Source organism: Trinickia sp. Z7, assembly GCF_056498045.1.
The window spans coordinates 343,301-521,432 of sequence record NZ_JAUEQW010000002.1; the positions used below are offsets into that span (position 1 = coordinate 343,301).

At 63.4% G+C, this 178,132-nt stretch carries 150 protein-coding genes, 1 tRNA gene and 4 pseudogenes (1 of these 155 only partly in view); 61 read left to right on the forward strand and 94 right to left on the reverse strand.

The window, feature by feature from the left end:
* Both serC and QQS38_RS05640 read left to right on the forward strand, forming a co-directional pair.
* Positions 1-1,045 carry the 3' portion of a 3-phosphoserine/phosphohydroxythreonine transaminase gene (gene serC / locus QQS38_RS05635; protein ID WP_479644386.1) on the forward strand. 83 nt of this gene lie to the left of the window's left edge, so 1,045 of the gene's 1,128 nt are visible here — the last part of the coding sequence; its start codon lies beyond the left edge, outside the window; the stop codon is at positions 1,043-1,045.
* On the forward strand, positions 1,042-1,794 hold the full coding sequence (locus QQS38_RS05640) for a hypothetical protein (protein ID WP_479644387.1): 753 nt from the start codon (positions 1,042-1,044) through the stop codon (positions 1,792-1,794). Before serC ends, QQS38_RS05640 begins: the two co-directional genes overlap by 4 nt.
* Before the next feature lie 91 nt (positions 1,795-1,885).
* On the opposite strand, the gene QQS38_RS05645 is transcribed toward QQS38_RS05640, so the two are convergent.
* The 5 genes from QQS38_RS05645 to QQS38_RS05665 all read right to left on the reverse strand — a co-directional run bounded on the left by QQS38_RS05645 (position 1,886) and on the right by QQS38_RS05665 (position 8,239).
* Positions 1,886-2,716, reverse strand: a complete 831-nt coding sequence (locus QQS38_RS05645) for an inositol monophosphatase family protein (protein WP_479644388.1) — start codon at positions 2,714-2,716, stop codon at positions 1,886-1,888.
* Positions 2,713-3,786 (reverse strand): ABC transporter ATP-binding protein, encoded by a 1,074-nt coding sequence (locus QQS38_RS05650; protein WP_479644389.1) that lies wholly within the window; start codon positions 3,784-3,786, stop codon positions 2,713-2,715. The genes QQS38_RS05645 and QQS38_RS05650 overlap by 4 nt, the downstream gene beginning before the upstream one ends.
* Positions 3,783-5,963, reverse strand: coding sequence for an ABC transporter permease (locus tag QQS38_RS05655; RefSeq protein WP_479644390.1), 2,181 nt, complete (start codon positions 5,961-5,963; stop codon positions 3,783-3,785). Before QQS38_RS05655 ends, QQS38_RS05650 begins: the two co-directional genes overlap by 4 nt.
* Positions 5,964-5,972: 9 nt before the next feature.
* Complete coding sequence (locus QQS38_RS05660; RefSeq protein ID WP_479644391.1) at positions 5,973-6,998, reverse strand: ABC transporter substrate-binding protein; 1,026 nt, start codon at positions 6,996-6,998, stop codon at positions 5,973-5,975.
* A gap of 197 nt (positions 6,999-7,195) precedes the next feature.
* Positions 7,196-8,239: a LacI family DNA-binding transcriptional regulator gene (locus QQS38_RS05665; RefSeq protein WP_479644392.1), complete on the reverse strand. Its 1,044-nt coding sequence runs from the start codon at positions 8,237-8,239 to the stop codon at positions 7,196-7,198.
* A 428-nt stretch (positions 8,240-8,667) separates the two neighbouring features.
* Between QQS38_RS05665 and QQS38_RS05670 the strand changes: the two genes are divergently transcribed.
* Positions 8,668-9,861 (forward strand): porin, encoded by a 1,194-nt coding sequence (locus QQS38_RS05670; RefSeq protein WP_479644393.1) that lies wholly within the window; start codon positions 8,668-8,670, stop codon positions 9,859-9,861.
* 199 nt (positions 9,862-10,060) lie between these two features.
* On the opposite strand, the gene QQS38_RS05675 is transcribed toward QQS38_RS05670, so the two are convergent.
* A complete protein-coding gene (locus tag QQS38_RS05675) occupies positions 10,061-10,807 on the reverse strand; it encodes an SDR family NAD(P)-dependent oxidoreductase (RefSeq protein ID WP_479644540.1) in 747 nt (248 codons plus the stop codon).
* Positions 10,808-11,143: 336 nt separating this feature from the next.
* On the opposite strand from QQS38_RS05675, the gene tcuC reads away from it, so the two are divergent.
* Together tcuC and QQS38_RS05685 are read left to right on the forward strand one after the other, a co-directional pair.
* Positions 11,144-12,442, forward strand: a complete 1,299-nt coding sequence (tcuC, locus tag QQS38_RS05680; protein ID WP_479644394.1) for a tricarballylate/proton symporter TcuC — start codon at positions 11,144-11,146, stop codon at positions 12,440-12,442.
* A 53-nt stretch (positions 12,443-12,495) separates the two neighbouring features.
* Positions 12,496-13,278, forward strand: coding sequence for a substrate-binding domain-containing protein (locus QQS38_RS05685; protein WP_479644395.1), 783 nt, complete (start codon positions 12,496-12,498; stop codon positions 13,276-13,278).
* Between the two features lie 27 nt (positions 13,279-13,305).
* Here QQS38_RS05685 and QQS38_RS05690 read toward each other — a convergent pair whose 3' ends face one another.
* Together QQS38_RS05690 and QQS38_RS05695 are read right to left on the reverse strand one after the other, a co-directional pair.
* Positions 13,306-14,229, reverse strand: coding sequence for a LysR family transcriptional regulator (locus QQS38_RS05690; RefSeq protein ID WP_479644396.1), 924 nt, complete (start codon positions 14,227-14,229; stop codon positions 13,306-13,308).
* Entirely contained in the window at positions 14,219-15,094 is an 876-nt protein-coding gene (locus QQS38_RS05695) for a helix-turn-helix transcriptional regulator (protein WP_479644397.1), read from the reverse strand. The genes QQS38_RS05690 and QQS38_RS05695 overlap by 11 nt, the downstream gene beginning before the upstream one ends.
* A 98-nt stretch (positions 15,095-15,192) precedes the next feature.
* On the opposite strand from QQS38_RS05695, the gene QQS38_RS05700 reads away from it, so the two are divergent.
* Entirely contained in the window at positions 15,193-16,092 is a 900-nt protein-coding gene (locus tag QQS38_RS05700) for an SDR family oxidoreductase (RefSeq protein ID WP_479644398.1), read from the forward strand.
* Between the two features lie 43 nt (positions 16,093-16,135).
* Here QQS38_RS05700 and QQS38_RS05705 read toward each other — a convergent pair whose 3' ends face one another.
* The 4 genes from QQS38_RS05705 to QQS38_RS05720 form a co-directional block, all read right to left on the reverse strand.
* Entirely contained in the window at positions 16,136-17,179 is a 1,044-nt protein-coding gene (locus QQS38_RS05705; protein WP_479644399.1) for a lysozyme inhibitor LprI family protein, read from the reverse strand.
* A 262-nt stretch (positions 17,180-17,441) separates the two neighbouring features.
* Positions 17,442-18,974 carry a DHA2 family efflux MFS transporter permease subunit gene (locus QQS38_RS05710; RefSeq protein WP_479644400.1) on the reverse strand — a complete coding sequence of 511 codons (1,533 nt, stop codon included), beginning with the start codon at positions 18,972-18,974 and terminating at the stop codon, positions 17,442-17,444.
* A gap of 13 nt (positions 18,975-18,987) precedes the next feature.
* Positions 18,988-20,166, reverse strand: coding sequence for an EmrA/EmrK family multidrug efflux transporter periplasmic adaptor subunit (locus QQS38_RS05715; RefSeq protein WP_479644401.1), 1,179 nt, complete (start codon positions 20,164-20,166; stop codon positions 18,988-18,990).
* 40 nt (positions 20,167-20,206) lie between these two features.
* Complete coding sequence (locus QQS38_RS05720; RefSeq protein ID WP_479644402.1) at positions 20,207-21,658, reverse strand: efflux transporter outer membrane subunit; 1,452 nt, start codon at positions 21,656-21,658, stop codon at positions 20,207-20,209.
* Between the two features lie 227 nt (positions 21,659-21,885).
* On the opposite strand from QQS38_RS05720, the gene QQS38_RS05725 reads away from it, so the two are divergent.
* A complete protein-coding gene (locus QQS38_RS05725; RefSeq protein ID WP_479644403.1) occupies positions 21,886-22,491 on the forward strand; it encodes a TetR/AcrR family transcriptional regulator in 606 nt (201 codons plus the stop codon).
* A 129-nt stretch (positions 22,492-22,620) separates the two neighbouring features.
* Here the strand turns inward: QQS38_RS05725 and QQS38_RS05730 are convergent, their stop codons facing one another.
* The 9 genes and pseudogenes from QQS38_RS05730 to QQS38_RS05770 form a co-directional block, all read right to left on the reverse strand.
* Positions 22,621-23,940, reverse strand: coding sequence for an MFS transporter (locus tag QQS38_RS05730; RefSeq protein WP_479644404.1), 1,320 nt, complete (start codon positions 23,938-23,940; stop codon positions 22,621-22,623).
* A gap of 543 nt (positions 23,941-24,483) precedes the next feature.
* The gene (locus QQS38_RS05735; RefSeq protein ID WP_479644405.1) at positions 24,484-24,888 is read right to left on the reverse strand and encodes a type II toxin-antitoxin system HicB family antitoxin; all 405 of its coding nucleotides are present in this window, start codon (positions 24,886-24,888) and stop codon (positions 24,484-24,486) included.
* 50 nt (positions 24,889-24,938) lie between these two features.
* Positions 24,939-25,049, reverse strand: a pseudogene (locus tag QQS38_RS05740) (type II toxin-antitoxin system HicA family toxin); the annotation flags it as partial.
* Between the two features lie 531 nt (positions 25,050-25,580).
* A tRNA-Ile gene (locus QQS38_RS05745) sits at positions 25,581-25,668 on the reverse strand.
* A gap of 312 nt (positions 25,669-25,980) precedes the next feature.
* Positions 25,981-28,443: an RNA polymerase sigma factor RpoD gene (gene rpoD / locus QQS38_RS05750; protein ID WP_479644406.1), complete on the reverse strand. Its 2,463-nt coding sequence runs from the start codon at positions 28,441-28,443 to the stop codon at positions 25,981-25,983.
* 95 nt (positions 28,444-28,538) lie between these two features.
* Entirely contained in the window at positions 28,539-30,443 is a 1,905-nt protein-coding gene (gene dnaG, locus QQS38_RS05755) for a DNA primase (protein WP_479644407.1), read from the reverse strand.
* 105 nt (positions 30,444-30,548) lie between these two features.
* Positions 30,549-30,995, reverse strand: a complete 447-nt coding sequence (locus tag QQS38_RS05760; protein WP_479644408.1) for a GatB/YqeY domain-containing protein — start codon at positions 30,993-30,995, stop codon at positions 30,549-30,551.
* Positions 30,996-31,246: 251 nt separating this feature from the next.
* The gene (gene rpsU / locus QQS38_RS05765) at positions 31,247-31,459 is read right to left on the reverse strand and encodes a 30S ribosomal protein S21 (RefSeq protein WP_479644409.1); all 213 of its coding nucleotides are present in this window, start codon (positions 31,457-31,459) and stop codon (positions 31,247-31,249) included.
* A 69-nt stretch (positions 31,460-31,528) separates the two neighbouring features.
* The gene (locus QQS38_RS05770; RefSeq protein ID WP_479644410.1) at positions 31,529-32,839 is read right to left on the reverse strand and encodes a BaiN/RdsA family NAD(P)/FAD-dependent oxidoreductase; all 1,311 of its coding nucleotides are present in this window, start codon (positions 32,837-32,839) and stop codon (positions 31,529-31,531) included.
* Between the two features lie 55 nt (positions 32,840-32,894).
* On the opposite strand from QQS38_RS05770, the gene tsaD reads away from it, so the two are divergent.
* Positions 32,895-33,920 carry a tRNA (adenosine(37)-N6)-threonylcarbamoyltransferase complex transferase subunit TsaD gene (tsaD, locus tag QQS38_RS05775; RefSeq protein ID WP_479644541.1) on the forward strand — a complete coding sequence of 342 codons (1,026 nt, stop codon included), beginning with the start codon at positions 32,895-32,897 and terminating at the stop codon, positions 33,918-33,920.
* A gap of 139 nt (positions 33,921-34,059) precedes the next feature.
* Here tsaD and folE2 read toward each other — a convergent pair whose 3' ends face one another.
* The 4 genes from folE2 to QQS38_RS05795 form a co-directional block, all read right to left on the reverse strand.
* Positions 34,060-34,881: a GTP cyclohydrolase FolE2 gene (gene folE2, locus QQS38_RS05780; protein ID WP_479644411.1), complete on the reverse strand. Its 822-nt coding sequence runs from the start codon at positions 34,879-34,881 to the stop codon at positions 34,060-34,062.
* 136 nt (positions 34,882-35,017) lie between these two features.
* The gene (dxs, locus tag QQS38_RS05785; RefSeq protein ID WP_479644412.1) at positions 35,018-36,916 is read right to left on the reverse strand and encodes a 1-deoxy-D-xylulose-5-phosphate synthase; all 1,899 of its coding nucleotides are present in this window, start codon (positions 36,914-36,916) and stop codon (positions 35,018-35,020) included.
* Positions 36,917-36,998: 82 nt separating this feature from the next.
* Positions 36,999-37,883 carry a polyprenyl synthetase family protein gene (locus QQS38_RS05790; RefSeq protein WP_479644413.1) on the reverse strand — a complete coding sequence of 295 codons (885 nt, stop codon included), beginning with the start codon at positions 37,881-37,883 and terminating at the stop codon, positions 36,999-37,001.
* Positions 37,880-38,182, reverse strand: a complete 303-nt coding sequence (locus QQS38_RS05795; protein WP_277431066.1) for an exodeoxyribonuclease VII small subunit — start codon at positions 38,180-38,182, stop codon at positions 37,880-37,882. The genes QQS38_RS05790 and QQS38_RS05795 overlap by 4 nt, the downstream gene beginning before the upstream one ends.
* A gap of 278 nt (positions 38,183-38,460) precedes the next feature.
* Between QQS38_RS05795 and QQS38_RS05800 the strand changes: the two genes are divergently transcribed.
* Complete coding sequence (locus tag QQS38_RS05800; protein WP_479644414.1) at positions 38,461-39,567, forward strand: aromatic ring-hydroxylating oxygenase subunit alpha; 1,107 nt, start codon at positions 38,461-38,463, stop codon at positions 39,565-39,567.
* Positions 39,568-39,713: 146 nt separating this feature from the next.
* On the forward strand, positions 39,714-40,586 hold the full coding sequence (locus QQS38_RS05805) for a sulfurtransferase (RefSeq protein WP_479644415.1): 873 nt from the start codon (positions 39,714-39,716) through the stop codon (positions 40,584-40,586).
* Positions 40,587-40,624: 38 nt separating this feature from the next.
* Here the strand turns inward: QQS38_RS05805 and QQS38_RS05810 are convergent, their stop codons facing one another.
* The 3 genes from QQS38_RS05810 to polA all read right to left on the reverse strand — a co-directional run bounded on the left by QQS38_RS05810 (position 40,625) and on the right by polA (position 45,629).
* On the reverse strand, positions 40,625-41,176 hold the full coding sequence (locus QQS38_RS05810; protein ID WP_479644416.1) for a hypothetical protein: 552 nt from the start codon (positions 41,174-41,176) through the stop codon (positions 40,625-40,627).
* A gap of 167 nt (positions 41,177-41,343) precedes the next feature.
* Complete coding sequence (locus QQS38_RS05815) at positions 41,344-42,693, reverse strand: NAD(P)/FAD-dependent oxidoreductase (RefSeq protein ID WP_479644417.1); 1,350 nt, start codon at positions 42,691-42,693, stop codon at positions 41,344-41,346.
* Positions 42,694-42,851: 158 nt separating this feature from the next.
* A complete protein-coding gene (gene polA, locus QQS38_RS05820) occupies positions 42,852-45,629 on the reverse strand; it encodes a DNA polymerase I (protein ID WP_479644418.1) in 2,778 nt (925 codons plus the stop codon).
* 1 nt (position 45,630) lies between these two features.
* Here polA and QQS38_RS05825 point away from each other — a divergent pair, with 1 nt between their 5' ends.
* Complete coding sequence (locus tag QQS38_RS05825; protein WP_479644419.1) at positions 45,631-46,374, forward strand: LOG family protein; 744 nt, start codon at positions 45,631-45,633, stop codon at positions 46,372-46,374.
* A gap of 132 nt (positions 46,375-46,506) precedes the next feature.
* On the opposite strand, the gene QQS38_RS05830 is transcribed toward QQS38_RS05825, so the two are convergent.
* The 3 genes and pseudogenes from QQS38_RS05830 to QQS38_RS05840 form a co-directional block, all read right to left on the reverse strand.
* Complete coding sequence (locus tag QQS38_RS05830) at positions 46,507-47,829, reverse strand: SEL1-like repeat protein (RefSeq protein WP_479644542.1); 1,323 nt, start codon at positions 47,827-47,829, stop codon at positions 46,507-46,509.
* Between the two features lie 189 nt (positions 47,830-48,018).
* Positions 48,019-48,459: pseudogene (locus QQS38_RS05835) on the reverse strand (phospholipase D-like domain-containing protein); the annotation flags it as partial.
* An 801-nt stretch (positions 48,460-49,260) separates the two neighbouring features.
* Positions 49,261-50,319 (reverse strand): LacI family DNA-binding transcriptional regulator, encoded by a 1,059-nt coding sequence (locus QQS38_RS05840; RefSeq protein ID WP_479644420.1) that lies wholly within the window; start codon positions 50,317-50,319, stop codon positions 49,261-49,263.
* Positions 50,320-50,508: 189 nt separating this feature from the next.
* Here QQS38_RS05840 and QQS38_RS05845 point away from each other — a divergent pair, with 189 nt between their 5' ends.
* The 10 genes from QQS38_RS05845 (at position 50,509) to QQS38_RS05890 (ending at position 60,385) form a co-directional block, all read left to right on the forward strand.
* Positions 50,509-51,672, forward strand: a complete 1,164-nt coding sequence (locus QQS38_RS05845) for an ABC transporter ATP-binding protein (protein WP_479644421.1) — start codon at positions 50,509-50,511, stop codon at positions 51,670-51,672.
* A gap of 25 nt (positions 51,673-51,697) precedes the next feature.
* Positions 51,698-53,686, forward strand: a complete 1,989-nt coding sequence (locus QQS38_RS05850) for a beta-galactosidase (RefSeq protein ID WP_479644422.1) — start codon at positions 51,698-51,700, stop codon at positions 53,684-53,686.
* 61 nt (positions 53,687-53,747) lie between these two features.
* Positions 53,748-55,001, forward strand: coding sequence for an ABC transporter substrate-binding protein (locus tag QQS38_RS05855; RefSeq protein WP_479644423.1), 1,254 nt, complete (start codon positions 53,748-53,750; stop codon positions 54,999-55,001).
* Positions 55,002-55,073: 72 nt separating this feature from the next.
* Positions 55,074-56,042, forward strand: coding sequence for a carbohydrate ABC transporter permease (locus QQS38_RS05860; protein WP_479644424.1), 969 nt, complete (start codon positions 55,074-55,076; stop codon positions 56,040-56,042).
* Between the two features lie 12 nt (positions 56,043-56,054).
* Positions 56,055-56,906 (forward strand): carbohydrate ABC transporter permease, encoded by an 852-nt coding sequence (locus tag QQS38_RS05865; RefSeq protein WP_479644425.1) that lies wholly within the window; start codon positions 56,055-56,057, stop codon positions 56,904-56,906.
* 179 nt (positions 56,907-57,085) lie between these two features.
* On the forward strand, positions 57,086-57,703 hold the full coding sequence (locus QQS38_RS05870) for a nitroreductase family protein (RefSeq protein ID WP_479644426.1): 618 nt from the start codon (positions 57,086-57,088) through the stop codon (positions 57,701-57,703).
* On the forward strand, positions 57,700-58,548 hold the full coding sequence (locus QQS38_RS05875) for an EamA family transporter (protein WP_479644427.1): 849 nt from the start codon (positions 57,700-57,702) through the stop codon (positions 58,546-58,548). The genes QQS38_RS05870 and QQS38_RS05875 overlap by 4 nt, the downstream gene beginning before the upstream one ends.
* 58 nt (positions 58,549-58,606) lie before the next feature.
* Entirely contained in the window at positions 58,607-59,407 is an 801-nt protein-coding gene (locus QQS38_RS05880; protein ID WP_479644428.1) for a dienelactone hydrolase family protein, read from the forward strand.
* Between the two features lie 158 nt (positions 59,408-59,565).
* Positions 59,566-59,820: a hypothetical protein gene (locus QQS38_RS05885; protein WP_479644543.1), complete on the forward strand. Its 255-nt coding sequence runs from the start codon at positions 59,566-59,568 to the stop codon at positions 59,818-59,820.
* A gap of 166 nt (positions 59,821-59,986) precedes the next feature.
* Positions 59,987-60,385: a response regulator gene (locus QQS38_RS05890; RefSeq protein ID WP_479644429.1), complete on the forward strand. Its 399-nt coding sequence runs from the start codon at positions 59,987-59,989 to the stop codon at positions 60,383-60,385.
* Here QQS38_RS05890 and QQS38_RS05895 read toward each other — a convergent pair.
* Genes QQS38_RS05895 through QQS38_RS05905 form a run of 3 tightly spaced genes read right to left on the reverse strand, consistent with a single transcriptional unit; the run spans position 60,351 to position 64,528 of the window.
* On the reverse strand, positions 60,351-61,625 hold the full coding sequence (locus tag QQS38_RS05895) for an NAD(P)/FAD-dependent oxidoreductase (protein ID WP_479644430.1): 1,275 nt from the start codon (positions 61,623-61,625) through the stop codon (positions 60,351-60,353). The two genes, QQS38_RS05890 and QQS38_RS05895, sit on opposite strands and share 35 nt — an antisense overlap.
* A 58-nt stretch (positions 61,626-61,683) precedes the next feature.
* Complete coding sequence (locus QQS38_RS05900) at positions 61,684-63,216, reverse strand: amidase (protein WP_479644431.1); 1,533 nt, start codon at positions 63,214-63,216, stop codon at positions 61,684-61,686.
* A gap of 22 nt (positions 63,217-63,238) precedes the next feature.
* A complete protein-coding gene (locus tag QQS38_RS05905) occupies positions 63,239-64,528 on the reverse strand; it encodes an MFS transporter (protein ID WP_479644432.1) in 1,290 nt (429 codons plus the stop codon).
* 115 nt (positions 64,529-64,643) lie between these two features.
* On the opposite strand from QQS38_RS05905, the gene QQS38_RS05910 reads away from it, so the two are divergent.
* Together QQS38_RS05910 and QQS38_RS05915 are read left to right on the forward strand one after the other, a co-directional pair.
* On the forward strand, positions 64,644-65,288 hold the full coding sequence (locus QQS38_RS05910; protein WP_479644433.1) for a helix-turn-helix domain-containing protein: 645 nt from the start codon (positions 64,644-64,646) through the stop codon (positions 65,286-65,288).
* Between the two features lie 162 nt (positions 65,289-65,450).
* On the forward strand, positions 65,451-65,834 hold the full coding sequence (locus QQS38_RS05915) for a hemerythrin domain-containing protein (RefSeq protein ID WP_479644434.1): 384 nt from the start codon (positions 65,451-65,453) through the stop codon (positions 65,832-65,834).
* A gap of 88 nt (positions 65,835-65,922) precedes the next feature.
* On the opposite strand, the gene QQS38_RS05920 is transcribed toward QQS38_RS05915, so the two are convergent.
* Complete coding sequence (locus QQS38_RS05920; RefSeq protein ID WP_479644435.1) at positions 65,923-67,437, reverse strand: acetyl-CoA hydrolase/transferase family protein; 1,515 nt, start codon at positions 67,435-67,437, stop codon at positions 65,923-65,925.
* Between the two features lie 573 nt (positions 67,438-68,010).
* Between QQS38_RS05920 and QQS38_RS05925 the strand changes: the two genes are divergently transcribed.
* Complete coding sequence (locus QQS38_RS05925) at positions 68,011-69,033, forward strand: transporter (protein WP_479644436.1); 1,023 nt, start codon at positions 68,011-68,013, stop codon at positions 69,031-69,033.
* A gap of 35 nt (positions 69,034-69,068) precedes the next feature.
* On the opposite strand, the gene QQS38_RS05930 is transcribed toward QQS38_RS05925, so the two are convergent.
* Complete coding sequence (locus QQS38_RS05930; RefSeq protein WP_479644437.1) at positions 69,069-70,196, reverse strand: MBL fold metallo-hydrolase; 1,128 nt, start codon at positions 70,194-70,196, stop codon at positions 69,069-69,071.
* A gap of 86 nt (positions 70,197-70,282) precedes the next feature.
* Between QQS38_RS05930 and QQS38_RS05935 the strand changes: the two genes are divergently transcribed.
* A complete protein-coding gene (locus tag QQS38_RS05935; RefSeq protein WP_479644438.1) occupies positions 70,283-70,909 on the forward strand; it encodes a TetR/AcrR family transcriptional regulator in 627 nt (208 codons plus the stop codon).
* On the opposite strand, the gene QQS38_RS05940 is transcribed toward QQS38_RS05935, so the two are convergent.
* Positions 70,902-71,543: a LysE family translocator gene (locus QQS38_RS05940; protein ID WP_479644439.1), complete on the reverse strand. Its 642-nt coding sequence runs from the start codon at positions 71,541-71,543 to the stop codon at positions 70,902-70,904. The genes QQS38_RS05935 and QQS38_RS05940 overlap by 8 nt on opposite strands.
* 140 nt (positions 71,544-71,683) lie before the next feature.
* Here QQS38_RS05940 and QQS38_RS05945 point away from each other — a divergent pair, with 140 nt between their 5' ends.
* On the forward strand, positions 71,684-72,151 hold the full coding sequence (locus QQS38_RS05945; protein WP_479644440.1) for an Lrp/AsnC family transcriptional regulator: 468 nt from the start codon (positions 71,684-71,686) through the stop codon (positions 72,149-72,151).
* A gap of 107 nt (positions 72,152-72,258) precedes the next feature.
* Positions 72,259-72,846 (forward strand): annotated as a pseudogene (locus QQS38_RS05950) (inorganic phosphate transporter); the annotation flags it as partial.
* 164 nt (positions 72,847-73,010) lie between these two features.
* Here the strand turns inward: QQS38_RS05950 and ppk2 are convergent.
* The 6 genes from ppk2 to QQS38_RS05980 all read right to left on the reverse strand — a co-directional run bounded on the left by ppk2 (position 73,011) and on the right by QQS38_RS05980 (position 80,693).
* Complete coding sequence (ppk2, locus tag QQS38_RS05955; protein ID WP_479644441.1) at positions 73,011-73,937, reverse strand: polyphosphate kinase 2; 927 nt, start codon at positions 73,935-73,937, stop codon at positions 73,011-73,013.
* Positions 73,938-74,276: 339 nt separating this feature from the next.
* Positions 74,277-75,581: an MFS transporter gene (locus tag QQS38_RS05960; RefSeq protein ID WP_479644442.1), complete on the reverse strand. Its 1,305-nt coding sequence runs from the start codon at positions 75,579-75,581 to the stop codon at positions 74,277-74,279.
* Positions 75,582-75,584: 3 nt separating this feature from the next.
* A complete protein-coding gene (locus QQS38_RS05965; RefSeq protein ID WP_479644443.1) occupies positions 75,585-77,549 on the reverse strand; it encodes a beta-galactosidase in 1,965 nt (654 codons plus the stop codon).
* A gap of 57 nt (positions 77,550-77,606) precedes the next feature.
* Positions 77,607-78,458, reverse strand: a complete 852-nt coding sequence (locus QQS38_RS05970; RefSeq protein ID WP_479644444.1) for a carbohydrate ABC transporter permease — start codon at positions 78,456-78,458, stop codon at positions 77,607-77,609.
* Between the two features lie 10 nt (positions 78,459-78,468).
* Complete coding sequence (locus QQS38_RS05975) at positions 78,469-79,386, reverse strand: carbohydrate ABC transporter permease (protein ID WP_479644445.1); 918 nt, start codon at positions 79,384-79,386, stop codon at positions 78,469-78,471.
* Between the two features lie 65 nt (positions 79,387-79,451).
* Positions 79,452-80,693, reverse strand: coding sequence for an ABC transporter substrate-binding protein (locus QQS38_RS05980; protein ID WP_479644446.1), 1,242 nt, complete (start codon positions 80,691-80,693; stop codon positions 79,452-79,454).
* A 456-nt stretch (positions 80,694-81,149) separates the two neighbouring features.
* Here QQS38_RS05980 and QQS38_RS05985 point away from each other — a divergent pair, with 456 nt between their 5' ends.
* The 6 genes from QQS38_RS05985 to QQS38_RS06010 all read left to right on the forward strand — a co-directional run bounded on the left by QQS38_RS05985 (position 81,150) and on the right by QQS38_RS06010 (position 86,177).
* Positions 81,150-82,178 carry a LacI family DNA-binding transcriptional regulator gene (locus tag QQS38_RS05985; protein ID WP_479644447.1) on the forward strand — a complete coding sequence of 343 codons (1,029 nt, stop codon included), beginning with the start codon at positions 81,150-81,152 and terminating at the stop codon, positions 82,176-82,178.
* Positions 82,179-82,463: 285 nt separating this feature from the next.
* Positions 82,464-83,435, forward strand: a complete 972-nt coding sequence (locus tag QQS38_RS05990) for a protoglobin domain-containing protein (protein WP_479644448.1) — start codon at positions 82,464-82,466, stop codon at positions 83,433-83,435.
* A gap of 4 nt (positions 83,436-83,439) precedes the next feature.
* Complete coding sequence (locus QQS38_RS05995) at positions 83,440-83,814, forward strand: STAS domain-containing protein (RefSeq protein ID WP_479644449.1); 375 nt, start codon at positions 83,440-83,442, stop codon at positions 83,812-83,814.
* Positions 83,804-84,205: an anti-sigma regulatory factor gene (locus QQS38_RS06000; protein ID WP_479644450.1), complete on the forward strand. Its 402-nt coding sequence runs from the start codon at positions 83,804-83,806 to the stop codon at positions 84,203-84,205. Before QQS38_RS05995 ends, QQS38_RS06000 begins: the two co-directional genes overlap by 11 nt.
* Entirely contained in the window at positions 84,202-84,819 is a 618-nt protein-coding gene (locus tag QQS38_RS06005; protein WP_479644451.1) for a SpoIIE family protein phosphatase, read from the forward strand. Before QQS38_RS06000 ends, QQS38_RS06005 begins: the two co-directional genes overlap by 4 nt.
* Positions 84,816-86,177: a PAS domain-containing protein gene (locus QQS38_RS06010; protein WP_479644452.1), complete on the forward strand. Its 1,362-nt coding sequence runs from the start codon at positions 84,816-84,818 to the stop codon at positions 86,175-86,177. The genes QQS38_RS06005 and QQS38_RS06010 overlap by 4 nt, the downstream gene beginning before the upstream one ends.
* Here QQS38_RS06010 and QQS38_RS06015 read toward each other — a convergent pair.
* Both QQS38_RS06015 and QQS38_RS06020 read right to left on the reverse strand, forming a co-directional pair.
* The gene (locus QQS38_RS06015) at positions 86,174-86,611 is read right to left on the reverse strand and encodes an anti-sigma regulatory factor (protein ID WP_479644453.1); all 438 of its coding nucleotides are present in this window, start codon (positions 86,609-86,611) and stop codon (positions 86,174-86,176) included. The two genes, QQS38_RS06010 and QQS38_RS06015, sit on opposite strands and share 4 nt — an antisense overlap.
* Before the next feature lie 114 nt (positions 86,612-86,725).
* Positions 86,726-87,634 (reverse strand): DnaJ C-terminal domain-containing protein, encoded by a 909-nt coding sequence (locus QQS38_RS06020; protein ID WP_479644454.1) that lies wholly within the window; start codon positions 87,632-87,634, stop codon positions 86,726-86,728.
* 225 nt (positions 87,635-87,859) lie between these two features.
* Here QQS38_RS06020 and ald point away from each other — a divergent pair, with 225 nt between their 5' ends.
* From ald to QQS38_RS06040, 4 genes are all read left to right on the forward strand, one after another.
* Entirely contained in the window at positions 87,860-88,975 is a 1,116-nt protein-coding gene (ald, locus tag QQS38_RS06025) for an alanine dehydrogenase (protein ID WP_479644455.1), read from the forward strand.
* Positions 88,914-89,258: an oxidoreductase-like domain-containing protein gene (locus tag QQS38_RS06030; RefSeq protein WP_479644456.1), complete on the forward strand. Its 345-nt coding sequence runs from the start codon at positions 88,914-88,916 to the stop codon at positions 89,256-89,258. Before ald ends, QQS38_RS06030 begins: the two co-directional genes overlap by 62 nt.
* A gap of 124 nt (positions 89,259-89,382) precedes the next feature.
* Positions 89,383-89,781, forward strand: coding sequence for a hypothetical protein (locus tag QQS38_RS06035; RefSeq protein ID WP_479644457.1), 399 nt, complete (start codon positions 89,383-89,385; stop codon positions 89,779-89,781).
* A gap of 79 nt (positions 89,782-89,860) precedes the next feature.
* Positions 89,861-90,391 carry an N-acetyltransferase family protein gene (locus QQS38_RS06040; RefSeq protein ID WP_479644458.1) on the forward strand — a complete coding sequence of 177 codons (531 nt, stop codon included), beginning with the start codon at positions 89,861-89,863 and terminating at the stop codon, positions 90,389-90,391.
* Positions 90,392-90,466: 75 nt separating this feature from the next.
* Here the strand turns inward: QQS38_RS06040 and QQS38_RS06045 are convergent, their stop codons facing one another.
* The 8 genes from QQS38_RS06045 to QQS38_RS06080 form a co-directional block, all read right to left on the reverse strand.
* Entirely contained in the window at positions 90,467-91,906 is a 1,440-nt protein-coding gene (locus tag QQS38_RS06045) for a virulence factor family protein (protein WP_479644459.1), read from the reverse strand.
* On the reverse strand, positions 91,903-94,461 hold the full coding sequence (mprF, locus tag QQS38_RS06050) for a bifunctional lysylphosphatidylglycerol flippase/synthetase MprF (RefSeq protein ID WP_479644544.1): 2,559 nt from the start codon (positions 94,459-94,461) through the stop codon (positions 91,903-91,905). The genes QQS38_RS06045 and mprF overlap by 4 nt, the downstream gene beginning before the upstream one ends.
* Positions 94,462-94,682: 221 nt before the next feature.
* A complete protein-coding gene (locus QQS38_RS06055; protein ID WP_479644460.1) occupies positions 94,683-94,868 on the reverse strand; it encodes a hypothetical protein in 186 nt (61 codons plus the stop codon).
* Positions 94,869-94,920: 52 nt separating this feature from the next.
* Positions 94,921-96,246 (reverse strand): NYN domain-containing protein, encoded by a 1,326-nt coding sequence (locus QQS38_RS06060; RefSeq protein WP_479644461.1) that lies wholly within the window; start codon positions 96,244-96,246, stop codon positions 94,921-94,923.
* Between the two features lie 107 nt (positions 96,247-96,353).
* Positions 96,354-97,922 carry a SulP family inorganic anion transporter gene (locus tag QQS38_RS06065; RefSeq protein WP_479644462.1) on the reverse strand — a complete coding sequence of 523 codons (1,569 nt, stop codon included), beginning with the start codon at positions 97,920-97,922 and terminating at the stop codon, positions 96,354-96,356.
* An 87-nt stretch (positions 97,923-98,009) separates the two neighbouring features.
* Positions 98,010-98,636: a carbonic anhydrase gene (locus QQS38_RS06070; RefSeq protein WP_479644463.1), complete on the reverse strand. Its 627-nt coding sequence runs from the start codon at positions 98,634-98,636 to the stop codon at positions 98,010-98,012.
* Positions 98,637-98,830: 194 nt separating this feature from the next.
* Entirely contained in the window at positions 98,831-99,247 is a 417-nt protein-coding gene (locus QQS38_RS06075; protein ID WP_479644464.1) for a GNAT family N-acetyltransferase, read from the reverse strand.
* A 38-nt stretch (positions 99,248-99,285) separates the two neighbouring features.
* Positions 99,286-100,812 carry an AMP nucleosidase gene (locus QQS38_RS06080; protein ID WP_479644465.1) on the reverse strand — a complete coding sequence of 509 codons (1,527 nt, stop codon included), beginning with the start codon at positions 100,810-100,812 and terminating at the stop codon, positions 99,286-99,288.
* Positions 100,813-100,978: 166 nt separating this feature from the next.
* On the opposite strand from QQS38_RS06080, the gene QQS38_RS06085 reads away from it, so the two are divergent.
* The 3 genes from QQS38_RS06085 to QQS38_RS06095 all read left to right on the forward strand — a co-directional run bounded on the left by QQS38_RS06085 (position 100,979) and on the right by QQS38_RS06095 (position 103,305).
* Positions 100,979-101,386, forward strand: a complete 408-nt coding sequence (locus QQS38_RS06085) for a hypothetical protein (protein WP_479644466.1) — start codon at positions 100,979-100,981, stop codon at positions 101,384-101,386.
* 126 nt (positions 101,387-101,512) lie between these two features.
* Positions 101,513-102,508, forward strand: a complete 996-nt coding sequence (locus tag QQS38_RS06090) for a homoserine kinase (protein WP_479644467.1) — start codon at positions 101,513-101,515, stop codon at positions 102,506-102,508.
* Positions 102,499-103,305: a BPSS1780 family membrane protein gene (locus tag QQS38_RS06095; protein WP_479644468.1), complete on the forward strand. Its 807-nt coding sequence runs from the start codon at positions 102,499-102,501 to the stop codon at positions 103,303-103,305. Before QQS38_RS06090 ends, QQS38_RS06095 begins: the two co-directional genes overlap by 10 nt.
* A 36-nt stretch (positions 103,306-103,341) precedes the next feature.
* Here QQS38_RS06095 and QQS38_RS06100 read toward each other — a convergent pair whose 3' ends face one another.
* On the reverse strand, positions 103,342-103,518 hold the full coding sequence (locus QQS38_RS06100) for a DUF3563 family protein (protein WP_479644469.1): 177 nt from the start codon (positions 103,516-103,518) through the stop codon (positions 103,342-103,344).
* Between the two features lie 131 nt (positions 103,519-103,649).
* Positions 103,650-104,804, reverse strand: a complete 1,155-nt coding sequence (locus QQS38_RS06105; protein WP_479644470.1) for an extracellular catalytic domain type 1 short-chain-length polyhydroxyalkanoate depolymerase — start codon at positions 104,802-104,804, stop codon at positions 103,650-103,652.
* Between the two features lie 266 nt (positions 104,805-105,070).
* Here QQS38_RS06105 and QQS38_RS06110 point away from each other — a divergent pair, with 266 nt between their 5' ends.
* The 4 genes from QQS38_RS06110 (at position 105,071) to QQS38_RS06125 (ending at position 108,183) form a co-directional block, all read left to right on the forward strand.
* Positions 105,071-105,793 carry a phosphatase PAP2 family protein gene (locus QQS38_RS06110; RefSeq protein WP_479644471.1) on the forward strand — a complete coding sequence of 241 codons (723 nt, stop codon included), beginning with the start codon at positions 105,071-105,073 and terminating at the stop codon, positions 105,791-105,793.
* A gap of 177 nt (positions 105,794-105,970) precedes the next feature.
* Positions 105,971-106,768, forward strand: coding sequence for a molybdate ABC transporter substrate-binding protein (gene modA, locus QQS38_RS06115; RefSeq protein ID WP_479644472.1), 798 nt, complete (start codon positions 105,971-105,973; stop codon positions 106,766-106,768).
* 22 nt (positions 106,769-106,790) lie between these two features.
* A complete protein-coding gene (gene modB, locus QQS38_RS06120) occupies positions 106,791-107,465 on the forward strand; it encodes a molybdate ABC transporter permease subunit (RefSeq protein WP_479644473.1) in 675 nt (224 codons plus the stop codon).
* Positions 107,466-107,475: 10 nt separating this feature from the next.
* Complete coding sequence (locus tag QQS38_RS06125; protein ID WP_479644474.1) at positions 107,476-108,183, forward strand: ATP-binding cassette domain-containing protein; 708 nt, start codon at positions 107,476-107,478, stop codon at positions 108,181-108,183.
* A gap of 23 nt (positions 108,184-108,206) precedes the next feature.
* Here QQS38_RS06125 and QQS38_RS06130 read toward each other — a convergent pair whose 3' ends face one another.
* The 3 genes from QQS38_RS06130 to QQS38_RS06140 form a co-directional block, all read right to left on the reverse strand.
* Positions 108,207-109,100: a TOBE domain-containing protein gene (locus QQS38_RS06130; protein ID WP_479644475.1), complete on the reverse strand. Its 894-nt coding sequence runs from the start codon at positions 109,098-109,100 to the stop codon at positions 108,207-108,209.
* A 71-nt stretch (positions 109,101-109,171) separates the two neighbouring features.
* Positions 109,172-111,043 carry a CHAD domain-containing protein gene (locus QQS38_RS06135; protein ID WP_479644476.1) on the reverse strand — a complete coding sequence of 624 codons (1,872 nt, stop codon included), beginning with the start codon at positions 111,041-111,043 and terminating at the stop codon, positions 109,172-109,174.
* Positions 111,044-111,153: 110 nt separating this feature from the next.
* Complete coding sequence (locus tag QQS38_RS06140) at positions 111,154-111,540, reverse strand: tautomerase family protein (protein WP_479644477.1); 387 nt, start codon at positions 111,538-111,540, stop codon at positions 111,154-111,156.
* Between the two features lie 98 nt (positions 111,541-111,638).
* Here QQS38_RS06140 and QQS38_RS06145 point away from each other — a divergent pair, with 98 nt between their 5' ends.
* Positions 111,639-112,514, forward strand: coding sequence for a LysR family transcriptional regulator (locus QQS38_RS06145; protein ID WP_479644478.1), 876 nt, complete (start codon positions 111,639-111,641; stop codon positions 112,512-112,514).
* Positions 112,515-112,610: 96 nt separating this feature from the next.
* On the opposite strand, the gene QQS38_RS06150 is transcribed toward QQS38_RS06145, so the two are convergent.
* Positions 112,611-113,060, reverse strand: a complete 450-nt coding sequence (locus QQS38_RS06150; RefSeq protein ID WP_479644479.1) for an N-acetyltransferase family protein — start codon at positions 113,058-113,060, stop codon at positions 112,611-112,613.
* A 286-nt stretch (positions 113,061-113,346) separates the two neighbouring features.
* Here QQS38_RS06150 and QQS38_RS06155 point away from each other — a divergent pair, with 286 nt between their 5' ends.
* Entirely contained in the window at positions 113,347-113,718 is a 372-nt protein-coding gene (locus tag QQS38_RS06155) for an MbcA/ParS/Xre antitoxin family protein (protein WP_479644545.1), read from the forward strand.
* Positions 113,709-114,419 carry an RES family NAD+ phosphorylase gene (locus QQS38_RS06160; RefSeq protein ID WP_479644480.1) on the forward strand — a complete coding sequence of 237 codons (711 nt, stop codon included), beginning with the start codon at positions 113,709-113,711 and terminating at the stop codon, positions 114,417-114,419. Before QQS38_RS06155 ends, QQS38_RS06160 begins: the two co-directional genes overlap by 10 nt.
* Before the next feature lie 38 nt (positions 114,420-114,457).
* Here the strand turns inward: QQS38_RS06160 and QQS38_RS06165 are convergent, their stop codons facing one another.
* From QQS38_RS06165 to QQS38_RS06185, 5 genes are all read right to left on the reverse strand, one after another.
* Positions 114,458-115,201, reverse strand: coding sequence for a metallophosphoesterase (locus QQS38_RS06165; protein ID WP_479644481.1), 744 nt, complete (start codon positions 115,199-115,201; stop codon positions 114,458-114,460).
* Positions 115,202-115,328: 127 nt separating this feature from the next.
* Entirely contained in the window at positions 115,329-116,675 is a 1,347-nt protein-coding gene (locus tag QQS38_RS06170) for a c-type cytochrome (RefSeq protein WP_479644546.1), read from the reverse strand.
* A 354-nt stretch (positions 116,676-117,029) separates the two neighbouring features.
* On the reverse strand, positions 117,030-118,631 hold the full coding sequence (locus QQS38_RS06175; protein ID WP_479644482.1) for a GMC family oxidoreductase: 1,602 nt from the start codon (positions 118,629-118,631) through the stop codon (positions 117,030-117,032).
* A gap of 104 nt (positions 118,632-118,735) precedes the next feature.
* Entirely contained in the window at positions 118,736-119,305 is a 570-nt protein-coding gene (locus tag QQS38_RS06180) for a sugar dehydrogenase complex small subunit (RefSeq protein ID WP_479644483.1), read from the reverse strand.
* 191 nt (positions 119,306-119,496) lie between these two features.
* Complete coding sequence (locus tag QQS38_RS06185) at positions 119,497-119,997, reverse strand: VOC family protein (protein ID WP_479644484.1); 501 nt, start codon at positions 119,995-119,997, stop codon at positions 119,497-119,499.
* Between the two features lie 488 nt (positions 119,998-120,485).
* Between QQS38_RS06185 and QQS38_RS06190 the strand changes: the two genes are divergently transcribed.
* The 7 genes from QQS38_RS06190 to treY all read left to right on the forward strand — a co-directional run bounded on the left by QQS38_RS06190 (position 120,486) and on the right by treY (position 138,988).
* Complete coding sequence (locus QQS38_RS06190; protein ID WP_479644485.1) at positions 120,486-124,019, forward strand: maltotransferase domain-containing protein; 3,534 nt, start codon at positions 120,486-120,488, stop codon at positions 124,017-124,019.
* Positions 124,009-127,410, forward strand: a complete 3,402-nt coding sequence (gene treS, locus QQS38_RS06195) for a maltose alpha-D-glucosyltransferase (RefSeq protein WP_479644486.1) — start codon at positions 124,009-124,011, stop codon at positions 127,408-127,410. The genes QQS38_RS06190 and treS overlap by 11 nt, the downstream gene beginning before the upstream one ends.
* Positions 127,411-127,487: 77 nt before the next feature.
* Complete coding sequence (gene glgB, locus QQS38_RS06200) at positions 127,488-129,674, forward strand: 1,4-alpha-glucan branching protein GlgB (RefSeq protein WP_479644547.1); 2,187 nt, start codon at positions 127,488-127,490, stop codon at positions 129,672-129,674.
* Positions 129,675-129,746: 72 nt separating this feature from the next.
* The gene (gene glgX, locus QQS38_RS06205) at positions 129,747-131,885 is read left to right on the forward strand and encodes a glycogen debranching protein GlgX (protein ID WP_479644487.1); all 2,139 of its coding nucleotides are present in this window, start codon (positions 129,747-129,749) and stop codon (positions 131,883-131,885) included.
* Positions 131,886-131,922: 37 nt separating this feature from the next.
* A complete protein-coding gene (gene treZ / locus QQS38_RS06210; RefSeq protein WP_479644488.1) occupies positions 131,923-133,842 on the forward strand; it encodes a malto-oligosyltrehalose trehalohydrolase in 1,920 nt (639 codons plus the stop codon).
* On the forward strand, positions 133,839-136,109 hold the full coding sequence (malQ, locus tag QQS38_RS06215) for a 4-alpha-glucanotransferase (protein WP_479644489.1): 2,271 nt from the start codon (positions 133,839-133,841) through the stop codon (positions 136,107-136,109). Before treZ ends, malQ begins: the two co-directional genes overlap by 4 nt.
* Complete coding sequence (gene treY, locus QQS38_RS06220; protein ID WP_479644490.1) at positions 136,106-138,988, forward strand: malto-oligosyltrehalose synthase; 2,883 nt, start codon at positions 136,106-136,108, stop codon at positions 138,986-138,988. The genes malQ and treY overlap by 4 nt, the downstream gene beginning before the upstream one ends.
* A gap of 3 nt (positions 138,989-138,991) precedes the next feature.
* On the opposite strand, the gene QQS38_RS06225 is transcribed toward treY, so the two are convergent.
* On the reverse strand, positions 138,992-139,687 hold the full coding sequence (locus QQS38_RS06225; RefSeq protein WP_479644491.1) for a sensor histidine kinase: 696 nt from the start codon (positions 139,685-139,687) through the stop codon (positions 138,992-138,994).
* Positions 139,688-139,942: 255 nt separating this feature from the next.
* Here QQS38_RS06225 and QQS38_RS06230 point away from each other — a divergent pair, with 255 nt between their 5' ends.
* Both QQS38_RS06230 and QQS38_RS06235 read left to right on the forward strand, forming a co-directional pair.
* Positions 139,943-140,284, forward strand: a complete 342-nt coding sequence (locus QQS38_RS06230) for an FKBP-type peptidyl-prolyl cis-trans isomerase (protein WP_479644492.1) — start codon at positions 139,943-139,945, stop codon at positions 140,282-140,284.
* 29 nt (positions 140,285-140,313) lie between these two features.
* Positions 140,314-141,165: a helix-turn-helix domain-containing protein gene (locus QQS38_RS06235; protein WP_479644493.1), complete on the forward strand. Its 852-nt coding sequence runs from the start codon at positions 140,314-140,316 to the stop codon at positions 141,163-141,165.
* A gap of 172 nt (positions 141,166-141,337) precedes the next feature.
* Here the strand turns inward: QQS38_RS06235 and purF are convergent, their stop codons facing one another.
* From purF to leuC, 16 genes are all read right to left on the reverse strand, one after another.
* Positions 141,338-142,885, reverse strand: coding sequence for an amidophosphoribosyltransferase (purF, locus tag QQS38_RS06240; RefSeq protein WP_479644494.1), 1,548 nt, complete (start codon positions 142,883-142,885; stop codon positions 141,338-141,340).
* Positions 142,886-142,945: 60 nt separating this feature from the next.
* Positions 142,946-143,440 carry a CvpA family protein gene (locus tag QQS38_RS06245; protein WP_479644548.1) on the reverse strand — a complete coding sequence of 165 codons (495 nt, stop codon included), beginning with the start codon at positions 143,438-143,440 and terminating at the stop codon, positions 142,946-142,948.
* 8 nt (positions 143,441-143,448) lie between these two features.
* On the reverse strand, positions 143,449-144,354 hold the full coding sequence (locus tag QQS38_RS06250) for an SPOR domain-containing protein (RefSeq protein WP_479644549.1): 906 nt from the start codon (positions 144,352-144,354) through the stop codon (positions 143,449-143,451).
* A gap of 48 nt (positions 144,355-144,402) precedes the next feature.
* On the reverse strand, positions 144,403-145,713 hold the full coding sequence (folC, locus tag QQS38_RS06255; protein ID WP_479644495.1) for a bifunctional tetrahydrofolate synthase/dihydrofolate synthase: 1,311 nt from the start codon (positions 145,711-145,713) through the stop codon (positions 144,403-144,405).
* 47 nt (positions 145,714-145,760) lie between these two features.
* On the reverse strand, positions 145,761-146,633 hold the full coding sequence (gene accD, locus QQS38_RS06260; RefSeq protein ID WP_479644496.1) for an acetyl-CoA carboxylase, carboxyltransferase subunit beta: 873 nt from the start codon (positions 146,631-146,633) through the stop codon (positions 145,761-145,763).
* Between the two features lie 105 nt (positions 146,634-146,738).
* On the reverse strand, positions 146,739-147,539 hold the full coding sequence (trpA, locus tag QQS38_RS06265) for a tryptophan synthase subunit alpha (RefSeq protein ID WP_479644497.1): 801 nt from the start codon (positions 147,537-147,539) through the stop codon (positions 146,739-146,741).
* Positions 147,540-147,566: 27 nt separating this feature from the next.
* A complete protein-coding gene (locus QQS38_RS06270) occupies positions 147,567-148,442 on the reverse strand; it encodes a DNA-methyltransferase (RefSeq protein ID WP_479644498.1) in 876 nt (291 codons plus the stop codon).
* A gap of 11 nt (positions 148,443-148,453) precedes the next feature.
* Positions 148,454-149,647 carry a tryptophan synthase subunit beta gene (gene trpB / locus QQS38_RS06275; protein WP_479644499.1) on the reverse strand — a complete coding sequence of 398 codons (1,194 nt, stop codon included), beginning with the start codon at positions 149,645-149,647 and terminating at the stop codon, positions 148,454-148,456.
* A 56-nt stretch (positions 149,648-149,703) separates the two neighbouring features.
* A complete protein-coding gene (locus QQS38_RS06280) occupies positions 149,704-150,399 on the reverse strand; it encodes a phosphoribosylanthranilate isomerase (protein ID WP_479644500.1) in 696 nt (231 codons plus the stop codon).
* On the reverse strand, positions 150,392-151,201 hold the full coding sequence (truA, locus tag QQS38_RS06285; RefSeq protein ID WP_479644501.1) for a tRNA pseudouridine(38-40) synthase TruA: 810 nt from the start codon (positions 151,199-151,201) through the stop codon (positions 150,392-150,394). Before truA ends, QQS38_RS06280 begins: the two co-directional genes overlap by 8 nt.
* Positions 151,202-151,209: 8 nt before the next feature.
* Entirely contained in the window at positions 151,210-153,759 is a 2,550-nt protein-coding gene (locus QQS38_RS06290) for a FimV/HubP family polar landmark protein (RefSeq protein ID WP_479644502.1), read from the reverse strand.
* A 225-nt stretch (positions 153,760-153,984) separates the two neighbouring features.
* Complete coding sequence (gene asd, locus QQS38_RS06295; protein ID WP_479644503.1) at positions 153,985-155,106, reverse strand: aspartate-semialdehyde dehydrogenase; 1,122 nt, start codon at positions 155,104-155,106, stop codon at positions 153,985-153,987.
* A 359-nt stretch (positions 155,107-155,465) separates the two neighbouring features.
* A complete protein-coding gene (gene leuB, locus QQS38_RS06300; RefSeq protein WP_479644504.1) occupies positions 155,466-156,533 on the reverse strand; it encodes a 3-isopropylmalate dehydrogenase in 1,068 nt (355 codons plus the stop codon).
* A gap of 76 nt (positions 156,534-156,609) precedes the next feature.
* Entirely contained in the window at positions 156,610-157,260 is a 651-nt protein-coding gene (gene leuD, locus QQS38_RS06305; RefSeq protein WP_479644505.1) for a 3-isopropylmalate dehydratase small subunit, read from the reverse strand.
* A 5-nt stretch (positions 157,261-157,265) separates the two neighbouring features.
* Entirely contained in the window at positions 157,266-157,409 is a 144-nt protein-coding gene (locus tag QQS38_RS06310; protein ID WP_479644506.1) for an entericidin A/B family lipoprotein, read from the reverse strand.
* A 4-nt stretch (positions 157,410-157,413) separates the two neighbouring features.
* On the reverse strand, positions 157,414-158,823 hold the full coding sequence (leuC, locus tag QQS38_RS06315; RefSeq protein WP_479644507.1) for a 3-isopropylmalate dehydratase large subunit: 1,410 nt from the start codon (positions 158,821-158,823) through the stop codon (positions 157,414-157,416).
* A gap of 303 nt (positions 158,824-159,126) precedes the next feature.
* On the opposite strand from leuC, the gene QQS38_RS06320 reads away from it, so the two are divergent.
* A complete protein-coding gene (locus tag QQS38_RS06320; RefSeq protein ID WP_479644508.1) occupies positions 159,127-161,910 on the forward strand; it encodes a putative bifunctional diguanylate cyclase/phosphodiesterase in 2,784 nt (927 codons plus the stop codon).
* Between the two features lie 111 nt (positions 161,911-162,021).
* On the opposite strand, the gene QQS38_RS06325 is transcribed toward QQS38_RS06320, so the two are convergent.
* From QQS38_RS06325 to QQS38_RS06340, 4 genes are all read right to left on the reverse strand, one after another.
* Positions 162,022-162,750: an SDR family oxidoreductase gene (locus QQS38_RS06325; protein WP_479644509.1), complete on the reverse strand. Its 729-nt coding sequence runs from the start codon at positions 162,748-162,750 to the stop codon at positions 162,022-162,024.
* Positions 162,751-163,182: 432 nt separating this feature from the next.
* Positions 163,183-165,051, reverse strand: a complete 1,869-nt coding sequence (locus tag QQS38_RS06330; RefSeq protein WP_479644510.1) for a carboxypeptidase-like regulatory domain-containing protein — start codon at positions 165,049-165,051, stop codon at positions 163,183-163,185.
* Between the two features lie 625 nt (positions 165,052-165,676).
* Positions 165,677-166,942 (reverse strand): dicarboxylate/amino acid:cation symporter, encoded by a 1,266-nt coding sequence (locus QQS38_RS06335; protein WP_479644511.1) that lies wholly within the window; start codon positions 166,940-166,942, stop codon positions 165,677-165,679.
* A complete protein-coding gene (locus QQS38_RS06340; protein ID WP_479644512.1) occupies positions 166,926-167,591 on the reverse strand; it encodes a GntR family transcriptional regulator in 666 nt (221 codons plus the stop codon). The genes QQS38_RS06335 and QQS38_RS06340 overlap by 17 nt, the downstream gene beginning before the upstream one ends.
* A gap of 288 nt (positions 167,592-167,879) precedes the next feature.
* Between QQS38_RS06340 and QQS38_RS06345 the strand changes: the two genes are divergently transcribed.
* On the forward strand, positions 167,880-168,365 hold the full coding sequence (locus tag QQS38_RS06345; RefSeq protein ID WP_479644513.1) for a GNAT family N-acetyltransferase: 486 nt from the start codon (positions 167,880-167,882) through the stop codon (positions 168,363-168,365).
* Positions 168,366-168,520: 155 nt separating this feature from the next.
* Here QQS38_RS06345 and QQS38_RS06350 read toward each other — a convergent pair whose 3' ends face one another.
* The 9 genes from QQS38_RS06350 to QQS38_RS06390 all read right to left on the reverse strand — a co-directional run bounded on the left by QQS38_RS06350 (position 168,521) and on the right by QQS38_RS06390 (position 175,536).
* The gene (locus tag QQS38_RS06350; RefSeq protein WP_479644514.1) at positions 168,521-169,045 is read right to left on the reverse strand and encodes a helix-turn-helix transcriptional regulator; all 525 of its coding nucleotides are present in this window, start codon (positions 169,043-169,045) and stop codon (positions 168,521-168,523) included.
* Positions 169,046-169,053: 8 nt separating this feature from the next.
* Positions 169,054-169,338, reverse strand: a complete 285-nt coding sequence (locus tag QQS38_RS06355) for a hypothetical protein (RefSeq protein ID WP_479644515.1) — start codon at positions 169,336-169,338, stop codon at positions 169,054-169,056.
* Between the two features lie 226 nt (positions 169,339-169,564).
* The gene (gene gltA / locus QQS38_RS06360) at positions 169,565-170,869 is read right to left on the reverse strand and encodes a citrate synthase (protein ID WP_479644516.1); all 1,305 of its coding nucleotides are present in this window, start codon (positions 170,867-170,869) and stop codon (positions 169,565-169,567) included.
* Positions 170,870-170,937: 68 nt separating this feature from the next.
* Positions 170,938-171,216: an FAD assembly factor SdhE gene (locus QQS38_RS06365; RefSeq protein WP_479644517.1), complete on the reverse strand. Its 279-nt coding sequence runs from the start codon at positions 171,214-171,216 to the stop codon at positions 170,938-170,940.
* Positions 171,217-171,289: 73 nt separating this feature from the next.
* Positions 171,290-171,994, reverse strand: a complete 705-nt coding sequence (locus tag QQS38_RS06370; protein WP_479644518.1) for a succinate dehydrogenase iron-sulfur subunit — start codon at positions 171,992-171,994, stop codon at positions 171,290-171,292.
* Positions 171,995-172,022: 28 nt separating this feature from the next.
* Entirely contained in the window at positions 172,023-173,798 is a 1,776-nt protein-coding gene (sdhA, locus tag QQS38_RS06375; protein ID WP_479644519.1) for a succinate dehydrogenase flavoprotein subunit, read from the reverse strand.
* A 3-nt stretch (positions 173,799-173,801) separates the two neighbouring features.
* The gene (gene sdhD, locus QQS38_RS06380; protein ID WP_479644520.1) at positions 173,802-174,170 is read right to left on the reverse strand and encodes a succinate dehydrogenase, hydrophobic membrane anchor protein; all 369 of its coding nucleotides are present in this window, start codon (positions 174,168-174,170) and stop codon (positions 173,802-173,804) included.
* A 5-nt stretch (positions 174,171-174,175) separates the two neighbouring features.
* Entirely contained in the window at positions 174,176-174,592 is a 417-nt protein-coding gene (gene sdhC, locus QQS38_RS06385) for a succinate dehydrogenase, cytochrome b556 subunit (protein ID WP_479644521.1), read from the reverse strand.
* A gap of 155 nt (positions 174,593-174,747) precedes the next feature.
* Complete coding sequence (locus QQS38_RS06390; RefSeq protein ID WP_277431208.1) at positions 174,748-175,536, reverse strand: GntR family transcriptional regulator; 789 nt, start codon at positions 175,534-175,536, stop codon at positions 174,748-174,750.
* Between the two features lie 238 nt (positions 175,537-175,774).
* Here QQS38_RS06390 and QQS38_RS06395 point away from each other — a divergent pair, with 238 nt between their 5' ends.
* From QQS38_RS06395 to prpB, 3 genes and pseudogenes are all read left to right on the forward strand, one after another.
* A complete protein-coding gene (locus tag QQS38_RS06395) occupies positions 175,775-176,758 on the forward strand; it encodes a malate dehydrogenase (protein ID WP_479644522.1) in 984 nt (327 codons plus the stop codon).
* Positions 176,759-176,965: 207 nt separating this feature from the next.
* Positions 176,966-177,979 carry an HpcH/HpaI aldolase/citrate lyase family protein gene (locus QQS38_RS06400; protein WP_479644523.1) on the forward strand — a complete coding sequence of 338 codons (1,014 nt, stop codon included), beginning with the start codon at positions 176,966-176,968 and terminating at the stop codon, positions 177,977-177,979.
* Positions 177,976-178,132: pseudogene (gene prpB, locus QQS38_RS06405) on the forward strand (methylisocitrate lyase); the annotation flags it as partial. The gene QQS38_RS06400 and the pseudogene prpB, both read left to right, overlap by 4 nt.

Sequence of the window (178,132 nt, forward strand, 5' to 3'; positions counted from 1 at the left end):
GGTGCTCGCGCGCGCCGGCGAGACCTTGTTTCGCCGCGATGCGCATGGGACCGCGGCGATCGAGCGGCCTTTCACGGGCGACGATTTCCGCGAAGCGTTGGCGGGCGCACGCACGCGTCTCATACGGCTGCTCCAAGTGCCGCAGGACTACCGGGTGCTGTTTCTAGCAGGCGGCGCGATGCATCAATTCGCGGCGGTGCCGATGAATCTGATCGATTCGGCGGCGAGATTGAGGCGTGCCGCCTATGCGGATTCCGGCTACTGGTCGCGCCGCGCGATGCAAGAGGCGAGCCGTCATGCGCCCGTGATCGTGGCGGCAAAGCATGCCGGCAGCACGCCGCTCGCGGCGCCTGCGCTATCCGATTGGCAACTGCCGCACGATAGCGCCTACTGCCATATCACGGTGAATGAAACGGTCGACGGCGTGGCATATCCCGCATTGCCCGTTACCGGCGACGTTCCGCTCGTTGCCGACGCGACCTCGTGCATACTCAGCGCGCCGCTCGACGTATCGAGGTTCGGCCTCGTCTATGCCAGCGCCCAGAAGAACATCGGCCCGGCCGGTCTCACGATCGTCATCGTCCGAGAAGACCTGTTGCAGCGCGCCGCGACGGCCGCGCCGGCGCCCTTGCATTACGGCATGCAGGCAGCGCAGGGAAGCTGTATCAATACCCCGCCGACGCTCGCCATTCTGATTGCGGCCCTTGTCTTCGAATGGATCGAGCAATGCGGCGGATTGACGGCGATGGCCGAGGTCAACCGACGCAAGGCCGCTTCTCTGTATCGCGCGATCGATGAGAGCGACGGCTTCTACATCGCTCCGGTCGCACCAGGGCATCGCTCGATCACGAACGTCCGATTCCATCTCGCCAACGACACGCTGACCGGCCATTTTCTCGATGAAGCCGAACGTGCGGGGCTCGCGCATCTGCGCGGCCACCCTCACGTTGGCGGGCTGCGCGCCAGCCTCTACAACGCGATGCCGGAAGCGGGCGTCGACGCATTGATCCGTTTCATGACGCAATTCGCGAGGCGGTACGGATGAGCGCGAACCGATGGCCCAGCCGGCTCGGATTGGCCGGCGGAATCGATAAGGATGGAGCGCGGGCCGCCGAGTTGCTCGCCATGGGCTTTGGCAGCGTCGAATTCGGCACGGTCACCCCGAACCCGGAACCGGGCAGCCATGGCGGCGTGCGTTCGCTCGCAGCGCGCTTGGCGGCACTGCCTTCGCGCGAACGAAGCACGACTCGCATCGGCATTGGCCTTGGCATGCAGGCTGCCGCGCCCGCGGCGCTGGCTGAGGAATGGACGGGCGGCCTACGCGAAAGTTGGGCTGCAGCCGATTATTTGAGCTTCAATCTGAGCGCGCGCCGATACCGCCCGCTGCTGGCATACGAGCACTGGAATTTACTCCTGCGCGCGTTCGCTGCCGTCGCTAGGGAGCGAGAGCGCAGCGCCGCCGGCGCGCAGCGGCACGTCGGGCTCGCGCTCAAGCTGCCGCTCGGTGCGACCGGCGAGTTTCCGCTGTTGCTGGCCGAAGCGGCCGTCGACGCGGGGTTCGATGGGGTGATCGCCGTGCTGCCCGAAGACCCCGCACGAATCGAGCGGCTACAAGCGCTGGCTACGCATCTCGACGGCCGGTCGGCGTTGATCGCCGTAGGGGGCATTCGGACCGGCGCCGACGTGCGCGCCGCCGTCGACGCCGGTTCGGACGGCGTTCAAGTTCACACGATCTTCACCGAGCTGGGGGCGCGCTGTCTGCCGCTGCTGGCCTGCAACGACGCCGGCAGTTGAACCCCGTGGCCGCGGACGAATTCGCCACGCAGTCGGCGTAGCGGACCCGACCCCGTGCTTCGTCAGGCCGTCCAACGAACTGCAACGGTTCTCAGGCTTGCGTACCGTCGATCAAAGCAAGCAAGTTCGCGTACATCTCCCCGCCGGCAGCGATGATCGGATTTCCCTCGAGCAGCCCCCCATCGGCGAAGAAATCGTTGACCGCCCCCCCGGCCTCGCGTACCAGCACGATCCCCGCCAAGCAGTCCCAAGCGTTGATATGCGGCTCGTAATAGCCGATCAAACGCCCCGCTGCAACGTACGCGATCATAAGCGCACCCGATCCGTTGCGGATGAACATCCCACCCTCGCGCAGCAGCCGATCGAGAAACGGAATGAAGACGCCCGGCTCGACCCGATGGGAGAACCCTACGCCGAGCACACCCTCGCAAACCGAGCGCGCCGGGCTCGCAGTTAACCTTGTCTCGCCCACGAACGCACCCTGCCCCCGCGCGGCATGAAAAAGCTCGCCGCTATTCGGATCGAACACGACGCCGACAGCAGGCTCGCCGTCGATCAGAATGCCGATCGAGACGCACCAGGCGTGCATGCCGTTCAGGAAACAACTCGTTCCGTCGATCGGATCGACGACCCAGACGACGCGTTCGCTCTGCAACGCGGCTGATGCCCCGCTCGCGCTCTCTTCGCCGAGAAACGCATCCTCGGGAAATGCATCGTTCACATATGCGCGGACGATACCTTCCACCTCGCGATCGGCCATGCTGACGACGTCCTGCAAGCCCTTATGCTCGACTTCGAGCGCAGCGCGATTGCGAAACAGTTGCAGCGCACGCTGGCCGGCTTCCCTTGCGATCATGCGCGCTAGCATATAGCGGGCATCGAGATCGATCGAAACAGGCGTGGGCGACTCCGTGGCTGTCATGCATGCGCTCCCACGATCGCTGCGCCGTGCGCTTTGAGCTGCAGGCCAACCCGCGCGCCGCGGGGGAAAATCTGATCCAGACGATGACACACGACGAAGAGCTCTCCAAGTTCCGATTGAATGGCGTACTGCATTTCTCTGCCGAGATAGGTGGCGCGGCTCACTTCGCCGATCAGCGCGGCGTCGCCGCTCGCGACCTGCAGCGCGATCGCTTCGGGACGCAACGCAATGCGGACCGGCCCCGTTCGTGTGCCCGCATAGGGAAGGTCCACCACCGCGCTGCCGATCAGGCAGTTCGCGGTCTTGCCGTTCGCGCTACGAATCTCGCCGTCCACCAGGTTGGCGTTACCGATGAAGTCCGCAACGAACTCGTCGGCAGGGGCCTCGAAGATTTCTCGCGGCGAACCTTGCTGAACGATCTTTTTACGGTTCATCACGACGATCTGATCGGAAATGGCTAGCGCCTCTTCCTGATCGTGCGTCACATAGACCGCCGTCAATCCCAGCTTCAGTTGCAAATCCCGAATCTCGTCTCTCACGCGGGTTCGCATTTTGGCGTCGAGATTCGAGAGCGGCTCGTCGAGCAGCAGAACCTCGGGCTCGAGCACCAACGCCCGCGCAACGGCAACGCGTTGTTGCTGACCGCCCGATAACTCGCTGGGCGAGCGATCTTCCAGATCGGCGAGACCCACGAGCGCGAGGGCCGCGAGCGCACGTTCGCGCGCCTGCTTTTTTGGTTGGCGCGCCACCGTCAACCCGTAAGCCACGTTTTCGACCACGCTCATGTGCGGGAACAATGCATACGACTGGAACACCATGCTGACATCGCGTTCCGCCGCCGACAGTTCGGTCACGTCGCGGCCGCCGATCGAAATGCGGCCTTCGTCGACTCGCTCCAATCCGGCGATCATTCGAAGCGTGGTCGTCTTGCCGCAACCGCTGGGACCGAGCAGCGTCACCAGTGTCTTCGGTTCGATGCTGAAACTGATGTCGTCGACAGCGACGCTTTTGCCATAGCGCTTGGTTACCCGCTCGAAAGCGAGTGAACCGCGTTGCTGGTTTTCTCTCATGCTGCATTCTCCTTCAGTACGGCGCGCGGCTTGCCCGCGGATTGGACACGGGTCCGAGCGCGCAACCGGCGTGTGCCGACGAATCGTTGCGTCAGCAGAATCATCAGCAGCATGACGACAACGAGCACGCTCGCATAGGCGATCGCTGTACCGTAATTGCCGTTCGAGACAAGGCCGATGATGTAGGACGTGGCCATGTCGTAATTGGCGCTGACCAGAAAGATCACGGCGCTGACCGACGTGATGGAGCGCACGAAGCTATATACCAACGCCGAAGCCAACGCCGGGCGCAGCAGCGGCAGAATCACCCGGCGGATGGTCGTGAAACTGCCAGCGCGCAGCATGATGGAGGCTTCGTCCAGACTCGCATCGAGTTGGCGCATTGCGGCGATGCCGCTGCGCAGCCCCATGGGCATGTTGCGAAAGACAAAGCACAGCACGAGGATCGCCGCCGTTCCGGTCAGTTCGACCGGGCCGGAGTTGAAGGTCAGCAGATAGGCAATGCCGATCACCGTGCCCGGAATCGCAAAGCTGAGCAACGTGCCGAATTCGAAGAGGCGTTTGCCGGCGAAGCGCTGACGGATCAACAGCCACGCCGCGAGCATGCCGACGAGCGACGTCAACGGTGTGGCGATCGCGGCAATGCTGAGCGTCGTGAAGAACGACGGCCACGCCTGGCCGTGCCAGTGCAAGCCGCCGGCATCGCCCGAGACGCCGAACGCATCGAGGTAATGCGCGAACGTCAGACTGTTGTCGACGCCCCAAATCTTGACGAAGCCACCCAGCAGCATCATGCCGTACACGACGAGCGTGAATCCATACCAGGGCAGGGCCACGCACCACAACCCGATTTGGAGGCGGCGATCGAGCGCGGCGTGCGCGCCGCTATCGGCCTTGCCCGATACCGTGACGTAGGATTTGCGGCCGAGCCACAGGTTTTGCAGCATGAAGGCGCCGAGTGCGAACACGAGCAGCACGAGACCGAGTCCGGCCGCGCGGCCGGGATCGTTCTGCGCACCGACGACGGAGAAATAGATTTCCGTGGACAGCACATGGAAATTTCCGCCGAGCACGATCGGATTGCCGAAATCCGCCATGCTCTCGATGAAACACAATAGGAAAGCGTTGGCCAGGCCAGGGCGCATCAGCGGCAACGACACGGTCGCGAAGGTCTGCCAGCGCGATGCGCCGAGCGTTTGGGAAGCTTCTTCGAGCGAGGGCCCCACCCCTTCGACCACGCCGATCAGCGTCATGAATGCGATCGGCGTGAATGCAAGCAGTTGCGACAGACACACGCCCGGCAGGCCATAGAGCCACCGCCCGGGCCTCACGCCGAACAGATCCGCGATCAACATCGTCAGTGCGCCATTGCGGCCCAGCAACATAATCAATGCGAGCCCCAGCACGAACGGCGGCGTAATGATCGGCAGGACGCTCAGGCTGCGTAATATCCGAACCCAGCGCGCCGACGTGCGCGCCACCAGCAATGCGAAGACGATGCCGAGCAACGTCGAACCGGCCGCACTCGCCACGGCGAGCGCCAACGTGTTCCATGCCACGCCGCACGTGCGGCCTGCGGACAGGCACGCGAGCTCCCACACACTACGCGAGGCGACTCGCGGCAGGACGGCCGCCAGCGCAAAGCGGCCATCCGCATCGCCGAACGCATCGAGCAGAATGCTCCCGACCGGCCAAAACACGAACATGCCGATCAACGCCACCACAATGCCGATTGCCGCGGTAACGAACAGATCGCCGCGACAGGCGCCGCACAACGCCGCCCCGCTAGTCGACATCACGATGAACACGGTGGCCGCGAGCAACGCACCGGCACCAAGCCCGGCCGGTGCGCCCGAGTGCGCCGTCACGCCCCATGCCAGCCAAGCAATCGTCGCGAGCCCGGCTGCCCCGCTCAAAAGCCAGACGATGCCAAGCCGTCGTCGAGTAGAAATGATGGCTACGGCGGCCGCGGCAACGACAAGCCATCCGAAGAGTCCCCACAGGGGCGCCAATCCGAAGCGCGCGGCTTGCAACAATGCAGACGCACCCGAGGCCGATTCGAATACCCCCGGCGCGAGCCAATGCAGCGCGAACACACCGCTGTCCTGTTGGTACCAAGGCAGCGCAACGAGTGCAAAAGCGCCGAGAGCCAGCCAAATCGACAGAGTCTTTTTCATCAGCGTGCTTCAGTTACCGTGAGAATAGATTTCCGAAGTCCAGCGCTGCAACAGATGCTTGCGCGTCTGCGGCGAACCGTATTTCGCGAAGTCGTAATCGATCAACTTGATCGAGGCCAGGTTCGGCGCCTGCGGCGGCACCTTCGCTTGCGTGTTCGACGGAATTTGATAGGCTTTGGCGTCGACCGCCGCGCTTTGCGTATCGGCGCGCAGCGCGAAGTCGTAGAAGCGCTTGGCCTCGGCAAGGTTCTTCGCCCCCGCCACAATGCTCATGCCGCCGATCTCGTAGCCGGTGCCCTCGCATGCGGGCGTCACTGCGATCGGAAACCCGGCCACCTTCTGCTTGATCAGGTCGTGCATGAATTCGATCGCCACGGTCGACTCGCCGCGCGAGGCGGCCTCGCCGGGCGCGACGCCCGTATCCGTGTATTGGCTGATGTTCGCATTGAGCGCACGCATGTAGGCGAACGCGTCGTCTTCACCGAAAAGCTGCACGAGCGTGGCGAGCGCGACGTACGACGTTCCCGACGAATTCGGATTGGCGATCTGGATCTCACCCTTGTAGGCCGGGTTCAGCAGATCTTTCCAACACTTGGGCACGGGCAGCTTGCGGGCTTTCAGCTCATTTTCGTTGTAGCCGATTCCCAGCACGCCCTGATAGATTCCGACCGAGCGGCCCTGCGCCACCTTGGCGAACCCCTGCGCCCATGGCTGCAGTTGCGCTTGCAACGGCGACTGATACGCCTGAGTCAGATTCTCGAACGCCGCCTGTAAATGCGCATCGCCCGAGCCGGCCCACCATACGTCGACCTGCGGATTCTTCGCCTGCGCTTGAATTTGCGCGAAGCTTTCCCCCGCGCTCTTGCGGATCATGGACACCTGCACCCCGCTGTCCTTCTCGAAGCGCGCCTTCATCAATTGACACCATTCGAGGTCTGCTGAGCACAGCACGTTCAACTTGCCTGCAGCGTGCGCGACCGACATGACGCATAGCCCCAAAACGAGAGCGACCGAGCGCCGCAAAATGCTTTTCATGCGATTGTCTCCAGTTATTTATATGTCGGTGCTCGACGGTCAGGGCTGCTGCGGCGGGGTAGCGTCAGCATTCAGACGATGATCGAGCGGAAGTTCACCATCGCTGCGAAACAGTTTTGCACACGAGTGCAATCTAACATCAAGCGAAGGCTTGTTCAACAAGAGGCGTGTAAAAGACGTCGTTGCGAACCCGGGATTTACCCGGATAGCGGCCCCGCCGTCTCGCGTTCGACGAAAGAAACAGGGACCACGCGCACTTGCGCCGGCAACTCGAAGTCGTTCATCCGCTCGACCAGCACTTGTACGGCGCAGCGCGCGAGTTCCTGCACGTTCTGTGCAACCGTAGACAATCGATAGCTGTCCAGCGCGGCATGCTGGATATCGTCGAAACCGATCACACGAATATCTTCCGGGACACGCTTGCCGAAACGATGCCGCACCGCGTCGATAAAGCCCAACGCGATCATGTCGGTGGCGCAGAAAACACCGTCGGGAATGCCGCGCGACCGCTTCAAAAGCGTGTTGGCGGCCTGCTGTCCACCTTCGTAACTATCGGTCGAGGTGTTGCACAGTTCGACTTCGCCTTTGCGCCGCGGCAATTCTTCGAGCGCGTCCACGAATGCATCGCAGCGCGCCTTGCCGCTGAAGTTGGAAATGTGCGGCCCGATGAACGCGAAGTGTGTGGCGCCCGACTGCACGAGCCGCTGCGCGGCCATCCGGCCGCCCGCGTCGTTGTCACTGTTGACCACGTCGGCGCCATCGAGCTCCGCCGCCCGATTGACCATCGCCACCGGAATGCGACGGTTGACGTATTCGCGCGCCAACGCGAGCGGCGGCGCGCCGGACGTCATGATCACGCCGGCGATCCGATAGCTCAACAAGATTTGCAACGAATGGGCGATTTGGTCGGCGTCGTCGGCATTCATCAGGATCGGCAGGAAGCCGTGCTCGCCTAGGTAATGGGCGAGCGGCGCGAGCAGCTTGACCCGGAAGGGGTTGGTCAGCCCCGAAGTAATCACGCCGACGAAGCTGCTGCGCCCCTGAATCATGTTGCGCGCATTGATGTCCACCTGATACCCAAGTTTTTCCGCCGCCTGCATGACCTGTGTTCGGGTCTTGCTGGAAATGCTGGCGCCAGGGGTGAACGCACGCGAGACCGCCGAACGCGACACGCCGGCGAGTTTCGCTACATCTTCAGCGGTCGCCCAGCTTTTCTCCCGCTCCTTCTCTCTATCGTTCATGTGCGTCCCACGCGCTCCAATCGTCTACGTCGCCGAGCCGCTAGCTTACCAAACAGATCGGAATCGCACACGTGTTCACTATTCAGACCTCCGACCGCGACGACAACACGACGACGCTCGCATCCGATTCCGTCCCGGGCATCGGAAACTGCCGCGCCATTCGACACACGCGCAGCACGAGGCGCGACCGGCAACGCGCTCGCGAAGCCGGACATCGGCAACCACGCCCCTTGCGAATCGGTCGGCACACAGGCGGTTCGCCTGCTATGCGGGTAAATGCTCACGTGTTTTTGTGAGCATACCGGTTGAAAGCAAATAAAAACTACCTCAAAGTTGCACTCGTGTGCAAAACCACACGACTTGTCGCGCCCGACCCTTACGTAGGAAGACAAAGGTTCGACCGATTACTCGAAAAACTGGAGACATGCATGTCAACGAAATCCTCCCGCCACCTCGCTTGCGCTTTACGGTGGCTCGTTCCGGGCTGCACGCTGTTCGCCGTGCACCTAGCCTGCGCGCAAAGCAGCGTGACGCTGTACGGCGTCGTCGACGATGGCATCGCCTACGTCAACAATTCGCAGGGCGCATCGCGGACGTACTTGCGAGCCGGCAACCTGTCCACCTCGAAGTTCGGTTTTCGCGGCGTCGAAGACCTTGGCGGCGGCGTCAAGACGATCTTCCAACTCGAAGCCGGCTTCGATCTGAACACGGGCGCCAATTCGTCGGCGGGGCTGCTGTTCAATCGCCAGGCGTTCGTGGGATTGCAGAGCGCCCGGGCCGGCACATTGACGGCCGGCCGCCAATACACGCCCTACTACTTGTTCCTCGGCCCTTATGCGAGCAGCAACTGGCTGACTGGCGCAACGGGCGCGCAGCCCGGCGATATCAATGGCCTCGACAGCAGTTTTCGCATCAACAATTCCGTGTCGTATGTATCGCCGACCGTCGCCGGATTTACCGTCGGCGCGCTCTATGGTGTGGGCGGGGTGGCGGGCAGCCTCGGACGCGGCCAGACCGTCAGCGCGGCCTTGCGTTACGTGAAAGGCCCGCTCAGCGTGGCCGCCGGCTATCTGAAGATGTACAACACGGAGCTCGCGAGCGGTTTCGATAGCGCGTCGACGGCGAATATCCCGACTTCCTCGGTCAACGCCGGATACGTATCGGCGCGCAGCATCCAGCATGCGGCAATCGCCGGCAACTACACGATCGGCGGCCTGACGCTCGGCTTGAACTATGCGAACGTGCGTTACGCGCCGGGCAATCGGTCGCTGTTCCGCGACACGGCCATGTTCAATACCTACAGCGGGCTCGCCGCGTATCGATTCACACCGGCGTTCGCCGTGGCGGCCGGCTATTCGTATACCGCTGCATCGAAGGCAAACGGCATCGCGTCGGCCGCGCACTATTCGGAGGTCTCGCTCAAGGAGGCGTACAGCCTGTCCAAGCGCACGACCTTGTATGCGCTCCAAGCCTACACCCATGCCAACGGCAAAGCACTCGGCGCGAAAGGCGGCGGACAGGTGATCGACGCTGCAGCACTCGTCGGCGATTCACAAAACTCGACACCTTCGTCGGCAGGCAATCAGCTAGTCTTCATGCTCGGCGTGACCGCCACCTTTTGATCGATTTTCCTTTGCCCGGTATTGCACTTCGAGTGCAATACCGGCGCTTGGAACCTTCATCGAACCGGGAACGGGGGTATTCCGCTAGGCCGGGCCGACGTTAATATCGTTGCCGTGACAGGGATCCCGCATAAGTTCTGAGCGGCATTCGCGCGCCGCCTGATCCTTGCCGAAGGACGAGGCGCCGCGCGGGCGAGCCTTATCGCATGCCTCCGCTGGCGACGATATGTTCGCCCGTGAGCCATCTTGCGTCGTCCGACGCGAGGAAGACCACGGCCGCCGCGATGTCGTCAGGCTGCCCCACGCGGCCTAGCGGCGTCTGGCTGACCATGAACTGCTCCATATCCGATCCGATCACGCCGGCGCTCCGCGTGCCCTCGGTCACGATCACGCCGGGATTGATTGCGTTCACGCGGATCTTCTTCGGCCCCAACTCGCGCGCGAGCACGCCTGTGATCGCATCGACGGCGCCTTTGGTGCCGCTGTAGACAGCGCTCTCCGGTGGCGTGAGGGTCGATGCGACGGAACTGACGTTGACGATGCTCGCGCCTTCGCCGAGATGTTTGACCGCGGCTTGCGTGGTGAGCAGCAGGCCGAGCACGTTCGTGTCGAATTGCTTGCGGTAATGCGCTTCCGTGATCGCTTCGACGGGCGCGAATTCGTAGACGCCGGAGTTGTTGACGAGGATGTCGAGGCGGCCGTAGGTCTCGATCGCCGTGTCGACGATACCCTGCGCGTCGGCGCCCTTCGATACATCGCCGCGCACGGCCACGGCCTTCCCTCCCGCCATCGTGATCGCCGAGACGACGGCATCTGCCCCGTCCTTGCTGCTGGCGTAATTGACCACGACCGAAGCGCCTTCGGCTGCAAGCGCCTTCGCAATGGCGGCGCCGATGCCTTTCGATGCACCCGTGACAACAGCCACCTTCCCTGTAAGTTTGCTCATCATGCTTCCCTTCGCGAAACTTGCATCGTTGATCGGGACCGGCGTCTCGGCTGACATGCAGCGTTCGGCCGGCAACGAGACCGAATATAGGAGCCCGCACGGCCGCGATAAAGCGGCCTAGCGCGAATTGACTAGTGGGATCGGCCGAATAATCGGCAGCAGGCCGAGCTGCGCGGCGCTGTGGGATCGCGCCCGGCGACGAACTTTTGATTGATAACCGGAAAACATCAATCGTTCGAAACATTGCACTTATCGTTTTACCGGCCCCGGGCGAACATTCCTGACACGACGAAGATCGGCCCCTCGCATTTTCTCGGGATTCCAGGAGACACATCGATGCACCCCTCCCCCTCTACCCGTTCGTCCGGGCGCTCGACGGCCTCGGTGGTATTGCGCGTGACAGCCGGGAATTTTTTGGAGCAGTTCGATTTCTTTCTGTTCGGCTTCTATGCGACGCAAATCGCCCATGTCTTTTTCCCGGCGGGGAGCGATTTCGCCGCGTTGATGATGACGTTCGCCGTCTTCGGCGCCGGCTTCCTGATGCGTCCGCTCGGCGCGATCGTCCTCGGCGCATACATCGACGACGTCGGCCGCCGCAAGGGCCTCATCGTCACGCTCTCCATCATGGCGAGCGGCACCATCCTCATCGCCTTCGTACCGGGTTACGCGACGATCGGCCTCCTGGCGCCCGCGCTGGTGTTGATGGGCAGGCTTCTACAGGGCTTCTCCGCGGGAGCGGAACTCGGCGGCGTGTCGGTATATCTCGCCGAAATGGCCACGCCCGGCCGCAAGGGCTTTTTCACGAGCTGGCAATCGGCTAGCCAGCAGGTCTCCATCGTCGTGGCCGCGGCCCTCGGCTTCGCGCTCGATCATTGGCTGGACGCAGCGGCCATCGCGGCTTGGGGATGGCGCGTGCCCTTCTTCGTCGGCTGCATGATCGTGCCGATCATCTTCGTGCTACGCCGCAATCTGCAGGAAACGCAGGCGTTCAGCGCGCGCAAGCATCGGCCGAGCATGAACGAAGTGTTCCGTACGCTGCTCGAGAACTGGGCCGTCGTGATCGCAGGGATGATGCTGGTGGCGATGACCACCGCGAGCTTCTATCTCATCACGGTCTACGCGCCAACGTTCGGCAAGACGGTCCTGCACTTGAGCACCGCCGATAGTTTGCTCGTGACGCTCTGCGTCGCGGTGTCGAACTTCGTATGGCTCCCGATCGGAGGCGCCCTCTCCGACAAGATCGGCCGCCGGCCGCTGCTCGTCGGCATGACGCTGCTCAACATCGCCACGGCCTACCCGGCGCTGTCGCTGCTCGCTCACGCGCCGAGCTTTCTCAACATGCTGCTCGTTCTCCTTTGGCTCTCGTTCATGTACGGCGTCTATAACGGCGCGATGATCGTCGCGCTGACCGAAGTGATGCCGGCACAAGTGCGCGTTGCGGGCTTCTCGCTCGCCTATAGCCTGGCGACGGCGGTATTCGGCGGCTTCACGCCGGCCGTCTCGACCGCGCTCATTCACATGACGGGCGACAAAGCGGCGCCCGGCTACTGGATGAGCTTCGCCGCGGCTTGCGCCCTTGCCGCCACGTTCGCACTCTATCGCCGCCGCGCGGCGGCGCTGACGCCGGTGCACTGACCGGCATCTTGTTCGTCATGCATCTGCGCCCCACATTCGACACGACCTCGATCATGAGAAACCTACTCCTGAAGCTGTGCGCGGCAGCCCTTGTCATCGGCTCGGCCGCTGCGACGAACGTGCACGCCGCCGACCTGCACGTCATCACCTCCGGTGGCTTCACGGCCGCGTATAAGGCGCTCGGCCCGAAGTTCGCGTCGGAGACGGGCGACACGCTCGACACCACGCTCGGTCCGTCGATGGGGAAATCACCCGAAGCAATCCCGAACCGGCTCGAACGAGGTGAGCCGGCAGATGCCGTCATCATGGTTGGATACGCTCTAGACGAGTTGATCCGCAAGGGCGAGGTGATTCCCGGATCGCGCGTGGAGCTGGCCGATTCGCGCATCGGCATGGTCGTGCGCGAAGGCGCCGCTAAGCCGGACATCGGCACTGAGGACGGCCTGCGGCAGACGCTGCTGCGTGCCAAGTCGATTGCGTACTCGGATAGTGCGAGCGGTGTGTATATCGAGCGGGAGTTGTTCAAGAAACTCGGGATCGAGGATCAAGTCAAGTCGAAGGCGAAGATGATTCCGCGGATCCCTGTTGCGTCGGTGGTGGCGAACGGCGACTACGAAATCGGCTTCCAACAGGTAAGCGAATTACTACCCGTCAAGGGAGCGGCGTTCGTCGGAAAGATTCCGGAATCGCTGCAATCGGTCACGCGTTTCGCCGGCGGCATTCCCGTCCACGCGCAGCATCCAAAGGAAGCGAAAGCGTTGCTCGACTATCTCGCCTCGCCGAGCGTGCAAGGCGAAGTGAAGTCGACCGGGCTCGATTCCGTTTCGGCGCGTTGACGAAAAACTGCAAGGAAAGCTCGCCTCCTAATCCGGCTCATCGCTGCTCGCCATGGCGCCGCGCTTTGCTCCGACCATCATTTGATGGAACTCCTGCGCAGCCGGCGTAAGCTGCCGGCCGCGGCGTCTGACGATTCCGACGCGCCGCTTCACCACCGGTTCGACGAGCGGCACGCTCGTCAGAATGGGGTGATTTTCTCCGGGCATCGCCATCGACGGCACGGCGGCAACCCCGAGCCCCGCTTCGACCAAGCCGAGCATGGTCGTGACGTGCCGCGTCTCGCAGACACTCGGCGCACTCGGCGTCACGGCCGATAGCGCTTGATCGAGCAACAGGCGGTTACCGGAAGTCTTGTCCACCGATACGTATTCGTGCTCGTACAGCTCGCTCCAGGTCACGCGCTTCTTGCTCGCGAGAGGATGGTCGCGCCGACAGGCGGCAACGAACCGGTCCTGCAACAGCAGCTTGAATTCGATCTCCGGCTCCTGGCTACCCATGAAGCTCACGCCGAAATCTGCCTCGCCGCTAATGACGGCGCCGAGCACCTCGTTCGCGCTCGCATCCAGCAGCCTGACCCGGATGCGTGGAAAACGCCGACGATAATTCGCAATCACCTTCGTCAAAAAGTAATAGGCCACCGACGGCACGCAGGCGATGGTCACATGCCCGAGACGGCTCGACGAGATGTCACGGATGCCGAGCAACGCGACGTCGAGATCGTCGAGCAGTTGCTCGGCGCTCGACGCGAACACGCGGCCGATCGTGGTAAGCGTGACGCTACGCGTGGTGCGCTCGAAGAGACGCACGCCGAGCGCTTCCTCCAGCTTGTCGATGCGGCGACTCAAAGCCGGCTGGGAGATGCTGACCGCCTCGGCGGCCTTGCGAAAGCTTCCCATCTCCGCCACGGCACGAAACGCCTGCAAGTCGTTCAAATCGAAGTTAATCCCCATGCGTCGCCCCCTGCGCCTCGAGGGCCGCGCCATCGTCTATCGACGCGCGCAACATCGCACGGATGCTCTCCGCGGTTTGCGGCTGCAGCGGCGTATACACGAGCATGCTCAAGTCCGGCCGGCCATCGACGGCGAACAGCGAATACTCCATCTCGACTATGCCCAGCTCCGGATGCAGCAAGCGCTTCACGTTCTCTCCTTCCCCGTGGCTCGCCACGTGATTCTCGCGCCACATGCGCTCGAAATCCGGGCTGGTACGGCATAGATCGTCCACGAGATCGCCCACTTCGGTGGCGAGCCCCGCGCGCGCGACATCGGCGCGAAACGCTCCGACCACGAAGCGCGCGACGCTCTCCCAATCGTGCTGTCTAGCGCGCACGGCCGGGTTGCCGAACAAAAAACGCAGGACGTTGCGTTCACCGGGCGGCAAAGCGCCGAAATTCGTCAGCACCAGGGCTGCGGCACGATTCCATGCCACGACATTCCAGGTCGCGGTCTTGATGATCGACGGACTGGCATCGAGCGAATCCAGTACCCTTTGCAACCTCGGGTTCACGCCCGCTACCGCGCGGTAGCGGACTTCAGGCGGCCTGCCCAGGCCCAGCATGAAGAGGTGCTCGCGCTCCGTATCCGTCAACATCAGCGCCGCGCCGATGCGCTCCAGCACCTCGGCGGAAGGCGCGCCGCCTCTGCCCTGTTCGAGCCACGTGTACCAGGCAACGCTGATATTGGCGCGTTGGGCCACCTCTTCTCTGCGCAATCCGGGCGTGCGCCTGCGGCCGGAAAAGCCGAAGCTGGCCGGATCGAGCCGCCTTCTGCGGCTGCGCAAGAACTCTCCAAGCGTGGGGGCGACGTTCGCTGACATGACGAGGCTGTTAACCGGTTTACCCGGATAAAGTCACCACTTCAATAGGATAGCCAATCATCGCATAGTGGCTGGGTGATTACCGAGGAGACTTCACCATGCGAATCTTTCTGACAGGCGCAACCGGCTTCATCGGCTCGGCTCTCGTTCCTGAACTCATCGGGGCCGGTCACGAGGTGATCGGCATGACGCGATCCGATGCCGGCGCGCAAGCCTTGTCAGCGGCGGGCGCCGAGGTCCATCGCGGCACGCTCGAGCACCCCGACAGCTTGCGTGGCGGCGCGGAAAAGGCCGATGCCGTCGTTCATCTCGCGTTCGATCACGATTTCTCGCACTTCGTGGACAACTGCGAAAAAGACAAGCGTGCGATTGCAGCCTTGGGATCAGCGTTGGCCGGGTCCGACCGTCCTCTTCTTTTGACGTCCGGCACGGGTGTCGGCAGCCGCGACGATGGGCAACCGGCCAGCGAAGACGTGTTCAACGCCGCGCACCCCAACCCGCGCATCGCATCGGAGATGGCGGGCAATGCGCTGCTGGAAGCGGGCGTGAACGTATCCGTGATGCGCCTACCGCAAGTGCACACCCCCTTCAAACAGGGCCTCGTTACGCCGCTCATCGAGATCGTGCGCGAGAAAGGGGTCTCTGCCTATGTGGAGAACGGCCTCAACCGCTGGCCCGCGGGACATCTATCGGATGTCGTGCGGCTGTACCGGCTCGCCATCGAGAAAGCCGAACGCGGCGCACGCTATCACGCGGTAGGCGAAGAAGGCGTCAGCGCGCGCGCAATCGCGGAGGCACTGGGGCGCGGGTTGAACGTGCCGACCGTCTCGATCACGCGGGACGAGGCGCAAGCATACTTCGGGTGGATGGCGATGTTCGCCGCACTCGACATGCCGGCATCGAGTGCCCTCACCCAAGCGCGTTTGGGTTGGAAACCGACCGGACCGACGCTCATTTCCGATTTGAACGAAGCGCGCTACGCCGCGAAGGTGACGTAAGGCTTGGGGATGCGTTACGCAAGGGCAAGCGTCGGCACGGTCGTCACTGAGTGATGAGATCGATTGGCAAACTGCGGTCGATCTGATTGCGCCACGCGAGGATGGTGTTCGGCACCTTCTTCTTCCACGCAGGCACGTTCGTGTAGTACCGCATCCGCACCTTGTCGTTGCCGTCGAAGACCAGCAGCCCGATCCACAACTCGCCGCCGCGACTCATCACGATCGATGCATTGGTCGTTGCAAGGCCGCGCACGAAGAACTGCTGCACCTTCGCGCCCAGATGATCCAAGTCGGCTGCATCGCTGCGAAGATTGATCGTCGATATCAGCGCATCGTAATCGCGGCCGAGCAGCGCATGCGCCGCGTCATTCGTCTGGCGGTCGTTCACCACGTGAAGGCTCACGAGATCCGCCGACGGCTTCGCGTTCGATGCGGCAAACGTGCCGTATCGGCCGCCAAAGGACACGCCCATCCCCTCGCCGCAAGTTTCCGGACCACTCGTCTCCGTCACATCGATGCGCTGGTTGCGGCGGGCGAACATCAACTTGCACCCCTGCGCATCGTGATAGTCCGCCGTATCGCCGTGCACGGTGATGTCCCCTTCGTTCTCGCCCGTATGGGCCCCGTCGTATGCGGAGATCGAAAAATGCAAATGAGGCGCCGCACCCGAGAAAGTCAGCGTGCCACCCTGCGTCGGGTTGCCGCTTTCTAGCGTCCATGTCTGGTCCCACCGGTCTTGGGCAAGCGGCGTCCCTTTCAGCGCCGCTATCCGTTCCTTGTAGCGGTCGGCTACACATGACTTGTCGTCACCGCACGCGTCGCGCAGGCGGAGCCATTGCTGCTGCTCTCGTTTGAGCGCAGCGCCATCGTGGCTCTTCGCCAACGCGGCCTTCCACGCAACCGCGAGTTCGCTATCGAACTGCGAAAGCGCTGGCGTCGCGCATATCGCTTTTTCCGTCGGCGAAGCGGCCTTCGCGCAATCGAAACTCGCCGCACGGGAGGCGATCGGCAACGCCGTTATCACCGTCAAAGCGATTACATGCAGGAACGACCGCTCACGGCGCGAGACAGCACAGAGTCGGGGCATTACCGTATCCTCGTAGGTTCGTCGCATCGGTCAGCAATTCGATCGTGCCGTGGAGCAGCACATGCTCGGGTGACCGAGTACGGCGCATTGTCGGAAGTGACGCAGTTTACCGATTACCGCACGGGGCTGCAGCCAGGTGCTCGGCTAGGGCGTTGGCCGTGACACTCGATCCAGCGCCCTTCCCGCGACCATTGCTCGCTAAGTAAAGACGATCTGTGCTGCAGCGACGGACCAAGCGATCGGGGCCCGAGAAACAACGGACTCAATGCGCATGACTCGTATCGGCCACCCGCGTCGGCTTCGGCGCCAACCACACGGCCAGCGCCGCCAGCACGAACGCCACACCCGCGATTTGAAAAAGTTGCGCGGTCGCGAGCATGACGGCCTGCGTCTGCACGAGGTTGTCGATGGTGCCGCGCGCCTGCTCGAGGGCCATGCCGCTGCTTGCAAGCCGGTGCAGATAGCTGAGCGACGTATCGGTAAGACCTGCGAGGTTCGCGTGACTGGACTTGATGCGGTTCTCCCACATCGTATTGACGAGCGCGGTGGCAATCGCCCCCGAGAATGTGCGGCAGAAATTCATCAGCCCTGCAGCGGACGCGGTTTCCGGCTCATCGACACTCGACAAAGCCAGCCCCGTGAGCGGCACGAAAAAGAACGGCAGCCCAACGCCCAACAGCAACAACGAAACCGAGACCTGCCAAAACGCCATATCGGCATTCAAGTATGCGCGTGCGAACGTCACTACGCCCATCCACAACACCCCGGCGAACACGAGCCAACGGCCATCGAATCGCGCCGATAAGTTCGCCGCGAATGGCGCGGCCATCACGGCGAGAATGCCGGTCATCGCACTCGCACAGCCGGCCCACGTCGCCGTGTAGCCCATATAGTTCTGCAGCCAGAGCGGCGTCAGCACGGTATTGCCGAAGAAAGCGCCGAACGCGAGACTGATCGTGACCACGCTCGCGCTGAAGCCGCGATGCCGGAACACGCGAAGGTCCACCACCGGGTGGCGTTCGGTCATTTCCCAAATCAAGAAAGCCGCGAAGCCGATCGCAGCGACGACGGCCAACACCACGATTTCGGTCGACGCGAACCAATCCTTGTCCTTGCCTTCGTCGAGCATCAGCTGAAGCGAGCCGACCCATACGATCAAAAGGGTCAGGCCGACCGCGTCGATGCGGACACGCTGCAGTGCCGTCTCATACCGATGCAGCAGTTGGTACGCGCCCCGCGCGCAGATCAACGCAACGGGCACGTTGATGTAGAAGATGTAAGCCCAATGCAAGCGATCGCAGAGCACGCCGCCCAAAATCGGCCCGAGCACCGGCGCGACGAGCGTCGTCATGCTCCACAGGCCGATCGCCATCGGCGCCTTTTCTTTTGGAAAGATGCGCAGCAGCAGCGTTTGCGACAGCGGCATCAACGGTCCGCCGCCCAGCCCCTGAAATATGCGGAACAGCACGAGCATATTCATCGAGGTCGCCAACCCGCACAATGCCGAGCACAGGCCAAAGGTCAGGAGCGCGAGCACGAACACGCGCACCGTGCCGAAGCGATTCGCGAGCCAGCCCGTCAGCGGCACCGTAATGGCTTCGGCCACCGCATACGACGTAATCACATACGTCCCTTGCGAAGACGACGCGCCTAGCGCGCCCGCGATGTTCGGCACCGACACGTTCGCGATCGTCGTATCGAGCACCGCGACGAAATTGGCCATGGCCAGCATCAAGCCGCCCATCAGCAGCGCGCCGCCTGTCAACGGTGCGTGCGAAGCGTTCTCCGTAGTCATGAGCGCGCCCCCGTCAATCCGCTCGCGGCGCGCGCGTGTCGATTTCGGCTTCCATCGACAGTCCGACGCTCAGCGGATGCGCCTTCAGTTCGGCGGGATCGATCGCGATACGCACGGGCAGCCGCTGCACCACTTTGATCCAATTGCCGGTGGCGTTCTGCGCCGGGATCATCGCGAACGCCGCTCCGGTCCCGCCCGACAGCCCTTCGACGCGGCCATGGTAGGTCACATCGTTGCCGTACAGATCGGCGGTCAGCGTCACCGGCTGACCGATACGAACCTTCTCGAGTTGGACTTCCTTGAAATTCGCGTCGACGTGCATGCTGCTCGTCGGCACGACCGTCATCAAGGTGTCGCCGGGATTCACGCGCTCGCCAGTCTGCACCTGACGCTTGGCCACGACCCCGTCGAACGGCGCGCGCAAAACCGTGCGTTCGAGATCCACTCGCGCCTGGTCGCGTTTGGCGCGGGCGAGCAGCACTTCGGGATTCGTATCGACGGTCGTGTCGGCAATCAGCACCTTGTTCGCGTCGAGCGAGCCGACCGCTTCGCCACGCGATGCGCGCGCCTGCGCGGCTGCGGCCCGCGCCGCCTCGAGCGAGGCCTTCGCCGAGGCGAATGCCGCACGCGCGTTGCTCAGTTCTTCGCCCGACACCGAACCGTTCGCCGCGAGCTTCTGGCGGCGTTGCAGGTCGAGCGCCGTGCGATCGTAGTCGGCTTGCGCGGAAGCGATCTGCGCCTGCATGCGCGCTTCGTCCGCGGCGCGGGCCTGGACAGCCGCCGTCAGCCCTTTATCGGTTGCGAGGTAGCCGCGCACTTTGCGCTCGGCTTGTCCGACCTGCGCCTGTGCTTGCGCGAGCGCAATCCGGGCATCGGTGTCGTCGATGACGACGAGCACGTCTCCTTTGTGGACGTATTGCGTATCCACTGCGTTGACGCTCTTGATGATGCCCGTGACAGCCGGCGTAATCGATGCTGTCTCGGCGGACGTATACGCGTTGTCGGTCGACACATAGCGGGAGGCAACGAAGTGCCAGTAGGCGGCCGATCCGGCAGCGCAGAGCACGATCGCGAGACCGAGCAGTGCGAACAGCTTCTTGCGGCGGCTCGAAGGCGAATCCGACGCGGCGGCAATGGGTTCGACGCCGGCGACTTCCGCGCTCTGAAGCGCGGCATGCATAGAGTTCGACATGGGAGTTCCTATTTGTCTTGACTATCGACTTAGCTATTAGCTATTGGCTTTCGGCTTTTGAGTGTTGACTGGGACGAGACGAGTCGGCGTCGGATGTGTAGCCGCCACCCAATGCGCGGGTCAGCGCGATATCCAGCGTGAACGCGCGCGCCTGGATGTCGGCGAGTTGCCGTTGCGCATCGATCAGGCTGTCTTCCGAACTGAGCACGTCGAGGTAGTTGGAGAGGCCGCCCTCGTACCGCGCCTTGATCGAATCGCGCGCACGCGCGGCGGCAACCCACGCGGCTTTGGTCGCATCGATGCGCGGCTGCAGCGCACGGTCGCTCACGGCGGCATCCGCGACATCGTGCAGCGCCTTCACGAGCGTGTCGTCGTAGTTCGCCACCGCTTCGTCGTACGTCGCCTGCGCGCCGCGATATTGCCCGCGCAAGCGGCCGGCGTTGAAGATCGGCAGCGAGATCGCGGGCCCCACGTTGCCGAAAACGGACCCCGACTTCGTCAGCAAATTGAGCCCCAGCGATTGCATGCCGATCACCGCACTCAGGCTGATGTCTGGATAGAACTGCGCCGCGGCCACGTCGATGCGTTTCGCAGCGGCTTGCGCACGCAGCCGCGCGACGACGATGTCGGGACGACGCGCGAGCAACTGCAGCGTCACGTCGGGAGGCAGGCCGAAGCGCTGATCGATGGCGACGGCAGGACGCGTGATGCTCAATGCGCGGTCGGGGCCGGCTCCGATCAAAGCGGCGATGCGGTTACGCGTCAATGCGATCGATTCGTCGATCGACAACAGGTCCGCTTTACTGCTGCCGCGCCGTTCGATGGCTTGTTGCACGGCGCCTTCGGTTTCGAGCCCTTCCGCCTTGCGATCGGTGAACAGCGCAGCCGTCTTCGTGCGGACATCGAGCGCGGCGCTCGCACAGTCGCGTTCCGCATAGAGGCGCGCGAGATCCGCGTAGGCATCGACGACCGAGGTCGATAGCACGAGCCGCGATTGCGCCGCGTCGGCTCGCGCGGCTTCAGCCTCCGAGGTTGCCGCAGCGAGCGCCGCACGATTCTTTCCCCAGAAATCGAGTTCGTACGAAAAGTCGAGCGAAGCCTGGCCCGCCGGACGCCAGCCCTTCGGAGTGAACGCGGGCGGAGTGAGATAGTTGTAGCTCTGCTTTTCCTTGTCGACCTTAGCCTGCGCCGATACGTCGGGCAACAATGCGGAATGCGATTGCTGGACGGTCGCCTCGGCGTTGCGTAGCCGTGCGGCCGCGGCCGCCAGGGTCGGAGACCCCGCCAGCGCTTCGCCGACGATCCGATCGAGTTGGGAATCGCCGTACCGCTGCCACCAGCTATCTTGCGGCCACGCAGCCGTCGCTCCGTCGTCGGCCGCAAAGCTGCGAGCCGTTGCATAGCTGCCGATCTCTCTCGGCCGTGCGGTGCCGGACTCTGGCTTCGATGCGCATGCCGTCAAACCGATCACCACCGCGACACCAACTGCCACGCCCGCTCGCCCCGCCGCCCAGCGAGCCGTTCTTGTCGATGATGTGCACAACATGGACCTCTCACCTTTAACTAAACTGAACGGTTTGGTTTATAATACAGCAAATCTTGGGTGTCAATCGCTTTCGGCGGAGCGGCGCCTTCGTAGCGAATGCGTACGAACGGATGGACGACGGCTTACGGTTACACTTGCCGGCTGCGGATAACGCTACACACCGGGTTCAGGAGATGAGGAAGAAGACGGAGGAAAAGCGGCAGTCGATCGTCGAGGCCGCGCACGAGGTGTTCATGGAGGTGGGCTTTCATCAGGCGTCGATGGCCGATATCGCCACTCGCTCCGGCGCGTCCAAGGCTACGCTGTATGGCTATTTCAACTCGAAGGAAGCGTTGTTCGCCGAGGTCATGGTCAACGCGGCGAGCGAGATTCTCGAATCGTTCAGTCAGTTGCGGCTCGACATTGCGCTGCGAGACTCGCTGATCGCCTTCGGACGACACTATCTGCCCGCGATCCTCAGGCCATCGATCATCGCGCTGCGGCGGCTTGCGATAGAGGAAAGCGCACGCTCGACGCTAGGGCGCGTCATGTACGAGACGGGACCCAAGCAGGGCTGGGCCCGCGTGCGCGATTTCCTGCTCGAGGCGATTGCCGCGGGCACGTTGAAAGCGTGTGATGCGGACGTGGCCGCCCACCACCTTCGGGCGCTTTACGAAGCGGAGCTCGTCGATATAGCCACGCTGGGGTATTCCGTCAGTATTACGCCGGCGAAGATCTTGCCTGTGGTGACGCGGGCGGTGGATGTATTTCTGGCTGCGTACGGCGCATCTTCGCGCTAACGACACGCCCTCTCTTGTCTTGGACCGGGCGAAAACGTCACGCTAGCGAGGGAACGAGCGTCGGAACGAGGGTCCTGCCGCGCTTGTGCTCGGCGGACCTTTCGGGAGCAGGAGCGGACGCCTGCGCCGTCAATTGACTTTCGCGGCGAGCGCGCTCGCGCATAGCGCCGCTTCTCGGGCCTTGTGCTCGGCGCTGAAACGTACTGCGAACGCGCACAGCGCCGACGCGAGCACGAAGCCACCCATGATCGTCAGCGTCTGCTGCACGTCGCCGACGCCCTTCATTAGAAAGCCGGCCGCCACCGCGCCGACGTTGCCCCCGGCGCCGACAATCCCTGCGACCCCGCCGAGCGCCTGGCGATCGATGAACGGCACGAGTGCATAGCTGGCGCCGCACGCCATATGCAGGAACAGGCCGAATACGACCATCGCGCTGATTGCGGCCCCAGCATTGCCAGCGTGCGCGAATGCGAGCAAACCGAGGCCTTCGGCACCGATCAGCCCCCCGAGTAGTACCGAGCGCACCTCGAGGCCGCGCGCGGTTGCAAAACGATCGGACAGCCAGCCGCCCAAAGTGCGAGCGAACAGCGCAAGGGCGCCGAAGACGCCGGTCGCGAGCCCCGCGTCCTTCAGCGAAAGGTGAAAGTGATCCACGTAGTACAGCGATGCGATGTTGTGAATGAACACCTCGACGCCGAAGCTCGCGGCATAGGTCATGGCCAGCAGCCAGACACGGTAGTTTCGGCACGCGGCGACAAAGCTCGCCCAGCCTCCCTGCTTGTCACTTGCCACCGTCTCGTTCGCTGCGCGCAGCGCGATGAAATCGCCACGCGGACTGTCTTGCGTATAGCGCCAATAGAGCACCGCGACGGCCAGCATGGCGACGCCGGGCACGATCAAAGCGATGCGCAGAGCCGAGGCGTCGCCGAATCCGAGCATCATCGCGACGGCGAGCAGCAGTGGCACGAACGCTTGCGCGAGGCCGGCGCCGGCGTTACCCAGACCGGCCGCCGTCGCGTTCGCGGTGCCCACGATGTTCGGCGCGAACATGACCGAGGTATGGTACTGGGTGATGACGAAGCTCGCGCCGACCGCGCCGATACCGAGCCGGCAAAGCAGGAATGTCCAGTAGTCGTGGCTGAACGCGACCGCGAATACCGGGATTGCACCGAGCGTCAGCAGCCCCGCATAGACGCGGCGCGGACCGAAACGGTCGCACATCGGACCGATTATCAGTCGTGCGAGGATCGTCGCGGATACGGCGGCGATGTTGATGTTCGCAACGTCGGCGGGGCTCAACTGAAATTGCCGCGCGAACAGCGGCATCAATGGTGCGCACGCGAACCATGCGAAAAAACACACGAAGAACGCGATCCAGCTAAGGTGAAACGCCCGCGTCGGGGCGGTGCGCAGACTGAAAATCTCGATGCGAGTGGCTTTGCCTGACATGGGGTGTCTACCAAACAAAACGGCGTCCTGCGCAGCCGATCGAAAGACCGGGTGCGCAGGACGCCGTTGCCCTGGGGGGCCCGTTGCCGGGCGGCCCACTATTGAGTGATGTTCAATGTGGTATTCGGAGCGAATCGCCGTTGATTCGCCTGGGGAGATCACCAAGCGAGTTCCGTGCCAATTCATCATCTCCCGCGTCAGGCAAGGTTCTCCATGCAGTCCACGGTACCGTGCGCGGGCAAGAAGCCTCACCGTGAAGCAGCGCAGCACAGATCTGGTGCCGTGCAAGGGCTGTCGCGTGCTGCATGCAGATGCATGGGGGTTCCGCGGCAACCGCGTTCTCGAGTTCACCCCGAGGCGCATTCGTGCGCCGCTAAGACATATTCGCCGACTCGACCACTGGCCATCGTTGGCCAGATGGAACCTATCGCGGAGCGATTTCCCGCAATGCAATGCCGTCCAATATCGCACCGCTTACAGCCGCATGCAGGAGAAAAAAGACCCGCCGCAGCGGGGCTGATCATTCCGTTTTACTGTGAGCGGTCATGACTGATGTGCCAATGCTTCCAACGCGACACGCGCAAGAAATCCGCTTCGGGTTTCGTACCGTGATTCGACGTAGGTATCGATCTTATGTAAGACAAAACGCGGGATGCTAATGTTGATCCGCTCCGGCTTCGAGTCGAGCTTCGAGAGATCAATATCAACCAGCGCCCATACGGCTCCAGCGTACTCCGGCTTTGCGGACAGATCTTCTACAGACGAACAGTTGAAATCGATATTCTCGCCAAGCTCAACCAAAGTCGACACATGCCCGACAATCGCCTCCTTCGCATTACGCATTGCTTCATCGATGGTGTCGCCCCAAGAGTGGACGCCAGAAATGTCCGGCACGGTCACTCCATAGACGCTCCCATCGTCCTTATGAATAGCGATGGGAAATTCCATTTCATCCTTCCCTAGTCAGTTACCCACATCCCGCGTCGAAAAACCGCCGGTTATTGCAAACCGGCGGCCTTCAGGATGCTCTTCGTCGTCCCGATTGGCAGGTCCTTCTTCGGGTGCGGAACCGTCACAAGACCCGACTTCTTCGGGTGTTTAAAGCGGTGCCTGTCGAGACCGACGCCCGGCTGGATGCGATCGACGTGCTGAAACATATTGATTTGCTTCCCGACGGGATCGAGCCGGATCACGACTACCCATACGCTCGATTGGGTGCTGCGCGGCGAGCCGGAATCGCGCCAGAACGACACGCGGTCTCGTTCCACGTCTCGATGATCGAACGTAAAAAGCCGCCCGGAGGCAGTTGACTACTGTTCGGTGGTCGGGGTGATGTGCGCGGACGCCCCAGTCAAGATGTTCAACCAGAATAAAATCAAGGGGCTGGACTGATCGGACACATTCGAAACCTTCCATTTGGCGCGAACATCCCTGACTGAAATCATGATTGACGCCTGCGCCAAGCGTGCCGCTCGCGCAGCCCATGTTCTCAATGCTGAACCCGTGGCCAAGCTGCTTTTCCGAGCACTACATGCGGAACCGGCGGACAGACAAGGTCGGGCCGATCAAGAAGGGCGAATTGCGGAACAAACCTAGATTTGCGGAGCGCAAAATAAGCAACGAATCGGCTGGGAAAGCCTTGGTGGGCCGGGTGGGAGTCGAACCCACGGTGTCCTTTCGGAGGCGGATTATGAGTCCGCTGCCTGCAACCAGCACGGCGTCCGGCCCATCGCACACTATTCGCACGATTGGATGTTGAATGCTTCGCGTGTGTGTGGCGAATGCATGCCCGCGACTTCGACTACATCGCGCAAAGACTGCGAGTCTATCGGCTAATGCAGCCGCGCGCAAATCCGAAACATCAAATAAGCGCGAATCCACTGTCGGTTCAACGAACAACGCCCCACCGAGCGCCCGCGACCGAAGCCGGCACCCCACATCCGCCCGCCGGCAACCTGCGAGTGACACAGCCAACTAAAAAGCCCAGCGCTTGCACGCCGGGCTTTTTTTGCTACATCGACCTCATAGACGAATCCGAAATCAGTTGCCTTCGAGGAACGACTTCAGTTTGTCCGAGCGGCTCGGGTGACGCAGCTTGCGCAGCGCCTTGGCTTCGATTTGACGGATGCGCTCGCGCGTCACGTCGAATTGCTTGCCCACTTCTTCGAGCGTGTGATCCGTGCTCATCTCGATACCGAAACGCATACGCAGCACCTTCGCTTCGCGCGGCGTCAACGAATCGAGCACATCCTTCACGACATCGCGCATGCTGGCATGCAACGCGGCATCGGCCGGTGCGACCGTGTTCGTATCCTCGATGAAGTCGCCCAGATGCGAATCGTCGTCGTCGCCGATCGGCGTTTCCATGGAGATCGGCTCCTTCGCGATCTTCATGATCTTGCGGATCTTGTCCTCCGGCATTTCCATCTTTTCCGCGAGCGTCGCCGGATCGGGCTCGAGACCCGTCTCCTGCAGAATCTGCCGCGAAATACGGTTCATTTTGTTGATCGTCTCGATCATATGAACCGGAATCCGGATGGTGCGTGCCTGGTCGGCGATCGAACGCGTAATGGCCTGGCGAATCCACCACGTGGCGTACGTCGAAAACTTATAACCACGACGGTACTCGAATTTATCCACGGCCTTCATCAAGCCGATATTGCCTTCCTGAATCAGATCGAGGAACTGCAAACCGCGGTTCGTGTACTTCTTCGCAATCGAAATCACGAGACGCAAGTTGGCCTCTGTCATCTCGCGCTTCGCCTGACGCGCCTTCAATTCGCCGGCCGCCATCTGACGGTTCGTTTCCTTCAAGTCCTTCAGCGGCAACACCACGCGCGCCTGCAAATCGAGCAAACGCTGCTGCTGCTCGCGGATCGCGGGAATATTGCGCGCGAGAATCGCACTGTACGGATGCCCTTCGGCCACGATCTTCTCGGCCCAGTCGAGATCCGTCTCGCTGCCCGGGAAGCGCGCAATGAACTCGGCGCGCGGCATGCCGCACTTGTCGACGACGATATGCAGAATCTGACGCTCGACCTGACGCACTTCGTCCACTTGCGCGCGCAGCGTATCGCACAGCCGTTCAACCGTACGCGCCGTGAAGCGAATCGACATCAGTTCGTTTTGAATCGTTTCTTGCGCCTTCAGGTACGACTTCGACTTGTAGCCTTCCTTCTCGAACGCACGACGCATCTTGTCGAACCATTCGCTGATCAACGCGAACTTCTCGAGCGAGACGCGCTTGAGCGCTTCCAGTTGCGCCGCGTTGGCCGTCGCCTGCGCGGTGCCGTCGTCGTCCTCTTCTTCCTCTTCGTCCTCTTCCTCTGCTTCCTCGGTCTCGCTCTCGATCGCTTCCGCTTCCTGCGCCGAGAAACCGTCAGCGTCTTCCGCGTTCGGATCGATGAGGCCGTCGACGAGTTCGTCGATGCGAGTCTCCTCGTTCGCGACGCGCTCGGCCATCGCAAGGATGTCCGCGATCGTCGTCGGGCACGCCGAGATCGCCATCACCATGTGCTTGAGGCCATCCTCGATTCGCTTCGCGATCTCGATTTCGCCTTCGCGCGTAAGCAGCTCGACCGTGCCCATCTCACGCATGTACATGCGGACCGGGTCGGTCGTGCGACCGAATTCGGAATCGACCGTCGACAGCGCGACTTCCGCTTCCTCTTCGACTTCGTCGTCCGACGAGGCGGCCGGCGCATTGTCGTTCAGGAGCAGCGTTTCCGCGTCGGGCGCCTGCTCGTACACAGCCACGCCCATGTCGTTGAACGTGCTGATGATGCCTTCGATCGCCTCGGTCTCGGCGAAGTTGTCGGGCAGGTGGTCGTTGATTTCCGCGTACGTCAGAAAGCCGCGCTCTTTACCGAGCTTGATCAGCGCGCGCAGCTTCGAGCGACGCTCTTCGAGCTCCTCCGCCGTACCGGGCTGACTGGACGCGAACGCGTCCTTCAGCAGCGCCTTTTCCTTCGCGCGACGATCGCGCGCCTTGGCCTTTTCACCCTTGGCCGGAGCAGCTTGCTGCTCTTCGCCTTGGGTTGCGTCGTCATCGACGGATACTTCGTTCAGCTTTTTCGTCATGGAGTTCGCCGTACCGGCTATAGTCTCGACTCGCGGCTGCTGGACTTCAGCCGGTTGCACCGTGGATACCTGGGTTTCACGCACTGCCGAATCGTCCGGCGTGGCAGCCGCGCCCCCTGCGCTTTTCGAACCGGATCGCCTTGCGGCGGCGGCTCTCGTCTCCGGCTTGGCGGACGCTCGTGCCGCCTTGGTCATGTCGGCGGCTGCCGCCGAAGTTCGTACAGCCCCCAAGCTCGCCGGCTTCTTGCCGGCCCGCTCCGCTGCACTTGCAGCCGTTGTCTTACGGACAGAAACGATAGCCGACCGAGCAACGACTTCCTTGCGCGCCGGCCGCTCGGCACGCTGGCCCGAGCCCTGGGTCTTGCCCTTGCTCGCCCCCGTCGCACCTTTCGCAGCCGCCTTTGCGCCCGTAGTCTTTGCCATCGCTATCTCGCCTTTGCCCTAGCGCCATTGCTTCGAAAAGACAAACTGAACCGCTGAAAACCTTTTATTATAGCACACACGGCGCAATCCCCCTTTCAAAGCCCGAGCTGCCGTTTCATCTCGGCGCGTTGCCGGTTCAGATCCGCGAATTGATCGATTTCCTCGGGCGTCAGTTTGGACTGGCGCGACAAGCGCTCGAGCCGCTCGCAGCACGCGTCGTAACGAATCTTTAGGATGGCAGCCTGGAATTCCTCGGCGGCGATGCGCTCGCGCTCCTGCTGTTGCTCGGCCGCGGCGGCGTCTTCCACATCGTGCATGAGCAAATCACGCACGTTTTCATCATAGACCAGAATTTCGCGGAAGATTTCTTCGAAAGTCGCAGCATTGACCCCATTTCTAAGCAGATCCGACAGGTGCCGAAATTCAGCCGCCTCACCCAAGGCGCGCGCGTGCGTGGCCGCTTCGGCGAACAATTCGCCATGGTGGCTTTGGTTGAACAGGCTTTCCTCGCTCGCTTCGTCCAAGACGGAAACGATGCGCGGGTACATCACCAAATTGCGCAACGCGCGTTCCTCGATACCCGTGACGCGCCGCCGGTCCTTGCGTGCGGGCGCGCGCTTGGCGGCCGCGGCGATGCGCGTATCGACCTCGCATAGTGCGGCCACCTCTTCGAACGGCACGCCCAAGCGATCGGCGAACATGTGCATGATCTGCGCGCGCAGCGCATTGGCCGGCAGCGCCTGCAACAGCGGCTTGGCATCGAACAACGCGCGGGCGCGTCCTTCCGGCGTATCGAGTTCCTTGCCCGCCAGCACCTCGTTCAACATGAACTGCGACAGCGGCAACGCATGCTCGATCTGCTCCGAGAAAGCGTCCCGGCCGAATTCACGGACGAAGCTATCGGGATCGTGCTCCGGCGGCAGAAACAAGAAGCGGATCGTGCGATTGTCGGCCGCGTGCGGCAGACACGCGTCGAGCGCGCGACGCGCGGCGCGACGGCCCGCGGCGTCCCCATCGAAGCTGAAGATGACCGTATCGGTCTGCCGCAGCAGCTTTTGCACGTGAACCGGCGTGCAAGCGGTGCCGAGGGTCGCAACGGCATTCGGAAACCCGAGTTGCGCCAATGCGACGACGTCCATATACCCCTCCACCACCAACACGAAATGCGCCTCGCGAATCGCCAGCCGGGCCTCGAACAGCCCGTACAGCTCGCTACCCTTGCTAAATAGCGGCGTTTCCGGCGAATTCAAATATTTCGGTTCGCCGCTGTCGAGCACGCGCCCGCCGAACCCGATCACCTTCCCCTTGACGTTGCGGATCGGGAACATGATGCGCTCGCGAAACCGGTCGTAGCGCCGCGGCTGGCCTTGCGCGTCGAGCTTCTCGCTGACGATGACGAGGCCCGCCTCGACTAGCGCATCGTTGCGGTAATCGGGGAAGGCGGCTTCGAGATTCTGCCAGCCGTCGGGCGCGAATCCGAGTCCGAAGCGCGCGGCGACTTCTCCGGTCAGCCCGCGCTTCTTCAAGTACTGAATGGCTTGAGGCGCGCCACGCAATGCTTTGCGATAGTAATCGCACGCCGTTTGCATGAGATCCGACAACGCGGCAACTGCCTTGCCGTCCACGGGTGTGAATCGCTCGGCGCCAGTTGGGCCGCCCTGGCCCTCGGAGCCGCCGTAACCGCCGTAGCCGCCACGAGCGGGCGACGGCTCTTGCGGCACGGACAAGCCGACCGATTGCGCGAGTTCGCCCACCGCCTCGGGGAACGAAAGCCCCGCGTGCTCCATCAAGAAGCCGATGGCCGTCCCGTGCGCGCCGCAGCCGAAGCAGTGATAGAACTGCTTGGTCGGGCTGACGGTGAACGAAGGGCTTTTCTCGTTGTGAAAGGGGCACAAGCCCATGAAATTCGCCCCGCCCTTCTTCAACTGGACGAACTTGCCCACCACGTCGACGATATCGACGCGGTTCAGCAGGTCCTGGAGAAAGGCGTGCGGAATCACATGCAATCGCGCGGAACGAAACGGACCCTGCGCTCATGCTCGGCGCCGCCACTCTCATCGCGGCGAGCCTCCCACCAACGCAGCACCCAGGCTTCGCGCGCCCGCTTACTTGGCAAGTGCGGCCTTCACGAGAGCGGACACAGCCGTCATGTCGGCCCGGCCGGCAAGCTTGCCTTTGAGCACGCCCATCACCTTGCCCATGTCCTGCGGCCCGGCTGCCCCCGTCGCGGCTACCGCCGCCTGCACCTGCTCGCTGATTTCGGCCTCCGACAATTGGGCCGGCATGTAAGCGGCAAGCACGGCAAGCTCCCCGCTCTCCTGCTCGACCAAATCGGTGCGGCCGGCCGCTTCGAATTGGCTGATCGAATCCTTGCGCTGCTTGATCATTTTGTCGATGACGGCCGTGATGGCGGCATCGTCGAGCACCGTCCGTTCGTCGACTTCCCGCTGCTTGATGGCCGCCAGCAGCAAACGAATCGTGGCGAGGCGCCCCGTCTCGCGTGCGCGCATCGCGGTTTTCATGTCCTCGTTGATACGATCTTTAAGACTCATCTTTCACCCGGCTGAGGAAGGGAGGTGGCAATAGTGCAATGGTGCGCACTGAGCGCAAAAACCCGCTTGGGATGCTTCCTCAAGCGGGTCTTGCGCAGGCTGCGCATTCGCGAGCGGGACCGAGGCCAGGCCTAGCAACCGGATCGACCTACCGACCCGGGCAAACCGAGCAGCCGATGCCGCGGCGAAACCGCGCGCCGCTCGAACCACGCGCGCGAAACGCGCGCGCGACCGCAGCGGCCGCGGGACGATCAATACATTTTCTTCGGCAGCATCTGGCTGCGCAGGCGCTTGAAATGGCGCTTCACGGCCGCCGCCTTCTTACGCTTGCGTTCAGCCGTGGGCTTTTCGAAGAACTCGCGCGCACGAAGCTCGGTCAGCAGGCCGTTCTTCTCGATCGTGCGCTTGAAGCGGCGCATCGCAACTTCAAAGGGCTCGTTTTCTTTTACGCGGATGATCGTCATGTTTCCAAAACGAAAATTTCCAAAGGTCCGGGAGTATAGCAGACCTTCTGCACATTTACACGAGCGTTGTCAAGTGCCGCGAGCGAATTCGGCCGCGGCTTGGCCGGCCGCCACGCCCGATGCCCAGGCCCATTGGAAGTTGTAGCCGCCAAGCCAGCCGGTGACATCCACGGCCTCGCCGATGAAATAAAGCCCCGGCACACGCGCACTCATCATGGTCGTCGACGACAACTCGCGCGTATCGACGCCGCCCTTGGTGACCTCGGCCTTGCGATAGCCCTCCGTTCCCGATGGCGCCAACGTCCAGCGAGAAAATGCCTCGCCCAAGCGGCGCAAAGTTTTATCAGACAAATCGGCCAAGCGGGCTTCCGGGGATACCGCGTGCGCATCGAGCCAAGCATGGGCGAGGCGCGCCGGCAGCCATTGCCCCAGCACAGTGCCGACCTGGCGTTTCGTGGCGCTCGATTTTGCCTCGAGCAACGCCGCGGCGACATCCAGTCCGGGCAGCAAATCGATGACGATCGGCTCGCCGCTCTGCCAGTAGCTGGAAATTTGCAGCACGCCGGGCCCGGACAACCCCCGGTGCGTAAAGAGCAAGTCTTCGATGAACGAGCCGCAAGCTCGCTTGGAGCCCGCCGTCACCTCGACTTCCAGCGATACGCCGGCCAACGCGGCGAACGGCGCCCAATCCTCGGAAGTGAACGTGAGCGGAACGAGCGCCGGGCGAGTGTCGACGAGCTTGTGTCCGAACTGCTTGGCCAGGCGATAAGCGAAATCCGTCGCGCCGATCTTCGGGATCGAGAGCCCCCCTGTCGCGATCACCAAGGCGCGTGCCGCAATCTCGTCGCCGCTCGTCTCGAGCGCAAACACACCTGTATCGCTACGCCTTACGGCATGCACCGTCACCGGACGCCGCCAGGCCACTCGCCCGGTGTCGCATTCGGCCGCGAGCAGGTCGATGATCGATTCGCTCGAATGGTCGCAAAACAGTTGACCTCGGTGCTTCTCGTGCCAACTCACACGGTGCGCCTTGAGCAACGCAAGGAAATCGCGCGGCGTGTAGCGCGCGAGCGCCGAACGGCAAAAGTGCGGATTGGCCGAGAGATAGTTGGACGGACCTGCCTGCAAGTTCGTGAAATTGCAGCGCCCGCCTCCGGAAATGCGGATCTTCTCGGCAAGGCGCGGCGAATGATCGATCAGTGCCACGCGCGCGCCGCGCTGTCCGGCCACGGCCGCGCACATCATCCCGGCCGCCCCCGCGCCGATGACGGCGATATCGAAAGATTCCATGGCGCGCATTCTACCCGCGAGAGCGGCCCTGGTCGGCACGCTGATATACTTCCGTGTTTTCCACGCATTCCTCGCGGCGGCCGCGGCCATGGTTATAGCGTTGTCATAGCCGGCCATGGCCGTCGCCGCCCTCGCCCATCCCACCATGCTCGTTCTCGGCATCGAAAGTTCGTGCGACGAAACCGGGCTCGCGCTCTACGACACCGAGCGCGGCCTGCTCGCCCACGCGCTGCATTCGCAGATCGCAATGCATCGCGAATACGGCGGCGTCGTGCCCGAACTGGCTTCCCGCGACCATATCCGCCGGGCGTTGCCGCTGCTCGAGGATGTGCTCGCCCGCTCGGGCGCCTCGCGCGCCGATATCGACGCCATCGCGTTTACGCAAGGGCCCGGCCTCGCGGGCGCGCTGCTCGTGGGGGCCAGCATCGCGAACTCACTCGCGCTCGCGTGGGATAAGCCCACCATCGGTATCCACCATCTCGAAGGGCACCTGCTTTCGCCGCTGCTCATCGAAGCGCCGCCGCCGTTTCCGTTCGTCGCGCTGCTCGTGTCGGGCGGTCATACGCAGCTCATGCGGGTGACCGATGTGGGCGTCTACGAAACGCTCGGCGAAACGCTGGACGACGCGGCCGGCGAAGCATTCGACAAGACGGCCAAGCTGCTCGGGCTCGGCTATCCCGGTGGTCCGGAGGTCTCACGGCTCGCCGATTACGGCACGCCGGGCGCCGTCACGCTGCCGCGGCCGATGCTCCATTCGGGCGACCTCGATTTCAGCTTCAGCGGTTTGAAAACCGCTGTGCTGACTCAAACCAAGCAGTTGGGGGCGAACGTCTGCGAGCAAGCGAAGGCCGATCTCGCGCGCGGGTTCGTTGACGCTGCCGTAGACGTGCTCGTCGGCAAATCGCTGGCGGCGCTCAAGCAGACGCGGCTCAAGCGCCTAGTCGTCGCGGGCGGCGTGGGCGCGAACCGCCAGTTACGCGACGCATTGACAGCCGCCGCCAAGAAGCGCGGCTTCGAGGTCCACTACCCCGACCTTGCGCTGTGCACCGATAACGGCGCGATGATCGCGCTGGCGGGCGCTTTGCGTCTGCAACGCTGGCCGCACCAAGCAAGCCGGGACTATGCGTTCACGGTGAAGCCGCGCTGGGATTTGTCGTCGCTGGCACGCTAGGTAGAACGATAACGTAGGCTGGCAGCGCCAGCGCAATGACAGGAACCAGGCGCGAGCTGCACCGCGCTTCGGTCAATGCGGCGGATTGGCTGCCGCCTCCTCGCACTCGGGCGGCCGCAGCACTAGAACGTTAGAAGCGTTAAGCCGCCGCTGCGGCTGCCTTACGCTTGTCGTGCTCGATCACGGCGTAAGCACTGTGGTTGTGAATCGATTCGAAGTTCTCCGCTTCGAGCGTGTACGCCACGATGCGCGCGTCGCGGTTGAGCCGCTGCGCCACATCCCGCACCAAGTCCTCGACGAATTTCGGATTCTCGTACGCGCGCTCCGTCACGAACTTTTCGTCGGGACGCTTGAGCAAGCCCCACAATTCGCAGGAAGCCTCTTGCTCCGCCATCCGGATCAGATCCTCCACGGGCACATCGGCCAGCAACTCCACGTCGATCGTCACATGCGAGCGCTGATTGTGCGCGCCGTACTGCGAGATTTCCTTCGAGCAGGGGCAAAGGCTGGTCACGGGCACGAGCACACGCAAGAACGTGCGGATTTCACCGTCGCGCGCCTGCCCCGTCAATGTCACTTCGTAGTCGAGCAAACTCGACACGCCCGAAACCGGCGCGGTTTTCGGCACGAAATAAGGAAACGTGACCTCGATGCGGCCGCCAGTCGCCTCGAGCTTGTCGAGCATCTCGGCAAGCAGCTTACGAAACGTGGTCGATACCAGCGGCGCTTTACTCGCCTCCAACAGCGCCACGAAGCGCGACATGTGCGTGCCCTTCTGATGCGCGGGCAGGTGCACGTCGAGGTTCCATGTGCCCACCGTCGGCTGAATGTCGCCGCTTGGCGTGCGCACCGTCAGCGGATGGCGAACCCCCTTCACTCCGACGCGCTGAATCGGAATCTGCCTCGTGTCGACCGTGCTTTGAATGTCGGGCATGACGAAGGCGGGATTCATCTGGTTCATCTTCTTGTCCTGATGGGCGCGGCTGCAAAGCCGGAGCGCAGGGGCCGGCGAAAGTCGCGCCAATAAATAAACATGGGCCCGAAGGCCCATGCGTGCATCCAAAATGCGGCGGCCGCTCAGGGCGGCCCGCTCCGGATCAAGCCACGCGCTGCGCCGCCAGCTTAGCCGCCGGCTCGAAAAAGCGTGCGCGAATCGACCGTTCGATGCCCGCGCCGTCAAGGCCGCATTCCGCCAGCAACTTGGCCGGGTCGCCATGGTCGATGAAGCTGTCGGGGAGGCCCAATTGTAGTACGGGGCGAACAACCCCATTGGCAAGCAGGGATTCCACACAAGCCGAGCCCGCACCGCCCATGATGCAGCCTTCCTCAACCGTGACGATTGCATCGTGCGTTTGCGCCAGCTCGCGGACGAGGTCGGCATCGATCGGCTTGACGAACCGCATGTTCGCGACCGTGGCATCGAGCCCTTCCGCCGCCGCCAGTGACGGCGCGACCATGGTGCCGAACGCGAGTATCGCGATACGGCTGCCCTTGGGCGCAGTCGATTGACGGCGAATTTCGCCGCGGCCTACCGGCAGCGCCTCCATCTGTTTCACCGTGGCGACGCCCGTGCCCGCGCCGCGCGGATAACGAACCGCGGTCGGATTGGGCTGCTGCAGCGCCGTGTACAGCATCTGGCGGCACTCGTTTTCATCGGCGGGCGCCATCACGGTCATGTTGGGAATGCAGCGCAGGAACGCCAAATCGTAGGACCCCGCGTGCGTCGCGCCGTCGGCGCCCACGAGCCCCGCCCGGTCGATCGCGAACACGACCGGGAGGTTTTGCAGCGCGACGTCGTGAATCAACTGGTCGTACGCGCGCTGCAGGAACGTCGAATAAATAGCGACGACAGGCTTCATGCCTTCGGTCGCCATGCCCCCGGCAAAGGTCACCGCATGCTGTTCGGCAATGCCCACGTCGAAATAGCGATCGGGAAAGCGCCTCTCGAATTCAACCATGCCCGAGCCTTCGCGCATGGCCGGCGTGATGCCAACGACGCGCGAATCCAATTCGGCCGCATCGCACAACCACTCGCCGAACACCTGCGTATAGGTTTTCTTCGACGGCGAGCTAGGCGGCTTGATGCCCTCGGCCGGATTGAACTTGCCCGGCCCGTGATAGAGCACGGGATCGGCCTCGGCGAGCTTGTAGCCTTGCCCCTTCTTCGTCACTACGTGCAGGAATTGCGGGCCGCGCAACTCCCGAATGTTTTGCAACGTGGGGATCAGCGAGTCGAGATCGTGCCCGTCGATGGGGCCGATGTAGTTGAAGCCGAACTCCTCGAACAGCGTGGCGGGCACCACCATGCCCTTCGCATGCTCTTCGAGCTTGCGCGCGAGCTCGAGCATCGGGGGCGCAACGCGCAGCACGCGCTCGACGCCCGCGCGGGCAGCTGCATAGAAACGCCCCGACATCAGCCGAGCCAGGTGGCGATTGAGCGCGCCGACAGGCGGCGAAATCGACATGTCGTTGTCGTTCAGGATGACGAGGAACGGCAAATCGTCGCACACGCCGGCGTTGTTCATGGCTTCGAACGCCATGCCCGCCGTCATTGCGCCATCGCCGATCACGGCGATCGAGAAACGATCGATGCCCTCGAGCTTACTTGCGATCGCCATGCCCAGCGCCGCTGAAATCGAGGTGCTCGAATGAGCGGTGCCGAACGTGTCGTATTGCGACTCGGAGCGGCGTGGAAACCCCGAAATGCCGCCGCGCTGACGCAACGTGGGCATCCGGTCGCGACGCCCCGTCAGAATCTTATGAGGATAGGTTTGGTGGCCCACGTCCCATACGATACGGTCGTGCGGCGTATCGAAAACGTAGTGCAGGGCGATCGTCAGCTCGACGGTGCCGAGATTCGACGACAAATGGCCGCCCGTTTGCGACACGCTGTCGAGCACGAACGCGCGCAGCTCGTCGGCAAGCGGCGTCAGTTGGCGGCGATCGAGGCGGCGCAGATCCGCCGGGTCGTCGATGGTTTTCAACAAGTCGTACATCGTCGTTCCATTGTAGGAAAAGTTACGCGCCCGCTTTTTTCATGCGCTTCTCGAGGCCAATGCGCGCTAGCGGGCTTCGCGTTCAACTCACCCGGTGTACCACCAGGTCGGCAAGCTCGGCCAAACGCCGTGCATGCTCACCGAAAGGCGCGAGCGCGTCATGCGCGTCGCGCCTCAATTGCGCCGCCAAAGCACGCGACGCTTCAAGCCCGATAATCGAAACGTAAGTCGGTTTGCCGTCCTTCGCGTCCTTGCCCGCCGTCTTGCCGAGCGTCGCGGAGTCGGTCGTCACATCGAGGATGTCGTCGACGACTTGGAATGCCAATCCGACCGCCGCCGCATAGGCGTCGAGCGCCGCGAGCGCCCGCGCGTCGGGGGCCGTTCCGGCCAGCGCGCCCATGCGCACGGACGCACGCAAGAGTGCGCCGGTCTTCATCCGATGCATCGTTTCGAGCTGCGGCCGCGTGAGCGTCAGCCCCACGCTCGCCAAGTCGATCGCTTGCCCGCCGGCCATGCCGAGCGAGCCGCTCGCAAACGCCAGCTCGCGCACGAGGGCCGCCTGCCCACGCGCGTCCAGCGCCGCCTCGTCGGTCAGCACGATGAATGCCTGCGACTGCAGGGCATCCCCGACCAGCAGCGCCGTGGCTTCGTCATACTTGACGTGCACCGTCGGCTTGCCGCGACGCAAATCGTCATCGTCCATGCACGGCATGTCGTCATGCACGAGCGAATAGACGTGAATCATCTCGAGCGCCGCCGACGCCGCTTCCAAAGCCTGCGGCCGCGCCCCCGTCAATTCGCCCGCGGCATGCACGAGCAATGGCCGGATACGCTTGCCGCCACCGAGCACCGCATAGCGCATCGCTTCGTGAAGCCGCGCGGGTTCGGCGGCCGATGCCGGCAGGTAACGTTCGAGTGCCGCTTCGACGCGCGCGAGCACCGCGCGCATCCATTCTTCAAAAGTCATAGATCGTCTCCGCTGTCCGCGGGGGCCGTACCGGGGGGCAACGGCTTGAGCGTCTCGCCATCGAGCACGCGCACCTGCTGCTCCACCTTTTCCAGTTGCTGCTGACAATACGCTACCAGGGCTGCGCCGCGACGGTACGCGGCCAACGACTCCTCGAGGCTCAAGGCGCCGCTCTCCATACGGGAAACCAGCTCTTCCAACTCGGCCACCGCCGCTTCATAGTTCCGGGGCAGTGCCGCATCCCCTTGTTCGCCGCCGAGAGCGGGCGCGGGCGTACCTTCGGGTGCTATCTTCGCCATCGGATAGGGGTGAACATAAAAGCAAGTCGGACATTCTACGGCAAAAGCGCACGACCTAGCCGATCCGCCACCCCGGCCCGACCCTCCGCTCGAGGGCAAAAAAACAACACTCGATGTGCCCCCAGACCCTGCGGGATCGCTTTTTGCGCAGGGTTTTTTGACCCAAATCATGCACTTAAGCGCCCCAAGGAAGGGGAAAGGGGTATAATTTCAGGTTCCCTAAATCGAATCTTCGATGGTTGGGTTGTTCACTGCTTTCACGTTTTTCGGGAGTGGGAATGTCCAATCTGAGCAATGCTTTGCAACTCAAGGCCATTTCGAGCCAGTTGCCGGTCACGGCTTACTTCGATGAAGCGCTGCTCGCGCGAGAAATCGAAACACTTTTCAAGAAGGGTCCTCGTTACGTCGGGCATGAGTTGATGGTGCCCGAGGCGGGGAACTATTTCGCCCTACCCAGCGAAAACGAAGGGCGCGTGCTCGTGCGCAACCAACGTTCGCAGGTGGAGCTGCTATCTAACGTCTGTCGTCATCGCCAGGCGATCATGCTCAATGGGCGCGGCCAGGCTCAGAACATCGTCTGCCCGCTGCACCGCTGGACATACAACCTCGACGGCGAATTGCTCGGCGCGCCGCATTTCGCCGACAACCCCTGCCTGAACCTCGGCGCCACGCCGCTGCAGAATTGGCACGGCTTGCTGTTCGAGACTGCAGGCCGGGACGTCGCGAAAGATCTGGCGAAGCTCGGCACGCAGCATCATTTCGACTTCACGGACTACATGTTCGATCACGTCGAAGTGCACGAGTGCAACTACAACTGGAAGACGTTCATCGAGGTCTATCTCGAGGACTATCACGTCGTGCCGTTTCATCCGGGCCTCGGCAGCTTCGTCAATTGCGACGATCTGACGTGGGAGTTCGGCGATTGGTACAGCGTCCAGACGGTGGGCGTGCATAACGGGCTGTCCAAGCCCGGCAGCACGGTCTACCGCAAGTGGCACGACCAAGTGCTGCGCGTGCGCGACGGCGAACCGCCCGAATATGGCGCCATCTGGATGGTGTACTACCCAGGGCTCATGATCGAGTGGTACCCGCATGTGCTCGTCGTCTCGTGGCTGATTCCGCGCGGCCCGCGCAAAACGACGAACATCGTGGAGTTCTACTACCCCGAGGAATTTGCCCTGTTCGAGCGAGAGTTCGTCGAAGCGGAGCGCGCAGCCTATATGGAGACGGCACGAGAAGACGATGAGATCGGCGAGCGCATGGACGCCGGCCGCCTTGCGCTGCTCGAGCGCGGCGAGTCGCAGGTCGGGCCTTATCAGAGCCCGATGGAAGACGGCATGCAGCATTTCCACGAGTTCCTGCGGCGCGAACTGGGCGAAATCTGACACGGCTCGCTCTTCGCGTGCGGCCAAGCGCCCCGATCTGACGACGGGCAAGACGGCGAATACGCCTCTTGCCCGTCTTTTTGTTTAGACTGCAGTCAATCGTCCGCCGTCCAAGCGGGAGTTCGCTCGCCACCGAGGTGCCCATCATGCCGCACACGCATTACACCACTCTCATTTCGGCCGACAACCTGGCGGAGCGCTTATCCAGCGCCCCAGGCAGCGTCTTGGTCTTCGACTGCAGCTTCGACCTCGCCAACCCGAGCGCCGGCGAGCAAGCCTATGCGTCGGGCCATATCCCCGGCGCCCATTATCTGCACCTCGATCGCGACCTGTCCGGCGCAAAGACGGGCAAGAACGGCCGGCACCCGCTACCGGCCCGCGATGCGCTCGTCGATACCCTCGCTAAGCACGGGCTGAAGGAGCACCAGCAAGTCGTCGTTTACGACGCCCAAGGCGGCGCCTATGCGGCGCGCCTTTGGTGGCTCTTGCGCTGGCTGGGCCACGATTCCGTTGCAGTGCTCGACGGCGGCCTGCAAGCGTGGCAAGCCGCCGGACAAAAACTCGAAACCGCAGCGCCCGGCGCCGCGGCGCGCGGTGACTTCAAAGCTGCCGCCCCGCTTGCCGTGACCGTGGACGCCCAACACTTGCTGGCAAACATGAAGGGCGGTGCTCAGGTCGTCATCGATGCGCGCTCGCCCGACCGCTATCGCGGGGAAAACGAGACGATCGATCCCGTTGCAGGCCACATCCCGGGTGCGCTCAATCGCTTCTTCAAGGACAACCTGACCTCCGACGGGCGCTTCAAGTCGGCCCACACGCTGCGCGCGGAATTCGGCGCGGTCATGGGCCAAAAAACGCCCGAGCACGTGGTGCTGCAGTGCGGCTCCGGCGCAACCGCGTGCCATAACGCGCTCGCGATGGAGGTAGCCGGGTTGCACGGCGCAGCGGTGTACGTGGGGTCCTGGAGCGAGTGGTGCTCCGACCCGTCGCGACCGATCGCGACCGGGCCGAATCCTTGAGAGGGCGGCGCTCGCCGCCCTTGAGCGAGCGCTCGCAGCTAACCGCCCGGAGAATCCTTCAGCAACCTAACGCTGGCCGACGAGTTGTTGGCGATGAACGCCTGCGTGCCGAAAAGCCCGTTTTTCGGTGCGTTGCCCGGCGCGCTCAGGTTGAGCAACTCGACCGCGGATCCGGCAGGCAAGTCGCGCCGCCACCGGCTCAGGGGCGAGACGGTGATCATGTTGCCGGCCAGCGCCGATGCGCTGCCGTAGTAAAGCGCGATATCGGCCGGGTAATGTTGGGTGCGCACCGTGCGCACGACGACGAGATCCGCCGTGGACCGCTGTTGCAAACGCCGCGGCAACGCCATCGTCGTTGAAGTCTCCCCGTCGAGAATGTGCAGAAATTCGGGCTGCCCCGGCAGCTTCAACCACTTGACGGCAACGCGAATTCCCTTGAACACCCTTTTCGGCCAAGCCTGGCCGATGGGGCGTAAAACGATCGTGCGGCTGGGATCTCGGGCCGTGGAGGTGCAGTAGCCGAGCGCGTTATTGCCTGTTTTGCCGTCGGGGAGCGACACCATGTGGGTCGCGAGAGAAGGATGGCTCATCGTATCGGTGGAGCAGTTCCCCGCCACACGGTGCGACGGGAGAGCGCTGCTTGACTGAAAACGGCGAGCCTACGCGATTGGAGCCTGGCATATCACGAAGCGCGACCGATTTCAGACCAAGTGAATGGTGCCGGACGGCCCGCGCGGCCGCGAGCCATCCTCCCGCACTAATGCAACTTCACGCGCGGCAGCGTGGTGCGCCGCAGCCAATGCGCCACGGTATCGAGCATCATCCGGGGGTAGCCGTGCAACGCGGCGATATGCAGCCGGTACAGCGACATATACATGAAGCGCGCGAACAGCCCTTCGACGAGCATGCTGCCGCCGATGAGCCCTCCCATCAGGTTGCCCACCGCGCTGAAGTGCCCGAGCGACACCAGCGAGCCGAAATCGCGATACGTGAATTCCGGCAGGGCCTTGCCTTCGAGCCGGCTCGACATCGCGCGCAGCAGAAAGCTCGCTTGCTGGTGCGCCGCCTGAGCTCGGGGCGGCACATTGCGTTCCTGGCCGGGCCATGGGCACGCCGCGCAATCGCCAAGCGCGAAGATGTTTTCGTCTAGTTCGGTTTGCAGTGTGCGACGCACGCAAAGTTGGCCCAAGCGATTGACCGTGAGGCCGTCGAGCTGCCCCAGCACGGCCGGAGCCTTGATGCCGGCCGCCCAAACGGTGAGGTCGGCCCGCACGCTCTTGCCGCTTGCCGTACGGACCACCCCGGGCGCAACCTCCGCCACGGTCTCGCCGATCATCAGCTTCACACCCAGCTTGCGCAGCAATTCGGCCGTCGCGCTCGATACGCGCTCCTGCAGCGCCGGCAAAATGCGAGGCCCCGCCTCGATCAATACGATGCCGATGTCGTGCCGCGGATCGAGCTTGTGCAAGCCGTAGGCCGAGAGCACCTGCGCGGTGTTGCGCAGTTCGGCGGACAGTTCGACGCCGGTCGCCCCGCCGCCCACGATCGCCACTTGAATGCGAGCCTCCGCCTCGGCGGACGGCCCCAACCCCGACTCGACCGTGGCGTGAGGTTGATGCTCGGCCCGCATGCACGCGGCGATGAGGCGCTTTCTGAACCGCTCCGCTTGCGCAACGGTATCGAGTGCGATCGAATGCTCGGCCGCGCCCTGCACACCGAAAAAATGCGTCGTGCTGCCGATCGCGATCACGAGGGTGTCGTACTCGAGCATGCGCTGCGGCAACAGTTCCGCGCCGTCGGAATCGATGACGGGCGCGATCGTGATGCGCTTGGCGCCGCGATCGATCCCAACGAGATCGCCCTGCTGAAATTCGAACCCATGCCAGCGCGCCTGCGCCGCATATTCGAGTTCCTGCGTGAACGGATCGAGACTGCCTGCAGCCACCTCATGCAGTAACGGCTTCCAGATATGCGTCGGATAGCGATCGACTAGCGTGACGAGCGCACGCGGCTCCCCGCCGTTCTTGCGCGCGCCGTAACGATCCCCGAGGCGCGTGGCCAACTCGAGCCCACCCGCGCCTCCCCCCACGACGATAAAACGATGCATGCCGATACCCCTATGCCGTTGATGATTCGGTTCGGTCGCGCGCTCGTGATTTGCGGCGCGCGTGTCGCTCGGCCATTGTGCGCGAAGACGCATGCTCGCGCGAACCCATCACGGCTTATTGAAGCCATACGGGCGCGAGCATGAGCCCGATCAGCGCATCAATGCGCTTCCTCCCAGTTCGCCCCGACGCCCACTTCCGCTACGAGCGGCGCCTTCAGCGCCGCGACGCCGCACATCAATTGCGGCAGCTTTTCGCGTACGACAGGCAGTTCGTCGTCGGGCACTTCGAGCACGAGTTCGTCATGCACTTGCATGATCATGCGGCTCTTGGCTTGCTCTCGTTCGAGCCACCCTTGCACCGCGATCATCGACAATTTGATGAGATCGGCCGCCGTGCCTTGCATCGGCGCATTGATGGCCGCACGTTCGGCCGCTTGGCGGCGCGGGCCATTACCGCCGTTGATCTCGGGCAGCCACAGACGACGGCCGAAAACCGTTTCGACATAGCCCTTCACCTTGGCGCTGGAACGCGTGTCGTCCATGTACCGAGCGACGCCGGGATAGCGCGCGAAATAGCGATCGATATAAAGCTTTGCGGCATCGCGCGTGATCCCGAGGTTGGCGGCCAACCCGAACGAGCTCATACCGTAGATCAAGCCGAAGTTGATGACTTTGGCGATGCGTCGCTGATCGCTCGACACTTCGAGCGGCGTCACCCCGAACACCTCGGCCGCCGTCGCGCGGTGAATGTCTTCGCCTTGCGCGAACGCGCGGAGCAACGACTCATCGCCCGAAATATGCGCCATGATGCGCAGCTCGATCTGCGAGTAGTCGGCCGAGATGATCTTGCTACCTTCGGGCGCGATGAACGCTTCACGGATGCGGCGGCCTTCCGCCGTGCGCACGGGAATGTTTTGTAGATTAGGATCGTTCGATGCGAGCCGCCCTGTCACGGCCACGGCCTGCGCATAGTTCGTATGCACGCGGCCGGTTTTCGGATTGACCATGCGCGGCAGCTTGTCGGTGTAGGTCGACTTGAGCTTGGACAAGCCGCGATGCTCCAACAGCAGCTTCGGCAAAGGGTAATCTTCGGCCAGCTTTTGCAGCACTTCTTCATCGGTGGAAGGCGCGCCGCTCGGCGTCTTCTTGATGACGGGCAATTGCAACCGCTCGAAGAAGATTTGCCCGATCTGCTTGGGCGAGCCCAGATTGAACTCGCCGCCCGCCAACGCATAGGCCTGCGCCTCGAGTTCGATGAGCCGCCCCGCGATCTCGCTGCTTTGCCGGCGCAGCCGTTCGCTGTCGATCAACACGCCATTGCGCTCCATCTTGCGCAACACGCGCGCCGTGGGCAACTCGATGTCGCGATAGACATACAGCAAGCCGGGCTCGCGCTCGACCTGTGGAAACAGCGCCGCGTGCAATTGGAATGTGATGTCGGCGTCTTCGGCGGCGTATTCGGCCGCTTGCGCGAGCGCCACTTCGTCGAACCCGATCTGCTGCGCGCCCTTGCCCGCCACCTCTTCGTACTTGATGGTCTTGACGCCGAGATGACGCGACGCAAGGCTATCCATGTCGTGCGGACGATGCGATTCGAGCACGTACGATTCGAGCATCGTGTCGTGCTCGACGCCGTTCAATTCGATGCCGTAGTTGGCGAGCACCTGCTCGTCGTACTTCAAATGTTGGCCCAATTTTTTCTTATCGGGGCTTTCGAGCCAAGGTTTGAGTTTGGCCAGCACCTGGTCGCGCGGCAGTTGCACGGGTGCATCGGGCCCGCGATGGCCGACGGGGATGTAAGCCGCACAGCCGGCCCCAATCGATAGCGAAATCCCCACGAGTTCCGCCCGCATCGGGTCGAGCGATGTCGTTTCGGTATCGAAGGAGGTCAATGGCGCGCCGTCGATCTTCGCGAGCCACATATCGAAGTGCTCCCACGTCTGCACGGTTTCGTAGCAACGCTCCGGCGCGATCGTCGGGGCGGGCTCGGCCGCGAGCACGCCTGTGGGCTCGGCCACGCCTGCTGCCGCCTGCGCGTCCTCGGCGCCTTCGATCAACGTTTCGATCTCACGCAGCCATGTTCTGAAGCCGTGCCGCATGAAGAGGTCGCGCAATTCGAGCGGAGACTCGGGCCGAGCCGGCAAGGTTTCCTCGATCGAGGCCACATGCTCGGTCAGATCGCAGGCTCGCTCGACCGTGACCAGCTTTTTTGCGAGCGGCAGGAAATCGAGCGCGCGGCGCAGGTTCTCGCCGACGACACCCTTGATTTCGCTCGCATGTTCCACGATGCCGTCCAGCGTTTCATATTGCGCGAGCCATTTGACGGCCGTTTTCGGGCCGCACTTTTCGACGCCGGGCACGTTGTCGACGGTGTCGCCGATCAGCGAGAGGTAATCGACGATACGCTCGGGCGGCACGCCGAACTTGGCGACGACGCCTTCGCGATCGAGCGTTTCGTTCGTCATCGTATTGACGAGCGTGACGTGGTCGCTGACGAGCTGGGCCAAATCCTTATCGCCCGTGGAGACGACGACGTTCATCCCTTCGCGCTCGGCTGCGGAAGCAAGCGTGCCGATGACATCGTCGGCTTCGACGCCGTCGACCATCAGAAGCGGCCAGCCGAGGGCACGCACGGCAAAGTGGATCGGTTCGATCTGCTTGGCGAGGTCCTCGGGCATGGAGGGACGATGGGCTTTGTAGTCGGGATACCAATCGTCACGGAACGTCTTGCCCTTTGCGTCGAAGACGCACGCGCTATACTCTGCGGTGACATCCTTGCGCATGCGACGCAACATGTTGATGAAGCCGTAAAGCGCTCCCGTCGGCTCGCCGTCGGGCCCGCGCAAGTCTGGCATCGCATGGTAGGCCCGATACAGATAGCTTGATCCGTCGACCAAAACGAGGGTCTTACCTTTCAGGTTCCGTTCTGCAGGCATTATGAACAAGAGAAAAGTGATTCCGAGTCTGCGATCGCTCGCAGATCAAGAACGCGCGACGGCCAAGAAGGCCCGCGCGTCATGGCAGATGTTCACGATTATGGCAGAGTTCATCGAGGCGACCGAGTACCTCTCGGAGATCCGCCCGGCCGTCAGCATCTACGGTTCGGCGCGCATCAAACCGAACTCGCCGTACTACAAACTCGCGACGCAAATCGCGCGCAAGGCATCCGATGCCGGCTTCGCCGTCATTTCGGGCGGCGGCCCGGGCATCATGGAAGCGGCCAACAAAGGCGCGCATGCGGGCAAGGCGCCGTCGGTGGGTTTGAACATCGAACTGCCGCACGAGCAATCGGGCAACCAGTGGCAAGACATCACGCTGCGTTTCCGACACTTCTTCACGCGCAAGGTCACGTTCGTCAAGAATTCCGATGCGGTCATCGTGATGCCGGGCGGCTTCGGCACGCTCGATGAATTGGCCGAGGTATTGACGCTGATTCAGACGAAGAAGTCGCGGCATGTGCCGATCATTCTCGTCGGCAGCGAATTTTGGAAGGGCCTGCTGCATTGGTTCGAAACGGCCCTCGTGCCGATGGGGCTCATCAATCCCGAAGACATCCACCTCATGCAGGTGATCGACGATCCCGATCAAGTGCTCGAAGCCGTGCTCAAGTTCTACGAGGATCGTGGCGAGGCCGAGCCGCATGCGGCCAAGTCGGATGAGGATCGGATGTTCTATCTTTGAGGGACTAGGACTACGTGGGAGGCGAGCGCTTCGACGTTCGAGCCGTTCCTTGCCGTGGCGCTGGTTGGCGAGCGCGCTTTGCCCGCCGTTAGTGCTTGGCTCGACGGTTGGTCAGCCAAGTCGGCGTTGAATTCACGCTTGCTCTGGATAGGCCGTCAGTTGCCATACGACGCGCTCAGGGTACTCACGTCTTTCTCTCCAGCGGCCGAGAAGGCTCGACGGGCGCGGCGCTTGAACGATGAGCGTCGGCAGCGTCTCGCCCTTCGCAAATCGGCGCTCCGCGCCATTTGACTGCCGGTTAGCCAGGCTCGCACACCATACGCCGTCCTCGGGGCAAACATCGCCGCTATAGGCAACTGTACCGATCGGCACGCGGCCCGCGATGTTAGCGGCCGGAACTTTCGACGACGGCTCTGTCGCCTCGGAGCTTTTCGAAGAACCGTTAGGCAACGGCAAGCCAGTTTCCGGGTCCAGATGCTTGGCCTTGGCCATGCGATCGATGAGCTCGTCCGAAGGCTTCTCAGGTGCTACAACCGCCGCCTGCTCCTTTTCCCATTGAAAGGTACCGTCCCATGGCGGCAGTTGGGCGGGGGGCAACGGGACGATTTTGTCGATGTCGGGGATTTTGGGATTGCGGCCTTCGTTGGCACGTAGAAATAGTTGAATTGCGCGATATCGCTTCGCCCGCTCTGGGTCTTGGGGAAGCGCAAGGTAATTCAACCGGTCGGTAGAAAGCGGACCTTTGAATCCTCCTTCAAGCGCTAGAGCCGACAGCCCATTGCCTGATTGCACCCCTTTCTGGAACGCATTGACTGCTTCCGAAAATAGCCTATCGGTCTGCAAGTCAATGCCTAACGTATTGGCTGCGTCGCCATAGCCTTGGTCTGCAGCGCACTGTCGCATTTGCCGTGCGATAGCAGGCGCTTTATCCCGGGGGGCCAGCAAGTTGCCCACGTACGCCTGCGCTTCGGGACTACCTAGATCAGCGGCCTTACGGAAATAGCGGCGAGCCTTGTCCTCATCTCGCTTCACGCCAAAGCCCAGTTCGAGATAGTGGCCCATGTCGTAGTAACCGCCCGGAATACCGGCTTTGATCAATTGCTCCGCCAAATCGATGGTCTCTTTCTCAGGGTCCGGAGAGGACGCCGATCCTTCGGACACCAGCAGTTGTAGGTTGTGATTCGCCTTATAGTGCCCATATGCTGCCGCGATTCTGTAGTAGCGAGCGATGGCGTTGAAGTCCTTGGGGCCGCCGCTCTTTTCCAAATATCGGCCATATACGAATAAGCGGTTCGCTTCCATCTCGAGCGTCGGCAGTTGATCGGCTTCATGGATGCAGGTAAAAGCGAGATTGTCACGAACTGCTTTCATGTCAGCAGAAGACGGCATTTCACTATCCTTGTGCGAGCAAGCGCACAGCAGCAACGCGAGAAGAATTACGGCGGGTTTAGTCATTGGGCAATCCAACCGCAGTCGACTCGTTGACGTGCGCATGAAACCGGCCAGCGAGGCGCATGGAGCGAGGCCCTTTATCTGATTGTCCGCGTTTCGCTTGATAATGCGCTCCCACTGGTCAAAGGCGTCAGCCGGATTATCCTGCGCCCCCATTTCCCCAGTATGAATCCCCCACAAGCGCCGCCGCAGCGGTTGCGTCACGCCCATATGCTCGTGACAGATATTCAATTCGCTATCGACTTCCATGCTGCGACGGTTAATGTTCGCCGACCCGTGTGTGAGAAAGACATCGTCGATGATCATGATCTTGCTATGCACGTAAACCGGCATCCAATTGTCCGCAGGCGAATCGGGTGCGACGAGCGTGCAAACATGAATTTTAAGACCCGGAATCGTCATCGGCACGATATGACTTTGCTCGTTGTCGTGCAACTGCTGTCGAAGCTTCTGCTGTCCGGCATGGGCCTCTCTCGCAGCCGCCTCCGCTTGTGCGCCGCCTCCGTTTCGCATTTGCGTGTTCGCGATCGTTTCTTGCCTCTTCGCTTCGGACAGTTCCGCACGAAGCGCATCTCCGCGCTCAACCCTCGCTACACCCGGCATCGTATCCGCGCGCCCCAGACTCGCGAGCATGTCATAGGTCGTGCCGGCACCCAATCCGATCGCTTCGTCGGTTGAATTGGTCACGACGAATAAATGAATCGGTCCGTGCTTGCCGGGGTCACGCCCCCACGCGACCTGTCGTTGAGCGACCTTCTTAACCTGATCGGCAAACGCTTCCCAGCGGAAATATTGGTTCTCCACGTAAATAAACTGCGTCGCATTCCGGACCGCTTGCAAGTAGAGCGACTTGATGGCAATTGGTAAAACGTGAGATACCCGTCGCTACCCAACCGCGAGAACGTTTTCACACAGCCGTGATGCGGCAGATACGAGCCGTCGGCTTGCTGCAGCCACAACGTCACCCGCTGCGCAATTAGCGCCTTCAGTTCGATTCGATCGCCCTGCGACGAGGCGACATCGACGATGAACTCGAAATCGCACCCCAAGCGCGACATGCCTCTCGCATACAACGGCAACAGCCAATCGTCTCCCAGCGGCGTCTCGAGCTTTATCAAACGATTGTATTGCGCATTCCCATAGAAAAGCGCATCGAAAAGCGGACTGAATGCCATCGCGCTGCCCTCGGTTTTTTAATTTTTAAGGGAATGGATTCTACCAAACGACCGCACTGACGATACCGACTCCCGAAACCTCTCGGATTTTTCCGAAATATGGTGCTCTTTTTCCCTCAAGAAGGTGATGTAGCGCCAACCAATTTCGCCGGGCTCGCGAAGGCGAGCAGTTGAACTACCCCGATTCGACTCGAACCAAATTCGAAGCCAGCCCCCTCACCATCGCCACACACAACCGGAGGCTCACTCCGCCGCTTCGCTACGCATGTTGAACATGCCCCGCACCGCGAACCGGCGCCGTGGAAGCTCGCTCCACTAGATGCGGCCGTGACGTTACGCTCACAAGCGCGCCCGCCTCGGTCGCGCACCGCCCCGCACTCCTAGGCGTTTCGATCAATTCGAGCAGCGACGCCACCGCGAGTTCCGCCGCCTCCACCGTCGGCACCGCCACCGTCGTCAACGCCGGGCGCGACTCTCTCGCAAGCTGAATATCGGTGATGCCGATAACCGATAGATCGCGCGGCACACACAGACCTAGATCGGCCGCTGCCTGCATCGCACCCAGCGCCGGCAAATCGTTCGTCGTAAACACGGCCGTCAAATCCGGATGCTGCTTCAGCAATTCGAGCGCCGAGGCATATCCTCCCTGCGTCGTATCGGGCGCGTAACGCACCGGCGCCGCGCGGCCATCGAGCCCTGCCGCTCGCATCGCATCGACGAACCCGTCGTAGCGCGCCGCGTGAATCCCATACACCTTGCTGCCGACGATCGCACCGATGCGCCGATGACCGAGCGACAACAAATGTTGCGTCGCCAATTCCCCGGCCAAGCGAAAATCCACCGCGACGCAAGGCAAACCCGGCGGATCGAGCGGCCGCTCCCACATGCAAAGCACCACCGGCGCACCACGCAACTGCGTCGTGCGCAAATCCTCGAAGTCGAGGTTCGCATTCATCACCAACACACCTTCCGATAACGTGCCGGCAATTTGCTCGAGGTACGCGCGTCCCGTCTGCGGATCGCCGTCGGTATTGCAGATGATGAGGAACCGCCCTTGGCGACGCAGCGCATTCTCCACCGCCAACGCAAACTCCGGATAAAACGGATTCGCGATGCTCGACACCATCAGCGCGATCGTAGGTGCACGCCCCTCGGCCAACGCGCGTGCCGGTAAATGCGGCCGGTAGCCCAACTCCGCAATCGCATCGAGAACACGTTGCCGCGTCTGCTCGCCCACGCGGCCCTTGTTGCGCAGCACGTTCGAAACTGTCGCCGGCGTCACGCCGGCGCGCAAAGCCACTTCATTCAATGTCGGCATGGCTGCTCAATAAATGGGATGGTTATTCAGCATTTGCGTGATCGCCGCTCTCACGGCAACATTGGCCGCACATTCAGTACGCACCTTCGGAGAGCGGCTACCGAGCATCGGGCGGCCGTCTTCTGCCAAGCGGCTTGATTAAGCGCTTAACCAAAGGCGACGGGCAAATTAAAACATGGAGACGAGACGATGGCGAGCATTTCGTTACGCGGCGTGCAAAAGGCATACGGCGACGGCGCGCCGGTGATCCGCGACGTCGATCTCGAGATCGGCAAAAACGAGTTTTGCGTCTTCCTCGGGCCGTCCGGCTGCGGGAAATCGACGTTGCTGCGCATGATCGCGGGCCTCGAAGACGTCACCGACGGCGACGTGTCGATCGGCGGCAAGCTCGTCAACGACGTGCCTGCCGCGCAGCGCGGCGTCGCGATGGTCTTCCAAAGCTACGCGCTGTTTCCGCACATGACCGTCTACGAGAACATGGCCTTTGGCCTGAAGCTCGCCAAGACTCCCAAAGCCGAGATCGATCGCAAAGTGCGCGACGCCGCGCGCATCCTTCAACTCGATGCACTGCTCGATCGGCATCCGAAGGCGCTGTCGGGCGGCCAACGTCAACGCGTGGCGATCGGGCGTGCGATCGTGCGCGAGCCCGGCGTGTTCTTGTTCGACGAGCCGCTCTCGAATCTCGATGCCACCTTGCGCGGACAGACTCGCATCGAGATTGCAAGGCTGCATCGACAGTTCGCCGAGGCCAGCGTCGTCTATGTGACGCACGATCAGATCGAAGCGATGACCCTCGCCGACAAAATCGTGCTCCTGCATGCGGGCAGCGATACCGAGCGCTTCGGCAGCATCGCGCAAGTGGGGGCGCCGCTCGATCTCTATCACCGGCCCAAAAGCAAATTCGTCGCCGGCTTCATCGGCTCGCCGCGCATGAATTTTCTGCCGGCGAAGGTAGCGTCGGTCGACGCCGACGGTATCGCCATCGAACTCGAAGGCACCGGCGAACCCGTGCGGCTTCCGTTGCAAGGCAAAGGGTTGAGCATCGGCGCGTCGGTCACGTTCGGCGTGCGGCCGGAGCATCTCGAACCCATGCAGGGCGAAGCAACGCAAGCAAGCGAGCGCAGCGCCGTCACACTGGTACGCCCGATCGCCCTCGTCGAAGCGCTCGGCGAACACAGCTACGTGCATCTCGAACAACCGGGCGGCGCCACGCTGATCGCCAAGGCTCCCGGCGACGCCCGCTTCAAGCAAGGCGAGCGCGCCCGATTTTGCGCACCGGCTAGCGCCTGCCATCTTTTCGGCGAAGACGGCTTCGCCCTCGCTCCGCTCGACACCATCGCACAACATGCATAAGCGACAACGACACGAGGACCAACGAATGCGCCTAGGCGTCTGCTACTACCCCGAGCACTGGCCCGAAGCCATGTGGAAAGACGACGCCGCGCAAATGAAAGCGCTCGGCATCGATCAAGTGCGGATCGCCGAATTCGCATGGAGCCGCATCGAGCCCGCGCCCGGCGAATTCGATTGGGGCTGGCTCGACCGCGCCATCGATACGCTCGCCGCCAAAGGGCTCAAAGTCGTCATGTGCACGCCCACGGCCACGCCGCCGAAATGGCTCATCGATCGCCACCCCGACATTCTGCCGGTCGGCGCGGACGGACGAACCCGCGGCTTCGGATCGCGCCGTCACTACGATTTCTCGTCGCCGGCCTATTTCGAAGCGTCCAAAGCGATCTGCGAAGCCGTCGCTTCGCGTTATGGACAGCACAGCGCCGTCGCCTATTGGCAAACCGACAACGAGTACGGTTGCCATCAAACCGTCGTCAGCTATTCGCCCGCTGCGCTCACGCGTTTCCGCGACTGGCTGAAGGCGCGCTACGGCAACATCGATGCGCTCAATCGAGCGTGGGGCACGGTGTTCTGGAGCATGGAATATCGCAGCTTCGAGGAAATCGACGCACCCATCGGCACCGTCACCGAAGCGCACCCGTCGCACAGGCTCGACTATCGGCGCTTTGCGTCCGATGAGGTCAAGCGCTACAACCACATGCAAGTCGAAGTCATTCGCAAGCATTCGCCCGGTCGTCCCATCGCGCACAACTTCATGCAGTTGTTCACCGAGTTCGATCACTACAAGGTTGCCGACGATTTGGACGTGGCCTCGTGGGACAGCTATCCGCTCGGCGCACTCGAAGAGCAATGGTACGAGCCCGAGGTGAAGGCGCGATTCCTGCGCACCGGCCACCCGGATTTCGCATCGTTCAACCACGACCTATACCGCGGCATGTCGAAGCTGCCGTTCTGGGTGATGGAACAGCAACCGGGCCCGGTCAATTGGGCGAAGTGGAATCCCGCCCCGCTGCCGGGCATGGTGCGTTTGTGGAGCTGGGAAGCCTTTGCCCACGGGGCCGGCTGCGTGTCGTACTTCCGTTGGCGCCAGGCGCCGTTCGCACAGGAGCAAATGCATGCGGGACTGAACACGCCCGATAACCGGTTGGATATCGGCGGCGGCGAGGCGCAGCGCGTCGCGCAAGAAATTCGCGCCTCGATCGAAGCCGACGCCGATGCCGCGGGCGCGGTGCAAACGCCCGTTGCGCTCATCTTCGACTACGAAGCCAAATGGCTGTTCGAAGTGCAGCCGCAAGGGGTGGATTTTCATTACCCGCGTTTCGCCGTCGAATACTACTCGGCGCTGCGCTCGCTCGGGTTCGACGTCGATATCGTCTCGACGCACGCGCCGCTCGATGGATACAAGCTCATCGTCGTGCCGCCGCTGCCCGTCGTCTCCGACGATCTCGTCCGGCGGCTAGAAGCCACCCGCGCGCACGTCATCCTTGGGCCGCGTACGGGATCGAAGACCGCCGACCTGCAAATCCCCGCCAATTTGCCGCCCGGGCCGCTCGCATCGCTGCTTCCCGCGCGCGTCTGGCGGGTCGAATCGATGCGGCCCAACGTCTCTTCGCGCGTCACCTTCAGCGGCAGCGTGCCGGAGGGCTATGCGCGGCACTGGCGCGATTTGCTCGACGTGACCGCCGATGGCGAAGCGCAGAGCCCGCAAGTGCGCGCGGCCTTCGCCGACGGTCATCCCGCCTACGTGAGGCACGGCGCCGTGCATTACCTCGCGAGTCTGTTCGACGAAGCATCGACGCGAGCACTCTTTGCCCGCATCGCGCACGAAGCCGGTCTTGCGCCCGAACACCTTGGCGACGCCGTGCGCGTGAGCCGGCGCGGCGGGCTGACCTGGGTGTTCAACTACGGCCCCGACGCGTATCGGTTGCCGGCGGAGATACCGGACAGCGCTTTCGTGATCGGCGCACACCATATCGAAGCACAAGGCGTCGCCGCCTATCGAACGCCCCGCTGAACGCGGCACGAACCCGACCCGAATGCAGCACCGACAACGACGTAAAACTCAGGAGACAGGCATGACGTACAAACCCCGCACCATGCTCGCTGCCGTCGCGCTCGCCTCGGCAGTGGCGACGGGCGCCCTCGCCACGGCCGCGCAAGCCGGCACGCTGGAAGTGAACATCGCATTCAAGGGCGCAAGCCAACGCGCGGTCTGGACTCAAGTGATCGACGAGTTCAAGAAGGCCCACCCCGGCACCGACGTCAAAGTGGCGTTCATCGACGAAGAAGCCTACAAAGTGCAGCTTCCCGCATGGTTGACGACGGCGCCGCCAGACATCGTGAATTGGCACGACGGCGAACGCATGGCGTACTACGCGCAGCGCGGTTTGTTCGAAGACTTATCGAGCGACTGGACCAAGAACGGATGGGACAGCACGTACGCTTCGACCAAGGAAGCATCGTCGTATAAGGGCAAGCAATACGCCGCGCCGACCGTCTACTACTCGTGGGGGATGTTCTATCGAAAGGATCTGTTCCAAAAGGTCGGCATTGCCGGCGAGCCGAAAACTTGGAACGACTTCCTCGACGATTGCAAGAAGCTGAAAGCCGCGGGCATCACGCCGATCGCCGTGGCCGGGCGCGATGCCTGGACTCTGGCCGGCTGGTTCGACTATCTCGATCTGCGTCTGAACGGCAACGCCTTCCATCAAAAGCTGATGGCCGGCGAAGTGCCCTACACCGACGCCCGCGTGAAGAAGGTCTACACCACGTGGAAGCAGTTGCTCGATGCGGGCTACTTCATCGACAACTCGCTCTCCTACGACCTCGATGCCGCGCAGCCGTTCCTGTTCCAGGGCAAAGCGGCCATGATGCTCATGGGCACGTTCATTACGGGAGGCTTCTCGCCGACCGTGAAGTCCGAAATGGGCTACTTCCAATTCCCGATCATCGATGCGAATGTGCCGACCGCCGAGGATGGCCCCGTCGAAACGCTCAATATTCCGGCGAAGGCCAAGAACAAGGCGGATGCTCGTGCTTTCCTCGCATTCACCGAAACGCCGGAAATCGGCGCTCAACTCGGCAAGGGCCTCGGCTCGCTTTCCGCGAACAGCAAATCGCCGGAGCCGGAAGATCCCATTTCGAAGATCGGCTTTCAAATCCTGTCCAACACAAAGGGCGGCATCGCGCAGTTCTATGATCGCGATATGACCAAGGAAATGGCCGACGAAGGCATGAAGGGGATGCAGCAGTTCGTGTCGGATCCGACCAAGCTCGACGCGATCCTGGCGCAACTCGAGCAGACGCGGCAACGCATCTATAAGAAGTAAGCGCGTAATCGCGCGCGAAGTCGATCGGTCTCGTGATCGACCTCGCGCGTTCAGTTCCATCAGGAGGTTGCCGTGTCTCACCTCGTCACTCATCGCTCCGATAGCGCAGGCACTCCGGCGCCGAGCGATGGCGCTTGCCCGACGCCGCGCACGAGCCGGCCGGACGGAAGCGGACGCCGCCGCGCGTCGCCGGCCGCGCGCCAGCAACGCCGCGCAGCATGCCTGTTTCTCGCGCCGGCCTGCGTGATGGTGGCGATCTATGTCATCTGGCCCGTGGTCTCGACCATTCGCCTCAGTTTTTACAACTGGGACGGCATGACCGATGCGACTTTCGTGGGGCTCGCCAATTACATCGAGCTCTTCCATGCCGCCACCTTCTACACCGCGCTGAAAAACAACGTCATTTGGCTCGCGCTGTTTTTGCTTGCGCCGCCGATGGGGCTCGCGCTCGCGCTGTATCTGAATCAGGCCGTGGCCGGCATCCGCGTCGTCAAATCGCTGTTCTTTGCGCCGTTCGTGCTGTCGGGCGTCGTGGTGGGCCTCATCTTCTCCTGGTTTTACGACCCCACGTTCGGGCTGCTCGCGCTCATCGTGGGCCACGGCATTCCTGTTCTAGGCGATCCTCGATATGCGACGCCGGGTATCATCCTCGCCGCGCTGTGGCCGCAAACGGCGTACTGCATGATTCTTTACCTCACGGGCCTGACGACGCTCAGCAGCGAGCAGATCGAAGCGGCCCGCATGGAAGGCGCAAAAGGATGGTCGTTGCTGTGGCACGTCGTCCTCCCGCAATTGAGGCCGACGACGTTCATGGCGATCGTCGTCACCGTCATCGGAGCATTGCGCAGCTTCGATTTGATTTCAGTCATGACAGGCGGCGGCCCGTTCGAAAGCTCGACCGTGCTCGCGTATTACATGTACGACCAGGCGATCAAGTACTACCGGCTCGGTTACTCCGCGGCCATCGCTGTGGTGTTGTTTGCGATCATGCTGCTGTATATCGTCTATCACTTGCGCCGGTTGCTCAGGAACGAGCGCTAAGGAGTACTGATTATGTTTCCCATGCCGCTCGAGAAATGGAAGCCTGGATCGCGCCGCGCCTACCGATTGTCGCTGCCGGTCGCACTCGTGATTTGGCTGCTGCCGATGATTGCGGTGATGGTGACCTCGGTGAGATCTACGGAAGAACTCAGCGAAGGCAACTATTGGGGATGGCCGAAGCATTTCTCGCTCATCGAGAACTACCGGGAAGCGCTGACGACCTCACCGATGCTGCACTACTTCTGGAACAGCGTGCAAATCACGCTGCCCGCGGTGGCCGGCGCCATTGCGCTGGCGGCGCTGGCGGGCTTTGCCCTCGCCATCTATCGGTTCCCGGGAAATTCGGCGCTGTTCGCAACGTTCGTTGCAGGCAACTTCGTGCCGATTCAGGTGCTGATGATCCCGGTGCGCGATCTGTCGTTGCACCTCGGGTTATACAACTCCGTCAGCGGGTTGATCTTGTTTCATCTCTCGTTTCAAACCGGCTTTTGCGCGCTGTTTCTGCGCAACTTCATCAAACAATTGCCGTTCGAACTCGTCGAAGCGGCGCGGATCGAAGGCGCGAACGAATGGACCGTATTCTTTCGGATCGTGCTGCCGTTGATTCGACCGGCATTGGCGGCGCTCGGCATCCTCGTCTTCACGTTCGTGTGGAACGACTATTTCTGGGCGCTTTGCCTCACGCAAGGAGACGACGCCGCGCCCATCACGGTGGGCGTGGCCGCGCTCAAGGGCCAATGGACGACCGCTTGGAACCTGGTGTCGGCCGGGTCGATTCTCGCCGCGTTGCCGTCGGTCGCGATGTTCTTTGCCATGCAAAAGCATTTCGTCGCGGGGCTCACGTTTGGGGCGACGAAGGGATGAATCCGTCGCACAGGGCCCGGCGCCTTCAGAAGGAGGAGGAGCCGGACCCCAACGTATCCATGCTGTAAAGCGGTGGTTCAATCATTCACTGACAGTGAATGATCTTCTTCCGTATCGCGCATTATCATCTTCGAGTGAAATCCGTATCCTGACGCCATCGCATTCAGGATGGGATGAAAATGAAGATCGACGCCACGCTGGCACTGATCGAGCGACGTGTTTCGGCCAATCGATTCGACGCGTCGCATGTATTGCCGGATACGGTGATCGGCGAACTCGTGCGCCTCGCGACGCGTGCGCCGACTGCATATCACTTGCAGAACTGGCGGTTCGTGGCGGTCAAGACGCCCGAATCGAAAGCCACGTTACGCGCGCTCGCTTATGATCAGGCGAAGGTTTCCGATGCCGCGGTCACGTTCATCGTCTGCGGGCAATTGCCGGATGCCTCGGGTCTGCATGAAAGACTGAGGCCTTTCGTCCAAAGCGGCCATATGACGGCGGAGACATCGGCGAGTTGGCAAGACGGTGCCCGAGCGAAATATGCGAACGCTCGGGACGCCCGCGACGAAGCCGTGCGTTCGGCGAGCCTCGGCGCAGCCACGCTGATCTACGCCGCCGAAGCCATGGGCTTGGTCACGGGACCGATGGGGGGATTCGACGCCGAGGGCGTGGCGCGCGCGTTTGCGCTTGGTAATGACGAAGTGCCCGTCATGCTCCTTTGCGTGGGTCGCGCCGCGCCGGGAAATTGGCCGCAAAAGCCACGCCGCCCCCTGTCTGAAGTGCTGGTCATCGCATGAAAGCGACCGGCCGGGATGTGCTGCTAACGGCGATCGCACCTATGGTGTGGGGCAGCACGTATATCGTCACGACTCAATTTCTGCCGAGTTTTTCGCCGATGACGGTCGCGATGCTGCGCGCGTTGCCCGCCGGGTTGCTGCTGCTACTCGTCGTGCGCCAGTTGCCGCGTGGCATCTGGTGGTGGCGCGTCTTCGTGCTTGGCGCGCTCAATATCTCGATCTTTTTGAGCATGCTCTTCGTAGCCGCCTACCGGCTTCCAGGCGGTGTAGCGGGCACCGTTGCGGCGGTGCAGCCGTTGTTCGCGGTTTTCTTGGCCAGGCTGTTGCTCGCGAGCCCGATTCGCCCTCAGTCCATCGTTGCCGCGTTGCTGGGCATCGGGGGCGTCGCGCTGCTCGTGTTGACCCCGCGCGCCGCGCTCGATCCGCTCGGCGTTGCCGCCGGCCTTGCGGGCGCGGCGTCCATGGCCGTCGGCAATATCCTCGCCCGCAAGTGGCAACCGCCTGTCTCGCTGCTCACCTTCACGGCGTGGCAATTGACCGCCGGAGGCGCATTACTGGTACCGGTCGTTTGGGCGTTTGCGCCGAAGGCGCCGGTGCTCACGGCAATCAATTTCGCCGCCTTGGCATGGCTCGGCTTGATCGGGGCGGCGCTCACGTATGTGCTCTGGTTCCGAGGCATCGCTCGACTCGACGCCATGGTGGTGTCGCCGCTGCTGTTCATCAGCCCGTTGACGGCGGTCATATTGGGCTGGACCTTCCTCGATCAAACGCTTAGCTACATTCAGATCGCCGGTGTAGGATTCGTGATCGGCAGCATCTGGCTGAGCCAACGGCCCGCTCGCTGAGCCGGCGTGCCGGCGGCCGCCCGCCACCTTTCGTTCAACCCACCGAGAGACATCCGCCATGCGATTCGTGCGTCTTGCCGTTGCGTTGCTCGCTGTTCTCGCTTCTACGTCGGCCCTCGCGGAAATGGTCGCCCGACCCGTTAGTTGGATGTTGGGCGGTACGACTTTCAAAAGCGTGCTCGTTTATGACGATGCAACCCAAGCCAAGCGCCCCGGGCTGGTCATGGTGCCGAACTGGTCCGGCATCAACGATATCGCCATTGCCAAAGCGAAAAGAATCGCCGGCAAGGACTATGTCATTTTGCTGACGGACATGTACGGGGAAAGCGTGCGGCCGAAAAACGACGCGCAGGCGAAGGCGGCCGTCGCACCGCTTTATCAAGACCGGAATCTGATGCGCGCACGCGCCGACAAAGCTTTCGATCAGCTTAAGGCCGAGGCCGCGCGTGCGCCGATCGATCTTTCGCGCCTCGCGGCCATCGGGTTTTGTTTCGGCGGCGGCGTAGTGCTGGATCTCGCGCGCAGCGGCGCCGACGCCAAAGCCGTCGTGGCATTCCATGGCGATTTGAGTACGGACGCCCCTTCGCTCGCTTCGCATATCAAGGCGCGCGTGCTGGCGATCAACGGATCCGATGACGCCTTCACCATGCCCGACGTGCCGAAGTTCACCGAACAAATGAAGCAGAGCCCGGCCGATTGGCAGTTCGTCGAGATCGGGCATGTCGTGCACTGCTTCACGGAGACCGAAGCGACTGCCAAGACGGGCAACTGCCGGTATGACGAGAAAGCGGCGGCGCGCTCGTATCGGATGATGCGGGATTGGTTGGCGGAGAGTTTCGGACAGGAAGCGAAGCAATAGGCGGCGCGCGTTGCCGAGCGTCCCCGAGCGAGCGCGTCGAAAGAAGCAATGGCCTCGGTTACCGGTCCGGCTGCCGCCGGCGTATAGTGAGCCGGTGCACCCGCCGCGCAAACTCGGAGAAAGGGGCGCGCAGTTCGATCAATCGAAAGGAGCACCTTATTTACCGGATGATTCCTTATGGGGGGTTCGAGATTCACGTCGAACTGACCTCGTCGGCGGAGGATCTCTACGAGGTGACCGTCCAAATCAAGGGAACGCAAAACGTCACCCTCGTGGGCGAGCGAGGCATTCGCATTCCTCTGCGCAACGGGCCCTTTACGCGGCGATGGGCATACTTCATCGCGGAGGTGGCGGGGCAGGCTGCGATCGATGCATTACTCAGCACGGCAGCCGGCAAGGACTCGCCGGCATGATTCGTCGAGGCCGTTGGCCTCAACCGCCTCGACATAAAAATCACAGGCCCGCACCCCCGTTTGCGGCCTCGTGTCGGGAATGGCCCTTGCGCAAGGTATATCGTGTCGTCACTCGGGTTCATGCCGGCTCATTTCCGGTGCGCCCCGGCGCCCGATCGAGGTACTCATGTCCAACGTGGCTGCAACGCCCCATGTGCTCTTCGTCGACGATGACGAAGTCATGCGAGAGGTGTGGCCGCTTTTGCTCGTTCCTATGGGGTTCGACATGCTTGCGGTCGAGGACGCGCAGCACGCCCTCGAAGTGGTGCGACGCTGGCTGCCCAATGTAATCGTCACCGACATGATGATGCCGGGGATGACGGGAATCGACCTTTTTATGCACTGCGCGCGGACCGGGCGTTCAGAGGCGTGCCGGTCACCGCGACGCCGTCGGCTCGATGAAGGCGCTCTGCGCCCACGCAGTGCTCGAATCCTTCTGAAAACGCCCCTGCCTGCGGGCTACCGGCGATCGATAGGCTGCGTGTTCACGATCAGCCTGCCCCGGCATGCGATGACAGGACGTTAGGCGTCCCTTCAAACCGCTCGACCCGAAACGGCGTGGGGTCCACCACCGGCTGCTCGCCCGACATCATCTCCGCGATCAGCCGCCCCGTCACGGGCCCGAGCGTCAGCCCATGATGCGCGTGACCGAACGCGAACCACAGGCCTTTTTCTTTCGAGGCCGGGCCGATGATCGGCATCATGTCGGGCGTGCATGGACGGCAGCCCAGCCACGGGTCGTCATCCACCCGCTCGCCCAGCGGAAAAACGCCGCGCGCAATCGGTTCGACGGCATCGAGTTGCACGGGCGTCTTAGGCGAATCGCGACGCCCGAATTCAGCGCCGGTCGTCAAACGAATGCCACGCTTCATCGGTGCGATCAAATAGCCGATCTCGGCATCGAGCACGGGGCGGTTCAGCCGCGCGCCGTTTCGTGCCGCGTAGTGCATGTGATAGCCGCGTTTCACAGCCAGGGGAAGTGAATACCCGAACTTGTGCGCCAGCTCTTTCGACCATGGCCCCAACGCGATGACGACCGAGGCAGCCTCGATTTGCCCGCGCTCAGTCATGACGCGCCATGACCGTTCCAGCGTGTTGGCATCGCCGATCAACACGCTGCCACCGCTTCGCTCGAACAGCTTCACGTAAGCGGTGACGAGTCCGCCCGGATCGCTGACCGAATCCGACGAGGGGTAACGCACCCCTCCAATCAGCGCCGAACTCAATGCCGGTTCGGCCGCTTGCAGCGCCGCCCGATCGAGCGCTTCGTATTCCACACCGTACTCGGCGTGCCAGCGCTGCGCCTCCGCCAACGATTTATGCAAGATGCGTTCGGTGCGAAACGCCTTGATCCAGCCGCCATTGCGCAGGAGCGATTGTGCGCCCGCTTCATCGATCAACGCGCGATGCTCGGTGACGCAGTGCTCGATGAGGGTCGAATAGGCGCGCGCAATCTTCGCATGCCGATCGGCGCGCGAGTGGTACCAATATCGATAGAGAAACGGCAACAGCGCCGGCACCGCCGAAGGATGGTAGCGAACATCGGTCGCGCGGTTGCCGGCGTAATGCACGAGCGCGCCGAAATCGCGCGGAAATGCGTAGGGATAGACACCCTCGCGCTGGATCAGCCCGGCGTTTCCGAACGACGTCTCGTGGCCCGGCGCACGGCGGTCGACCAGCGCCACCGACAGCTTGCGGCGCTGCAACTGCAATGCCACCGACACGCCGACGATACCGCCGCCGAGCACGACGATATCGAACTTCATTGCTTGGCGCCCCTCATGCGTGCGTTGGTATTCAGTCGTTCGATCGGATCGATCATCGTTACACCATGGAAAGACCGGCGCTGCCGCCACCGGCCGAGTCGACAATAGGCGGCGCGGTCACGATCGACTTCAGCGCCGGGTTGGGTTGCGCTAGACGCGCGAGATCGGGCAAAGGCCGGCGCAACGTAGGCGATGCCGCGAAAGCCGATTCGAGCGCCTGCGCAACGGCGAGCGTCTTCATGTCCCCGCGAAACGGCCCGACGATCTGCAGGCCAAACGGCATGCCCGCATGATCGACGCCGCACGGCAATGCGAGCGCGGGGTGTGTCGTCAGCGTCACGACGTAGGTCAGCGCCAGCCATCGATAATAGTTTTCCTGCGGTTTACCTTCAATCTCGGTCGCGTACAGCTGGGTCCAAGGGAACGGGGAGACGGGCGTCGTCGGCGTAACGATAACGTCGTAACGCGCGAACGCATCCTGGAATCGCCGAAAGATGCGCGTCTGCTCGCCTTGCGCCCACGCGCTATCGGCTAGCGACATCTTCGCGCCCATTTCGTAGTTCGCGCGGGTGTTCGGTCCCAGCGCGTTCGGATCGCGCGCGTACGTCTCGTGAAGACCGGCAACGAAACTCTCCGCGCGAATGATATCGAAGCAGCGATGCACGTCGCCGAGGTCGAACGCGACCGGCTCGCACGAACGAACGATGCGCCCGAGTTCGGCAACGCGCGCGCGAAACGTTGCGCGGATGCCTTCGTCGACATCGCAACAACCGAAATCCTCCGTATACCCAATGCGCAGCGACGCAGGATCGATCGCGGGGGGCAATGCGAACGCGAGCGCATCGACGGCATAGCTCAGCGGCTCGCCGGTCGATTCGCCCGCGGTGGCGGCGAGCTGCAACGCGGTATCCGCAACGTCTCGCCCCATTGGACCTACGACCGAAATCGGCGTCCAGCCGAGGATGCGCCGCGAATTCGGCACCAGCCCCGGCGAAGGGCGAAAGCCGACCACCCCGCACTTGGATGCGGGGATGCGCAGCGAGCCACCGGTATCGGAGCCGGTGCAAACCGGCAACATATCGCATGCGAGCGCCGCGGCCGAGCCGCCCGACGAACCGCCTGCATTGAGCGCGGGATCGAACGGGTTGCCCGTCGCACCCCATACCGGGTTGCGTGTATTCGCCCCCGCGCCGAGCTCCGGCACGTTGGTCTTCGCGACGACGATCGCCCCTGCCGCTCGCAGGCGTTCCACCACCACGACATCGCGCGCCGGAACGTTGCCGCGCGAGATCGGCGAGCCGTATGTCGTGAGCAACCCTGCCGTGTCTTCCAGGTCCTTCACCCCTAGCGGCAAGCCATGCAGCAGACCGAGAGGCTTGCCGTCCATCACGGCCTGCTCGGCGGCCTTTGCCGCTCGACGCGCGGCGTCGAACGCGGTGGCGGCAATTGCGTTCACCGCGGGATTCACGGCTTCTATGCGCTCGATGCATGCCTCGAGCAGCTCCACCGGAGAAATGGCCTTGGCCCCTATCAGACGACGCAATGCGACGGCCGATAGACGCGCGAGTTCGGTACGATCCGTCGACACCATTAGGGCTCCTGAATGACAGTGTTCAGCCGATGGCTTCGCCCGTGCGATCGGGCAGCCAAATCACGGGGATCAGCGACACGGCGCACGCGGCGGCGACATACCACGCCGGCGCGAGCGGATTTCCCGTGCGCGCAACGATCCAGCTTGCGATGAGCGGCGAGAACCCGCCAAAAAACGACGCGCTCACGACATAAGTCAACGCGATGCCCGTCGCACGCACTTCTCGTGGAAACAGTTCTGGAATCATAACGAGCACGGGCACGATCTGCGCCGCGACGAATACGGAAAGATACGCGGATACGGCGCATAACAGCCACATCGATGGTTGCGCGGACAACCATGCGAATGCCGGATACACCGACAGCAAGAGAGCGACGCGCGAAATCACGAGCAAGCGCTTGCGGGTGAAACGATCGGCGAGCTTGCCGGCAACGGGCGCCGCCGCGAACAGGACGAGCGCACTGACGACACCCGATGTCACCGATGCGGTAGATGACAGATGCAGCGTGCGCACCGCATGACTGGGCAAGAAGAACGCCGTGATGTAGATCGACACGGAGCCGCCGAGTTCGGCGAAGGTGCCGAGAATGGTCAGCTTCAGATGGGTCGTCAACGCGGCCTTCAATGCGCCGCGCCGCTGCCGTGGCGCGTGCGAAGGCGCGACATGCAGGGTTTCCTCGAGCCGACGGCGAATCAACATGCCGACCGGCGCCGCGACGATGCCGAGCAGGAACGGAATGCGCCACCCCCATGCATCGACTACCTCCTTGGGCAGCGACAGATTGACGATCGTAGCCACGCAGGCACCAATGGCGAGGCCAAGCGCGGTGGCCGCGAAGTTCCAACTCGCGAAATACGCCCGGGTCTCGTTGGTGGCATATTCGACCAGCAGCGTCGTGCCTGGGCCGAATTCGCCGCCCGCGGCGAAGCCCTGCAGCAACCGCGCAGCCAACACGATCAACGGCGCCGCGATGCCTGCCACCGCGTACGTCGGCGCGCCCGCAATCAGCGCGCAACTGAGCGCCATCAACATGATGGTAAGCACCATGGCCTTCTTGCGGCCCGCGCGGTCAGCGTAAGCGCCGATCACGATGCCGCCTAGAGGACGCACGACGAACCCCACGCCGAATACGCCGATCGAGAGCAAGAATTGGTTCACCGGCGAGGCGGACGGGAAAAAAAGCTTGCCGATCTGGATCGCGAAGAAACTGTAGATCGTGAAATCGTAGTATTCCAGCGCAGTCCCGAGCGTCGTTGCCGCGATGACCTGAACTTTCGACAAACCCGCTTTCTCGAGTGCTAGAGAGGCCACGGCGCAGCTCCTTGGAAGACGACGATGACGATGCCCGAGTTATCATATACGAGAAAAAAAATAAATTCTCGTATACGACAAAACACCTACTCCACCTACTTGGGGAACCCTTCTCATGGCAAAGCGCGCGGCCGCAGCGAGCGCGGCGTCTCCCGCGCCGAATCCGCAGATCGATCATCAAGCCGTCGGTGCGCGCTTGCGCAACGCGCGCAAGTCTCGCGAGCTGACGCTTGCGCAGTTGTCCGCGCTATCGGGGATCGCCGTGTCGACCATTTCGAAAGCGGAACGCGGCGATATCGCGCTCACCTATGACAAGTTCGCCGCGTTGGCGCATGCGTTGCAAGTGGACTTCGACACGATCGTCGGGCGTGCAGAGCGTCATGTCGGCAACGCAATGGCGCCCTCGTTCACGCGATCGGGCACGCAAATGATCTATGACACGCCCAATTACGAGTACGGGATGATTGCCCACGATCTGACCGGCAAGCGCATGGTGCCGATGCGAGCACATATCCGCGCACGCAAGCTGTCGGATTTCCCGGATTTCATCCGCCACAGCGGCGAGGAGTTCGTTTTCCTATTGAAGGGAAAGTTGGAGCTGCATTTCGAAAACGGCGCGGTGTACAAATTGGAGCAAGGCGACAGCCTGTACTTCGACAGCGCAGTGGGTCATGTTTATCTCAGCACAAGCAAGGAAGAAGCAGAAGTGCTGGTGTGTTGCGTCGATGCCGAAGCACGGGTGCGGCCCGGAAGCTTGTGAGCGCGAGTGTCGATGTGCCGGGTCCGGCCTTCTTCGGAGGCGCCCTCGAAGCCCGCAAGTTGGGTGTGGGCATTGGTGAGAGAAGTCATTAAACATGTATAGTTCATACATCTTTAAATGAACCGACCCTCACCCCTCTTACCACGGAAGCCTAAAAGCACCATGTCACTTACCGCAATTCTCAAGAGCGAACACCAAGAAATCTTCCGCCTCCTCGAAGCTTGCCGAAACATCGGCATGACCGAAGAGGGCCGAAAAAAATTGAAGGAGGTGAAAGGCTTGGTCATGGCCCACCTTGCTCGCGAAGACCATAGCCTGTATCCGCAAATGCAGAAACACGAAGTGACCAAGGAGCTCGCCTCCACCTACGCATCGGAGATGAAAGGAATCTCACATGAGGTGCTCGCGTTTTTCGATTCGCTCGAGCGAGGAAAGGCGGGTATGGATTTCGCGCGCCAAATGGGCGCTACGATCACGCATTTACGTCAACGCATGACGCGCGAAGAGATTCGCTTGTACCCGGCGTTCGATCAACATTGCGCCTGATCTTCGCGGTCCGCGCGCAGCCCCTTGCTGCGCGGGCGAAGCCGCGGGGGCATGCGGGGAGCCGGGATCCCGTATGCCCCCGCCTTCATCAAGGCTTCATCGAGCCGGTGCGCACGAAGCGTTCATGCCAGCTCAGCGCCTCGGCAAGCAGATGCGGCGTTTGCTTGCCGTAGCTCTCATGGCATGCGCGCGCGAAGTAATCCTCGAGCATCGGGCGGAAATCCGGATGTGCACAGTTGGCAATGATTTTTCGCGCCCGCTGCTTCGGCGATAGGCCGCGAACGTCCGCAATGCCCTGCTCGGTCACGACGACGGCCACGTCGTGCTCGGTGTGATCGACGTGGCTCGCCATCGGCACGATTCGCGAAATGGCGCCGCCCTTGGCCGTGCTCGCCGACATGAAGCACGACAGATAACCGTTGCGGGCGAAGTCTCCGGAGCCGCCGATCCCGTTTTGGATCTTCGTGCCCATCACGTGCGTCGAATTCACGTTGCCGTAGATATCGGCTTCGATCATCCCGTTCATCGCAATGCAACCCAGGCGACGCACCAGCTCCGGATGATTGCTGATCTCTTGCGGACGCAGGACGATTTTCTCGCGCAGCACGTCGATCTCGTCCGCGAAACGCTTGACCGCCGCGGGGCTGAGCGAGAGCGCCGTTGCGGAAGCGAAGCTCAACGTGCCGTCGGCGAGCAGATCGAGCATGCCGTCTTGAATGACTTCCGTGAATGCCGTCAGATTCGAGAAACCTGCCGAACTCAATTCGGCGAGCACCGCATTCGTGATATTGCCGACGCCCGATTGCAGCGGCAGCAGGTTGGCCGGCAGACGTCCGCGAGTGACTTCATGACGCAAGAAGTCGAGCAGATGCCCGGCAATCTGCTTGGACGTCGCATCGGGTGCGGAAAAGGCATTGCTGCGATCGGGCGCGTCGGTTTCGACGATGGCGATGATCTTGTCGGCGGGGCAGCGCAAATACGGCTCGCCGATGCGGTCGCTGCTTTTGGTGAGCGGAATCGGCTTACGGTCGGGCGGCAGCGCCGTGCCGTAGTAAATGTCATGCATTCCTTCGAGGCCGGCCGGCTGGCGTGAATTGACTTCGAGGATCACTTTCTTCGCCTGCTCGAGCCACGTCTTGTTGTTGCCCACCGATGCGGAAGGAATCAACAGGCCATCCTCGCGAATGCCGGCGACTTCGACGATCGCCACATCGATCTCACCGAACAAGCCGAACCATGCATATTGCGCCACGTGGCTCAGGTGAATGTCCTGATACTCGAGCTCTCCCGCATTGATCCTGTCGCGCAAAGTCGGATCGGACTGATAAGGCAGGCGCATCGAAATGCCGTCGGCGCGGGCCAGCGCGCCGTCGAGTTCGGGGGCGGTCGAGGCGCCCGTCAGCACGTTGATGCGGAAATCTTCGCCGCGGCCGTGCGCCTCTTGGATCTGCCGAGCCAAGGCGGTAGGCACCGCTTTGGGATAGCCCGAACCGGTGAAGCCGCTCATGGCGACGGTCATGTTGTGACGAATCTGCGCAGCGGCTTCGTCGGGGGTACGGACGAGTGCGCGCAACGCCGGAGCGAGGATGCGAGAAGTGGACATGGCGGAAGATCGGAAGAAATGGATTGACGGCAAAGGCGATGAGCGAAGCGGCGCGGGCGGCGCAACATCGTGGCGACTTAGCGGCGCTCGGCGCCGGTGCGTGCCCTCGATTATCGCAGTCGTTGCATGGGTGCAGTGCTCACTTGATGCAAGAGTGATTCTCGGAACAGGAGACAAAGGCCCGGTTCAGCGGGCGGTCGATCCAAGGTCGCGCGTCTCGCGCCGAAAGCGCGTGCGGCCGCATACGTCAGCGCCGTTATGCTACCGGGCCGCGCCAAAAAAGCGCTGCGACAAAATGTAATAGCAGGCTGCAACGATCGCCCACGCGATTACGTCCGAAGCATTGCGGCGCAAGCCGTCCGCGGCTACGCGCGTCGACGGCGGTCCGCGCAGCGGCATCGATGCTCGTAGCCAAGCGTTGCGCGCCGGCAACGCCGCACGAGTTCAGGGGTACGACGCATCGCTGTCATGCTGGCGTCGCGCGGCTCCCGTACGCTTGGCGCCAGGCGCAGCCGCGCCGCCGCCTCCTACCATGCAAGCGGGGCACGACGGTCGAGGACAGCGGAGCTATCGATGAAACCCGAGATGATCATTCCAACCTACGGCGCCGATACATCGGGCATCGTGTGTGGCTTTCGCTTCGCCCGCGAGGGCGCCGGGCAGGCGATACAGGCCGGCCTTGCCGCCGAATGCTTGGTCCGCGGCAGCGCGCGAGACGACGAGTTCCTCTGGCTGCACTTCAATCTCGCACACAGCGCCAGCGAGCGCTGGATGCGCGCCCACCTGAATTTGCCCGAGACGTTCTATGAATTTCTTCGGGAAGGCTCGCACTCGACGAGGATCGAGCAGCAGGAAGGGCGGCTGCGTGCGGTCGTCAACGACGTCATTTTCAGCCACGATCTGGAGACCTCGGAAATCGCGACGATGTGGATTTACGTCGACCGCCAATTGATGGTGACGGCACGAATGAAACCGCTGCGCTCGATCGACACATTGCGAGAAAGCGTGCGACAAGGCGAGCGCTTTCGTTCGCCGGCCGAATTGCTGACTCATTTGCTTCGCGATCAAGCGGACTTGATGATGCAAATCGTGCGGCGGGCCGGCACCGACATCGATCGAATCGAAGACCGCTTCCTATCCGAACGCCCCACCGCCAACCGCGAGCAACTCAGCACGATGCGGCGCACGCTCACCCGGCTGCAACGCATGCTCGCGCCGGAGCCGGGGTCGATGTTCCGCCTGTTAGCAAAACCGCCTGCGTGGCTGGCGAGTGAGGATGTGCAGGAATTGCGCGAATCGACCGAGGAATTCTCGGTCGTGCTGGCAGACCTGGCGGGACTCGTGGAACGAATCAAACTGCTGCAAGAGGAGATTACGTCCCGGCTCGACGAACAGAATAGCCGGACGCTGTTCACCTTGACGCTCGTGACGGTGATCGCCCTGCCGATGAACATCGTCGCCGGGTTCTTCGGCATGAACGTGGGCGGCGTCCCCTTCTCCGAGAACAAGCACGGCTTTTGGCTGATGGTGTTGTTCGTCGCCAGCTTCACGGCCTTTGCGGCATGGTGGACGTTTCGGCGACGCGGCGATCGGTAAGCCGCGGAACCTGAATCCGTCTCTCCCAGCCGCTCTCAGCGGCTCGCCTGCCCCGCGTCCCGAGGCGCGCACCACCGTCCCGTTTTCCTTGCCGCTTGCACCGGTTGCGCGACTTTACGCCACCAGCGCTCGCCGCGGTGCGGCGCGGTCAAATCCAGACGTTCGCCCATGCGCGGTGTCGCAATCGCAAGACCCTGCGCAACGCTCAGCGCCGTGATCCGCTCGAATGGCTCGTGCCAGTGATGCATCGCGAGATCGAACGTGCCGTTGTGAACCGGGACCAACCAGCGGCCGCGCAGGTCGACATGCGCGCGCACCGTCTCTTCGGGCTGCATATGAACATGCGGCCATTGCGCATCGTAAGCGCCGGTTTCGAGCAGCGTAACGTCGAACGGACCGAGCCGCTCGCCGATCGTTTTGAATCCGTCGAAGTAGCCGGTATCGCCGCTGAAGAATACCCGCAGATCCCCATCGACGATCACCCAAGACGCCCACAACGTGCTGTTGCCATCGAAGAAACTGCGCCCGGAAAAATGCTGAGAGGGCGTTGCGGTGAGCGAGAGCCCGTCCACCTCGACGCTCTGCCACCAATCGAATTGTCGGATCTTGGCCGCATCGACGCCCCATTCGATCAGCCGGTCTCCTACCCCCAACGGCGTGAGGAACACTTGCGTCGTTTCGGCTAGTGCGAGGACCGTCTCGCGATCCAAATGGTCGTAATGATCGTGAGACAAGATCACGCCGCGCAGCGGCGGCAGATCCGCAAGTGCGATCGGCGGCGCGTGAAAGCGCTTCGGGCCGAAGCGCCGAAACGGCGACGCGCGTTCGGCGAACACGGGATCGGTCAGCCAAAACTGGCCGCGAAGCTTGAAGAGCAGTGTCGAATGCCCGAGCCGATAGAGACTGCGATCGGGCGCAGCGTGCAGTTGCTCGCGCGCCATCGCATCGACCGGAAGCGAACCGGTCGGCACCGTGTGGCGCGGCTTGTTGAACAGCGCCTTCCAAATAATGCGCAGCGTCTTACCGATGCTTTGAGCCGGAGGCGGTTCGACGTTGCGAAAGCGCTCGCCGTCGTGTTGCGGGGACGAGCGCGACAAATCGCGTCCGCGCCGGGCCGCCGCGATACCCAGCGTGCGGCTGACGAAATCGGGAATCGATGACATGAGCGATGGCGATGCCACAATCGAAGTAGACTGCACAGTGTAGTTCATCGCCGCAAAAAGTAAACTACTTGGTGTAAAATCTCGTCATGAGTTCGCCCGCTGACAGCCTCCGTCTAACCGATCGCAAACGCGCCGCCATCCTCGATGCGGCGATCGAAGCGTTCCGAGCCGCCGGGTATGAGGCGACCAGCATGGATAGCATCGCCGCGCGCGCTGGCGTCTCGAAGCGCACGGTCTACAACCATTTCCCGAGCAAGGAGGTGCTGTTCGCGGCGATCTTGCGGCAGTTGTGGGATTCGAGCCGAACGGGCGATGCACCACCAGCCTATCGCGCGCAAGAGCCGTTGCGGCCGCAGTTGCTCGACCTGCTCATGCGCAAGCTGAGTCTTCTGAACGATGAGGCATTTCTGTCGCTCGCCCGCGTCGCGATCGCCGAGGGTATCCATTGCCCCGATCGAGCGCGCGATATGGTGGCGCGCATCGGCGAGCGCGAAGAGGATTTGACTGCCTGGGTGCGTGCCGCCGCGGCCGATGGCCGTCTAAGGACGCGGGAGCCGTTGTTCGCCGCGCAACAGTTGCAGGGCATGGTAAAGGCGTTCGCGTTCTGGCCACAGGTAACGATGGGGCAGCCACAGCTCGGCAAACGAGAGCAGAAGAAGGTAGCCGAAGCTACCGCCGACATGTTTCTCTCGCACTATGCGGCGGCTAAATGATGCTGCGCAGACCAGTCACCAGTTGAACGGCGCCGAACACGGCGATGACGATGGCCGATAGCCGTGCAACGCCATGAACGAACGACACCGGCATGCGCTTACCCAACGCCGAAGTCGCCCCGCTCAAGCACAGCCACCAGGCTGCCGAGCCGATGAACACCCCGCTCACCATCGGTATCACCGTCAACCACGGCGCACCGCCGCGCGTGCTGTCATCGCCCGTTAGCGGGCCGAGCGCGGCAAAGATGCCGATGAACGAGAGAATCGTCATGGGGTTGGACAACGTCAAGCCGAACGTCGTCAAGAAATCGCGGCTTGCACCGGTGCGTGCCGCTTCGGGCGCGATCGCCGTTGCGGCCGGCTTCTCGCGCGCAATGGCCCACGCGAGCCAAATCAGAAACGCTCCGCCGCCGATCTTCAGGGCGACGCTCAATGCGGGCACGGTCGCCGCCAGCCCCGCTATGCCGAGCGCGCCGAGCAGCCCGTAAATCCCATCGGCGCAGGCCGCGCCCATTCCGGTTGCAAAGCCGGAACGAAAACCTCGGCTGAGGCTGCGCTGGATGCATAGCATGCCGATGGGGCCGACCGGTGCGGCGATTGAAAGTCCGATCGTGATCGATTTGATGAACAACATGGATATCTTCCCGTTGTGGATCGCGCGAATCGAATAAATTATTGCTTCTCGTAATCGAACCGTTATCGTAGGCCGAGCACGATTTCCGCAACAGAGAGTTTTTAAGGGAGAATGGGCGCTTCACCTTAAAGATAACGGCCATGGACGAATCGGACTGGAAGATACTGTCGCTGCTACAGGACAACGGGCGAATGACCTACACCGATCTGGCGCGCGGGGTGCAGTTGTCGGTGCCTGCCGTGACCGAGCGCGTGAAGCGTCTCGAGGAAGGCGGCGTAATCGAGGGCTATGCTGCGCGCGTCAATCCCGCCGCGGCGGGATACGTGGTCGCGGCGCTGATCGCCATCACCGTCCAGCAGCCCGGTAAAGCGAGATTCCTGAAGTTGCTGGAAGCGATCCCCGAAGTGATCGAGTGCCACCACGTAACGGGCGCGGATTCGTACATCATGCGTTTGGTCGCGGTCAGCATGGCCGATTTGGAGCGGTTGATCGGGCAAATCAACTTGTACGGCGAGACGCGCACCTCGATCATCATGTCGACGCCGCTCCCCGCTCGCGCCTTGCAGCGGCCGCCTGTCCATGCAAAGGGCAGGACCGGCAAGCGCTAAGTGTCGTTTCCGCCCCGGCCCGGTCACCTCGATCCCTCTTTTCGTCATCAGATCGACATGCCCGGCCGGCAGCATTGTTTCTCCGCGACCACGACGGAGAAACACGCATGCCGGAGCTTTCGTACCCGCACACGCCCGTCTCCGCAACGCGCCGCGGAATCGGTCTCATCGTGTTCCTGCTTGCGATCGCCACGGGCATCGCGTATTGCACGACCCATCTACTCGCACTAGCGCTGCTCGTCGCACTCGGCTTCGAGTTCGTCAATGGCTTTCATGACACGGCCAACGCAGTTGCAACCGTCATCTACACCCACTCGCTCGCCCCGATTCCCGCCGTTATCTGGTCCGGAACTTGGAATTTTCTTGGCGTCTTGACTTCGACTGGGGCGGTCGCGTTCGGCATCTTGCAACTGCTTCCCGTCGAATTGATTCTGCAAGTCGGAAGCGACGCCGGCTTCGCGATGGTGTTCGCGCTGCTCATCGCGGCCATCGTCTGGAATACCGGCACGTGGTACTTCGGCCCGCCGTCGTCCAGCTCGCATACGCTGGTAGGCTCGATCATCGGCGTGGGGCTGATGAACCAGTTGCTGCATGGTCCATCCGCAACGAGCGGCGTGGACTGGAGCCAGGCGCTTGGCGTCGGCAAGTCGCTATTGTTCTCGCCGATCGTAGGCTTCCTGCTCTCGGGCATGCTTGGAACACCGTGCGCAGCCTCGTGCTTGCATGGGTGCTCACGCTGCCCGCCTCCATCGTCTTGTCCGGCGCGCTTTATTGGCTGCTGCGGCACCTCATGTGACGACACCTCGCCGCGGCGGTGGCATAGCCCCTGGCCGCGGCGGTGGCAATCGCGGCCGCGCGCTCAATAAAGCTCGGGCACGATCATCTCGTCCGGCACCGGCTGACGGATATAGTCTTCGTTGTGAACGCGCTCAGGCAAGGCAATGGTTGGGTGCTCGACTTCGCGGTAAGGCACTTGGTTCAAGAGATGGTGAATGCAGTTCAATCGCGCCCGCTTTTTGTCGACTGCCTGCACGACCCACCACGGCGCGTCCGGGTGGTGCGAGCGCTGCAACATCACTTCCTTCGCTTGCGTATACGCTTCCCACCGGCGGCGGCTTTCGAGATCCATCGGGCTCAGCTTCCACTGCTTGAGCGGATCGCGAATGCGCGCTTGAAAGCGGATTTCCTGCGCTTCGTCGGTGATCGAGAACCAATACTTGACGATTTGTATGCCGCTTCGTACGAGCATCTTTTCGAATTCTGGCACGGCGCGGAAAAATTCTTCGTACTCCTCATCGCTGCAAAAGCCCATGACACGTTCGACGCCCGCGCGGTTATACCAACTGCGGTCGAACAACACCATTTCCCCTCCGGCCGGAAGGTGCGCAACGTAGCGTTGGAAATACCATTGCGTGCGTTCGCGGTTGTTCGGCGCGGGCAGCGCCGCAACCCGGCAGACACGCGGGTTCAACCGTTGCGTGATGCGTTTTATCGCACCGCCTTTGCCCGCTGCGTCCCGCCCTTCGAAAATGACGACGAGGCGGTGCCCTGTCGCGACGATCCAATCCTGCAACTTCACGAGCTCGCCCTGCAGGCGAAAGAGTTCGCGAAAGTAATGCCTGCGCAAAGCGCGCGCCTCGGGCGTGAACGCATCGGAGCCATCCAAGATGCGGTCGTCCACTTCCATTTCGAGTTCTTCGTCGTAGGCATCGACGAGTTCCTCCTCGAAGCGCCGCTGCCGCTCCACTAGGAGTTCGGCGTCGGTTTCGCGGTCCTGCTTGTTCATCCCTGTTCTCCCTCACCTTATGGGCGATCTTGCCCATGCACATGAGCAAGCGAGCTGCCATGCAATCACGCATTATCCGAGGCTCGCCGTGTCAGCCATATTACGACTGTGGTTTCGCTGCGTCGGCTGCCCCGCAGCCCCCATCACATAGCGGACACACGCGACGTATTTTGCATCCTCGAACGCCTTTGGTACCTGACCTCGATGTTTCGGGAGCGAGCCCACGCGTCGAATCAACCTGTGGCAGTCCTTTTCGTCGCTCATTTTGGCATTGGGGCCGCGCTCGAATTTAATCGCTTAAATTGTAAAGCCGCATCGACGACCCGAGGGGCGGCAACATCACGCGCGCCGCACGCGGCGTTTGCCTATCGTTGCGTCGAATCCCAGCAGCGCGAACGCGCAGACAGCAAGTCCAGCACACAGTAAAAACGCCACACGATAACCAAACGCACCGATGATCATGCCCGACAATACGCCCGATAGAATCGCCCCTACACGCGACGCGTTGAAGAAAAGCGCCGTCGCAACCCCCATTTCGCCGGGCATGAGCTCTTGCACATAGAGCATGCCCAGACAAGACGTGATCGCAACCACCGCCGCCGATAGACTTTGCAGCGGCACGACCGCCAGGGGCTGAGTTACCATCGCCAGCGCAATGAAGTACGCCGCATGGACCGCGGCGCCAGCCGTCAGCCAAAGCGGTTTGCGCAACCTCGACGACATCGTCCCGAGCCACAGCATCATTGGGATCTCGAGCAAAGCCCCCGCGCCGAGCGCCGCCGACACCGTCAAGCGCGTGCCGTGCAAAGCGTGCACGAGATAAAGCGGCAGCAGGATCATCGTTGCATTGGCGTCTAACCCAACCAACGTGAGCGCCAAGAGCACGCGGTAAGTCATTGCACGCTCGCTCGCGGCCACCGGTGCATGCGACGCGATGCGATCGGCGGCGATCGTAGCGGCAACGATGCCTTCCTCGGACGCTGCACAGCCGCCCTCGTCCTCGACCTCATCTTCTTCCGAGTTTTCGTCGCGCGACTTCGGACACTCGTTCGCGTCGGATCGCTTTTCGGTCATGCGCAGCGCAATCACCGCGCTTGCGGCGAAACTCGCTGCCGCGAACGCGAAGAGACCGGCGAAACCGGCTTGCGCCAAGATCAACGCACCGACCGCGGGCCCGAACACCCAGGCGACGGATAGCAGCGTCCTCAGCGCCGCCGATGCAAATTCCTCATGCGCCGGATCGCCGGTGCGCAACACGGCGCGGCCGAACGAAAATATCTGCGATAGCGATGCCGCGCCGGGACCCACCAATATGGCGCCCGCCAGCATCAACTCCGTATAGCCCCGCAAAAAGCCCAAGGCCACATAACCAAGCGCCGCGATCACGAGCGACGCGACCAGAGGGGCGCGAATGCGCCCGGTTCGGTCGGACCATCGTCCCACCGCCGTGCTGGCGAATACCCCGCTCGCCGAGACAAGCGTCATGAATGCTCCGAGCCGCAGCGGCGACATTCCGGCCTGCTCCACGCCGAACAGCGAGAGGTACGGCGCCGTGAACGACAATGCCACGCCGAGCATCAACGTTGCCGCTGCAAGCGGCACGAAGTGCTCGATTCCGACGAGACGAAGCAGCCGAGCGCGCACCGCTCAGTCTTCTTCGATCCAAGCGGCCACATCGACCGGGCCGACTAGCGGGCCGCCCAACACGAACTTCGCACGAGCGGGTGCGGCTACCGCCTGCGGTCGATCGCCGTAGTTGATCGCTACGCGCAAGGGCCCGCGCCTGCGCAGCCGCAAGCCCTCCGGCATCGGCGTCGCTCGGATACCTGCGGCTCGAACGCAATGGGCCATGACCGCGTGCAGCAAAGCTTGGTCGAAACACGCCACCACATACGTGACACGTTGGCATCGCAACACGGCGGGCAGGCCGTCGTCGAAACGAGCGAGCGTTTCCGTCGCCCCGCCCGCCTCCACGTGATCGCGCCAGCGTAACGCGCAGCCGTCTACCCCTTCGAACCGAAGCCCCGGCCGGATCGACGGCCGCAGCGATTCCACCGCGACGACGCGCGCCGGCAAAACGCGCTGTAGTTCGCCCGGGGGCAATGGCGAAGGAATCGTAAAAGCCGCTGACTTCGACCCGGTGCGCGGCCCGAATACCCAGTGACCGCATCCGCGCTCGATCTGCTCGACCACGCCCGGCGGCAGAATCGGCAACGTGGGCGCAACGACGAGCTCGTACTCGCCGAGCTCTGCGCGCGCCGACACGATATCGACATCGAGCCCCAGCGCACGCAATGCGCTATACCATTCGAACACGATGTGCTGATAGTCGATGTCCACGCCATGCCGTTGCGTCTCGATCACCCACTCGGCTTCATAGTCGAACAGCAATGCCACCGGCGCCCGCTCGCAGCGCAAGTCGCCGGTGGGCAACGCAAGATCGCGCAACTCGCGCCCCACTTGCGAGGCCTCGCGCCCGCCCGGCGATAGCGCATCGTCGGGCGTGTTCAGGCCCGAATGCATTTGCTCTTGCGCAAAAGGACACTGGCGCCAGCGGAAGTACGAGACGAGTTCCGCGCCGTGCGCGAACGCTTCCCACGTCCAGAGCCGCACGATGCCGGGCTGCGGCACCGGGTTGAACGGCGCCCAATTGACCGGCCCCGCCTGCTGCTCCATCACCCACATCCGCCCCTTGCCGACACCGCGGTAGAGATCGTGGCTGAACGCCGATACATCGGGGTGCCCCGTACGCGCCCAACGATGTTTCTGCGCTTCGGGAAGCGGAAGCACTTCCGTTCGGGGCACCGGATAGCTATCCCAGCCGGCGACGTCGAGCGGGCCTCGCGCGAACGCGTAATGATCGAACGCGGCATAAAAGCCCATGAAGTTGTGCAGCACATCGCGCCCCGGCGCATGACGCCGGATCAACTCGGCCTGCAATGCATGAAAGCTCGCCACTTCGTCCGATTGAAAGCGCCGAAAGTCGAGCACATGGGCGGGGTTGGCGTCGGTAGGCGTGCGGTGGGGCAGTTCGATTTCATCGAAGCTACGGTATTCCATGCTCCAAAACACATTGCCCCATGACGCGTTGAGCGCGCCGATCGTTTCATAGCGCTTTCCAAGCCACTGCCGAAAGCGCTGCAATGCGGCCTGCGTGTATGTGGGCAATGTATCGTGGCAGCCGAGTTCGTTGTCGGTCTGCCAAGCGACGACGGCCGGGTCATTACCATATCGGCGCACCATGGCCTCGACGATGCGCGCGCAATGTTCCCGGTAGACCGGGCTCGAAATATCGTAGTGGCGCCGCGAGCCGAACTGCAGCACGCTGCCGTCGTGCGCCACCGGCAAAATCGCGGGGTGCGCATCGACGAGCCACTTGGGCGGCGAAGCCGTCGGTGTGCCGAGCACGACCTCGAGCCCATGGCGCGAAAGGGTCGCAATGGCGGCGTCGAGCCATTCCCAATCGTAACGCCCCGGCTCGGGCTCCATGCGAGACCAGGCGAATTCCGCGATGCGCACGCGCGTGATGCCCATCGCGGCCATACGCCGCGCATCGCTTTCCCACTTGTTTTCAGGCCAATGTTCCGGGTAATAGCAAACGCCGAGATGCATTGAAAGTTTCCTCGATTCGATCAGGGCAGAAGACGAACGTTATCCATCGGGCCAGCGTCAACCCTTCGTGGCGCCAAAGGTCAACCCGGCGACGAAGTGTTTTTGCATGGCGAAGAACATGGCGATCGACGGCAACGCCGCCAGAACGGAGCCTGCCGACACGAGATTCCAAGCTGTCGTCCACTGGCCCTTGAGCGCCGCCACGCCTACCGTGATCGGCGCGGCATCGTCGCCCTGCGTGAGGCACAAGGCCCAGAAGTAGTCGTTCCAAACGAACGTGAAGACGAGAATCGCCAGCGCGGCCAGCGCGGGCCTCACGAGCGGCAAGACGACCCGCCAATAGATCGCCCACTCGCTCGCGCCCTCGATGCGAGCCGCCTCGATCAATTCATACGGCAGCTCGCGGATGAAGTTGTGCAGGAACAGCGCGCAAAATCCGGTTTGGAAGGCCGCGTGAAAAATGATCAGCGCCCAAACCGTGTTGTAGAGGTTCAGCCCCGCCATCAACTCGCGCACCGGAATCATCAAGATTTGAATCGGCACGAAGTTGCCCGCTACGAAGAGACCGAGCAGCGCCGCGTTGCCGCGGAACCGATAGTTGGCCAGCGCGTGCCCCGCCATCGAAGCAAGGAAGATGGCAATCGCCACGGCGGGGAGCGTAATCAGGCAACTGTTCCAGAAGTAGTGGAGCATGGGTGTTTGCGTGAGCGCCGTGCCGTAGTTCTCCAGCAACGCGAAATGCTTCGGCCAGCCCCAGTAGTCGCCGGTCAAGAGCTCATCGCTCGAACGCACGGAAGTCACGAGCACGGCCAGCAACGGCACCAGCCAAAGCGCGAGCGCGACCGGCAACGACAAACGATAGAGTAGCCGCGGGAGGGGGCGCCACCGCTGAACGGGCATCGGGTACATCGGGGACTCCTTACGATTGCGTATGCACGAGCCGGCGTAGCTGCCACACGATATAAACGAGCATGATCGCGAACAGCACGACGGCAATCGCAGCCGAATAGCCTTCGCGGTAATACTTGATTGCCTGGTCGTACATGAAATAGGCCAGCACGGTCGAGCTATCGAACGGGCCACCCCCGCTCATCACGGAAATGAGGTCGAAGCTGCGCAGTGCCCCGATGACGGTCAGCACGACGGCCATGAACGTGGCGGGCCGCAGTTGCGGCAAGATCACGTGCCACAGCAACGCGAAGCCGCGCGCGCCTTCCATTCGCGCAGCTTCGACGATCTCGGGATTGATGCCCGTGAGCCCCGTCAAATAGAGAATCATGCAGAAAGGAATCTGCGGCCATAGCGCGGCGAAAATGATCCCGTACGTGACGTAGCGAGGATCGCCCAGCACCGGAACGCCGTGGCCCACGATCAGCTTGAGCAAACCGAACGTGGGATCGTAAAACCACGAGAACACGAGCCCCACCACGACGCCCGGCAATACGAATGGGGCAAAAAAGAGCGACTTCACGAGCCGAATGCCGAACACGCTCTGGTTCGAGTACAGCGCCAGCGCGAGCCCCAATGGCGGCGCAAGCAAAAACAGCACGAGCCACAGCAAATTGTTCTTCAGCGCGACGTAGAACGTATCGGACCCGAATAGCTCGCGGTAATTGCCGAGGCCGGCAAACGTCTTCGCAGTCATCCCGTCCCAATGATGGAAGCTGAGCCAAATGCTGCTCCCGATCGGGTAGACCACGAAGACGGTGAAAAGCGCGAGCCCCGGCAGCAAGAACAGGAGCGCCGCACGCGTGCGCCGGCGGCTGAGCGACAGCGGGTTTTTCGCCGCCGGGCGCGGGGGCCGCTGCAGTCCACGTTGGGTAACGGATATCGACATTGATTCAAACTCCGACGTGAATCGCGGAGGGCGAGCCGACGGCATCGCCCTCACGCCCGATGCGGCTACTTCTTGTAGATGCGCTTACGCGTCGCTTCCAAGCGCTGCAGGATCGCGTCGAGCTGCGTCGGATCGGAGAAGAACTGCTGCATGGCTTTCATCCCTTCGTCGGCCATCTCCTTGGTCATGTCTCGATCGTAAAACTGCGCAATGCCGCCCGTCGTGCCCGACAGCGTCTTGAAGCCAACCTTCGAAATCGGATCCTGCGGTTCGGCCGCCTCGTTGTTCGACGGCAATTGGCCCCATCCTTTCGCGAGCTCGCCATTGATTTGCGCGGTGCCCATGAAAGCCAGCAGACGCCGTGCGTCGGCCTTGTTTTTCGCCTTGGCCGGCACGATCAGAACATTGACGGGCCCATCCTCGGCCACCGGAACCGACGCATCGACGATCGGAAAGCGGAAGTAACCCATGTCATTGCGCGTTGCCGCGGGCAAACCGGCCGAGAAGAACGTGCCCATCAACATCATGGCCGCTTGGCCATTCACGAGCAGCGGGCTGATCGAATCGACGTCGTATGACAGCGCGTTATCGATGAAGTACTTGTCGTCGATCAGCGTCTTCCACGCCTCGTAGACATGCTTCACGCGCGGATCGGTGTAAGCGACATCACCCGCCATGAGTTGCTGATGAAAGTCGTAGCCGTTGACGCGCAAGTCGAGATAGTCGAACCAAGCGGCCAACGTCCAAGCATCGCGTGCGGGCACGGCGATCGGTGCGATACCGGCGGCCTTCAGCTTCTTGCAGTCGTTCAAGAATTGCGCCCACGTGGTGGGCTCGGTAGCAATTCCGGCCTTCTGAAATAGATCTTTACGGTAGAAGAACCCGTATGCATCGGTACCCAGCGGCAAACTGTATTGCTTACCCGCATAGGTCGACGACGACTTCACCGAGGCGTAGGCCCGATTCCACCCGTTCTTTTGCCAATCGCTCGTCAAATCCTCCAGCAAGCCGCGCTTGGCGAAATAGGCCATGCGCTCGCCGTTGTGCCAGCTCAGCATATCGGGCGGATCGGTCGCGAGCCAACCCGACAATTGCACCTTATAAGCTTCCTCGCCGACGTAGCTCACCTTCAGGTCCACATCGGGATTGGCCTTCTTGAACTGATCGAACGCGTTTTGCCAAGTGGCGCGCTGATTACCGCGCGCCGAGACCGTAACGTTCAACGTGCCCGCCCACGCCGTCGATGCCGCGGCAAGCGTCGCGCAGGTCAGGCAAGCCAGCGCGAGCGTACGAACCTGTAGTTTCATGAATGTCTCCTTCTGTCGGTCTTTGGTATCGGCGTAATGCCGGTCTACTGCACGGTGGTATACGCAGCCGCAACGTCCGCCCGGTGGAACGCGATCGCCGCGCCTCGTTCGTCGAACAGATGCCATGCGCTATGGGACACATAGAATGCTTGCCGATCGCCGGGTCGAAGCCGTGATGCACACCGACCTCGCTTCCGGGAAACGGCCATCGAGCGGGATGCGCGCAAGGCATCCGGCAATTTAAGCGCTTAAATTCCTGTCGCCAAAACACCTCGTTGCTCGTACCATGTCGTCTCCAATGGCATGACCGCTGTCGTCGCGATCGTCGTGAAATGGAACTTAGCGCGAGCGGGTTCGGTTGTGCAACTTTTGGGCACCCATCTCAGCATTTGAACAAACCATCACCGGGCGCCTCGATGCGCCCGTGCAAAGGCAATGAAGCCGGGGAGACGACGAGTGGTCACGCTTGCCGAAGTCGCGCGACGCGCGAAGGTCACGGGTGCAACGGTTTCGAACGTGTTGCGCAACCCTCAAAAGGTGAAACCGGAGACCGTCGAACGCGTCATGGCAGCCATCCGCGAATTGGGCTATCGACCCAACTTGACGGCGCGCGCGCTCGCGCGAGGTCGCACGTCCACGCTCGCGTTGATGCTCTCCAATATCACGAACCCATTTTACCCGGAGTTCGTGCTCGCCGCGGAGCGCGAGGCGCGCAAGCGCGGCCACTTCCTGCTCGTGTGCAACACCGACGACGACCCGGCCATCACGCGCGCGTATCTGGAGCAAATCGCAGGCTCGCTCGCCTCGGGCGTCATCGTCATGAACACCGACCTGAGCGAGCGCGAACTGACGGAGATTGCGAGCAGAGGCATCGCCGTCGTCTTGTGCATGTGGGAGCACGTGCAGCCGTCGCGTGCCCTGCCCTGCGTCACGATCGACTTCGCGGCCGCAGGCGCGCTCGCCGCGACACATCTTTCGTCGCTCGGGCATCGCAAGTTCGGCGCACTCGTCGGAGCGGGTTCGGGCGGCCCGCAAACGATCCGTCTCGACGGCTTCGCAAGCGCGCTCGCGGCCCAAGGTCATGCGGATAAAGCACTCGCCGTGGTTCAAGCGCGCGACTCGATCGAAAGCGGATATGAAGCCGCAATCGGCCTGCTGCGCGAGAAACCCGCGCTCACTTGCATCTTCGCGACGAACGACCTGATGGCGATCGGCGCCATGCAGGCGGCGGCCGATCTCGGCAAACGCGTGCCCGACGACATATCGGTCATCGGGCTCACCGACATCGAGCTCGCGCATCAGTTTCGCCCCGCATTGACGACCGTCCGGCTGCCGACCGCCGAAATCGCCGCGCGCTCGATCGCCCTCACGTTGGAAATGATCGAAGGCGGTGCGCCGGCCCAGGACATCTATGTCGTTCGCTCGCCCGAACTGATCGTACGGGCGTCGACGGGCCGCGCGCCGTCGCGGCGGCGCCGCGCATGACGTTCGCGCCGACGCTTGCCAGTTCTTCAACCCTGGCTATACTTCGAATACCTGATGGTTCACATATTGGTTTTTACCCGGTTCGACGAAACGTCGCCGCGCGAGACACAGTCATTGCCGCGATAACACAAACGATTTTCAGCAACGCGAAAGCGGTCCAGCCCTGGTGGCGGGCCGCAATGAACTGCCGACACGCTGACCGACGCCGGGCTGCCGTGTCGTATTTCCCGAATTCGACGTTCAGCGGCAAGCAATATCCGCTGGACCGCAACCGAGGAGGCGCGCATGGCAGAGCAGTTTGAGCAACGTGAGTCGCTCGCATTGATGCACCAAATGGGGTTGAACAGCGGGGCAATCGAGCGCCGCAGGGAGATCGTCGGCCTTGCGGCGGCCGATCTGGCGCGGATAGCCACGATCAAAGACCTCGTTCTGCGCAGGGCCGACGATTATTGCGCCACGTTCTTCGATTCCCTCGCCAGCTTCGCCGAGGCCCGTCCGTTGCTTCACAACACCGCGCTGTTCGATCGAGCGAGGCGCCTCAAGCTCGATCACCTGCGGGCGCTAGCCTCGGGCGAATACGACACTCAATACGTCGAGCAGCGCATCGAGCTCGGCTTGCTGTATGCGGCTGCCGGCCTCGACAACCGCACGTTCTTGGGCGCCTTCCTGGCTCTGGTCAAGCAGATCGGCTCGGACATCATGCAGCATGCCGATTTGTCGCCCCCTGACGCATTCGAAGCCTTCATGTCGTTGCAGAAAGTGGTCTTTTTCGATATCGGCCTCATCGTCGATGTGCTCGTGGCGCAACGCGAGCGCGTCATTCGCCAGCAGCAGGAGGCCATCAGAGAACTTTCGACGCCCGTGTTGCAACTGCGCGACCGTCTGTTGCTGTTGCCGATCATCGGTGTGATCGATACCTACCGTGCGCGCCTCATCACCGAGAACCTGCTGGAATCGATTCGAGCGAACCGCGCCAAAGTGGTCGTCATGGATGTAACGGGTGTCGCCACGATCGACTCGCGCGTCGCCAACCATATCCTGCAAACCGTGACTGCCGCCCGCCTCATGGGCGCGCGAGTCATCGTGAGCGGCATCTCGGCGCCCGTGGCCCAGTCGCTCGTGTCGCTGGGCATCGAATTGGGCGGCCTCGATGCCGTAAGCGACCTGCAAGGCGGCATCGAAGTGGCCGAGCGCAATCTAGGCTATCGCGTCACGCAAGGGGAACCGATCGACGCGCGCGTCAATGGAGTGAATTGATACCGTGTCCGTTCCTATTCTCAAGCAAGGCGACGTACTGATCGCGTCGATTCAGTCGGCCCTCACGGATCAAGACCTCATCGAACTGCGCGAGAATTTCGCCGAGAAGATCGGCCGCTTTCGCACCCGCGGCGTGATCATCGACGTAACGGCGCTCGACGTGCTCGATTCGTTCGCCACGCGCACCTTGCGCGGCATCGCCTATGTCGCCAAGCTGCGCGGCGCTACCACGGTCGTCGTCGGCATCCAGCCCGAAGTCGCCTTCGCCATGGTGCAGCTCGGGCTGTCGCTGGAGGGCATTGCGACGGCGCTCGATCTCGAAGAAGGCCTCGACTTCCTAGGCAAAACCGCGCGCAGGAGCCTGGGCCATGCCGGCTGAAATTCGCGTGCCGATCGAGCGCGAGGAAGACGTCGTCATCGCGCGCCAAAAAGGCCGCGAATTGGGCGCCGAAATCGGCTTCTCGAACACGGACCGCACCATCATCGCGCTGGCCATTTCGGAGATCGCGCGCAACATCATCAGCTATGCGCGCCGCGGCGAAATCGTAATGTGCCGGATCGACGACGGCGTGCGCGTGGGCATCTCCATCGTCGCCGAGGACGAAGGGCCCGGCATCGCCGATATCGAACTCGCGATGCGCGACGGCTACTCCACGGCGAAAAGTCTGGGGGTGGGGCTACCGGGCACGAAGCGAATCATGGACGAGTTCGCGCTGACGTCGGTCGTCGGCAAGGGCACGACCGTCAAAATGAAAAGGTGGCTGCGATGATCGATCCCGCCGCCTCGCCAGCGTCGATCATCGAATGGGGCTGGGCCGGCCGCGCACTGGAGGAGCCGTCCGGCGACATGCATGCGGTCGTCGAGCACGAAGACGGCGCGCTGGTGGCGCTGCTCGACGGTTTGGGGCACGGCGTCGAAGCGGCCACGGCCGTGCGCGCAGCGATTCCCGTTCTCGAGGCGCACGACGGTGCATCGGTCGTGCTGCTCGTGCAGCAATGCCATGAAGCGATGCGCAAAACGCGCGGCGCGGCGATGACCGTTGCATGGTTCGATGCGAGGGACGCGTCGATGACCTGGACCGGCGTCGGCAATGTCGACGGCGTCCTGATCCGCGCGGCGAGATCGGCGCAAAGCCGCGAAGCCATTTCGACGCGCGGCGGCGTCGTGGGTTATCGCTTGCCGCCGCTGCGCGCGACGCGGCATGAGGTGTCGAGCGGCGACCTGCTCGTCATGGCGACCGACGGCATTCGAAGCACCTTCAGCACCGGCATCGTGACGCAATTCACCCCTCAGGAAATCGCCGAATCGATCCTGGTCCGATATGCGAAAGGCACCGACGACGCACACGTGTTGGTCGCGCGCTATCTCGGGGCTGGTCCATGACCACGCGCCTCGGGGCGCTGAGCGCCGCGTATCTTTCCGGCCTTCGCTCGTACTTGGAGGCAGCAAGCGAGACGGGGCTCGCTCACGCCTATGAACTCGGCCGGCAGGCGATGGCCGACGGGCTGGGGCTGCTCGACATCGCCGAATTGCATCGGACCGCGCTCGACACGGTGGTGCTGCCTGCCACGCCCGCCGACCGCGGACATCTGCTCGACGCAGCGACGGCGTTTTTCAACGAGTTGCTCGCGCCGTTCGAGCTCTCCATAGAAGGCTATCGCGCCGCATTGACCGCCAGCGAGGAACGATTTCATCTTGCCGTGAGCGGCGCGATGGCCGGATTGTGGGACTGGAATCCGCAAACGGACGAGATCTATTTCTCGCCGCAGTTCAAGCGAATCATGGGGTACGAGGATGGCGAGTTGCCCAACAAACGCGAGGCGCATTTCGACGCCATTCATACCGGCGACCGGGATCGTGTCGCGCAAAGAATGAAGTCCCACCTGGAAGATCGGGTCGCTTACGATATCGAGTATCGGGTCATCGCCAAATCGGGTGAAGTGCGCTGGGTGCATTCGCGCGGCCAGGCGCTATGGAACGCATCGGGCACGCCCTATCGCATGGTCGGCTGGATCCTGGATGTCACCGACCGCAAGCGTGACGAAGAAGCGCTGCGCACGTCGCAGGAAGAAATGCGCCGCCTGTCGGCGCATATCCAGCAGGTACGCGAGCAAGAGAAAGCACGAATCGCGCGGGAGCTCCATGACGATCTGGGGCAGCAGCTGACCGCGCTCAAAATGGCCACCTCGTTGTTGGAACACCCCGGAGAGAATGGTCGCGCCCGAACCGATCAGCGCGCGTTGAACGGCCTCTATGCGATGATCGACAACCTCGTGCAATCGGTGCGGCATATCGCGGCGGACTTGCATCCGGTCATCCTGGACGATCTGGGATTGATTCCGGCGATCGAGAGCCTGGTCGACGAGTTTTCCGCGCGCTACGGCATTCGCGTGATCCGGCATCTCGATGCCGACGCGATCTCATTCAATCGCGAATGCAGAATCGACATGTTTCGCATGGTGCAGGAAGCGCTGACGAACGTCGCGCGTCACTCGGGCGCGACCGAAGTCGTATTGGATATCGAGCGCGTCGATCCGCACTGCATCGTGCGTATCGTGGATAACGGTCGCGGGGCCGCGCAGCAAGGCGCGAAGGGGCGCCATTCGTTCGGGCTGCTCGGCATGCGCGAGCGCGCCGCATTGCTCGGCGGCGAGATCCGCATCAGCACCGCACCCGGCAAAGGATTCGCGCTCACCGCCCTCTTGCTGCTCGCGTCGATCGAAGCGAAGCCCGCGCCTTAATCGTCGGCCGGATCGGTTTTATCCCATTGGATGAGCGTGATCGTTACGCCGCGGCCGGGCGCCGACTCGATTTCGAACTCGTCGACCAAGCGTTGCGCGCCGGATAGGCCCAATCCAAGGCTTCCCTTGGTCGAGTACCCGTCTTGCATCGCCAGCGCGATATCGGCGATGCCCGGGCCTTGATCGCGCGCCACGACTTCGATGCCGCGCCGTTGCCCGTCGGCAAGCGGACGAAAGCAAAGCTCGCCTCGTCCGGCATGCACGACCATGTTTCGCGCGATTTCGGACACGGCGGTAGCCAGCGCTACCGCTTTTTCCTCGCTGAATCCTTCTCTCGCGGCCAAATCGCGCACGCGCTGGCGCGCCCAGTCCACGTCCGAAGGTTCGCTCACGAACACGTCGACGCGTTCGCCGATTGCGCGCCGCTCGTTCATCTCACGTTCGATCGTAGAGGTTGCAGCCTGTTGCGAGAGGCCATGAGCTATCGCTCCTGGGAATCGAATCAGTATCGTAGACGATCGCCCGGCGCTTTGCGCCATATGCCGCGCTCATTGCGATCCCGAGACAGCCCGCATAGCGCGCGTGCGCGCCGCCGCAAACATCTCGCGCAACCGTTGCCGCTCGTCGTCCGTCAGATGATCCGCCTGCGCCGGCATGACGAGCGCCAGGTGCAGCGTCAAGTCGCCGCGCACGCCTTTGCGATCCGTGAGGCCTTGGCCGCGCAAACGAACGGCGCTGCCAGGTCGAGCGTTCGGCGCAATGTTCACCTGCAACGCACGGCCCAGCACCTGTGCTTCCACGACGCCGCCGAGCACCGCCGTGACGAAGTCGACCTCGATGTCGCAGGCGATATTCAAACCGTCGCGCCTGAACGCAGCGCTGCATACGATCACGACGGAGAAAATCGCGTCGCCCGGCGCACCGCCGTACGCCCCGGCATAACCGCCGCCTTCGACGACGTAACGCTGGCCATCCCATGCCCCGGGTGAAATCTTCACCGTTCGCATCTTGCGCTGGGCCGCGACGCGCGCGCCGCGACAGAGCGGACAACGATGGCTGGCGTGCCCTTGACAGTGCAAGCACGGTCCCTTCGTCATGTAGGTCGCCTCCACCTCGCCCCCGTGGATAGCGGCTTCGAGCGGCACGAACAGTTCCGCCATGCAATCTGCGCCGCGCATCGGCGCTCGGCTGCGCGGTTCCGGCGGCGAGGCATCCCTTTCGTTCTCTCGCGCCGGTGGCGGGCTGGGATGGGCGCTGGACACCGGCGCCTTGCGCTCGCCGATCAGAATTTCGAACGCTTCCTGGATACGCTTGAATACGGGCTCGACGCTCGCTTCCCGGCCCTTGTTGCGGTCCGGGTGGTACTTCGCCCTGAGCCGCCGGTAGGCGCGCTTGATCTCCACGGGCGACGCCGTACTCGGCAGCTCGAGCCGCCTGTAATATTGGTCGAGGCTCACGCGCTCTCCCCGATGCATTTCAAGATGCGTAAGTCTAGCAAGAAGCGGCGACTTCCCCGGCAGTGTCCGGTCTTGCGTCCCACGCGCGATCGCGCGCGGCGCAGCGGCCGATAGCGCGCGGCTCGGTTCGAGGGCCGAAGCAACGGCGTACTATGTCGTCATCCCGAGCCACGAGCCCGGGCTGACAATGCGATCGATCGATTCCATACCAGGAGGAGGTGCATCATGCTGATCGGCGTTCCCAAGGAGATCAAAAACCAAGAGTACCGGGTGGGCCTTACCCCGGCCGGGACACGAGAACTCGTAGGCCGCGGGCACGAAGTCATCGTTCAAGCAGATGCCGGTTTGGCCGTCGGCTTGCCCGACGACGCATACACGGCGGCAGGCGCCTCCATATGCGGCGACGCACAAGAAGTCTACGCACGCGCCGATATGATCATCAAGGTCAAAGAGCCGCAAGCCGTCGAAAGAGCGATGCTGCGCCAAGGACAGATCCTTTACGCCTATCTGCACCTCGCGCCCGATCGCGAACAGGCCACCGACCTGCTCGAATCGGGCGCCGTGTGCGTCGCCTACGAGACGATTACCGGCCCCGGTGGCGGCTTGCCCTTGCTCGCGCCCATGAGCGAAGTGGCGGGACGCATGTCGATTCAGGTTGCTGCGGCGCATCTGGAGAAGCCGCATGGCGGCATGGGCTTGCTGCTCGCGGGCGTCCCCGGCGTCGCGCCGGGCCACGTCGTCATCATCGGCGGCGGCACGGTCGGTACGAATGCGCTGCAGATGGCGATCGGTATTGGTGCGCGCGTCACGATTCTCGACACGAACGTCGATCGCCTGCGTCAGCTCGATCTGATCTTCGGCAACCGCATTACGACGCAGTTTTCCAGCGCCAACTCGCTCGAGCGATGCATCGCCAGCGCCGACGCGGTGATCGGCGCGGTGTTGATTCCAGGCGCGACGGCGCCGAAGCTCGTCACCCGCGGCATGATTTCGACCATGAAGAAGGGCGCGGTCGTCGTCGATGTGGCCATCGACCAAGGAGGGTGCTTCGAGACGTCGCACGCTACGACCCATGCGGATCCCACTTATGTCGTGGACGGCGTGATTCACTATTGCGTCGCCAACATGCCGGGCGCCGTGGCGCGCACGTCCACCTTCGCGCTGACCAACGCCACGTTAGGACATGCGCTCGCGCTCGCCAACAAGGGATGGAAACGAGCGATGGCCGAGGACGAGCACCTGCGAGCGGGGCTGAACGTCTGCGAGGGCCAAGTCACGCATGAGGCCGTGGCGCAGGCGCTCGGGCGGCCCTACGTCAGCGCGGACGACTTGCTCGCCTAAGGTAGGGACGCACCCGGCACAACGGAACCCATCCGCGGGAGCGTTCGCCATCGAACCGGGCGCTCCATTTCACGCCTTGCACATCGTGCCGAAAGCCCCTGCCCGAGATCGATCGTCGGACGATCCGCGTCCCACCCCGCCGAAGCGGCCGACGCAAGACGATTGCTGCCATAGCGGCTGCTCGCCCTGCGTGTTCGAGCTCTACGAAGAAGCGCTGGATCGGTACGAAGCCGCGCTCGCCCTTTGGGAAGAGCGTCGGGCCATGCGGCGCAAAGCTCGCTGACAAGGGCACGCACACCCTCTTCGACTTCCCGGCTTGCGGCCCGGCCACGCATGCGTGTAGTACGATCACGCCATCTGTGGCACCACGTTTGAGCCCGCGCCCGTCAAACTTCGACCGAATCGCCATGCCTTCCACCGTCCGCAATTCGCTCCTCTGGATTCTCGAGGCGTTCGAGCACGAACCGACATTCGTTCATAAGCGCATGTTCGCCGCGGACGCCGCCTATATCGACGCTCGCCTATGCATCACCGCAGGCGCTGGCGACGAACCATGGAACGGGCTGCTGGTGTGCACGTCGCATGAACATCATGCGGCGCTCATCGACGACATGCCGGGTTTGAAGCCGCATCCGGTGCTTGGCAAATGGCTGTACGTCTCGCAGCGCGACCCGGCCTTCGAATCGATCGTCGCGCAAGTGACGGCGCGGGTGCTAGCGCGAGATCCGCGCATCGGCGTGGAGCCCAAACCGAGGAAAAGCCGGCGCGCGTCGCCATTGCCGAGGAAGTCGCAGGGCAAGTCGTAGGGGCCTCGCTTTCATCGCGCGGCTGCGAAGCAATCCATCACGCCACGCGCTCACACCATCCCATCGTCGAAGGAACACCATGAGCGAACACCACATCGTGCGCTGCACGTTCGAGCGCCACGCCAGCGCCATTCTCGACATCTTCAACGAGGCCATCGTCAATTCGACGGCGCTTTACGACTACAAGCCGCGCACGCCGCAAAACATGGTCGCTTGGTTCGATGCGAAGCAAAGCGGCGGCTTTCCGGTGATCGGCGTGGAGGACAGCGGCGGGAAGCTGATGGGCTTCGGCAGCTACGGTACGTTTCGAGCATGGCCGGCGTACAAATACACCGTGGAACATTCGGTGTACGTCGAGAAGGATTACCGCGGTCAAGGCCTGGGCCGCGTGCTGATGCAAGCGCTGATTGCAGCGGCGCGGCACGCCGACCTCCATGCGATGATCGGCGGTATCGATGCCGCGAACCACGGCAGCATCGCGCTGCACGAGCGGCTCGGATTCAAGCACGTGGGCACCTTGCCGCAGGTCGGATTCAAGTTCGGGCGCTGGCTCGATTTGGCGTTCTATCAATTGATCTTGGAAACGCCCGAGCATCCGGTCGATGGTTGAGGCGGCCGGTCCCGAGAGTCGCGTGCGGTTGTTGCGCATAGCCGATACGCAACGCAAGTGCCCGCGGCCGCGCGATTACTTCACGCCCGCCGGCCGCACGTTCGACGACATGCGTTTCTCCCAGCCCTGCAAGATGCGCTTCTCCAGAGCGTCGTATCCCCCGCCGAAGTGGTGTCCGCCCGAAGTGCGAATCACCTCTCGCGTGCCGGCAAGATCAGGGCACAACGTGTCGTCTTCGTTTTCGCCGTAGAAGCATTGCACGAGGCTGGCAGGTAGCCGCTCGACTTCCGGCTTCGCCTGCAACGCCTTGTCGCTCGGCGGCATGCCTAGCCAGCCCGTTACGCGGACTTGAAAGTCCGCCGCGCGCGCAAAGCCGAGCAGCGAGACGATAGAGACTTTTTCCCGCAAGTCGTTAGGCAAGCGGTTATACGCGAACGGCATCACGTCCGCGCCAAACGAGTAGCCGATCAGCGCAAAGGAATTCGCATGCCAGCGCGAGCCATATGCACGCAGCACGCGCGCAAGATCGCGGCTCACCTGCTCTGGTTTTTTCTCGCTCCAGAAATAGCGCAAGCTATCCCAACCCACGACCGACACGCCATCTCTCTGCAATTGCTCGCCGATCGTCTTGTCGAGATCGCGCCACCCCCCGTCGCCCGACATCACGATCGCAAGCATGCCGCGCGGGTGGGCCGCCGGTAGTTCGATGAGCGGCAGATCGGAAACGTCTTGCTCGCCTGCCGCGATTGCCTGCAAATGCGGGCGAATCAATGCGGCAAGTTGCTCGGCCCGTGTCGTCGATGCCGCAAACACGCGCATCGGCTTTCCAGTGAACGGCGCCATCAACGCCTTCGCATCTTTGTCGAAATGAAAGCCCGGTGCATCGGCGCCTTCTTTGACGGCCGAGCGCAGCGCCCGTTGCATCGCGTCCATCGCGCTCGGTTGGGTCACGCCGAGCTCGACGAAACCGGGTAATACGCTGCCCCTGCTCACGGTCGGGTCGGGCGGGCATTGATGAAAATCGCTGCGCAACGCTGCATCGGCATCGATGGCTGCGGCGCCCGCGATCGTATTGGCCGGCGCTTGGGCGAGAACATGCAATGCGAGCGTGGCCCCCTGTCCGGTCCCGGCCATGATCGGCGCGAAATAGCGATCCGATTTCAGCTGGCGCTCGAGTTGATGGCTGAGCGCTTCGGCATCGCCGTCGAGATGGCGGCAGTCTCGCCCCGTAGCGGCGAGATTGGCCGCGTAGCGCCCCGTGTCGACCCCAACGGTCAAGGCGCCTTCACGCGCCAGTGCCCGCGCGGCTTGTGCATCCGCGTCCGTCCACCCTTTGCCCGCGGAAAACAGAACGACGAAGCCGCGCATCTCGCCCTGCGGCCATTCGATTGCGACGTCGCCATAACGCCCGCCCGATACGCGGGATTCGGCAGCCTGCGCGCCTACGCAGAAACATACGCCGGCAACGACGACGGCCAGCCGTTTAGCACGGCCGAGTACTGAAGTGAGTTTCATGAACGGCGCCCGCCGGCCAAAATTGAAAGGTCCACCAACGTCACGAGCGCACTGGCCCAGCCGGACACCGCCAAATAACGCGGCTCCCACCGAGGCTGAAATTTGCCCTTGAATGCACGCAGGCCTTGAAAGTTGTAGAAACGCCCGCCGAAGCGCCATACCATCGTCGCCAAGCGGTGAAGCGGCGAGCTGAGCGGCATGGGCTGCACGCCCGAGAACGGCGCGACGCCAAGGCTCAAAGACCGATAGCCGCCGCTCTTCAAATAGAGGGCAAGCTGCACGAACAGATAGTCCATGACGTACGGCGACGCATCGGCCACATGACGCATGACGCCAACCGTCGCTTCGACGTTCAGATCGGTTGTCATGAACGTCGTGAATGCGACGGGCACGCCGTTCTCGCGAACGAGCATCACCGACTGCGCGGCGAGATATGCTTCGCTGAATGCCGCGACGGAGAAGCTCTTCTCGCGCGCCGAACGGCTCTCGAGCCAGCTATCGGAGATGCCGCGCAGAATGTCGAGATGCGCGGGCACGCCGGCCGCATCGATCACCTCGGTCGTGCAACCGTCCCGCTCCGCGCGGCGCAGCGAGTACCGCAAGGCGGCTCGCTTGGGCCCGTTCAGATCGAACCCGTCGAGCGCGAGCTGCGCCTCCTCGCCGAGCTTCATCAACGTCAAGCCCGAGTCCAGATAGAGCGGCAGCGAATCGGCGCGCACCTGATAGAACGCGGCGCGGCCTCCGTGCTGGTGCGCCAGCATGACGAACTTGCGGATCAGTTGCTCCCACTCGCAGCGCGGCCCGACCGGATCGTGAAGTGCGGCCCAGGTACGGCCGTGCTTGGCATACATCAAGAAGGCTTGCCGAGAATCGGAGAACAGGAAGCTCTTGTCGCCCATCATCGCAAGCCCGGCATCGCTGCGCTCCTGCGCGCGAATGATCTGCACCGCATCGGTGAGGTCTTGCGAACTCGGACGCATGAAGCGCCCCGCCGCGGGCCGCAACAGCTGCCACAGCGAAAACGCCGTCGCGACGAGACCCGAGGCGAGCATCGCGCGCAGCGAGCGCGACGCGCGTTCATCGAATGCGAACTGCCACCAGAGATCGTTCTGGTAAGGCACATTGCGATAGGCGAAGAACATGACCCACAGCGCACACATGAGCACGATCGCCACCGAGATCAGCCAGCCGCCGGTGAACGGTTCCGAGAACAGCGCGGCGCGCCGATTGAAATGACGGCGCGTGCTGAGCAGCAGCACCAGCAGCGTCGCCAAGATGCCCGCTTCGACGAAAGCCAATCCTTTGATGACCGAGAGCACGAGGCTCACTGCCGTCAAAGCGACGGCCACCCACCACGCGGCGTCGAGCCGACGCAGCAAGCCTCGAGCGACGAACAGCAATAGCACCCCGAGCACGCCGCTGACCAACTGCGAGCTCTCGAGCGCCCATAGCGGCACGAGCTGGCGCAACACGGCCAGCCGATGCGCCAATGCAGGCGTAGCGCTCGACACGATCAGCATCGCGCCGGTAACGAAGGTGATGAGGCAGAGGAACAACGGCGCGAGACGGCCGATGCGCGCGACCCGGCGCAACGGTAGCCGTGCGCGTAAGGCCCTGCCCTCGTAGCCGGCCAGCACGCCCGCCGATAAGACGAGCGGCAAGCCGAAGTAGACGGCGCGATAGGCGAGAAGCGCGGCCACGAGCGCGGGCGCCGTCACATCGCCGCGCAAAGCGAACACCATCACGGATTCGAAGATGCCGACGCCGCCGGGCGTATGGCCCAAGATGCCGAGCAGCAACGATACCGAGTAGACCGCGAGAAAGCTGATGAAATCCGAGTGCGTGCTGGGCAGAAAGGCCCATAACGCCGCACCCGCACCCAGCACGTCGACGATGCCGAAGATGATCTGTGCGGCCAAATCCGCCCGTGCGGGGATATCGATCGCGATTGCCCGCCACGGCGTTTCGATCCGCTTCGTGCGCGCGCCGCAACAAGCGACGGCCGCAGCCAGCGCGACGAGCACGAGCGCACTGCCCAGGCGCAACGGCCCCGGCGAGACGTGCATCATCGTCGCGAGCAGGTTGGCATCCCAAAGCGCGCCCAACGCGCCGATGGCCAGCAACGCCATGACGAGCGAGACGCTCGTAAAGACCGTGAGGCGGCCGACCTGCGCCGGCGTGACGCCCGCCGCGCCATAAACGCGACAGCGCACCGCACCGCCCGTCAGTGCACCGAACCCTGCGATGTTGCCTAGTGCCGAAGCCGCCGTGGCGCCGATCCAAAGCAGCGCTCGTGGAACCTTGGCTCGAACATGGCGCAATCCGATTTCGTCGCGGGCGACGAGCGCGACGAAACTCAACGCCGTGGCAACGAGCGCGGCCGCCCACTTGTGAGGCGCGATATTGAACAGCTGCCGGCTGACCGAATGATAATTGATGCTCTGGGACATCTCCTGCAGCGCAAACAACAGGAGAATGCAGATGGCCAGCGCCAGCGCGGGCGACAGCAAGCGCTTGATGCCGATGTGCCGCAGCCTCGCGCCAAACGCGACCATGGTCTTCAAACTGCGGTCCCCAATACGTCCGAGCATCTTCTCTGTCGTCGATCGTGCAAGCCGGCAGTTGGGCTCACGGCGGCGGTCGCGCGCCGTTCGACGAGCCCGAGCACCGCCCGCGGCCGACGATCGATCGGTGTAGCAAGTTGTGATCTTTTACAACGCGGGTAGGCGGGTTTCGGTTGACCGACGTTGGGCCGGCGTCCGAAATTTAATGAGGGTCAGAGAAACGGTTTGCCTTCGATCTGCTCGTAGACGAGCGCGCCATCGTCCGCCTCGACCTGCTCGACATAATTGCGCGCGCCGCACATCGGACAGCGGAACAATAACCCCTGCCCTTCATTCTTGATGACGACATCCGATAGCGCCCATTGGGCCTGGCAGCTCTGATTTCTACACGTAAACACTGACGTTCTCCGGCTCGATGCTCATTTCGTTGCGATATGTCGTTTGAATGGTTCAATGCTCGTTGCCGCCTGCCGCGCTCTTGCGTGCACGGCCGGTGCGCGCGCTCGACTTGCGGGCGGTTCTCGCCGGTCGCGTCTGAGCGGCGGCCTCGGCTCCCGGCTCGCCCTCGGCGCTCGCGGGTTCCTTCGAGCCGTTGCCGCCAGCGGTCGGCGCCTTTTTCGCGGCCGCTTTGCGCGTGCGGCGCGGCTTCGCCGTTTCGTGCGTCGGCACTTCCGGCGGCGAGCCTTCCTGTGTCGAGCCTTCGTGCGTCGAGGCTTCGTGCATCGGCGCAGCGCCGCTCGACGCGCTCGGCTCGAGCGGCAGCGCCTCGCTCACCGTGACAGGCTCCGCTGGCGATTGCGCAGTGACGAGCGGCGCGGTTTCGCGCCCTTGCTTGCGCCCACCCTTGCTCCGCTTGCGGCCTTTGTTGTTGGCCGCTTCGCTCGCGACGCCTTCTTCCTGTGCGACGAAAGCGCCCCCCGTCGCGGCCGCTTTTACCGGTTCGGGCGCATCGGCAACGGTTGGGCGATAGACGAAGGCCCCCGATTTGTCGTCGCGCCCCACTTCGAGCAAGCCGCGCGCTTGCGCTTCATCGAGCAAATTGCCGAACGCGCGAAAACCGTAATACGACTCGCTGAAATCCGGCTTGCGACGCTTGATCGCACTTTTGAGCACGGAGGCCCAGATCTTTCCGCTTTCGCCGCGCTCCGATGCGAGCGCATCGAAGGTCTCGACGGCAATGGCGATCGCCTTGGCCTTGCGCCCTTCCATCTCCGCCTTCGGATGCTTGTCTTCATCGGCGACGCGTTTGGCCGCCACGCTCGCTTCGCGCGATTCGCGCTTCGCAGCGGCACGCTGCTGCTCGCGCACGAGATCGTCATAGAAAATGAATTCGTCGCAATTGGCGACGAGCAGATCCGACGTCGAATTCTTGACGCCGACGCCGATCACCTTCTTCGCGTTCTCGCGCAACTTCGAGACGAGCGGCGAAAAATCGGAATCGCCGCTGATGATGACGAAGGTATCGACGTGCGACTTCGTGTAGCAAAGATCGAGCGCATCGACGACGAGCCGAATGTCGGCGGAATTCTTACCCGATTGGCGCACGTGCGGAATTTCGATCAGCTCGAAACTGGCCTCGTGCATCGACGCCTTGAAACCCTTGTAGCGATCCCAATCGCAATAGGCTTTCTTGACGACGATGCTTCCTTTGAGCAGCAGCCGCTCGAGCACCGGCTTGATGTCGAACTTCTCGAATTTCGCGTCGCGCACACCCAGAGCGACGTTCTCGAAGTCGCAGAACAGCGCCATGCTGACGCTATCTTGTGGGGAAGCCATAAATCTCTCCGGCCGATGAGGCGCATGGGTTCATTGATGTTCAATTTGCGCACATGATAGCCGGTTGTGAGAACGAGCTCGACCCGGAGCCGAACATCGGCGGCGAATTACCCCGTCGCGCGCGTCAGCACAGCGGGCAAGCGAATGCTTGCCTCGTTGGCGACGTTCGGCTGTGGCCAGCGCACGCGCTCGACCACGATCTGCTTGCGCTGCGCCTCTTCGGCGAACGTGTCGATCGCCTCGCGTATGTCGGCATCGATGAAGTCGGCCCGTTCCGCCTCGATCAACACCGTCGCCCGCTCGGGAATCTGCGCGAGGCAGTGAACCAGCGCTGGCTTGGAGAAGAAGGTGGCGTCCTTACGGAATGACAGCAGAAAGTAATCGTCGTGCCGCGTCAGCATGAACGTGCGTCCGAAGCTTGCGCGCATCGCGAACAAGACGCTCGTCGCAATGCCGATCCCGATGCCGATCAAAAGATCCGTCGCGAGCACGCCCGCGATCGTCGCCACGAACGGGACGAAGCGCTCGGCGCCCTCGCGCGCCATGGCGATGAACAGGCGCGGCTTGGCCAGCTTGTAGCCCGTCTGAATCAAGATCGCGGCAAGGCTGGCCAACGGGATGAGGTTCAGGACGCCAGTGAGCGCAAAAATGCTGGCGAGCAACAGCGCGCCGTGAATGACAGCCGACATGCGCGTCTGCGCACCCGCATGCACGTTGGCCGAACTGCGCACGATGACGGCCGTCAACGGCAGCCCGCCTAGCAGTGCCGCGGCGATATTGCCCGCGCCTTGCGCTTTCAATTCCCGATCGGGCGAAACCCGCCGGCGCTTGGGGTCGATTTTTTCGAGCGCTTCGAGACTGAGCAGCGTCTCGAGACTGGCGACGATCGCGAGCGTCATCCCTACGCGCCACACGTCGGGATCGACGAGTTGCGAGAAGTCGGGCATGGAAATGGCGTTGACGAGCGCGCCGAAGGAATCGAGCGCAACTAGCGACACCCGATGTTCGACCGGCGTGGCGAAGGACGGCGCGAGCCAATCGAGCAGCAGCGTGACGCCGATACCGAGCGCGACGGCGGCAAGCGGCCCCGGCACGGCCCGCACGAGGGCGTACCGTTTGGCGAACGTGGCCTCCCATGCAAAGAGCATCGCAACGGAGGTCGCGCAGAGCACGAGCGATATGGGCAGGATCTGCCCGAACGGCGTCGCTACCGCGCCGGCATGCGCCGCCTGCGCCTGCGCCCCGGAGAGCAGCCCCGCCCCAAGCGGGATCTGCTTGAGGATCAAGATGATGCCGATCGAAGCGAGCATGCCTTTGATGACGGCGGCCGGCACGAAGCTCGCCACGCGCCCGGCTCGCAGCAAGCCGAAGCCGACCTGAAGCGCCCCGGCGATCAGCACGGCGGCGAGGAACGCCGAGAAGCTACCCAGCGAAGCGATTGCCGATACGACGATCACCACGAGCCCGGCAGCGGGGCCGCTCACGCTCAAATGCGAGCCGCTCAGCAATGCGACGACGAGCCCGCCCACGATGCCCGATACGAGGCCCGCGAACGGATGCACGCCCGATGCAGTTGCAATGCCGAGGCACAGCGGCAGCGCAACGAGAAAGACGACGATGCCGGCGAATACATCGTTGCGCAAAGTGGAGAAACGCGAGGCAGAAGAGAGGTCCATGATATGGCGAAGACGAGTTTAGCCGCGCCGAGCGCGCGCGCGGCGGGGAAGGCAAACGATGATCAGCGGGGCGTGCGAGCGATGCAGCTATGCCGCATCGCGTAGCCGCGTGGCCGGCTGCGGGGCTTCTTCGGCATCGGTCAGCGAGGTCAATAAACCTTGCCGCAAACCGAATACCCAGCCATGCAGGGCCGGCCGATGCGGTGCGCTGCGAACGATCGGCGACTCGCGCAGCAGCCGCACCTGTTCGATGACGTTCAGTTCGACCAGGCGGTCGACGCGCGCCTCGATATCGTCGATGGCGTTCAAGGCATCTCGGTGCCGCTCGGCAAGCTCGCGCAAGCCGGTAATGCGCCGATTGACCGCGGGCAATGCGTCCGACGGCGCAGTCAGCGCCGCCCGCACGCCGCCGCAATGGTGATGGCCGCAGATGACGATGTGCTCGACGTGCAGCGCATGCAGGGCGTATTCGATGACGCTCGAGGTATTGCCGTCATCGGAGGTGTAAAGGTTGGCGATGTTGCGATGGACGAACAGCTCCCCCGGCTGCGCATTCGTGATCCGTTCGGCAGGCACACGGCTATCGGAACAACCGATCCAAAGAATGCGAGGCTGCTGTCCGCATGCAAGCCTTTCGAAGAAGCCAGGGTCTCTTGCCGATACTTCCTGCGACCAGGCTCGATTGGCAAGCAACAGGCGCTTCGCGTGGTTCATCAACGTCCTCCTGAAGTCCGTACGAACGCAGCCGCTCATGCTTCCAAATAGCATAAGACTGCGTTACGAAAAGCTTACGATCAGACGAATCTGAAAAAAATAAAAATAAAAATATTCGTTTGGGGGACGGAGTCGATGCATTCATTCGGTGCACGACGCCGGCTGGGGCAATTCATTGCGCGAGCGCTCGCCGGCTAGGCGTTGTCGCCCCCGCCCCGGATCACCGAGTAACGCTCGATATCGGTTCTCTGCGTCCAGCCGATGCGCCGCCAAAATGCAGCGGCCGGCGCGTTCGTCTTATAGACATCGATATGGCTTTTGCGGATGCCCAATGCATCGAGCGCGGCCAGAGTTCGTTCGACGAGCGCGCGTGCGACGCCTTTTCGCCGGTGATCGGGATGCACGAGCAGATGCTGAAGATAGCCGCGGCGCCCATCATGGCCGCACATGACGCAGCCGATGATGTCGGACTCGCTTGCCGCGACGAAACTGAGCCCGGGATTGCGGGCCAGATACCGAGCCGTCGATTCGCGTGAATCCGCATCGCGCAGCGACACGCCGGGCGTCGCGCGCATGAGTTCGACGACCGTGTCGTAATCGGCGATCTCCATCGGCCGGATCGTGTAAGCCAAACCGGGGCCTCTGGCCGTTATTGAAACGCGACTTCGGCGAAGCTGCGCAGTTTGCGGCTGTGCAGCCGGTCGAGCCCGTTCATTCGCAACAACTCCATCGCCTTCACGCCGATTTGCAGATGTTGGTCCACCTGGGCCCGATAGAACTGATCGGCCATTCCCGGCAGCTTCAGTTCGCCGTGCAGCGGTTTGTCCGATACGCACAGCAGCGTGCCGTATGGCACGCGAAACCGGAAGCCGTTCGCCGCGATCGTCGCGCTTTCCATATCGAGTGCGATAGCGCGGCTTTGCGATAGCCGCTGCACCGGTTCGCGGTGGTCGCGCAATTCCCAGTTGCGGTTGTCGACGCTCGCTACCGTTCCCGTACGCATCACACGCTTCAACTCGGCGCCTTCGAGCCGCGTCACGTGCGCGACGGCGCGCTCCAGGGCGACCTGCACTTCGGCCAACGCCGGAATCGGCACCCACAACGGCAAATCGGCGTCGAGCACGTGGTCCTCTCGAACATAGCCATGGGCCAGCACGTAGTCGCCGAGCCGCTGCGTGTTGCGCAGCCCCGCACAGTGGCCGAGCATGACCCACGCATGCGGACGCAATACCGCGATGTGATCGGTGATCGTTTTGGCATTCGACGGCCCCACGCCGATGTTGATCATCGTGATGCCGCTACCGTCGGCGCGCTTGAGGTGATAGGCGGGCATTTGCGGCAGCCGTGCGGGTGCGGCGCCTTCATCGGGCTGCTCGCCGATATTGGCGTTGTACGTGATCACATCGCCGGGTTCGACGAACGACGTGTATTCGCTTCGGTACGCGCGCAGTTCCTCGTCGTCCGTATGGGCCATCAATTGACGGCCGAGCTTCGTGAATTCGTCGATATAGAACTGATAGTTCGTATAGAGCACGTAGTTCTGGAAATGGGTGGGCGACGTGGCCGTATAGTGTTTGAGGCGATGCAGCGAAAAATCGACGCGCGGCGCGGTGAACAAGGCGAGCGGCAGCGGCTCGCCCGGCAGCGGCTCATATGTGCCGTTGACGATGCGATCGTCGAGTGCGGCCAGATCGGGCGTATCGAACACGTCGCGCATGGCCATCAGCCGATCGCGCCCGAGATCGCCTTCGAGGTGAATCCCCTCGGCAAACGCGAAATGAATCGGGATCGGCTGCTGCGATACGCCCACCTCGATCTCGACATGGTGGTTCTTCGCCAGCAAGCGCAGTTGTTCGCGATAGTAGTTGGCGAACAGATCGGGACGGGTGACCGTCGTCTCGAATACGCCCGGCCCGGCGACGAAGCCGTAGGAACGGCGCGAATCGACATGCGTGATCACTTCGGTGCGCACCCGCACGAACGGATAGCATGCGCGGACGCGCTCGTTGAACGGCTCGTTGCGTCGATAGCGGGAAAATGCATCGCGCAAGAAAGCGGCGTTGGTCTCGTAGATTTCAGACAGGCGCGTGACGGCGTCGGCCGCGTCGGTGAACGCTTCGGTCGGGAAATCGGTCGGGTGCATGGCGCGCGCATGCTGCGTCAGGTCGTTTTTCATCGTTCGTTTCGCGTCGTTCGTTGCAACGACATTACCACGAAGCGCCGCAATACGGCCCTCGCGCGGCCCGCCGCCGCGTGCCCGAGCCCGCACTAAGTTTTCGCTCGATCGCAGGCGGATCGAGGGGCGCATTTGCTAGAATCGAAGGATCTTCCGGAGATCCGCCATGAAGCCGTACCTTTCCGCCGCCGTTTATGCGGCGCTTGCCGTCGCGAGCCTTGCCGCACTGCCGCGCATCGCACTGGCGGCCCCGCCCGCAAACGACGCGCGAGCGCAGCGCGCCGCCAACGAGGCGGCAGGCTTGCCCGATCTGACCCAAATCAATCGCCCCGCCGCCGAGGTATCGTCGAAGGTCGACATCAACGACGTGCCGCGCAAGCCGAGCTTCTACGAGAAGAGCGCCAACGGTACGGAAATCACGGAGTATCGCGATCGCGGCAAGCCCGTCGAGATCGACGTCCGCTCGAACTTCGGCACGCACTATCAAATGAGCGCATCGCCGGACACGTCGCCCAAGGTGCACAGCAGCGCGCAACCCAGCACGCGGTTGCCCTCGATCAACCTGCACTACTGATCTGATTCGCACTGCCGCGCGCAAGCGCCCCATTCATCGATCGCCCGCGTGCGCCACCGGCGGGCGCTCATGCTGCCGTCGCGCGCGCCGGCCCTCCATTTCACCACCGCATTCGAAGCCTTCCGCATGGCCGTCTTTACCGCTGTCAACGAAACCGACCTTGCGCACTGGTTGCGCCACTACCGTCTGGGCGAACCCGTCGATTTTCGCGGCATTCCTTCCGGTATCGAAAACAGCAACTTCTTTCTGACGACAACCCGCGGCGCCTACGTGCTCACGGTGTTCGAGAAGTTGACGGGCGAGCAACTGCCGTTCTACCTCGAACTGATGCGCCACCTCGCCAAGCATCAAGTGCCCGTGCCCGACCCGGTGCCGCGCGACGACGGCGCGCTATTCGGCTTGCTGCACGGCAAGCCGGCGGCCATTGTCACCAAGCTGCCGGGAGCGCCCGAACTGGCGCCGGGCGTGGAGCATTGCCACGAGGTTGGGCAGATGCTCGCGCGCATGCATTTAGCCGGGCGCGACTTCGCACCGAATCTGCCGAACTTGCGCAGCCTGCCTTGGTGGCAAGAAACGGCGCCGCACGTATCTCCTTTTTTGAGCGAGACGCAACGCGATCTGCTCGAATCGGAGCTTGCGCACCAAAGCGCCTTCTTCGCTTCGGACGACTATGCCGCGCTGCCGGGCGGCCCTTGCCACTGCGATTTATTTCGCGACAACGTACTATTTCACCCGGCGCAGCCCGGCACCGGTCATACGGTACGGCTCGGCGGCTTTTTCGACTTCTACTTCGCGGGCTGCGACAAGTGGCTGTTCGACGTGGCGGTGACAGTCAACGATTGGTGCGTCGATCTCGCCACGGGCAAGCTCGATACGCCGCGCGCCGACGCCTTGTTGCGCGCCTACCAGAGCGTGCGTCCGTTTACGAAGGAAGAACTGCGCCATTGGACCGACATGCTGCGCGCGGGCGCCTATCGCTTCTGGATGTCGCGCCTCTATGACTTTTACCTGCCCCGTGAGGCCGAAATGCTCAAGCCGCACGACCCTACTCACTTCGAACGCATCTTGCGCGAGCGCCTAGCCGGCGTTGCCCCGTTGGATGCGTCAAATTCATGCAACTGACCGAAGTTTCCGCAAAAACCGGCTATGTCTGGTATCGCCAAGGCATTTGGCTGTTCCGTCGAAATCCGCTCGGCTTTCTGACGATCTTCTTTACTTATCTGCTGGCGATGTGGGCAGTGTCGATGATTCCGTTCGTCGGCGCCGTGTTGCCGCTCATTCTGATTCCGGGCGTCGCCGTTGGCTTCATGGCTGCCTGCCGCGACACGGTGGCCGGCAAGCTCGTCTTTCCGACGGTGCTCGCCGATGGATTCCGGTCCTATGGCGCGACGGCGGCCATACGCTTGCTCGAACTCGGCGGCATCTACATCGCCGCGATCGCGCTCGTGTTCGCCAGTTCGGCGTTGGTGGACGGAGGGGTGCTGTTCAAGCTGATGATGGGCACGGGAGCCGTGAACCCTGAGACGCTCGTGGGCAGCAATCTATTGCTGGCCGGGTTGGTCTCGTTCGCGTGCTATCTGCCGGTCGCGATGCTGTTTTGGTTCGCGCCGGTGCTCGCCGCGTGGCACGACGTGCCGCCCCTCAAGGCGATGTTCTTCAGCCTCGTGACTTGCTGGCGAAACCGCGGCGCGTTCATCGTTTATGGCGCGCTCTGGCTCTTCACGGCGGTGGTCGTATCGACCGGCCTGTCGCTGTTGATGGATGCGATCGGCGCGCGCGCTTACGCGTTCACCGTGCTGTTTCCAGCATCCATCACGCTCACGACGATGCTCTACTGCTCGTTCTACGCCACGTATCGCGGCTGCTACGGCGTGCAGGAGCCCGGCCGAATCGATACACCCGGGGCATCCAGCATTTAATCGATGCTGGCCCGCCCGGGCGGTGAAACGCAGCGCTTATCGCGCCGCTTGCCAGGAAGGGTGTGCGACCGCTGCTTCGCGATCGAGCTTGCGCATACGGAACTCGAGATCGTAAAGATCGGTGGCTTCAGCCAAATAGGCGTCGTTGTGCGCCTTTTGGCGCTCGTCGGCGGTTTGGGTCAGGAACAGGAAAAGGCGACTAAGCAAGAACATGGTGTACCTCGTGCAGTAATAGGTGTTAACACCTAAGCGATAACCCCATTATAGGGAAAACCCTAGGGTTACGCCAGCACCATGTCTCGTTGTGGTTTTTCTGCATCAAAGCCGCGCCGCGCGGGTTGCCGCTAGCGAGCCGCTGCCCTGCGAGCGGCGGCGGGGCGGCGGCGATGGTCCCGCAGGAACGCCCAAATCATCGCGCTGGCGTCCGGCCCCGTGTTCGAATGGAACGGCACCGCTTCGTCGCCGCCCGCCCACGCATGGCCGAGTCCCGCAACCCGGCACAGCCGCACCGCGGTGCGATTGCCGATCGAGTAATCGAGAATCCGCGCGCCGCCCTCGGTCGTCTCGTTCAACGTCCCGTCCACGAGCGTCCCGTTGCCGTCGATCAAACCGTTCATGCGCAAAAACTCGAGACTCAACTGCTCGGCGTTCTTTGGCGCTACCACATGGTCCGCGTCGCCGTGGATGATGATGGCGGGCATGCCGGGGTAGCTCGCCGTATCCACCAGGGCGTCCACGAGCGCGATGGGGTCGCGCCGGGCGCCGCGCCGCATCACGTCCATCGCCGTCATGCCGGAATGGGCTTCGCCCAAGGCGGGCGCGGAATGCAATGCAACCGCAGCAAAGCGCTCGGGATAGTGCAGCGCCAGCAGCGAGGCCAGCCCCGCCCCCGCGGAAAGACCCACCAGGTACACACGCTCGGGGTCCACGCCATGATGCTCGATCAGCGAATCGACGAGCGAGACGATCGCGCGAGCCTCGCCCAGGCCCGCCGTGTCGCGGTCGTCATACCAATGCCAACATCGATGCGCGTGCGCGTGCTTGGACTGCTCGGGATAAACCACCGCAAAACCGTTGGCGTCGGCCACGACGTTCATTCGGGTGCCGAGCGCGAACTCGTCGATCGTTTGTTTGCATCCGTGCAGCATGACAACCAGCGGCATCGGCTTGCGCGTGGCCGCCGGCGGAACGTAAAGACCGTAGGACAAATGATTCACGAGGCGGCCCGGCAGAGGGGGCGCGGAATGATAGGAACGCGTCCAATCGCCTTTGGTCCAGGCGCCGGCGCGTGGGCGCACGCGCGATTCGCGCGCTTCGGCGGGATCGCGTGCGGTTCTGGCCGCTCGCGCGGGGCGTTCCGGTGCGAGCCGGGTCGGAGCGGCGCGCTTGCGACGCTTCTTCTTCGTCAATTCGCGCAAATATTCGGCTTGCGCATTCGGAACGCCGTTCATCAAGCGTTTGATGCCCTGCAGCCAGAGCTTCGTCAGACTTTTGGTCATTCGGCGTGGCTCACTAAAAAAGGGTCAATGCAAAAGACGCCGCAGCGCTACTTTTGATGCAATGCACAATATACGCTCTTCGTGCCATCGCGCTCTTCGACGCTCCTCGCCGGTTGAACTTGACGCCGCGTTCGCGATCGCACTTCCGTGCGGCGCCGGGAAATGCCGCTCTCGTTATACTGTCCCTTCCGCGTGTCGTCGCATCGGGCGTTCGCGCGTTATATAGATAGGCGTCGCGCGGCATCTGCCCGTGGCACAGGCTCGACATGAACGACTTACCCCTTCACCTCTGGTTTTCCATCACGCGCCTCGGCGGGGCGGGGTTGACGCTGCCTCTCGCGGTAGCGATTGCTTTGTGGCTCGCGCTCGGCTATTCCTGGCGGCTGGCCGCGGGGTGGCTCGGCATCGTGGGGGCGGCTGCAACGATCGTCACGCTCACGAAAATCGCGTTTCTCGGCTGGGGCGTCGGAGTGCGCGAGTGGGATTTCACCGGGGTGAGCGGCCATGCGATGCTGTCGACGGCCGTGTATCCGGTTGCTTTCTTTCTAACCCTGTTGCCCGCCCGGACCAGCATCCGGGTGCTCGGCGTCATATGCGGGCTGGCGGCGGGCCTCGCCGTCGGGCTCTCGCGCGTCGTGCTGAGCGCCCATTCGCCGTCCGAGGCAGTGGCCGGCTGCATCGTCGGTGCGCTCGCCGCGGTTTTGTTCGTTTGGTGGGCCTGGGACGCCAAACCCGGAAAGTTATCGGCCGTTCCCGTGGCTGTCAGCCTGCTCATGTTGGCAGTCGCATTGCACGACGTGCGCGTGCCCACGCAATACTGGATCACGCATATCGCGCTCCATCTGTCCGGCCGCGATCGGCCGTTCATTCGCGCGCGCTGGCGCGTAGGGCATGAAGCGCCTCGGCCGCTCCCCGCCCCGCCGTCCGGTCACAGCGCCGCCCTGCCGACGTCGTTTGCGCTCAGCCCTTCGTCTGAACCCTGGGCCTGAACGGCCCGCAGGCCATCGCGGCCCCCGCGCGAGTGCAGCGCCCACCCTGTTACCCGGCAGTTACGACGTTCGTCGACCCGTCGCGCCCCTATAGACGCGACCGTATGCCCGGCATCGCGTCACCCGTTATCACCTTTGGTATATTACGATAACGGTTTCAACCCCTCGCCTTGGATCATGAGCCACTCAGTGTCCGCCGTCCGTCGCTCCGCCCGCGCTGCCGCAGCGTGCTGGTTCGCCGCCGCCGCGTTTTCCGTCCCCGGCGCGGCGCGTGCCGATGAACTCGTCGTATCGGCGGCCGCGAGCCTCACCAACGCCTTTCGCACCATGGCCACCGCCTTCGAAAAAGCGCACCCGCAGACGCAGGTGGTGCTCAATTTCGGCGCGTCGGACGTGCTGCTTCAGCAAATCCTGAACGGTGCGCCAGCCGACGTATTTGCCTCGGCAGACGAAACGGCCATGGACAAAGCCGTCGATGGCAAGGCCGTCATCCCGAATACGCGCCGCGATTTCGCCAGCAATTCGCTCGTCATGATCGTTCCAGCCGATAGCAGATTGCCCGTGCGGTCGGTGCGCGAGACGTTGATGCTGGCTCAAGTCAAGCACGTCGCGCTCGGCAATCCGGCCTCGGTCCCCGCGGGGCGGTATGCCAAAGCGGCGCTGGAACACGAGGGGGTGTGGGACATCGTCGGCGGCAAAGCCGTGCTGGCAGGGAACGTCCGCGAAAGCCTCGACTATGTGGCGCGCGGCGAGGCCGAAGCCGGTTTCGTCTTCGGCACCGATGCTGCGATGATGCCGCAAGCGGTCAAAGTTGCCGCCACCGTGCCGACGCAGACGCCCGTCACCTATCCGATTGCGCTCGTGCAGGGCAGCGCCCATGCAGCAGACGCCAAGGCGTTCGCCGAATTCGTGCTGTCGGCGCAAGGCCAGGCGATTCTCGCCAAATACGGCTTCATGCCGCCGGCGCAACACTGATATCCAACCGAGACCGCACCCCGTGCAAGACGCCTGGATTCCCCTTGCGCTGTCGCTGAAAGTCGCCGGATGGGCGACCGCGCTCGATCTGCTGTTCGGCGTCGCCGCTGCGCTCGCGCTCGCCCGCTGGCGCTCGCGCGTGCGCGATGTGGTGGACGCCTTGTTGACGCTGCCGCTCGTGATGCCGCCAACGGTGCTCGGCTACTATCTGCTCGTGCTGCTCGGACGGCGCGGGCCGATCGGCGCGTGGCTCGACACGTTCGGCGTGCGCCTCGTGTTCACTTGGCAAGGCGCCGTCATCGCATCGATGATCGCGGCGTTCCCGCTCGTGCTCAAATCGGCGCGCGCCGCCTTCGAAGCCACCGATCCCCAGTTGGAGCATGCAGCCCGCACGCTCGGCCTGAACGAAGCCGCCGTATTTTTTCGCGTGACCTTGCCGCTCGCGGCGCGCGGCATCACGGCCGGCGCTCTGCTTTCGTTCGCGCGCGCGCTTGGCGAATTCGGCGCAACCCTCATGTTGGCGGGCAACTTGCCTGGGCGCACGCAGACACTCTCGGTCGCCGTCTACTCGGCCGTGCAAGCGGGCGACGATCATACGGCGAATGTGCTGGTGCTCGTGACTTCGGTTGTCTGCGTGACCGTGCTGCTCGTGGCCGGGCGGCTAGTGCCGCAGCACACGCTGTTGAGTTCGCGCTGAGGGCGCCGCCATGAGCCTCACCGTCGACATCCGAAAAACGTTGGTCACGCGCGAACGCAAGTTCGAGCTTTCCGTGTCGTTCACGGGGAATGCCCAGCGCATCGTTTTATTCGGCCCGTCGGGCGCGGGCAAAACCTTGACGCTTCAGGCGGTTGCAGGCTTGCTCAAGCCGGACCGCGGCACGATCACGCTCGGCGGCGAACCGCTCTTCGATGCGCGGCGCGGGATAGACGTCCCAGCGCGTTCGCGCGGCGCGGCTTACCTGTTTCAGGATTACGCGCTGTTTCCCCATCTGAATGTGAGGCAAAACGTCGGTTTTTCCTTGCGGCGGGGGTGGCTCAACCCACGTGCGCGAGAAGATTCGCGCGCGGTCGAGTATTGGCTCGATGCTTTCGAATTGCGCGCCGTGGCCGGCAATTACCCCGCGGAACTTTCGGGCGGTCAAAGACAGCGCGTCGCGCTCGCGCGCGCATTGGCGGCGCAGCCGCGCATCTTGCTGCTGGACGAACCGTTCGCCGCGTTGGACGCCACCATGCGCGAACGGATGCGGCGCGAGCTGTCCGATCTGCAGACGCGGCTCGACATCGCGATGGTGCTGATTACCCATGACGAAGCAGACGTTGCCGTGTTCGGCGATCAAGTGGTCCAAGTCGATCAGGGGCGTGTGCAGAACGTGGCGCATTACGACGCCTTCGCCGCACGCAACGCATCTCGGTAATTGCTCGGCGGCTGCCCTCGCCGTCAGTCCACCGTACCGAGTATCACGCTCGACGCCTTGAAAACGGCGGTCGCCCGCTTCCCCGCCGCGAGCCCCAGCGTCGCGACGCTTTCATTCGTCACGACTGCCGTCACGACCGTAGCGTTGGCATCCCCCGCCGTGCCGGCCGCGCCATCGAGCGTCAACGACACCTCGGCATTGATCGCCCCGCGCGTAACCTGCGTGACGACGCCGCGCAATTGGTTGCGCGCGGAAAGCCGCAGCGGCTGCCCCGGCATTGCGTCGTCGGCCGCAAGCATGACCCAAGACGCTTTCACGAGCGCGAACGCGGGCGCGCCCACGGCAAGCCCGAGCGTCTCCGTGCTCTCGTGCGTGACCACGGCGACGATCGTCTGACCGCCCGGCAACGCCAATGAAACCTCGTCGTTCACGCTGCCGCGAACGAGCCTCGATACCGTCCCGTAAAGCTGATTGCGTGCGCTCGTTTTCATCCCGATTCTCCCTATCAACGCCCAGTCGCCTTCGAAATGCTCGATCGCCGCGCTCGCGCGCTCGATGAACTTGCGGTGCTCGCGCTCGACCGCGCTGAAGGTTTCGATCAATCGGCGCCCGCGCGGCGTGAGCGTCGTTCCGCCGCCGCCTTTGCCGCCCACGGAGCGCATGACGAGCGCTTCGCCCGCAAGATTGTTCATGGCGTCGACGGCTTCCCACGCGGCTTTATAGCTGAGGCCAACGGCCTTGGCCGCCGCGGTGATCGAACCCGTGTCGCGAATCGCCGCCAGCAGCGCGATGCGTGCGGCGCCGCCGAGCGTCTCCTGCCCTGTGCGCAGCCAGACCGAGCCGCCGAGCTCGACAGGTGCGGCGCAGCCGCCATCCGTTGCAGGGGAAGGCGCCGATGAGGAAGAACGTTCGCTCATGGAAAGAGAGTAGGTTGGACGGGGCAGAGCCGATGATTATAGGATGCGCCGCTGCGTGCCGACCGGCGTGCCTAGCGCACGATCTTCGGTTTGCGCAGCTCGCGCAGAAGCCGCTCGCCTTCAATCGCCGACCAGCGGTTCACCGCCTCGCACCATCCGCGCGCAAAGCCGTGTTGGTAGGGCGGCACATCGAGCGCTTCGAGAAAGCGCAGCGCGGCGACTGCGTCACTGCCGTCGCCAAGCACGCTTTGGATGCGGCTCAATTGCTTCGACACCTGGCGCCGTGTTTTGCGCGCCGTGACCGACTCGAAGAATTCGAGCGTGTAGCGCAGGCGTTTCGCTTCGATCCTGCGACGATGGCGTTCGGCAGGTGCGAGCGTTGAAAGGTCCGGCTTGGCGGTCAAGCGCCTGTAGTGCTTGCGCACGCGTTTGGCCGCATAGGCGGCGAGCGGTGTGTCCGCCAGCGCCTCGGGACCGGTCGAAAAGCGCTGCATGGCCAGCCACTTCAACCAGGCAAGCGAGAACGCCGCATAGCGGCGCGTAAGTAGTGTCTTTTGCAATTGCGCGCGCGCTTCATCGCGGCGCGCTTCGGCGCGCGTCTGCAACGAGGCCCATGCGTCTCTATCGATGTCGGCCGCGGCCAGCGCCGGCAGCGTGCTTCCCGTGAAGACGTCGAGATCGCGCACTTGTCCCAGCAATGCGCCCAGCCAGTCGAGATCGGGCGCAATGGTTCGCTTCCAAGTTGCGTCCATCCAGCGCGGAAACGTCTTCATCGATGTTTTCAGGCGGCGCAGCGCCACCCGCATTTGATGCACGAATTCGACGTCGGCGCGCTCGCGCACGCCAACGTCGTTGCCGAACCAGTGACGCGTGATGTTCGAACCGACTTCGACGAAGGCGGCCTGTGGGCTGCGCGCTTTGGATAGGTCGACGCGCAGGGCGCGCGTGGGTGCAAGGCCTTCGCCTGACATGTAGGCGCGCGCATAGCCGTCGACGAGCGTGGGGAAGACCGGCAGGGTATCGGCCAACGCACCGGCCACCGCAAAAAGCGCTTGCAATGCGGCAACTGTCGAATCGTGCGGCGTCCCGCGTTGCTCGACGGCAGCGGCAGCCGTCTCCGACGCATCCTGCGCATCGCGCTTTCCGGGCCGCGCATCGAGGGCTTCAGGCCGCGCATCGGCCGTCAACGGCGGTGCGCCGGCGCCGATCGGCGCCGGCACAGTCTGCCGTTCGACGATTCGCGAGGCGAGTCGCAATTCGCAAAACGCGATTGCCTCCGATCGATCAGGTGATGAGAACGGCGGCGGCGAGGTCCTCGGCTCGGTGGTCGCGGCAAACGTTTCCGTTTCGACGGCGGCCGCCGCGCGCGCGTCCCAAAGCTCGACGTCGACGACCACGCCCTCCGATCCGCTCCAGCGCCAAGCCGCCCGGCGTATCGACAGCACGGGAGAAGGCGTCGAGTCGTCGCGCTTGCTCGCTATGTCCTTCGCTATCGGCGGCAGGCCTTCGCCCAGTTGCAGCGGCACATCTCCTTCGAAGGCCATATCGCACACCGTCTCGCATCGGCGAACGCCCGGCGCGAATTCATTCGAATGCGTCGCCACGATGTGCTGCCCACCGCCGCTATCGAGGCTCAACACCACACGTCGATTGCCGTTGCGTTCGCTGAAAACCCGCACCATCGAAGGCTCGATGGCGGGCATCTGCGTCATGCCGGGCATTCGGTTCATGGCGTCTGCGATCGTCGCACCGAGCTGGGCTAGCGCATCCGGCCCTCGGCTCGAGACAGCCGCACTCGTGCGCCGCGCCTTTGCGGCCGGGCGCTTGCGGTTATGCGCGCGGGCCGCCGTGGATCGCCCGTTCGCGCCAATCCCGGCCCCGGTCATCCATTCGCTCGCTGCCGTAGCATCGATCGCCAACACGAGTTCGACTGTGGCCGACATCGTCGCTGCCTCCAAAATCGATGTGCGACCTTCATGTTACACACGCCTGCGCCAATGGATAGTAAGAACGGGCGACAAGCGCGCATTGGTAGCAGGGCAGCCCACGCCGCTCATTCCGGGACGTATTGCGCTTCCCCGTTACCGAACGACCAGTTTTCGGGCAGTACCTCGACGAGGTTGATGAAGACATCCTCCTTGCGCACGCCCGGATTCTCCGCGAGGAGTTCGACGATGCGGCGGTATAAGGCCCGTTTCTTCTCGAGCGGCCGGGTGTTGCTGACCGTGAGTTGGATCAGCACGAAACCGTCGCTGCGCTCGATCCCGAGGTAATGACGGTTGTAGACGAGGTCCTGCGGCGCATGCTCCGTCAGCACCATGAATTGGTCGTCTTTCGGCACGTTGAACGTTTCGACCAGGGCACGCAGCACCCCTTCCGTCAACGCTTCCTTGTATTTAGCCGAGCGGCCGGCGGCCAACGAGATTCGTGCGAGCGGCATGGCGGTGTTCTCCTCGAGGAAAATCGATGTAGCGAGAATAGGACGATCCATTCATAATGAACAGAAATCACAATATATTTCTATCATTTCCATTTGCAATGAGAGTCCTGGATCTCGACGCCGTTCGGGCGTTCGTTCAGGTTGCCGATCTGAACAGTTTCACGCGGGCAGCCAACGTGCTCGGAACCACGCAGTCCGCCGTCAGCCTGAAGGTGAAGCGGCTGGAAGCGCATCTGGGCAAGCCGTTGTTCGAGCGCACGCCGCGCTTGGTGCGGCTCTCGGCTGCCGGTGCCGCATTCCTCGAGGCAGCCCGCGAGCTTCTCGGCGCGCACGAGCGCGCCTTGGGGTCGCTCGGCGTGGAGAAACGGCGGCTCAAAGTCGGCCTCAGCGAACACGTGGCAGGAGCGAACCTGGCTGGGCTCGTCGCAAGCCTGCATCGCCACGATCCGCGGCTCGTCATCGAGATGCATTTGGGATCGTCGGCCGCGCTCGTGGCGCAATACGACGAAAGACGGCTCGAGGCCGTCATCGTGCGGCACGAGCCTGAGGAAATAGCGGCAAGGATCGCTCACGGCGACGGCGCGTGGGATGGCATGCGGCTGTTCGTCGAGCCGCTCGTGTGGCTTGCGGCGCCCGGCTGGATGCCGCCGGCCGGCGGGCCCCTCCCGCTCGCCGTGCTCTGCACGCCCTGCGGCGTTCGAGCCGCCGCGGTGCGTGCCCTCGACGAGGCGTCGATCATCTGGGAAGAAACGTTCGTCGGCGGCGGCATCGCGGCAATCGGCGCGGCGATCTCAGCCGGACTAGCCGTGTCCGCGCTCGCCCGGCGCGCCGCGCCTGCGGGCGTGGTCGACGTGGGCGCCAAGCTCGGCTTGCCGCCGCTGCCCGACTCGCACGTCGTCATGTACTCGCGCGTGCGCGACCGCGGCGCGGCCGACGCGTTGCAGACGCTGGCGCAGTCCCTCGTGCACGGATAGCTGGCCGGTGCGCGGCGCCTCGCTACAGGGCGGCGTGGCGAAGGGGGCGCCGCGTCCGCCTGCTAGCGTCTACCACAGCAGGCCGCGTCACTAGGCTCACCGAATATCGATCCGATACTGCACGAACTCGCTGCGCGGCGTGTAGCTGTCGTAGAGCCCGCGTGCGCGATAGTTGTTTTCCTTGGTATTCCAGTAAACACGCGACCACTGCTGCCGCCGCGCCTCTTCGAGCAGCCAATCGATCAGCTGCCGCCCGACGCCGCCTGCGCGTACGGCCGGATCGACGAATAGGTCCTGTAAGTAACAGACAGGCGTAAGCAACGAGGTACTCTCGTGAATCAGGTAGTTTGCAATGCCGATCACCTCGCCGTCTCGTTCGGCGACGATCGCATGGACGGGCGAATGCTCGTCCAGGATCCGCGACCAAGCATGCCGGGTGATCGGCTCCGACGGTTCGCGCTCGTAAAACCGCGTATAGCCGTCCCATAACTCGCGCCACCGCGCCTCATCGCGCGCCTCGATTTTGCGTATCGTCACAGCAGTCATTGAATCCGCCCCGGTCGATCGTAGATTGAAAAGCGCGCTCGCAGCGCCGTTCGCCAATTTAGCGCAGCTGACACGACGACGCAGCGGGCCGCGCTTGGCCGTGTCGCGCCGCACTCCAAATCCCCCAGTGTGGCAAAACGGGCACGGCACACTTGCGTTAATCCATAAATAGACTAAGATCGAATCGTGATTCAAATAGAGATCGATCATGTCTTCCGCCGCCGTCCATCGTCTGTCCACCGCTGCCGCACGCGCCCCCAAGCTTTCGCCCGGCGCAGCCCCGTCAATGGCGGAGATGTCCGCCGCCGGCTTACGTGCGTTCTTCAACATTGCCCGCGATTGGCGCCTCGCCATCGACGAACAGATCGTGCTGCTCGGTTCGCCGGGACGTTCGACGTTTTTCAAATGGAAGGCGGCGCCCGATTCGGCGCGGCTCTCGCGCGATACACTCGAACGTCTCTCGCTGCTGCTGGGCATCTATAAGGCGCTGCAAATCCTCCTACCGGAACCCACGGCCGCCGACGCCTGGGTGAAAAAGCCGAACGGCGCGCAGCCTTTCGGCGGCGCCAGCGCGCTCGACCGGATGCTCGCGGGCAATGTCAGCGATCTGATCGCGGTGCGGCAATATCTCGATGCCATGCGAGGCGGATGGGCGTGACGAAGGCCGAAAACCGGTTCGCCCCGCAGCGCCTCGCGCACATCGATTGGTCCCCGGCCTATCGCGTCATTCCCACGCGGTTTCCGGCCGTCAACTTATTCGACCGCGTGGCGTCGTCCGAAGACTTCGACGCTCTTTACGCACTCGAAGCGATGACGAACGACCGCCTGCGCACCGAGGTGGGGGAACTCGACCTCGTTCCGCCCGAAGAACGCTGCTTCGGCCCCGGCTGCGGGCCGATCATGGCCGCCTTCACCCATTTGAACCCGCTCGGCAGCCGCTTCTCCGACGGTCGCTACGGTGTGTTCTATTGCGCACGCGAGGCGCGCACCGCCGTGGCCGAAACGCGCTATCACGCTTCGCTGTTTCTCGCGGCAACCAACGAACCGCCGCTGCGCCAGCAAATGCGCCTCTACACGGTGCTCGCGCGCGGTCAGGCTGTCGATCTGCGGCGCGACCCCGCGCTCGACGCGGCGGTGCTCTCGCCCACCGATTATTCCGCCGGCCAAGCACTCGGACGGCGGCTGCGCGAGGCAGGAGCGGCGGGCATCGTCTATCCTTCGGTGCGCGATAGCTCCGGCGAGTGCCTGGCCGCTTTCAAAACCACGTTGCTGCGCGATTGCCACCATGCGGCTTACTTGGAATACAACTGGAACGGCAGCGCGATCGACAGCGTGTTCGAATTGAATCAGATCGGTTGAGGCGCGGTTCGGGCGCCACGCCTTAGCCGCGCGGCGGCCTACGGTAGCGACATTTGCGCGGCCCCTTCGAGCCGCGCCTGCTCGACCGACACCGACCACGCGCGCGCGGTGAGCGCCTCCGTCACGGTCAGTTTGCCCGTCGCCGCGAATGCACCCGTATCGATGAAAATCTGCGCGCCGATACGGCCGATCTCCCGCATCGGCGTGTGACCGCAGTAGGTGGGCGATAGCCCGGCTTGCTGGCCGGCGACACCCCGGCCCAGCGCAAGTTCGCGCCCCCAGAGTATTTGCTGACGCTCACGCTCGCTGAAGTCGCCCGCATGAAGCATGGCGTCATCGCCGAAAAACTCCGCATGCAAGACGTTGAAACACCGCGACCCGCTGCCGACGACGCGAACGAGCGGCAACGTCCGCAAACGTCGCGCATAGGCCGCGAGAACGTGAGCAGGCAACGACTGCCCCCATTGCCCGCCAAGCGCATTCCAGGCGGCCTGCTGCATCATGCCCTCCGCGACGAGACACAGCGCTTCCTCGTGATTGCCGAGCACCGGAAAGAACCAAGGTTTGTCGAGCAGAGCCAGCGCTTCCTCGGATTGGCTGCCGCGATCGATCAGATCGCCGACCGAGAATAATCGATCGCACGTAGGATCGAATACGATTTCGCGCAGCAGATATCGCAGCGCATCGACGCAACCGTGCAGATCGCCGACGACGAAGTCGCGGCCGACGCCGTTCGCGGCATGCCGGCAGACGATGGGATAAGCCTCGGGTCTCGTGTCCATACGCGCAATCATAATTCGGCTCGGACAGGGACACCCGTGCAATCCGCAAAGGCACGCGGCGACACGGCGCCGGGCGTATGGACGGGCCGGCGGCGTGCGGCGCTTCGGCGCGTTGCCGCTTCGGCCGCTATTGCTGACGCTTGCGCAGCGTCGCGATGTCCTGCGCCGTCACCGTCGCTTTGGGATTGCCGAAATGTTGCGTCACGTAGTTCGCGACGGCGGCGATTTGTTCATCGTTCAGTTCGTCGCCGAAGCCCGGCATCATGACGGCGGCCTCTTTCGTCTGGCGATTCACCCCGTGCAGAATAACCATCGCCAAGTTATCGGCATCGGGCGAGCCAACCGCGCTGTTATGGATCAGCGAAGGGTAGGCGAGCGGCGCCGTGCCGCCGATGCCCTGCCCCGTCCAGTTGTGGCAACTCGCGCAATTGGCCACGAACAATTGCGCACCGTCCACGCCCTTGACCTGCGCGCCGCGCAAGCGTTTCACATCGTCCGCAGGCTGGCCCCATTGGTCGCGCGCGCGCGTTTGTCCGCCCGACACAGGCGGCAACGATCGCAAGTAAAGGCCGATCGAACGCAGGTCGTCGCTCGTCAGATATTGCGTGCTGTCCATCACGACGTCCGCCATCGGCCCGGCCGCGTTCGCCCGCCCGGGAGCCACACCCGTCGCCAAGTAATGTTGGATGTCCTCGTCGCTCCAATTGCCGATGCCGCCCGCCTTGTCCGGCGTGATGTTGAACGCACGCCATCCCGCTTGCACGGCCCCCGAGAAGCGATCGCTCGATTCGAGGCCCTGCATGAAGTTGCGTGGCGTATGGCACTCCTCGCAGTGAGCCAAACCTTCGACGAGGTAAGCGCCGCGATTCCATTGCGGACTCTGCTTCGGGTCGGGTACGAAGCGGCCCTCGTGGAAATTGAACAGCTTCCAGAAGAACATCAGCCAACGCTGATTGAACGGAAAACTCAGTTCGTTGCGGGGAGGCGTATAGCGGATCGGCGCCAGCGAATTCAAATAGGCGCGAATCGCCAGCAGATCGCGCTCGGCTACCCGCGTGTACTCGGTGTACGGGAAGGCGGGATACAGATGCTCGCCCTGCTTGCCGACGCCCTCCTGCATCGCCCGCAAGAACTCCGCGTCGGTCCAGCGGCCGATGCCCGTCTCCGGGTCGGGCGTGATGTTGGGAGTGTAAAGCGTGCCGAACGGCGTGCCGATCGGCAGCCCTCCGGCGAAAGGACGGCTCTTGTCGGCGGTATGGCAAGCCATGCAATCGCCAGCCCGCGCAAGGTATTCGCCGCGCTTGACGAGATCGTCGGCGAAGCCGTCCCCCGCGCCCCCCGTCGCTGCGGCGTCCGAACCGCCCGACGGGCCGGCCGCGCGGGCAGCGGATGATGCCGAGGTCCCGGGCGGCATCGTCGACGTACCGGCGGACGATCCACTGCCCGAAGACGCCGCGTTCGTCATCGACGACATGCGCGCCGCCGATGCGGCATCGCTCGTCGGCGCCGAGGCGCCCGAGCCCGCCGAAGCATTCGACGCCGAAGCCGTATGCCGCGCATCGGCGCCGCTGGCCCCGGCTACCGCCACTTCGCTCGCGCCTTGCGCCCGAGCCACGGAAAGCGGCACTTCATCGGCCGGCGAAATGTCGTTCTCGCTCGATGCATGCCAAGCAAGATACAAGGCGAACACGGAGAACGCGGCCGCGAATCCGGCTATGCGCAGCGGACGCCTGCGCACATCCAAATGCATGGCGCGATCGTGCTCGGGGGTCGCACGGGAACTGAGTCGCTGATTCGTCATCGGGAGTCTCATCGAGTCGTCGCGCAATCAGAGCTCATGCTTGAGCTTCTCGGCAAGCCGCAGCGCCAGCGCCGCGATCGTCAGCGTGCAGTTGACCGCGGCGGCCGTAGGCATCACGCCGCTCGTCGCCAGGAACAAGTTCGGGTGGTCGTGCGTGCGGCAGTCGGCATCGACCACCGAGTCGCTCGGATCGGCGCCCATGATCGTCGTGCCCATGATGTGGTTGTTCGGCGCGAAGCGATCGTCGAACGTCACCTCCGTGCCGCCGAATAAACTCGCGATCTGTGCGTAAAGCTCATGCGTATTGGCCGCACTCTTCTTGACGTAGTCGTTGATCGAGTAGTAGATCTCGGGCTGCGCAATGCCGAGCGCGTCCTTGTGATCGGATGAGGGCACGATGCGGTTCTGCGGTTCGGGCAGGTGCTCGTGGAAGCTGTTGATCGTCAACGTGCGCGCCGCGCGATCGCGGATCTGCCGGTCGAGCTCCGCGCCCGTGACGCCCTTATCGAGCAATGCCGCTGTGACAGACATCGTCGGCACGCCATTGGACAGATGCAGCTTCTTGGACGCGTAATCGGAACGAAAGGCCCCGTCGCGGAAATTGACGACGGACGTCATCTCCATCGGCCCGCGCCCCGGCCACAGCGCTTCGTTCGCGAGGAAGCTCACGCCGGTGCCCGGATGGTCCATCAAATTGCGGCCGACCTGATCGGAGCTGTTGCCGATGCCGTGGGCAAATTTCTCCGACGTCGACATCAACATGAGCTTCGGCGTTTCTATGCCATTGGCCGCGAGCACGAAGAGCTTGCCCGTCACGCGCGTGGTGCCGCCCGAGGGGTCCTTGTAATGGACGGCTGAAATGAGCCCCTTGTCGTCCGCTTCGATGCGGTAGACGACCGCTTCCGGTATCAACTTCGCGCCGGCCTTCTCCGCTTTGTCCGCATGCGTGACGCCGCAGTACATCGCGGCAATGGGACAGATAGGCATGCAGTTGTTGTTGCCGCAGCAGGTGGGCCGACCGTCGTAAGGGCGGCTGTTGCGCGCGACGGGTTCGGGCACGACCTTGAAACCGTTCGCGTTCAACACATCGCTAAAGCGCGCATCCATGTACGAGAGCGGAAGCTGAGCCATCGGATACGGCTTGGAGCGCGGCGACCCGAGATCGATCGAGGTGTCGGGCCCGGACACGCCCAGCTCCACTTCGGCTGCGTGATACCAAGGCTCCAGTGTTTCGTACGGAAAGGGCCAATCGCGGCCGACGCCGTAGGTCGTCTTCAGCTTGAAATCGGCCGGCAGCAAGCGCCATGTGGCGGCCGCCCAGTGCCAGGTCGTGCCGCCGACCAGCCGAAGATATTGCGAGTTATACGGATAATCGCCCTTTTGAATCAAATAGCCGTTTTCCGGCGCGTATTGCGGATGCGGCGCGTAGGGCATCGATGGATACGGCGTCGCGAAATCGGCTTTAGCCGGGGAATTGCGGAAGTTTTCGACGATCTGCCAGCGCGGGATGCGCGGCCCGGCCTCCAGAAGGATGACCGAGGCGCCCGCCAGAGCGAGCTGATGCGCGACGAGACTGCCCGCCACGCCCGAGCCGACCACCACGACGTCGGCGGAAGGGTTGTTTGCCATAAGCGCTTCGCCTGATTCGTTGTTCTGCTTGTGTTCTTTCTAAACGCGGGGACTACCTAGCAATGCGCAAGCCCACGCGGCCGTTCTCGCCTTGCCGGCGTTCGTCAGACGGCCGCGGGTTTTCGTGTCCAATAGAACGGCACGTCTCTGCAATACGACGGGATGGTGAGCACGTCGTTCACGGGATCGAACATCAATGCGTGTTCGTAGGCGAGCACCTGCACCGTCGGCAACTGACCGACGAGTCCGAGGTACCAGGCTCGCATGATGTGCCCGATCGTCTTCGACAAACGCGCGTCTTCGCTGCCGAGCACGGCCGTCACGGTATCGCTCGGCACGCCCCCGTGAGACTTGAGCCAAGTATTGAGTGCAGCGACATCGGAGACGAAGGCGCTGTCGGCCTTGGAAAGCGCCTCGTAAATGCGCGAGGCCAGCGACGCATCGAGCTTGGCGCGCCCCGTAAGTTGCTGTGAAAGGGCCGTGAAAGCATCGAGCCCACCGCCTGCAGGCGGCGTGAAAGCCATCGCTTGCCGCGAAACCAAGGGCAACCCGAGCGTAGCGGAGAAAGCCAGCGCCGCAGCCGAAGCGCAAGCGCCCATCAGGAATTCTCGGCGGGTCGAAGCCGGCTTCACGCGCGGTACGTCGTGTGGCCGGCGAATTCGGGCATCTGTCATGTGGGCTCCAGCATCTTTCCAGGACAACACCGGCAGACGCCGGCGATGGTCGCCCCCCGGCTTCGGTCTTGAACGCCGCCTTGGCCGGGCGGTCTTTCGTTATCCGTGATCAACGCGCGGGCGGTACCCACTGGCAGCGAATATAGCCGCGTCGCAGCATTTAGACAATCGCGATCCGCAAATTCATAGCGTCACGCGGCGTCCCCGTCGTATGCGCGCTGCAACTGCGCGATATCGAGCTTGAACATTTGCATCATCGAGCGCATGACGCGTGCCGCCCGCCCGCGATCCTCGTCGCGCAGCAAGTCGCCGAGCACGGTCGGAACCACCTGCCAGGTCACGCCGAATTTGTCGCGCAACCAGCCGCACTGCAGCCGTTCGCCGCCATCGCCCAGTTTGTCCCAAAGACGATCCACTTCTTGCTGCGTCTGGCAACGAATGAAGAACGACACCGCAGGCGAAAACGCCATGTGCGGATTCGGGCCGCCGTTCAGCGCAATGAACGTCTGGCCGTCGACTTCGAAGGTCACGCTCATGACACTGCCGCGCTCGCCCGGCCCCGCCTCGCCGTAATGCATGACATCGACGATCTTCGCGCGTTCGAAGACGGAGGTATAAAACGCGGCGGCTTGCTCGGCCTCGCGATCGAACCACAAAAACGGCGTGATTTTTTGCGCGGCTGCGTCTTGCATGACTCCTCCATTGCACCCGGTGGCGATTTCATGGGGTTGCCGTCGCACACGGCATGCACCCCCGGCATGAGACGACGAACAGAGCCCAAGGCCGCCGGCATCGATGTAAAAAAGGGCTGTCAGCTGTCACATTTACACCAATCAGTCGGACGGCGGGATCGATCCCTTCGCCATCAAGACTAGTCCATGCGGAGCGTCACCGTCGCAGCGGAAACGAGACCGTCGGGACGAAAACGGCATGCCAGCCCCGGCTCGGGCGCGCATACTGGTCGGCATCGACGCAATTCGTTCGTCGGATGCGGGATTCGGTTCTCGAGCAGCGGCATGCATCGTGCTTTCGCCTCTTTCGCGCGATGCCTCATGAACCGCCCGCGCCGGTGCGCGGATCATCGAGCGCCGCCTGACAATGCGATGCGATCGCACGCTAGCGCGCCAACCGCGCCGCTCTGGACGTGCATCCACATCGCCGGACGAACTGGAACGGATCGATGGAACATCGTCATACGTATGCGCCGCGGATTTACTTTGTTCACCCCCTCCTCGTTGGGCCGCTCGCGGCTTGGCCGGCTCAGTTCGAGCGCGCGGCGGCGCTCGGCTTCGATCACGTTCTGATCGGCTCGCCGTTCGCCACGGGGCAAGCCGCTCACCTACAGCTCGTAGCCGACCCTACACGGCTGCATCCCATCTTCGAAGCGACCGGCGCCGCCGACGACAATCTGCGCCGGCTCGCGCAAGCTGCACAGGCGCAAGGGCTCGGGCTGCTTCTGGACATCGTGCTCGATCGCGTCGCGGCCGACGGCGTGCTCATGCGCACGCATCCGCAATGGTTTCATCCCTACGAGCCGGCCCAGGTCCGTCTCGATCCCCGGCACGTGCGGCACGAGGACAACGCGGCCTATGTGAACTTCGGCGATCCGCACGCGGTAACGCAATGGACGGCCTGGTGGTGCGAGCGCCTCACCGCGCTGACCGATGCCGGCGTTGCCGGGTTTCGCTTCGATTCACCGCATCACGTGCCGCTCGACGCTTGGCGCGGATTGAGCACGGCCGTGCGCGGCAAACGGGAGAACAGCCGGGAGAACGGCCGGCAGAACGCACGTCTGCTTGCTTCCACGCCCGGGCTCGCGCGCGCAGACCTCGCGCGGCTCGCGCCGGTGGGGTTCGATAGTGTCTTTTCATCGGTGCGCTGGTGGGATTTCCGGGAAGACTGGCTGGCCGACGAACATGCGGCGCTCGCGTGCGTAGGCGCACCGATCGCTTTTCCCGAAGCGCCCTATGGGCCTCGCCTCGCGAGCGAGCTCGCTTATGCAACCGATGCGGCCGCAATCGAGCGGGCGTATCGCCGCGCGATCGCCGCAAGCGTCGCGCTGGGCACGGGCTGGCTCATGCCCATGGGTTTCGAATTCGGCATCGCCGAACCGCTCTCCCCCACGACCGGTAGCGCCACGCGCTATCGCGACGCTTGCGCGACCGCCCGCTTCGACCTGTCGGCTGCCGTGCGCGAGGCCAATGCGCTACAGCAGCAAAGCTCGCTGCTCGCCACCGTCGGCGAAGTGCGTCAGTTGTCGGCCGCGGGCGCCAACGTCGCAGCGGTGTTGCGCGGCGAATGCGCCAATTTGCGCGACGCACGAGAAGCCGTGCTGCTGCTCGCGAACCCAGATTTAAGCCGCCCGGCGTTCGTCGACCCCGCACGCTTTCTCGATGGCGTGCCCGGCGACTTCATGGCGTTCAAGCCTTTGGCCGAGCCTTGCACCACGCCGCCGGAGCCGCTGCCGCCCTTCGTGCTGGCCCCGGGCGAGGCGCGCCTTTATCGTGCCCAGCCGTGCCCCCGCGTGGCGGCGCCGCGTACGTCCAAACGCGCGGCCACCGCTTCGGCCATGGAGGCGATCGCCGCCCCGCGCATCGCCATCGAGAGCGTGACACCCTCCGTCGATGGCGGGCGCTTCGTCGTGAAGCGTGTCGTCGGCGAAGCGATCGACATCGGTGCGGCGATCTTCGGCGAAGGCCACGACAAGATCGCCGCGGCCGTGATCTGGCGCGCGGCCGACGAAACCGCTTGGCACGAGGCGCCCATGCGGCCCGCGGAGCCGGCCGGGCTCGATCTCTGGCAAGGCCGCATCACGCTCTCGCGCGTGGGCCGCTACGAATTCACGGTGATCGCGTGGCGCGACGATTTCGCCTCCCTCGTCGATCACATTCGCAAGAAGCTCGACGCCCACCAGACGGTCGAACTCGAACTCGAAGAGGCGCGTCATCTACTAGCGCGGGTACTAGCCGACGCCGAGACGGCCGACGAAACGGGCGCGCAGCAGCAGATCCACGGGGAACATCGCGAGCACGCCGCCCAGCATGCGGCAATCGCGGAGCTCAAGCGCATCGCGTTGCGCTTTTCGAATGCGAACGCAACGTCGCGGCTCGAAGCCTTGCTCGCGCCCGAGACGGCCGAAGCGGTCGCCAAAGCGCGCCACCGGCCGTTCCTCGCGCGCGACGCCACGGTTTACCGCATCGACGCCGAACGCGCCGCTGCGCGCTTTGCAAGCTGGTATGAGATCTTCCCGCGCTCCATGAGCGGCGATCCTTCCCGCCATGGGACGTTCGACGATGTCATCGCCCAATTGCCGCGCATCCGCGACATGGGCTTCGACGTGCTCTACTTCCCGCCGATTCACCCGATCGGCAAGATCAATCGCAAGGGCCGCAACAATACGCTCAACGCGCAACCGGGCGATGTCGGCAGCCCGTATGCCATCGGCAGTGCCGAAGGCGGCCACACCGCCGTTCATCCGGAACTAGGCACGCTCGACGACTTCAAGCGCATGCTCGCCGCCGCGCATGCGCACGGGCTCGAGATCGCGCTCGATTTCGCGATCCAATGCGCACCCGACCACCCGTGGTTGACCGAACATGCAACGTGGTTCGCTTGGCGCCCCGACGGCACCCTGCGCTACGCGGAAAATCCGCCGAAGAAGTATCAGGACATCGTCAACCCCGAGTTCTATGCGCACGATGCGAAACCGGCGCTGTGGCTCGCGCTGCGCGACATCATCGCCTTTTGGATCGATGCCGGCGTGCGCATCTTCCGAGTCGACAACCCGCACACGAAGCCGCTGCCGTTTTGGGAGTGGATGATCGCCGACATTCGCGCCCGCGAACCGGACGTGATCTTCCTGTCGGAGGCGTTCACGCGACCGCGCCTCATGTACCGGCTGGCGAAACTCGGCTTTTCGCAGTCCTACACGTATTTCACGTGGCGCGAGTCCAAGCGCGACTTCACCGAATACCTGACCGAACTCACGCAAACCAACGTGCGCGAATTCTTCCGGCCGAACTTCTTCGTCAATACGCCCGACATCAATCCGCGCCATTTGCAGGCTCAAGGCCGCGCGGGCTTCATGATCCGCGCGGCGTTGGCCGCAACCTTGTCGGGGCTGTGGGGTGTCTACAGCGGCTTCGAGCTTTGCGAAGCGGCCGCATTGCCGGGCAGCGAAGAGTATCTGGACTCGGAGAAATATCAACTGCGTGCATGGGATTGGCACCGCCCGGGCAATATCGTCGACGTCATCACCCTGCTCAACCGGGTAAGGCGCGCCAATCCCGCCTTGCACTCGCATCTGGGCCTCACGTTCCTCACCGCGCACAACGATCGCATCCTATTCTTCGAGAAAGCCACGCCGTCACGCGAGAACGTGGTGGTCGTCGCGATCAGCCTCGATCCGTTCGCGGCGCAAGAGGCCGACATCGAACTGCCGTCGCATGCGTTCGAGCACTGGCGCATGCAGGAATGGGAAGCTCTCGCCGTCACCGATCTCGTGACCGGAGCACGCGCCGAGTGGCGCGGGCGCCGCCACCACGTGCGGATCGAGCCGGATCGGCCGTTCGCGATCTGGCGCATTGCGCCGGCCGCGGGCATGCCGCACGACGAACGTGCGCAGACATTGGCGAGACAACTCGGCCACGCGGGCCACGGCGCGCAAGGCGGCCATGTCCGGCACGACGCCTCGGAGACGCACCATGAAGCGTGAAGATCAACCCCTCGATTCGGCTGCCGCCGCGCAAACCAGATCGAGCGAACAGGCTCGCACGTCGCGGCGTGCGAGCAAACCGGCGTTGTCCGACGATCCGCTCTGGTACAAAGACGCCATCATCTATCAAGTGCACGTGAAGTCGTTCTTCGATGCGAACAACGACGGCGTCGGCGACTTTCCCGGGCTGATCGCCAAGCTAGACTACATCGCCGAACTCGGCGTCGACACGATTTGGCTGCTGCCGTTCTATCCGTCGCCGCGCCGCGACGACGGCTACGACATCGCCGACTACCGCAGCGTTCACCCCGATTACGGCACGCTGTCCGATCTGCGCCGCTTCATTCAAGGCGCACACGCGCGCGGCATGCGTGTCGTGACCGAGCTCGTGATCAATCACACGTCGGATCAGCACCCGTGGTTTCAGCGCGCGCGCCGCGCCAAGCCCGGCTCGAATCACCGCAATTACTACGTCTGGTCCGATACGGACAAGAAGTACGAAAACACGCGCATCATCTTCATCGATACCGAGCCGTCGAACTGGACTCACGACCCCGTCGCGGGGGCTTATTACTGGCACCGCTTCTACTCGCACCAGCCCGACTTGAACTTCGACAATCCGGCCGTGCTGCGCGAAGTGCTGCAAATCATGCGGTTCTGGCTGGATATGGGGATCGACGGCCTGCGCCTCGATGCGGTGCCCTACCTCGTCGAGCGCGAGGGAACGAGCAACGAGAACCTGCCCGAGACCCACGCGGTGCTCAAACGCATTCGCGCCACGATCGACGCCGAGTATCCGAACCGCATGCTGCTCGCCGAAGCGAACCAGTGGCCTGAGGACGTGCAGGAATATTTCGGCAATGAAGACGAATGCCACATGGCATTTCATTTCCCGCTGATGCCGCGCATCTATATGGCGATCGCCAGCGAGGATCGGTTTCCTATCACCGACATCATGCGGCAAACGCCGGAGTTGCCGCCCTCGTGTCAATGGGCGATCTTCTTGCGCAACCATGACGAGCTCACGCTCGAGATGGTGACCGATTCCGAACGCGACTACCTTTGGAACACCTACGCGAGCGATCGGCGCGCGCGGCTCAACCTGGGCATTCGCCGCCGCCTCGCACCGTTGATGGAGCGCGATCGGCGCCGCATCGAGCTCATCAACTCCCTGCTGCTCTCGATGCCGGGCACGCCCGTGATCTACTACGGCGACGAACTGGGGATGGGCGACAACATCCATCTGGGCGATCGCGACGGCGTGCGCACGCCCATGCAATGGTCGTCGGACCGCAACGGCGGATTCTCACGGGCGGACCCCGAGCAGCTCGTGCTGCCGCCCGTCATGGGCACGCTGTACGGCTTCGATGCGATCAACGTCGAAGCCCAGACACGCGACCCGCATTCCCTGCTCAATTGGACGCGCCGCATGCTCGCCACGCGGCGCTCCAAGCGTGCATTCGGCCGCGGCACGATTCGCTTCTTGCGGCCGTCCAATCGCAAGATCTTGGCGTACCTGCGCGAGATGGAGGGCGAAGCGCCGATACTGTGCGTGGCGAACCTCTCCCGCGCGCCGCAGGCCGTCGAACTCGACCTCTCCGAATTCGCGGGCCGCGTGCCCGTCGAGATGACGGCCGACTCCGTGTTCCCGGCGATCGGTCAGCTCACGTATTTGCTCACGTTCCCGCCGTACGGTTTTCTGTGGTTCTTGCTCTGCAACAACGAAGACCGTCCGTCGTGGGCGCAGGCCAGCTCCGAGCAACTGCCGGAGTTCGTCACGCTCGTGCTGCGCACGGGGCAAACAGGCCCGACGCCGGAGAACGTGCGACTGCTCGAATCGGAGGTGCTGCCCTCGTACTTGAGCCGCCGCCGCTGGTTCGCCTCGAAGGATCAGAAGCTGCATGCCGTGCGCTTAGCCGCGCTCACCACGATTCCCGATGCGGGCTTCGCCTTCACCGAGATCGAGGCCGATGTCGGTCGCCACACGGAGCGTTACGTCCTGCCGCTCGCCATCTCCTGGGGCACCGAAACGACGGTGCCGCTATTCATGCAGCTTGCGCTTGCGCGCGTGCGGCGCGGCCGCAACATCGGCCATCTGACGGACGCCTTCGCCTTGCCGCTGTTCGCGCAAGGCGTGCTGCAAAAGCTGCGCGAACGAGCCGTCGTGCCGACGGTGCAAAAGAGCGAAATCCGGTTCGTGCCGACGGCGCGTTTCGAGGACTTGGACGCGCTGGGCGCCACGCCCGAAATTCGCTGGATCGCCGCCGAGCAAAGCAATAGTTCGCTCGTGGTCGGCGATCGCGCCGTGCTCAAGCTCGTGCGGCGCCTCATCGGCGGCATTCATCCCGAAGCCGAAATGAGCCGGCATCTGACGGAGATCGGCTACGCCAACACGGCCCCGCTTTACGGCGAAGTCGTGCGCGTCGATCCGCACGGCGTCCCGCACACGCTGGCGCTGCTGCAAGGCTTCATCGACAACCAGGGCGATGCATGGAACTGGGTGCTCGACTACCTGCGCCGCGTGATCGACGAGCTCGTTCTCGCACCCGAAACCGAGGACGCCGATAACGAGAAACTCGAAGGCTATCGCGCCCTCACCGGCACGATCGGCCGGCGCCTGGGCGAATTGCACGCGGCGCTGGCCGCTCCCTGCGACGACCCCGCGTTCGCGGCGGAAAAAGCGACGCGCGCCGATGTTCGCAGTTGGATCGAAGGCGCGCGCTCCATGCTCGAGCATGCACTCGATGTGCTGGCCGCCGAGGCCGCCAAGGAAGGCGGCTCGCTGGACCAAGAGACGCGCGCACTTGCGCAGGATCTCGTCGGTCGTCGCGCGGCGCTCGTCGCCGCATTGGAGCGGCATGTGCCGCACAGCGTCGATGCCCTGCGCATCCGCGTTCACGGCGACTTCCATCTCGGGCAAGTGCTGATCGCACAAAGCGATGTCTACCTCATCGATTTCGAGGGCGAGCCCGCCCGCAGCTTGGAAGAGCGTCGCATGAAGCGCAGCCCGCTCGTCGACGTGGCCGGCATGTTGCGTTCGCTCTCGTATGCCAGCGCGGCGGCGCAGCCCGTTTCGGAAAACGCGCCGGCGCAAACGGCAGATCGCAAACGCGCGCTGTTCGAACGCTTTCGCGAGGAGGGCCAGCAAAGCTTCCTCGCGAGCTATCGCGAAGCGGTCGGCCACGCCGTGCATCCGCTCGTTGCGCCGGAAGCGGAAGGGCCCTTGCTCGATCTGTTCCTCGTCGAAAAAGCAGCCTACGAAGTGCGCTACGAAGCCGCGAACCGGCCTACTTGGCTTGGCTTGCCGCTGCGCGGACTTGCTGTGCTGGCGGCGCGCATGCTTGGCGAGACGGGCGACGGCGACGCGACCCCCGCGCCCGCGCAAACCTGAGAATTGCGGAAATGGGCTCCTTGAACGATCAAACCTCACGCATTCGCGAAATCGCCGACCGCGATCCGCTGGCGGGCATGCAACCTATCGATATCGAAGCGCTCGTCGACGGGCGGCACCCCGATCCGTTTTCCCAACTGGGCATGCACCGCACGAGTTCGGGCTACGCCGTGCGGGCGATGTTGCCCGGCGCCGCCGGCGTCGAGATCGTCTCGCGCGCAAGCGGAGAATCCATCGGCAAGCTCGCGCAGATCGATGCCGGCGGGCTGTTCGTCGGACCCGTGAAGCGCGCAGAGCCCTATCGGCTTCGCATCGATTGGCATGGTATCGAGCAGGAGACGGAGGACCCTTACTCCTTCGGAGCGGTGTTGTCCGAAGATGCGCTTGCGCGCCTCGCGCGCGCCGACCCCTATGCGGTGCTCGATTGTCTCGGCGCGCGGCCTTGCACGCTCGAAGGCATCCCGGGCGTGCGCTTCGCCGTCTGGGCGCCGAATGCGCGACGCGTATCGATCGTCGGCGACTTCAACACCTGGGACGGCCGCCGCCATCCGATGCGCCTGCGGCACGTGGCAGGCGTGTGGGAGCTGTTCGTGCCGCGGTTGGCGGCGGGCGCGCGCTACAAGTACGAGATCGTCGCGCGCGACGGCCGCACCTTGCCCCTGAAGGCGGACCCGTGCGCGCTGCAAACGGAGCGCACCCCCGCCACGGCGTCGATCGTCGCCGATTGGAGCGCGGTCGAGCAATTCGCTTGGACGGACGGCGCTTGGATCGCCAATCGCAGCGCACTGCAAAACGCGCGCGCGCCGATCGCCATTTACGAAGTGCATGCCGAGTCGTGGCTGCGCGTCGAAGAAGACGGCCGCCGCGGGCTCGACTGGTACGAGCTCGCCGATCGGCTCATTCCGTACGCACTCGGCATGGGCTTCACGCACGTCGAATTTCTCCCGATCGCCGAGCACCCGTTCGGCGGCTCGTGGGGGTACCAGCCGCTCTCCCCGTTCGCACCGTCCGCGCGCTTCGGTCCGCCGCAAGGATTCGCGCATTTCGTCAATCGTGCGCACGAGGCCGGGCTAGGCGTGATTCTCGATTGGGTGAGCGCGCACTTTCCGAACGATGCGCACGGCCTGATCCAATTCGACGGAACACCGCTTTACGAGCACCAAGACCCGCGCGAGGGCTACCACCAAGACTGGAACACGATGATTTACAACCTCGGCCGCAACGAGGTGAGCGCGTTCCTGGTCGCATCGGCGCTCGCATGGCTGCTGCGCTATCACGTCGACGGCCTGCGCGTGGACGCCGTCGCCTCGATGCTCTATCGCGACTATTCGCGCGCCGAGGGTCAGTGGGTGCCCAACATCTACGGCGGCCGCGAAAATCTCGAGGCGATCGCCTTCTTGAAACGCGTCAACCACGAAGTCGAATATGCCCCGGGCGTGCCGGGCGCCATCACGATCGCCGAGGAATCGACGGCATGGCCCGGCGTGACGGCCCGCCCCGAGGAAGGCGGGCTCGGCTTCCAGTTCAAATGGAACATGGGCTGGATGCACGACACGCTGCACTACATGCAGGAAGACCCCGTTTATCGCCGCTACCATCATCACAACATGACGTTCGGGATGGTCTACGCCTATTCGGAGCGCTTCGTGCTGCCGCTGTCGCACGATGAGGTCGTGCACGGCAAGGGCTCGCTGCTCGGCAAGATGCCCGGCGACCGCTGGCAGCAATTCGCCAATCTGCGCGCGTACTTCGGTTTCATGTGGACGCATCCGGGCAAAAAGCTGCTCTTCATGGGCGGCGAACTCGCCCAATACGCCGAGTTCAACCACGATGCGTCGCCGCACTGGCATCTGCTGGACGAGCCGATGCACCACGGCGTGCAAACGCTCGTGCGCGATCTGAACCGGCTGTATGCGGCCGAACCGGCGCTGCATGCGCTCGACAGCGATCCTGGCGGCTTCGAGTGGCTCGTCGGCGACGACGCTTCGAACAGCGTCTTCGTCTATCGTCGCTGCGACGGCAGCGGGCGGGAGGTCGCCGTCGTTTGCAACTTCACGCCGGTGCCGCGCCACGGATACCGGATCGGCATGCAGCGCGCCGGGTGGTGGGCCGAAATCCTCAATACCGATGCAGCGGCATACGGCGGATCGAACGTGGGCAATGCCGGGGGCGTCGTCACCGAAGAGATTGCCAGCCACGGCAAGCCGCAATCGGTCGCACTGATCTTGCCGCCGCTCGCCACCATCGTGCTGCGCGCCGAGTGACCGCAGGCGCCTTTGCGCCGCCTGCTCGACGCAGCACGAGCCAAGCGATTTCCATCAGGACGAGGACGCGGCATGTCGAACTCCCTACCCGGCCGGCTCGACCCCGGTACGCCGTATCCGCTCGGCGCGACATGGGACGGGCTCGGCGTGAACTTCGCCGTGTTCTCGGCGAACGCCGAGCAAGTCGATTTGTGCGTGTTCGATCCTGCCGGACATAAGGAGCTCGCGCGCCTGCCGCTGCCGGAATGCACCGATGAAATCTGGCATGGGTATCTGCCCGGCGCTCACCCGGGCACGGTCTATGGGCTGCGCGCATACGGCCCCTATCTGCCGCAATACGGCCATCGTTTCAACCCGGCCAAGCTGCTGATCGACCCCTACGTCAAAAAGCTGACGGGGCCGTTTCGCGCATCCGATGCGTTGTTCGGCTATCGCCCGCACTCGAGCCGGCTGGATTTGTCGCTCGACAAACGCGATTCGGCGCCCGCCGTGCCCAAATGCGTGGTGATCGACGAAGCGTTCGACTGGTCGCGCGATGCGCGCCCCGACGTGCCGTGGCCGGAAACCGTCATTTACGAAGCCCACTTGAGGGGCGTGTCGATGCTCAACTCCGACGTGCGCCAGCACGAACGCGGCACCTTCGCCGCGCTCGCGTCCCCGCGCTTCATCGACCACCTGCACAAGCTCGGCATTACCACGGTGGAATTGCTGCCGATCCACGCTTTCCTCGACGAGCGCTTCCTGCTCGAGCGCAAGCTGACGAATTACTGGGGCTACAACACGAGCGCATTCTTCGCGCCTCATCCTTCATACCTATCGAGCCGCCGCCTGAACGAAGTGCGCATCGCCGTGCGGCAACTGCACGCGGCCGGCATCGAAGTCATTCTCGACGTGGTCTATAACCATACCTGCGAAGGCAACGAACTGGGGCCGACCGTGTCTTGGCGCGGACTCGACAATGCCAGCTATTACCGGCTCATTCCCGGCGACGAGCGGCACTACATCAACGACACGGGCTGCGGCAACACGCTGAACCTGTCGCACCCGCGCGTGCTGCAGATGGTCATGGATTCGCTGCGCTATTGGGTGAGCGCCTTCCACGTCGACGGGTTCCGTTTCGATCTTGGCGTCACGCTCGGACGCGAAGGCACCGGCTTCGATCCCGGGTCGGGTTTCTTCGACGTGATTCGGCAAGACCCGGTGCTATCGCAGCGCAAGCTGATCTCGGAACCATGGGACGTTGGCCCCGGCGGCTATCAGGTCGGCCGCCATCCACCGGGCTTCGGCGAGTGGAACGACAAATTCCGCGATTGCGTGCGCCGTTTCTGGCGCGGCGATTCGGGTATGCGCGCCGAACTGGCGGCGCGCATCGCCGGCTCGGCGGAACTGTTCAATCATCGTTTCAGGCGGCCATGGGCATCGGTGAACTACGTCGCGTCGCACGACGGCTTCACGCTTGCCGATGTCACCGCTTACGAACAGAAACACAACGAGGCGAACGGCGAGAACAACGCCGACGGCCACAACGAAAATTGCAGTGCGAATTGGGGCGTGGAAGGCCCCACCGAAGATGCGCAGATCAATGCAACGCGCGCACGGGTCGCACGCTCGATGCTCGCTAGCGTCTTCACCTCGCTCGGCACGCCGATGCTCGCTGCCGGCGACGAATTCGGACGCAGCCAGCAAGGCAACAACAATGCGTATTGTCAGGACAACGCATTGTCGTGGCTCGATTGGCGCCTGGCCGAATCGGAGGAAGGCCGCGCGCTGATCGCCTTCACGGCGCGCCTGATCGCGCTGCGGCGCCAGCATCCGCTATTGCGCGATACGCGCTTTCTGCGCGGCGACGTCGACGTTTCGCCGGACATCAAAGACGTCGACTGGTTCGACGAACGCGGCGAGCCGCTCACGAGCGAAACCTGGCAAGACCCGCAGGGCTGCGCACTGACGTTGCGCCGCGCCGGCCGCGACCTCGAAGGCGAACTCGAGGTGCTGCTGTTGATGCACAACGGCTCCGCGACGGACCTCATGTTCTCGCCGCCGGCGCCGCGCCTGGAATGGAACGTGCTCGCGGACAGCACTGACCCCGGCTTGCCCGCGTATCGACTCGACGGCGAGCAGATGCGAGTCGGCGCGCACGGTTTCGCACTGCTCGCCGCGAAACCGCCGCAGCCCGAGCCATTGCCGCACGCCGGCGCGGCAGGTGCTTAGATCAACGTTCCGAACGTGCATACAAGGAGCCTCTGATATGTCCGACCACCGATCCGAATCTGCGCATCGGTTGCCGTTCGGCGCCGAGGTCGTGCGTGGGCCGGCCGGCGCCACGCATACCCGCTTTCGCCTTTGGGCGCCGACGCGCTCGGCCGTGCGCGTCGAATGGGAGCATGAAGGGCAATCGGGCATCGTCGATATGACGTCCGCCGGCCAAGGCTGGTTCGAAGCCCAAGCCCCATGCGGCCCGGGCGCGCGGTACCGCTATCGGGTCGACGGCGAACTGGCCGTGCCGGACCCTGCCTCGCGATTTCAGCCGGAGGACGTGCATGGGCCGAGCGAAGTCGTCGACCCGCTCGCCTACCGCTGGCAGTGCGAGCAATGGAGCGGGCGCGCGTGGGAAGAGATGGTCATCTACGAATTGCACGTGGGCGCACTGGGGGGCTATGCCAATGTCGCTCGCCGCCTGCCGCACATCGCGCAACTGGGCGCGACGGCAATCGAACTGATGCCGCTCAACGATTTCGCCGGCCATCGCAACTGGGGCTATGACGGCGTGCTTCCGTTTGCGCCCGACTCCGCTTACGGCCGCCCCGAAGACCTGAAAGCGCTGATCGATCGCGCACACGAATTGGGCATCGCGGTGCTGCTCGATGTGGTCTACAACCACTTCGGCCCCGAGGGCAATTATCTGCCGCAGTATGCGCGCGCTTTTTTTCGCGACGACGTCGTGACGCCGTGGGGTCCAGCCATCGATTTCCGGCGCAGGGAAGTGCGCGAATACTTTTGCGAGAACGCACTCTATTGGCTGCACGAATACCGCTTCGACGGTCTCCGGCTAGATGCGGTCCACGCCATCGGCGACGACGGTTGGCTGCGCGAGCTAGCCGATCGCGTGCATGCCTCGATCGCATCGCAACGACAGGTGCATCTCGTTCTCGAAAACGAGCGTAATACGGCCGGCCTGCTGCAAACCCACTTCGACGCGCAATGGAACGACGACGCGCACAACACGCTGCACGTGCTGCTCACCGGCGAACATGAGGGGTACTACCGCGCCTACGCGGATAAGCCCATCGCGAAACTTGCGCGCGTGCTATCGGAGGGCTTCGTCTATCAAGGCGAACCGTCGCCGATCCACGACGGCGCCGCGCGCGGCGAGCCGAGCGCGCATTTGCCGCCGACGGCCTTCGTCATGTTCTTGCAGAACCACGACCAAATCGGCAACCGCGCATTCGGCGAACGCTTGCGCACGCTGTGCGCGCCGCAGGCGCTGCTCGCGGCGACGGCCCTCTTGTTGCTGTCGCCGCAAATCCCGCTGCTGTTCATGGAGGAAGAGTTCGGCTCGACGCAGCCGTTTTTGTACTTCACCGATTACGGCGGCGAACTCGCGCAAGCCGTGCGCGAAGGCAGGCGGCGCGAATTCGCGAAGTTCTCGGCGTTCAACGATCCCGAGCGCCGCGCGCGCATACCCGATCCGAGCGCGGCGCAGACCTTCGCGCTGTCTTCGCCCCCTACGGAAGACGAGCCCGATGCAATGGGCGCGCCATCGCGCGCCAACGGCGCCAGCGATCGAGCCGACTGGCTGCATTTCTATCGCTCCGCGCTCACCGTGCGCGCGAAGCTCGTTGCACCGCGCTTGCGCGGCGCCCGCGCGCTCGGCGCCACGCCGTTGCGAACGGCCGGCGGCCTGAACGCCAATGCGCTCGTCGCCCGCTGGCGCCTGGGCGACGGCGAGACGTTGACCGTCGCGCTGAGTCTGACTGCGGATACGCTGCCTTTCGATCAGCAGCCCGAAGGCATGATCATCTTCGAAACGCCGCCGCGAACGCGCGACACCGTCCGTGCCAAAGCGCTGCCCGGCTATGCGTTCGTCGCCTGGCTCACCGGCGACGTCAACGCGTTCGCTTTGGGGCACGACGTCCGCGCTCCCGCGCCGCCAAGGAGCGATGCATGAGCGGACCCGCCCCATCCTCGCCGCCGCCCGGCCGCGAAACGGTCGAGCGGATCGCCGCGCGCGCCGGCTTGGAGGTCCATTGGGAAGATGCGAACAAACGAACGCATCGCGTGAAGCCCGAGACGCTCACCACGTTGCTGGCCGCGCTGGGCTTGCCGTGCGATACGCGCGAGCGGGCCAATGAGACGCTGGCGCTGCTCGACGCTGAACGCGCCGAGCGCGCACTGCCGCCGCTCATCACGGCAGAGTGTCATCGCGCAACGGCGCTGCCCATTGCGCCGGCTCAGGCAGGCGCGAGCTACCGCATAGAACTGGAGAACGGTGGCGCCGTCGAAGGTCGCTTGGGCACGCCCAAAGGCGAATCGGCGCTGCTCGCGCCGATCGCGGAGCCGGGCTATCACACGCTCGAGCTCGGGGGGCAACGCATACGGCTCGCGGTTGCGCCGCCGCGCTGCTACACGATCGACGACGCGTGCCGCGACGCGAGCGGGACCGGCGCCGCTCAGCCGGTACGGCGCGCCGATGCCGATCCGCCGCGCAGGGCGGCGATCTGGGGCATCGGGGCGCAACTCTACGGCTTGCGCCGCGCCGGAGACGGCGGCATCGGCGATTACACCGCGCTCGCTTCCTTGGCGCGCCGTGGCGCGCACGCCGGCGCGGACGCCGTGGCGATCAGCCCTACGCACGCCATGTTCAGCGCCGATGCGGGCAAGTTCAGCCCCTATTCGCCGTCGTCCCGGCTGCTTCTGAACATCGCCCACATCGATCCGGCCGCCGCCTTCGGCGCCGACGCACTCGGATCCGCGCTCGATGCGGCCCGCGGGGAAGGCGAACGCTCGCTACGCGAAGAATGGGCCGAAGTAGAAGCGCTGCCGCTCATCGATTGGCCCCGCGCGCTGGCGCTGCGCTTGACGGTACTGCGCGCGCTCTACGAGCGGTTTTGCGCGCACGAGCGGGCGGGCGCCACGCCCCTCGCCGCGCAATTCGACGCATTTTGCGCGCACGGAGGACACGTGCTCGAGGACCACGCACGCTTCGAAGCGATCGACGCCATCGAGCGGGGCGAGCACGGCATTCATCATTGGCGCGATTGGCCAGCATCGCTCACGGACCCGCGCAACCCGCAGGTGCAGGCATTCGCGCGCGAGCATCGCCACGAAGTGGACTTCCATCGGTTTCTGCAGTGGCTCGCCGCCGACGGCCTGAAAAGCGCCCAGCAAGCCGCGCGCGAAGCCGGAATGGCGATCGGCCTCGTGACCGATCTCGCCGTCGGCTGCGATAGCGCGGGCAGCCACGCATGGTCATACCCCGACGACATGTTGGGTCGTGTCTCGGTAGGCGCGCCCCCCGATTTATTCAACCAAGCCGGTCAGGCGTGGGGGCTGACCACGTTCTCGCCACGCGCGATGCGCAGCCAGGGCTTCAGCGCGTTCATCGACATGCTGCGCGCCACCTTCGCTTATGGCGGCGGCTTGCGCATCGATCACGTGCTCGGCCTGCAGCGTTTGTGGCTCGTGCCCGAAGGCGCGAGCGCGGCCGACGGCGCGTACCTGCGCTACCCGCTCACCGACCTCTTGCGCTTGATCGCGCTCGAATCGGTGCGCCATCGCGCGATCGTGATCGGCGAGGACTTGGGCACGGTACCCGACGGATTGCGCGAACGACTGGCTCGCCACGGCTTACTCGGCATCCGCGTGCTCTGGTTCGAACGCAGCGAAGACGGCGGCAGCTTCATGCCACCCGCGCAGTGGGGCCGAAGCGCGCTCGCCACGACGACGACGCACGACCTGCCGACCGTTGCCGGCTGGTGGAGCGGCGCCGACATCGCCTGGCGCGATCGCATCGGCCAGACTGCGCCGCGCGCCGACGGCCGCGATCCGGTGGCGCTCGCCAATACGGAAAGAGCCGCGGACCGCCATGCGCTGTGGCGCGCTTTTCAGCATGCGGGCGTGGCGCCATTGGGCGTCGGCGCGCCACCCAAAGATCAGGCGCCGATCGACGAAGCGCTCGCATTCGTAGCGTCGACGCCGGCCCCGCTCGCGCTGTATCCGCTCGAAGACCTGTTGGGTCTCGCCGATCAACCGAACTTGCCGGGCTCGATCGACGAGCATCCGAACTGGCGCCGACGTCTGCCCTCGCCCATCGATGCACTATTCGAAGACAGCGCCTTGACCGACCGCCTGCTCGCGCTATCGAGCAAACGCCGGCGCGGCACGCCTGCTCGACCCGCTCCCGGCCCCGCCCCCGAACCGTCCCGCAAACCATGACCGTCCCGCGCTCCACGCTACGCCTGCAGCTTCACCGCGGCTTCACGTTCGACGATGCGCTCGCGCACATCGACTACTTTGCCGCCCTCGGCGTGAGCCACTTGTATCTGTCGCCCATCACGACCTCCATGCCCGGGTCGCTGCACGGTTACGACACGATCGACTATGCGCGTGTGAACCCGGAACTCGGCGGAGAAGCGGCGCTGCTGCGCCTGGCCGATGCCGCCCATGCGCGGCAGATGGGGCTTATCGCCGACATCGTGCCGAATCACATGGGGATCGCGGGCGGCCATAATGCCTGGTGGCTAGACATCCTCGAATGGGGCCGCCACGGCGCCTACGCACGCCACTTCGACATCGACTGGCACTCGCCCGATCCGGCGCTGCGCGGCAAAGTGCTCGCGCCGTGCTTGGGTGCGCCGTACGGCGAAGACCTCGCGGCCGGCCGCATCGCGCTCTCGTTCGATGCTGAGCAAGGCAGATTCTTCGCTTGCTACGCCGAGCATCGATTCCCGATTTGCCCCATCGACTATCCGCAGATCTTGCGCGCTGCGACGCCAGCCGCGCATCCGGCATTGGCCGCGCTCGCCGAACGCTTCGACGGCCTGACCACACAGCCCGAACACCGCGAGCGCGCGCAGACGGCTCTCGAAGCGATACGCGCATTTGCAGCGGAACACGGAGCGAAACCGTTCGACGCAGCCGTTGCGGCGTATTCTCCGGGCTCGCCCGCCTCGCGGGAGCGGTTGCATCGTCTGCTCGAACGGCAGTTCTTTCGGCTCGCCTGGTGGCGAACCGCAGCGGACGAGGTCAACTGGCGGCGCTTCTTCGACATCGGCACGCTCGCCGCGGTGCGCACCGAGCGCGCCGAAGTGTTCGACGCGGTCCACGCCCTCGTCTTGCGCCTGTTTGCGCAAGGCGTGATCGATGGCGTGCGCGTCGACCATGTCGACGGCCTCGTCGATCCGCGGGAATACTGCCAACGCTTGCGCGAGAAGCTCGCCGAGCGCGAAGCCGAACGGCCGCCACAGCTGGACCGTTCGCCCGCTTATGTCGTCGTCGAAAAGATACTCGCGCATGGCGAAGCGTTACCAGCCGACTGGGGCGTCGACGGCACGACGGGCTACGACTTCATGAGCGATGTCGGCGCGCTGCTGCACGACCCGCAAGGCGAGGCGGCGCTGACGGCCGCATGGGCCGATCTGTCAGGGTCGTGCGAAACCTTTGCCGATGCGGCGCGGGAGGCGCGGGAGGCGCGGCGCAAGATCCTCGCCGAAAATCTATCGGCCGAGCTCGATCGAGCGGCGCGCGGCCTGCACCGCATCGCACGCGAGAACCCGAGCACGCGCGATTTCACGTACAGCGCGATTCGGCGCGTGGTGTCCGAGTTGGCGGTGCACTTCCCCGTGTATCGAATGTACCCGGCCAGCGGCATGCGCACGGCCGCCGACGAAGCCTATTTCCGCCAAGCGCTCGACGCCGCGCGCAGCGCGCTGGCGCGCGGCGACCATGCCGCGCTCGCATTCGTCGATGCGTCGCTCGGTGGGCAGCGGGAACCGGGGGCCGGCGACGGCGCACCGCCGAGCCGCGAACGGCGCACCGCCGCAACGCTGTTTGCACAACTGACCGCACCGCTGGCCGCCAAGGCGATAGAAGATACGACCTTCTATCGCTACGGCCGCTTGTTGTCACGCAACGAAGTGGGCGCCGATCCGAGCCAGTTCGCGTTGAGCGTCGACGGGTTCCACGAAGCCAACCTCGAGCGCGCGCGGCGTTTCCCGTACGCGCTCCTGGCGACGGCCACTCACGATCACAAACGAGGCGAAGACGTGCGCAGCCGGCTGGCGGCGCTCAGCGAGATCGCCGATGAGTGGGCCGCAAAACTGCGCGCGTGGTCCACGCTCAATGCGCCGCACCGCCGTGCGTCGTCCTCGCCGTCGCCGTCGCCGGTCGGAGTTTCGACGGCTTGCACGCCTTTGCCGGGAACCGCGCTGGATTGGGCGCCGGGACCCGCTGCCGAAGCGATGCTTTACCAAACGCTGGTAGGCGCATGGCCTTACGAGCTCGACCATGCCGATGCCGACGGCGTCCAAGCCTTCGCCGAACGCATCGCGCAATGGCAGTTGAAGGCCGCGCGCGAAGCGAAGCGGCAGACGAGTTGGCATGCCCCCGACGAGGCCTACGAAGCCGCCTCGCGCGCCTTCTTGTTCGATATCCTGGCGCCGCAGCGGCGGGAGGGATTTCTGCAGGAGCTATCGTCGTTCGTTGCGCGCATCGAACGAGCCGGCGCCATCAACAGCCTGCTGCAAACGATCTTGAGAATGACCTCACCCGGCGTACCCGATTTGTACCAGGGCGCCGAGCTGTGGGATTTCAGTCTGGTCGACCCCGACAACCGGCGGCCTGTCGATTTCGGCCGGCGCCGCGCTTGGCTCGTCGACACACCCCCGAGCGAACAACTGCGCAACTGGCGCGACGGCCGCGTCAAGCTCGGAATCGTCCATCGCGCGCTGACGCTGCGCGCCGTGTCCCCGGCACTGTTTCTCGAGGGCTCGTACCTCCCGCTGACGGTGTCCGGTACGCGCGCGCGTCACGCGATCGCCTTCGCGCGCCAGCACGGCGACGCGTACGCGATCGTCATCGCCACCCGTCTGTCCGCATCGCTGCTGCCCGAGTCGGGCGATGTGCCCCTCGTCGATCCGAGCGCATGGGAGGACACCTCGATCGAGCTACCGGCCGCGCTCGCGGGACGCGCGCTGTTCGACTGCCTCAGTCCCAACGCGCCGAAAGCGGACCAAGCGGGCAGGCTTTACTTGTGCGAAGCGTTGAGCGCACTGCCCGTCGCACTGCTTGTCGAAGAAGGCGTGCCGCGCGCCTAACCGTCACTGCGCGGCAAGCGGCACGCGAAGCACGAGCGAGCACGGCTCGCCGTCGACGGTCGCGCTCTGTTCGAAGGTCCCGCCATGGGCTACCGCAACGCGTTGCGGCAACGCCAGCGCCCAAGCAATGCGCCCAGCCTCGCGCGGCTGCATGGCCTGGCTGCGCGCGAACGGCTCCATCGCGTGCGGCAACTCGGCATCGGACAACGCAGCGAAACTCGCCACATAGCCCACTTCGACACGCCAAAACGCGTTGTCGAGACTGCTGGCGAGGCTGAGCCTCGCACCGGGTGCGCTCGCTTCGGCGGCAAAAACCAGCATGGTCCAAATCGCTTGAGCGAGGCGCTCGCGATCGCCGTCGCACCATTGGGCATCGACCGACGATTGGATCTCGATGGACGTGCCGCGCGCTTCGACGATGGCGAGCTTCGCATCCGCGAGCGCGCGCTCCACTGCCGCACTGATCGGGAACGACTCGCGCGCGAGCGGCAACGATTTGGTTTCCGCGCGGGTTTTGTCGACGGCGTCCTCGAGCAGCTTCACTTGCTGCTCGACGCCCGAGCGAATGCCGGCCAGCGCGCGCTGAGCGGACGCATCGGTCGCATCGAGCTTGCGTTCGAGGACATAAGCCCAGCTATGAATCGCATTGAGAGGGCTGCGTAAATCGTGAGAGACGAGGGACAAAACATGATCGCGCATGAACAGCGCAACCTCCGCCCGCAGATGAGCGAGACGTTAGTCGGATGCGGCAACGGCGTGGGAAAACGTCGACACGGTCGGCCTCTCGAAAAGTCGCTCGGCTACCCTGGCCGCGGCGGTGCGCGAACGAGCGCGGCCCGCACGTTGCCATCACCAGGTGGCGCCGTAAGCGTGTTGAGCAGACGGACATTATAGGCACCGCACCGGGCTGAACGCCTACAATGTCGGTTTCATCACCATCGGAGCGTAACGACCATGACCACCGTCACCACAGAAACGGGGTTGAAGTACGAAGATTTGACCGTTGGCGCAGGCGCCGAAGCCGCGGCGGGCACCACCGTCACCGTGCACTACACGGGGTGGCTCACCGACGGCCAGAAGTTCGATTCGAGCAAGGACCGCAACGATCCGTTCGCCTTCGTCCTCGGTGGCGGCATGGTCATCAAGGGTTGGGACGAAGGCGTGCAAGGCATGAAAGTAGGCGGCGTGCGTCGTCTGACGATTCCGCCGCAATTGGGCTACGGCGTGCGCGGCGCCGGCGGCGTGATTCCGCCGAATGCGACGCTCGTGTTCGAAGTCGAATTGCTCCAGGCGTAAGCACCGAACCAAGCAAGGGCAGCAGCGCGATGAACGAGCACGCGATCCAATCGCCCGCCTTGTCGCTGCGCCGTTACGGCGCCGAGAGCGCATGCGACCTGCACGCCTTCCATCAGATCGTGCTCGGTGTCGAGGGCGTGATGGAGATGGCCGTCGACGGTATCGGCCACCGCATCGACGCGCGTCATGCGTGGCTGATTCCGGCCGGCTCGCGCCACGAGTACGCGGGGGTCGGCGAGAACCGGCAGTTGGTCCTCGACGTGCCTTGCGCATCGCTGGCGCTGCCCGAACGCTTTTTTTCGCGCGCGTTGGCATTGACGATGAACGACGGACTCGCAGCGCTCGTGCGCGATACCGCATCGTATGCGGCGCGCACGATGCGGGCGGCAACATCGGCCGCAACATCGGCCGGCCACGAAGCGAGCGAACCGGAACCCGGCGATACGGACCGCACCCGCTCGATCGGCATGAGCGAGGGCGCGCGACGTTTGGCATGGGACACGGCGGCGCGCTTGGCCCTCGTCTTGAGCGAGAACGTCGGCGCGCAAGCCCCCGCATCGCGGCTCGACTATGCGCGCATCGACACATGGTTGCGTGCGCATCTATCGGAGCCGCTGCGCGTGGTCGATCTCGCGAGGCACTGCGGGTTGAGCGAGCGGCGCTTCCATCAGGTGTTCGAAGAAGCGTTCGGCACGACGCCGCACCGCTATTTGCAGCGGCTTCGCCTGGACACGGCGCTCGTGCTGCTGTGCACCTCGCGCAAGACCTTGACGGACATCGCGCTGACGGTCGGTTTCGGCGATCAGAGCGCCTTTACTCATGCGTTCACGCGACGCTTCGCAATCCCTCCAGGCCAGTGGCGGGCGAAGCCGGTGCATTGATACGATGCGGGGCCGTCTCGGCGTCGGACGGCGCAGCCGCCGTCTTTCGCTTTAGCTGTTTTGAGTCGCCGCGCCGGCGCATGCTTAATTCATATCGGCGCGGAGTTGGATCCTGCCGCGCACCTACCGCGCGCGCCTGCACGCCTAACGACGCGGGCAGGCGGCTTATTCCTTATTCGACCGACAGTTGCAAATGCAGTTGCGAACGCGTCACGGTGCCATCCACGGCGTCGCCCGCAGAATCGCGCTCGGACTGGGATTGCGGCGAGAGTCGGGCGCGCTCGATGACATCGAGATACTGCGCCGTGACATCGCCCGTGATGTAATCGCCATCGAAGCAAGACGCCTCGAAACGCGCGAGCATCGGATTGATGTCGCGCACCGCTTGCTTGAGCGCATCGACGTCCTGATAGACGAGGTGATCGGCGCCGATGATCTTGGCGACTTCCTCGTCGGAACGGCCATGGGCGACGAGTTCGCTGCGCGTGGGCATGTCGATGCCATACACGTTGGGGAACTTCACGGGCGGCGCAGCCGATGCGAAGATCACGCTCTTCGCCCCGGCATCGCGCGCCATCTGCACGATCTCGTGCGAAGTCGTGCCGCGGACGATCGAATCGTCGACGATCAGCACATTCTTATCCTTGAACTCGATCGCCATCGCATTGAGCTTCTGGCGCACCGACTTCTTGCGCACCGCCTGGCCCGGCATGATGAAAGTGCGGCCCACATAGCGGTTCTTGAAAAACCCTTCGCGGTATTCGACGCCGAGCTTGGCCGCCACCTGCATGGCGGCAGGCCGAGACGAATCGGGAATGGGCATGACCACGTCGATCGGCACGTCGGGCAGAACACGCTTGATCTTGGCGGCGAGGTAGTCGCCCATCCGCAGACGCACGTTGTAGACGGAGACGCCGTCGAGCACCGAATCGGGACGCGCCAGATAGACGTACTCGAAAATGCAGGGGTTCAAACTCGGCGTATCCGCGCACTGCTGGCTGTGCAGTTGACCGTCGTTGTCGATGAAAATCGCTTCGCCGGGCGCGACGTCCCGCACGAAATCGAATCCGATGCCTTCGACAGCCACCGATTCCGACGCAACGATCCACTCCACGCCGTGCTCCGTTTCGTGCTTGCCGATGCACAGCGGGCGAATGCCGTATGGGTCGCGAAATGCCAGCAGCCCATACCCGGCGATCAACGAAACGATGGCGTACGAGCCGCGCACCCGGCGATGCACGCCCGCCACGGCCTTGAACACCGTGCCTGGGTCGAGCTGCAGGCCCGAGCTTGCTAGTTGCACCTCGTGCGCGAACACGTTGAGCAGCACTTCCGTATCCGAGTTCGTGTTCACATGACGCCGGTCGATGCGGAACATCTCGTCTTTCAGCTGCTGCCAGTTCGTGAGGTTGCCGTTATGCGCGAGGATGATGCCGAATGGCGCATTCACGTAAAACGGCTGCGCCTCTTCCTCGCTCGAGGCCGAGCCCGCCGTGGGATACCGCACTTGGCCGATGCCCGCGGTGCCCGGTAAACTGCGCATGTTGCGCGTACGGAACACGTCGCGCACCATGCCGTTGGCCTTGTACATGTGGAAAGTGCTGCCGTTCGCCGTCGCGATACCGGCTGCATCCTGGCCGCGATGCTGCAACAGCAGAAGGCTGTCGTAGATCAACTGATTGACCGGGGAGTGGGAGACTACGCCTACGATGCCGCACATGGCAGGTCCTTCAAAGATACGAAAAACGATGGTGCCGGCCATGGGGCCGACGCACGCGCTTCACACGCGAACGTACGCGGCCAGCGCCGGGGGAAGCAAGGGCTTCAACTCATGCACGCCTCGCTCGACATAGGGCCGCAGCAGGGCGTCGCGCCAAAATTGTTGCTTCGGCAGCTCCGTCAACCCGGCCAGCGCCACGAGCAGTAAAACGAACACCACGCCGCGCACGATGCCGAACAGCAACCCGAGCGACCGATCCACGCCGCCCAGCCCTGTCACGGCCACCAGCCGTGCGATCAGCGCATTCGCGACACTCGCCACGAGCACCACGCCCACCATGATTGCCGCGAACGCGAGCAACCACTGCGTGAGCGCACCGCCGGGCCAGTCGCTTGGAATATAGGGCACCAGGAGCCGCACATAGCGCGACGCGACAAAAAAAGCCACGACCCAGCCGATCAGGCCGAATATTTCCGACAACAACCCGCGCCACGCACCGCGCAGCGCCGACAGGCCGATCACCGCAAGCACGGCGTAATCGAACGCGGTAAGCATCGATGCCGTCACTGCGCCGCGTTGCCCGTGCCCGCCGTCAAACCGGCTTCGCGCACCTTAGCGACGGCCGCGGATGCCGCCGCGCGATCGGCGAACGGACCGGCGAGCAGCATCGTGCGGGCCTTACCGTCGGCTTGCTTGCGATGTTCGATGTACGCGGGCACCCCCGCGGCCTTCAGCTTGCTCTCCCATGCGCGGGCGCTCGCATCGTCGGCGAACGCACCTAGCTCCACGGCGTAACGCGAGCCTGGCGGCGCGGCCGGCGTACCGGAATCGGGCTTCGTTGCCCCGGGGCCGGGGATGGCAATGGTTTTTGCCGCTTTTGCCGTTTGCGCCGCCTTCGCAGGGGTAGTCGCTGCCGGGGCGGTGCTTGTCTGCTTGGATTGCTTGGACTCGGTCTGCTTCGATTCGGTCTGCTTCGATTCAGCCTGCGTGGTCGCGCCTTGCGCACCGCCGGGAGACTGCGACGCCCCGCTGGGTTGCGCGGCACCCACCCCGGCCGTGCCCGCACCGGAAGCCGTCGCACCGCTCATATCGGCACGATCTGGCGCCACCGCGGCTTGCGTGTCCTCGGGGTTGTCGTCGCTAGCGCGCGACGGAACCGTTGCCGGGCGATTGGGAATATCGATCGCGATGTCGTTGGTCACCGGCTTGGGATGGGAATCGAGCACCATCGGCAAGACGACCACGGCGGCGAGCACCAGCGCGATCGCACCAACCAGGCGCCGGCGCGCCCGTTGCTTTTCGGGAAGTGTCGGATCGAGCGGCATCGCATCGGCCTCGGCCGCGCGTTCTTTGCGGCGGCTCGGTCGCTCGTCGCGTGCCTCGAACGTACCACCGCTACGCGCGGATCTAGCGCTGGCGCCACGCCGGCGCGGCGTGTCGTCTTTTTTGCCGAACGAGAAAAAGCCCATGAATCCGCTGAGTTCGAGGGGGGCGGCCGTCAACGCGGCGCGCGTCGGTCAATGTTGCCGCGACTTGCGGTAGGCCATGACGCCCGCAACAGTATAGAAGCTACCGAAAACCACGATTCTATCATCGTCCGTCGCTCGGCTCAGCGCATCTTGGAAAGCTTCGGCCGGCGAGGCGAAACGCCTGATGCTGCTGTCGGGGCCATCTTCGACGCCCGCGGTGCGCACGATCTCGTCCAGGTCCGCCGCGCTCGCGGCTCGGCCGATCGGCAAATCGGTCAAGCACCAGTGATCGATTTCGCCTTTGAGATGCTTGACGACGCCCGCGATGTCCTTGTCGCGCATCGCGCCAAAGACGGCGTAGGTGTAGCGGAAAAAGCCCATGCTGCCCAGATTTTGAGCCAGCACGGCTGCCGCATGGGGATTGTGTGCCACGTCGAGCACGATCGACGGCCGCCCCGGCAACACCTGAAAGCGCCCGGGCAGCTCGACGTTGGCTAGCCCGAGTCGCACGTCTTGAGCGGAAACGGGCAGCCGATCCCGCAGCGCCTCGAGCGCGGCCAGCGCCGCGGACGTATTGATGAGCTGATTCGCGCCGCGCAGCGCCGGATATGCAAGCGCCGAACGCCGCGCCGTCGGACCGACGTAGCTCCACTGTTGCCGCTCGCTGCCCGCCTGCCCTTCATAGCGGAAGTCGCGTCCGAACAGCCAAAGTTCGGCGCCGATCGCTTGCGCGTGGTCGATCAGCGTTTGCGGCGGCGCGGGATCGGCACAGATGGCGGGCCGGCCCGGACGAAAAATGCCCGCCTTCTCGTAGGCGATCTTCTCGCGTGTATCGCCCAGATACTCCGTATGATCGATATCGATGCTCGTCACGATGGCACAGTCGGCATCGACGATATTGACGGCGTCGAGCCGGCCGCCAAGCCCGACTTCGAGAATCACGGCATCGAGTTCGCGCGACGCGAACCAATGCAAGATCGCGAGCGTCGTGAATTCGAAGTAAGTGAGCGACACGGGTTCGGCCAAGCGCGTGCGCGCCGCCTCGACCGCTTCGAAATGCGGTAAAAGCTCGTCGTCGGTCGCGTTTCGGCCATCGATGCGCGCGCGTTCATTGAACTCGATGAGGTGGGGCGACGTATGGCAACCGACGTGGTAGCCGGAGGCGCGCAGGATCGACTCGAGCATCGCGCAAGTCGATCCCTTGCCATTGGTGCCGCCCACCGTAATGACAGGGCAGCGAAATGCAAGCCCCAGCGCATCCTTTACCTTGCCGATGCGCGTGAGACCCATGTCGATACCGACCGGATGCGCCGACTCGAGATGCGCGAGCCAGGCGTCGAGAGTAGGGAAATGAGTCATCCAAAACCGCGGGCCGTCCCGCGTGAGATCTGCGATTAACTTAACGTTCAGGCGACGGCATCCGCGGGCTGGCGCGTGAGCAGCGCGATCAGCCGCGCCAACTCTTCGCGCAGCTTGCGGCGATCGATGATCATGTCGATTGCCCCCTTTTGCAGCAGGAATTCCGCGCGCTGGAAGCCTTCGGGCAGTTTCTCCCGCACCGTCTGCTCGATCACCCGCGGGCCGGCAAAGCCGATCAATGCCTTCGGCTCCGCGATCACGACATCGCCGAGGAATGCGAAGCTTGCCGATACGCCGCCCATCGTCGGGTCCGTCAGCACGGAAATGAACGGCAATCTGGCGTCGGCCAGTTTGGTCAGCATCGCCGTCGTCTTGGCCATCTGCATCAACGACAGCAGGCTTTCCTGCATCCGCGCTCCACCCGAGGCCGTGAAACAGATGAACGGCACTTGTTGCTCGATCGCATTTTGCGCGCCGCGAGCAAAGCGCTCGCCGACCACGGAGCCCATCGACCCGCCCATGAACGCGAACTCGAAGCAAGAAACGACGACCGGCAGCGTGTGAATTGCACCGCCCATCACGACCATCGCATCGGTTTCACCGGTTTCGTCCATCGCATCTTTGATGCGGTCCGGATACTTGCGGCTGTCCTTGAATTTCAGCGCGTCGACCGGGACGATCTCCTGACCGATCTCGTAACGGCCTTCGGCGTCGAGCAACCCGTCGAGGCGCGCGCGCGCGCTGATACGCATGTGATGGCTGCACTTCGGACAAACGTGCAAGTTCGCCTCGACGTCGTTGCGGTACAACACCGCCTCGCACGACGGACACTTGACCCAAAGGCCCTCCGGAATGCCTTTGCGGCTTTTCGGATCGGTCTGTTTGATCTTCGGCGGCAACAGCTTGTCGAGCCAGCTCATCGTTGTTCCTTCAATTGTGTTGTTCCGTACGTATGTCGCACGCAGCGCCCTGACTACCCCATGCCGGCCAGCTTCCCCCGTCCGGCATGAGGCCTAGCGCTGCGTTCAACCGGCGTCGAGCGCCTTGCGAATCTCGGCGACGAATGCCGTCAGCTCGATTGCAGCCGACTGCGCCCGCGCCTGTTCGAGCAACTGCACCAGGCGGCTACCGATGACCACGGCATCCGCCACCTCGGCAACCGCACGCGCCGTGGAGGCGTCACGAATACCGAATCCGACCCCAACAGGCAACTTCACTTGCGACTTGATCGCCGGGATTTTACTCGCGATGCTGGAAACGTCCAGATTTGCCGCGCCGGTCACCCCTTTGAGCGACACATAGTAGACGTAGCCGCTCGCCAGTTCGGCGACGGCCGCGATCCGCGCATCGGTCGAAGTGGGCGCGAGCAAGAAGATCGGATCGACACCCGCCGCACGCATGCGATGGGCGAACTCGACCGATTCCTCGGGCGGGTAATCCACCGTGAGGACGCCGTCCACGCCTGCTTGCGCCGCCGCTTCGACGAACGCTTCGACGCCCATGCGCTCGATCGGATTGGCGTACCCCATCAGGACCACGGGCGTGTTTGCGTCCTGCTCGCGGAACTTCTTTACATCGGCCAGCACGTGCTTGAGCGTCACGCCTTGTGCAAGCGCGCGTTCGGATGAGCGTTGAATGACGGCGCCGTCGGCCATCGGGTCCGAGAACGGCACGCCCAGTTCGATCACATCGGCGCCGCCAGCCACGAGCGCATGCATGAATTCGACCGTGCGCGCAGGATCCGGGTACCCGGCCGTGATGAAGGGAATCAACCCCTTCTTGTTTTGTGCGGCCAAAGCCGCGAAAGTCTGTTCGATGCGGGACATGATGTCTTCTCTACCGATAAGCGCGACCTACCGTGCCGCTTCCGAGGCAACGGCGGGCGCGTCGGACGATATGCCGCTGACCGCGGCGACTCGTTCGCGCGCGATCGCGCAGTAATTTTCATTGATCTCAAAGCCGACGAATGCGCGAGCATGCCGCGCGCAGGCCACTGCCGTCGTGCCGCTGCCCATGAACGGATCGAGCACGCGCCCGCCCGGCGGGCAGCTTGCGAGCACCATCCGCTCGACGATCTCGAGGGGTTTTTGCGTCGGGTGATCGACGCGCTCGGCATGTTGCCGATGCAGCCTCGACACCGACCAGACATCCTTCGGGTTGTAGCCCACCTCGAGCCACTTGCTCCCCTCGAACAGCTTGCGGGAGCGCGCCTTCTTCGTGGCCGCGTCGTACGGAATGCGTACGGGGTCCAGGTCGAAGTAATAGTCCTTCGACACGGCAAAAAGCCCGATATTGTCGTGCACCGACGTAAAACGCCGCGTCGTTCCGCCCATGCTCGGCACGCGCCGGTCCCAAATGATCTCGTTGACCATGGTGAGCTTGGTCTTCAAGAACGAAAAGATCTCCGGCGCGTACTGCCAGGTGCAGAACACGTACAGCGAGCCGCTCGCCTTGAGCTTCGGAACAGCCAGCTCGAGCCAAGCGCGCGTCCATTCGAGAAACGCCTCGCCCGAGCGCATGTCGGAATCGTTGCCGTAATCCTTGCCGAGGCCGTAAGGCGGATCGGCCAGGATCAGATCGATCGATCGGTCCGGCACCGTCTGCGCATCCGCTAAGAAATCGCGGTTGCGCAGATCGATGGCCACGCGCGATCCACCCGAGCCGCCCAGCGCGCTGCCTCCCGCCGCCGCGGGCCGCGGTGCGTCGAATTCGTCGATGAGATCGCGCATGCCTCGGTGGCTCAGAGCGCGAGGCCCGAGCGTTCGGCGACGGTGTGCATATCCTTGTCGCCGCGGCCCGAAAGGTTGACGAGCAGATGCGTCTCGCGGGAAAGCGAAGGCGCGATCTTGGCCGCGTAAGCGAGCGCGTGGCTCGACTCGAGCGCCGGGATGATGCCTTCGATCCGGCAGCAATCGTGGAACGCCTTGAGCGCTTCCTCGTCGGTGATGCCGACGTATTGCGCGCGACCGCTGTCCTTCAACCACGCGTGCTCGGGGCCGACCCCAGGATAGTCGAGGCCCGCCGACACCGAATGCGTCTCGATGATCTGACCGTTCTCGTCCTGCAACAGGTAGGTGCGATTGCCGTGCAGCACGCCGGGGCTGCCGCCGATGAGCGAGGCGGCGTGCCGTCCCGTCTCGATCCCGTCGCCCGCGGCCTCGACGCCGACGAGCTTGACCGCCGCATCGTCGATGTAGGGATAGAAGATGCCCATGGCATTGGACCCCCCGCCGACGCAGGCGATCACCATGTCGGGCTGGCGCCCTGTGAGTTCGGGCATCTGCACGCGGCACTCGTCGCCGATCACCCGCTGGAAATCGCGGACCATCATCGGGTACGGATGCGGACCGGCAACGGTGCCGATGATATAGAACGTGCTTTCGACGTTCGTGACCCAATCGCGCATGGCTTCGTTCAGCGCATCCTTGAGCGTGCGCGAACCGGACTCGACCGGCACGACGGTGGCGCCGAGCAGCTTCATTCGATAGACGTTGGCCGCTTGCCGCCGCACGTCCTCGGCGCCCATGTAGACGACACATTCCATCCCGAAGCGCGCCGCGATCGTGGCGGTCGCGACGCCATGCTGGCCCGCGCCCGTTTCGGCGATCACGCGCGGCTTGCCCATGCGCTTGGCGAGCAAGGCTTGGCCGATCACGTTGTTGACCTTGTGCGCGCCCGTGTGATTGAGGTCCTCGCGTTTGAGGAACACCTGCGCGCCGCCGAGCAACTCGCTCCAGCGCCGCGCGTGGTAAATCGGCGACGGGCGTCCGACGAAATATTTGAGTTCGCGCTCGTACTCGGCAATGAACTCGGGGTCCTTGCTGTACTGCTCGTAGGCGTGGCGCAGCTCGTCGAGCGCATGGACGAGCGTTTCGGCGACGAAAGTTCCGCCGTATGGGCCGAAATGGCCCCGTTGATCCGGAAGGTTGTACATGGTTTGTCACTCTTCGCAGCGGCGGCGAGGCACGTCAGGCCGCGCCGCCTTGGCTTTCACTCGGCGTCCGCTGCGCGCACCGCGCGCACGAACGCCGCCATTCGGGCGGGATCCTTCACGCCCCTGGCGCCCGGCACTTCGATGCCGCTCGAGACATCGACCGCGTACGGGCGCACGCGCCGAATGGCGTCACCGACGTTTTGCGCGTTCAACCCACCACTCAAAACGGCCCGACGCGCGAGCTCTGCTGGAATAAGTGACCAATCGAAAGTCTTCCCGCCGCCGCCATAGCCTTCGACGAGCGTGTCGAAGAGCAGGCCGCCAGCTGACGAATAGTTAAGCGCCGATTCTACCAAATCGCGTGGCTGCGTATCGGCCGCAACGCGTAATGCGCGCAGCCAAGGCAACCCGGCCACGCTCGCTAGCTCCTCGCATTGGGCAGCGGTTTCGTCGCCGTGAAACTGCAGCATGGTGAGCGGCACGTTACTGGCAACTTCACCGATCCAATCCAAGGTCGGGTTCACGAACAAGCCTACGACCGAGACGAACGGCGGCAACGCGCAAGCGAGGTCGATCGCATCGGCGACGCCAACCGAGCGCGGGCTCGGGGGATAGAAGACGAAGCCGATCGCGTCGGCTCCGAGTTCGACGGCTAGGTCTACGTCCGCCCGGCGCGACAGGCCGCACAGTTTGATGCGCGTGCGGTGAGGGATCGAGCCGAGGGCTGGCGAAACGGGGACGGCGCTAGACATGGCTCGACTCGCTCCAAATGCCGCTCCAAGGTACGCTGCCGAGGGGCGCGGGCGGCACCGCGAATACCTCGGGATAGCCGACGTGGGCCAGGTACAGTCCTTCGGGCATGAACGTCGGTGCGGCGCGATTGCGGTCGCGGCTCGCGAGCACATCGGCCAGCCACGACACCGGGTAGCGCCCCCGGCCGACGGCCACGAGCGAGCCCATCAGATTGCGGACCATGTGATGCAGGAACGCATTCGCCCGAAAACGAAAATGAATGATGTCGCCCGCTTGGCGAATCTCGATCTCATGCAGATGTTTGACCGGCGTCTTCGCCTGGCACTCGGACGAGCGAAACGCCGAGAAGTCGTGCTCCCCAAGCAGGCATTGCGCGGCGGCGCGCATGGCCTCGACGTCGAGCGGCGTATGAATCCAGCCGGCGCGCCCCGTCAGCATCGGCGAGCGCACGGCATTCACGTAGAGCATGTAGTAGTAAGTCCGCTCGAACGCCGAAAACCGAGCGTGAAAGGCATCGGGCATCCGTTTGGCCCAGAGCACGGCCACGGCCGGCGGCAGGAAGGCGTTCGTGCCGCGCACCCAGGAAAAGTCCTCGCGATCGAGATCGGTGTCGAAATGCACCACCTGCCCGAGCCCATGCACACCCGTGTCCGTGCGGCCTGCGACGACCGTGGGCAACGGCTTGCAGGCGAAATCGGCCAGCGCGCGTTCCAACGCATCTTGAACGGTCTTGCCGTGCGGTTGGGACTGCCAGCCGCAAAATGCGGTGCCGTCGTATTGGATCCCGAGAGCGATGCGCATGGTAGGCGTCACGAAAGCGGCGCCAGCGTCGCCAGCAACGCGTGCGCGTCCTCTCGCGTGGCCGCGTCGTTGGACTCGATGACTTCGTGAATCAGCGTGCGTGCGCCGCCCAGATCGCCGAGCGCGATATATTCGGCAGCGAGATCGAGCTTGTTGCGCGCGATCTTGGCGAGCTGCTCGGGCGTGAATTGCGGCAACGGCGCCGCGGCGGCCATGGCACCTTCGCCGCCGTCCGCACCCGGGAGGTCGAGGTTGAACGAAAGCTTGAGCGGCCCGATCGGCGCAGCGCCCAGCCCTGTCACGTTGGGCGGGGGCAGCGGCTCGCTACGTGCTTTCTCTCCCGGCTCGTGGGCCGCGTTCGCGTTCGGCTCGCGCTGCGCGGAAGGCTCGCCGTGCAGTTCATGCGGCGCGGCCTCTGCGGTCACTTCCGGCCACGGCTCGCTCCGGGCCGATTCAGGCTCGGTCGGTTCGGGCGTCTCCGCATCCCCGATGTCATGAGGTCGAGCCGGCGCATCGGGACTGAGCTCGGCGCGCGGCGGCAAACCCAAGTCGAGGGCATCGAGCGCCGCGACGGCTTCCGGCGGAAGCGTTGCATCGTGCCGGGATGCACTGGACGCTTCGCTCGATTCGCCTTCGAGCTGCTCCTGCTCGTGCTCCGGTTCCGGGCGCGCTGCGGGCGGTTCCGTTGTCGCTTCGGGCGCGCTTTCGATCGCAGGCGTTGATTCCAGCTGCGATGTCGGGCGCGATTGCGGCGCGGCTTCCGGCTCGGGCTGCGGTTCGACCGCCGGCGGCGTCCCGCCGATGACGTCCGTCAGCTCGGGAACCACCGTTCCCTCCGGCGGACGCTCGACCGGCGGCTCCGCGCGGGGCAACAGCTCCGGCTCGCTCGCGTGGGGCCATTCCGAAGACGCACTCGCCTCGGATTCCGTTTGTGCTGGTAGGCCGCCCTCCGGCGTTTCAGCCAAGCCGGATCCTTCGCTTTCAGCCGATTCCTCGCTTTCAGTTGCTTGGAGCGCAAACAACGGGTTGTCCGGATCGAGCTGGCGCCCCAGCGCGGCAACGTGAACCCAGTTCGGACCGCGGCCGCCGGAAAGGCGATAGATGCGTTGCGCGATCTCGTCGAACCCGCGCACGTTCCCGCGCTCGGCGTAATGTCCGGCGAGACCCATCAGTGCACGTTTGCTCGTGGGGTTTCGCGCGAGGACGCTCAGAAATTCGGCCTCGATGGGGTCGTCCGTCCCCGTAGCAGGCTTGGCCAGCGGCTGGGCGCTTTCGCCCTGGTCAGCCGCCGGCGCCGCGCTAGCGGCGCCACCGGCGGAAGCCACTGAGGGAACCGCTGCGCGCCGCTTGCGCCGACTGATGCCTAGCGCGACGAGCAAAACGAGCAGCGCAGCCGCCACAGCGGCCGCAACGGCGGCGATGGCCGGAATGTCGTCGCGCGCAACGCCGTAGCCGCCGACGCTGATGAAACGCTGGTTGGCGGCAGCCGCGGCGCGCGATGGCCCTGGGGCAGGCGCTACCACGCCCGACGCGGGCGGCGTGGCCGCGAAACCGGACGCGCCCACGGGCGCGTTGCTCGTGGCGCCGGAACGATTTGACGAGGACGTTCCGAACCCATGCCGCTGCAATTCCATCAACACCCTGTTCTTGAGTGTCAGCAGTTGCTGCAGGCTCGAGACTTTGGGGTGCGAGGCCGAGAGGGCGGGCGCTGCTGCGGCGGAAGCCCCCGCCGTGGCCGCCGTACCCGCCGCGCTCGCGGTCGCGACCGCCGAAGCGCCAGCCGTTGCCGTGCCGCCCGCCGCCGGTTGACTCGCCACGGCGGCTGGGGTCGCACTGGCTGCGGACGCCTGAGTCGCACTTGCCGCACCCTCCGCGGGCGCGCTCGAAGGAGCGCTGGGCGCGGGCTCGATCGCGCCGCTCCATGCGTGCCCGCCTGCCACCGCTGCCGGACCGTTCGCTTGCTGATGCGTCGCGGCAGTTGCCGCCGGCTTCGCGGCCGCAGAGGCGGCCGTGCCAGCGGATGCCTGCGATACGGCGGCCGCGGGCGCCGATGCCGGTGTCGCCGGTTGCGCACCGCTGGCCTTCACGCCCGCACCAGCGGCCTGCGACGCCGCTGCAGCCGTCGAAGCTGCGCTCGGCGTGCTGGCCGCGGTTGGCGCGGCGGCCGGCTCAGGTGCGCTGTTGGCGAGCGCGCCCGTCGCATCGAGCGGCGGCACGTTCAGCACGGCGCCAAGCTTCAACAAACTTGGATCGCCGCGCGAGAATGCGGACGGATTGGCATCGAAAATAACTTTCGCCGCGCGGCTGAGCACGGCCTTGTCGTGCGACTGCGTGGCGGCCACGGCGATGTCGGCGAGCGACTGCCCCGGCTTCACCGCGTATTGAGTGGTTCCGGGGGCGACGACAGGCGTCGCTGCTTGCCCGCTCGCAGCGGTGGCAGCGGCCACGGCGGCAGGCGCGGCCACTGCCCGCGGCGATGCGTCGACGAGCCATGCGAAGACGACCGCCGTAACGGCGATCGCGAGCGGGACTGTGCGACGCGTCGAACGTGTTGTCATGAAGATGTCACGCGCGTTCAAGCGCGCCTCGATAAGGCGTTTTGGGAGAGATCAGCATTCGCTGCAGCAATGAAAAAGGCGTCGCGACAAGGCGACGCCTTTCTCGGGTTCCTCTGCGTCGTAGCCGCATAGTTTACGTGAGGAACCCGGTCAAAACCACTGCGCGGCTTGGCGGGCAACTCGAGCGGCGCCCATTGCATACCGCCCGCCCGCGCGCCCTGCAGCTTACTTCTCCAGCAGGATGCGCAGCATGCGGCGCAGCGGCTCGGCGGCACCCCACAGCAGTTGATCGCCCACCGTGAACGCCGACAGGTATTCGCCGCCCATGGCGAGCTTGCGCAACCGGCCGACCGGCACCGACAGCGTGCCCGTCACGACTGCGGGCGACAATTCGCGCATCGACGCTTCGCGCTCGTTCGGCACGACCTTCACCCAATCGTTGGCCGCTGCGAGGATGCCGTTGATCTCGTCGAGCGGCACGTCCTTCTTCAGCTTGATCGTCAGCGCCTGAGAATGGCAGCGCATCGCGCCGATGCGCACGCACAGGCCATCGACAGGAATCGAACCGGCTTGCCCCATGGCCGGCTTGCCGAGAATCTTGTTGGCCTCCGCGCCGCCCTTCCACTCTTCCTTGGACATGCCATTGCCGAGATCCTTGTCGATCCACGGGATCAACGAACCGGCCAGCGGCACGCCGAAATGCTGCGTCGGCATGACGTCGGAATTCATCGTTTCGAGCACGCGGCGGTCGATATCGAGAATGGCGGATGCCGGATCGGCCAGTTGCGGCTTGACGGCGTCGTGCAATGCGCCCATTTGCGACAGCAGCTCGCGCATGTTTTGCGCGCCCGCGCCCGAAGCGGCTTGATAGGTCATGGCCGTCATCCAGTCGACGAGGTCCGCGCTGAACAAACCGCCGAGCGCCATCAGCATCAGGCTAACGGTGCAGTTGCCGCCGATGAAATTCTTCGTACCTTTGACGAGTGCGTCCTTGATCACATCCAGGTTCACCGGATCGAGAACGATGACGGCGTCGTCGGCCATACGCAGCGACGACGCGGCATCGATCCAGTAACCGTTCCAGCCCGCCGCGCGCAGCTTCGGGAACACCTCGTTCGTGTAATCGCCGCCTTGGCAGGTGATGACGACGTCGCACTTCTTCAGATCGTCGATGCTCTTGGCGTCTTTGAGCTTCGTCTCGTTCTTGGCGAACGACGGCGCGTTGCCGCCCACGTTGCTGGTGCTGAAAAACACCGGTTCGATCAGATCGAAATCGCCTTCCTGCTGCATCCGCTGCATCAGGACGCTGCCGACCATGCCGCGCCAACCTACGAGACCTACGTTCATGACTAACCCTTGGAGTGGACGCTTCCCCGCAACCTTGCCCGGCGTGACCGCGCGGGGAAGACGGGCGGGCACGACGGACGATCAGCGTTTCGTGATCGTTTTGGGGGTAATCGTAATAATGGCGATGGCGCCGGCAATGCCGACGACGCCAGCCATGGCGAACCCGCCCACACGGGCCGTATCGCCGTGCGGGGTTTCAATCGAGGGGATCGGGGACAAATTCGCCATCGGCACAGTCTACACGAAAAATCCACATCGGCGCGCCAGCCGGTGCAGGCAATCCAGCAAAAAACCCTGATTTCAGCGGGTTTCGTGCGAACGGAGCAACAACGCCCCGCCGCACGAAACGCCTGCACCGATCAGAGCGCCGCGCGCACCGCGTCGCCCATATCCGCCGTGCCGACCTGGCGGCAGCCAGGCGTGGCGATGTCGCCCGTGCGGTAGCCCGCTTCGAGGACCTTCTGCACCGCCTTCTCGATACGGCCGGCCTGCTCCGCCTTGTTCAGCGAATAGCGCAGCATCATCGCCGCCGACAGGATCGTTGCCAGCGGATTGGCCACGCCCTTGCCCGCGATGTCGGGCGCGGAGCCGTGCGAGGGCTCGTACAGCCCTTTGTTGTTGCGATCGAGCGAAGCCGACGGCAGCATGCCGATCGAGCCCGTGAGCATCGCCGCTTCGTCGGACAAAATGTCGCCGAACATGTTGCCCGTGACGATGACGTCAAACGACTTCGGCGCCTTCACGAGCTGCATCGCGGCGTTATCCACGTACATATGCGACAACTCGACGTCCGGATATTCCTTCGCCACGTCGATCATCACGTCCTTCCACAACTGGGACGTTTCGAGCACGTTGGCCTTGTCCACGGAGGTCAGCCGCTTCGCGCGCTTTTGCGCCGCCTGGAACGCTACGTGCGCGATGCGCCGCACCTCCGGCTCCGAGTAGCGCATCGTGTCGAACCCCTCGCGCGCGCCTTCGAAGGGGCCGTCCGGCGCCTGCCGCACGCCGCGCGGCGCGCCGAAATAAATGTCGCCGTTCAGCTCGCGCACGATCAGGATATCGAGGCCGGAGACGATTTCGGGCTTGAGTGACGAAGCACCCGTCAGTTGCGGATAGCAGATGGCCGGACGCAGGTTGGCGAACAGTTCGAGATGCTTGCGCAATCCGAGGATTGCCTGCTCGGGACGCAGCGCACGTTCGAGCGAATCGTACTTCCAATCGCCCACTGCGCCGAACAAGATCGCGTCGGCCTCTTTCGCGAGCGCAAGTGTCGCCTCGGGCAGCGGATGGCCTTTCGCCTCATAGCCGGCGCCGCCCACGGGCGCCTCTTCCATCTCGAACTTTTCGCCGAGCGCATCGAGTACCTTGACCGCTTCCTTGACGATTTCCGGGCCGATGCCGTCACCGGGGAGCACAGCAATTTTCATTAGGAGTCCTATCGGGTTGTCGGTTTGCCGCTTTATCGGTTTTCCGCTTTGCGTCGCCGCGAGTGCGCAATGCGCTTTAGCCGACGATTCGGTGGCCGAGCCAAGGCTGCTTGGCCATCCGCTCGGCTTCGAATGCGCGAATCTTGTCGGCGTGACGCAGCGTAAGGCCGATGTCGTCGAAACCGTTCAGCAGGCAATACTTGCGAAAGCCGTCGACTTCGAATGCGTACTCGCGGCCATCGGGCGTACGCACGCGCTGAGCCTCGAGGTCGATCGTCAACTGGTAGCCGTTGAACGCGTACGTCTCGTTGAACAGATGATCGACTTGCTGCTCCGGCAACACGATCGGCAGCACGCCGTTCTTGAAGCAATTGTTGAAGAAGATATCGGCGAAGCTAGGCGCGATCAGCGCGCGAAAGCCGTATTGCTGCAACGCCCACGGCGCGTGCTCGCGCGAGCTGCCGCAACCGAAGTTCTTGCGGGCGAGCAACACCGATGCGCCCTGATAGCGCGGCTGATTGAGCACGAAGTCGGGGTTCAGCGGCCGGCGCGAATTGTCCTGACCGGGTTCCCCATGATCGAGATAACGCCACTCGTCGAACAGGTTCGGCCCGAAGCCGGTGCGTTTGATCGACTTCAGGAACTGCTTCGGGATGATCGCGTCGGTATCGACGTTTTCCCGATCGAGGGGCGCGACGAGCCCAGTATGTACGATGAATTTATCCATGTTCTTTACTCCGCAGCCTTCTTGATGGCGTGGCCCGCATCGGTCATGTCCTGACCGAACCCGGCAACCGTGTTGCAGCCCGCGAGGCCCAGCAAGGCGCCGGCAAGCGCAATCGATGCGGCGCGACGCCAGAACGTCCAAGCTTTCATAGCCTCACCCCAACTTGCGAATGTCGACGAAATGGCCTTCGATCGCTGCAGCCGCAGCCATCGCGGGGCTCACCAGGTGAGTGCGGCCGCCCGCGCCTTGACGCCCTTCGAAATTGCGATTCGACGTGGAAGCGCAACGCTCGCCCGGATCGAGCCGGTCGGCATTCATCGCGAGGCACATCGAACAACCGGGCTCGCGCCATTCGAAGCCGGCTGCGACGAAAATCTTGTCGAGCCCTTCGCGTTCGGCCTGCGCCTTCACGAGCCCCGAACCCGGCACCACCATCGCCAGCCGGATATTCGGCGCGACGCGGCGGCCGAGCTTCTTCACCACGTACGCGGCGGCGCGGATGTCCTCGATGCGGGCATTCGTGCATGAACCGATGAACACCTTGTCGAGTTTGATCGCCTCCATCGGCAGGTTCGGCTCGAGCGCCATGTACTGCAGCGCACGCTCCATCGCGTCGCGCTTGACCGGATCTTTCTCTCGTTCGGGATCGGGTACCCGGCCGTCTATCGCCGTCACCATCTCGGGCGACGTGCCCCAGGTGACTTGGGGCACGATGTGCGCCGCGTCGATCTCGACCACCCGGTCGAAATGCGCGCCCGGATCCGAGACGAACGTGCGCCAATATTCGACGGCGTGATCCCATTCGACGCCATGCGGCGAATACGGCCGGCCCTTCAGGTAGTCGATGGTCGTATCGTCGACGGCAACCATGCCTGCGCGTGCGCCTGCTTCGATCGCCATATTGCAGACGGTCATGCGGCCTTCCATCGACAGCGAGCGAATGGTCGAGCCGCCGAATTCGATTGCGTAGCCCGTACCGCCGGCCGTGCCGATCTTGCCGATCACTGCGAGCACGACGTCCTTGGCCGTGCAGCCGCGCGGCAACGGACCCTCGATCTTGACGAGCATGTTCTTGCTCTTCTTTTGCAAGAGGGTTTGCGTGGCGAGCACGTGCTCGACCTCCGACGTGCCGATGCCGTGCGCGAGCGCGCCGAACGCGCCGTGCGTCGACGTATGCGAATCACCGCACACGATCGTCATGCCGGGCAGCGTGGCGCCCTGCTCGGGACCGATGATATGAACGATGCCTTGGCGCATGTCGTTCATTTTGAATTGCGTGATGCCGTAGGCGTCGCAGTTGGTATCGAGCGTATCGACTTGCAGCTTCGATATGGGATCGGCGATCCCGTGGCTGCGATCGGTCGTCGGCACGTTATGGTCCGACACCGCCAGGTTTGCGCTCACGCGCCACAGCGGGCGCTCGTTGAGCTTGAGGCCTTCGAACGCTTGCGGGCTCGTGACTTCGTGCAGCAAATGACGATCGATGTAGAGCAACGTCGTGCCGTCTTCTTCGGTATGGACGACGTGCGAGTCCCACAACTTGTCGTAGAGAGTCTTTGACATGGTATGCGCGGTAATCGTGGCAACGGGCAATCCCGGTGCGCTCGATTATGCCACGCCGCCTCCCGCCGCGACACCGGCGCCATCGGAAAAAGCGATAAAAAACAGTGGGTTGGGTGGTAGTTCCAGTACCAGGTTCCTGTCTTCCCGGGTAGGCCCGCGCAGCGATTAGGGTGATCGCTCACTGAAGTTTTTCGTGCCCCTGACCGATATACGGGTAAGGAACCACAGTGCGACCGGGCGGCCGGTGCATCCCTTTGCGCGTCTTACATGCTCGGTGCTCTTCCGCGCCCTTAGTTCTATCCGATGAAATTCGCCCCCTTTTTCGACATCGCCGGCCTCGCGATGAGGTGGTGGCAGCGGCATACGCATGCGGCCAGCCGACTGCCGCTCACCGTTGCGCTGGTGCTGGCGGGCGTCGGCATGTTCGCCGTCGGCACGGGATATACGCTGCTGTGGAGAGCGCACGTCGACGAAGTCAGACTCCGCGCAGCGCTCATACGCAATGAGATCGATTCCCTCCAAACCATCTACCTGCGCGCCAATGCGGACTTTCTGGAAGGATTCGGCACCGCTCGCCAGTCGTCCTTCGCATGGCCGATCACGCGCGTGGGCGCCGCCGTCGGCTCATTCCAGCGATTGGAGCAAGGCTATGCCAACAGCCCGCGAGATCTGGCGACGGTGCACCTCTTGCGTGAGGAAACCGCGCGCTGGGCATGGCAGTTGGCAGAGATTTCCGTCAACGCTCGCCTGGAAGGCGGACGCGCGTCAGTGGACAGCGCGCGGCTGCTCGATGCGAACCGGTTGCTAGATCAGATCGTCGGGCAGCTCACCACCCTCAGAGAAACGCAAACTGCGATCCTGCACGCCAGCTCCGAAAGCGCCAACCGTCACATGGAAATCGAGGGGATCGTGCTCGCGCTCAGTGCGCTCGTAGCCTGCTCCCTGCTCAGCTATGCGTTCATCGCCCACTATCGCGAAGGCCTCGCGCGGCAACGCGCGCGCGTCATCGCCGAGGAACACGAACGGCGTTTCCGTGAATATTTCGAGCATCATCCGCTGCCGATGTTGATCTTCGACGTGGACACACTGCAGGTCATCACAGCGAACCGGGCGGCAGCAGCGCAATACGGCACGCCTCTGGACGAACTTTGCACACGCGACATGGCGTCGCTCTATGCGCAAGCCGACATGTCGGCATTTCACCGCGATCTGGGCAACATACTTTCAGCGGGCACATCGAGCGGAGCGGCCGGCATATGCCGTCACCGGCGAGCAGATGGAACGCCGGTGTACGTCGATCTCTCGTATCACTTCCTCACCTACGCCAAACGTAAGGCGTGCTTCATCACCGCCATCGACGTGACCGAGCGCAAGCGCGCCGAACTCGCGCTGCGACTGCGTAGCCGTGCGCTGGACGCCATCGGCAATGGCGTCTTGATCAGCCGCGCCTCCGAGGAAGGCGAGGTGATCGAATACGCCAACCCTGCCTTTGAAAAAATAACGGGCTACGCGCTTTCTGAAATGATCGGCCAGGACTATGCATCGTTGTGCAGGGGACGCAGCGAACGCGAGTTGCTTCCGCAAATTCGCGCCACGCTAGCGAAGCGAAGCGACTCGACCGTGTTGCTGCAGAGCCGGCGCGCAAACGGCGTGCCGTTCTGGAATCAGATGGACACGGCATCGGTATCCGATGAGCGCGGTACGCTTGCCTATCACATCGCGGTGGTCAGCGATTTGACGGAGCTCATCGACTCGCGCGACCGGGTCGTCATGCAAGCGCGCCGAGACGCCCTGACCGACTTGCCGAACCGGCTGACGTTGCGAGAGCTGGTGGACCAGGCGATCAAAGAGCAACGCGAGTTCGCTTTGCTCTTCATGGACCTCGATCGCTTCAAGGATGTCAACGACAGTCTCGGTCACGGCGCCGGCGACCGGCTCTTACGCAAGGTTGCGGAGCGCCTGTCCGCTTGTCTCGGCGCGGACAGCGTCGTTACGCGCTATGGGGGCGACGAGTTCGTGGCGATGCTCGGGCGGCCGCACGAAGAAAGCAGGCTGGCCGCGTTGCTCGAGCGCGTCACGAACGCGTTCGACGCGCCCGTCTCCATCGACGACACTCAGTTGCGCGTGCAGATGAGCATCGGCATAGCGTGCTATCCGGCGGACGGCGCCGACGCCGAGACGCTTCTCAAGCACGCCGATCTTGCGATGTACGAGGTCAAAGCGCGAGGCCGCAACGGCATCGAGCGCTTCAAACGGAATCTCGCCGACGTGGCAGATCAGCGCATCGCGCTACTGCGCCGGTTGCGCGAGGCCGTCGAGCGCAACGCGTTCGAGCTCGTCTATCAGCCGCAGATCGACGTGCGCGAGCACCGTCCGTGCGGCGTCGAGGCGCTGATCCGGTGGTGCGACCCGGTGATCGGCGCGGTGGGCCCGTCCACTTTCATTCCGCTTGCCGAAGAAAACGGGATGATCGAGCAAATGGGCGAATGGGTCCTCCATACTGCTTGTGCGCAAGCCAAACACTGGGCGCGCATTTATCCGCAACTGCGCATGTCCGTCAACGTTTCGCCCAGTCAGCTCGCACGCGCAGATTTTTGCGACGTCGTGCGACGCGCGCTCGCCGCCTCGCAACTCGCGAGCCACCACCTCGAGCTCGAGATTACGGAAAGTGCGTTGGTGGTTCCCGGTGCGCTTCCGGCGCTGCACGCGCTCAACCAGATGGGTCTATCGATCGCAATCGACGACTTCGGGATCGGCTATTCGAGCTTGTCGTATCTGCGCACGTTCCACGCCGATCGCCTCAAGATCGATATGTCGTTCGTCCGCGGAATCGGTGTCAATCGCACGGACGAGGCGATCATCCGCGCCGTCCTGGCGCTCGCGCGAAACCTCGATTTCGACATCGTGGCGGAAGGCGTCGAAAGCGCGGACCAACTGGCGTTCCTCAGGACGAGCGGCTGCCATGTGATGCAGGGCTACTATTTCGCCAAGCCGCTGCCTGCCGCGGAGATTCCGGCCTACTTCGCGAGGTTCGAGGCCTCATCGCCGAGCGCATACGCGGCAGCGGCGAACGCAAGCGCTCGATGATCCGCGCAGCCCGCGCTCCACTCGGGCGAGCGAGGCGAGACGCGCAGTCGACGCGGCGGTGTTTAGGCGTTGGCGTTGGCGTTGGCGTTGGCGTTGGCGTTGGCCTTGGCGTTACAGATCGAAGTTGGTGGGCATCAGCACGATGTCGCGGATCGTGACGCCGCGCCGCCGCGTCAACATGAAGAGGATGGCCGACGCGACCTCGTCGGCTTCGATCAGGCTGCCCGAGTCTTTCGCCTCTTTGAGCTTTTCCTCCGGCCAGTCGGCAAGCAATGCGCTAATGACGGGGCCGGGCGAGACCGCGCCGACGCGTATGCCATGTTTGAAAACCTGACGACGCACCGTTTGCACGAAACAGTTGATCGCCCATTTCGACGAAGCGTAGACGGGCTCCCACGGCGTCGGGAAATGCGCGGCCAGCGAACTCGTCACGATGATGTCGCCGGTGCGCCTCTCGATCATATGCGGCAGGACGTCATGGACGTTCTTCATCACGACGTTGATATTCAGGTGCAGCATGCGGTCGATCGCCTCGGTCTGCGCATCGACCAAATCGCCGCCGACATAGGTTCCCGCATTGGCATGCAGGATGTCGATTTGCCCCGCCATTTCCAGGGCGCGGGGCACGAGTGCAGCGCATGCTTTCGGATCGAGCAGATCGATCACGAGCGGCATCGCGGCTTCGCCGCGCTCACCGCACAGCGAAGCCAACGCGGCTTGGTCGCGATCGGCCAGCACGACGCGCGCGCCGGCCGATAACATGGCATCGGCGCTCGCGCGCCCAATTCCCGAAGCTGCGCCCGTCACGACAGCGACTTTTCCCTGCAGTTCTCCTGACATCGTCTCCGCCTCTTTTGGTTGGTCGTCGTCGCCGGCTCGATCGAGCAGCGGTGATGGGTGGACAGCCCCAATGACGAATGATGAAACGGCGCGTGCACGCGATAGCCCACGTCTGCGATTCGTTCGGCCGCATTGCCGCGGTTCCTGAGGATCGCGGCCACGCCGGCTGAGTGACCGCATGGCTTGCGCGGCGTCAGCCGCTTCTCTTCTCAATGGGAGCAGTCACAAGATCAATCGATCATTTGCTCTATCACCGAGCAGATGATCGTAGGTAGCGAACGACTTGTCAAGACACGGGCCAGATTGAAGCCGCATTTCGCTTGACGCATCGCACACGAAAAAAGGGGGCGTGGATGACCGCGCCCCTTTTGCTCCCGCTCGAGCCGGCCTTAAGATCGTTGAGCGATCCTACCTAGGCCGGTTCGCCCAACTTCAATTGTTGTATTGCCATGTGCTCGTGTAGTAACGACCGTCGGCTTGCCAGCCGACTTGCACTTGTGCGGCGGATTCAGCCGCACCATTGGTAGTCGACGTCAATTGATCCACATAACCGGCGATGATCGACGAATACGCCGTTCCGTTGATAGTCGGCGAGGCCGTATTCATCATGCCGTAGGGCTGCTTCTGGTATGTCTGCAGACCATTGGCGAATATTCCGGCGCCCTGCGAATTGACCTGCACCCAGGTGTTCGGATACGACAAGTTTGCCGAGGGCACCGACCAATCGATCGTGGCCGATGACCGCGCCGTCGAAGCCGCAGTCATCGCGCCCGCACCGCCCGGGGTCAACAAATTAGCGATGACGTCGCTGCCCAGCGTCGGCCAAGGCACCGTTGCACCGCTTGCCGCGCTCGCATTCTGGGCGATGTTGAGCACCTTCTGAGGCGTGCCGATTTGGTTGCCCGCATAGTCGAACAGCGTGACCGTGTAGACACCGAACTGCGTAATGGCCGAGACGTCGGTGGCGGCCGGAGCATAGTCGGGCGTCGTCGGCACGGACACGGTCTGCCCTGCGGATAGCGCTTGCCAGGACCACTTGTATTGATCGCTCATACCGGCATCCACCCATGCCGGGGACAACCCCGGCTGCACATTGGGCGGTGCCGAAACGGTCTTGAGCGGAAACGTCAGATAAGGCCCAAAGCCAGCCAGCGGTCCCACCATGTAGGTGCCGTTAGCCGGTAAGCCGGGACCCTGGACCAGCGCCGACCCAACGCCTGTCGGCGTATTGTTGACGGTCACCGATGTAGGGATCTGAATCGCCAAGCCCGCCTCGTAGCGACCATTGCTTGCATCCGCGCTGTCGACATATTGCACGCGGCCGACGAACGAAGCGACGTAAGCGGCGTACTGGGCTTGATTGCCGATGACGTCCCAGCGGCCACTAGGCAGTTGCTGAACGATGTCGCTCGCGAAGTTCTGTTTTCCGTCGGGCTGCGAGATGAGGAAGTACACGAGTGCGGCAGGGTTGGAGATGCTCGGCAGCGTCCCCTTCGGCAAGAAGGCTACCGTCTTTACCCCCTGCAGCGTCGTGCCCTTGGAAAACAGCGAGTGCCGGTGCGCGAAGTCCATCCCGTTGTTGAGATAGTTCGCATCGAGCGCGCTAGCGCATGCCGTGCTCGCACCGGTAGTCGACCCGCCTTGCACGTCGGCCATGCATTGCGACATTGAAGTCACGAGCGAGGCAAGATAGTTCGCAGGCAACGAAGGCGTCACGAGCGGCGTCGAAACCGTGGTGTTCGAGTTCAATTGAATCGGCGCGTTCGGATCGGCAATGCTGACAAGCTGCAAGCCTCTCCCTGCCGCCGAAGGCGAAACCGAAATGGAATCGATAACCGCATCCACGCCTGTCTGATCCGGTGTGAACGTAACGCCTATCGGATCGAACGATGACGGCGAAAGGCCGTTGGCGGCGAGGATCGAGGACAACGCGGAATTGAGCTTGGCGATTGCGGCCGTCACCGCCGACGACGTCACCGTGGAGGAAACGCCCGACTGAATCAGCGAGAGCGGATTGCCGTCCGCAGCGAGCAGCGCGGCGACTGCCGTCGTCAATGGCGTCACATTGACGGTCAATGCGGCGCCACTACGAGTGGAAGCGTTTGCGACCACCGAATAGAGGGTAGTGGATACGCCTGACGGCACAGTGGCCGTAACGACGAACGGTGCGGTCAGCCCCGCGAGCGAAACGGTGTAGCTTCCGTTGGTGTTAGACGTCGCGCTGGCGGTGTTGCCGTTGGCATCGATGACGGTGATAGTGGCGCCGGACAGGGCGTTGCCCACCGCGACCGTTCCCGACATCGTGCTCGCGTTTGCAACAGTCGACCCGGTGGCGGCCGAGCTGGAACTCGATCCGCCGCCCCCGCAGGCGGATAAGACGACGGCCATCGTGGCACAAAGAGTGAACTTCAGAAACCCCGAGCTACGCATGTTCTTCAATTTATTTTCCTCGTCAGATATGATCCCATGAAAGGGATTCGAAATTTGTTATTCGAATAGCTGAAGACAGAGTCATTGGGTTCGCCGATGTCGGCAAAGTCCAATATCGTCATTCATTCATCGAGTTTTTGAGTCTTGGCTTGGAACGCCAGCTGCTTCAAGCCGCGAAAAAGATTACGCGAAGCGTTCATCGCGGGCAATGGCAAATGGCAAAAAAAATGGCCTGCGGTATCGGGCCCGTGAGCGATATATGCGCTCCGGATGGGCTATTCAGCAGACGCAAATTTAACGTCTGCCAACGAAACGCGAGCAATACGGGACACTTTGGAAAAAGCAAACGTTTTCGATTACAAATTCGAGAATCGGTACGGCATTCACGTTAGCGGCGCGAATACTAATAGGGCTGCGCAAACGCTACCGCCATGCGCAAAACGAGAATCAATGGAGCCGCGCACAACCCGCACAATCGGCTGAAACCATTGCACTCTCAAGCGTTGCCGCGCAACGACGTCAGCGCTTGCGAGCGGTCGCCTCTCTCGAGCGCCGGCTGCAACGGTTCGCCGGATACCCGCAGCGCAAATGCCGTTGCAACCGTGCTCGCATAGACATTCAATGCCGTGCGGCCCATATCGAAGAACGCATCGATGCCGAGAATCAGCAGGACGGCTTCCGCAGGTAGGCCGATGGCCGCGAGGATGACCGTGATCGCCACGACCGCCCCTGACGGCACGTTGGCGGCGCCGTCGATCATGATCGTCGTCAACACGACAATCGTGAACACGAGAGGCCAATTCCACGTCAAGTGATAGACGTCGGCCAGATACCCGACGGCCAACGCGGTATAGAGCACCGCGCCGTCGCGATTGAAAATGTACGACAGCGGCAGAATCGTCGATGCGATAGGCTGCGGCACGCCCATCTCCGTCAATTTCTTCAAATGCAATGGAAACGTGATTTCCGACGAACGCGTTGTGAACGCGAGAATCAGCGGCTCGCTCACGTGTTTCACCACCGCTAGCGCCGAAAGCCCCGTCGCCTTGACGATCAGCGTCAGTAAGATCGCAAGAATCGCCATGCCAAGGTATGCAACGCCCAGCAGCTTGAGCAACGGCGTCAACGCGGACATGCCCTTGAACGCAAGCAAACCGGCGAGCGTCGCAAAAATGGCGACCGGCGAAAATGCGACGATCCACTCGGTCAACTTGAACAGCGCGGCGAGCATCGAATCGAGCACCGCCACGAGCGGCCCCGCCTTGTCTTGCACGGCAGCCAACGCGGAGCCGAGCAAAACGCCGAACACCAGCACGGGGACCGAATTGCCGGCGGCCAGCGCCGAGACCACGTTAGCCGGTACGAGATCCACCACGAACTGCATCCAATCGACGCCGCTTGCCAGATTCTTCGGCATCGAGGCGGTCTCGGTCATGCTCGCGCCCACGCCCGGGTGAAACAGAAAATTGAGCCCGAGGCCGAGCGCGGCCGCGACGAACGTCGCCACGATGAAAAATGCGATGCTGAGCGCCGCGGTGCGCCCAAGACGGCCGCGCTGCACGCCGGCGCGGAAGGTGCCGACCGTGACCGAGAGCAGGATCAACGGCATGACGACCATCTTTATCGCGTGGGCGAAGATGGCCGAGAGGAACGACAGCTTCGTTGCAATAGCCGGCGCTAGCATGCCGAACAACGCACCGAGCACGAGCCCCGCGACCATCTGCACGGGAATGGAAAGAATCCCTTTACGCTGGTTTGCCATGTTGGCCTCGGATGAGTTTGATTCTGGCGTCGGTGCCATCGAGAATGTGATTCCACATGTGCCGACGTGCCGCTTCCGGCTCTCTCGCTTGAACGGACGCATAAATGCCGAGGTGCTCCAACGTGCCACGCCGCACCGTCGCGGCATCATCCCGATGCAACTCGTTGAGGGCGAGCCCTGTCTGGGCGCGCAACATTCTGTAGGTGGTGTAAAGCCGATCGTTTTTCGCGGCAGCGAACAACTCTTGATGAAAGACCCACCCGATTCGCTGCTCCGTCATCAGATCCGACGCCCCTTCGTCGACAATGCGGCGCAATTGCTGCGCCGCAGCCGCCAAGCCGTCGGTCGCCCCGCTCACCGCCGCCAAATAGGCCGCCGTGCTCTCCAGCGCAAGCCTGACTTCGAATATCTCGCGTAAGTCGATTTTGGTCGGGGCCGTGACGTACGTGCCTTTGCGAGGAATGACCTCGACCAGCCCTTCCACCACGAGGCGCTGAATTGCTGAGCGCACAGGCATATGGCCAAGCATCAACTCGTCGGCCATATTGCGCGGCGAGACGCGATGCCCGGGCGCAAGACGCCCATCGAGAATTCGAGAACGGATCTGCGTATAGGCCGTTTGGGTATCGGATTGACGGTCTGCCGCCATCTGAGATCTCGACTGGTTCGTTATTTCCGGAAAATTCGTCCGTCGACCAAGACGGTTACACACTTGCACGAGGGAATGGGCCAGATATTCCCGGGAGTATAAACGACTCTCGATTCCGGTAATGCTGCGTGCAACCGAGCGCGTATCCCGAGGCGCTAAATTCCATATGATGCTGCGCAATCCCGGGCGCCTTCGGCGGCTGTATGCTAGACAAGACAGTCTTACGCGTTCGAATCTATGTGTAAAACATTAGAAAGATTCGCATATAACCGACACTGCGGATTCGCTATGCCCGATAGCCCCTCGCTCTTTTCCATACGCGCCGTATCCGTGGAGCACGTTATCCCGGTGCGGCGCTCGATCCTGCTCAACGACCCATCCAACCCGTGCCGTTTCCGTGGCGACGAAGAACCGACAACGTTGCACGTTGCCGTCTATGACCAGGAACGCATCATCGCCATCGCAACCACGTGTGCGGAACCGTTGCCCGGATCGCTAAGCGATTCGACTTGGCGCTTACGCGCTGTCGCTGTCGAGCCCAACGCGAGAAGGTTCGGATTCGGCCGCATCTTGATCAAGCTGTGCCTCGACCATGCACACAGGCACGGCGGCAGGCTCGCTTGGTGTACGGCACGGGAATCAGCCCGCGGGTTCTACGAGGCCCTCGGCTTCACCTCTTCGTCTCCCCCTTTTACATTGCCATCCAGAGGCGACCTGCTGTTCTACGAAATGCATTATGTATTGCCTGGTAACCCGATTATCGACGTCGAATAAACAGGCAAACCTACTCGAACGGACACCGGCACGCTGCCGCTCGGGTCACCCGACACGACCAGTCATAGCGCGGACGGGCGACAGCCGCACGCATTGGATCGCTTGTCATTACGTGTGTTGTCATCCTGATACTGCGCATGCGCCGGCTCGCGCGCTCATGCCACCAGTGCCGCCAGTTGACGGGTGGTGCGCGGTTCGAGCTCGCGCGCCTCCTTCGCTAAATTGACTTGCTTGGTCGACTTCGCGATCTCGATGAGATCAACGCTAATGGAATAGTCCCCACGGCTCATGAGCCACGCGAGCACGTCCGAAAGGTGCCACACCGACGGATTGCCTTCGTGCACGGGAAGCGGGAACTGCGATGCGTGCGTGAGCATCAGCTTGCGCATGTTTTGGCGTGTGACACCGGCGACATCGGCAACATCTGTGAGCCCTACGAAATCGGGACCCGCCTCGACGAGTCGGGCCGATGCGATCGCGCGTTTGACATCGCTCAGCGCCGTATAGATAGCCGACCAGGCGTCGGTACTTTCACGCGTGAACGCAAGTGCGATTCGCCCCGGCTGTCCGATGCCGACCGTGGCGTCGTCGCAACCTGCCTCAAAAAGGCGTTCGACGATTTCCTCGTGATCCGTCTCGTCATCGGCCAACTGGAATTTGAGCGTAAAAGTGTATTTCATTGGCACTCCTAAGTAATTGAAGCTTCACGCGACGTCAAAGCGCCGATCCATTGCGCCACGGTGCAGTGATCGACTATGCGCTTCAAGTCCTTCGCATGGTTGGCTGCGCAGCGCGGGGTACTCCACACACTGGTGATGCAGAATTCTCCGCAGCGACAGTCGGCATCGTTGTACGGGCAAAGCATTCTTCCCCATGCATGTCCGTTTCCCTTCTTGGGCTGGACGCGCCAGCCGCGAGCCTCGGCATACACGAGTGCTGCTTCGATTTCCTTCTTCGGATGTGGTCTTTGCATTCGTCAACGCGGCAAGAATACCGCTCGCTGGTTTAGTTGTCAATCGACAACCTTGGGTTGATCGACGAATGAAGCGTACCGGGTAAGCGAGCCGAGCGTGAGTACGCCAAATGGCTAATCCGGCGACGCATAGCGACGCGTTGAAAAAGAAAGCCCCGACGGGGCGACCCGTCGAGGCTTTATCGATCCATGCCGGCTCGTCGAGCCGGCGCAGCCGCGTGTGCGGTTAGGCGCGTTGGCCGATAGGCTTGGCCTCGCGCGGCGTCTCGCCGATGAACAACTGACGCGGACGGCCGATTTTCTGCTCGGCTTCCGAAATCATCTCGTTCCATTGAGCGATCCAGCCAACGGTACGCGCCATCGCGAAAATGCAGGTGAACATCGACGTCGGGATCCCGAGCGCGCGCTGCACGATACCCGAGTAGAAGTCGACGTTCGGATAGAGCTTGCGCGACACGAAGTATTCGTCTTCAAGAGCGATCTTTTCGAGCTGCATCGCGAGCTTGAACAGCGGATCATCGTGCAAGCCCAGCTCCTCGAGCACTTCATGGCACGTTTCGCGCATGAGCTTCGCGCGCGGATCGTAGTTCTTGTAGACGCGGTGGCCGAAGCCCATGAGCTTCACGCCCGAGTTCTTATCCTTCACTTGCTTGATGAACTCGGAGATGTTGTCGGGCGAACCGATTTGCTCGAGCATGTTCAGCGCAGCCTCGTTCGCACCGCCATGCGCCGGCCCCCACAGACAAGCGATACCCGCGGCGATGCAAGCGAACGGATTGGCGCCCGAGGACCCGGCCAGACGAACCGTCGAGGTCGAAGCGTTTTGCTCGTGATCGGCATGCAAAATCAAGATGCGATCGAGCGCGCGCACGAGCACGTCGTTGATCTTGTACTCTTCACACGGATTGGAGAACATCATGCGCATGAAATTCGCGCTGTAGGACAGATCGTTCTTCGGGTAGACGAACGGCTGGCCAATGCTGTACTTGTACGCCATCGCGACCAGCGTCGGCAGTTTCGCAATCATGCGAATGGCCGAGACATCGCGGTGATGCGGATCGTTGATGTTCAACGAATCGTGATAAAACGCCGACAATGCACCGACCGACGCCACCAGGATCGACATCGGGTGCGAATCGCGACGGAAACCGCGGAAGAAGAACTGCATTTGCTCATGCACCATCGTGTGGCGCGTGACCGTGCCCACGAATTCCGCTTTCTGCTTGGCGTTGGGTAGTTCGCCCTTGAGCAGCAGGTAGCACGTCTCGAGGAAGTCCGCGTTTTGCGCGAGATTGTCGATCGGGTAGCCTCGGTAGAGCAGTTCGCCCTTATCCCCATCGATATACGTGATGGCGGAGTTGCACGACGCCGTCGACATGAAGCCGGGGTCGTACGTGAACTTGCCGGTTTGGCCGTACAGCTTGCGGATGTCGATTACGTCGGGACCCAGTGTGCCCTTGTAGATCGGCAGTTCGACGCTCGGCGAATTGTCGCTGAATGAGAGCGTGGCTTTAACATCTGACGGAGTCATAGCATCCTCAATCGAAGTTGGAACGGGTTTCCGATCATGCGCGCGCGGCGCGTCCAGCAATGCGGCGCTCAAACGGCGCGCAACAGCCCCAGCACCCGGACGATGTCCGGGTCGGAAAGGTCGCCTTCCGGTTCCTTGCGAGCGAGAAGCAAGTCCATCAGGTCATTGTCGCCCAGCTCGAACAGACGAGTGAGCGCGCCCACGTCGTCATCGCTGAGGCTTTCCTCGTATCGGCTGAAAAAACGCTCGAAGATCAAGTCGTTTTCCAGCAGCCCCCGCCGGGAGCGCCAACGAAGGCGCGCGCGGCGAAGCGGGTCGGACTGATGCGAGGCATCAGTATGCGCCACGCCGCGCCCCGACGCGCCAATCGCATCGTCGGGAGCCGGCGCGTACAGCGAACGCGGAAGATCCAGTCTCATCTCAGACCGCGCGGCGAACCATCAATTCCTTGATCTTGCCGATCGCCTTCGTCGGATTGAGGCCCTTCGGGCACACATCGACGCAGTTCATGATCGTATGGCAACGGAACAGACGGTACGGGTCCTCGAGATTGTCCAAACGCTCGCCGGTGGCTTGGTCGCGGCTGTCGGCAATGAATCGGTACGCCTGCAGCAATCCTGCCGGACCGACGAACTTGTCCGGGTTCCACCAGAAGCTGGGGCAGGACGTCGAGCAGCTCGCGCAGAGAATGCACTCGTACAGGCCGTCCAGTTCGTCGCGCTCTTGCGGGGACTGCAAGCGCTCCTTCTCAGGCGGCGGCGTGTCGTTGATCAGGTACGGCTTGATCGAGTGGTACTGATTGAAGAATTGCGTGAAATCGCAAATCAGATCGCGCACCACGGGCAGCCCCGGCAACGGACGCAGCACGATCTTTTGCGGCAGATCGTTCAGATTCGTCAAGCAGGCGAGGCCGTTCTTGCCGTTGATGTTCATCGCGTCGGAGCCGCATACGCCCTCGCGGCACGAGCGACGGAACGACAGCGTCTCGTCCAGCGCCTTCAGCTTGATGAGCGCGTCGAGCAGCATGCGGTCGCCGACCCCGATTTCGAGGTCGTACGTTTGCATGCGCGGCGCAGCGTCCTTGTCCGGGTCGTAGCGGTAGATTTCGAAAGTACGTGTTGCCATTTCGCGTGTGTCCTTTGATTGCGCCGGCTTAGAAGGTACGGGCCTTCGGCGGCACGGATTCGACCGTCAACGGGTTCATATGCACGGGCTTGTAATCAAGGCGATCGCCTTCGCTGAACCACAGCGTGTGGCGCAGCCAATTGACGTCGTCGCGTTCCTCGTAGTCGCTCTGAGCATGCGCGCCGCGGCTTTCTTTGCGCGCTTCGGCCGAAACCATCGTCGCACGAGCCACTTCGATCAAGTTCGCGAGTTCGAGCGCTTCGACGCGGGCCGTGTTGAACACCTTCGACTTGTCCTTCAAATGAACGTGATCCACGCGCTCGGCGACTTCCTTGATCTTCTCGACCCCTTCGGCAAGCAGCTTGGAGGTGCGGAACACGCCGGCATGCGCCTGCATCGTCGAACGAATATCACCCGCAATGGCTTGCGTGTATTCACCCGAGGTCGATTTGTCGAGCTTGTCCAAGCGCGACAGCGCCAGATCGGCGGCGTCGGCCGGCAACGGCTTGTGTTCCTTGATTTCCTTGACGTGCTTGACGATGTGGTTGCCCGCCGCGCGGCCGAAGACGACCAAGTCGAGCAGCGAGTTCGTCCCCAGGCGGTTCGCGCCGTGCACCGAGACGCACGAGCATTCGCCGACGGCATAAAAGCCATTGACGACTTCCTCGTGGCCGCGCAGCGTGCCCACCACTTGGCCGTGGATGTTGGTCGGGATGCCGCCCATTTGGTAATGGATGGTCGGCACGACCGGGATCGGCTCCTTGATGCAATCGACGTTCGCAAACTTCAGCGCGATTTCGCGAATCGACGGCAGACGCTTCATGATCGTCTCGGCGCCGATATGCGACAGGTCGAGCAACACGTGGTCCTTGTTCGGACCCACGCCGCGGCCTTCCTTGATTTCCTGATCCATCGAGCGCGACACGAAGTCGCGCGGCGCCAGATCCTTCAGCGTGGGTGCGTAGCGCTCCATGAAGCGCTCGCCGTTCGAATTGCGCAAGATGCCGCCTTCGCCACGCACGCCTTCCGTGATCAGCACGCCCGCGCCGGCCACGCCCGTGGGGTGGAACTGCCAGAACTCCATGTCCTGCAGCGCAATGCCCGAACGCGCGGCCATGCCCAGACCGTCGCCCGTGTTGATGAACGCGTTGGTCGACGCCGCGAAGATGCGGCCCGCGCCGCCCGTGGCGAACAGCGTGCACTTGCCTTCGAGGATGTAGACGTCGCCCGTCTCCATTTCGAGCGCCGTCACGCCGAGCACGTCGCCGTCCGCATCGCGGATCAGATCGAGCGCCATCCATTCGACGAAGAATTGCGTCTTCGCCGCGACGTTTTGCTGATAAAGCGTATGCAACAGCGCGTGGCCGGTGCGATCCGCCGCCGCGCAAGCGCGCTGGACCGGCTTCTCGCCGTAGTTGGCCGTGTGACCGCCGAAGGGGCGCTGGTAGATCGTGCCGTCGGCGTTGCGATCGAACGGCATGCCGAAGTGCTCGAGCTCATAGACGGCATTGGGCGCCTCCCGGCACATGAACTCGATCGCGTCTTGGTCGCCGAGCCAGTCCGAGCCCTTGATGGTGTCGTAGAAGTGGAAGTGCCAGTTGTCTTCGCTCATGTTGCCGAGCGATGCGCCGATGCCGCCTTGCGCGGCGACCGTGTGCGACCGCGTGGGGAACACCTTCGAGAGCACGCACACGGACAACCCGGCCCGTGCGAGCTGCAGCGATGCGCGCATCCCCGAACCACCCGCGCCGACGATGACCACGTCGAAGCGGCGACGCGGCAGAGAATTCTTGATTGCAACCATTCTTTACACTCTCCAGAGAATCTGCGCAGCGTAGCCCGCGCATGCGAGCAGCCAGACGATCGTCAGCGCTTGCAGCACCAGCCGGGTGCCGACGGGCTTCACATAGTCCATCCAGATGTCGCGCACGCCCACCCACGCGTGGTAGAAAAGCGAGAGCAACGTGACGAACGTCGCGAGCTTCATCCATTGAGTGGCGAAAATCGAGGCCCACCCGTCGTAGGAGAAATCTTGCGCGCCGAAGAACCAGACGAGCAGGATGACGGTGTAGATGGCCATGATCGCGGCCGTGAGACGTTGCGCGAGCCAGTCGCGCATGCCGTAGTGCGCGCCGACGACGAGGCGCTTCGAGCCGATTCGGTTGTTGGCTGCCATTTTTCTTAGAAAGCTCCGAATAGTTTGAGCGCGAAGGCGATCGTCAGAACCGACGACACCACGAAGACGATCACGGAAGTGCGTTTGCCGCCTTCCTTGGACACGGCGTCATGATTCGTGTCCATCACCAGATGACGGATACCGGCGCAGAAGTGGAACAGGAACGCCCACGCCAGCACGAGCGTGATGAGCTTGACGACGATGTTGGAGAGAAAGCCCTTGAAGACTTCGAAGCTGAGTTCGGAGGTGAGGCTTTGACTGAAGAGGTAAAGCAGAAACGGAAGGAACAAGAAGAGAAGCGCGCCGCTGACCCGATGCAGGATCGATACTCGCCCCGCTAACGGTAGACGGTACGCCGTCAAGATTTGCCCCACACCGATGTTCCGGTACTCCGGTCTCGGTTTTTTTACGGCTTCTGCCATGCTAGACCCCTACTATGTAGTCACACTAACCCGCGATTTTAGCGCCTTTTCATTCCGCGGCGCAGCGAAACCCGGATAACACCGTTGCATTGCGTGCAACGAACGCGCACATTCCCACTCGGTCCGGCGCCGTCTGCGCGGCGCGCAAACCCGCATCAGCTCAAGTCGTTTTGATAGTAGTACCCGGTTGTGACATACCAACCACGGCGCACTTCGACAGGCCGATCTCCGTAGGTATAGGACACGCGCTCCACGGATAACAGTGGAAATGCAGCAGGCACGCCGAGCAACTCGGCTACAGCCGGCTCGGCCGCCACCGCGCGGATCTTCTCGGACGCCCGAATCATGCGGGTGCCGAACTCCGCTTCGAACATCGCATACAGCGGTCCCTTGTATTCGCTCAGGCGCTCGAGCGTCAGCCCGCGGAACACGGCGCCCGGCAACCAGATCTCGTCGAGCACCGTCGTCACGCCGTCGAACTGCAGCAACCGTTTGATCAGGACGACAGGGTCGGCCGGCTTCAAATCCAACTGACGCGCGATCTCGGCCGGCGCCCGCAAGCGCCGGCATTCCAGCAGCTTGCTGATGTGGGGATGCTCCGCGCCGTCCTCGGCCAGTAGCCGCAAGAAGCGAAACTGGGCGCGGTCCTCGTTGTGCGTCGCAACGAACGTGCCCTTGCCCTGGCGGCGCACGAGCAGGTTCTCGGCCGCGAGTTCGTCGATCGCCTTTCTCACGGTGCCCTGGCTGACCTTATAGCGCACGGCCAACTCGACTTCGCTGGGAATGATCTCGCCCGGCTTCCATTCGCCCGACTCCAGGCTTTGCGTGATCAACCCCTTGATTTGCTGATACAGTGGGCTGAACGTAGGCGAAGCCCCGCCCGCGGCCGGGCCGTCGCCGCTCTGGCCGTTCGGGTTGCTAGCGCTTGCCTGGTTCGGATTCATCCGCGCATTTCAACACAAAGGGCGCGCACCCGTCCAGGTCTTCATCGCAAATTCATATGTCTTATATAAGACATAAGATACGGTTGACTTTGCCCAGCCTCACTCCTACACTCCGTCGCGGGCACGGGCCGAGTGTCTTGGGACACTACGCCTACACGCTTTGCTTAACGCGCATAAAATAGCGCTTTTCCCTAGCGTAGTCGCACCAAAACGCACCAACGCATCCCTGGAGAGTTCAATGGCTAAGTCCGCAAAGCGCGTTGCCGTCACCGGCGCCGCAGGTCAAATCGGTTACTCGCTGCTGTTTCGTATCGCCAACGGCGATCTGCTCGGCAAGGACCAGCCCGTCATCCTGCAACTGCTCGACCTCCCGCAAGCGCAAGGCGCGGTCAAGGGCGTCGTCATGGAGCTCGAAGACTGCGCTTTCCCGCTGCTCGCGGGCGTGGTCGTGACGGACGATCCGAAGGTCGCATTCAAGGATGCCGACGTCGCGCTGCTGGTGGGCGCGCGCCCGCGCTCGAAGGGCATGGAGCGCAAGGATCTGCTTTCCGCCAACGCCGAGATCTTCACGGTTCAAGGGCGTGCGCTCAATGAAGTCGCGAGCCGCGACGTGAAGGTGCTCGTCGTCGGCAATCCGGCGAACACGAATGCCTACATCGCCATGAAGTCGGCGCCGGATCTGCCGAAGAAGAACTTCACGGCCATGTTGCGCCTGGACCACAACCGCGCGCTGTCGCAACTCGCCGCGAAATCGGGCAAGCCCGTTGCCTCGATCGAAAAGCTCGCCGTGTGGGGCAATCACTCGCCGACGATGTACCCCGATTTCCGTTTCGCCACGGCCGAAGGCCAATCGCTGACGAAGCTCATCAGCGACGACGAATGGAACCGCAACGTGTTCATCCCGACCGTCGGCAAGCGCGGTGCGGCGATCATCGAAGCCCGCGGCCTGTCCTCGGCCGCATCGGCTGCCAATGCGGCAATCGACCACGTGCGCGACTGGGTGTTGGGCACGAACGGCAAGTGGGTCACGATGGGCATCCCGTCGGACGGCTCGTACGGCATCCCTGAAGACATCGTCTACGGCGTGCCCGTCGTCTGCGAAAACGGCGAATACAAGCGTGTGGAAGGCCTCGAGATCGACGCCTTCTCCCGCGAGAAGATGGACTTCACGCTGAAAGAGCTGCTCGAAGAGCGCGACGGCGTGCAACATCTGCTCGGCTGATCGCCGCGCCCGGCATGCCCGCACGAGCGGGCATGCCGCGCGAGAGCCCGGCGCCGCGTCCCGCGTCATTTTCACGCAGGCCACCGGCGCCGGACTTTCGTCCGGATTCGCGCGCGCTTTGCGACAATTGGTCGCTTCGCATGCGGTACGAAGCAGAGCGCGTTCGAATCCGTTTTCTCGTAACGATTGAAGCTGCCGACGCCGACGATGCGCGCCCTCACTCCCGCGGAAGTGCTGTTCGATGGCGAAGCGCCGCCCGCGCTCTTGCCCGTATGCGATCACTATGCGGGCAGCGAAAAGCTGATGCTCAAATCGCTTGCGCTGCAGGTGCAACTCGGGCCCGTTTTCGACGTGACGCTCGATTGCGAAGACGGCGCAGCGGTCGGCCATGAAGCCGAGCACGCCGAACTCGTTGCCTCGCTCATAGGCGGCGAGCACGATCGCTTCGGGCGCGTGGGCGTGCGCATTCACGATTTCACCCATCCGCACTGGCGCGACGACGTTCGGCTCATCCTGCGCGCGGCCAAGCGCGCGCCGGCGTACGTTGCGCTTCCGAAGGTGCGCAACGTGGCCGATGCCGCCGAGATGTGCGCCTTCATCGAAGCCACGCGCCGCGAGTTCGGGATCGAGAAGCCGGTTCCCACCCAGCTTCTGATCGAAACCCACGGTGCGCTCGCCGATGTTTTCCGGCTCGCATCGCTGCCGACCGTCGAAGCGCTCTCGTTCGGCTTGATGGATTTCGTATCCGCGCACGATGGCGCGATTCCCGATTCGGCGATGCGCTCGCCGGGGCAGTTCGACCATCCGCTCGTGCGGCGCGCCAAGCTCGAAATCGCCGCGGCTTGCCACGCGCACCGCCGCGTCCCCTCGCACAACGTCAGCACGGAAATCCGCGACATGTCGGTCGTGGCCGCCGATGCGGCACGCGCGCGCGACGAGTTCGGCTACACCCGCATGTGGAGCATTCATCCGGCACAAGTTCCTGTCATCGTCGGCGCGTTCGCGCCGCGTGACGAGGCGATCGCCGCCGCCGCCGAGATTCTGCTTGCGGCTCGCGCCGCGCAATGGGGCCCCACGCGCCACGGCGATACACTGCATGATCGCGCGAGCTACCGTTTCTATTGGTCGGTGCTGCGCCGAGCACGCGCGACCGGCCGGCCGCTGCCGCCCGAGACCGAGCCCCTTTTCAACACTCAGGTTAGCCCCCCGGGGACATCATGACTGCACAACCCTCAGCCGTCGGTTCCGCCGGCGCGGCATTTCGCGCCGCCGTTGCCCAAGAGCAGCCCTTGCAAGTCGTCGGCGCGATCACCGCTTATGCGGCCAAGATGGCGCAAGCCACCGGCTTCAAAGCCGTCTACCTCTCCGGCGGCG

What these genes read in the sequence shown, in the direction of transcription:
- QQS38_RS05640 (WP_479644387.1), top strand. Translation starts at nt 1,042, where the DNA reads ATGAGCGCGAACCGATGGCCCAGCCGGCTCGGATTGGCCGGCGGAATC.
- QQS38_RS05645 (WP_479644388.1), bottom strand. Translation starts at nt 2,716, where the DNA reads ATGACAGCCACGGAGTCGCCCACGCCTGTTTCGATCGATCTCGATGCC.
- QQS38_RS05650 (WP_479644389.1), bottom strand. Translation starts at nt 3,786, where the DNA reads ATGAGAGAAAACCAGCAACGCGGTTCACTCGCTTTCGAGCGGGTAACC.
- QQS38_RS05655 (WP_479644390.1), bottom strand. Translation starts at nt 5,963, where the DNA reads ATGAAAAAGACTCTGTCGATTTGGCTGGCTCTCGGCGCTTTTGCACTC.
- QQS38_RS05660 (WP_479644391.1), bottom strand. Translation starts at nt 6,998, where the DNA reads ATGAAAAGCATTTTGCGGCGCTCGGTCGCTCTCGTTTTGGGGCTATGC.
- QQS38_RS05665 (WP_479644392.1), bottom strand. Translation starts at nt 8,239, where the DNA reads ATGAACGATAGAGAGAAGGAGCGGGAGAAAAGCTGGGCGACCGCTGAA.
- QQS38_RS05670 (WP_479644393.1), top strand. Translation starts at nt 8,668, where the DNA reads ATGTCAACGAAATCCTCCCGCCACCTCGCTTGCGCTTTACGGTGGCTC.
- QQS38_RS05675 (WP_479644540.1), bottom strand. Translation starts at nt 10,807, where the DNA reads ATGAGCAAACTTACAGGGAAGGTGGCTGTTGTCACGGGTGCATCGAAA.
- tcuC (WP_479644394.1), top strand. Translation starts at nt 11,144, where the DNA reads ATGCACCCCTCCCCCTCTACCCGTTCGTCCGGGCGCTCGACGGCCTCG.
- QQS38_RS05685 (WP_479644395.1), top strand. Translation starts at nt 12,496, where the DNA reads ATGAGAAACCTACTCCTGAAGCTGTGCGCGGCAGCCCTTGTCATCGGC.
- QQS38_RS05690 (WP_479644396.1), bottom strand. Translation starts at nt 14,229, where the DNA reads ATGGGGATTAACTTCGATTTGAACGACTTGCAGGCGTTTCGTGCCGTG.
- QQS38_RS05695 (WP_479644397.1), bottom strand. Translation starts at nt 15,094, where the DNA reads ATGTCAGCGAACGTCGCCCCCACGCTTGGAGAGTTCTTGCGCAGCCGC.
- QQS38_RS05700 (WP_479644398.1), top strand. Translation starts at nt 15,193, where the DNA reads ATGCGAATCTTTCTGACAGGCGCAACCGGCTTCATCGGCTCGGCTCTC.
- QQS38_RS05705 (WP_479644399.1), bottom strand. Translation starts at nt 17,179, where the DNA reads ATGCCCCGACTCTGTGCTGTCTCGCGCCGTGAGCGGTCGTTCCTGCAT.
- QQS38_RS05710 (WP_479644400.1), bottom strand. Translation starts at nt 18,974, where the DNA reads ATGACTACGGAGAACGCTTCGCACGCACCGTTGACAGGCGGCGCGCTG.
- QQS38_RS05715 (WP_479644401.1), bottom strand. Translation starts at nt 20,166, where the DNA reads ATGTCGAACTCTATGCATGCCGCGCTTCAGAGCGCGGAAGTCGCCGGC.
- QQS38_RS05725 (WP_479644403.1), top strand. Translation starts at nt 21,886, where the DNA reads ATGAGGAAGAAGACGGAGGAAAAGCGGCAGTCGATCGTCGAGGCCGCG.
- QQS38_RS05730 (WP_479644404.1), bottom strand. Translation starts at nt 23,940, where the DNA reads ATGTCAGGCAAAGCCACTCGCATCGAGATTTTCAGTCTGCGCACCGCC.
- QQS38_RS05735 (WP_479644405.1), bottom strand. Translation starts at nt 24,888, where the DNA reads ATGGAATTTCCCATCGCTATTCATAAGGACGATGGGAGCGTCTATGGA.
- rpoD (WP_479644406.1), bottom strand. Translation starts at nt 28,443, where the DNA reads ATGGCAAAGACTACGGGCGCAAAGGCGGCTGCGAAAGGTGCGACGGGG.
- QQS38_RS05760 (WP_479644408.1), bottom strand. Translation starts at nt 30,995, where the DNA reads ATGAGTCTTAAAGATCGTATCAACGAGGACATGAAAACCGCGATGCGC.
- rpsU (WP_479644409.1), bottom strand. Translation starts at nt 31,459, where the DNA reads ATGACGATCATCCGCGTAAAAGAAAACGAGCCCTTTGAAGTTGCGATG.
- QQS38_RS05770 (WP_479644410.1), bottom strand. Translation starts at nt 32,839, where the DNA reads ATGGCCGCGGCCGCCGCGAGGAATGCGTGGAAAACACGGAAGTATATC.
- tsaD (WP_479644541.1), top strand. Translation starts at nt 32,895, where the DNA reads ATGCTCGTTCTCGGCATCGAAAGTTCGTGCGACGAAACCGGGCTCGCG.
- folE2 (WP_479644411.1), bottom strand. Translation starts at nt 34,881, where the DNA reads ATGAACCAGATGAATCCCGCCTTCGTCATGCCCGACATTCAAAGCACG.
- dxs (WP_479644412.1), bottom strand. Translation starts at nt 36,916, where the DNA reads ATGTACGACTTGTTGAAAACCATCGACGACCCGGCGGATCTGCGCCGC.
- QQS38_RS05790 (WP_479644413.1), bottom strand. Translation starts at nt 37,883, where the DNA reads ATGACTTTTGAAGAATGGATGCGCGCGGTGCTCGCGCGCGTCGAAGCG.
- QQS38_RS05795 (WP_277431066.1), bottom strand. Translation starts at nt 38,182, where the DNA reads ATGGCGAAGATAGCACCCGAAGGTACGCCCGCGCCCGCTCTCGGCGGC.
- QQS38_RS05800 (WP_479644414.1), top strand. Translation starts at nt 38,461, where the DNA reads ATGTCCAATCTGAGCAATGCTTTGCAACTCAAGGCCATTTCGAGCCAG.
- QQS38_RS05805 (WP_479644415.1), top strand. Translation starts at nt 39,714, where the DNA reads ATGCCGCACACGCATTACACCACTCTCATTTCGGCCGACAACCTGGCG.
- QQS38_RS05810 (WP_479644416.1), bottom strand. Translation starts at nt 41,176, where the DNA reads ATGAGCCATCCTTCTCTCGCGACCCACATGGTGTCGCTCCCCGACGGC.
- QQS38_RS05815 (WP_479644417.1), bottom strand. Translation starts at nt 42,693, where the DNA reads ATGCATCGTTTTATCGTCGTGGGGGGAGGCGCGGGTGGGCTCGAGTTG.
- polA (WP_479644418.1), bottom strand. Translation starts at nt 45,629, where the DNA reads ATGCCTGCAGAACGGAACCTGAAAGGTAAGACCCTCGTTTTGGTCGAC.
- QQS38_RS05825 (WP_479644419.1), top strand. Translation starts at nt 45,631, where the DNA reads ATGAACAAGAGAAAAGTGATTCCGAGTCTGCGATCGCTCGCAGATCAA.
- QQS38_RS05830 (WP_479644542.1), bottom strand. Translation starts at nt 47,829, where the DNA reads ATGACTAAACCCGCCGTAATTCTTCTCGCGTTGCTGCTGTGCGCTTGC.
- QQS38_RS05840 (WP_479644420.1), bottom strand. Translation starts at nt 50,319, where the DNA reads ATGCCGACATTGAATGAAGTGGCTTTGCGCGCCGGCGTGACGCCGGCG.
- QQS38_RS05845 (WP_479644421.1), top strand. Translation starts at nt 50,509, where the DNA reads ATGGCGAGCATTTCGTTACGCGGCGTGCAAAAGGCATACGGCGACGGC.
- QQS38_RS05850 (WP_479644422.1), top strand. Translation starts at nt 51,698, where the DNA reads ATGCGCCTAGGCGTCTGCTACTACCCCGAGCACTGGCCCGAAGCCATG.
- QQS38_RS05855 (WP_479644423.1), top strand. Translation starts at nt 53,748, where the DNA reads ATGACGTACAAACCCCGCACCATGCTCGCTGCCGTCGCGCTCGCCTCG.
- QQS38_RS05865 (WP_479644425.1), top strand. Translation starts at nt 56,055, where the DNA reads ATGTTTCCCATGCCGCTCGAGAAATGGAAGCCTGGATCGCGCCGCGCC.
- QQS38_RS05870 (WP_479644426.1), top strand. Translation starts at nt 57,086, where the DNA reads ATGAAGATCGACGCCACGCTGGCACTGATCGAGCGACGTGTTTCGGCC.
- QQS38_RS05875 (WP_479644427.1), top strand. Translation starts at nt 57,700, where the DNA reads ATGAAAGCGACCGGCCGGGATGTGCTGCTAACGGCGATCGCACCTATG.
- QQS38_RS05880 (WP_479644428.1), top strand. Translation starts at nt 58,607, where the DNA reads ATGCGATTCGTGCGTCTTGCCGTTGCGTTGCTCGCTGTTCTCGCTTCT.
- QQS38_RS05890 (WP_479644429.1), top strand. Translation starts at nt 59,987, where the DNA reads ATGTCCAACGTGGCTGCAACGCCCCATGTGCTCTTCGTCGACGATGAC.
- QQS38_RS05895 (WP_479644430.1), bottom strand. Translation starts at nt 61,625, where the DNA reads ATGAAGTTCGATATCGTCGTGCTCGGCGGCGGTATCGTCGGCGTGTCG.
- QQS38_RS05900 (WP_479644431.1), bottom strand. Translation starts at nt 63,216, where the DNA reads ATGGTGTCGACGGATCGTACCGAACTCGCGCGTCTATCGGCCGTCGCA.
- QQS38_RS05910 (WP_479644433.1), top strand. Translation starts at nt 64,644, where the DNA reads ATGGCAAAGCGCGCGGCCGCAGCGAGCGCGGCGTCTCCCGCGCCGAAT.
- QQS38_RS05915 (WP_479644434.1), top strand. Translation starts at nt 65,451, where the DNA reads ATGTCACTTACCGCAATTCTCAAGAGCGAACACCAAGAAATCTTCCGC.
- QQS38_RS05920 (WP_479644435.1), bottom strand. Translation starts at nt 67,437, where the DNA reads ATGTCCACTTCTCGCATCCTCGCTCCGGCGTTGCGCGCACTCGTCCGT.
- QQS38_RS05925 (WP_479644436.1), top strand. Translation starts at nt 68,011, where the DNA reads ATGAAACCCGAGATGATCATTCCAACCTACGGCGCCGATACATCGGGC.
- QQS38_RS05930 (WP_479644437.1), bottom strand. Translation starts at nt 70,196, where the DNA reads ATGTCATCGATTCCCGATTTCGTCAGCCGCACGCTGGGTATCGCGGCG.
- QQS38_RS05935 (WP_479644438.1), top strand. Translation starts at nt 70,283, where the DNA reads ATGAGTTCGCCCGCTGACAGCCTCCGTCTAACCGATCGCAAACGCGCC.
- QQS38_RS05940 (WP_479644439.1), bottom strand. Translation starts at nt 71,543, where the DNA reads ATGTTGTTCATCAAATCGATCACGATCGGACTTTCAATCGCCGCACCG.
- QQS38_RS05945 (WP_479644440.1), top strand. Translation starts at nt 71,684, where the DNA reads ATGGACGAATCGGACTGGAAGATACTGTCGCTGCTACAGGACAACGGG.
- ppk2 (WP_479644441.1), bottom strand. Translation starts at nt 73,937, where the DNA reads ATGAACAAGCAGGACCGCGAAACCGACGCCGAACTCCTAGTGGAGCGG.
- QQS38_RS05965 (WP_479644443.1), bottom strand. Translation starts at nt 77,549, where the DNA reads ATGCATCTCGGCGTTTGCTATTACCCGGAACATTGGCCTGAAAACAAG.
- QQS38_RS05970 (WP_479644444.1), bottom strand. Translation starts at nt 78,458, where the DNA reads ATGTACCCGATGCCCGTTCAGCGGTGGCGCCCCCTCCCGCGGCTACTC.
- QQS38_RS05975 (WP_479644445.1), bottom strand. Translation starts at nt 79,386, where the DNA reads ATGTCGATATCCGTTACCCAACGTGGACTGCAGCGGCCCCCGCGCCCG.
- QQS38_RS05980 (WP_479644446.1), bottom strand. Translation starts at nt 80,693, where the DNA reads ATGAAACTACAGGTTCGTACGCTCGCGCTGGCTTGCCTGACCTGCGCG.
- QQS38_RS05990 (WP_479644448.1), top strand. Translation starts at nt 82,464, where the DNA reads ATGGCAGAGCAGTTTGAGCAACGTGAGTCGCTCGCATTGATGCACCAA.
- QQS38_RS06000 (WP_479644450.1), top strand. Translation starts at nt 83,804, where the DNA reads ATGCCGGCTGAAATTCGCGTGCCGATCGAGCGCGAGGAAGACGTCGTC.
- QQS38_RS06005 (WP_479644451.1), top strand. Translation starts at nt 84,202, where the DNA reads ATGATCGATCCCGCCGCCTCGCCAGCGTCGATCATCGAATGGGGCTGG.
- QQS38_RS06010 (WP_479644452.1), top strand. Translation starts at nt 84,816, where the DNA reads ATGACCACGCGCCTCGGGGCGCTGAGCGCCGCGTATCTTTCCGGCCTT.
- QQS38_RS06015 (WP_479644453.1), bottom strand. Translation starts at nt 86,611, where the DNA reads ATGAACGAGCGGCGCGCAATCGGCGAACGCGTCGACGTGTTCGTGAGC.
- ald (WP_479644455.1), top strand. Translation starts at nt 87,860, where the DNA reads ATGCTGATCGGCGTTCCCAAGGAGATCAAAAACCAAGAGTACCGGGTG.
- QQS38_RS06030 (WP_479644456.1), top strand. Translation starts at nt 88,914, where the DNA reads ATGAGGCCGTGGCGCAGGCGCTCGGGCGGCCCTACGTCAGCGCGGACG.
- QQS38_RS06035 (WP_479644457.1), top strand. Translation starts at nt 89,383, where the DNA reads ATGCCTTCCACCGTCCGCAATTCGCTCCTCTGGATTCTCGAGGCGTTC.
- QQS38_RS06040 (WP_479644458.1), top strand. Translation starts at nt 89,861, where the DNA reads ATGAGCGAACACCACATCGTGCGCTGCACGTTCGAGCGCCACGCCAGC.
- QQS38_RS06045 (WP_479644459.1), bottom strand. Translation starts at nt 91,906, where the DNA reads ATGAAACTCACTTCAGTACTCGGCCGTGCTAAACGGCTGGCCGTCGTC.
- mprF (WP_479644544.1), bottom strand. Translation starts at nt 94,461, where the DNA reads ATGGTCGCGTTTGGCGCGAGGCTGCGGCACATCGGCATCAAGCGCTTG.
- QQS38_RS06060 (WP_479644461.1), bottom strand. Translation starts at nt 96,246, where the DNA reads ATGGCTTCCCCACAAGATAGCGTCAGCATGGCGCTGTTCTGCGACTTC.
- QQS38_RS06065 (WP_479644462.1), bottom strand. Translation starts at nt 97,922, where the DNA reads ATGGACCTCTCTTCTGCCTCGCGTTTCTCCACTTTGCGCAACGATGTA.
- QQS38_RS06070 (WP_479644463.1), bottom strand. Translation starts at nt 98,636, where the DNA reads ATGAACCACGCGAAGCGCCTGTTGCTTGCCAATCGAGCCTGGTCGCAG.
- QQS38_RS06075 (WP_479644464.1), bottom strand. Translation starts at nt 99,247, where the DNA reads ATGGAGATCGCCGATTACGACACGGTCGTCGAACTCATGCGCGCGACG.
- QQS38_RS06080 (WP_479644465.1), bottom strand. Translation starts at nt 100,812, where the DNA reads ATGAAAAACGACCTGACGCAGCATGCGCGCGCCATGCACCCGACCGAT.
- QQS38_RS06085 (WP_479644466.1), top strand. Translation starts at nt 100,979, where the DNA reads ATGAAGCCGTACCTTTCCGCCGCCGTTTATGCGGCGCTTGCCGTCGCG.
- QQS38_RS06090 (WP_479644467.1), top strand. Translation starts at nt 101,513, where the DNA reads ATGGCCGTCTTTACCGCTGTCAACGAAACCGACCTTGCGCACTGGTTG.
- QQS38_RS06095 (WP_479644468.1), top strand. Translation starts at nt 102,499, where the DNA reads ATGCAACTGACCGAAGTTTCCGCAAAAACCGGCTATGTCTGGTATCGC.
- QQS38_RS06100 (WP_479644469.1), bottom strand. Translation starts at nt 103,518, where the DNA reads ATGTTCTTGCTTAGTCGCCTTTTCCTGTTCCTGACCCAAACCGCCGAC.
- QQS38_RS06105 (WP_479644470.1), bottom strand. Translation starts at nt 104,804, where the DNA reads ATGACCAAAAGTCTGACGAAGCTCTGGCTGCAGGGCATCAAACGCTTG.
- QQS38_RS06110 (WP_479644471.1), top strand. Translation starts at nt 105,071, where the DNA reads ATGAACGACTTACCCCTTCACCTCTGGTTTTCCATCACGCGCCTCGGC.
- modA (WP_479644472.1), top strand. Translation starts at nt 105,971, where the DNA reads ATGAGCCACTCAGTGTCCGCCGTCCGTCGCTCCGCCCGCGCTGCCGCA.
- QQS38_RS06125 (WP_479644474.1), top strand. Translation starts at nt 107,476, where the DNA reads ATGAGCCTCACCGTCGACATCCGAAAAACGTTGGTCACGCGCGAACGC.
- QQS38_RS06130 (WP_479644475.1), bottom strand. Translation starts at nt 109,100, where the DNA reads ATGAGCGAACGTTCTTCCTCATCGGCGCCTTCCCCTGCAACGGATGGC.
- QQS38_RS06135 (WP_479644476.1), bottom strand. Translation starts at nt 111,043, where the DNA reads ATGTCGGCCACAGTCGAACTCGTGTTGGCGATCGATGCTACGGCAGCG.
- QQS38_RS06140 (WP_479644477.1), bottom strand. Translation starts at nt 111,540, where the DNA reads ATGCCGCTCGCACGAATCTCGTTGGCCGCCGGCCGCTCGGCTAAATAC.
- QQS38_RS06145 (WP_479644478.1), top strand. Translation starts at nt 111,639, where the DNA reads ATGAGAGTCCTGGATCTCGACGCCGTTCGGGCGTTCGTTCAGGTTGCC.
- QQS38_RS06150 (WP_479644479.1), bottom strand. Translation starts at nt 113,060, where the DNA reads ATGACTGCTGTGACGATACGCAAAATCGAGGCGCGCGATGAGGCGCGG.
- QQS38_RS06155 (WP_479644545.1), top strand. Translation starts at nt 113,347, where the DNA reads ATGGCGGAGATGTCCGCCGCCGGCTTACGTGCGTTCTTCAACATTGCC.
- QQS38_RS06160 (WP_479644480.1), top strand. Translation starts at nt 113,709, where the DNA reads ATGGGCGTGACGAAGGCCGAAAACCGGTTCGCCCCGCAGCGCCTCGCG.
- QQS38_RS06165 (WP_479644481.1), bottom strand. Translation starts at nt 115,201, where the DNA reads ATGGACACGAGACCCGAGGCTTATCCCATCGTCTGCCGGCATGCCGCG.
- QQS38_RS06170 (WP_479644546.1), bottom strand. Translation starts at nt 116,675, where the DNA reads ATGTCGTCGATGACGAACGCGGCGTCTTCGGGCAGTGGATCGTCCGCC.
- QQS38_RS06175 (WP_479644482.1), bottom strand. Translation starts at nt 118,631, where the DNA reads ATGGCAAACAACCCTTCCGCCGACGTCGTGGTGGTCGGCTCGGGCGTG.
- QQS38_RS06180 (WP_479644483.1), bottom strand. Translation starts at nt 119,305, where the DNA reads ATGACAGATGCCCGAATTCGCCGGCCACACGACGTACCGCGCGTGAAG.
- QQS38_RS06185 (WP_479644484.1), bottom strand. Translation starts at nt 119,997, where the DNA reads ATGCAAGACGCAGCCGCGCAAAAAATCACGCCGTTTTTGTGGTTCGAT.
- QQS38_RS06190 (WP_479644485.1), top strand. Translation starts at nt 120,486, where the DNA reads ATGGAACATCGTCATACGTATGCGCCGCGGATTTACTTTGTTCACCCC.
- treS (WP_479644486.1), top strand. Translation starts at nt 124,009, where the DNA reads ATGAAGCGTGAAGATCAACCCCTCGATTCGGCTGCCGCCGCGCAAACC.
- glgB (WP_479644547.1), top strand. Translation starts at nt 127,488, where the DNA reads ATGCAACCTATCGATATCGAAGCGCTCGTCGACGGGCGGCACCCCGAT.
- glgX (WP_479644487.1), top strand. Translation starts at nt 129,747, where the DNA reads ATGTCGAACTCCCTACCCGGCCGGCTCGACCCCGGTACGCCGTATCCG.
- treZ (WP_479644488.1), top strand. Translation starts at nt 131,923, where the DNA reads ATGTCCGACCACCGATCCGAATCTGCGCATCGGTTGCCGTTCGGCGCC.
- malQ (WP_479644489.1), top strand. Translation starts at nt 133,839, where the DNA reads ATGAGCGGACCCGCCCCATCCTCGCCGCCGCCCGGCCGCGAAACGGTC.
- treY (WP_479644490.1), top strand. Translation starts at nt 136,106, where the DNA reads ATGACCGTCCCGCGCTCCACGCTACGCCTGCAGCTTCACCGCGGCTTC.
- QQS38_RS06225 (WP_479644491.1), bottom strand. Translation starts at nt 139,687, where the DNA reads ATGCGCGATCATGTTTTGTCCCTCGTCTCTCACGATTTACGCAGCCCT.
- QQS38_RS06230 (WP_479644492.1), top strand. Translation starts at nt 139,943, where the DNA reads ATGACCACCGTCACCACAGAAACGGGGTTGAAGTACGAAGATTTGACC.
- QQS38_RS06235 (WP_479644493.1), top strand. Translation starts at nt 140,314, where the DNA reads ATGAACGAGCACGCGATCCAATCGCCCGCCTTGTCGCTGCGCCGTTAC.
- purF (WP_479644494.1), bottom strand. Translation starts at nt 142,885, where the DNA reads ATGTGCGGCATCGTAGGCGTAGTCTCCCACTCCCCGGTCAATCAGTTG.
- QQS38_RS06245 (WP_479644548.1), bottom strand. Translation starts at nt 143,440, where the DNA reads ATGCTTACCGCGTTCGATTACGCCGTGCTTGCGGTGATCGGCCTGTCG.
- QQS38_RS06250 (WP_479644549.1), bottom strand. Translation starts at nt 144,354, where the DNA reads ATGGGCTTTTTCTCGTTCGGCAAAAAAGACGACACGCCGCGCCGGCGT.
- folC (WP_479644495.1), bottom strand. Translation starts at nt 145,713, where the DNA reads ATGACTCATTTCCCTACTCTCGACGCCTGGCTCGCGCATCTCGAGTCG.
- accD (WP_479644496.1), bottom strand. Translation starts at nt 146,633, where the DNA reads ATGAGCTGGCTCGACAAGCTGTTGCCGCCGAAGATCAAACAGACCGAT.
- trpA (WP_479644497.1), bottom strand. Translation starts at nt 147,539, where the DNA reads ATGTCCCGCATCGAACAGACTTTCGCGGCTTTGGCCGCACAAAACAAG.
- QQS38_RS06270 (WP_479644498.1), bottom strand. Translation starts at nt 148,442, where the DNA reads ATGCGCGATCTCATCGACGAATTCGACGCACCGCGGCCCGCGGCGGCG.
- trpB (WP_479644499.1), bottom strand. Translation starts at nt 149,647, where the DNA reads ATGTACAACCTTCCGGATCAACGGGGCCATTTCGGCCCATACGGCGGA.
- QQS38_RS06280 (WP_479644500.1), bottom strand. Translation starts at nt 150,399, where the DNA reads ATGTCTAGCGCCGTCCCCGTTTCGCCAGCCCTCGGCTCGATCCCTCAC.
- truA (WP_479644501.1), bottom strand. Translation starts at nt 151,201, where the DNA reads ATGCGCATCGCTCTCGGGATCCAATACGACGGCACCGCATTTTGCGGC.
- QQS38_RS06290 (WP_479644502.1), bottom strand. Translation starts at nt 153,759, where the DNA reads ATGACAACACGTTCGACGCGTCGCACAGTCCCGCTCGCGATCGCCGTT.
- asd (WP_479644503.1), bottom strand. Translation starts at nt 155,106, where the DNA reads ATGAACGTAGGTCTCGTAGGTTGGCGCGGCATGGTCGGCAGCGTCCTG.
- leuB (WP_479644504.1), bottom strand. Translation starts at nt 156,533, where the DNA reads ATGAAAATTGCTGTGCTCCCCGGTGACGGCATCGGCCCGGAAATCGTC.
- leuD (WP_479644505.1), bottom strand. Translation starts at nt 157,260, where the DNA reads ATGGATAAATTCATCGTACATACTGGGCTCGTCGCGCCCCTCGATCGG.
- QQS38_RS06310 (WP_479644506.1), bottom strand. Translation starts at nt 157,409, where the DNA reads ATGAAAGCTTGGACGTTCTGGCGTCGCGCCGCATCGATTGCGCTTGCC.
- leuC (WP_479644507.1), bottom strand. Translation starts at nt 158,823, where the DNA reads ATGTCAAAGACTCTCTACGACAAGTTGTGGGACTCGCACGTCGTCCAT.
- QQS38_RS06320 (WP_479644508.1), top strand. Translation starts at nt 159,127, where the DNA reads ATGAAATTCGCCCCCTTTTTCGACATCGCCGGCCTCGCGATGAGGTGG.
- QQS38_RS06325 (WP_479644509.1), bottom strand. Translation starts at nt 162,750, where the DNA reads ATGTCAGGAGAACTGCAGGGAAAAGTCGCTGTCGTGACGGGCGCAGCT.
- QQS38_RS06330 (WP_479644510.1), bottom strand. Translation starts at nt 165,051, where the DNA reads ATGTCGGGAACGGTCGCGGTGGGCAACGCCCTGTCCGGCGCCACTATC.
- QQS38_RS06335 (WP_479644511.1), bottom strand. Translation starts at nt 166,942, where the DNA reads ATGGCAAACCAGCGTAAAGGGATTCTTTCCATTCCCGTGCAGATGGTC.
- QQS38_RS06340 (WP_479644512.1), bottom strand. Translation starts at nt 167,591, where the DNA reads ATGGCGGCAGACCGTCAATCCGATACCCAAACGGCCTATACGCAGATC.
- QQS38_RS06345 (WP_479644513.1), top strand. Translation starts at nt 167,880, where the DNA reads ATGCCCGATAGCCCCTCGCTCTTTTCCATACGCGCCGTATCCGTGGAG.
- QQS38_RS06350 (WP_479644514.1), bottom strand. Translation starts at nt 169,045, where the DNA reads ATGAAATACACTTTTACGCTCAAATTCCAGTTGGCCGATGACGAGACG.
- QQS38_RS06355 (WP_479644515.1), bottom strand. Translation starts at nt 169,338, where the DNA reads ATGCAAAGACCACATCCGAAGAAGGAAATCGAAGCAGCACTCGTGTAT.
- gltA (WP_479644516.1), bottom strand. Translation starts at nt 170,869, where the DNA reads ATGACTCCGTCAGATGTTAAAGCCACGCTCTCATTCAGCGACAATTCG.
- QQS38_RS06370 (WP_479644518.1), bottom strand. Translation starts at nt 171,994, where the DNA reads ATGGCAACACGTACTTTCGAAATCTACCGCTACGACCCGGACAAGGAC.
- sdhA (WP_479644519.1), bottom strand. Translation starts at nt 173,798, where the DNA reads ATGGTTGCAATCAAGAATTCTCTGCCGCGTCGCCGCTTCGACGTGGTC.
- sdhD (WP_479644520.1), bottom strand. Translation starts at nt 174,170, where the DNA reads ATGGCAGCCAACAACCGAATCGGCTCGAAGCGCCTCGTCGTCGGCGCG.
- sdhC (WP_479644521.1), bottom strand. Translation starts at nt 174,592, where the DNA reads ATGGCAGAAGCCGTAAAAAAACCGAGACCGGAGTACCGGAACATCGGT.
- QQS38_RS06390 (WP_277431208.1), bottom strand. Translation starts at nt 175,536, where the DNA reads ATGAATCCGAACCAGGCAAGCGCTAGCAACCCGAACGGCCAGAGCGGC.
- QQS38_RS06395 (WP_479644522.1), top strand. Translation starts at nt 175,775, where the DNA reads ATGGCTAAGTCCGCAAAGCGCGTTGCCGTCACCGGCGCCGCAGGTCAA.
- QQS38_RS06400 (WP_479644523.1), top strand. Translation starts at nt 176,966, where the DNA reads ATGCGCGCCCTCACTCCCGCGGAAGTGCTGTTCGATGGCGAAGCGCCG.